Origin of the sequence: Pseudomonas sp. SWRI18 (assembly GCF_014268345.1) — a bacterium.
GTDB classification, from domain to species: Bacteria; Pseudomonadota; Gammaproteobacteria; order Pseudomonadales; family Pseudomonadaceae; genus Aquipseudomonas; species Aquipseudomonas cedrina.
On sequence record NZ_JACCQQ010000011.1, the window covers coordinates 1 to 185,395 of the forward strand.

Below are 185,395 nucleotides of genomic sequence, written 5' to 3' on the forward strand. Positions count from 1 at the left end.
GATCTCAGGCGCCCCGTCAACCACGCTGGCCGAACGCAGGCTTGAATCCGTGGGTAACCCGGCAGGACGCCGGGTTAGCCGTCCTGGGCCATGGATGGCCCATGACGGCGGCCCACGGATTCAAGCCGGAGTGAGGGCATGCCGAGCCTAGGCGAGGCACCGAGTGGTGGGGCAAGAGCCCTTTGGTTACTTTGGGGCTCTTTTCCAAAGTGACCCGCTGTAAAAGCGGAACCAATAGTCGCCGTTACCGCAGAAATGGATATGTACTCATAAAGCCCCAACGACCTGGTCGGCCCGAAGGCCGCCACGGCAGCAAGTTGCACCAATCGTCAGAATTCGCCCCCGTTTTTAAACCTTTTTCAAATTATGTGTTCTAGTTATCACCAGAGCATTTGCGCGCAACGGAAGTCGCCACTAAAATGCCATCACTGATACCGAGTTCGCATATATGCGTATAGATGGATTTTCCTCACCGTCCTACCCCGTCAAGCGTAAGCCGCGAAAGGCCAACGTCACGGTAGACGAATCCGTCGAGGATTCGCCGGACTTCATCGAAGTCCAATCCGAGGCGCAGGCCAACACTCAAGCACGTATCAGCGGTCTTCCCGCCCGTCAGCAAGACATGGTCTTCCCGCGCTCAATGAGCAAAAGCGTCGCCACCGCCCTGGCCAGCTACCTGACCACCGCCGGTTTTGTCGAATGGGATATGGAAGTGCTGGGTCTCGACATCCACATCTGATGCGTCTGCCTTACTACCTCGGTTGCCCGTCCTGGAGCGAAAACGCCTGGCGCGAATACCTGTACCCGGCCGATGCGCGTTCCACCGATTACCTCGCGCTGTATTCCCAGGTCTTCAATGCCGTTGAAGGCAACACCACGTTTTATGCCAGACCCTCGGCCGCCACTGTGCAGCGCTGGGCCGAGATCATGCCTGCAGATTTTCGCTTCACCGCCAAGTTTCCCGGCGATATCAGCCACAGCGGCAACCTGATTGAACAATTGCCGGCTGCCGAGAGCTTCGTCGGGTTGATGAGCCCTCTGGGTGGGCGGGTTTCGCCGCTCTGGCTGCAACTGCCCGCGACGTTCACGGCGCAGCGCCTGGGCGAGTTGGCAGGCTTCATCGATGGGGTCGAGCGTCCTATGGCCGTCGAAGTGCGGCACTCGGAATTCTTCGCCAAGGGCGATGCCGAACGCAGGCTCAACCGTTTGTTGCGTGACCGTGGCGTCGAGCGGATTTGCCTGGATCCACGTGCCTTGTTCAGTTGCACCTCCACCTCGCCGGCTGTGCTGCATGCGCAGTCAAGAAAGCCCAAGGTGCCAACCCGTCCGGCCGCGCTGACGCAGTTTCCCCAAGTGCGTTTTATCGGCCATCCCGACTTGGAAGCCAACGACCCGTTCCTCAAGCCCTGGGTCGAAAAGGTCGCAGGGTGGATCGAAGAAGGCCGCACCCCTTACGTGTTCCTGCACACCTCGGACAACCGCCTCGCCGCGCAACTGGCCCTGCGTTTCCACGATCAATTGATGGCACGCCTGCCTGGCCTGCCGCCACTGCCAACCCTGGATCGAGCTCCCGTAGCGGAGCAACTGGGGTTACTCTAGGGCTCCTTTTCCGCCCAGGAGCCCGACATGGATGCCCAAACCCTTCGCGCCGACACCTTCAAGGCCTTGCATGAACGCGGCCGTGCATTCGTGATGCCCAACCCGTGGGACGCAGGCTCCGCCGTGATGCTGGCCAGCCTGGGTTTCGAAGCATTGGCCACCACCAGTGCGGGCTACGCGTTCAGCTTGGCGCGGCCCGATGCGGAGGGGGCGTTGTCCCTGGAAGACACGTTGCTCAATGCCGGCATGATCGCCCAGGCCACTGCGTTGCCGGTGGCCGCCGACCTGGAAAACGGCTTCAGCGACACACCCGAAGGCTGCGCCCGGACCATCCTGCGTGCCGCTGCCAGCGGTATCGTCGGGGGCTCCATCGAAGATGCCACAGGCATTGCCGCCGAGCCGATCTATCCTTTCGACCTGTCCGTCGAGCGCGTGGAAACCGCCGTTGCCGCCGCCCGCAGCCTGCCATTCACCTTTACATTAACGGCCCGCGCGGAAAATCTCCTGCATGGGCGCCTGGATTTGCCGGACACCATCCGCCGGCTGCAAGCCTACGCCGAGGCCGGGGCCGACGTGTTGTATGCGCCGGGCCTGAGCACTGCCGAGGAGGTGCTCGCAGTGGTCAAGGCGGTGGCGCCCAAGCCGGTGAATGTGTTGATGTCCGGCGGCTTGAACCTCAGCGTCGCGCAGCTCAGCGCGATGGGCGTACGGCGGATCAGCGTCGGCTCGGCGCTGGCATTGGCCGCCTATGGTGAGTTCTACCGCGCGGCCCGGGAAATGTATGAGCTAGGTACATTCACGTTTACCGAGCGCAAGATGCCGTTCAGTCAGGCCAACCAGTTCTTCAAGGGGTAGGCGGTGCGTTTCTTCAACATGGTTGGCGTGCTGCTGATCCTGGTGGGTGCTTTTGCCGTTGGCGTCTGGCGCGGCTGGGTGCCGCTGCCTGCGCAGTGGAACCCGTGGGCGCCGCTTGATGTGCGCGCCAACCCGAACCTTTTGACGCGTTATAAGCTGGGGCGCCTGCAGGACGACCCGGCACTGTGCGACCAGGTGCTGAAAACATCGGGCCTGCGCGTCAGCCACCAGGCCGATTCGCCTGCCGATGCCGCTTGCCCGCTGCGCAACACCTTGCGCGTGCAGGGCGCGGCGGTTGGGCTAAGCAGCAGCTTTCTCGCCAGTTGCCCGCTGGCGGTGGCCTTTGCCCTGTTTGAGCGCCACAGCTTGCAACCGGCGGCCCAGGCGATCTTCGGCCAGGCGGTAACGCGGGTCGATCACCTCGGCAGCTTTGCCTGCCGCACTATGTATAACCGTGCCGACGGGCGACTCAGCGAGCATGCCTCGGCGAATGCGTTGGACATCGCCGGTTTCCGCCTGGCGGATGGGCGCAGCATCAGTGTGCTCAAGGATTGGCCGGGGGAGGGCGATAATGCACGGTTCCTGCGTCGGGTGCGCGAGGGAGCCTGCGACAATTTCAACGTGGTGCTGGGTCCCGACTACAACGCGGCGCACCGCAATCATTTTCATCTGGACATGGGGCGTTGGTGGGTGTGTCGCTGAGATTTAAGCGGCCAGGCGCAGGTTGTGGGCGACCAGCGGGCGTGCCCAGTAGCAATCGAAGTCCAGCGCTTTTTGTTGCGCGATCAGCTCTTCGGTCGGGTACGGCGTGGCGGCGGGAGGCAGCAGGTCCAACTCGAATTCGGCGATGGGCAGGTGCAATGGGCGTGGCTGCGGCGCCGGACCCGGTTCCGGCAATGGAAGGCCGGCGGTCAGTACGATCGGCCGTACCCAGCCGCTTTCGAAGTCCTGCTGGTGTTGCTGGGCGACGATTTCTTCTGCCGGGAACGGCGTGGCGGCCGGCGGCAGCAGTTCGGTCTCGAACTCGGCGATTGGCAGGAATAACGGCTCCGGCGGGGCGATCTCGGTATCTTTTACGTCGCACTCACGCTGGGTGAGGATCTGCGACAGCAGGTCGGCGCCTTCGCTGGGTTCTACCGCCGGGTCCACCGCAGCCGGTGCTCGAACCGTGAGCGCGTCCGGCGTATCGCCGAGCTGCTCGGCCAATGCCCGGGCGAAGAAGTCCTGCCACACATGACTCACCCCGGCCAGCGCTTGAGTATTGCGCAGGCCGTAGTGGTTGTGGGTCGGCAGTACACCGATGGTTAGGGGGAGAATGTCTGACATTTTTCTCGGTCGACGCTCAGCTCTGGCAAAATACCTGACTGTTGTTTTTATCGGCCGGTATTGGCCGATCCTTAATATTTTTGAGCGTAGCGATTGATGAGCGAACAACCAGCAGCCAGCCGCATCCAGGTCGTGGCCTTGGGCGAAGGGTTCAAGCACCGTGCCGAGCAATGGGCGCAGCAGCTTGGCTTGCCGTTAGCGGTAGCGGATGCGGACTTTTCCTTGCAGGTTGGAGAGCATGGACTGCAATTGCAGCAGCTCGGGCCGGATGCGCCAGGGCCCGTGCGTGTGGACTTTGTCGAAGGCGGCGCGGCGCATCGACGCCTTTATGGCGGCGGCAGCGGGCAAATGATCGCCAAGGCCGTGGGTATCGCCCAAGGCGTGCGCCCACGGGTGCTTGATGCAACGGCCGGCCTGGGCAAGGACGCCTTTGTGCTGGCCAGCCTGGGCTGCGAGATGAGCCTGATCGAGCGCCAGCCGCTGATCGGCGCCCTGCTCGAAGACGGCTTGGCGCGCGGTGCGCAGGATCGTGAGGTGGCGGCCATCGTCGCGCGCATGAAGTTGCTCAAGGGCAACTCCATCGACGTGATGCGCAGTTGGGAAGGCGAGCCGCCCCAGGTGATCTACCTCGACCCGATGTTCCCACACCGTGAGAAAACCGCCCTGGTGAAGAAGGAAATGCGTCTGTTCCGGCCGCTGGTCGGCGACGATCCGGATGCCCCCGCGCTGTTGGCCGCCGCCCTGGCCCTGGCCAGCCACCGCGTGGTGGTCAAGCGTCCACGCAAGGCGCCGTGCATTGAGGGGCCCAAGCCAAGCCATGCGCTGGATGGCAAGTCCAGCCGGTATGATATTTATGCCAGGAAAGCGCTCAAGCCTTAAGCCTTTCTCTGGTCTTGCGGGCCTCATCGCGGGCAAGCCCGGCTCCCACAGAAGAGTGCATTCCCTGTGGGAGCCGGGCTTGCCCGCGATAGCGTCCGATCAGGCAACACGGGGCTTCAAGGCCGATAAGCCCGCATAAACAACCCCACCACCTCCCGCACATGCTCCTCGGCGGCTTCTTCACTCAACTGCCCGCCGCAGCCATACAGCAAGCAGAAGTTCGCCGTGCCCTTGAGCAGGCAGAAGAAATGCTCGGCCGCCGTAAACGGTTTGTCGATGCTCAGCGCGCCGCTCTGGTCGATCTTGCCGAGCAGGCGCTCCATGCCCTGCAGCATGCGCATGGGCCCTGCCTCGAAGAAGATCTGCGAGAGTTTCACGTCCTGGTTGCCGGTGGTCATCATCAGGCGATGCAGGTTGACCGACTCTTCGCTGTTGATCAGGCGATGGAACCCCCGCGCGATATTCAACAACACAGTCTCTACGGGCATGCCCGCGGGCAGCTCGAAGTACATCACCGGCAGTTGCTCCTCACACTTGGCCACCACCGCAGCGGTAAACAGCGTCTCCTTGTCGTTGAAGTGGCTGTAGACCGTCAGTTTCGACACGCCGGCCTCCAGAGCCACGGCATCCATGCTCGTACTGGCGTAGCCATTGCTCAAAAACAAGATTTTCGCGGCTTCGAGGATAGCCTGGCGTTTTGCCATGTCCTTGGGGCGCCCGGGGCTATTGGTGTTCACAGGATTGTCGGACATTTTCACCTTTAATACTGGACTGGTGAGTTTGGTATTAATAACATACCCGCCAGTATAATTATTCCTAGCTTCATTTGCGAAAGGTCCTACAGCATGCGCAGCACTTTCCTGCCCTTTGCGTTGCCTATCAGTCTGGTCTTCCTGCTGGCCGGTTGTGGCCATGAGGAAGCGGTCCAGACCGCCGTCCGCCCGGCAATGGTGGTGCAGCCACAGCCTTCTTCGCAGTCGATGGACAGCTATCCCGGCGAAGTGCGCGCCCGCTATGAGCCGGACCTGGCCTTTCGCATTGGCGGCAAGGTCAGCAAGCGCCTGGTGGAGGAGGGCGAGCGGGTCAAGGCCAACCAGGCGCTGGCGGAACTCGACCCGCAGGATGTGCGCCTGCAACTGGAAGCAAGCCGCGCCCAGGTCGCCGCCGCCGAGGCCAACCTGAGCCTGGTGCGTGCCGAGCGCGACCGCTACAAGACCCTGATGGACCGTCAGATGGTCAGCCGTTCCCAGTACGACAATTCCGAGAACCTCTACCGGGCAGGTGTTGCACGCCTCAAGCAGATCAAGGCCGAGTTCGACGTGGCCGGCAACCAGGCGGGCTATGCCGTGCTGCGTGCGCCACAGGACGGGTTAGTGGCCAGGCGCGCGGTGGAGGTCGGCCAGGTGGTGTCCGCCGGCCAGACCGTGTTCACCCTGGCCACCGATGGCGAACGCGAAGTGCTGATCAGTCTGCCGGAACAGGGTTTTGGTCGCTTCAAGATCGGTCAGCCGGTATCGGTTGAGCTCTGGAGCCAGCCCGACCAGCGCTTTGCCGGACGTATCCGTGAACTGTCGCCGGCGGCCGACCCGAAATCTCGTACGTTTGCTGCGCGGGTGGCGTTCACCGGCGGCAAGGTTCCGGCTGAATTGGGCCAGAGCGCTCGCGTGTTCATACAGGCTGAGGGTGTTATCCCGCTGTCAGTGCCGCTGTCCGCCGTCAGCGCCGAGAACGGTGCGTCCTATGTCTGGCGGGTGCAGCGAGGCAACACCCTCGAGCGCGTGCCGGTTCGCATCGGCGCCTTTGGTGAAAAAACCGTCCCGGTGCTCGAAGGTCTGGCCCCGACCGATTGGGTCATCGCCGCCGGCGTGCATGTGCTCCACGAGGGCCAGCAAGTGCGCCCGGTGGATCGCTCCAACCGTGTGGTGAATCTGGCGGCCAAGGAGTAGTCCCCGATGGGTTTCAATCTTTCCGAATGGGCGTTGCGTAATCGCCAGATCGTACTGTTCCTGATGATCCTGCTGGCCGTGGTCGGCACCTTGTCCTACTCCAAGCTGGGACAAAGTGAAGACCCGCCGTTCACCTTCAAGGCGATGGTGATCAAGACCAACTGGCCCGGCGCGACGGCCCAGGAAGTCTCGCGGCAAGTCACCGAACGCATCGAGAAAAAACTCATGGAGACCGGTGAGTACGAACGCATTGTCTCCTTCTCGCGCCCCGGTGAGTCCCAGGTCACTTTTATAGCGCGCGACGCCATGCATTCGGCGCAGATCCCCGAGTTGTGGTACCAGGCGCGCAAGAAGATCAGCGACATCCGCCAGACCTTGCCGCCGGATATCCAGGGGCCGTTTTTCAACGATGAATTCGGCACCACCTTTGGCAATATCTACGCCCTGACCGGCGATGGGTTCGACTACGCCGTGCTCAAGGACTACGCAGACCGCATCCAGATACAACTGCAGCGTGTAGCGGATGTGGGCAAGGTCGAGTTGCTCGGCCAGCAGGACGAAAAGATCTGGATCGAACTCTCCAATCTCAAACTCGCCACCCTCGGCTTGCCCTTGGCGGCGGTGCAACAGGCGCTGCAGGAACAGAATGCGGTCTCCACCGCCGGCTTCTTTGAAACGCCGAGCGAACGCGTGCAACTGCGGGTGTCGGGCAACTTCCAGACCGTCGAAGAAATCCGCGACTTCCCGTTACGCGTAGGTGACCGAACCTTGCGCATCGGCGATGTGGCCGAGATCCACCGTGGTTTCAATGACCCACCGGCACCGCGCATGCGCTTCATGGGGGCTGACGCCATTGGCCTGGCCGTGGCCATGCGTGACGGCGGTGACATTCTGGTCCTGGGCAAAGCGCTGGAGGGCGAGTTCGCACGCCTGCGGAAGAACCTTCCGGCGGGCATGGAGCTGCGCAAGGTGTCGGACCAACCGGCGGCGGTGAAAACCAGCGTCGGCGAATTCGTGCAGGTGTTGGCCGAAGCCTTGGCCATCGTGCTGCTGGTGAGTTTCTTCTCCCTCGGCGTTCGCACCGGCATGGTAGTGGCCCTGGCGATTCCGCTGGTGCTGGCGATGACGTTCGCCGCCATGTATTACTTCGGCATCGGCCTGCACAAGATCTCGCTCGGGGCCTTGGTGCTGGCGTTGGGCTTGCTGGTGGATGACGCCATCATCGCCGTGGAAATGATGGCGATCAAAATGGAGCAAGGGTATGACCGGCTCAAGGCCGCCAGCTTCGCCTGGACCAGCACCGCGTTCCCAATGCTCACGGGTACGCTGATCACGGCGGCGGGCTTCCTGCCGATTGCCACCGCGCAGTCGAGCACCGGCGAGTACACCCGTTCGATTTTCCAGGTAGTGACCATTGCGTTGCTCGCTTCCTGGGTCGCCGCCGTGGTGTTCGTGCCTTACCTGGGCGAAAAGCTCCTGCCGGACCTGGCGAAGATTCATGCAGCCAAGCACGGCACCGATGGCCCGGATCCCTACGGCACACCCTTCTACCAGCGCGTCAGACGCGTGGTGGAGTGGTGCGTGCGGCGGCGTAAAACCGTGATCGTGTTGACCTTGCTGCTGTTTATCGGCTCGGTCGCCCTGTTCCGTTTCGTACCACAGCAGTTCTTCCCGGCGTCCGGCCGTCTGGAGCTGATGGTTGACCTGAAGCTGGCCGAAGGCACCTCGTTGAGCAACACCGCCGAGCAGGTCAAGCGCCTGGAAGCGCTGCTCAAGGAGCACGCCGGCATCGACAACTACGTGGCCTATGTGGGCACCGGTTCGCCGCGCTTCTATTTGCCGCTGGACCAGCAGTTGCCGGCCGCCAGTTTTGCCCAGTTTGTCGTAGTGGCTAAAACCATCGAGGAACGTGAAAGCCTGCGCACCTGGCTGATCGAAACCCTCAATGAACAATTCCCCGACCTGCGCTCACGGGTCACGCGCCTGGAAAACGGCCCGCCCGTGGGCTACCCGGTGCAGTTTCGCGTGACCGGCGAGCATATCGAAGAGGTGCGTGCCCTCGCACGCAAAGTGGCGGCCAGGGTTCGCGAGAATACCCATGTGGTCAATGTGCACCTGGACTGGGAAGAGCCCAGCAAGATCGTCTATCTCAATATTGACCAGGACCGCGCCCGTGCCCTCGGCGTGAGCACGGCCGAGCTGTCGAAATTCCTGCAGCGTTCGTTGACCGGCTCCAGCGTCAGTCAATACCGTGAGGACAACGAGTTGATCGAGATTCTCCTGCGCGGCACTGTGCAGGAACGTACCGAACTGTCATTGCTGCCCAGCCTGGCCGTGCCTACCGCCAACGGCAAGAGCGTAGCCTTGTCACAGATCGCCACCCTCGAATACGGCTTCGAAGAGGGCATTATCTGGCACCGCAACCGCCTGCCAACGGTGACCGTACGCGCGGACATCTATGGCAAGGAGCAACCGGCGACGTTGGTCCAGCAGATCCTGCCGACCCTCGAAGGCGTGCGTGCCGAGCTGCCGGACGGTTACCTGCTGGAGGTCGGCGGTACGGTCGAGGACTCCGCCCGTGGCCAGAACTCGGTCAAGGCCGGCGTGCCGCTGTTTATCGTGGTGGTGCTGACCCTGCTGATGCTGCAACTGCGCAGCTTCTCGCGCACGGCGATGGTGTTTCTGACCGCGCCGCTGGGGCTGATTGGTGTGACCTTATTCCTGCTGGTATTCCGCCAGCCTTTCGGCTTCGTGGCGATGCTGGGCACCATCGCGCTGTCGGGGATGATCATGCGTAACTCGGTGATTCTGGTGGATCAGATCGAACAGGACATCAAGGCCGGCCTGGCACCCTGGCAAGCGATCATCGAGGCCACCGTCCGACGCTTCCGCCCGATTGTACTGACCGCCCTGGCGGCGGTGCTGGCCATGATCCCGCTGTCGCGCAGTGTGTTCTTCGGGCCAATGGCCGTGGCGATCATGGGCGGGTTGATTGTGGCGACGGCATTGACGCTGTTGTTTTTGCCGGCGTTGTACGCGGCATGGTTTCGGGTCAAACCCCAGGCCGTGTAAAAGGTTGTCGTAGGGATTTTCACAAAGGGGTTCAGAAGCCGGGAACGTTTGCTGGGCAAGGGCCACTCATGCATTACCTGATTGCCAGGTCTTTTGCCGGCAGGGCTTCACCCCTGTTGGTGGGAGCTTAAATCTGATGATTCAAGGAGTGTTTATGAAAATTGATATCAATGTCAGCGCTTCCCGGCCAGTCTGCAGCAGCAACCCCTGCGAGCCTGGCAAACCTGAACCGGCCAAGCCGAGCAACCCCTGCAAGGATGCGTGCAAGCCCGGCAAGAGCCTGGCGATAGGCTTCGGCGTCATGCCTTTGGGTGCGATCGCTTTTGGTGGTATCGGTCTTCTAGGGAAGATTTTCTAATTACACGAGGACTTCTTGGGGCCGGGCAAGCGAGCATCCCGCGCTTGCCCGGACTCATGCGTGGCTTTACAGGGCGCCGAAGACTTTCTTCGCCAGGCTGGTCGCGGCAGCCGCAGGGTTCTCGCGGATGGTTTCTTCCTGCTTGGCTATCATCTTGAACAACCCATCCAGCGCCTGTTCGGTCACGTAGTTTTCGACGTTGGCGCTCTTGGCGTCCAGCGCGCCAAAGGCTGCGGCCTTGCCGGCCAGGGCATTGTACTGCTGGGCGACACCCACCTTATCGGTAGCAGCCTTGACGATCGGCAGGAACTTGGCGCGGATCTGGTCGCGGCTGCTTTTGTTCAGGTACTGGGTGGCGGAATCCTGGCCACCACTGAGGATGCCCTTGGCGTCTGTCACGCTCATGTTCTTGACGGCGTTGACCAGGATCGGCTGGGCCTGGGTCACGGCGGTTTCGGCCGCCTTGTTCATGCTGGTTTCCAACTGCGTGACCTGGTCACCCATGCCGAACATTTTCAGCTTGTCGGCGACCTTTCCCAGTTTGCCAGGCAGGCCGATCTTCACCTCCGGGTTATTGCTGAAACCACCGGGAACGCCCAGTTGTTTCACGGCGATCTGCGCGCCTTGGGTCAATGCGTCCTTGAGGCCGCCGCTGGCGTCGCCCTGGGACAGGCTGCTCAAGTCCAGGGCCATGGCGCTGGCGCCGAACAGCAGGCCGGCACACAGAGCAGTGAGGCGAAGGGATTTACGGAGCATGGGGGCTTCCTTTTGCTATGGCTTATGTTCTAGAGGCTATCAATGGGTCACAGCGTCAACGCGCACGCGCAAGGGTTGCGGATCCTGGCCGTTGAGCTGCACCGCGTGGCGTTCGGTGGTGATGAACATTAGCTTGCCATCCACCTCGATGCGAGCGCTCACCGAATAACGGTGGCCGGCTTTGATTTGGGCCGGGTCGTAGCTCAGTTGAAACGGCAGCGGCACCTGGCCTTTGATCGGGCCTTTCTGCTCGGCCAGGGTGACGGCCGGGGCGTCCATCAGCGACACATCCTGCAGGCTGACGCTCAAGGTCGCGGTCGGCGGCAAGGCGATGCGTTGCAGATAAAACACTTCGCCTGCGAGGCTGGCCTTGGGGGTAGGGCTCATGGACTGGCAGGCTCCGAGCAGGGCGGTGAGGCCCAGTAGGACAGTTTTTTTCATGGTGCAGCTCCTTTTCAACGGCGCCGGTATTTCACCGGCTCCGGTTTAAATCTAGCGGGTTTCCTCAGGATTGAGCGCTTGCGGTTCCACCGGCGCTTCGGCTGCACCATCTACACGATGCAGGGCTACCTGGCGGATCGACAGGCGAATCTCGGCCGGCAACACGCGCTTGGCGGCGCCTTCGGCCAGTTCGCCGAGCAGGTCGTGATAGCTCAACTTGCCGGCCTCATCACGGCGCAGCACATCTTGCTCCAGCAAGGTCTGGATGAAATGTCGGAAAAGGCTCTTGTCGAAGAATTCCGGGGCGTTGAGCCCATGCAGGATCGACAGGCGCTGGGCCATGATCGTACACAGGTCTTCCAGTTCCTCGGCGCTGATGCTGTTCTGGCCGCTGTTGAGCAGCAGCGAAATCGCCATGTAGAAGCGTTGCAGGGTCTGGGCGATGCTCTTGGAGAGCAACGTCAGCAATACAAAATGCCGCGAACTCGGCGCCGGGCGCAGGTAGACGTCTTTCTCGAAACGCAGCAAGCCTTGCTCGACAAACGCGTCCAGCCACTGGTCGATCACGGTGTCCAGCTCTTCCAGCGACCACCGGATAAACAGCTCCGATTGCAGATACGGATACAGCGCATGGGTGTAGCGCAGAATCTGATCGCGGCTCATCCGCGAGCTGCTCTGGAAGAAGCTCGCGAGTAGGGCCGGCAGGGCAAAGATGTGCAGCACGTTATTGCGGTAGTAGGTCATCAGGACAGCGTTCTGCTCGTCCAGATACAGAATCTTACCCAGGGCATCACTCTGTTCCGACAGCAGGTTCATGTCTTTCACATGCTTGATCAGCGCCAGGCCATCGCCCTCGGGCAGGGTGGTATGGGGTGAATAAGGCACGCGACGCAGTAAGGCCAGGTACAGATCCAACTGGCGTGCCATGGCTTGTTCGTCCAGCGCCAGGCGTGTGGTGGACAGCAGCGCCAGCGCCACGAGGTTCACCGGGTTCACCGCCGCGGCTTCGTTCAAATGGCGCGCCACTTGTTCGCTGAGGCGGTGGGTGGTTTCGTTGAGCCAGGCTGGCTTGTAGTTCGGGCCCAGGTCTTGGGAACGCCAGTCCGGTTGCTCGGCGTCGAGGAATTCGGCCAGCTTGATCGGCTCGCCGAAGTTGACCGCGACCTGGCCAAAGCGCTGCTTGAGCGCGCCGACCACTTTGAAAATATCGAAGATCGACTCTTTCTTCTTGCTCGCGCCGCGCAACTCACCCAGGTAGGTGCGGCCTTCGAGCACGCGCTCATAGCCGATATACACCGGCACAAACACGATGGGCATGCGCGAGGAGCGCAAGAAACTGCGCAGGGTAATCGCGAGCATCCCGGTCTTCGGCTGCAGCATGCGCCCGGTGCGCGAGCGGCCGCCTTCGACGAAGTACTCCACCGGAAAGCCCTTGGTGAACAGGGTGTGCAGGTATTCGTTGAACACCGAGGTGTACAACGGGTTGCCCTTGAAGGTGCGGCGCATGAAAAACGCACCACCACGGCGCAGCAGGCTGCCGATCACCGGCATGTTCAGGTTGATCCCGGCGGCGATATGCGGCGGCGTCAGGCCGTTCTTGAACAGCAGGTAGGACAGCAACAGATAGTCGATATGGCTGCGGTGGCAAGGCACATAGATCACCTCGTAACCCTGGGCAACCTTTTGCACACCTTCGATGTTGTTGACCTTGATGCCGTCGTAGATCTTGTTCCAGAACCAGCTCAGCACCACTTCCAGAAAACGGATCGCCGTGTAGGTGTAGTCCGAAGCGATCTCGTTGCCGTAGCGCAGGGCCTGGGCTTTGGCTTTTTCCGGGGAGATTTTCTCCCGCTCGGCTTCGTCCGCAATGGCCTGGCGCACCAGCGGCATGTTGACCAATCCCTTCACCAGGTTACGCCGGTGGGACAGATCGGGGCCGATCACCGCGGTCTTCAGGTTACGAAAGTGCACACGCAGGATGCGCTGGGCCATTCGCACCGTACGTTCGTGCCCTTTATTGTGCTCGATCAATTCACGCAGGTTGATAGGCGCGGAGAATTGCACTCGGGTCTTGCGACCGAGGATCAGGATGCTCAACAACCGGCGCAGACGCCCGGTGACCGCCCAGCTATCGGCAAACAACAGCTTCCACGGGCTGGACTCGCTCTCGGGAGATTGCCCCCAGAACACGCTGACGGGAATGATTTGTGCATTCTCTTCGGCGTGCTCGGCAAGGGTGTTGACCAGACGGGTCAGGGTTGGCGGTGCGCCGCGCTTGTCCTGGCGGCCGAGCCAGTCCGGTTCCGGCGTGAGGTAGAAGAACGCCGCCGGTTCCATCAGTGGGCCCACCGATACCGGCAGCACCGGGCGCGGCAGGCCGGCCTTGGTGCACTCGGCGTCGACCACGGCCAGCTCGCTGAGGGAGGGCGATTGCAGGACATAGAACACCGGCCGGCTGCGGTCCAGGTTGAGGGTTAGGGACGACTGGTTGATCGTCTCTGAGCGAACCCAGAGGTACAACAGTCGGCGCAAGGTGCCAAACACTAGACGGCGGAACGGAGAGCGGGTCATAGGCGTGCTGCTTCAAGTGGAAAAAACCGAGCAGGCGCTCGGGCACGTAGTGTGCCGTATTCGCCGAAAATCGGCAAAAAAGCAGCGATGTAAACTTGAGTTGATCGTTTTTGAGCCTGTCTTATACTCGGCAGTTCAACACCGCTCACTCAACAATAAAAATGCATGTGGGAGTAAGACAGATGGCAGAGCGCGAAACCGGCAATGTGAAGTGGTTCAACGATGCAAAGGGCTATGGGTTTATCCAGCGCGAAGACGGCAAGGATGTGTTCGTACACTACCGCGCCATTCGCGGTGAGGGCCACCGTTCCCTGGCCGAAGGCCAGCAGGTGGAATACGCCGTGGTGACCGGCGAGAAGGGCTTGCAGGCGGAGGATGTGGTGGGTCTTTGAGCTAGGTTTATGCAACGCCGCTGAACCCCTGTGGGAGCGGGCTTGCTCGCGAAAGCGGTAGATCAGTCAATCTCTATGGTGGCTGATACACCGCTTTCGCGAGCAAGCCCCCTCCCACATTTAAATTGGGTTTGCAGCCCGGAGTCAGGCAGTCTTCCAGGTGATCTGCTCTTCGCCGTCTACGCTGATGCGAATCCAGGTATCCGCGCTTTCCTCGCCTTCTTCCTCAACCCAGGTCCCCGGTGCACAACGCACTTCCACGTTCAGCGCGGCAAACGCGGCGCGGGCGCAGGCGATGTCGTCGTCCCATGGGGTCTGGTCGCTTTCCAGGTACAGGCTGTTCCATTTTCCTACCGCTTTGGGCAACCAGGTCACCGGCACGTTGCCAGCCTTGCACTTGTAGGTCTGGCCTTTCTGGACCCAGTCGGTGCATGGGCCCAGGGCGGCGCCCAGCCAGGCGGCGATGGCTTTGTGGTCGACGTCGGCGTCCTTCAGGTAAATCTCGATATCGGGTTGGCGCATGGATGTTCCTCGTTGCGGGATTCGAAAATCCATTCGCGGAAATAAAGTCGGTTATTGAAGCACGAAATAGTCGTAGCGCATCGACACAGTGACCAGCAGCGGTTCGGCGGCCTCGATCACTTCCTTGCGGCGCTCGGCACTGGCGCGCCAGCCGTGGGGCGTCATGGCCAGCAGGTTGGCGCGGTCCTGGGGTTCGGCCAGGCTCAGCGTAAACGTCAGGGTTTCGCTGTGCGCCAGGCTCATGCCGTCCGGTACCAGGGCCAGGTGCTTGTCGTCGGTGTACTCGCGCACTTCGTCGTACAGGCGTTCGCGCAGTTCCATCAGGTGGCCGCTGGTCGGCCCGACCTTCATCAAGCCGCCGCCCGGGCTGAGCAGACGCTTGGCCTCCTGCCAGTCCAGCGGGCTGAACACGCTGGCCAGGAACTGGCAGCTGGCGTCGGCCAACGGCACTCGAGCCATGCTCGCGATCAACCAGGTCAGCGCCGGGTTGCGCTTGCAGGCGCGCTTGACCGCTTCCCTGGAGATGTCCAGCGCATAGCCGTCGGCATGGGGCAGTGCGTCGGCGATTTGCGCGGTGTAGTAACCCTCGCCACAACCGATGTCGACCCAACGCGACGGGGCACGTTCAGCGGCCAGCTCGGCCAGGCGCCTGGCCACCGGGGCGTAGTGCCCGGCGTTGAGGAAGTCGCGGCGGGCCTCGACCATGGCCAGGTTGTCGCCCGGGTCGCGGCTGTTCTTGTGCTGCACCGGCAACAGGTTCAGGTAACCCTGGCGCGCACGGTCGAAACGGTGCCCGGCCGGGCAGGCTACGCCATTGTCGACCGCGTTGAGCGGTGCGCTGCAAAGGGGGCAGGCGAGCATCAGGCGAGCAACTTGATCAGGGTCTGGTAATAGATTTCGGTCAGCACATCGAGGTCGCTGGCGAGAATGCGCTCATTGACCTGGTGGATCGTCGCGTTGACCGGGCCCAGCTCGACCACTTGGGTGCCGAGGGTCGCGATAAAGCGCCCATCGGACGTGCCGCCGCTGGTGGAAGCCTTGGTTTCGCGCCCCGTAATGGCCTTGATGCTTGCCGATACCGCATCCAGCAGCGCACCCGGTTCGGTGAGGAAGGGCAGGCCCGACAGTGCCCACTCCACGTGCCAGTCCAGGCCATGCTTGTCGAGAATCGCCGCAACGCGTTGTTGCAGGCCTTCGACGGTCGATTCGGTCGAGAAGCGGAAGTTGAACACCGCTGTCAGGTCGCCGGGGATCACGTTGGTCGCGCCGGTGCCGGAATTGAGGTTGGAGATCTGGAAGCTGGTGGGCGGGAAAAAGGTGTTGCCGTCATCCCAATGCTCGGCGGCAAGTTCCGCCAATGCCGGTGCCGCGAGGTGGATCGGGTTCTTCGCCAGGTGCGGGTAGGCCACGTGACCTTGCACGCCGCGCACGGTAAGGGTCGCGCCGAGGGAGCCGCGCCGGCCGTTCTTGACCACATCGCCTACCAGCGTGGTGCTCGAGGGTTCGCCGACGATGCACCAGTCCAGGCGCTCCTTGCGCGCGGCCAGGCGTTCGATCACGGCCTTGGTGCCGTGGTGCGCCGGGCCTTCTTCATCGCTGGTGATCAGGAACGCCACCGAACCCTTGTGGTCGGGATAGTCGCTGACGAAACGCTCCGCAGCGACCAGCATGGCTGCCAGGCTGCCTTTCATGTCCGCCGCGCCACGCCCGCAGAGCATGCCGTGTTCATCGATCAGTGCGTCGAACGGGTCGTTCTGCCATGCCTGCACCGGACCGGTCGGCACCACGTCGGTATGGCCGGCGAAGCACAGCACCGGGCCGTCGTGTTTGCCATGGGTGGCCCAGAAGTTGTCCACCTCGAAGATGCGCATCGGCTCGAGCGCAAACCCGGCGTCGCCCAGGCGCTGCATCATCAGCTTCTGGCAATCGGCGTCGATCGGCGTGACCGACGGGCGACGGATCAGGTCGATGGCAAGTTGAAGGGTCGGCGAAAGGTCGGCATGGGCCGTCATGGGGAAACTCCGGGAAGCGTGTGGTGGGCGCAGGGCGAATGTGGAATACAGAATCTGAAACGACGCAGATCCACTGTGGGAGCGGGCTTGCTCGCGAATGCGGTGGTTCAGTCACCTGATAGGTTGAATGACACACCGCATTCGCGAGCAAGCCCGCTCCCACAAGGGAACTCAGCGCCTGCCAGGTCTCACAAACGGCCGTTATCTTATAGCAAAACGGCGGCCAGAGGCCGCCGTTTAGTGCATTGCGCAGGTTTTTACAGCGGCATGACAGGCTCAACCTTCGCCGCAGGCTTGGGCAGCGAAGACAGGAACGCCATCACCAGCGCCGCCACATACGGCAGCGACTGCACCAGCAACATCACCACCCAGAAGCGCATGTCATTGCTTGGCAGGCCCTGCACCAGGTAGATCCCCAGCGCCGCGCCCCACAACAGCAGCATGATGAACATTTCTTCGCGGGCTTCGGAAATCGCCACCCAGAAGCCGTGGTTATCCGCGTTTTTCGGTGTGCGAAAGAACGGAATGCTGGTGGTGAAAAAACCATACAGCACCGCCTTGGCGATGGTGTGCGACAACGCCAGGCCGGCCAGGGCCGCACAGAATGCGTCCTTGAGATTGACCCCCACCGCACGGCGGTAGAGGAAAATGATCTTGCCGACCTTGAACACGAACAGCGCCAGCGGCGGGATCGCGAAAATCAGCAGCGGCGGATCAACCCGCGTCGGCACGATGATCATCGCCGCCGACCACAGCAGGGCCCCGACGGTGAAGAAGATGTTCATGCCATCCGCCACCCACGGTAGCCAGCCCGCGAGGAAGTGATAACGCTGGCCACGGGTCAGCTCGGTGTCCTTGCCGCGCAGCAGGCTGGCGGTGTGGCGCTTGATGATCTGGATCGCGCCGTAGGCCCAGCGGAAACGCTGTTTCTTGAAGTCGATGAAGGTATCCGGCATCAAGCCCTTGCCGTAGCTATCGTGGTAATACGCCGCCGACAGGCCTTTCTCGAATACGCGCAGGCCCAGTTCGGCGTCTTCGCAGATGCACCAGTCGGCCCAGCCCAGTTCCTCGAGCACCGAGCGGCGGGTCATGGTCATGGTGCCGTGCTGGATGATCGCGTCTCGGTCGTTGCGGGTGACCATGCCGATGTGGAAGAAACCCTTGTACTCCGCATAGCAGAGCTTCTTGAAGGTGCTTTCGTTCTGGTCGCGATAGTCCTGGGGCGATTGCACCACAGCGATTTTCGGGTCGGCGAAATGCGGCACCATGTGTTTGAGCCAATTGGGCGACACGCAGTAGTCGGAGTCGATCACCGCGATCACTTCGGCATCCTTGGCGGTGTGCGGGATCAGGTAGTTCAGCGCGCCACCCTTGAAACCGGCCAGGGGCGCGACGTGGAAGAATTTGAAGCGCGGGCCGAGGGTTTCGCAGTAGTCGCGCACCGGTTCCCACACTGCCGGGTCCTTGGTGTTGTTGTCGATGATCAGGACTTCGTAGTCCGGGTAATCGAGGGCGGCCAGGGCGTCGAGGGTCTGTTTGACCATGTCCGGCGGCTCGTTGTAGCACGGCACATGGATCGATACTTTCGGGCGGTAGTCCGAATCCCCCACTACCGGCAGGAATTCACGCCGGCGCTTGTGAGTCCACACCGCTTCCGCCAGTTCGTGGGCTTCGGTCAGCAGCACGATAAACACGCCCAGGGCGCCAAGGGCCAAGAGAATGCCCACGGTGACGCTGAACCAGGTGCTGTATTGCTGGCTGTAGTCGTAGCCGATCCACACCAGCACCGAACCGCACAGGAACGCGATAAAGGTGAGGAAGGTCCGGCCACGCTGGCGTAGTGCCGAGCCATCGATCATCAACAGCGTCAGCGACAGCAGCGCGAGTACCACCGAACCGATGGCCAGTACCCGCCATTGCGGGATTGCAACCACCGGGCCTTCAAAATTGAATTTCTGCTGGCGCGCGGCGTTGAACACGCCCCAGTAAGCGCCTGCCGAGCCTTCGTCGCTGACTTTCCACGGCTGATCGAAGGCTTCGATCACGAAGTAGTTGAACCCCTGGCGGTTGAGCTTGTTCACCAGGGTGCGCAGGTAAACCGCCTGGTCTGCTGGCGAAGTTTCATTGCCACCGCGCATGCGCCCGTTGCTCGGCCAGCCAACCTCCGACAGCAGCAGCGGTTTTTTCGGGAACAGCTTCTTCAGGTCCTTGGCGCGGTCGAGCACGTACTGGCCGGCCTTGTCCATCGGGATATATTCCCAGAACGGCAGGATGTGCGCGGCGATCAGGTCGACGTGCTTGGCCAGTTCCGGGTGCTTTTCCCAGATGTGCCATTGCTCGGACGTCGTCACCGGTACTTTCACGGCGGCGCGCACCCGGTCCAGCAGCACGGTCAGCGCCTCGGGGGTAATCTCTTCACGGAACAGGGCTTCGTTACCGACCACCACGCGCACGACACTGCGCGAGTTGTTGGCGATTTCGATGGCGCGCTGGATTTCCCGCTCGTTGCGTTCAAGGTCCGGGCTGATCCAGATTCCCAGGGTCACACGCAGGCCGAATTCTTCCGCCAGCTTGGGAATATCGCCCAGGGTGCCGTCGACCGAGTAGGTACGGATGTTATCCGTCAGCTTGCTCATGATCTCGAGGTCGCGACGCATCTCGTCGTCGCTCGGGTACTGGGCTTTCTGTGGGTACTGGCCTTGCTGGAACGGCGAGTAGGAGAACCCGGAGATCTGTTCAGGCCAGTTGGGGGCGGTGACCGGGCGGTTGATCAACGCCCAGAAACCGGTGAAGAGCGCGGCAATTGCCAGCACGATCACCAGGTTGAGTCCAAATTTACGCGATGCCATGGCTATTTCGGGTTCCAAAGGGTGTGGAACGAAAAGAGGTGTCGGCCTGCGCCGAGCGGCGCGCATCCTACACCGGTCTTTCCCTGGCCGTACAGCAAGCAGAGAAAAACCGGACGTTAGTCCGCGAAAGGCCATCTAAGTTCTTTACTTGTAGCCTGTCGCTTCGAACTTGTCGCTGTGTAGTCCATAATGCGCGCCGGTTTTTAGGGTAATGGTCATGAGCACAGAAGATCCGCGGTTTGCAGGCGTCGCCCGCTTGTATGGCATTGAAGGCCTGGAACGCTTGAAAGCGGCCCATGTGGCGATCGTCGGCGTCGGCGGTGTAGGCTCGTGGGCGGCGGAAGCGATGGCCCGTTGCGGGGTGGGCGAGATTTCGCTGTTCGACCTGGACGACGTCTGCGTGAGCAACAGCAACCGCCAGTTGCACGCGCTGGACAGCACCGTCGGCAAGCCCAAGGTCGAGGTGATGGCCGAGCGCCTGCGCGGCATCAACCCCGATTGCACGGTGCATGCGGTGGCGGACTTTGTGACCCGCGACACCATGGCCGAGTACATCACGCCCAATATCGATTGCGTAATCGACTGCATCGACGCCGTCAACGCCAAGGCCGCGCTGATTGCCTGGTGCAAGCGGCGCAAGATCCAGATCATCACCACCGGCGGCGCGGGTGGGCAGATCGACCCGACGCTGATCCAGGTGTGCGACCTGAACCGTACGTTCAATGACCCGCTGGCATCGAAAGTGCGCTCCACCTTGCGCCGTGATTACGGCTTTTCGCGCACCGTTACCCGCCATTACAGCGTGCCTTGCGTGTTTTCCACCGAGCAGCTGCGTTATCCCAAGCCGGATGGCAGCATCTGTTTGCAGAAGAGTTTTGTCGGGGACGGGGTGAAGCTGGACTGCGCCGGAGGGTTTGGTGCGGTGATGATGGTGACGGCCACGTTCGGCATGGTGGCGGCGACCAAGGCGGTGGACAAGATCGTGGCCGGGGTGCGCAGGCCGTCGGAGCGGGTCAAGCCCACCTGAATCTCAAACCTTGGCACAGATCAAAATGTGGGAGCGGGCTTGCTCGCGAATGCAGAGTGTCAGTCACTGAAGATGTCGACTGAACCACCGCATTCGCGAGCAAGCCCGCTCCCACATTTAGTTTTGTGCATGACTCAAGGTTCGCATACGCTGCAGGACTGCATTCAGGCCGTTACTGCGTGAGGGTGATAGCTGCCGCGACAGCCCCAGTTGTGCAAACCACTCCGGCAAATCAACCGCCTGCAACTCAGCCGCCGACAACCCGTTGACCCGCGCCAGCAGCAACGCCACCAACCCGCGAATCATCCGCGCGTCGCTGCTGGCGGTGAACTGCCAATGGCCATCCTGCAGACGACCCACCAGCCACACCAGGCTTTCACAGCCCTGCACCAGGTTGGCCTCGACTTTTTCCTCATCGGCCAAGGCGGGCAAGCGTTCGCCCCATTGCATCAGCATGCGCGCGCGTTGTTCCCAACTGCCGACAGCTTGAAAAGCCTCAAGCGCGTTGGCGGCTTCCATGGGCAAACTCATCGCAGCATGTCCAAGGCCTGGTCCAGTGCCTCAAAGAAGCGTTCCAGGTCATCGGAGTCGTTATACAGCGCCAGAGACACCCGAATGGCCCCCGACAGCTGCATCGCCTTGAGCAGCGGCATTGCGCAGTGATGGCCGGCGCGTACGGCAATGCCTTGCTCGGTAAGCAAGTGCGCAAGATCCGCGTTATGCACACCTTCGACGACAAAGCTGACCAGAGCCACCTGCGGCGACCCGAGCACGCGCACGCCATTGCGCGCTTTCAGGCCGCGTAGCAGGTAGTCGTGCAGGGACGCTTCATGGGCGATCACTGCCTGTTGATCCAGTGAACTGAGATAGTCCAGGCTGCCACCCAGGCCAATCACGCCGGCAATCGGCGGGGTACCGGCCTCGAAGCCCAACGGCGCGGGGCGAAAACTCGCGCTGTGGTAATCCGCCTGTTGCACCATCTCGCCGCCAAACTGCCAGTGGCGCAGGTGGTGCAGGGCTTCGTTGCGGCCGAACAACACGCCGACGCCGTCCGGGCCGTACAGCTTGTGGCTGGAAAACACATAGAAGTCGCAGCCAAGGGCCCGCACGTCATGGCGGCCGTGGACGATGCCCTGGGCGCCGTCGACCACGCTCAACGCGCCGTGCGCCTGGGCCAGCGCCAGCAGGGCTGGCAGCGGCTGCCAGGTGCCGAGCACGTTGGACAGTTGGCTCACCGCCAGCAGGCGGGTGCGTGGGCCGATCAGCTCGGCGGCCGCTTGCAGGTCGATCACGCCGTCATCATCCAGCGGCAATACCACCAGCGTCAGCGCGCGACGTTTGGCCAGTTGCTGCCAGGGCAGCAGGTTGGCGTGGTGTTCAAGGGCGCTGATAGCAATCTCATCGCCTGCATTGAATAGGTGCTCAAGGCCATAGGCCAAGAGGTTCAGCGCAGAGGTCGCGCCAGGGGTGAACACGATCTGCCCGCTGTCACCTGCGTTCAGCCATTGCGCGACCTTGCTGCGGCTGTCTTCGAACGCCTGGGTCGCATGGGCACCGGGCAAATGCTGGGCGCGGTGCACATTGGCTGCGCCATTGGCGTAGTAATGGCTGATGGCATCCAGCAGTGCCTGGGGCTTTTGCGTGGTGGCGGCGTTGTCCAGGTACGTCTGGTCTTGCCGTTGCAGGGTGGCGATGGCCGGGAAATCGGCGCGCCAGGGGGAGGGCACTAGCATGGTGTTCAAGACTCGTATAAGCGAGCCCCAGGGTCGGGGCCCGCCAGTGGCATCGAGTGGCTGCTTAGTTGTGAGCGTGCAGCGCTTCGTTCAGTTCGATGGCCGATTTGTGGGTTTTGCACTCCACGGCACCGGTCTCGGAGTTGCGGCGGAACAGCAGGTCCGGCTGGCCGGCCAATTCACGCGCCTTGACTACCTTGACCAGTTGGTTCTGCTCGTCCAGCAGCGCGACCTTGGTGCCGGCCGTGACATACAGGCCCGATTCCACGGTGTTGCGGTCGCCCAGCGGGATACCGATACCGGCGTTGGCGCCGATCAGGCAGCCTTCGCCGACCTTGATCACGATGTTGCCGCCGCCCGACAGGGTGCCCATGGTGGAGCAGCCGCCGCCCAAGTCCGAACCCTTGCCCACGAACACGCCAGCCGACACACGGCCTTCGATCATGCCCGGGCCTTCGGTGCCAGCGTTGAAGTTGACGAAACCTTCGTGCATCACAGTGGTGCCTTCGCCCACATACGCACCCAGGCGGATACGCGTGGCGTCAGCGATACGCACACCGCTCGGCACCACGTAGTCGGTCATTTTCGGGAACTTGTCCACCGAGAACACTTCCAGCAGCTCGCCACGCAGGCGTGCTTCCAGCTGGCGCTCGGCCAGTTCGTTGATGTCGATTGCGCCCTGGCTGGTCCAGGCCACGTTCGGCAGTTGTGGGAACACCCCGGCCAGGCTCAGGCCATGGGGCTTGACCAAACGGTGGGACAGCAGATGCAGCTTGAGGTAGGCCTCGGGCGTGGACGTCAGCGCGGCGTCTTCGGCCAGCAGAGTCGCCACCAGCGGCGTGTGGCTTTCAGCCAGGCGGCTGAGCAGGGCGGCTTGGGCAGTGTCGACGCCTTTGAGCGCGTCAGCCAGTTGCAGGGCCTGGGTCACGGTGAAAGTGATTGCCTGGTTGCCTGCGGTGTAGCCCAGGATCGGCGCGATGGCCGCGACGATTTCAGCCGATGGATTGAGCAACGGTTGTGCGTAAAACACTTCCAGCCAAGCACCTTGGCGGTTCTGAGTGCCGACGCCGAAGCCCAGGCTGAACAGGGAATTGGACATGCGTTTACCTCTACAAAAATGGTAAGGGCTGGCCTACTTGAGGGCCGCCGAATAACTATCTGGCTTGAAGCCAATCAGGGTTCTGTCACCGAGATCAAGCACCGGGCGCTTGATCATCGAGGGTTGCGCGAGCATCAATTCAATGGCTTTCGACTGATCGAGATCGGCTTTGCGTTCGTCTTCGAGTTTGCGAAAGGTGGTGCCCGCACGGTTCAAAACCACCTGCCAACCGTGCTCATTGCACCATTGGGTCAAGTGTTCGCGGTCGATACCGGCCGTTTTATAGTCGTGGAACTCATAGCTCACCGCGTGCTCATCGAGCCAGGTGCGCGCCTTTTTCATGGTGTCGCAGGCTTTGATGCCGAAAAGGTGCAACGTTTTGCTTGAAGCGGTCAAGGAATTGCCCCCTTTGAGCGAAGGAAAACGAAAGGTCACGGATTATGCCACGACCAGCGGCGTTGGGTGCCGATCGTCATGCCGGGCGTGCGACTTATGTGTAAATGCCCGCCGGCAGCATAGGCCACTAATATGGCACTTCAACGGCCAGTTGTTGCCTGATGTGTGTCGTTGCTCGTTGATTGTCATGGAACCTGCGTTATGCAAACCGCCTACACCGTGCTAATCCTGCTGATGCTGGTCAGCGTTTCGCGTCTGGTCGGACGCGTCATTCCTCTGCCGTTACCCTTGGTGCAGATCGCCGCGGGTGCCTTGCTGGCCTGGCCTACGCTGGGGTTGCATGTGGCGCTGGACCCGGAGTTGTTCCTCTTTCTATTCCTGCCGCCACTGTTGTTTTCCGATGGTTGGCGCATGCCCAAGCGTGAGTTGTGGCGCCTGCGCGGGCCGATCCTGACGCTGGCGGTGGGGCTCGTGCTCTTTACCGTGGTCGGTGCCGGTTACTTTATCCATTGGATTGTGCCGACCATCCCGCTACCGGTGGCCTTCGCTTTGGCGGCGGTGTTGTCGCCGACGGATGCCGTGGCCGTGTCGGCCATTTCCCAGAATCGCTTGCCCAAGCCATTGATGCACATGCTCCAGGGCGAGGCGTTGATGAATGACGCGTCGGGCCTGGTGACGTTCAAGTTTGCGCTGGCGGCCGCATTGACCGGGGTATTTTCCCTGGCCGATGCGAGCCTTACGTTCGTTCTCGTGGCCGTCGGTGGCCTGGCGGTCGGCGTGGCATTGAGCTGGTTGGTCGGGCGCCTGCGTGCCTGGATGATTGCGCGGGGGTGGGACGATCCGGCGACTCACGTGGTGTTTATGTTGCTGCTGCCATTCGCCGCGTATGTGCTGGCCGAGCGTTTGGGCGCCTCGGGTATTTTGTCGGCGGTGGCGGCGGGCATGATGCAAACTCGCGTTATGCCCCCCCAAAAAGCTACTAGTCACCACCGAGTGAGTGAGTGCGTAGGTTCAGCAAGCGCGGCGAATAGTTGGAGATACTTTTAGATTCAGACTCTCATTGAAATGGTCACATCCTCAAACGAGCTTTCATGCCCCACCAGGACAGCCTCCTGCCGCCGTTACCAATGCCCTAAACGCTCGCAGCCCCACACCGCTCCGTCCAGCCATAGCCGTTCACTGGCTCTCTCTTAGCCCTATGTGCCTCGCCGGGTTCCCCCACACGGCGCAATGGCGATAGTATTGTGCCATTACCCAGGGCACCCGGATGCCCAACAACCCTTACGTATTAGGCGAGGAGGGTGGGAGGAGCACGGCATGGATCAGCTATGGCACAGATACGCACACAGAAGACCACCACATCCCGTAGCGGTTATTTGGGAGGCTTCGTCGTGCCCGCGATTTGACAAGTAATCGCTTAAAAATAAGATTGCCCGGCAGTCCAAAATTCCAAACGAATCCCCATACGAACAACATTTCAGAACCAAGGTACTCAGGTATGAGTGAGCAGGAACAAGAAAAGAAGCAGGAATACGCTTTTCACCCAGCTGATCTAATCGAGTATGCGATGGATAAACCCATTGGCGCAGCTCGTGCGGCGTTGAGGGTGGGGCTAGAAGACGCTGACGTTGACCATGACATCATCATTGCCGAACTGATGGGGAACATGGAGTTAAATCAGCGGTTCCTGAAGAAGCTCACGGGTGCTTTGCGGAAGAATCCAAATAAGATCATTGGTGAGATGCCAGATCGTATCCAGACTCTTCAGGTGGAGCGCGACCTCGGAATATGATGTGCTCTAATTTTACTTTAGTAAGCAATAAACCTTGTCACCGAGGTGTAGCAAATGTCTTTGGTTGAAAATGCCATAGTGCTACCTCCAGCCCCTGAATTTGAACTCACGGCATTGGACGTAGAAAAAGGTGAACCAGTTCATCCCCTGGATCGCCTTCAAATCATGTCTGCGGATACTTGGGAAGTCTTTACGCTGGAATTCGTTTCTTACCTAGGTAAAGGCTACGAGTCAGTCACCCGCTGTGCTGGTGCGGGAGACAAGGGGCGCGATGTCATCGCCCGGCACTCTAGGGGATGGGACAATTACCAATGCAAACACTACAAAGATAAGCTGAGCGTTGCAAATGTAGTGGCAGAGCTGGGTAAGCTGGTCTATTACACTTGGAAAGAAGACTACACCCTTCCGCACGAGTATCGATTCGTGTCGCCGAAAGGCTGTAGTTCCGATTGCATTGATATGCTGGGCAAGAAGTCTCGCATAAAGGCTGAAATCATCAAGCGCTGGGATAAGGTCTGTAAGGACAAGATCACGAAGACAGAATCCATCCCTCTTGAGGGAGCTCTGTTAGAATATCTAAATACCCTCGACTTTTCTTTCGTTGATGAGATGTCGTCACAGGAATTAATCGAGAAGCATGCACTCACACCCTATCACACATCACGATTTGGGGTTTATCATCTAAAGCGACCGCAGGTTCGTAATCCCGAGCTTGGTGCTGTTGGTGATAATGAGAAAGTCTACATTGATGCACTCTTGGACGCGTTCTCTGATGCCGATGGGGCAGAGTATTCATTTGATAGTGTAATGGGCAGTGAATACAAAGACGATCTTGAGCGAGCAAGGATCAACTTCTTCAGTGCGGAATCACTGGAGATGTTTTCGCGTGATGCGTTTCCTACAGGGTGCTATGAAAGCCTCAAAGGCGAGTGCCACGAAGGTGTTCACAGTGTAGTGCGTAAAAAGTTCGATGATGGGTATCAACGGTTTCTTGAAGTCAGCACTCACTGCGTAAAGATTCCATACGATGCCCATCCACTTCGTCATTTCTTGCAGACCTCGGATCGAAAGGGGCTATGCCACCAGTTGGTGAATGACATGAAGTTTAAATGGATCAAGAAATAGATGATGAACTCAAAGGACTTGTACAACAGCCCTGTCGAGATTGGGGCACGCATCGTTCTGTTGCTAGCAGGTTTGTCTCGGGAGCTTGACCTAGATGAGCTGATCTTTCTTGACTATGCGGCTATTTATAGTAGTGATTTTCAAGGTGAGCCAAGTCTGCACCCTATCCTATTGAACCGACTTTCCGAGCTGGTTCGTAGACGGGAAATATTCCCAGGTGCGATTAGGCTGTTTATCGCTAAGGGGTTGATTACTTCACGGGTCGACGAGCGGGGTGTTCGATATTTAATTACCGACGCGGGCAGGGCATTTGCCATCAAGTTGACCACTGAGTATCACGCAGATTTCAAGCGGCATGTTGTGTGGGTTGAGGGGAATATTGACTACCTCGCAGCTCAGCGTCGCACTATATATAAAGTTGACAGGGTGGTCTGATGTATATTGAAAGTGTGGTTGTGAGCGGCCCTGAGCGTAGAGACGCTTCCGTATATTTTACGAAGGGTGCTAATGTTGTTCAGGGTGGCTCTAATACGGGTAAATCCTACATTGTTCAATGCATCAAATTTGCCCTGGGTTCTAATACTCCCCCAAAGTCAATTGATGAATCCCAAGGCTATACCACGGTCAAGGTTAAATTTGTAAATGAAGACCAGTCTTCCTTTACGATAGAGAGGGAGCTTTCTGCAAGTTCAAAGCCTACTTTTTACGACGAGGAGGGCAAGGTTCAAGTTTTGGGTGTGAAACATAACCCTACGAAAATGAACTCTATTTCGAACCAGATTTTGGATAGATTGGGGCTCAATGGGAAGTTGTTGCTGAAGGGTACAACTTCATTAAATAACGCTTCCTTCTCCCTTCGCGATTTCGAAAAAGTCTTTTTGATGGATGAGACGCGAATCGTGGCTGATTACTCTCCTTTGGGCACTGGCCAAAATGATGAGGCCACCAAAGAAAAATCCATTCTTAAGCTGTTGCTTACCGGGAAAGACGACGCCGGGGTCAAACAGGCTAAGAAAGAGCTTGCGTCAAAGGGGGCACTGCGCCATCGAGTTGCTGCTGTCGAGGACATCATCAGGCAATTCTATCCAGATGTTGACGCCACCGAGGCCCTAGAGCTCCAGAAGCTCAATTCGTTTACCGCCCAGGTCGCGCTCCGATTGGAGGTGGCTGAAACTGAGCTGGAAGGTGCGTTCCATTCGAGTGAAGACCTCTTCAGGCAAAAAGCCAATCAGCTCTCCGAGCTGGAGATTGTTGAAGGCAAGCTCGCAGAAGACAAGGCACTCCTTGGCCGATTTGACATGCTTGGTCAGAAATACGAATCAGACCGCCAGCGTCTTCAGGGCATTGAGCAGGCGGCAGTTTTGCTTGAAGGTTCAGACGCGGTGCTATGTCCAACCTGCGGCAATCATTTTGACTCCGAATCTTGCACAACGGACGTTGATGACATTAAAAAAGGTGTTTCCTTCGAGCTGGATCGAATTTCGAAGAACATCCACGAGCTCGCGGAAGCCCAAGGATCCCTGACTGCAGCGATCGAACGGAACGCCTCCAACGCAGAGGCCACCAAGACATCCATCGCCGCACTGGAGAAGCTGATCACGTCTGAGATTCAGGATTCGGTACAGGCAGTGAGTGACCTTAGAGAACTCGCCTCTTCCCTCAAGCATGACCGGTCGGCACTGGAACGGCGTGTGATTGATAAGGCTAGGCTGACGGGCGAGCTGAAACGACTCGGAGTTCTCCTGCTTGAAGAGCAAAACGCCTATACGCCTGAAGGCTTTGAGGAAACAGCCCAACCGCTGGTGGAAGAGATCGAAGCGATTCTGAAGCGCTGGAGCTTCCCGAACTACTGCCCGGTATCTTTCGATTTCGCAAGACGAGACATCACTATTGGCGGGAGCGCGAGGGGCAATTTCGGCAAGGGGTATCGAGCCATCGCTTCAGCTGCGTTCGCGCTAGGGCTGATGAATTTGCTGAAGCTTTCCGGGCGTCATCCTGGTTTCGTGGTGCTCGATTCGCCGCTGACCACGTACAAGGAAGGGGATCCGGAACCTGGGGAAGAGGATAAAGAAGTAGCGGAGGACATGATATATGCGTTCTATCAGGATGTTGCAGATCACTTCAAAGGCTCTCAAGTTATTATTTTTGAGAACAAGGAACCTGATACGGCCCTCATCCCTCAATTGAACTACGAGCACTTTACGAAGAGCAGAGGGAATGGCCGGTATGGCTTCTTTCCGCTAAAAGACTGATGTGGTGGTGTAGTGTGGTCACTCAGCCTCGAAATATGAAGTCCTAAGTGGAGAGCCTTAGGTTTCATGCGATTTCAAATATTTTGCCAGGCTTAAAAAGTCATGGGTTTCTTGAAAGGAGTAGGTAGATGACTAATGCTGTTGTCTGGTATGACCATGGTTCTTCATCTGTCTGGGCGGCGGCCGATTCGCTGCTTACCGCTATATCGAAGAATGCCGATCACACCTCAATCAGTAGGGTCACGGATCAGGCAATGAAAGTATTGCGATTGAGAGTGGGCGCCTGGGGTGTCACTGAGTACACTGTTGCGGCTGGGCCTATGATTAGCTACGACGTCGGTATGGTGTACGCTGGAGCGGTAACACCCGCGCTCATGACGTACTCCGCAGCGTCAATGATGCTGGATAATTTGCATCCGCAGACAAAAGACAATACACAAATAAGGACTCCAGACCTTCGCGCTGTTGCAGATCTTATACGACATCTATCTGAACGTTATACTAAAGACGCAAGCGTTGGGTATGCAGCGGGCAGAGCACCATTCTGCGAGTTTGTCATTTTTGGTATTGCCCCAGACGATATGCTCAACTCTCGTCCACTTGAATGTTACTGGATACACCCGGAGTTCAATGAAAATGGGGAGTTTTCTCAAGTCGCTCAATCTATCGATCTTTTAAAGGGGGAGGTCGCTGTAATAGGTGATGATGCAGATAACCTCCGCGCAGAGATAAAGTCCCTACAGGACACCCCCAAAATTGAGGAGAAAGGTAGAGAACCTCGTTTAGCGCTAGAAGCTCGTATGCGGGCCAGAAAGCACGATACTGTTGGCGGCACACTGCAGTTCGGAGTCATGAGTTCGAGAAGTTGCCGATTAGAGCTCTTCGGCGCGATGCATGACCAATACGGTGATCCTGTGCAGAACTGGCTAGGATTTGATTTTCAAGAAGAGATAAATTCGATTCTTGGTATGCCAGTGAAAATTCCATCCTTGGATTAACGCGCGCTGATTGCCTTCATGCTACCGCGTATAACTCGTATATGCGTGGAGGGTCATTGAGGGTGCTAGCGCTCCGTAGTCCAGTCCCCCTTCCGGTGTCTGAGCCAGGGCCAAACAGCGCTGCTGCACGGCGGATTTCTTGTCTCGGGAGCGTGGCCGATACGTCTTGTAGCAAGAATCTAAGATTGCTTGCTTTATCTAGTAGATCCCGTCCATTTGAATCGAGAATGTCTTTGGAACAAGCGTCGCCGCTCGTGGTTAAATTGCTCTTTGACTAGCAGGCAGCAGACGCGAGGGGCTGATGGGCAAGGATCAAGATTTAGAGGTCGCCGAGAAGGGCACGGACGCCAGTGGCCGCGAGCCAGTTTTAAACGCACCGCCTGAGGACGCTGATGACCAGGCCCAGGCCATTGCAGAGCACTGGCGCGGTGCCTGGAGCGATCTGAGTCGCACGGACGCCGTTGTCGCGCAGGGCCCGAGTTTTGTCCTGTGGCGTTATGAAAAAAACGGCTTCGAGAGCCCCGGTACGTTTTTCCCTGCCGAAGCGATTGACCAGACGATCCCGCACGCAGGGATGCGCGAAGCGCTGCGTGAACACCTGGCTGAGACCGACCATGCAAGCCACCTGGTGGCCGTCATCGTTTTACAAGGGGACGTTGGAGCCGCGATGTCGGTGATTCCAAAAACGGCTATCTGCAAACCGCAGGCTTGGTTTGAAATGACCAAGATTCGGAAGGCTTCGATCTCTGACAAGGTGTGGATCCCACTGCGCGCTGACCATACTCTGACGTCAGAGGGGGAGTACGGCTATGAAGGCCATCTGGAAGAGTATTTCGGCGTAGGCTCGGTCATGTTCGACCTTCAGCATCGCGACGAAGTTTCTAAACTGGGTTGGGGCGACATTGGTGGTAACACCTTTGCCGGCGGTGAAGAATCGCATCGTGTATGGCCGAAAGAGAATGCCCACGACGCGTCAACAAGTCCGAGTCCCACTCTCAGTCAGCAGACTGACTCGGTCGTTAGCTTCCGTTTGCCATTCACAGACTTGAACGTGTCGTTAAACACTCGCCCAGCCAAACCTGCAGCTCCTCCCGAGCCAGTGTTTCCGGCGGAGCCCATCTTCGTCAAAACCTACTATTGGGCGGGTAACTGGGCCAGTCATCACTCTGATGCGGTAGGCACTGGACTGGTTATTGAGCAGAGCTTCGATGGTGCGGTGCCGAATGAGTGGCACCTGCATCAGGATTTCGTGATTTCGCTAGGCCTGCAGCGAGAAGGCGACGTTTGGTTGCGGCCAGTCGAGGGTTTCATGGAGGTCGTGAGGCTTAAGCGTGACGAGCAGGGTAAGCCTGTATTCCTCGAAGCGCGCACTGAGCACCTACGTGATTACCTGAGAGCTCGGGGCATGTACCTGCTGCTGAGTAGTTACCGAAGCCGCTCCCAGACCGTGTCGGATGCGTCCCATATCGGCTGGCCGTCCAGCGTCGTGCAAGAGGAGAAGGACGGAATTGCCTGGGAGGGCGTCAATTACGAGATCCATGAGGGCGGCAAGGCCTACGGCTCATCGACAGGTGTTTTCCATGTCTCTCATACAGACGTCGACGCCGACGATGACGTGCCAAGGCTTGGGCTACCCGACGATGATTCTGTCGTGTCCAAATCTTGGTCTATCCAACACGAGGGAAGAAAGCTCCATTCCCTGAGTGGGTCGCTTTGGATGACTGAGGCTGTTGAGCCTGGGCGTGTGAGCGAAAAGGTAAAGGGCGAAACGCCGCTGACCAAGGTGGACTTCGCCATTAATGGCTCTGGCGATCGTGTCAGCGGGGACGAGCTCGCATCCACTGGTGGTTGGCTATGGTTCCGCCCGAGCGTCACCGCTCTTTTAGGCAGCTACCGGGGCTCTTGCCTGCGGTGGTACACCCGGGACACCGGCGCCATTGGGATCTCAAGCGGGGATAGCGTCCATTTCGGTCTGAATGCCCTAGGCTTTATAAATGTTTATGCCAAGGACATCGGCCAGCTTCCACCTTGGCAGCAACGTGTATGGGCGGGGGCAAACGTCGTTCCTGAGGGTGGAGTTTCGGAGGAGCTCTTGGCATCGCAGGCTAAAGCTCTTCCTGCTGCAACGAAAGCGCCTGAGGCGCGGCTGCGTCCGGCATATGACGAGGTCAATGCCACGTTCGAGAAAATCAGTGGAAAGCCGCTCTTCTCCCCACATCATGCGACGGATAACATTTTTAAACGTGTTCATCGGTTCCGGGCCCTGGAGAAAACTGGGGTGCTTGAGCTCGCAAAAGATCTAGCCAGGCTTACGGTTGAATCTCTTGATGGCGATGCGTTGACCTCTATGGGCGCGCAATCTGGGAAAACGAAGTCCGGGTCTATGAAACATTTGGAAGCTGGCTTGATGAAGCGGGGAGCAACCTTGGAGGAAGCGAGGGCGCTGACCAAGGTGTTGGTGGGAATCAATCAGCTTAGGCAAGCGGACGCACATTTGCCGTCCTCAGGATTTTCCGAAGCGTTTGATTTTGTAGGCGTCGATCAGCAGTCCGATACGGTGGTACAAGGGCGCCAGATGCTTGAGATGCTGGTTGACTCTCTGGTGGGGATGACGAAGGTCTTTTCCCAGCCAGCCGTCAAAGGCAACTGACTTGGTTGACGATGAGGTGGTAAACAAGGTGCGGTGTGAGCTCGACATGAGCGAGGCGAACCTTGGGCATGGGATGTAGATATTGCACCCCTGTAACGTATTGGCTCCCTGGACTTGCTCATATGCTTCGAGCATCCGCTCTTTGGATAGAAGCTAAGAGCCCCCGTAGATGGTGGCATTTCGCCTCTTGGGGCATACTGTCTGCCTATGCAGTGAACAACAAGAGCGATGCGTTATGGCCGTAGATAGGAAATGGGAAGAAAAATTCGACTCTGATGAATTCGATGATTACAAAATGGCGTGGGTCGAAAAAGAGAGGCTCAGGCAAGAGAACTCTGACGCGGGATGGATTTATATCGGGATGGACACAAGATCCCCGGATAGAGCTAAGATCGGCCTAACGACTGGAAGGTTAGCTACTAGAGCTAGCAGTAGCCACAATCCCTCTTACGTACCGTACTATGCCTTCAAGGTTAAAGAAGGTGTTTGCAGCAAGCAGATAAACGAAATCGAAGCGCTGGCCATTTCAATGCTTGAGACTAAATATGAGCGCGTCCCTCATGAAGGGTCAGGCGTCGCGTCTGAATGGTTTAAGGTAAGTCCAGATGAACTCAAAGAAGAAATAAATGAGTTTTTGTGTGAGAGGCATATGGGATCTATGCTTGGCTATCGTTGTTCTGATCGAGATATGGATGTGATCCACTCCTGGGGGAATGATCGCATATTGAATGGCGGTCGGAATATGCCATATGAGGCAAGTGATCGTAGTAATCCTCCGGTAGCTTTTGAATGCTACATGCCTGGTGGATGTGGCGCTGCAGATTGTGATTGTTTTGAATAGTTTGAGTTTTTAGTTTGTATCATAGATGAGCTGCGTCTATAAGGAGATTCACGTGCCAGAGACAAATGATAATGCATCGAATCACGGAATATATTCTGTACTCCATCGGCTGGTAGGGATTGTTGGGTGGATACTTTTTGTTCCGGTTTTTTCGATGCTCACTTTAATCGGTTTTTACATTTGGTCTGTTTTTGACCGTTCCAGCAATTCTTTGGCAGCCGCAGGAGATATTAAGGAGATGTTGGCCACGTTTTGGCAAAATGTGAAGCCAATAGCTGTAGATATCTTAACCTCTGTTGTGCCAATTTTGATTTTGTTGGTGGTGGTGGGGCTGTTGAAATGGGCTTCTCCAGAGAAGTGGTTTAATGCTGAAAATCTTAAAGATAACTTGCCTTCGGTAATTGCGCTGATTGTTATTGTGACTGTGTGTATTTTGGCCGTTTCTGGGAACGCAATACCGCACACGTTGAATAGTATCGGGCTGGTTGTAATTGGCTATTATTTTGGAAAGGTTAAAGCTTAGGCTTCTTTTGAAAAGAAATGTTTATCCTGGCCTTTTTTACGAAGCCCGAAGTCGATCCGGGCTTTCTTAAAATGACAGCGGCGAGCGTTTAGGACGTCTGCGCGATATCCTCTTCCAGTTCCCGCACAGCCTTACTGGCTTTGATTTCAAATCTGCGCTCTACCTCTGCGTCGCTAAGCCTCAACGCGTCATCGCCTAGCCACATGGCGAGTTTCTCGCGTTTCTGATTGACCGTGAGAGCATCGAGGTTTGGGATGTAGCCATTATCGGCCTTCATGCCTCTCTGCAGTTCGTAGAAGGTCTTGATCAGCGATTTCGGATGGATCTCACCGCTTGGGCAGAATCGGTCTGTAAGCTTTCTGATCGTGTGATTGATGGCACGCAACTGGGACGTCGTGGTGATTTGGCAGAAATACGCAGCCCAACCGAGGCGCTTGCCTTTGAATATGCAGCCAGTAATTCTCAGGTTCAGCTTCCACTGGCAGTAGGCCAGAGCGCGCTCCTTATCGGCAGGTCGTCGAGCTGTTACCAGTTTGTGCCGGTATGCCGTGAAGATTTTGGCGATCGAAGACTCGAATCTGAGGATGCTCTCATGTCTAATGAGCACCTGGTTGCCTTCGATTTGATATCCAAGGAAGCTGAAAGGGTCGGTCAGGCTCTCCACCTTGGATTTCGACCCTGGTTCGAAGTCATGCGGATTGAGCTTCAGAGCTTTCAATTCGGCGATGAGCTCATGAGCGGTAGAGCGCGCCACCCCTGCTGGCCCCAGGATCAGGATGTCGTCAACGTAACGCTTGTACCAAATCCCTGTCCGGGCCTCGAAAAGGCTATCAATGCCCTGCAGCGCAATCTCCGCGAGCACATTTGAAATGGCGAGGCCTTGCGGCACTCCCACGGTGGGCCGATCGGCACCCTTACTTCCTCTGGATTCAGGCACCGTGGGCGTTGTGAGTGCGGCGTTGATCAGCTGCCTGAACTCAGGTTTCTGAATTTTCTTCCGCGTCGCGGCTGCTACCAATTCATGAGGTATGGTTGGGTAAAATTTTTGAAGATCGATCTTGGCATATTCGGCATACGCGCCAGAGTCGAGCGCCGATTTTAGAGAGTCGATGACTGTCTGGGGGAGGGTGAGTTTGGCATCGGGAAAAACGTCCGATAGGCAATTACACAGTGCGCGTAGGACGATTCTGTCCCTGGCCGTCGGAATAGATATCTGACGAGGCGGCAACGATGCCCCCTTAAGTATCAGTTTTTCTTTGTAAGCAGTGAACCGGTACTCCCCCCGGTGCACCTTGTCGACTATGTAGTCGAGCTCTGCGGTTAGCTGTTTATCCAGGTTAGCCGGGCGCATGCGATCGAGGCCGATGGCGCCGGAGTTTTTGATTCTGTCGGTGTAAATCTCCTGGAGACGCTTTCGGGTAAAGACCTTTTTGAAGCTTTTCGCTGCGCTCATGGCTTGTTCCAGAAAGCATATAGGCCTACCAGTACCGGTAAGGCATACAGCATCGCCGTAATTACAAACCGCATCGTCAGCCAAAATACTGCGGAAAAGTACTCGAAGCCTGTTGGTGGCCTGGTGGTTGGGCCGCCTGCAAAAATGCGGGCGATGCGATCATCGATCTCTCGATGATTCTCTGACTCAGCCAGCAGTTCGTCGTACCTGTTGATTTGTTCTGGGGGCGGTGCAGGCTGGGGAGTATTGGGCAGGCCGTCAGGCATTCCCCGATGGAGCTTTTGTAACTCCAGGTAGTTGGTGCGCATCAGCATGGCTCGACCCCGGAAGTCGCGGTTGGCAACTGCGAGCGAAATGCCCAGCAAGGCAACCGAAAGAATCGTCGCCATGATGTCAGTATCAGGGCCGAGGATAGTGCTGTGTCGAATGGTCAGCACCCCCAGCGCTGTGCTGAGGATTGCGTACCATACCAACAAGAGTTGCGAATGAAAGTCCAGCCACTCCAAGCGCTTGTGAGCCTGGATGCGTGCCTTGTAAGTGAACCAGACGCTGTCCTTTTTCACGCACATCTCTCCATAGAAATTGGTGAAGGGGCAGGGGGATTTGAGTACCGTTGAACATCCCGTAGGGATCAGTGGGCCGAAACCCAACAGCCGAAGCTGTTAATTATCAGAACCGCCCTCGTTGGTACGAGAGGAAGAACCCGCCCCTTCGCGGCTGATTCTACAATGCTATTATGGAGGGTGGAAGCCATTCAATTGCTCGACCGTATGGCCCAAGTAAGGCTTGCGTGTTGACAAATGTTTGTATAAAGCTGATACCGCAAAACGCGAGGTAGTGACGGTGGTTAGCCTAAACCACCGCATTTATCCGCACCCCATGGGGCTACCAGGGAGATCGGGCTACCCTTGATGCTAGTCAGGCTGGCATCTCCAGCGGCAACGGTCGGCAGCTCTCACAGGCCTTCCGAGCAGGTTAGAAAGGAGAGGGGTCGCCATCAAGAAGCAGCGAGAGGTCAGCTATCTTTGCCCCCAGCGTCGCTTTCAACGTTGCTCTCAGCTTCTTGTCCACCTCTTTATGCAGTCGAATCTTTTCTATGGCCAGTGCAATTATGAATTCCATTGCCGCTTCGCCGCGCTCATATGAGTAGCCCTTCGCCACGCGCAGAATGATGTCCGCCATCGCTGCGCTGTAGATCTCGTGGGCACTGTAATCCAGCTCCGTGGGGAGTGCCGCTCTGAGAAACGCCGACTGGATGATTCCGTCGTCATACCGAGAGAAGACATCCGGCGACAGCAGCACCTGCTGTAACTCACCCGATTCCAGTCGTTTCGCGTCCTTGATTTTTGCCCCTTCCCGGGCGTTCTGCAAAATCCAAAGAATGGTCAAGAAGATGTCTACAGTCGACGCCTTTTTAACATCCTCCTTCCCGTTCACGAACGCGAAGCCATCAGTAAGCTTCATCTCTTCGTTCGTGAAACTGCTTGGCCAGAATGCCTGGGACGACAAGCCCAATGCTTCCTCGGCAGCCAACTGGTCAGCGCGGTTTTTGATCAGGAGCAAGCTCTCATCACCAAAGGCAACCAGCTTGTTGAGTATGTCTTTTTCTTTGGCCCAGTGATTACTGCACACAGCGCTGCCCGCGGGAATCTCCATGAAAGCCTTGAATACGTAGCGGCGCTCACCCTTCGGTGGTTGCGTCAGATTGGAGCTCAGGTCTTTCATCAGCTCGTAGGTTCGACCGAAGAGGGCTCCGACGATGTAGAGACGAGTTCCTGATTTCTGGGCACTCCGCAGTCGCCTGCTGACTCTTTGCAGAATGGTTCCACGCTCCGCCGCAGCTGCAACCACAATAACTGAGCCATGAAGCTCTTCATCTTGATTGAAGTCTTCTTCGCTGACCTTGGTGCAGGTCAGGCCTCTATCAGTCAGATATTTCAAGGCTTCCGTCGCGAGTTTCTGACTCGCTGAGTCTTGGTCATGGATGATCAGCTTGGTCGACGCGGGCGACTCCTGGTCGAGGCACTTTTTGAACCAGGTCTTGAAGCCCTCAGTCTCGACCAGTTTGTCCGTGTCCACATGTACAGTCCGGCGTCTCTCCCCCCCAGGGATGGGCTTAACGCACCTGAAGAGCCCCTTACCTATGAAAGAGTAAAATTTCTCCTGAAGGCCATCAGGCAGGTGATCCATGCTGATGTTTAACAGCCTTGTCTCAGTGTGTTCTGCGATAAAGCGCTCGCCATGAATCCTGATGGTCTGTCGGGCTTCCGAAGTTTCGGACTCAGCGAGCATTTCGAAATCCTGAGGACGTTCCAGAGTATGGACAATCGTGCAGCTTTCAGACTTCTTGGAGAACGACAGAACCGTAGCGACTCGGGATGGGGGAGCGCTGTTGACGCTAATCCACTGGTCGGCCAACTTACACGTAGATGAGGCAGAGATCAGGCAAAGGGCAGCATTGGCGCCAGGCAAACGCCCATCCTTCAGCCCCTCGTGCGAATGGAAGGATCGGATGGTTTGGATAGTGGGTTTACCAAACCGGGCCTGATAAAGCTGCATGGAAAGGGCTATGGGCAAGAAAGCCATTGTGTCGAGGTAGATAGTGTCGGGCTCACCCAACGTGCTTGTTGCAGCTTGTTTGAGCATTTTCAGCGAAGCAAACGCAAGAAAGTGGGCGTGCAGTGTCTCGGAGAGAAGATTTTCAGCCCGAATGAAATAATTTGCGGAACGGGACGAGGGCTTCGAAAACAGGAAGCCAGCCGGGGCTTTGGTCAACACTGAGGTGCACTTGACCAGTTTCTCCATGCCAGCCTTGACGATTTTCGCGGTGCCGTTCTGCAGTAGTTTGGAAATGTTCTTCGGGGCACCAGAAATATTCTGGTATCTGATGATGCTGCCGTGGCCATCGTGATACGCAAATCCGTAGCTCAGCGAAGAGTTTGCATCCCGACGCTGCAAGGCGCTGGATAATGGAGAAGCTTTATCTTGGCACTGCTTCTGAATCTGCTCCTCAAAACACTGCGGCATGAGGAAAATTAAGTGATCTGGCAGGATATAGCCGGGTAGGCGCTTCTGCAGGGCATCCGTCACCTGGATATCCGAGATGGCTTCAGGGCCTGTGAAGAACACCACAACCTGTGCGGGCTCTGCCTCTGATGAAGCCGCGAGAGATACTTCGAAATCGTAAAGATCAGACATGTCAGTTCACCGGGATGCAGATGGTGAAGACAGTCCCTTCAGCGGCTTCGAGTTCACCATCACCGCTCCATTTTTTGGGGTGATAGGCCACCTCGCCCTCGTGCCCTTGAAACGCCTGTGAGAGGCAAAGTCTGCCTGTGCGTAACCGAACATAGGCTTGAAGCTTGTTGAAAGCCTGAACGGCGTTATGCAGGCCCATACCCGATTCCTTCGACGGCTTGGTGGTGACGTGTTTTTTGAAACAGTCGAGGGTAGCTTGAAGCTCCTCATCAAGTGACAGCTTGTCCAACGACTCAAGCGGTGCACCCTCACTTTTAGAAAGCCAACGTCTTGCGAGGCCAGGGCCGCTGTCGATGATCGATAGCTCTAGAAAATCGAGCGCATCGACACCTTTGACCATGTGCCGGATGACGAAACGCGCAAATTCGGGCTCAGTGTGGGAGTAGTTCTTAATCTCCGTTTTGCTGATGCGACTTGCTTTGACAGTCATGCCACGCAAGCCCTTTTTGTATTTGTCTCCCTTCAAATCGCATGACGCATGTTCGTCAGCGTTCGATATCAGCTCTTCAAGGACAGTGCCCAAGGCGCTAAGGCCGCTGCGCATCAACGCATTACGTTCATGCCTGGTGTGCATGACTGATGACAAGTCTTCAATCAAGGTGGAGAAGGTTGGCCACTTATGGACTTCAGGTTCTCGTCCCCCGTAGTAGAAAGGCTTGATGTACTCCATCTGCGCGTGGTTGATACTGAAGAGGTTAATCACCTTGGGGCGAGCCCCTCTGCCCCCTGAAGTGTGCTTCAGATCACTTTCGAACATTGCTTCAATCATTGGTCGAATGACAGTCAATGCTGCGCGCCGGTCAATCGGATCGTGATTTTCCGATTCAATGTCTGAGCTCATGACCAGCGCGGCTAAACCTGCCGCCGTTTTGGCAAGCTGCGAAACGTGTTCGAGAGCGTTTTCAGTGTCTGCGTAGAGGTGCAACGTGCTTTTGTTCTGGGCTTTTGCCCAGGTGATCACGAGTTGCGCAAGGGATGCGTCGACCCCCAGAAGTCCCCCATGACTCATGGAAACGGGCAGCCGCAACTCCGAATGGGTGTAACACAGAGGGTAGAGTTCCTCTATGTCATACGTATTCATGCTTCGAGTGATTTTCATCAGCACCTCTGACATTCCTTCGATTGGGTGCTGAGCCACGCTAGAAGCAAGGAGCACGGGGAACTGTCACCAGCCGAAATATCCACGCACATAAACGGGCAGGGAATGAAACGTATTCGGAGTGCAGGGACAGCAACTGTACGTAACCATGCTGCCGCTTGGAAGGTGGCGGGTGCAAAAATACCGGTATTCGAGCGGTGCTCCAAAGCAGTCACGATGACTGAAGACCCTTGGCAATTAAATGACTGGTCGATCAGGCCGATGCTGGCGAGCTAGCGCATTGAGTAACATTGCCGCTTCGTACACGAAGCAGGAGAACAGAAGGGGCTATAGCTGAGAAGATAAGGCCATAGCGGAGCGATCATGAATGCAGTGCTTCGAGCGGGCCCGAAGACCCTTTGCAACTGATGCGTCACTCATTAGAGGGGCAGAAGGGGAATGCAGGCGAGCTGCATGCGGTAGCTCCCTGTGGCCCACTTAGAGCTGAGCGAGTGTTCAGCTTCCCCGATTGAAGGGAAGTACCACGCCACTGTCGCCCGATTTAATGGCCGGATCGCCGCTGACCATGGACTTCAGCTTCGCCAGATGGAAGACCGAAGCTTTACCGGACAGATACCGCTCCGGTAGGCCTGCCAGTTTCTCCACGTCGTTTGCAGCCAAACCGATGTAGTTCGACACCGACTCAATCGGCATGACACCAGAAGACGACAACAATTCGATGGTGCGTTTCAGGAGCCGGGGGTGTTCAGGCGCGCGCGCATCATCGCCTGGCTCGGATTTAGCCCCCCACCGGGCTGACCTGCGTTTGAACAGAACCAGTTTCTCATCAGCATCGATAATCTTGAGTGCTTCAAGTCGCATGATCATGGCTGCAACAGAGACGCCCCAGCGTTGCTTAAGCAATAGAAGGCTGTCCAGCGTTACTGGTGTTCGCACGTCGGCTGCAAACGTTTCTGCCGGCAGCAAGAAAGCTCCAGCGAAACGATGAGCTTGCGCTTCCATTAATTTGTAGCGCTCAGGGTCGGTTGAGCGGTCAATGCCTTTGTGCAGAATGAGGTGACCAAGTTCATGAGCAAGGTCGAATCGACTGCGAAAGCCATTCCCTTTGTCTGCAGACAGCAGAATCAATGGCCGCTGAAGTTCGTGACTCCAAGCGGAGAGCCCTTCGATCGGGGCGATACCCGTTTCCTCTCGAACCACGATGACGCCTGCACCCTCTACAGCCATTGCCAAATCGGGGATGGCCCGACGGCCAAGACTCCAGAGGTCTCTGCACTCGCTGGCAGCTTCCTCGATATCAGAATTAGCAATTTGCTGAGGATCTGTGAACGATCTTACAGGCAGGTTTACGTCCGGAAAGTCGACGAACTCGCTCATCGCCAAGACGATGTCCTGCGTCCATTCCAGTCGGGCTTCTAGCATGGCCCTTGCAGAGACATGCGCAGACGCATTGCTTCGGAAAAGAGGCAGCGAGCCCTTCTTGGGAAGAGGGCGGGTGAACCATTCAGGACTGACATTGATGACCTTGGAGAGGCTATCCAGCGCCTCTGCTTCGGGAGCCTGTTGCCCCGATTTCCACTTGCTAATCGTAGACGGCGATACGCCGACCATGGCAGCGAGTTGTACCTGGGAAAGGGCTCGGGCAGCCAGTGCCTGAATCAATCTTCCTGGTTGGAAATCTGTGATGCCCCGGCTCATGTTTCTTTCTGTCCTCCGAGCTCGATGAAGCCCGCTTTGAGTTTTACTTTTGCATTGTCGGCCTGTTTCGGGGCCGCCTCATAGCGATCCAAGAACTGGCTCAAAGGTTCCCGAAACAACCACCCATCCATTTTGGGATTGGGCACCGCGATGTAGACCTGCAACGGCTTCTCAGGATGGAGATGCAGTGAACCGCTGAAACGTGCGACGAAGAAGAATGTCCCCGAGGTCACATCTTGAGGCCCGAAAAGTGATGGCTGCACCAGTTGGCTCATGGCCTCATTAGCTTCGGCCAGCTCGCGTCGGGTGACGCTACGGTTTGGGCGATTCCAATTCGTGGTGTTCATGTTCAAGCGCGCGAATTTGAACATCCCTGCCACGCCCACGATTACGCGGTTGCCCTGGGAGGACATCAGCTCGGCGCTTGACGCTTCCAGCAGGTCGCCGAACCGCTCGTTCATCTGAATGTGCCGCATGTACCCCAGTGCAGTTTTTCGCTGCGTCCTGACATCCTTTGTCAACCCAAAAGCCTGGAGCGCACCAGCGGTGAAGGCATCTTCGACACCCATCACAAGGTCACGGGGAACGTTGGTGATCAGCATAGCGGCAATTGCTTCTGGGTTTGGGGTCATGTAGTCGATCTCGGGTTTCGGATAGCGAGATTATATGCCTTAAAAATTTCGTGTAAAGGGGGTTGTTGCGTAGAAAGATGGTTTGAGGGGGCGTTAAGGCGTTCGGATTGGCGACTGAGTAGAGCTGCAACAGCCCTGCTGGGCCGTCGCACGGTCTGTTGTAAGGGCGCTTGATCTACATGTGGCTGCAGCAGGTAGGGCTCTAGCGCCTGCGCTTTTGTGCGTTCCTCCGACTATCTTGATTCGAGTTCCCTGGCATTTTTCAACAGCGCCTGGTTGTATGCGACTTCGTTTCATTGCCGGCAGTGCCTCGCTAGACTCCATGCAAAGGGTAGGAGAGCCATCTGGGTGTCACGCCTGCGTGTTCAGCCGCCAGGTTGATCTTGCTCCATTTCTCCAATCCAGCTGTACGTACCGTGTAGCCAAACGAACACACTGTTGAGTACCTCGCGCAAGTGCCGGATGTTGATGTGCGTAATGTCTGGCAGGTGGTCTTTACCATTGTTGGTCATAGCGTAGCGAAATGCCATCGAGTCTGGGTCTGCGTCGTCCAACTGGCGAATAAACTGGTGCGCAGCATTAGCGTTGGCGTCTGAGTGCTCCATACCAAGCTCATTGAGCAGATGGCGCAATTCTGACCACAGGGGCATCAACCGGTGCTTGTCATACACCTTGGGCTCTTTGCCTGTGAGCGCGCGAGCACTGGTTAGCATCAGTTTGAACTGTAGCTCCAAGGAATGGCGGTACAGAAAAAGCAAAGGGTAAATGCCGCTGTCCAGTGGAACCTGACGATTAGCCATAGCCTCCACAAGGCCGTCAGCTGCGTCTTTGTATGCAAAAGCATAGAGATCGGCACGAAAGTGAGACCAGTTCAGCATCGCGTTATGTTGCCAATCCGCACCCTGGATGAAGAGCTGCTGGCCGGAGAAGTCTGCCGGCCATTGGATGTCCTCTAACTGCGGGTCAAGCATCGGAAGCGAATCGTCATCCATATCATTACCTCACGCTAGTCAGTCCAAGATTTAGGAGTTTACGAATCCCTGTTTGCTACCGGCAACCAGTCAGTGGTCTTTGAGTGCGCCTACTGAAATAGGTGATTTCACGCTGAGGCGGAGGTGGCTGCTACTGCCGTTAATGGCTCGACGTCGAAGGCCTGGATCCACCTCCTGTTAGGTCGGTTGTACGAGCAGCGAGTTGTCGAAAAGTAGCACTACCTTACAAACGTGAGGCTCCAGCGCTCAAGTTACTCCGGCTATATCAATGGAAGGCGGCGAGCTGAAAATCGTGCCTTTGAGAGATGGTGCTCCTCGATCAATCTGCGTCCGGCAGCGATCGCTCCCACAAAAACCCAATAGTTGATCGACTCAAACCAAGTCGCCGCGCGCTCTCTGACTTGCTCAGTCCATCGGCTTTGCACTGGAGCACCTTTTTGAGCTTGTCGAGGTCGGCGGGTCGCGCGGCTGGCCGCTTCAGAACCTCCTTCCCGGCTAGGTGTGCCGCGATGTCAGCGGCGCTCACCTTTGCTTCTATTGCCTGCAATTCCTTGGCGGCGTTAGCGAGCAGGATCGAGGTAGGGGTTTTGTCATTGGTCGAGAGAATCAGCGCTAGGAGAGTTAACGGGCTCAGTTCGAGCGCATGTGCAAGCTCCGCAAACTTATCCAGTGTAGGGCTGCTTTGGCCGTTTTCGATCCGGCTCAGGAAGGTCTGAGACACGGCGCTTGCCAGCTCCTCTTGAGAGAGCTCCAGGCTGCCTCTCAAAGTTCTCACGACTGCTGCCAAGGCCGGCTTCAACACTGCGTATCCCTCGAAAATCGAGGATATAGCCATGTTGCTGTGTACAGTTACATGGTGTATGAGATATAAATATGTCGGACTCCTGCGCTTTCATGCGCCTGGGGCGAGTGCTGGTGATGGGCTGTGGCATGGTGGCTCCTGCCATTTCGTGTCGGAGCCACAGGGCGTTCGAAGGTCGTGATGATCGCCGGCTTGCAATAAATCGCTAAATCGTGCCGACCTGCCGCTGTCAGGTGCTCCCGCCCAAGAAGGGCTGGCAGTGCCATAGGTCAGCACAGCGCAACGGCTTTACCTATTTGAGATCGACTTGATGGCTAATTCTGCGCGTCAGCGTGAACTTCCTAGCCCCGAAGAACCGTGCGGCATTGAGCAAGGCATTCCTCACGAGGTCAGCAGGGCCCAGGGCATTGAGTGGGGCGTATGCATTGACGCGTACCTTCACAATGCTGCGAGGGTGGGACAGCGATACGCCGCTGAAGTGTACTTCGATCAGTCCGGCTCCTCTGAAAACGGGATGACAGTTGCGACACCCCCTGTCCGATGCGTCGACGTCAGGCAGGGCTTCAAGCTGATGAGGAGCATGGCCGGGGGGCACTATGTGATCGCGAGCGAACAGGACGCGTGACCGAGTTCGCGTTGATGCTTCGCCAACACCTTCCCGTTCCGCCAGAGCTACGCGGCTTGATCCACAGCTTCAAGGATGAGTAAAGCTTCGATGAGGTTGTTTTAGCCGGAGCACCTTTGTACTCCTTATGGGTCAATCATGAACTACAACTGGCAGCGAGAGCGCGATCGACGGCAATTAATCTGGGAGCTTGCCGACCTTCTTCCGGGCGACCGAGGCGCCAGGGCAATCCTGGAGCGTTTGGGTGACATTGAGCGACTTGATCACGAGCACCCCATCAGCGTCTGCCTGCTTACGCTAGAGCAGCTCTCAGAGCTTCCCAGGGAAGCTCATAAAATCGGCTGCTGGATCATTCGCGACGCAGACATTCCAGAACCCTGGAGGACGCGCTTTGGGGTAGCTTTAGGCCCCTCTGCGCGCGTGAGCGAGGGCTTCTATTTCCATGACTGGATCGACTTTTTACAGGCTTGGGAACGTGACCTGGAGTATGTGGAGCAGCATCGACGTGAACTCGATGATGACTGAAGCCAATCGGGGACGTTCAGCTTGAAGGCACTGGAGGCAGGCCGTCGAATGGGCCCATCCAAGATGGCAAAGCCAGCAGGCGCCCAAGCGCCCACCTGCACAATCGTCAATGACGACCAGCACTTGTTACCACACAATGACCCTTACAACGCGAAATCCAAGACTGCTATCGGAAGAAGAATTCACACAAATGATGTGCCAGTTCGATCAAGCCGGCGATTGGATGAGGACGGAATTACGCACGCAGGAGCCAGCATGCATGGAGAGGCACGTGATCAGCCTTGAGCGTCTTAACCTACCCGAGCTAGAGTTCGTTGAACGGCTCGCCGCCACCCTTGGCGCCGAAGCGTTTGAGGTTGAGGTTCAGCGCTTGGCCAGTCTGCACACGATCGATATTTGTGCGCCGGTACAGTCGATCGCACGCTTTACTCATCCCTCGCTGATTGGGATGAGCGACGCCCCCTTTGATGTCCTAAGCAGGGTGTGCGATCAGCTGGTAATTCGTGAACCTGCGCTGCTGGAGCGTCCGAGTTATCGGTGCCGTCACAGCCACGCAACAGCACTGCCATGGGCCCTGTGGCTAGACCTTGTTAGGTATGCCAGAGAAGAATTCGATCCAGCTAATTGGGATGCAGAATTTTTGGTACAAAAGCAGAGGAGCGGGTTATCAATCCGAGAAGCCTTTGACGCTCTGATCGCTTTCAAACGAGCCAATAAATAGCCTTGCTGGCGCCTTTGCAGGCTGCCCAAAGGCGGGAAGGTTATGTGGGCTCTACGCCGGCAGATCTGTACGCGGTGCTTGTCGCGGGCGGGTGAGGGGCGATCATGAAGGGGCGATAATGCTTGGCTACGGTCGAGGAGCGTCGAGGTGTAAACCTATTTTTTAACCTGTAAACCACGCAGGTTTACAACTACATAAATCAGTTTACAACTCAACGTCAGCAACGAATGGCTTTCAGGCGCCGAAGCCATGCTCAATACGTGCAATCAATGTCAAAGCTTCAGCAATAGGTACATCCTTCGGGCTTTTTTGGCCTAACGCGCGTAGGGGGGTGCACAACCAGCTCATGGCTTTCGCTTTGTCGCCAAACAACCTTAGGGCTGCATCCAGTAGCTGCGGATCAATCGTTTCGGGCGATTCGATGCTTCCATGGTTTGGGCCCATCGCGTCTTCGAGAGCTGCTGCGAGCGCTTCTAGTGCCTCCCGAATCCGAGCATTTTCTCGAAAGTCTCCTGTGTCTGGCTCATGGGCAGTGCAATGGCGCAAAAGCGCATCGGCGTCATTCACATTCAGATCGAGCTGGACCAGCATGTCGATTCCTAAAAAGGGAGCGCCAGGAGTGTGTACCAGCACTAGCGGCCCAGATTGGTGAGTACTACGTTTCATGAGCGATGTTCTGAAGAACGAAATTATAGCGCGGGCCGCTTCGGTGTTCGGGCCTGGCTTCGCAGAGATGATCCATTCAGTGCTTCTGACCTACAGGCGTAGACCTTCCGGGACTCGCTAAAGCTTGATCTCTCCTAGCGGTCTCCTGCAACTCAAGTGGTTGCTCTATCTCGGCATTAGTACTCTGGCACTGCGTGTCTGCCTGGGCCGGTATGGCTGGGTTCGCGCTCGATCCGACCAAGTCGAAGTTGCAGCATTGGATGTCTGACGTGGGCATATGCGGGCAACCGCTCAGTTGGGCCATTGAGGCTGAGTAGGGTCGATGAACTGTGAAGGCGGGGCTGCACAGCGTTATCGCCTTTCACATCCGCTGGAGCTGAGCTTTACTGGTGATGGCAACTTCACATCGCGGCGACTTGAAACCGTCAGGGCAATTTCTCGCCAGGGTTGGGCACCTGGCGCGGGTTAGCTTCACGTTGGTAATTGGGAGGTAAGGATGACGTCGGCATTACAGGATTATCACCAGTTCGTGCACTGGATTCATGCCCCCGAGAACACTGCCTCTGAAGATGCTCGGAGGGTCGCCAACATCGTCCTTCAGCGTTTTACCGGGGTCGCGGGTACCAGCCGTCAACGTAATCAGAGATCTAATCTCCTTATCGGTCTGATGCGGGAAACACTCGCCACGACTTCGCCGGCGCTGCCTGCAATCCCACCCCTGCCGCCAGGCGGTGATTGGAAATGGCATAAGTTGAAGCATCTGAGTGTGGGGCCATTCCGGGGATTCAGGTACCCGGAGCCATTTGATTTGCATGGCCGTATCACACTGTTTTACGGGCCTAATGGAAGCGGCAAGACCAGTTTGTGCGAAGCCCTGGAGTTCGCGTTGCTGGGGACTGTCGACGAATGTGATATGAAGCGCATCGCTGCGGGGAGGTATTTGTCCAACCACCATGAGGGCCGGTACATCGCGCCCGAGCTTAGAGCTGTCACTGCTGTAGGGCAGGAGATTCCTGTCGTCGCGGATTCAGATGCCTATCGGTTCTGCTTCATTGAGAAGAACAGAATCGATGCCTTCTCTCGGATTGCTGCCAAGCCTGCTGGTGAAAAAACAGAGCTGATCGCTGCGCTGTTCGGCATGGATCAGTTCAACGAATTCGTGGGTCACTTCAACGACTCCATGGAAGGTCTTCTGACGCTTCTGGCTTCGAAGCAGGTTGAGCTGACGGCGAAGCGCGGCGCCTTGAGTCAAGACCATCAAACCGTCGACAATGAAGTGAAGCCGCCTCGCTCGCGCAGCAGGCCCAGATCGAAAGTGCGTACGCCGCGAGCGTCCAGCCAGGCATGACCTATTCAGATTTGCTCGCTGCCATCGGGAGTGAGGTGAACCCTGGCCGGCTTCAAGAACTGGACACTTTGCTAAACCAGCCACCGGCTTTCATTTTCGGAATTAGCAGCGCCGAACTCTTCCAGGCATTTCAAGCAGCCGACGCCGCTCAGAAGGTCTTGGTAGACGTCACTGCGGAGCTAGCAGCCCGAACATACGATGTCTCCTATCAGGATCTGTACAACGCAGTCCTAGGCCTTGAGCGCATCGCGGGCGATCACTGTCCGGCCTGCGATACCCCCCTGGCAGGTGGTCAACGAGTCGTACACAACCCATATGAAAAAGCGACAGCGGGGTTGGCTGGGCTCAATGTGCTTAAGGAAATCCAGGGGCGACATCTCCAGGCAATCCAGGCACGCGGTGCGGCCTCCGAGACTTTGCGGGTAAAGCTCTCAGCATTTGCTCTCCGTGTGGGAGCCGCTGTCGACAGCCCCCATGCGGTTGTGCGCTACCTGGCCAATCCGGGTGTTGATCCTCAGCGTGATTGGTGGACAGACGGGTACCGTACCGACGGATCGACGCCTCACTTGGCTCAGCAAGCTGTGACTTGGGCGCAGCAGTTGGAACAACAGGATATCCAGTCTGGGTTGGCCAATGCAGAGCGCAACAAGCAGATCACTGAGCGCGACCGACTGAATCAGGCCAGGGTTGACGTCGGGGCTCACGGGATAGCGCGTCAGCGTTTGGCTCAGGCTGTGCAGGATGCCAAGACGCGCATCGCTGGCTTTGAGCAAGCCAATGCTGCTCTGATCAGTGCAGCCGCCGATGAAGCCAATGCGATCCTTCGTGACCGTCGCATCAACACCGCGTACGATCAGTTCCTAGCCCTGCTGCGCCGGTATAAAACTCAGCTGCCAGGCACCTTGATGGCGGGTCTGAATTCTCTGGCTCTTGAGCTGTACAACGAATTCAACGTTCGCGATCTTGATGCCGACAAGCTGGCTGGGTTGAGTCTACCGGTAACAGGAGAGGGGCGCATCGGACTCTCCTTCCGAGGCAAACCGGATATTTCAGTCGATGCACTGCAGATTCTGAGTGAAGGGCATGTGCGGTGCTTGGGGCTGGCTATCTTGCTGGCCAAGGCTCTGAAGATCGGAGCGCCCGTGGTCGTGTTTGATGATGCCATCAACGCGATCGACCACGAGCATCGACAAGGGATAAGGGAAACAATCTTTGAGAGCGAACGCTTTGCGGCGACGCAGTTGCTCGTGACGTGCCACTCCAACGAGTTCATGAAGGATGTCCAGAATCGCGTGCCGAATGAGCACTGGACTTCATATGTATTCCGGCATCACAACGGAAACTACCAGCCCCGCGTGCTTGGGAATGTCGCTCCGCAAACCTATCTGCTCAACGCCCGCGCGGCGATCAATCGTGGCGATGCACGTACGGCATTGGCCGAGTCCCGGCAAGCGCTCGAAATGTTGACGGACAAACTGTGGAGATGGCTGGGCAAATTCGACATGGGCACACTCAGCCTGAAAATTGCGGGCTCTGGCGCTGAGCCAACTCTACGCGGCCTCTGTGAAGCCATGCTTGCTCGCCTCAACAAGGCGCCTGACTTCGTGCACCCAGACAAGCCGGTCGTCATACAGTCACTCGGTCTTATCTTGGGTCAGCCCGAGCAGTCACTGGTGTGGACATACCTAAACAAAGGCACGCACGAGGAGGCCGACAGGGACGATTTCGATGATGCGCTTGTCGAGCAGATTGTGGGGCAGCTTGAAGCGCTCGACGGTTTGAGGTTGAAGGGACGATGATGCCAAGTGGTCACATGGCCTTGTTCAAGCCGCTTCGGAGATAGGGGATGCTTGCAAATTCTCTGTAACTTGCTCGATAGTCGGGCAGCGCACCTGATGTGTAGCCGCCGAACTAGAGAGATAGCAATGTGGAGAAATTAGCAGGGTTTTTCCTGGAGAAAATGTGGCCTGCCGTATGTGCATCCGCATGCGACGCTCGAACGCTCATCCAGTCAAATGTAGCGTTTTTTGAGGAAATGAAAGCGCGTAAAGGGATCTGCTCGCGGGCTTGGCTTTTTGGCATCTTCGTTGCGATCGGGCTGGGTGTGCTGGGCCTGCCGGCCTCTCGGTCAGCTGGCATAACACCTACCATTGAGTTCGTCGGGGTGATGACGCTGGCCAACTGGTTGCTCGTGGCGTGTTACGGTCTATGTTTCGCAATGTCCGCCCGGATACTGGGAAGCCCACGTGAGATGTTGACGGGCGTGAATACCTTTTTCTACCTTTCCGGGTGGCTGGTGCTACTCAAGATATTTGAGATGCCGGCACTCGGTGCACGGTTCAAGGCTATGGCGCAAAGCTGTACTTCGATCAGCTACGAACAGGCGGTCACTACAGCGATTCTCCACAGCCCGGTGGCGAGGGCCTCGGATGTCATGGTGTTGATTGGCTACGCGGCCTTTGTTGGCTTGGCTGTCGTGAAGATGCAGCGGCAGGTTCATGACTTCGGAGGGGCGCGCGCCTGGCTGTCTACTGTGGTCGGGATGGCGCTGCTGAGTGCGATGGTCTCATATGTCCAGGAACCCGTAATCTCTCAATTGATCTGCAGCTACGCCAGTCAGTATTGAGTGTGGCAAGCTCTTTCAATCTACGGGTCACCTATTTCTGATCCGTGGCCGGTAGAGGGAGTCGTTGTTCGTGGCGGATTTTACGGGGTGAGGCGGCCTAATGGGCCGCAGGCGCGATTTGTGAGGGATCATACGATGATATGGGAAAGTGAAAGTTGGAAAACACCGCTGCTGAAACTGGCCAAGCGTTTCACGTCTCTCAAGGTATCCAAGGAAATTTCTGAAGATCAGCTTTCCCAAATCGAGCGAGATATCTTCATCGGGTTTTACTCGGTCAGGAGGCTCATCGAAACACCTACCAAGGTGACGGATCAGACACGAGCCATGTTGCTCGCGGTCAGCAAGTTCTCCAACCTGAAGCCTGTGACCTGGCGTAATAACCACAGGCTTGACTCTCTCTATGACCTGAGCAAAAGCAACCAAGAGAATCGGGACATATCATTCGTTTGTGGCAGGGTCATACACAGCTTCATTTTTGCACCCTGTGTTTCGGAAGAGGGCGGCCTGGGTGGCGTTTTCTTTACCTCTGATCTTGATAAAGACAAGTTTTTGCTCTTCATGGACATTGATGAGGTGATCGCGCTGTTTAAGGCGGTCGGCAACGACAGCCCCAACCTGATCAAATCCTCCCGTGATCCGGTTACGGGCGTCGAAACGCTGATCGTCAAGTGAGCTTGAATCCCTACCAGTCAGATATTGGGGAGAGCGAAGAAGCCTCGGCCATGCGTCTGCATCTCGACTACTACAACTCGCTTTCACCAGCCAGCGTAATGCGTGATGAGTTCCCCCCACTTTTTCAGCGCAGTCCCATCTTTCCGGAGCAGTCGAAGCGCCTCAGCTGCTGAAATCTTGGTAGGGCAGCCCCCCTTCAGATAAAAATTGTCAGTGCCTTGGGAATAGAGGTGCAGCAATGTCAGCACCATCACGCGCTGTATGTCGGTCATTTTTTTGTACGCGCCACGCATGGCCTTCAACGCCTCAGGAAGAGGCTCGTCACGGTCGTGGTCGAAGCCGCAGGGGCGCATGGTGTAGTGGCTGCCTTGATCGCCATACGCCCTGCTCTGGGTGAAGCAAGCATTCAACTGGTACTGCTCGACGATCTCCCAGGCCACTGCTCCGAATTTCTCCCCGCGTTGCTCGGCGCAAGGGTAGATCGGTGCGGGAATGTCGCAGACCATCGCCAAGGCGGCATCCTCAACGCCGTCGAGACACGGCACCTTTTCAACCAGGTCGATCAAGGTGTACCCGGGAAAGCGACCGGCGGCGAAGGCTGGATCAATGGCGGTGTAAGCCGCAAGGGCGACGGGTTGATGTGAATGGTGCACATACCCTTGGCTCGCGGTGCGAATGTCTGTAAACCTCCAGACCCCCGAGGACACTTCATGGACACCCAGTTGGTTAAGCAAGGCCGTCGCCTTTGCCGATTGGTCACTGTGGTAGATCATCCTGGGCATCCTCGTGGTATGTGTACGAGACGCTGACCGGTATTAGCGATGCGGGCCAGCCGAACCTTACTGACAGGCACGATAGTCCATTCGTTGTGTTATTAAAATACTCACCAAAATGGTGAGCATTTCTGCTATTTCCGGGTGGGAAAATCGCAACAAAATTTTGGCTGAATGCGCTAAAAAGCCACTCATTCTGATGCGTTGAAATAACACTATGCTTTGATGAATTTTTGATAGAACTCGTAAGGTGTGAGTCCGTTAAAGTCAAAATTTCCGAAAACCTCAAGTTTTCCTTCTGAAGCGTGCGTGGCTAGTGGGATGTATTTGATTGCTGCTCCATTTTTTGTTTGGATTTTTTGGGGTGGGAAATGATTCTTGAATTTTTCCAATGACCTGCAGTAATGGGTTATTTGATTTTTTTTTGCGATTCCGTATTTTGTGGCCATTTCGCGACTAACCTCCGGGCTGAAAATGTCCTCAACTTTTGGAGCTGCCTCTTCGGTTTCCTCGGCGAGGATGAATGAGGGTACAAGGCGTTTTTTTGAGTCGCCATAAGGCTGCTCTTGGATAGTGATATCAATAATCTTGAATGGTGGGGCGTACACCCAGTAATGGCCAGGTGTGCAGTTAGGATTTTTCGTAAAAGAGTAGAAGTGAACGTCTCCTTCATCGAGATGCTCCGGAAAGGTCACGGTTACACTGCCCCGTAAGCAAGCGCACCAAATGCCCTCTAACTCTAGACATCTCATCAGAATCGTTGAGATGTCTATGCACGCACCCTGTTTTCCGTTCTCGACAAGATGACTGTGTAGCGTTTCAACGATTTTGACGATCTTAGATCGTGCTTCATCCAAATATTCGCGCGAGTATGGCCTAGTAGCAACGAATAAGGCGTGGTTATTCAGATAATTGCCATCCTTCTGCTCCTCGGCCATGAAATTTTCATGGTCATAAAATGAAGGCGTGTCGAAGGGGATGTTCTTACTTTCGAACTCTCGTTTTAATTCCGTGTAATTCATTTTTGACACCCTTATTGGAAGCTGTCCCAAGACAGAACGATGCGAGCTGAAGCATGGTCTTTTCAGCGTGATGCAAGACACTTAGCAATCTCAGCCTGACTCGATAGATGTAAGCCAGTCTTTGATTTCGCGGGAGTGACACATCACGCTAACCTCGCAGTATGCAAATTCAAGGATTTTGGCCGGCAGTTTCTCTGAGATATCATAATGCCATCGCGATGTCGACTAGCCGCTTTTGACCCATGCTCTGCCCGTCATTTTTGGTGAGAAGTAGTGGTTGCAAGCCAAGCTGAAGCTGATGGAGGTAGATAGCCTGACAGGTGGCAACCGGACGCACTGTAGGTTAGGGGCCAGCACGAGTTCCGCAAATCTGTTGAGTTCGGTGGATCTGGCCGCCCTTTTGGACAGGCGCGGCGAATGGTCTGGTTGGGTTCGAAGCAATAGTCACACTGATGCCCTCCGCCTGCGGCTCAATGACCCGTACGTGATCAATTACCTAATGGGTGGCGGGTTGCAAGGCGGTCTTTGAGGCTGATGTCACGTGATGGCACACTACCGCGATATCGACAGCCGCGAGCGGGGAAAAAATGGATATTTGGCAAGCCGACAAGATGTTTCTGTTCATCGCGTTCGTGATACCAGGCTTCATCAGCATCAAGTGCTACCAGCTTTTTTTCCCAGGGGTAGCGCGCAATGCAGCGGATCAGGTAGTCGATGCGATCGCGTATAGCTGCATCAACTACGCACTTTTTCTGTGGCTGATCTTTGCGGTAGAGGGGAGTGCGCTGCGGACGGTACACCCGTTCCTTTACGGGATGTTCTATGTGATGGTGCTGCTGGTGGGCCCTGTGATCTGGGCGGTCGTGTGGAAATGGATGAGGTCGTGGCAGGTCTTTCAGAAAAACGCTCCACACCCCACGGCCAAGCCTTGGGATTTCGTATTCCAGCAGCGCAAACCCTACTGGATCATCGTTCATCTTAAAGGGGGCGGTACGCTGGGTGGGCTGTATGGGACGCGTTCGTTCGCCTCAAGTGCCCCGGCGCCAGAGCAGATTTACCTTGAGGAGGAATGGATAGTCGAGAATGGTGCTCTGACGCGTGCTGTAGAATCCAGCGCAGGTGTACTGGTCAGCGGTTCTGAGATAGCTCATATCGAGTTTCGCAAACATCGAGAGGAATAATATGACTGATCCAAAGCAGGTTACGGGTAACGAAGGATATCAGCCTGGGCCGTTTCAGAAAGGCTACCAGCCCGTCGAGAGCGTACCCTTTAATCGCCCCGAGCCAGGGGCTGGATATCAGCCCACTAGTCAGGGTGACAACCCGACGACTCCGGCAACTCCGCCGAAAGGTCGCTGATCCACACCGGCTTATCTGAAGGTCAAGGCTTCGATCTTGGCCTCCAGAATCGACAGCAACCCGGTCATTCTGCGCTGGGCTCTCGGCACCTTTACCACCGCTTCGCGCGCTGCCGCTTCATCCCCTACGAGCAAGGCTTGCCGCTGAGCTCGGGTGATCGCGGTGTAGATCAAGCTTCTGTCCAGAAGCCGATGTCGCATGACTGGAATAATGATGCGCGGCCATTGTGAGCCTTGGGCTTTATGGATTGTCAGGGCATAGGCCAGATCCAAGTGTTCTAACATTCCAGGCATCACTGGCCTACGGGCGCCATCATCCCAATCAATCCATGCGATCGGTACGGTGCTTTCGTCCTCCGCCTTTCGACAGTCGAATGGGTCGGTGATCAAGGCTAAGCGGCCAAGAGATCCATTCTGCAAGCCTTCCTCCCAAAGGTTGCGCACGCAGACGACAGGATCGCCCAGTCGAAAGCGAGTCTCTGCGAAGCACTCATGCTCTGCACTCCAAACGGTCAATTTTGGTTGATGTGCTGCAATCTGTTGCTGGCATAGCACATTGAGTGCATGGACACCGACCGGCCCGGACTTTCTTGGGGTCAGCAGTTGGGTGTTGTGGGGCGACTGCAAATAGATTCGAACCACTTCGGACGCCAGCTCGGTCATCGTCGATGATTCTCCTCCAATCTGAGGCCGACCGAGCATGGCGATGTCACAGGACTCACTCCTTCCCATTGCCGGCCAGTGCCCTTCCTTGACCTCTGCTGCTATTGCAAGTTGGCCGGCGTGGCGCTTCACCACTTTCAATTGGGCGTGGGGGATGTGGCGAGACTGCACGAGGTCGTGAAGCGTTAACCCAGGCCCGATCGGCATCAACTGACCAGGATCACCGACCATGACGATGCGTGTATGGTCTGGCAGCAGGTGCACAATGTTGTACAGGGTAATGATGTCGAGCATGCTTGCTTCATCGATCACTAGAACGCACGGCTCGGAGAAATCTCTTGGGGTGAGCCCAACCAAGATACCAGCGATCGTCCTCCCTTCACGATCGGTCGCTTCTTCCATGCGCTTGGCCGCGCGGCCTGCGATAGCGCCCTGGATTACCTTGAGGCCGATCGCGTCGTACACTCGGTACAAGGCTTTGAGCATGACCGTCTTGCCTGTCCCGGCTCCGCCTGTGACGAGGCAAAACCGAGTGAAAGCGGCCAGCTGCACCGCTGAGGCTTGTTCGTCCGTCAGGTGAAATTTCTCGTCGTTTTCATACCCCCGAATGAGCGCTTGAATCTGGGCACGGGAGAGGGACGAGGCATCGGTTGGCTGTGAGGCCAGCCGATTGACTATGGCATCGGCAATAGTCGATTCCATGATGTAGGCACCGGTCGGATAGATGATGCCTCCGTCATCCACTCTGTAGTTGCCGTTTACTGCCCCATGTTCAAGAGCACCTGATGCCAGCTCTTGCCATGTCCACGCGACCTGCTCAGCTTCAAAAATTCCGTACAGGCGGGAGATCACCATCCGCCTGGTGGCCGCTGTGTGCCCATCAGTCAATAAACGATAGAGCGCTTCCTCAATCGCCGCGCTCAGGCGCACATTAGCGTCAGCACCGATGCCGAATACCTCCCGAGCCAACCTGTCTGTGGTCTTCCAGTCGGCCACAAATGACAAGAGCCGGTATGGATCCTCCTCAATTTTGCTCAGGGTGCTCTGACCAAAATGCGACACGACTCTTCGGGCCAGGGCATCGCGAAAGCCGTGTCGGTGCAGCCACTCATATGCCGGCGCGTCCTTGTAGGTCGTCCAGGCATCGATCAGCGTCTGAGCCCCCTGAGCGCTCAACCGTCTGACAGGGCCGCAACATCACCCCGGTTAAGTACGACCGAAAGCCCGTCTCCATAGCGATTCCAGAGACGCGTTGCCTTCGCAATTCCAAGACAGCTGAACCGCTGCCCCTCGGAAAGGAAAGTGATCAAGTGCCGGCCAGTAGGAAGTCGCAGCTGTAGGGCTTGGGCCTCGATTTGATGCTCGGTTTTCAGATATCCATTGAGCACGCGGGAGAAAGGCGTAACCTCTCCCTGCACGTACCACCACTGCCCTAGGTCGACAGTATCAGCGGGTAGCAAGCGACCAGGCACTACGATCACGAAGTGCTTGCTCGGGCTGATGGGGTCGCCTGATTCGCCGATCTCGGCACCATAGAAAATGCAGCCACCTTTGCCCATTGGGTTTTGGCTACGGATGGACAGTACCTTGATCAGGCGCCGCAGGGCGTTGTCTGGCTGGTTCATACGGCAGTCTCGATCAGTACTGTCGTTGATGATTCGTTGTTGACTGCAACCCGGTGACAGCGTGTGCAGGACGTCTCCGCTCGCGACGCTGTAGCAAGTATGATCATCGTGGCAAGCGTCCGGTTGAGCTCAACGCATTGTGGAGTGATTCATACTTCTGCAGCCGTTGGCGCAGCTCGGCGATCTCGGCACGCTGGCTTGCATTTTCCGTTTGAAGCCGTCGGATGGCTGCCTGCGTCAGATCATTGCCAGCCACTGCATGCGTCCCTGATCCATCGGCTGGGTGATGGGTACCTGACGTACGGCTTGTTGCACCCGGCTGAGCATCTGACTGGCTCCTCAATTCGGCTTGAGTTTGGGTCTGGGAATCGAGGTCTGACGGCGAAACCGACGGCAGAATTCTCCGCGCGCGAAGGTCATCTTCTAGCTGGCTTAACGCAAGTTTGATGCGAGGGTTCTGGCGCAAAACGCTCAGAGCAAAACCGCAGTCCAGTGCGATCTGAGTACGAGAGAGCGCACCCCGATGGAGAATGGCTCTGAAGTCGTCATCGCTTTTTGCAGCCACCCACTCGGTGAAGAGGGCGTAGGTGCGGTCGCTTTGTGTTTGATGTTCGGACACCGCTGATCCCTCATGGCGTTGATGGAGCGATGGTAGTTAGGGCGCGCTGAGTTGATGTGGGCGCCCCCCACGGTGTGTTCAACTGAGCAACTGCTGGCTATGGTCATCCAACATGGTTTGGTCTCTGTCCTTATCGATTTCGTCCTTGCTGGGGGGCGATCCATCGCTTGCCTCCTGCACGAGAGCTTTTAGGGCCAGCACATGAGATTTCTCAAGCAGTACGTTTCCAGTCAAAGTGTGGCGGACACGATCCCGTTCGAGCCGGAGGCCACAGTCCAGCAAATGCTGTGGGTGGAACAGCTTCAGAATGGCCGCTTTTGCATCTTGGGTGAGTTTTACTCCGGTCTTGTGCGGTTCGGAGGAGGGAGTCCCTCCAAAGCCTAGACGTATGAACTCATCGATGGGGACGCCGGGAATCGAGCGCAGTCCTTTCAGAATGCGCAGGCGCGCAGCAACTGCTTGGTTCCGCTCTTCCTCAAGCAGTTGAACGTAGGCACGCAAGGTTTCATCTGGAATGGGAGGAGGAGCCTTCAATGCATTGGGGCGGGTGTGCAATACCTGGCCTGAAGCCCTGAACTTCACGTACCCGAGGAGGAATGAGGAGTTGCGGATCGACTGGGCTTTGGGCCCGCCCCAGCCATGGTCAACGCAATACCCTTCCAGGCGGACGGGGTTGATGGCAATGCCTTGCTCTTGCAGGAAATTGCAGGCTTTGTGAATACGCTCAAGAGAGACCCGCTGCCGCTCATTGGTACAGCTGTAGAACAGCTCTTCGTAGTTCTTCTGGATGGTTTCGTCGAGCTTCATAGTCGTTCGCCTTAATCCATGTCCTCAGATGCCTTGGTGTGAATCCTCAGCCTGCTCAGTCAATATCTTCTTCCAGATCCTCGTAATCATCCTGACCCAGGCCTTCGAGTGTGACTCCGTCCTGGGTTCCCCCATTGTTCCATGGGTCATCAAAATTCTTGGTATCGGCGGTGTCGGAGGCTTGGGTTCGTTCAGCTTGGCCGTAGCGGACTGACTCGTTCTGTCCTTGGATGGCTCCGGGATAGTGATTTTCGCTCAGGATCTCGGCGAGCGCGCTGATCGACTCGTCAGTAACAAGCATTTCGGAAGAGAGGCTGGACTCAAGTGTCTGAATTGCTGCATGCAAGTTTGGATAGTGGTTCAGCGGCTTCTTGCCATTGAGCACCTCGTCCAGATCTTGCGAATTGACCTGCTGGAGGATGAGGGCTGACAGCATGTTCCCCGCCTCGTGGGCCTGCTCTTCATTCAAGGTCAACAGGAAAGGGGTGATCCCGTTGGACACCATCATGCGTGACAGCACTTGGTTCTTCTCAAGCTCCGCTTGGTGATTTTTGAAGCCGGTAGCGAAGCGCGAGGTTTGGGTGATCTGATCAAGCAGCTCAAACTCATGGCAATTCTTGAGGGTGATTTCGAGCTCGATATCTGTGCTCCCAGTCATCATCGGAACAGGGTGTGCATCGGTGGCGATGATGTTTTTTTTCGTTTCCAAATACGCGTCCATCAATGCCAGCGACTTCTCAGCGTACTGATAACGCGCCGCCCACTCGTTCACGTCGATCACCAGTTCACGGTTCAACAGGTCTATGCGATCGCGAAGGTGCCGGGCCTTGTTCTGGTCACCATCGTCCTCACATTGGAGCCGTTGATCATTGAGACTTGCGACCTCCAATCCTTTCTTGCGGATCGTATACCCCAGATTGTTGACCGCATTGACCTGGCCAAGCAGGTGAGCGGGGCCGGTGATCCACCAGCGACATAACCCACATCGCTTGCCGCCAGGCACCGGGCCAAACTTCTTTCCTGTTGAGTCCAGAGCTGCCCCCCCAGTGCTGCAAGACGTACCAGGGCAGATGCCATCAGGGTTCACGACGATGATGCCATCGCCGTTCTGCAAATATTCCATGCCGGCGCCTGAGCCGGTTCCATCCTGTGTGACCAGGTAGGGGAGGAAGTCCTCCAGCGCTTTGATGAAGACTTCCGAGCCCACGAAGTTCTGGTCGTTGACCATGCGGTCGTAAGCCCCTTGAATGAATTCGCGGATTTTGGCTGGCGAATACTTCAGATAGTGGAGGGTCATGACCAGCACCTGATGCCCAGCAACAAATTCCGAGACGATCTCGATCGGAACGCCGGCTTCTATCAAGTTGGTAATGCCGCTAACACGCAGCGAGTGCAGATCAACTGCCCACTTTTTCTGTCCGTTTTGGCCCTCCGTGACGAGGGTGAGCCGTTGCCCATATTTGTGCCATATGCGCTGCTCGACCGCAGCCAATAGGTTGGTGTACATCCGTTTGAGCCTGGCATAGTCGAATGGCTCATCCTGGTTAGGTTTGAAAGGGTCTCGAAAAAGGGGAACTACCTCGGGCCCACGAACGATGTTCTCAGACCGATACCTCACATCTTTCTGGTACGCCCGATAACTCAGGGGCTTGGTTAAGGGTGGCAGATAGCGTTTCTCCCACACGCTCATTTTAATGAGCAGCTCCTGGAGTTCTGGAGATACGTAAGGTATCGAGTAACCGATTTTCTCTGAGCGGTACTCGGCGGTTTTATTAGTGTTGACCCATAGCGCTACCCAGGTCGCGTCGCGATATGCGTCCCTGCGAACACTCAAGACTCCTTCCTGTCTCCCCACGATGGCGTAAGGCGACGGGTTGTGCACCATCGTGTTTGTCTCCGGGTCGTAGATCCTTTCATCAAGATTCCCAGAGTCGAGCCACCGCCCTTGGTGGCTACGGATCGGAGTGTCCAGTAGCGCATACATGCAGATTGCAAAGCCAGGGTAATACTGGTTGACGCTATATCCCGTTTCGCTGTCATGAACGATCACATAGGCTTGCTGATAGGTTTTTGGGAAAGCAAAATCGTTTTCTGTCAGCGTCTCCTTCATCTCGTTAACAAGGTATGGAGGGAGCGAATCCCGCTGGGTTTTAGTTTGCTTCTCGCGCTTACCTAATCCATCGGACTCAAACACTGGGTTTGGGAAGCGGCTTTCCGGGATGCGGTCTAGGGAGATTAGGTAGTCTTTAGTCCAGTTAAAGTAGCGACGTGCGACACTCAAGGTGTAATTGCCCGAGCGCACGGTGTGATTTTTGCTTGTTAGGTAGTTAATGAACGTATTTCGATTTATCAGCCTGACGTCGTGAATGTGTTCATTGCGGCTAACCTCCCAAGGGCTTGTAGGCGGGTTTGGAAGGGTGCACAAATAGTCGCCCAAGTGATTCAAGGCATTGACGAAAGGCCATGCTCGTGCATTCGTAATGGACTTTATATAGAGACTAAACGTCTCTGCCCAGTCACTTAAAGCCGGGTTTTGCGCAGTAAGCCATTTGAAATTTCCGTCGGTGCGTGGCTCTTCGGTGGTTTGCGAGCCGCCACCTCTTTTGATCTTGGTGATGCTGATCTGGTCGTCCAGGTAGATCATGTTGTGCGCACGCCCAAGTGCGATCATGGCTTTCGTGTTTCTAAGAATAAGCGCGTTGTGCGCGGTGGTGTCAGGATCATTTATTGTGGTTTTTTTGATGTAGGCTACTTGTGCGGTTTCGAAGTCATCCATGAGGCTTTTCGAGATGTCTTCTTTCTCGTTTACGCTCGTGGTGCACAGAAACGTCCAAAGCACTGGAAGAATTCCACCTCCGTGAATATGGGCGGAACTGGTTGGCGTATAAATGGATCTGATGAGATTGGCTTTCTCTTGTGTGAAGGTAGATGTCGAAAGCAACTCCCATCTGCGATTGACTGCCCAGAATGGTAAGTTGAGAGGGAATAAAATCCACCCTTTTGCCCAAAGAGATGCCAAGAACTCAAATCCATACAGGCGCTGAAAGTTTGGCTTTGATTCATCTATGCTTTCAAGCGTCATGTCCACTAGATGAGTCAGCGTCTTTTTTTGCAAAAAGAGGCTTTCAAAGTCGATGGGCATTGCCCGATATCGGCTATAACGCAGCTCATCAATGTATTGTGCCCGTGAACTGGGCTTATGCCTTGCTACGATTGACCGCTGCACATCAATGGGGAACTGTTGGGCCTCTGAGTTGAGTTCAATGCCTGCACGTTGGGACTGAAACATTTTGCGTAGCGTGCTCGTTCTGAAATGCCTGCTGGGTGTGTTTGTATTACCATCGGAGTTAGTTGAAAAGGCGTCAATAAACTCTCTCTCGCCTGGGATAGATTGGCCAGCCGGTTGGAGCAGACCTTCCCAGATAATATCGATGTGCACCCTCTCAAACTCATAAATAGCGTCTAATATTTCTTGTTTTGAGGGGGGGGCGAGCACCACCATTCCGTCGTGGCTTGGGTTAAATGTGATGAGCCTTCCACTCGCTTGAGCTTTATGCATGCGTGTCATTGAAGGCCATCCTCGAACATTTTCAGTTCTTTTGTGAATCTGGGGATTTCTAACTTCATCTGCTCCGCCGCACGTTTGATCTCCTCCCGAACGATCAGTGGAGAAATCTTGTAGTAAACCTCAGTCGATTCCTTGCTGGCATGGTGCATCATGCGCTGCGCAGTGGTCATCTCTAGGCGGAGATACGAAGCGCAAAAATGTCCATAAAAGTGCCGTGCGCCATGTGGATTAACGCCGGTGTCAGTAGGTTTCAATCCAACCCTTTTCGCTGCCCGGTAGAATGCTTTGTCCATGTTGGACAGAGTGGCAGGCCGACCGAAGCCTTCATTTTCGCTGACGTTGATGAAGTAATAAGGGTGATTGTCTGGTGCGAACTTCCGGTATTTGTGCATATAGATTGAATGCAGTTTTGAAAAATACTCTCCAATGCCCGGGAGCAGCCAGAACAGGTCGGTCTCATAATCGTTTTTCGTATACTGCATACCCTTCCAGCCGCTGTGATAAGGGTGACTCTCTGCCAGGGTTGAGCGGGGCTTTAAGCCATATTTTCTAAAAAGGAATTCGGCCCTTGTAGTGGTCTGTTTGCCCGAGAAAGGATCGTGCCAGGTATGCTGGGAGAGCAATGGGTGTGCGAGTAGGATCTCGGTGTTGTAATCTTTTACAGAAACATCCGTGAGGAAAAGGTGAAGAGGCTCGGACTTGCGCAATGAGCCAAAAAACAACAGCAGGAAATAGAGTTTGTCGCGGATGTTGGTCGTCTTGGATATGAGCTCAAGCACTTTGTCTGGTGGGAAGGTGTCTGCGTGTTTAGAGCGCCCTAAGCTCACCCTCGTCGGTTCAAATTTGCTTTTGGTTACTATCCCTTGGCCGAGTTCTGTAGCGGGGGCCAGGTGGTATAGCATGTCCCAGTTCTTGCGCTGGACTAGTGTTGCATAGAATCTTACTTGGTCTTCTAGGTTTAAATCGCTTACCAGCTTCTTCTCCGTTGTATTAACGGAGGGCATGTTCAAATTTGAAAAGCAGAAGCGAGTAAAGTCGCTGAATCGCCCCACCTCCTGGATCGCAAGATCACGGTCTACTGGAGTCCAGCCCAGCAGGTTATTCCCAAACTCACGGGCTTCGATGTATCGCCCTAAAAATCCCACCATTTCGTCCGGGCGCAAGGGGCGGGCGCCGTGTGCGATCACAAAAAAATCGTAGACGTAGCCAACTGCAGATGCGTCTTTCACCCGCGTGCCCGGCGAGCTTCCTTGCGTCAGCATCCGGTCACGAATCCATGCCAGGGCGTAAAGGCTTACCTCGCCGTTCTGCAGGATCAGCACAGGGATGCTGCTGGCGCTGCACCCAGTCTCGATCGGCAGCTCTACGACCGAATGGGCGGAGATACGAACCATGATTCACCAGGATACTGGTTAGGGGTGGTAAATCAGGTCTAGGCCCGAATGGGAGCTCCGTCAAGGTGCTGTTCGTCGGCTTCCGTGGTGGTGATGTCTCTGTAAATTGGGGATAGCCCCGGAGCTGTAATGCGGTGTGCCATGGTGAGTAGTTGTACGAGTATGGGGAGTAAAAGCTGGCTCGATCTGCTGCCGCGCCAGACCAGCACGCGCTTGCTCAATCGCAGTGTGTGGGCGCTGCTCGAATTTGCCTTCAATGGCTTGATCTTCCTGCTGCTGGGACTGCAATTGCCGGACATCATCAAGGCGGTGGTGAGCCACGAGCCGACGTTGTGGCCTGCATTGCTCTATCGCTGCCTGGAGGTTATTGCGATCTTCCTGGTGTTGGTGGTGTTGAGGTTTATCTGGGTGCAAAGCATCTGGCGATTGTCTGGGCTGCTGCGCAGGTTGCGCGGCAGGAGTGAATTGACGCTGGTACCGACAGCCCGTTCCTGCTGGTTGTTGACGGTAGGCGGCGTGCGCGGTGCAGTGACCCTGGCCGGTGTGATGTCGGTGCCGCTGCTGTTGGCGCCGGGCCAGGATTTCCCCGAGCGCGATCTGCTGATTTTCATTGCCGCCGGGGTGATTCTGCTGTCGCTGGTCGCCGCCTGCATTGCCTTGCCGTTACTGTTGCGCGGCATTGAAAAGAGCCCGGACGAAAAGCGCCATAACGAAGTCCGCGAAGCCTGGAAGAAAACGGCCGTGGCCGCCATCCATGCCCTGGAAGCCGAGGAACCTGCGCAAACCGAAACCCAGGACGCCGCCCAGGCCGCGCTCGCGACTGAGCTCAAAGCACGATTGATGTCGGAATATCGCCATCAGTTGGACGTGTTCAACGACTCGGCCGAAGCCCAGGCGCTGGCGCGGCAGATGGACCTCCTTGAAAGCAAACTGCGGCTTAAGGCCCTGCGGGCGCAGCGGTTGGAGCTGTACAGCCTGAGCCGTCATCACCAGATTGGTGATGACGTGTTGCGCGAGGTACTGGCTGAACTGGATTTGAGCGAGGCGAACCTGGGCGCGGTGCCTCCTCGCTATTGAGTGCACTGGGTCAGTGCGCAGGCGCGCTTTTGAATCGACCGGGAGTGTACAGCCGGCGAATGATGTTTTTGTCGCCTTCAGACAGCGAGTAATTGGTCGGGACGCCTCTGCCATCCTTGGTCGAATCGGGATGAACGAAGTAATGCATCACGGATTTCGAGTCGTAGTTAGTGACCAGAAGTTCATCCCCGGTCGGCAGCTTGAAAAAATTGTCATAGACTTTTTCGCGGTCGAAGTCAGTGCCCTCGTAGTTCCCGTAAACAGCTCGCTTGTTCCAATTGATGTCGTGCTCGGGATGCTGGTGCTCGTGTTTGAGTCCAAGGGCATGCCCGAACTCGTGCAGGGCACTCTGGTAAAACTCCTCCTCGTCGTCTGTCTGCTCCAGATGCAGGGTAGGTTCATCCGCGGGGCGGTTGTTGGCGTCGGTGCCGAGGTTAGACCAGTTGCCCTTGATCGCCTTGTCGTCGGAGATACGAATGTCACCTTCCTTGCCTTCGACAATCTTGAACAGCAGTGCTGGGGTGTGTTGTGCCCACTCTCGGATCGCCTCGATTATCAGCTCTATGCTCTTGATGTCTTTAATGTCCAATGCAACGGTAACAACCCCGTCTGGCCAGCGTTTGCTCGTATCGGCGATGCCGCGTTTCGAGCGCCCGGAGCGGGCGGTGATGGGTGGGTCGTTGTCAGTCATTGACGGGTAGGCGGTAGGAGAGGGAGCAACGCGGGGGATCAAATTCATGGGGGGCAACTCCGTGGCATGTATTCCCGGTAGTGGAGGAAGGTGTTGGCGGAACTGGATAGGAGTGAGGCGTATCTGGAACTCAAGCGGTAGCGGGTACCGTTTTTGGGTAAGCTTTTTTTGCCCAGGCGATGTCGCCATCGCTCAGGGACCAGGATTCGGACTGGCCCCAGCTTCCGTCGGTCAGATGGGGACTGACTTCGTAGTGCATGACCGAGTCGCCATCGTAAGGCATGAAGTCGTATTGGCTGGAGCGAGGCAGCGGGAGCACGTTGTTTTGCACCTGTTGCCGGTCCAATCCGTAGGTACGTCCGAAACTCTCATACACTTTGCTCATATCCCATGGAATGTTGGCATCCCGGTGTTGATGAGCGTGATGCGCGCCGAGCATGTGTCCGAATTCGTGTATCACCGTGTGTGCGAATGCAGGGTCCCGGTGGTCTCTTGGCAGTGACATGGTCGGGTGTGAGGGGAGGGCATCGAGTGCTTCCGTTCCTATTGAGGAGGAACCACCCTTTTTGTTGTTTATATTCTGCGTGATGCGCACGTCGCCGTCCTCTCCAGATACAAACTCGAACTTGAGATTGATGTGGGGCAGCCATTCGCTGGCGGCTTTTTTGACAGCCTGCACGTATTCATCGTCCATGTCATACATGGCGATTTTTATCGTGCTGTTTTGCGGCCAGTATCTGGCGGGTTCGCCAATGTTGCGCCGGCTTCTGGAAAGACGTTGCGCCGACTCTGCGGTATTTTCGACGGATGGGGCCGCGGACGGGTATTGGAAGGGGGTTGGCGATGTGGCGCTTATCATGGGCTCTCCTGCGAAGTGGTGACGAATATGAAGTTATTCGTCCAGGTCGCAGCAAAGTTCCGATGGTATTGCCTGGGCATGTAAGCCCGCGTTACCTGAGGTTAACGCAGGCCCGCGTGCTCAGCGGCGGCGCAGAATGAAATCCCGGATCCGCTGCGCGGCTTCCACGCATTCCGCCAACGGCGCAACCAGCGCCAGGCGTACACGCCCGGCGCCAGGGTTGACCCCACCCACTTCCCGCGACAGGTACGAGCCCGGTACCACGGTGACATGTTCTTCCACGAACAAGTCGCGGCAGAACGCGGCGTCGTCGCCATTCACATTGGGCCACAGGTAAAAACCGCCGTCCGGGTGTTGCACGTCCAGCACCGGCTTGAGGATCGCCAGCACGGCGTCGAATTTTTCGCGGTACAGGTCGCGGTTGGCCAAGACGTGGGCCTCGTCCTGCCAGGCCGCGATGCTGGCCAGTTGGGTTTGCACCGGCATCGCGCAGCCGTGGTAAGTGCGGTAGAGCAGAAACGCCTTGAGGATTTCGGCGTCGCCAGCCACGAAACCGGAGCGCAGCCCAGGGAGGTTGGAACGCTTGGACAGGCTGTGGAACACCACGCAACGCTTGAAGTCCTGGCGGCCCAGTTCGACGCAGGCGCTCAGCAGGCCCGGTGGCGGGGTTTGTTCGTCGAAGTACAGCTCGCTGTAGCACTCGTCGGCGGCGATCACGAAGTCATGTTCGTCGGCCAGGGCGATGAGCTTTTTCAGGGTGTCGACCGGGATCAGTGCGCCGGTCGGGTTGCCGGGTGAACACAGGAACAGGATCTGGCAGCGTTTCCAGATGTCCGGCGAGACCGCATCGAAATCCGGATTGAAGCCATTGGCGTCCAGGCACGGCAGGTAATGCGGCTTGGCTCCGGCCAGGAACGCGGCGCCTTCGTAGATCTGGTAGAACGGGTTCGGGCTGACCACCAGTGCGTCGTCGCCGCGGTTGACCACGGTTTGGGTGAAGGCGAACAGGGCCTCGCGGGTGCCGTTGACCGGCAGGATGTTGCGCGCCGGGTCGAGCCAGCCCTTGGGCACGTGGAAGCGGCGTTCGCACCAGGCGCCGATGGCCTCGCGCAATGCGGGAATACCCAAGGTGGTCGGGTAAACCGCCATCTGATCAAGGTTGTTGCTCAGCGCTTCGGCGACAAACGTCGGAGATTTATGCTTGGGTTCGCCGATAGACAGTGCAATCGGGCGTTTATCCGGGTTCGGCGTGACACTGCCGAGCAGGGCGCGCAGTTTCTCGAAGGGGTAGGGCTGCAGTTGGTTCAGGGCGTTGTTCATCGAAAGTCTCGTCAAATTCGGTTGAAAACAGTCGGTCTGCCAGGCAAAGCAATTCAAATGTGGGAGCGGGCTTGCTCGCGAATGCGGTCTTTCAGTTAATCAATGGGTGGCTGACACACCGCTTTCGCGAGCAAGCCCGCTCCCACACAATCAAATGCTCAGGCGCGTCAGTTCGACGCCAGGTTCCAGGGTCACGCTCAACTGCTGCACGATCGCATCCTGCAGGCGGCGACACAGTTCCGGGTCGGATAACGGCTGGTTGTCGGCATCGGTTATGAAGAACACGTCTTCCACGCGCTCGCCGAGGGTGGCGATCTTGGCGTTCTGCAGCGACAGGTCGAACTCCAGGAAAATACCGCCGATGCGGGCCAGCAGGCCGGGGCGATCCGGGGCGCTGAGTTCCAATACCGTCACCGGGCGCTGGGCGTCATTGGAAATGGTCACCTGAGGCGCAAACGCAAAATGCTTGAGCTGGCGCGGCACCCGGCGCTGGATGATGGTCGGGTAGTCGTCAGGGTTGCGCAGGGCCTCGGTCAGGCCTTCGCGGATCTTTTTCACACGCGCCGGGTTGTCGCCAATCGACTCGCCCTCGGTGTCGAGCACGATGTAGGTGTCGAGGGTGAACTGGCTGCTGGAGGTGATGACCCGTGCGTCATGAATGTTGAGGTTGAGCTGGTCCATGGCGGCCACGGTCACGGCGAAGAAATCATGCTGGTCGGGGGCATAGATGAAGATTTGCGTACCGCCCTCGAACTCGCGCTGCGTGGTTTCCTTGATCAGCACCAGCGGGCCGCCATCGGCGGGCTGTTGCAGGATCGCGTCGGTGTGCCAGGCCACGTCGCCAGCGGTGTGGCGCAGGAAGTAATCGTCGCCCAGTTGCGACCACAGTTGCTCGACATCGTCCGGGTCGTTGCCGCCGCGCACCAATATATCCAGGGCCGCGCTTTGGGTGCGGCGGATCTGCTCCTCGCGGTCCACCGGGTTTTCCAGGCCGCGGCGCAAGGCGCGTTTGGTCTCGGTGTACAGCTGGCGCAGCAGGCTGGCGCGCCAGGAGTTCCAGAGCGTCGGGTTGGTGGCGTTGATGTCGGAGACGGTCAGCACGTAGAGATAATCGAGGTGAGTTTCATCGCCAACAATCTGCGCAAAATCGTGGATCACCTGCGGATCGGACAAGTCTTTGCGCTGGGCAGTGGTCGACATCACCAAGTGGTTCTGTACCAGCCAGACGATCAGGCGGCTGTCCCACAACGGCAACTGATGGCGCTGGCAGAAGGCCTCGGCATCCACCGCGCCAATTTCAGAGTGATCGCCATGCCGGCCCTTGCCGATGTCGTGGTACAGACCGGCCAGGTAGATCAGCTCGGGCTTGGGCAGCTTGGCCATGAGCTTGCTGGCCAGCGGGAATTTCTCTGACACCTGGGTGTATTGCAGCTTACGCAGGTGCTTGATCAGGTTCAGCGTGTGGGCGTCCACGGTATAAATGTGGAACAGGTCATGCTGCATCTGCCCGACGATAAAACCGAACTCCGGCAGGTAGCGCCCGAGGATGCCGTAGCGGTTCATGCGCCGCAGGTTGCGGTGGATGCCGATCTTGCACTTGAACAGCTCGATAAACAGGCTGGTGTTACGGATATCGTTGCGGAAGTCGTCGTCGATCAGGTGTCGGTTTTCCCGCAGCAGGCGAATGGTGTCGGCGCGCACGCCTTTGATCTCCGGCTGCTGGGCCATCAGCACGAAGATTTCCAGCATGGCGAACGGCGTGCGGCGGAACACGTTGTCGTTGCGTGCCTCGATATAGCCGTCGTGCAGCTGGAAGCGCGAATTGATCGGTTGCGGCGGTGCTTCGTCTTCGGGGGCGAGGATCACCTCTTCGAAGTGCTGGATAATCAGGTCGCTGAGCTGGGCAATGCTCATGACCACGCGGTAATACTGCTGCATGAAGCTTTCGATGCTGGTCTTTGCGTCTTCGCCCTCAAAACCCAACAAGGTCGCGATGGAGCGTTGATGGTCGAACAGCAGGCGGTCTTCGGAGCGCCCGGCAAGCATGTGCAGGGCGTAGCGCACTTTCCAGAGGAATTCCTGGGACGAGGCCAGCAGGGCGTTTTCGCTCTCCACCAAAAAGCCTTCGCCGGCCAGGGCGCGCAGGTTAAGGGTGCCGTACTGGCGCCTTGCAACCCACAGAATCGTCTGGATATCGCGCAGCCCGCCCGGTGAGCCCTTGACGTTGGGCTCCAGGTTGTACTCGGTGTCGTTGTACTTGTGGTGCCGGGCCTTCTGCTCGGCCCGCTTGGCCAGGAAAAAGTCCTTGCTCGGCCACATGTGCGCGGTGCTGGTGACCTCAAGCATGTGCTGGCGCAGGCGCTCGGGGCCGGCGATGGTGCGGCTCTCCATCAGGTTGGTAATGACCGTCAGGTCGGCGCGGGCCTCCTGGGCACACTCGTCGACCGAGCGCACGCTCTGCCCGACTTCCAGGCCGATGTCCCACAACAGCGTGAGAAAACGCTCGATGGAATCGCGAAAGATCTCGTGGTCGGCGCTTTCGAGCAGGATCAGCAAGTCGATGTCGGAGTAGGGGTGCAACTCACCGCGACCGTAGCCGCCGACCGCCACCAGCGCGATGTTGGCGTCTTCGCTCCAACTGAACTGCTCCCAGGCCTTCTGCAGGATGTTGTCAACGAACCAGGCGCGGTCCTCGATCAGCCGGCGGATGTCCCGGCCGCTGCGAAATCGCGCATCAAGCACCTCGCGGGCCTGGCGGATAGCCTTTTTGAACGCGGCGATGGGGCTTGCCTTCAAGGCCAGCTCGGCCTGGAACTGGCCACGGTCGAAGAGTTCGGGATCCACCTGGGGCATCGATCGGCTTTCCTTTCTATGTGTCAGTCAGTCATTACGCGGTGGGAAAACCTTTCCTGCCTTCACGCCGATACGCGTGGGATCGTGTCGTCGGCGCGCAGGGTGAAGATCTCATAGCCGGTTTCGGTCACCAGCAGGGTGTGTTCCCATTGGGCCGAGAGCTTGCGGTCCTTGGTGATGGCGGTCCAGCCGTCGCCCAGCACCTTGGTGTCGGCCTTGCCCTGGTTGATCATCGGCTCGATGGTAAATGTCATGCCGGCCTTCAGCTCCATGCCGGTGCCGGCACGGCCGTAGTGCAGGATCTGCGGCTCTTCGTGGAACACGGTGCCGATACCGTGGCCGCAGAATTCGCGCACCACCGAGAAACCGTTCTTTTCCGCGTGCTTTTGGATCACTTCGCCGATGTCGCCCAGGCGGCAGCCGGGCTTGACGATTTCGATGGCCTTGTACATGCATTCCTGGGTGACCTGGGACAAGCGCTCGGCCCACGGCGCAACGGTGCCGACATGGAACATGCGGCTGGTGTCGCCGAAGTAGCGGTCCTTGATCACGGTGACGTCGATGTTCAGGGTGTCGCCGTCCTTCAGCGGCTTGTCACCCGGAATCCCGTGGCAGACCACGTGGTTGACCGAGGTGCAGATCGATTTGGGGAAGCCCTTGTAGTTCAGCGGCGCAGGGATCGCGCCTTGCACGTTGACTATATAGTCGTGGCAGATCTGGTTCAGGGTTTCGGTGGTGACGCCGGGCTTGACGTGCTCGGCGATCATTTCCAGCACGTCGGCGGCCAGTTTGCCGGCAATGCGCATGCCGGCGATGTCTTCGGCGGTTTTCAAACTCACGGTCATACAGGCTCTCTCTGGCGTAATACGCCGAAATCAATTCGGTTTACGGGCGTGCGACAAAAGGTTGCAGAATTCGCACAAGCCACAAAAAACGCGATTCTAACAGACGATGGCGTCAAATCATGAGCCTCTGATGATCGCTTCTCTCTATGAGGTAGGGGGATGTCGGCTCTATTCAAGGGGTTACATGAAGGCCGTCGGCGGCAAATGTGATTGCGTGTTCCGTTTTAGCCGATGCTGTGGTATAAAATGCGCCGCTTTCCGGGGATACCCCGCAGAGCTTAAATCCACACACGTGTCGACACGATGACCTGGGTGCCGGAGGCTTGAAGCCGCTGGTTGGTCATTGGGATACGTGGAGGCCAAACCCGACTTATTAAGGAACTATCATGTCCCAAGTCAACATGCGCGATATGCTGAAGGCCGGTGTGCACTTCGGTCACCAGACCCGTTACTGGAACCCGAAAATGGGCAAGTACATTTTCGGCGCACGTAACAAGATCCACATCATCAACCTTGAAAAAACCCTGCCGATGTTCAACGAAGCTTTGACTTTCGTAGAGCGCCTGGCCCAGGGCAAAAACAAGATTCTGTTCGTCGGCACCAAGCGTTCCGCTGGCAAGATCGTTGCTGAAGAAGCAGCACGTTGCGGCTCGCCGTACGTCGATCACCGCTGGTTGGGCGGCATGCTGACCAACTTCAAGACCATCCGTGCTTCCATCAAGCGTCTGCGTGACCTTGAAGTGCAAGCCGAAGACGGTACCTTCGCCAAGCTGACCAAGAAAGAGGCGCTGATGCGCACTCGCGACCTGGAAAAGCTCGATCGTTCCCTGGGTGGTATCAAGGACATGGGCGGTCTGCCTGACGCACTGTTCGTTATCGACGTTGATCACGAGCGCATCGCGATCACCGAAGCCAACAAGCTGGGCATCCCGGTTATCGGCGTAGTCGATACCAACAGCAGCCCGGAAGGCGTTGACTACATCATCCCAGGCAACGATGACGCAATCCGCGCTATCCAGCTGTACATGGGTTCGATGGCTGACGCTGTAATCCGTGGCCGCAACCACGTTGCTGGTGGTACCGAGCAGTTCGTTGAAGAAGCTCCGGTAGCTGCCGCTGAGTAACTGACGCCCTGGCGTTGACTCAGTAAGCAAAAAGGGGGCTTGGCCCCCTTTTTGCCACCTCGAAAACCATTTGTCGGCAGCGCAGCTACATCATCTGTAACGTGCAGCGGCCTACAAGGGTGATTCGGGAAGAATTGATCGCCCGTTTGATCGGGTGGAATGGTTGAAAACCTATCCAAGAGGATTTTGAAATGGCAGAGATTACTGCAGCGTTGGTCAAAGAACTGCGTGAGCGTACCGGCGAAGGCATGATGGATTGCAAAAAGGCCTTGACCAAGGCCGGCGGCGACATCGAAAAAGCTATCGACGACATGCGTGCTTCCGGCGCCATCAAGGCTGCCAAGAAAGCAGGCAACGTAGCGGCTGAAGGCGCTATCGCCCTGAAAGAAGACGGCAAATCCGCCGTTCTGCTGGAAGTGAACTCCCAGACCGACTTCCTGGCTCTGCAGGACGACTTCAAGGCATTTGTTGCTGCCAGCGTTGAAAAAGCGTTTGCCGACAAACTGACTGACGCCGCTCCGCTGATCGAAGCTCAGGAAGCGGATCGCCTGGTACTGGTCGGCAAGGTTGGCGAAAACGTCAACATCCGTCGCCTGGTTCGCGTTGAAGGTGACGTAGTTGGTGGTTACCTGCACGGCAACAAGATCGGTGTAGCGGTTGTTCTGAAGGGCGGCACCGTTGAGCTGGCCAAAGACATCGCTATGCACGTAGCGGCCAGCAACCCTGAGTTCCTGCTGCCGTCGGAAGTGTCCGCTGACGCAATCGAACGTGAAAAAGCCGTGTTCCTGAGCCTGAACGCCGACAAGATCGCCGGCAAGCCAGAGAACATCGTTGAAAACATGATCAAGGGCCGTATCAGCAAGTTCCTGGCTGAAGCGAGCCTGGTTGAGCAGGCGTTCGTCAAGAACCCTGAAATCAAGGTCGGCGAACTGGCCAAGAAAGCCGGTGCTGAAATCGTTTCCTTCACTTACTTCAAAGTAGGCGAAGGCATCGAGAAGCCGGTCGACAACTTCGCTGAAGAAGTTGCCGCCCAGCTGGCTGCCGCCAAGCAATAAGACAGTTTCCAACTGTCGCCCGAAAGAGGCTGCCCGCTTACGCGCGCAGCCTCTTTTCAAATGGGAGGGCCGATTTTGATTGGCTTCCCTTCGGAACTGGCTTACAAAGCCGTGTTCCGATGGCGCTGTAGCAGCGTCCGCTGGAGTGAACGCAAGCCGTAAACGGCTCGCCATGAATTTTTAAAAAATACGCCGCAGGAGAGATTCGCAATGGCTCAGCAGGGCAGTGGTTATCAGGCTCGCTATAAACGCATTCTACTCAAGCTTAGCGGCGAGGCCCTGATGGGCTCGGAAGAGTTCGGGATCGATCCCAAGGTACTCGACCGCATGGCGCTGGAAGTCGGCCAACTGGTCGGCATCGGCGTACAGGTCGGCCTGGTGATCGGCGGCGGCAACCTGTTCCGTGGCGCGGCACTGAGTGCGGCCGGCATGGATCGGGTTACCGGCGACCACATGGGCATGCTGGCCACTGTGATGAACGCCCTGGCCATGCGCGACGCCCTGGAGCGTGCCAATATCTCGGCTATCGTGATGTCGGCTATTTCCATGGTGGGTGTGACCGATCACTATGATCGCCGCAAAGCCATGCGCCACCTGAACGCCAAGGAAGTGGTGATCTTCGCCGCCGGTACGGGTAACCCGTTCTTTACCACCGACTCGGCGGCGTGCCTGCGCGCGATCGAAATCGACGCCGATGTGGTGCTCAAGGCCACCAAGGTGGATGGCGTATACACCGCAGATCCGTTCAAAGACCCGCATGCCGAGAAGTTCGATCATCTGACCTACGATGAAGTGCTGGATCGCAAGCTGGGCGTGATGGACCTGACGGCTATCTGCCTGTGCCGCGACCACAAGATGCCGTTGCGCGTATTTAACATGAACAAGCCCGGCGCCCTGCTGAATATCGTACACGGCGGCGCAGAAGGGACTCTGATCGAGGAAGGCCAACAATGATCAACGAAATCAAGAAAGACGCTCAAGAGCGTATGCAGAAATCCCTGGACTCCCTGAACCATGCATTTGGTCAGATTCGTACAGGCAAGGCTCACCCCAGCATCCTGGGTAGCGTGATGGTGCCGTACTACGGCGCAGATACCTCCATCACCCAAGTGGCCAACATCACCGTAAAAGACTCGCGCACCCTGCAGGTCGTGGCCTTCGAGCGCAACATGCTCGGTGCCGTCGATAAGGCCATCCAGAGTGCGGGCCTGAACCTCAACCCGACCAACCTGGGCGAGTTGCTGCTGATCTCCATGCCGGCGCTGACCGAAGAAACCCGCAAGGGCTTCACCAAGCAGGCCCGCAGTGCGGCCGAAGATGCGCGCGTTGCCGTGCGCAACATCCGTCGCGATGCGCTGGGCGACCTGAAGAAGCTGGTCAAGGACAAGGAGATCAGCGAAGACGAAGAGCGTCGTGCGGTTGCTGATATCGACAAGTTGACCAAGGACGCCGAGGCCCAGATCACCAAGGCCACGGAAGAAAAAGAAAAGGACCTGATGGCCGTATAAGGGGTCAGGAAGCCTTCATGGAAAAGACCAAGCAGACTGTACCCTCCGTGGTGCCGCGCCATGTCGCGATCATCATGGATGGGAATAATCGCTGGGCGAAGAAACGCTTCATGCCGGGCGTCGCCGGGCATAAAGCGGGTGTCGATGCGGTACGGGCTGTGATCGAGGTATGTGCCGAGGCCAAGGTCGAAGTGTTGACCTTGTTCGCCTTCTCCAGTGAAAACTGGCAACGGCCGGCCGAAGAAGTCAGTGCCTTGATGGACCTGTTCTTCAAGGCCTTGCGTCGTGAGGCCAAGCGCCTCAACGACAACAACATCAGCCTGCGCATCATTGGCGACCGCTCGCGCTTCCACCCGGAACTGCAGGCTGCCATGCGTGAAGCCGAGGCGATTACTGCCGGTGCCAATCGTTTTGTGCTGCAGATCGCAGCCAATTACGGTGGCCAGTGGGATATCGCCCAGGCCGCACAGCGGTTGGCCCGTGAAGTGCAAGCCGGTCATCTGCGACCCGACGACATCACGCCCGAATTGTTGCAAACCTGCCTGGTCACCGGCGACCTGCCACTGCCGGACTTGTGCATCCGTACCGGTGGCGAGCACCGCATCAGCAATTTCCTGTTGTGGCAGCTGGCCTACACTGAGCTGTACTTCTCCGACCTGTTCTGGCCGGACTTCAAACACGATGCCATGCGTAATGCATTGGCCGATTTCGCTTCCCGTCAGCGTCGCTTCGGTAAAACGAGTGAGCAGATCGAAGCTGGAGCCCGGGTTTAAATGCTTAAACAACGAATCATCACAGCCCTGATCCTGTTGCCGATCGCCTTGTGCGGGTTTTTCCTGCTCGAGGGTTCCGGCTTTGCGCTGTTTATCGGCCTGGTCGTCACCCTGGGTGCCTGGGAATGGGCGCGCCTGGCGGGTTTCAATGCCCAATTGCCGCGCGTGGTGTATGCCGCCGTCGTGGCCGTCCTGGCGTTTCTCCTGTACATCCTGCCGGACCTTGCGCCGTGGGTGTTGGGGGCGGCAGTCCTGTGGTGGGCGCTGGCGACATTCCTGGTATTGACCTATCCGCGTACCAGCGGCAAGTGGTCCAGTGTGGCCTGCAAGCTGGTGATCGGGCTATTGATCCTGCTGCCGGCATGGCAAGGGCTGGTGGAGATCAAGCGTTATCCGATGGGTAACTGGCTGATCCTGGCGGTCATGGTGCTGGTCTGGGGTGCCGACATCGGTGCGTACTTCTCGGGTCGGGCGTTCGGCAAGCGTAAGCTGGCGCCCGCGGTCAGCCCGGGCAAGAGCTGGGAGGGCGTGTACGGCGGCCTGGCATTGACGCTGGTGATCGCGTTGGTGGTCGGCGTTGTGCGTGGTTGGGCGGTGAAGGAGATCTTCCTGGCGCTGCTGGCCACCGCCATTGTCGTGTTCATCTCCGTGGTCGGTGACCTCACCGAAAGCATGTTCAAGCGTCAGGCCGGGGTCAAGGACAGCAGCAACCTGTTGCCGGGCCATGGCGGCGTGCTTGACCGTATCGATAGCCTGACGGCCGCGATCCCGATCTTTGCCGTGCTGTTGTGGATGACGGCTTCGTGAGCCGCCTGCAACAGGTGACCGTGCTGGGTGCAACCGGCTCGGTGGGGCTGAGCACCCTGGACGTGATTGCTCGTCATCCTGATCGCTATCAAGTCTTCGCCCTCACCGGTTTCAGCCGTTTGAGCGAGTTGCTGGCGTTGTGCGTTCGACATGCGCCGCGCTTCGCCGTAGTACCTGAGGCCGCTGCGGCCCGGGGGTTGCAGGACGATCTGCGGGCTGCGGGGCTGGCTACTCAAGTCTTGGTCGGGGAGGAGGGGCTGTGCCAGGTGTCGGCTGCTGCCGAAGTGGATACCGTGGTCGCCGCTATCGTGGGGGCTGCGGGCTTGCGCCCGACCCTGGCCGCCGTCGATGCGGGCAAGAAGATTCTGTTGGCCAACAAAGAGGCGCTGGTCATGTCCGGCGCGCTTTTCATGCAGGCGGTGCGTAAAAGCGGCGCCGTGCTGCTGCCCCTCGACAGCGAACACAACGCAATCTTCCAGTGCATGCCCGGTGACTATGCTCGCGGCTTGAGCCAGGTTGGCGTGCGTCGGATTCTGCTGACCGCCTCCGGCGGGCCGTTTCGGCAAACCCCACCGGCGGAGCTTGAGCATGTGTCGCCCGACCAGGCGTGCGCCCACCCGAACTGGTCCATGGGGCGCAAGATTTCAGTCGACTCGGCTAGCATGATGAACAAGGGATTGGAGCTGATCGAGGCGTGCTGGTTGTTCGATGCACGTGCGGAGCAGATTGAAGTGGTGATTCACCCGCAGAGTGTGATTCATTCCCTGGTCGACTACGTGGACGGTTCGGTCCTGGCGCAGTTGGGCAACCCCGATATGCGCACGCCGATTGCCAATGCGTTGGCCTGGCCGGAGCGGATCGACTCCGGCGTGGCGCCCCTGGACCTGTTTGCGGTGGCCCGTCTGGACTTCGAGGCGCCGGACGAACAGCGCTTCCCTTGTTTGCGCCTGGCGCGGCAAGCTGCGCAAGTGGGTAACAGTGCGCCGGCGATGCTCAATGCGGCCAATGAAGTGGCGGTGGCGGCGTTTCTTGAGCGGCGCATCCGCTTTCCACAGATCGCGAGTATCATCGAGGACGTCCTGGCGCTCGAACCTGTCGTGCCGGTGGATGATCTGGGCACGGTATTCGAAGTCGACACCAAGGCCCGAGCCCTGGCGGGGCAATGGCTGAGCCGCAATGCGCGTTAGTTTGCAGGCGGGTTTTCAGCCGTCAGGCACTGGATTGGAATGCGGAGAAATTAGATGAGTGCGCTTTACATGATTGTCGGCACCCTGGTTGCTCTGGGCGTGCTGGTTACCTTCCACGAATTCGGCCACTTCTGGGTGGCGCGTCGGTGCGGCGTCAAGGTATTGCGCTTTTCAGTCGGTTTCGGCATGCCGCTGTTGCGCTGGCATGACCGCCGTGGCACCGAGTTCGTGATTGCGGCCATTCCGTTGGGCGGCTACGTCAAGATGCTCGATGAGCGCGAAGGCGAAGTGCCGGCCGACCAGCTGGACCAGTCCTTCAATCGCAAGACCGTTCGTCAGCGTATTGCCATTGTCGCCGCCGGCCCGATTGCCAACTTCCTGTTGGCGATGGTGTTTTTCTGGGTCTTGGCCATGCTGGGCAGCGAGCAGGTACGTCCGGTCATCGGCGCGGTCGAGCCGGACAGTATTGCCGCCAAGGCCGGTTTGGTAGTTGGGCAGGAAATTGTATCGATTGATGGCGAACCCACCACGGGCTGGGGCGCGGTCAATTTGCAGCTGGTGCGTCGTCTCGGCGAAAGCGGCACGGTCAATGTTGTGGTGCGCGAGCAGGATTCCACCACCGAAACCCCGCGGGAGCTGGCTCTCGATCAGTGGCTCAAGGGCGCTGACGAGCCTGATCCGATCAAGTCCCTGGGCATACGTCCATGGCGTCCGGCCCTGCCGCCGGTGTTGGCTGAGCTGGATCCGAAAGGTCCGGCCCAGGCCGCAGGCCTCAAGACCGGTGATCGCCTGCTGGCCCTCGATGGCCAGGCGCTGGGTGACTGGCAGCAGGTGGTCGACCTGGTTCGCGTACGTCCTGATACTAAAATTGTGCTGAAAGTTGAGCGCGAAGGTGCTCAAATCGACGTCCCCGTGACCCTGTCGGTGCGTGGGGAGGCCAAGGCGGCTGGGGGTTACCTGGGTGCCGGGGTCAAAGCAGTCGATTGGCCGCCATCGATGGTGCGCGAGGTCAGTTACGGGCCGTTGGCAGCGATTGGCGAGGGTGCAAAACGCACCTGGACCATGAGTGTGCTGACCCTCGACTCCCTCAAGAAAATGTTGTTCGGCGAGCTCTCGGTAAAAAACTTGAGTGGACCGATAACCATTGCTAAAGTGGCGGGCGCTTCTGCCCAGTCGGGTGTCGCGGATTTCCTGAATTTCCTGGCTTATCTGAGTATCAGCCTGGGTGTTCTGAATTTGTTGCCCATTCCAGTATTGGATGGGGGGCATCTGTTGTTTTATCTGGTCGAGTGGGCGCGTGGTCGTCCCTTGTCGGATCGGGTGCAGGGTTGGGGGATACAGATCGGTATCAGTTTGGTGGTCGGGGTGATGTTATTAGCCTTGGTCAACGATCTGGGTCGACTGTAACGCTTCGCTGAATTGCGAATCTGCCGCATTTTGCGGCAGTTTGTTTATTGCCAGTTGGAATAAGAAAGGACTTCATGAAACGTCTGCTGCTAACTGCGGTTCTCACCGTATTGATGATCGCCGAAGTTCACGCCGAGTCCTTCACCATCTCCGATATTCGCGTCAACGGCCTCCAGCGGGTTTCCGCGGGTAGCGTCTTTGGTGCCTTACCGTTGAACGTCGGTGAACAGGCTGATGACCGTCGCCTGGTGGAATCCACTCGTGCGCTGTTCAAAACCGGTTTCTTTCAAGACATCCAGCTGGGTCGCGAAGGCAACGTCCTGGTCATCACCGTGGTCGAGCGGCCTTCCGTCGCCAGTATCGAGATCGAAGGCAACAAGGCGATCTCCACTGAAGACCTCATGAAAGGCCTGAAGCAATCCGGCCTGGCCGAGGGCGAGATCTTCCAGCGCGCCACCCTCGAAGGTGTACGTAACGAGCTGCAACGCCAGTACGTTGCCCAAGGTCGCTATTCCGCGACCGTGGAAACGGAAGTGGTGCCGCAGCCGCGCAACCGTGTCGGCCTCAAGGTCAACATCAACGAAGGCACCGTGGCGGCCATCCAGCACATCAACGTGGTGGGCAATACCAAGTTCGCCGACGATGACCTGATCGACCTGTTCGAACTCAAGACCACCAACTGGCTGTCGTTCTTCAAGAACGATGACAAGTACGCTCGTGAAAAACTCTCTGGTGACCTGGAGCGCCTGCGTTCCTACTACCTGGACCGTGGCTATATCAACATGGATATCGCTTCGACCCAGGTGTCCATCACCCCGGACAAAAAGCACGTCTACATTACGGTCAACGTCAACGAAGGCGAGAAGTACAAGGTTCGTGACGTGAAGCTCAGCGGCGACCTGAAAGTGCCTGAAGACCAGGTCAAGGCGCTGCTGCTGGTGCAGAAGGACCAGGTGTTCTCGCGCAAGCTGATGACCACTACGTCCGAACTGATCACCCGCCGCCTGGGTAACGAAGGTTATACCTTCGCCAACGTCAACGGCGTGCCGACCCCGCACGATGACGACCACACAGTGGACATCACTTTCGTGGTCGATCCAGGCAAGCGTGCCTACGTGAACCGCATCAACTTCCGTGGCAACACCAAGTCCTCGGACGAAGTGCTGCGTCGGGAAATGCGCCAGATGGAAGGTGGCTGGGCCTCGACGTACCTGATCGACCAGTCCAAGACCCGTCTTGAGCGCCTGGGCTTCTTCAAGGAAGTCAACGTCGAAACCCCGGCCGTACCGGGTGTGGATGACCAGGTCGACGTGAACTACGCCGTCGAAGAGCAGGCATCGGGTTCGATCACCGCCAGCGTGGGCTTCGCACAAAGTGCCGGCCTTATCCTGGGTGGTTCGATCACCCAGAACAACTTCCTGGGTACTGGTAACCGAGTGTCCATCGGCCTGACCCGAAGCGAATACCAGAGCCGATACAACTTCGGTTATACCGACCCCTACTGGACTGCAGACGGTGTGAGCCTGGGCTACAACGCCTTCTACCGCACCACCGACTACAAAGACCTCGACGTCGACGTTGCAAGCTATGCAATCGACAGCCTGGGTGCCGGTGTCAACGTGGGTTACCCGATCAGTGAGACCTCGCGCCTGACCTTCGGCCTCACTGCGCAACAGGATGAGATCAAGACCGGCGTCTACACCGTGGACGAAATCTTTGACTTCACCCGTCGTGAAGGTGACAAGTTCCTCAACTTCAAGGCGTCTGCCGGCTGGTCCGAGTCGACCCTGAACAAAGGTGTATTGGCGACCCGTGGTCATTCCCAGAGCCTGACCCTGGAAACCACCACGCCGGGCAGCGACCTGTCGTTCTTCAAGCTCGACTACCGCGGCCAGTTGTTCACGCCGTTGAGCGACAACTACACCATGCGCCTGCACACTGAACTGGGTTATGGCGACGGTTACGGCTCCACCAACGGTCTGCCGTTCTACGAGAACTACTACGCGGGTGGCTTCAACTCCGTACGTGGTTTCAAGGACAGCACCCTGGGCCCGCGCGGTACGCCTAGCCGTGGCGTTGGTGTAACCGGTAACCAGGGTACAAATCCTGATTCGGATAATGACCCGCTGCCATTCGGTGGTAACGTCCTGATCCAGGGTGGTGCGGAAATCCTGTTCCCGCTTCCATTCGTGAAAGATCAGCGTTCCCTGCGGACTTCGGTCTTCTGGGATGTGGGTAACGTGTTCGACTCCAAGTGCGAGCAGATCACCAACCCTAGCGGCGTGAAGTCCGACACCAAGTGCAACGACGTGAGCCTCAGCAACCTCGCAAGCTCCGTGGGTGTGGGTGTGACCTGGGTGACCGCGCTTGGCCCATTGAGCTTTGCTCTGGCCATGCCGATCAAGAAACCGGATAACGCTGAAACCCAGATTTTCCAATTCTCCCTCGGCCAGACGTTCTAAGCGTCTGACCCAAGATAACGACAACGGATTCTGTAGGAGTACATCGTGCGTAAGTTGACTCAATTGGTTCTGCTGGCAACCGTGCTGGTAGCGACCCCGGCGTTCGCCGAAATGAAAATCGCCGTGCTGAACTATCAGATGGCGCTGCTGGAATCCGATGCGGCCAAGAAATACGCCGTGGATGCCGAGAAAAAATTTGGTCCGCAACTGACCAAGCTCAAGACGCTGGAAAGCAGCGCCAAAGGCATCCAGGATCGTCTGGTAGCCGGTGGCGACAAGATGCAGCAAGGCGAGCGCGAGCGTCTGGAGCTTGAGTTCAAGCAAAAGGCCCGTGACTACCAGTTCCAGTCCAAAGAGCTGAACGAAGCCAAAGCTGTTGCCGACCGTGAAATGCTGAAACAGCTGAAGCCGAAACTCGACAGCGCCGTGGAAGAAGTCATCAAGAAGGGTGCCTTTGACCTGGTGTTCGAGCGTGGCGCTGTAATCGACGTCAAGCCTCAATACGACATCACCCGTCAGGTGATCGAGCGCATGAACCAGCTGAAGTAAGCCATGACTGCGACTATCAAGCTCGGCGAGTTGGCCGAGTTCCTGGGGGCTACCTTGCGTGGCTCCCCGGAGAAAGAAATCACTGGGCTAGCCACCTTGCAGGAGGCTGGCCCAGCTCAGTTGAGCTTCCTCGCAAATCCTCAATACCGTAAATACCTGGTCGACAGCAGAGCCGCCGCCGTGTTGCTCAAAGCCGCTGACGCCGAGGGGTTTGCCGGGGAGACGCTGGTGGTGGACGACCCGTACCTGGCTTATGCGCGGGTGTCGCACCTGTTCGATCCAAAACCCAAGGCCTGCGGCGGTATTCATCCGTCTGCGGTGATTGCCGATGATGCCCAGGTTGACCCAACGGCCAGCATCGGTGCCTTTGCGGTGATCGAGAGCGGTGCGCGCATTGCGGCGGGCGTCACGGTCGGTGCTCATTGCTTTATCGGTGCGCGCTGTGAAATCGGCGCCGACGGTTGGCTCGCACCGCGCGTAACCCTGTACCACGATGTGCGTATCGGTGAGCGTGTGGTCATCCAATCGGGTGCCGTGATTGGTGGCGAAGGCTTTGGCTTTGCCAACGCCAAGGGCATCTGGAACAAGATTGCCCAGGTCGGCGGCGTAGTGATCGGCGACGACGTGGAGATTGGCGTGAACACGGCTGTCGATCGCGGGGCCCTGGCCGATACCGTGATCGGCAACGGCGTGAAGCTCGATAACCAGATCCAGATCGCCCACAACGTGCAGATTGGCGATCACACCGCCATGGCCGCCTGTGTGGGGATCTCCGGCAGCACCCGGATCGGCAAGCATTGCATGCTCGCCGGTGGCGTAGGGCTGGTAGGGCATATCGATATTTGCGACAACGTCTTCATCACTGGCATGACCATGGTCACCCACTCGATTACCGAACCCGGGGCCTATTCTTCCGGTACCGCCATGCAGCCTGCGGCTGAATGGCGCAAGAGTGCAGCGCGGTTGAGGCAGCTCGACGACATGGCGCGACGTCTCAAACAGCTGGAAAAGCGTGTTGGGGACGTGACCCCTGGCGGTAATGCTTCATCAGAAGGCTGATACCATTTCCATATCAAGTGTGCACAGCCGCTAGACTGCCTCCTTGATTTGCTAGCGGGGCGTGCGTTTAGTTCGCCCGCCCCCAATCTTTATTACAGGCTTCCCCCCGAAATGATGGACATCAACGAGATTCGCGAATACCTGCCTCACCGTTACCCGTTCCTGCTGGTGGATCGCGTAGTGGACCTCAACGTCGAGGAAAAGCGCATTCGTGCCTACAAGAATGTCAGCATCAACGAACCTTTCTTCAATGGTCACTTTCCCGCGCATCCCATCATGCCGGGCGTGCTGATCATCGAGGCGATGGCCCAGGCTGCCGGTATCCTTGGTTTCAAAATGCTCGACCTCAAGCCTGCCGATGGCACGCTCTACTATTTCGTGGGCTCCGACAAGCTGCGTTTCCGCAACCCGGTGACCCCGGGCGACCAGCTGATCCTGGAAGCCAAGTTCATCAGCTGCAAGCGCCAGATCTGGAAGTTCGAATGCCAGGCCTCGGTGGACGGCAAGCCAGTGTGCTCCGCCGAGATCATCTGTGCGGAACGCAAACTATGAGTTTGATTGACCCTCGCGCAATCATCGATCCGTCGGCCGTACTGGCCGCCGACGTTGAGGTCGGCCCCTGGTCGATCATCGGCGCAGGTGTGGAAATCGGCGAGGGGACTGTCATCGGGCCGCACGTGATCCTCAAAGGTCCGACCCGCATTGGCAAACACAATCGCATCTACCAGTTCTCCTCGGTAGGCGAAGACACCCCGGACATGAAGTACAAGGGTGAAGAAACGCGCCTGGTAATCGGTGATCACAACATCATCCGTGAAGGCGTGACCATTCACCGTGGCACCGTGCAGGATCGGGCCGAGACCACCCTGGGCGATCACAACCTGGTGATGGCCTACGCGCACATCGGTCATGACAGCGTGATCGGCAACCATTGCATCCTGGTCAACAACACCGCGCTGGCGGGCCATGTGCACGTTGATGACTGGGCAATCCTGTCCGGGTTCACCCTGGTGCATCAGTACTGCCATATCGGCGCACACAGCTTTTCCGGCATGGGCACCGCCATCGGCAAGGACGTTCCGGCGTTCGTCACGGTATTCGGCAACCCGGCCGAGGCCCGCAGCATGAACTTCGAGGGCATGCGCCGTCGCGGGTTCAGCGAAGAGGCCATCCATGCGTTGCGCCGCGCCTACAAGGTGGTTTACCGCCAGGGGCTCACCGTGGACCAGGCGTTGCTCCAACTGGCCGAGCCGGCAGCGGCGTTCCCGGAAGTTGCGGTGTTCCGTGACTCGATCCAGGCGTCGACTCGCGGCATCACCCGCTGATCATGGCTAATCTGCGTATCGCGCTGGTGGCCGGAGAAGCTTCCGGTGACATTTTGGGCGCAGGTCTTATGCGGGCCCTCAAGGCCCAGCATCCGGCGGTGGAGTTCATCGGGGTCGGCGGCCCGCTGATGCAGGCCGAAGGGCTCGTTTCCTATTTCCCCATGGAGCGCTTGTCGGTCATGGGGCTGGTGGAGGTGCTGGGCCGTCTGCGCGAGCTGCTGGCGCGGCGCAAGTTGCTGATCCAGACCCTGATCGAAGAAAAGCCCGACGTGTTTATCGGGATCGACGCGCCGGACTTCACCCTTACTATCGAACTCAAGTTGCGTCAGGCCGGGATCAAGACCGTGCACTACGTCAGCCCGTCCGTGTGGGCGTGGCGGCAGAAACGCGTGCTCAAGATCCGCGAAGGCTGCGACTTGATGCTGACCCTGCTGCCGTTCGAAGCCAGGTTCTACGAAGAAAAGGGCGTGCCGGTGAGGTTTGTCGGGCATACCCTGGCCGACACCATTCCATTGGAGGCTGACCGCGCCGCGGCGCGCGCCGAACTTGGCTTGCCCGCCGGCCCGCTGGTCGCGCTGATGCCCGGCAGTCGTGGTGGCGAAGTCGGGCGCCTTGCCTCGGTATTCTTTGACGCTGCCGAGCGCCTGCAAGCCTTGAAGCCAGGCGTCCGTTTCGTACTGCCCTGCGCGAGTCCGCAACGTCGTGCACAGATCGAAACGCTGCTTGAAGGCCGCAACCTGCCATTGACCTTGCTCGACGGCCAATCGCACCTGGCCCTGGCGGCCTGTGATGCGGTGCTGATCGCTTCGGGTACGGCAACGCTGGAGGCCTTGCTGTACAAGCGACCGATGGTCGTGGCTTACCGCCTGGCGCCGTTGACCTTCTGGATCCTCAAGCGCATGGTCAAAAGCCCTTATATTTCCTTGCCAAACTTGCTGGCCCAGCGCCTGTTGGTGCCGGAGTTGTTGCAGGACGATGCAACACCCGAGGCCCTCGCGAAAACCCTACTACCCTTGATTGACGGCGGTGAAGAACAGACCCGCGGTTTTGACGACATCCACCGCACCCTGCGCCGTGATGCGTCGAATCAGGCGGCGGACGCCGTATTGACCTTGATCGGCAAAAAACAGGAAGCTTTATGACGACGCAAATGGGCCTGGATTTCAGTCTGGTTGCCGAAGCCCACGAGCTGGTGGCCGGTGTTGACGAAGTCGGTCGCGGGCCTTTGTGCGGCGCTGTTGTCACGGCGGCGGTGATCCTCGATCCGAACCGCCCGATCCTGGGTCTCAACGACTCGAAGAAACTCACCGAAGCGCGCCGCGAAAAGCTCTACGACGAAATTTGTGAGAAGGCCCTGAGCTGGCATATCGCCCGTGCCGAGGTCGAAGAGATCGACGAGCTGAACATTCTCCACGCCACCATGCTTGCCATGCAGCGCGCGGTGGAAGGCCTGCACATCACCCCCAAGCTGGCGAAGATCGACGGCAACCGCTGTCCGAAACTGTCGATGCCGGCCGAGGCGGTCATTCAGGGCGACGGCAAGGTACCTGCCATCGCTGCGGCGTCGATCCTGGCCAAGGTCAGTCGCGACCGTGAAATGGCGGCGTTTGAACTGATCTACCCCGGCTACGGCATCGGTGGTCATAAAGGCTACCCGACGCCCGTTCATCTGGAAGCCCTGGCTCGCCTCGGACCGACGCCGATCCATCGCCGCTCCTTCGCCCCGGTGCGCCAGGCTTACGAGCTGCGCGAGAGCCTCATCGAGGTATAGCCGCAAGGCTGATGTTTTTGCCAGGGCCCGGTACAATCCGGGCCTTGCTGTCTTCAAAAACAGTTGTTTTCACCCAGTTGTCTCCACGTATAAGCACAGGATCATCATGCCGGCTTCATTCGTTCATCTACGCCTGCACACTGAATACTCCCTGGTCGACGGCCTGGTACGGATCAAACCGCTGGTCAAAACCCTGGTGGGCATGAATATGCCTGCGGTAGCGGTTACCGATCAGAACAACATGTGTTCCCTGGTCAAGTTCTACAAGAACGCCATGGGCGCCGGCATCAAGCCGATCTGCGGCGTCGACCTGTGGCTGTCGAACAAAGACCCTGACAACGCGTTGAGCCGCATCAGCCTGCTGGCGATGAATGGCGTGGGCTATCGCAACCTCACCGAACTGATTTCCCGTGGCTTTATCGACGGCCAGCGCAACGGCTCGATCATCATCGAGCGCGAATGGGTCGCCGAGGCCAGCGAGGGCGTGATCATGCTCTCGGCGGCCAAAGAGGGTGAGATCGGTCTCGCGCTGCTCGGCGGCAACCCGCACGAAGCCGAGGTGCTGGCCCGTGAGTGGATGCAGGTGTTCCCCGATCGTTTCTACCTGGAAGTGCAACGTACCAACCGCCCCAATGACGAAGAACATCTGCACGCCGCCGTGGCCCTGGCCGACAAGCTGGGCGCGCCGCTGGTGGCCACCAACGATGTGCGCTTCATCAAGAAGGAAGACTTCGAGGCCCACGAAACCCGCGTGTGCATCGGCGAGGGCCGGGCCCTGGACGACCCGCGCCGCTCAAAGAACTACAGCGAAGAGCAGTACCTCAAAAGCGCCGAGGAAATGGCCGAGCTGTTCAGTGACCTGCCCGAGGCCCTGGAAAACTCCGTCGAAATTGCCAAGCGCTGCAATATCGAAGTGAAACTGGGCAAGCACTTCCTGCCCAACTTCCCGATTCCCGATGGTATGACCATCGATGAGTACTTCCGCAAGGTGTCGTTCGATGGCCTGGAGGATCGCCTCAGCGTCCTGTTGCCCAAAGACACCACCGAAGACTACGAGGCCAAACGCCAGGTCTACGTCGACCGGTTGAATTTCGAGCTGGATATCATCATCCAGATGGGGTTCCCCGGTTACTTCCTGATCGTGATGGACTTTATCCAATGGGCCAAGAACAACGGCGTGCCGGTTGGCCCGGGCCGGGGGTCAGGTGCGGGCTCGCTGGTCGCCTATGTGCAGAAGATCACCGACCTCGACCCGTTGGAATATGACCTGCTGTTCGAACGCTTCCTGAACCCGGAACGGGTGTCCATGCCCGACTTCGACGTCGACTTCTGCATGGACGGCCGTGACCGCGTGATCGAATACGTGGCCGAGAAATACGGCCGCAACGCGGTCAGCCAGATCATCACCTTCGGCTCCATGGCCGCCAAGGCGGTGATCCGCGACGTGGCCCGTGTGCAGGGCAAGTCCTACGGCCTGGCCGATCGCCTGTCGAAGATGATCCCGTTCGAAGTTGGCATGACCCTCGAAAAGGCCTACGAGCAGGAAGAAATCCTGCGCGACTTCATCAAGGTCGATGAAGAAGCCGCCGAAATCTGGGACATGGCGCGCAAACTCGAAGGCGTGGTGCGTAACGTCGGTAAACACGCCGGTGGTGTGGTTATCGCCCCGACCAAGCTCACCGACTTTTCGCCGATCTATTGCGATGAAGAAGGCGACGGCCTGGTTACCCAGTTCGACAAGGACGACGTGGAAGCGGCCGGCCTGGTGAAGTTCGACTTCCTCGGCCTGCGCACCCTGACGATCATCGACTGGGCGCTCAAGACCATCAACCGCGACCGCGCCAAGGTGGGTGAAGCACCGCTGGATATCGCCTTTATCCCACTGGACGATAAGCCGACCTACAGCCTGCTGCAAAAAGCCGAAACCACTGCGGTGTTCCAGCTTGAGTCGCGCGGCATGAAGGAGCTGATCAAAAAGCTCAAGCCCGACTGCCTGGAAGACTTGATCGCACTGGTTGCCCTGTTCCGTCCGGGCCCGTTGCAATCGGGCATGGTGGACGACTTCATCAACCGTAAGCACGGCCGCGCCGAACTGGCATACCCGCACTCCGACTATCAATACGAAGGCCTAAAGCCCGTACTGGCACCGACCTACGGCATCATCCTGTATCAAGAGCAGGTGATGCAGATCGCCCAGGTGATGGCGGGTTACACCCTCGGCGGCGCGGACATGTTGCGTCGTGCCATGGGTAAGAAAAAACCCGAGGAAATGGCCAAGCAGCGCGGCGGTTTCATCGAGGGTTGCGCCACCAACAATATCGACGCGGACCTGGCCGGCAACATCTTCGACCTGGTGGAAAAATTCGCCGGTTACGGCTTCAACAAATCCCACTCCGCCGCCTACGGCCTGGTGTCGTACCAGACCGCCTGGCTGAAAGCCCACTACCCGGCGCCGTTCATGGCCGCGGTACTCTCGGCGGATATGCACAACACCGACAAGGTCGTTACCTTGATCGAGGAAGTGCGCACCATGAAGCTGCGCCTCGATGCGCCGGACGTGAACGCCTCGGAGTTCAAGTTCACGGTGAACGACGAAGGCCGCATCATCTATGGCCTCGGTGCGATCAAGGGCGTGGGCGAGGGCCCGGTGGAAGCCATCACCGAAGCGCGCCAGGACGGGCCGTTCAAGGACTTGTTCGACTTCTGCGCGCGGGTGGACCTCAAGCGCATCAACAAGCGAACCCTCGATGGCCTGATCCGTAGCGGTGCGCTCGACCGTCTCGGCCCGTACTTCCATGACGAGCCCAAGGCTTACCAGGCGAATATCGACCGCAACCGCGCGGTTTTGCTTGCCGCAATGGAAGAGGCGATAAAGGCCGCCGAACAGACCGCCCGCACCCATGACAGCGGCCACGCCGACCTGTTTGGCGGGTTGTTCGTCGAAGAAGATGCGGATGTGTACGCTAACCACCGCAAGGCCAAGGAACTGACCCTCAAGGAGCGTCTCAAGGGTGAGAAAGACACCCTGGGCCTGTACCTTACCGGCCATCCGATTGACGAATACGAAGGTGAAATCCGCCGGTTCGCCCGTCAGCGCATCATCGACCTGAAGCCTGCACGGGACACCCAGACCGTCGCCGGCATGATCATCGCCCTGCGGGTGATGAAAAACAAAAAGGGCGACAAGATGGGCTTCATCACCCTCGACGACCGCTCGGGCCGCATCGAAGCGTCACTGTTTGCCGACGCGTTCCACTCCGCCCAGTCGCTGCTGCAGACCGACGCCATGGTGGTGGTGGAAGGGGAGGTCAGCAACGATGATTTCTCCGGCGGCCTGCGCCTGCGGATCAAGCGGGTGATGAGCATGGAAGACGCGCGCACCAATTTGGCCGAGAGCCTGCGTTTGAAGGTCAAGACCGAAGCGCTCAAGGGCGATCAGCTACGCTGGTTGGGGGATTTGCTCAAACGCCACCGTGGCGCGTGCCCGGTGACCATGGAGTACACCGGCAACGACGCCAAGGCCATGTTGCAGTTTGGCGAGGCCTGGCGAATTGATCCCGCGGATGGCTTGATTCAGGCATTGCGTGACCAGTTCGGTCGTGACAACGTCTTCCTCCAATACCGTTGATGGCCAGGCGCTTTCTTTTTGAGCAGAAATCGCCTGATCTCGACGAAACATTTAATCTCGACCTGGACGCGCCTCTCCCTTAAGGTAGGGCGCGAACAGACAACCGGCTGGCCAGGCACCCCCTGGCCGTCGACCCAAGACGGACGCTTATGAACCCGAATTTTCTTGATTTCGAACAGCCGATCGCTGACCTGCAAGCCAAGATCGAAGAACTGCGCCTGGTCGGCAATGACAATTCGCTGAACATCGGCGATGAGATCGCTCGCCTGCAAGACAAGAGCAGCACGCTCACCGAAGACATCTTCGGCAAGCTGACCAGCTGGCAGATCGCGCGCCTGGCTCGCCACCCGCGCCGTCCTTATACCCTGGATTATATCCAGCACATCTTTACTGAATTCGACGAGCTGCACGGCGACCGCCACTTCTCCGACGACGCGGCCATCGTGGGCGGTATCGCTCGCCTGGACGACCAGCCGGTGATGGTGATCGGTCACCAGAAAGGTCGCGAAGTGCGCGAAAAAGTGCGCCGCAACTTCGGCATGCCGCGTCCGGAAGGCTACCGCAAGGCGTGCCGCCTGATGGAAATGGCCGAACGCTTCAAAATGCCGATCCTGACCTTCATCGACACACCGGGTGCCTACCCGGGTATCGACGCCGAAGAGCGCAACCAGAGCGAAGCGATCGCCTGGAACTTGCGCGTCATGTCGCGCCTGAAAACCCCGATCATCGCCACCGTGATTGGCGAGGGTGGTTCCGGCGGCGCGCTGGCCATTGGCGTCTGCGACCAACTGAACATGCTGCAATATTCGACCTACGCGGTGATCTCGCCGGAAGGTTGCGCCTCGATCCTGTGGAAAACCGCCGAAAAGGCGCCGGACGCTGCCGAAGCCATGGGCATCACTGCCGAGCGCCTCAAAGGCCTGGGCATTGTCGACAAAGTGATCGCCGAGCCACTGGGCGGCGCCCACCGCGACCCGGCCGCCGCCGCCGCGACTATCCGTGGTGAGTTGGCTTCGCAACTGGCAATGCTCAAGAAGCTGGATAACGAAGCGCTGCTGGCCCGTCGTTATGAGCGTTTGATGAGCTACGGTCTCTAAGACCAACGCAGGACCAAAATGTGGGAGCGGGCTTGCTCGCGAATGCAGGGTGTCAGTCACTGGATCGGTTGGCTGATACACCGCCTTCGCGAGCAAGCCCGCTCCCACATTTGCTTTGTGTATGCTTGGCGAACGTATTCCAGTTCGGCGATAACCTTTAATGAAACCAACTCTATCCGCCCAACTCCTGCAAACCCTGGCCCCCTGGCGCAATGCCCCGGCCTGGCACGTCGCGTTCTCGGGCGGACTTGACTCTACCGTCCTGCTGCACCTCCTGGCCTGCCTGGTAAAAACCGAAACCCTGCCGCCCCTCGGCGCTGTCCATATCCATCATGGCCTGCAAGCTGCCGGTGACGTCTGGCCGGGTCATTGCCAATCGGTGTGCGACAGCCTGGGCGTGCCTCTGCGCATCCTGCGTGTGCAAGTGCGGCCGGGTGGCAGTCTTGAGGGGGCCGCCCGTGACGCACGTTATCAGGCGTTCACTCAGGTGACCGGCGCAGGGCAGGTGCTTTTTACGGGCCAGCATCGCAATGATCAGGCTGAAACCTTGTTATTCCGTCTACTGCGTGGGGCTGGTTTACGAGGATTAGCGGCAATGCCAGCACAGCGCCCCCTGGCTGCTGGCTATCTGGTGCGGCCTTTGCTGGATGTATCGCGGGGCGAGTTGGAGGCCTACGCCAACGAGCACCAGCTCAACTGGATCGAGGACCCGTCTAACGCCGATTCACGCTTCTCACGCAACTACCTGCGCCACCAGGTCTTCCCTGTGCTGACGGAGCGTTGGCCGCAAGCCGTATCCGGCCTGGCGCGCACCGCCGAGCATCTGAGTGAAGCCCAGGGCTTGCTCGATGAGCTGGCGCAGATGGATTTGCACGCCGCTGACCAGTCTTCGCCGTTTCCCTGGCTGCACTTGCCGTCCCTGACGCTTGCGCCGTTGCGCGAGCTTACCGACGCCCGTCAGCGCAACGCCCTGCGCCATTGGCTGGCGCCGCTGACACGCCTTCCCGACAGCGACCACTGGGCCAGTTGGCATTCCCTGCGCGATGCCAAGGGTGACGCACAGCCTGTATGGCGCCTGACCGACGGCGAGATGCACCGTAGCGGCGAGCGCCTCTGGTGGTTGCCCGCCACTTGGTCGGAATTTTCCGACGCATCGCTGGGCTGGCCCGATCCGCAAAACCCACTAGAGTTACCCGGCAACGGTCAGTTGAAATTCACTGGCAACGCCCCCGAAGGTCCGTTGCAGGTCCGTTACCGGCAGGGCGGTGAAGTCATCGAAGTGCCAGGTCGCGGCCGGCGCGACCTGAAGCGGCTGCTTAACGAAAGCGGGCTGCCGGGCTTCGTGCGTGGCAGATTGCCGCTGCTGTATCGGGACGAGCAATTGCTGGGGGTGCCCAGCATCGCTGGACGCTGGGCGGCGCCGAGTGAGGGCTGGCAATTACATTGGATGCCACAGACCTGCGATCAAGGTTTGAGCTGATAGCGCCTTTCCGGTAGACTACGCTCCCTTCTTGATACAACTTCTGTGGATTCAACTGAATCGCAGCAGTTGCCGATTACCAAGCAGTCTTTGCTGGGCGATTCCAAAAAATGTGTAGCGATCAACGTACCGGTGTTCCATTGCTGGTCTGTCACCACGCGGCGGTTTTTTTGAAAGGTGCACTGTGATTAATGCAGGTGATCGGGGGCTTCGGCCTCTCTTCGCTTTCCCCGGCGGCTCGGACCGCTTTAACGCAGACTTCTAGGGTTTTTCATGACGCGCTACATATTCGTCACGGGCGGTGTTGTTTCTTCATTGGGGAAAGGCATTGCCTCCGCTTCATTGGCGGCCATCCTGGAGGCGCGGGGGCTTAAAGTCACCATGCTCAAGCTGGACCCGTACATCAACGTCGACCCGGGCACCATGAGCCCGTTCCAGCACGGTGAAGTGTTCGTCACCCATGACGGCGCCGAGACTGACCTGGACCTGGGCCACTACGAGCGGTTCATCCGCACGACAATGACCCAGAACAACAACTTCACCACCGGCCGTGTCTACGAGCACGTGCTGCGCAAGGAGCGCCGTGGCGACTACCTGGGTGCAACCATCCAGGTGATTCCGCACATCACCGACGAAATCAAGCGCCGCATCATCAAGGGTGCAGGCGATGCCGACGTGGCGATGGTCGAGATCGGCGGCACCGTGGGTGACATCGAATCCCAGCCGTTCCTCGAAGCCATCCGCCAGTTGCGTTTCGAAGTCGGCGCCAAGCGCGCGATGCTGATGCACCTGACCCTGGTGCCCTACATCGCCACCGCCGGCGAAACCAAAACCAAGCCTACCCAGCACTCAGTCAAGGAACTGCGTTCCATCGGCCTGCAGCCGGACGTGCTGGTGTGCCGTTCCGATCACCCGATCGACATTTCCTCGCGTCGCAAGATCGCGCAATTCACCAACGTTGAAGAACGTGCGGTGATCGCGCTGGAAGACGCCGACACCATCTACAAGATCCCCGGCATCCTGCATTCCCAAGGCCTGGACGATTTTGTGGTCGAGCGTTTCGGCCTGCAATGCAACGGTGCGGACCTGTCCGAGTGGGAAGCCGTGGTCGACGCCAAGCTCAACCCCGAGCACGAAGTCACCATCGCCATGGTCGGCAAGTACATGGAGCTGCTGGACGCGTACAAGTCGCTGATCGAAGCGATGAGCCACGCAGGCATCAGCAACCGTACCAAGGTCAACCTGCGCTACATCGATTCCGAAGACATCGAGAACCAGGGCACCGCGCTGCTCGAAGGCGTTGACGCGATCCTCGTGCCCGGCGGTTTCGGCCTGCGTGGCGTGGAAGGCAAGATCACCGCGGTGCAGTACGCTCGCGAAAACAAGGTGCCGTACCTGGGGATCTGCCTGGGCATGCAAGTGGCCGTCATCGAGTTCGCCCGTAACGTGATGGGCTGGAAAGACGCCAACTCCACCGAGTTCGACAGCAAGAGCGGCCACCCGGTCGTGGGCCTGATCACCGAGTGGGAAGATGCCACCGGCGCCGTCGAGACCCGCACCGAAGCCTCCGACCTGGGCGGCACCATGCGTCTTGGCGCGCAGGACTGCCTGCTGGAGCCGGGCTCGCTGGTTCACGACTGCTACGGCAAGGACGTGATCGTCGAGCGCCATCGTCACCGCTACGAAGTGAACAACAACCTGCTGCCGCAAATCAAAGAGGCCGGCCTGAAAATCTCCGGTCGCTCCGGTGATGGCGCGCTGGTTGAAGTGGTCGAGGCGCCGGATCATCCTTGGTTCGTGGCCTGCCAGTTCCACCCTGAGTTCACCTCGACGCCGCGCGACGGTCACCCGTTGTTCAGCGGTTTCGTTAAAGCAGCACTGACCCAACATCAGAAGAAGGCGTAACCCTGATGGCCCAGAAGATCATTCGCGTAGGCGACATCGAGATTGCCAACGACAAGCCCATGGTGCTGTTCGGCGGCATGAACGTGCTGGAAAGCCGTGACATGGCGATGCAGGTCTGTGAAGAGTACGTCAAGGTGACCGAGAAACTCGGTATCCCCTACGTGTTCAAGGCCAGCTTCGACAAGGCCAACCGTTCGTCCGTGACTTCCTATCGCGGGCCAGGCCTCGAGGAAGGCATGCGGATCTTCCAGGACATCAAGCAAGCCTTCGGCGTGCCGGTCATCACCGACGTCCACGAGCCTGAACAGGCTGCCGTGGTCGCCGAGGTGTGCGACATCATCCAGTTGCCGGCCTTTCTGTCGCGTCAGACCGATCTGGTCGTTGCGATGGCCAAGACCGGCGCGGTGATCAATATCAAGAAAGCCCAGTTCCTCGCACCCCAGGAAATGAAACACATCCTGAACAAGTGCGTGGAAGCGGGTAACGACCAGTTGATCCTCTGCGAGCGTGGTTCGAGCTTCGGCTACAACAACCTTGTGGTGGATATGCTCGGTTTCGGCATCATGAAACAGTTCGAGTACCCGGTGTTTTTCGACGTGACCCACGCGCTGCAAATGCCCGGTGGTCGCGCCGATTCCGCTGGCGGGCGCCGTGCCCAGGTACTTGACCTGGCCAAAGCGGGCATCAGCCAGTCCCTGGCCGGCCTGTTCCTGGAAGCCCACCCGGACCCGGACAACGCCAAATGCGACGGCCCATGCGCCCTGCGCCTGGACAAGCTGGAACCGTTCCTGGCCCAGCTCAAGCAGTTGGACGAACTGGTCAAGAGTTTTCCGACGGTAGAGACCGCGTAAGCGCGGTTTCTCCGGTAGACTTTCCTACGCTTTTCGCTCAGGCCCGAGGGCCTGGGTCTTGTCGCCTGCAAGCCTGCCCCGTTGTTCCACCCTTGCGGTCGGTCAAAAGATTTCCTTCAGCTGCGTCGTTTTCGTCAACTTTGGAGTGTTTACAACAATGGCAAAAATCGTCGACATCAAAGGTCGTGAAGTTCTCGACTCCCGTGGCAACCCCACCGTCGAAGCCGACGTGCTTCTCGATAACGGCATCATCGGCAGCGCCTGCGCGCCGTCCGGTGCTTCCACCGGTTCGCGCGAAGCGCTGGAACTGCGTGATGGCGACAAGAGCCGTTACCTGGGCAAGGGTGTACTCAAGGCGGTAGCCAACATCAACGGTCCGATCCGTGACCTGTTGCTGGGCAAGGACCCGCTGGACCAGAAAGCCCTGGACCACGCGATGATCCAGCTCGACGGCACCGAAAACAAAGGCAGCCTGGGCGCCAACGCCATCCTCGCCGTGTCCCTGGCCGCTGCCAAGGCGGCCGCACAGGACCAGGACCTGCCGCTGTACGCCCACATCGCCAACCTGAACGGCACCCCGGGTGTGTATTCGATGCCGGTCCCGATGATGAACATCATCAACGGTGGCGAGCACGCCGATAACAACGTCGACATCCAGGAATTCATGGTCCAGCCGGTGGGCGCCAAGTCGTTCTCCGAAGGCCTGCGCATGGGCACCGAGATTTTCCACCACCTCAAGGCTGTACTTAAGGCCCGTGGCCTGAGCACTGCAGTGGGTGACGAAGGCGGTTTCGCACCGAACCTGGCGTCCAACGAAGATGCACTCAAAGTGATCTCCGAAGCCGTGGCCAACGCCGGCTACACGCTGGGCACCGACGTGACCCTGGCCCTGGACTGCGCGGCCAGCGAGTTCTATGAAGACGGCAAGTACAACCTCTCCGGCGAAGGCCAGGTGTTCAACTCCGAAGGTTTCGCTGACTACCTGAAGGGCCTGACCGAGCGCTACCCGATCATCTCGATCGAAGATGGCCTGGACGAGTCCGACTGGGATGGCTGGAAAGTCCTCACCGACAAGATCGGCGAGAAAATCCAGCTGGTGGGCGACGACCTGTTCGTGACCAACACCAAGATCCTGAAGGAAGGCATCGATAAAAAGATCGCCAACTCGATCCTGATCAAGTTCAACCAGATCGGCACGCTGACCGAAACCCTGGAAGCCATCCAGATGGCCAAGGCCGCGGGCTACACGGCAGTGATCTCGCACCGCTCCGGCGAAACCGAAGATTCGACCATTGCCGACCTGGCCGTGGGCACGTCGGCAGGCCAGATCAAGACCGGTTCGCTGTGCCGTTCCGACCGCGTTTCCAAGTACAACCAGTTGCTGCGTATCGAAGAGCAACTGGCCGGCAAGGCCAAGTACAACGGTCGCGGCGAGTTTCGCGGCTGATCGATAAGTGATAAAAAGTCGGCGGATTGCGTCGGAAAACTCACGACAGTGTGGTTTTCGACGCTAATCTGAGGGCTATCATGCACAAGCCTGGTTCTTCCAGGCTTCGTGCTATCAGTTGCTTTGAAAGTTTTGCATGGCTGTCTTTTTTCACTGGATACCCGATATTCGATGCGCAGTCCCAATTGGTTGTTCCTCGTCTTGCTCTTGTTGCTGGCTGGCCTGCAGTACCGCCTATGGGTGGGTAATGGCAGCTTTGCGCAGGTAAAAGACCTGACCGAGCAAATTGCTGCACAGCACGCCGAAAACGAAGTCCTGCTGGAGCGTAACCGCGTCCTCGATGCCGAAGTGCTTGAGCTGAAAAAAGGTACGGAGACCGTTGAAGAGCGGGCTCGTCATGAGTTGGGCATGGTCAAGGAGGGCGAAACCCTCTACCAGCTGGCCCAATGAGCAACAGCTTGCCGGCCTTCTGGGCCGTGATTCCTGCCGCGGGCGTCGGTGCCCGTATGGCGGCGGACCGTCCCAAGCAATATTTGCAACTGGGCGGGCGCACTATTCTCGAACACAGCCTTGGCTGTTTTCTCGACCATCCATCGCTCAAAGGCCTGGTGCTCAGCCTGGCCAACGATGATCCCTATTGGCCTACCCTGGCATGTGCCACAGACCCGCGCATCCAGCGTGCGGACGGCGGCTCGGAGCGTTCGGGCTCTGTGCTCAACGCGTTGTTGCACCTGCATGGGCAGGGTGCAAGTGATGAGGATTGGGTGTTGGTGCACGATGCTGCACGGCCCAACCTCAGTCGGGACGACCTGGACAAGCTATTAAGCGAACTGGCTGACGACCCGGTCGGCGGCCTGTTGGCGGTGCCGGCCCGCGATACCCTCAAGCGCGTCGACAAGCACGGCCGCGTCGTCGAGACCGTCGACCGTAGCTTGATCTGGCAGGCTTATACGCCGCAGATGTTCCGCCTCGGTGCATTGCATCGCGCCTTGGCCGACAGCCTGGTGGCGGATGCGCTGATTACCGACGAAGCGTCGGCCATGGAATGGTCCGGCCAGGCGCCGCGCCTGATTGAAGGGCGCTCGGACAATATCAAGGTGACCCGGCCGGAGGATCTTGAGTGGCTCAGGTTGCGGTGGGCTAATCGGCGGTAGTCGGTTAAACCGTGTCGACCCCTTCGCGAGCAAGCCCGCTCCCACATTCGACCGTGTTCCCACAGGATAAACGCGGTCAAATGTGGGAGCGGGCTTGCTCGCGAAGAGGCCAGCGCAAACACCGAATAATCACCCACTGTACTCCGGCCGCCCAGCCAACCCTTCCTTCAAGAAATCCACCAACTTCCTGACCTTCGGCGACAAATGCCGCTGTTGCGGGTACAGCGCCCACACCGCCGTGTTCGGCGGCTGATGCGCCTCCAGCAACGACACCAGCGCGCCGCTGTGCAGATGCTCCAGCACATAATAATCCGGCAACTGGCACAACCCCACACCTTGCAACGCCGCGTCGAGCACCGCTTGCCCGCTGTTGCAGCGCCAGTTTCCCTGCACACGCTGGGAAAATTCGCGTCCGCCCTGGGCCAGTTGCCAGATATCCGAGCTGCCGATCAGACAGTTATGCCGACTCAATTCCGACAAACTATGTGGCCGACCATACCGCGCCAGGTAGGAGGGCGACGCGCACACATACATGCGTCTGGGCGCCAGTCGGCTGGCGACCATGCGCGAATCCTGCAAGCGCCCCAAGCGGATCGCCAGGTCGAGGCCTTCGTGCACCAGGTCCAGCTGGCGGTTGCTCAATTCGATATCCACGCGCAACTGCGGGTAAAGCCCCATGAAGCGGGTGACCAGCGGCACGATAAAGCGCTCGCCGTAGGCCACGGCGCAGGTCATGCGCAACATGCCCTTGGGTTCGCTGGCCAGGTCGCCCACCGCGCGCAGGGCTTCTTCGCGGCCGTCTTGCAGGCGCTGGCAATGTTGCAGGAAGGTCTGGCCCGCTTCGGTCAGGGTGACCTTGCGCGTGCTGCGATACAGCAACCGTGTTTGCAGGCGCTCCTCTAAGCGCGCCACCTGCCGGCTGATATGGGACGACGACACGCCCAGCCGTTCCGCCGCAGCGGTGAATTGGCTGCATTCGGCGACGGCGACGAACTCATCGATGCCTTCCCAGCGGTTTTCCAGCATGTCGATTATCCCTGTACAGCAATAAAGTTTTGCTTTTGCCTGGATTATTAATCAATCGGCCATGTTTTACACTCACCGTCTCAGTTTTCAATTGCCTGGAGAAACTCGGATGATCAAGTCCCGCGCCGCCGTAGCCTTCGAAGCCAAAAAGCCCCTTGAGATCGTTGAAGTGGATGTCGCCATGCCCAAGGCCGGCGAGGTGCTGCTGCGGGTCGTTGCGTCCGGCGTGTGCCACACCGACGCCTACACCCTGTCGGGCGCGGATCCGGAAGGTATCTTCCCGTCTATCCTCGGCCACGAAGGCGGTGCGGTGGTGGAAGCGATCGGCGAGGGCGTGACTTCGGTGACTGTTGGCGACCATGTGATCCCGCTGTACACCCCGGAATGCGGCCAGTGCAAATTCTGCCTGTCGGGCAAGACCAACCTGTGCCAGGCGATTCGTTCCACCCAGGGCAAAGGCCTGATGCCGGACGGCACCACGCGTTTTTCCTACAAGGGCCAGCCGATTTTCCACTACATGGGGACCTCGACCTTCTCCGAGTACACCGTGCTGCCGGAAATTTCCGTCGCCAAGATTCCTAAAGAGGCACCGCTGGAAAAAGTCTGCCTGCTGGGTTGCGGCGTCACCACCGGCATCGGTGCGGTGCTCAACACCGCCAAGGTCAAGCCGGGCGACACCGTGGCCATCTTCGGCCTGGGCGGTATCGGCTTGTCGGCGGTGATCGGCGCGGTCAAGGCCAAGGCCGGCCGCATCATTGCTATCGACATCAACCCGGCCAAGTTCGAAATTGCCAAGCAACTGGGCGCGACCGACTGCATCAACCCGAAAGACTATGATCGCCCGATCCAGGACGTGATCGTCGACCTCACCGACGGCGGCGTGGATTTTTCCTTCGAATGCATCGGCAACGTGCATCTGATGCGCGCCGCCCTTGAGTGCTGCCACAAAGGTTGGGGCGAGTCGGTGATTATCGGCGTGGCCGGTGCCGGCCAGGAAATCGCCACCCGTCCCTTCCAGCTGGTGACCGGCCGCGTCTGGCGCGGCTCGGCCTTCGGCGGCGTACGCGGCCGTACCGAACTGCCAAGCTACGTGGAAATGGCCCAGACCGGCGAGATCCCGCTGGACACCTTCATTACCCACACCATGGGCCTGGAAGACATCAACAAAGCGTTTGACCTGATGCATGAAGGCAAGAGCATTCGTACCGTCATCCACTTCTGAGGTCGGCCATGAGTCTGGAAAACCTGTCGTGCCAGAAAAGCTTCGGCGGCTGGCATAAACGCTACAAGCATCATTCCGATGTGCTCGGTTGCGACATGACCTTCGCCGTCTACCTGCCGCCGCAAGCGGAGCAGGGCGGCAAGCTGCCGGTGCTGTATTGGCTGTCGGGCCTGACCTGCACCGATGAGAACTTCATGCAGAAGGCCGGCGCCCAGCGCATGGCCGCCGAGCTGGGTCTGATCATCGTCGCGCCGGACACCAGCCCACGTGGGCCGGGTGTACCGGGCGATCCGGATAACGCCTGGGATTTCGGTCTTGGCGCGGGTTTCTATCTGAATGCCACCCAGGAACCCTGGGCCAAGCACTATCGGATGCATGACTACGTGGTGCAGGAATTGCCCGCGTTGGTTGAAGCGCATTTCCCGGCCTCCGACAAACGCGGCATCAGTGGCCACTCCATGGGTGGCCACGGCGCATTGGTGTGTGCGCTGCGCAACCCCGGGCGTTACCAGTCGGTGTCGGCGTTTTCGCCGATCAACAATCCAATGGATTGCCCGTGGGGCCAGAAAGCCTTCTCTCGCTACCTGGGCGAAGAGCGCTCCAAGTGGCGCGAATGGGACGCCTGCGTGTTGATCAGCGAAGCCACGGAAAAGCTGCCACTGTTGGTGGATCAGGGCGACCGCGACGATTTTCTCGCCGTGCAACTCAAGCCTGAAGCCCTGCAACAAGCGGCCAAGGCGGCCAACCATCCGCTGGAACTGCGCCTGCAACCCGGCTATGACCACAGCTACTTCTTTATCGCCAGCTTCATCGAAGATCATTTGCGACACCATGGCCGTGCTTTGCTCGGTTAATCTGCGGCAAAAGTAGGTAGAATCACGCCCTGAATTAAATCGGGGCGTTTTTTTATGCGTATTGGCCACGGCTACGATGTGCACCGTTTCGCTGAAGGCGATTTCATCACCCTGGGCGGCGTGCGTATCGCGCACCATCATGGGCTGCTGGCTCATTCCGACGGCGACGTTGTACTGCATGCCTTGAGCGATGCCTTGCTCGGCGCGGCGGCGTTGGGCGATATCGGCAAGCACTTTCCGGACACCGACCCGAGGTTCAAGGGTGCGGACAGTCGTGTATTGCTGCGCCACGTGGTCGGCCTGATCCATGCCAAGGGCTGGAAGGTTGGCAATGTCGACAACACAATCGTGGCCCAGGCGCCAAAGATGGCCCCCCATATCGAGTCGATGCGCGCGCTGATTGCCGCGGATCTGCAAATAGAACTGGATCAAGTGAACGTGAAAGCCACCACCACCGAAAAGCTCGGGTTCACCGGTCGTGAAGAGGGCATCGCCGTGCACTCCGTCGCCTTGTTGCTGCGCGCATGAATGACCTGCAACTGCTGGGCCCGCGGGCCTATGGCGAAGCCTTGGGCAGCGCGGTGCTGAAGGCCACGGCTGAAGATTTCCAGGTGGACGAAGTGCTCGATATTCCACTCACGGGTGAAGGCGAGCACCTGTGGTTGTGGGTCGAGAAGCGTGGCCTCAATACCGAGGAAGCCGCGCGGCGTATCGCCAAGGCCGCCGGGGTGCCGTTGCGTACCGTCAGCTATGCCGGGCTGAAGGATCGCCAGGCGTTGACCCGCCAATGGTTCAGTGTGCAACTGCCGGGCAAGGCCGATCCGGACATGAGCGCAGCGCAAAACGACACCCTCAAGATCCTCAAGACCGCCCGCCACAAGCGCAAGCTGCAGCGCGGCGCGCATGCGGCCAATGGCTTCACCTTGCGCCTGACTCAACTGGCCGCTGATACCGCCGCCATCGACGCGCGACTGCAACTGATTGCACAACATGGCATTCCCAATTATTTCGGCGCCCAGCGCTTCGGCCACAACGGCGGCAACGTCGTCGACGCCCGGGAGTGGGCCGCGCGCAAGGCTTTGCCGGAGCAGCGCAACGTGCGTTCGCGGCTGCTCTCCACCGCCCGAAGCTTGCTGTTCAACAAAGTGCTGGCGGCACGTGTGGCTGATGGTTCATGGCAGCGTGCCCAGGTCGGCGACCTGCTGGCCTTTACCGACAGCCGCAGTTTTTTCCCGGCGGGGGAGGCTGAGTGCAGCGACCCGCGCCTGGCAATCCTGGACCTGCACCCGACCGGGCCGCAGTGGGGCGAAGGCGATTCGCCCGCCGGTGGCGCAACCTTCGCGCTGGAACAGGCGGTTGCCGCCGGTGAAGCCGAACTGCGCGATTGGCTGGTGAATGCCGGCATGAGCCAGGAACGTCGCATTCTGCGACTGCCCATTGGCGGTTTGACGTGGCATTATCCCTCGCTGGACATTCTGCAATTGGAATTCGTCCTGCCGGCCGGATGCTTCGCCACTGTCTTGGTGCGCGAGCTTGTTGATCTGGTGCCGGTGGGGCAGACGGACAACCCATGCGTATTCTGATATCAAACGATGACGGTGCCACCGCACCCGGTCTTGCCGCGCTCTATGCTGCGCTGCAGGATTATGCCGAGTGCGTGGTGGTTGCCCCCGACCAGGACAGGAGCGGCGCCAGCAGTTCGCTGACGATCAACCGTCCGCTGCACCCGCACATCCTGGACAATGGCTTTATCAGCGTGGACGGCACGCCCACCGACTGCGTTCACCTGGCGATCAACAGCCTGCTGGAGCAGGCGCCGGACCTGGTGGTGTCGGGCATCAACCTCGGTGCGAACCTGGGCGATGACGTGCTGTATTCCGGTACCGTGGCGGCGGCCCTCGAAGGGCGTTTCCTGGGGCGTACCGGGTTTGCCTTTTCGTTCGCTTCGCGCCAACTGGATAACCTGCCGACTGCCGCCTATTACGCACGCAAGCTGGTGGAGGCCCATGGTTCCCTGGAGCTGCCGCCGCGCACAGTGCTCAACGTCAATATCCCGAATTTGCCCCTCGACCGTATTCGCGGCATCCAGCTGACGCGCCTGGGCCATCGTGCCCGTGCGGCGGCGCCGTTGAAGGTGGTCGACCCGCGTGGCAGGGAAGGCTATTGGATTGCCGCGGCGGGTGATGCCGAGGATGGCGGTGAGGGAACGGACTTTCATGCGGTGATGCAAGGCTATGTATCGATTACCCCATTGCAGTTTGATCGCACCTTCAGTGATGCCTTCAGTGGTCTCGATGGCTGGCTGGAGGGGTTGCGCTGATGGGCCGTGAACAAGACGACTTGCTGCGTCGCGGTATCGGGATGACGTCCCAGCGTACCCGCGAACGCTTGATCCAGCGCCTCTACGAAGAAGGCCTGTCCAACGCCCAGGTACTGGAAGTGATCCGGCGCACGCCTCGGCATCTGTTTGTCGATGAAGCCCTGGCCCACCGTGCCTATGAAGACACGGCGCTGCCCATCGGCCATAACCAGACCATCTCCCAGCCGTACATGGTGGCGCGCATGAGCGAGTTGCTGCTGGCGGCGGGCCCCCTGGACAAGGTGCTGGAGATCGGCACCGGCTCCGGCTACCAGACCGCCGTGCTGGCGCAACTGGTCGAGCGGGTGTTCTCCGTCGAGCGTATCAAGGTGCTGCAGGATCGCGCCAAGGAGCGCCTGGTGGAGTTGAACCTGCGCAACGTGGTGTTTCGCTGGGGTGACGGCTGGGAAGGCTGGCCGGCGCTGGCGCCGTACAACGGCATCATCGTGACCGCCGTGGCCACCGATGTTCCACAAGCGTTGCTCGACCAACTCGCTCCCGGTGGGCGCCTGGTGATTCCGGTTGGCTCCGGTGAAGTGCAACAATTGATGCTCATCATCCGTGAGGACGAAGGCTTTTCCCGGCATGTACTGGGCGCTGTTCGTTTTGTGCCGTTGCTCAACGGCCCGCTGGCCTGATCAATTTTTGCCTGCGGTGAATTCCGCTGGCGGGGATGTGTCTTACATCGGGGTCTATTGAGTCAACATTATCGGTGCGACGATTCAACACGCAGAATGATTCGTTTCAGGCGTGTGCCCGTAAAACTCCAATGCCCAGTTATACTTGCGTCATATTTCAAGCCTGATACAGGCATTCCATGTTCAGCCACCACAAAGGGAGCGGCGGGTGAGTCTCACAGGTCTTGCGCAGCGTATGAGTAAAACAAGCTTTCAGCGACTGGTGCTTGGCCTCGTCTTCAGTTCTGTGTTGGTAGGGTGTTCCAGCTCGCCAAGCAGTGGCGCGCGGGTGGTTGACCGCAATAATGCGGCGCCGCAACGACCGACGGTCACCACCGGGCAATATGTGGTGCGCAAGGGCGACACGCTGTTTTCCATTGCCTTCCGTTATGGGTGGGACTACAAGGCGCTCGCGGCTCGTAACAATATTCCCGTGCCCTACACGATCCATCCGGGCCAGACGATTCGCTTCGACGGACGCTCCGGTTCAGCGCCTACGGCAGTTGTGACAAGCACGGGTTCTTCGCCGTCGTCCTCAAGCAAAACCACCGTCTTCACCCGCCCTGCCGGCACCGTCTCGCCTGGCGTTTCGAGCAAGCCCGCACCCGCGCCGTTGCCGCCTGCCGGGCCCGCGCCGAAGGGCTGGGGATGGCCTTCAAACGGGGTGTTGATTGGAAAATTCTCTTCAAACGGTAGTTTGAATAAAGGCATTGATATCGCCGGGGATTTGGGACAGCCTGTTTTAGCTGCGTCTGATGGGACAGTGGTGTACGCCGGGAGTGGTTTACGGGGCTACGGCGAGCTGGTCATCATCAAGCACAGCGATACCTACGTCAGTGCCTACGGTCATAACCGCAGGTTGTTGGTTCGGGAGGGACAGCAAGTCAAAGTCGGGCAGACAATTGCCGAAATGGGATCAACGGGTACAGACCGGGTGAAACTGCACTTTGAGATTCGCCGTCAAGGGAAGCCTGTAGATCCGCTGCAATTTTTACCCCGTCGTTGATGTTGTTGTTGCCAGCCTGTTCCCTCACGTAGAAGGAACAGGCTCCAGCGTTGCCAAGGATAAAGGCGCCGCTTGAGCTTGAGGTCGAACTCACCAAAGGACTATAACAATGGCTCTCAGTAAAGAAGCGCCGGAGTTTGACATCGACGATGAGGTTCTCCTGATGGAGGCCGGTATCGATACGGAATCGATGTCGAATGAGGGACCTGCTGTACCTTCAGTTCGCACCAAATCCAAGAACTCCACCGCGCTAAAGCAACACAAATACATTGATTACACGCGGGCGCTCGATGCGACCCAGTTGTATCTCAATGAAATCGGTTTTTCCCCTCTGCTGACCCCCGAAGAAGAAGTCCATTTTGCGCGTTTGTCGCAAAAGGGTGATCCGGCTGGGCGCAAGCGCATGATTGAAAGCAACCTGCGCCTGGTGGTGAAAATCGCCCGACGCTATGTCAATCGTGGATTGTCCCTGTTGGACTTGATCGAGGAAGGCAATCTGGGCCTGATCCGGGCCGTGGAGAAGTTCGACCCCGAGCGGGGTTTCCGCTTCTCGACCTATGCCACCTGGTGGATTCGCCAGACCATCGAACGGGCGATCATGAATCAGACCCGCACGATCCGGTTGCCGATCCATGTGGTCAAGGAACTCAACGTCTACCTGCGGGCGGCGCGTGAGCTTACCCAGAAACTCGACCATGAACCTTCCCCTGAAGAAATCGCCAACCTGCTGGAAAAACCGGTAGCGGAGGTCAAGCGCATGCTCGGCCTTAACGAGCGCGTGTCTTCAGTCGACGTCTCGCTGGGTCCGGATTCGGATAAAACCCTGCTGGACACCCTGACCGATGATCGTCCGACGGATCCTTGCGAGCTGTTGCAGGACGATGATCTTTCCCAAAGTATTGATCAGTGGCTGTCGGAGCTCACGGACAAGCAGCGTGAGGTGGTGATTCGCCGCTTCGGCCTGCGCGGCCATGAGAGCAGCACCCTGGAAGATGTAGGCCTGGAGATCGGCCTGACCCGGGAGCGGGTGCGGCAGATCCAGGTGGAAGGGCTCAAGCGCTTGCGTGAGATCCTGGAGAGGAATGGCTTGTCGAGTGAGTCGTTGTTTCAATAACGCCGCTTGAGCAGGTTTGTGTGGGAATGGGCTTGTGTGGGAGCGGGCTTGCCTGCGATAGCATCACCGCGGTGTAACTGATACACCGAGGCGTCAGCATCGCAGGCAAGCCAGCTCCCACATAAAGCGCTTTTCCCGCATTTTTTGTGCCTGTGTCATTAAATCCCAGGCATAAAAAAACCCCGCTTTTAAGGGCGGGGTCTTTTCGACTAAGTCAGTACAAGTTAGATAACTTGAACTTCTTCAGCTTGCATGCCTTTCTGACCGCGGGTAGCGATGAAAGAAACCTGTTGGCCTTCTTTCAGGCTTTTGAAGCCGTCGGATTGGATAGCTTTGAAGTGAACGAACAGGTCGTCACCGGATTGTGGAGTGATGAAGCCGAAGCCTTTTTCATCGTTGAACCACTTAACGGTACCAGTTTGGCGATTAGACATGGTGTAACTCCTTGAACAAAGTTAACTGCGACTCAGGAAAAGCCCTGGCCGAGACTGAGTGCAAAGAGCAGGAAAAATTCTTGGAGATGGTTGGATCGAAATTCAACATATCGTGTAGAGATTCTCAGTGACACAAGCAACACAGTGACGTCACCTTAACCGTTTTTACCGTACGTGCCAATGGTATTTCCGAAGGTTTCTCTATTTTCGTGACTGGCGGTGGTGTTTGCGCACACCGTTCGCAGCGACGCGAGCCTTGTAGTGAGCGGGCTTGCCCCGCGCTGGGTGGCGAAGCCGCCCCAATCAAGACACCGCCGATCTCCAGATAGAATCAATCGCCTGGACTGGGGCGGCTTCGCCGCCCAGCGCGGGGCAAGCCCGCTCACTACAGGGTTCTTGCGCCCTATGGCAGAGTGCACGTTCATCAAGAAAAGGCCCAGGGCCTTTGAACCCCAACGCCTGCCCCGGTAAGATGCCCCACAGAATTTTTCCACCTCGCTATTCAGGACACACGCCATGAGCATCAAATCGGACAAGTGGATTCGCCGCATGGCGCAAGAGCACGGCATGATCGAACCGTTCGTCGAGCGCCAGGTTCGTGGCCAAAGCGATGCCCCGGTGATTTCCTACGGCGTTTCCAGCTACGGTTACGATGTGCGCTGCGCCGATGAATTCAAGGTGTTCACCAACATCAATTCGGCGATCGTCGATCCGAAGAACTTCGACGAAAAGAGCTTCGTCGACGTCAAGAGCGACGTGTGCATCATCCCGCCAAACTCCTTCGCCCTGGCGCGTACCGTGGAGTTCTTCCGTATTCCCCGCGACGTGCTGACCATCTGCCTGGGTAAGAGCACCTACGCGCGTTGCGGCATTATCGTTAACGTGACCCCGCTCGAACCTGAGTGGGAAGGCCACGTGACCCTGGAGTTCTCCAATACCACCACGCTGCCGGCGAAAATCTATGCCAACGAAGGCGTGGCGCAGATGCTGTTCCTGCAGTCCGACGAGGCCTGCGAAGTGTCCTACAAAGACCGCGCAGGCAAGTATCAGGGCCAGCGCGGCGTCACCCTCCCACGCGCTTGATCGAAAGGTCTTACGTAGTAAGGGAATTAGTCTGCATAAATCGACTCTATCTAGGTGTACTGCCTCGGCGCGTGTAAAACGCGCCGAGCCACGCTTGAGGAGTACCTTATGAAGATCAACCCGCGAATCAGCGCTGAACTCGCCCGGCTTGAACCCAACCAGATCGGCGTTCTGGCCTGGTCCCTGATGGCCGACCCTGCTTATGCAGGCGGCATCCCCGGCCAACCCGAGCCGGATTACCCGCAGCCCGCCGAACCCGGTGAGCCGACCCTGCCGGATGAGCCGCCACCCGCACCTGTCGCCTGATAGTCAGCCCAGTGGCCAGACTTCACGGTCGCCGATCACGAATATTCGGCGATCATTGTCCTGTTCGACTGCAAAGCCACCGGTAAACGCACCAAACGCCGGCAGCAGGCTGATCCGCGGCCCGATCTGAAAGCATGACAAGCGCAGGCTTTGCCGGCCCTTGCCGCGCAAGCGATACACCGGATGCACATGCCCTGCCAACACGTGGTGGCTGGGATGGGCGTCCGGTTCGTGCTGCAGGGCGAAAGGGCCCATCAGCAAAGGCTCCGGGACGACCTCAATCCCCAGGTCGACCGGCGGGTCACCTGCGCGCTTGTCGTGATTACCGCGAATCAAGGTCATGCACAGGCCCGGATTCAGCGCTCGCCAAGTCCTCAACGCGCTGAGCGTGCCGCTGGCGTGTGAGCCGGGACCGTGCAGGAAGTCGCCAAGAAAGATCACTTGGGCGCATGGATAGGCCGATAGCATCCGGTCCAGGCGTTGCAGGTTCTCGGTGGTCGTCCCCTGTGGCACCGGTTGCCCGAGGCTACGGTACGCCGAAGCCTTGCCGAAATGCGCGTCGGCAATCAACAGGCACTGGCGTGCCGGCCAATACACCGCCTTGTCCGCCAGCAACCACAGTTCCTCTCCCTCAAGTATTACCGAGCAAACCATCAGTGCTTCCCGTTATCCGCGACTTTTTCCAGGTCCTTGACCATCCGCGCGATGCGCTCCGAGAGTTTTTCCGAACTCATGCTTTCGCGCATGCGCTCAACCAGCAGCGGAAAGGCGAGGGGCGTAGGCCGTTCGATGAGATGCAAGTCCAGTTCCAGCGCCGATAGCGTGCGCAATGTCTCTTCCAACCGACGAATATCCAGTTCGTCACGCAGGACTTCTTCCCCGGCCTGGGTCAGCAGCAGGTTCTGTGGGTCATACTGCTTGAACACCTCAAAGAACAACCCGCTGGACGCTTGCACCTGGCGCGTACTTTTAGGCGCTCCCGGATAACCGGCAAACACCAGCCCGGCGATACGCGCGATTTCGCGGAAGCGGCGCAGGGCCAACTCCCCGGCATTCAGGCTGGCGGCGACATCCTCCAACAAGTTCTCGGGACTCAACAGCGCCTGATTCAACAGTACTGGCCAATCCACTTCAGTGGCGCTCAGCAATTCCAGCCCGTAGTCATTCACCGCAATCGAGAAGGTCACCGGCTGCGCCTGGCTCACGCGCCACGCCAACAGACTTGCCAGCCCCAGGTGCACCTGGCGCCCGGCAAAGGGGTAGAGGAACAGGTGCCAGCCCTCGCGTGATTTCAGCGCCTCGGCCAGCAAATGCCTGCGCGTCGGCAGGCCGGACCAGCGCAACTGCGTCTGCAGCAACGGGTAAACCGCCTGCATTTCCGGCCCTTCATAGCGCCCCTGCGCCGCCGCATCAAAGCGCTCCACCACGGCTTGAGCCAGTTCATTGGAAAGCGGCATGCGCCCGCCATTCCAGCGCGGCACGGCGGCTTTTTTCGCGGTGCCGCGACGCACATAAGCGGTCATGTTCTCCACACGCACCAATTCCAGCAAGCGGCCGGCGAACAGGAAGCCGTCCCCCGGCTTGAGCCGAGCGATAAAACCTTCCTCCACGCTGCCGAGGTTCTTGCCGCCACCGCCTTTGCTCCAAAATTTGAGCTGGATACTGGCATCACTGACGATGGTGCCCACGCTCATGCGATGCCGGCGTGCCAGCCTCGCATCCGGAACCCGCCAGATACCGTGCTCGTCCGGTTCCACGCGACGGTAATCCGGGTAGGCGGTCAGCGACAGGCCACCATGGCGCACAAACCCCAGGGCCCAGGCCCAATCGGCGTCGTTGAGGTTTTTATAGGCCCACGCGCCGCGTACTTCCTGCAACAGTGCGTCCGGCGTAAACCCACCGCCCAACGCCATGCTCACCAGATGTTGTACGAGTACATCCAATGGCTTGTAGGGTGATTCACGAGCTTCGATGCGTCGCTGCGCAATCGCGTCCTGGGCGGCGGCGGCTTCAACCAGTTCCAGGCTATGGGTTGGCACCAGCGTCACCCGTGAAGGCCGTCCCGGCGCATGCCCCGAGCGGCCCGCACGCTGCATCAGGCGCGCCACGCCCTTGGCCGAGCCGATCTGCAGCACCCGCTCGACCGGCAGGAAATCCACCCCCAGGTCCAGGCTTGACGTGCACACCACCGCCTTGAGCTGACCGTCCTTGAGCGCTCGTTCCACCCAGTCACGGGTTTCCCGCGACAGAGAACCGTGGTGCAGCGCGATCACCCCGGCCCAATCGGCACGGGCCTCGAGCAACGCCTGATACCAGATCTCGGATTGCGCCCGCGTATTGGTAAACACCAGGCAACTGCTGCTGGCGTCCACCTCGGCCACCACCTGCGGCAGCATCTTCAAACCGATATGCCCGGCCCAGGGAAAGCGCTCGGTGACGGGGGGCAGCAACGTGTCGATGAGTAGCTGTTTGGCGGTTTGCCCCTGCACATTGATCCCCTCGCCTTGTGGGACCAATACCTCCAACGCGTGCGCCTGATTACCCAAGGTCGCCGAGATACCCCAGACGATCAATCCGGGATGCCAGCGCCGCAACCGTGCCAACGCCAGTTGCAGTTGCACGCCACGTTTATTGCCGATCAGTTCGTGCCACTCATCCACGATTACCATACGCAGGTGGCCCAGGCTGGCTTCGCTGTCGGCGCGCGCGAGCATCAGCGTCAGGCTTTCGGGCGTGGTGACCAGGGCGGTGGGCTGGCGACGGGTCTGCCGTGCGCGTTCGCTGCTGCTGGTATCGCCGGTGCGCAGGCCGACGCTCCAGGGAATCTGCAACGCTTCAAGCGGCGCCTGGAGGGCGCGAGCGGTGTCGGCGGCGAGGGCGCGCATGGGGGTGATCCACAGCACGGTCAGCGGTTCGGCGGGCGGCTTGCGTTTACCGGTAACGGGCGTTCGACTGATGGCGAAACGATTGAGCGCGGCAAACCACAGTGCGTAGGTCTTGCCGGCGCCGGTGCTGGCATGCAGCAACCCGGAGTGGCCCGATTTGACCGCCGCCCATACCTCCTTTTGAAAGGTAAACGGCTTCCAGCCCTTGGCGGCAAACCATGTCTTGGCGAAATTGCGGGAAGTTGCCATACAGCAGCTGATGCTCAGGAGGGCCTATCACACAGACCCTCCGGGCACGCCAAAGGTTTAACCCGTCAGGGTGGGCCGACGCGGCAATAGTACATTTCGCTGGCATTGGCCTGGCCTACCAGGTCGCAACTGGCGTAGGCCGGCAGGGCCAGCGGTTGATCGCCCAGGCGGTGGACCAGATAAAAGTCTTCCGAACGTGGCAGCTGTCTGGTGTGGCGTGCCCAGCCGCTGCTGTAGAACTGCGCCGAGTAGGAGCGCGAGCCTGGATAGATCAAGTCGCCAGGCGCCGCCGCCTGTTGTGCCTTCCACAACGCAACCATGGTTTTCTGGTTTTGCGGGCGATCATCGACTTTGCCGCTGATGAGCATGGCGCAGCCCGCCACGGGAAGTGCCAGTGCCACGGCGGTGATAAGTGCGGTGCGAACCTTGCGCCAGACCACATCGGCCAGCAACAGCGCCCAGGCCGGCAGCGCGGGCAGCACATAGGTCCAGAGGATGTTGGTGGACATGGTAAAGAACAGCGGCGTCGAAACCGCCCATGCCAGCACGAAGAGCACATATTCACGCTGGCCCTGCAGCGAGGCGCGCCACTTCACCAGCAACGGCAAGAAAAACGCCCAGGGTAAAAGCCCACCCAGCAGGTGCACCCAGATCATCGCCAAGGGTTCGGCATGTGCGCTGCCGTAACGATCACCCTGCCAATTGCTGATGACATAACGACTGAAATGTTCGCCGACGATGAAGTAGTGCAGGAACCCCGGGGTCTTCTGTTCCGCCAGCCAATACCAAGGCAAGGCCACGGCGCTCATCAAGGCGATTCCAGGCAGCCAAGGCAAGCTGAGTAACCGTCGCCAGTGGCCAGTGAGCGCCAGCCACAGGGCGGCCGGCAACGCAATCAACACCAGTGCCAGGGGGCCTTTGGCGAGCAGGCCCAGGCCCAATCCGAAAAAACCGAGCAGCGCCCAGCCTCGATCCGCGTGCGCCAACCCACGCCACAGGCCAAGGTGTGCCAGCAGAAGGGCGAACGCCAGCGCGCTGTCGGTCAGGACCGCGCCGCTTGCAAAGAAGCCCAGGGAGCACGTCGAATAGATAATGGCAGCGATCAAGCCGACCTGCAGGCTGCGTTCGCGGGCGGCGAAATGCACGATGAGCAAGCAGCTCGCGACATGCAGCAGCCAGGACGAGAAACGGCTGGCGAATTCGTTGATGCCAAACATCTTCATGCTCAACGCCTGCAGCCAGAATGACAGCGGGGGTTTGCCCCAGAACGGTACGCCATGGTCGAACATCGGCGTGATCCAGTCGTTGGACACCAGCATCTTGCGGGCGATTTCCGCGTAGCGGGCTTCCGATGTGTCCATGATCGGATACAGGCCGAGCGTACCCAGGCGCACCAGCAGCACAGTCAACAGGACCGTCCAGAGCAAACGTATGGACGCGCGAGGGTTCACGCCGGCGGCCTTTATGGATGGATTCATGGTTGATGACGTTTATGCAGGGCGTTGGGCCTTGGATTTACCACCGTCAGCACCCGGCCGACGTATTCGCCGACCACGGCGGTACCCAGGCACAACAGCAGGATTGATTGCGCCAGAAGATGCAGTTGGGTCAGTTGGCCGAGCGTCGCGTCCACTGCGATCCACAGTGAGCCGAGCAGAAAGATGGTGACGCTCAGGTAGCTGTACATCCGTAGCAGGCGAGTGGAAAAGGCGAGAATCGAGTCCACGCACAGGTCGAGCAATGACAGTGGGCTCCACTTGGTCCTGCCCGCCTGGCGCGGCTTGCGGTCGTAGTTCACTTCGGTGCTTGGGTAGCCAAGCCAGCTGACCAGCAGCTTCAACACCCCCGCGTTGTCATCCATGGCGCGAATGGCGGCCAGGGCGTTCGGCCCGATCAGCCTGAAATCACTGACTTGCCGGGGCACTTCGAAGTCGTCGATCAACTGGTCCATGGTGACGTAATAGAGCTGCGCGGCCATACGCTTTGCCCAGGAGTCGCAGCGCCGCGAGCGGCGTTGCATGTTCACGATCTCATGGCCCTTGCGCCATTCCTGCACCATCAGCGGGATCAATTCGGGCGGGTCCTGCAGGTCGCAGTCCATAATGATCACCGCGCCGCCTTGCACGGCGTTGATACCTGCGCGCATGGCCGCTTCCTTGCCGAAATTGCGGCTCAAGTGCAGGCAGGTGACGCGAGGGGCCTGGGCAAATTGATCGATGATTGCGCCTGTCTGATCCTGACTGCCGTCATTGATATAAAGCACTTCGGTGTTTGTAGTTAACCGTTCAATGATCGCCGTCAGGCGCGAATGAAATTCCGTTATAACGCACTGCTCGTTAAAGCAAGGGACCAGTATCGTAAGTTTCATGGCAGGCAACGGCTCAACGCAAAGGCGCGCGCTTGATGTCATGTTTGAATACCCAGAAGTGATTGATCATAAACCCCTGAAGGGTCACGGCTGTTGTTGCCACTATTTGCGCGCTTAACGCGGGTGCGCCCCAGTGGGTCAGTAAGTTGACAATCAGTGTGTTGCATAAAACCTGGCTGGTGGCGGTTATCACGAACCGCCAGCAATTGCAGCCCCGCTGTGCAAAGACCCAATGCCTGGACAGGCAGTAGGCGACCAGCGCGCCCGTAATGGCGGCGCAGAGCGTGGATGAGGTCGGGCTGTAGTAACGCAGCAAACAGATAAACACCACGAAGTGAACCAACGTGGCAATGACGCCTGCGCTCAAGTAACGAATAAACAATCGAAGTATTTTTTGCATGGCCAAAGTGTATAAAATCAAATGTGAACCAGTTGTCACGTCGTGAAATGAAATTTGTGTTCGTGTTTTAATTATTTGTTGAAGGAATTTTCTTAATTGTTTGTATGACTTTGGAGTTTGTACTAGTGGAGATATTACTAGTGGAAGATGACCATGAATTGGCGGGGTCCTTAGGGGATTATCTCGGCGAGTTTGGCTATGAAGTAGACTTCGCGCGCGATGGCCGAAGTTGCCTGGCGCGTGTGCAGCAGCAGGCATACGACCTGATTGTCCTGGATGTCGCGATGCCTCGGATGAGCGGTTTTGACACCTGTCGCCAATTGCGGCGCGAGCAGAATCACACACCCGTTATATTCTTGACCGCGCGTGACGCACTGCCTGATAAACAAGAAGGTTACGAGGCCGGCGGCGACGATTACCTGGTCAAGCCCTTCGAACCCCAGGAGTTGCTATGGCGCATTCGCGCGCTGATCCGGCGAGGCTCGCCGCGTCAGCCGCGCTGCGCGAAACAACTGGGTGACCTGGTGATCGATCCGGTCTCGCAGGCGTTGATCCACAACGGTGTGGTCACGGTGTTGCCCGCGTTGCCGTTCAGCTTGCTGAGCCTGCTGGCCGATGAGGCGCCGGAACCCGTCAGCCGACGCAAACTGGAGACGGCGTTGTGGCCCGATGGCGATCCGCCGGACAGTGATGCGTTGCGCACCTATATCTATCGGCTCCGGCAAGCCCTGGGCAAACCCTACGGTAACGATCTGATTCGCACCGTTCACGGTAAGGGCTATCGCCTTGCGATTCCCTACTGATTCCTTCTTTGCGCGAATCCTTTGCGCGCTGCTGCCGTTCATGGCAACCATCACCTTGTTTTACAGCGCCCTGATCTGGGCCACCGTCAATCTGACGGAGGACTACATCATTGCCAGTTATCTGAAGCTTGAGGCCCAGGCGTTCGAGGAACGGCACACCCTGCAAGGGGCGGCAACCGCCATGCCCAACAGCATCTATCTTCAAGGCTACTGGTCGGGTGATGTTGAAGTGCCTGGCTTTGCGCGGCCATTGCCCGCAGGCCATCATGAAGTGGATGGCGAGGATGTGCATGTGTTCGTGAGTCAGGTGCCGGGGGCGTCGCAGCGCTTGATTCTGGTGCTGAACGAGTCCGAGCTCAGTCAGACCGAAGGCTACCGCGCGCAGATCTTCGGCTTGTTGTGCGCACTGGCCGGGTTGATCCTGATCCTGGGAACGGTTCTGGCCATCGCGATTGCCCGCGCCATCGCCCAACCCGTCAGCCAGTTGGTGGCGGACATGGCGGTTGCACCGCAAGCGTCATCCCGGTTCAGCGGGTTTGACCGTCAGGATGAAATCGGCACGTTGAGCCGCACGCTGTCGTCCCTGGTGACCCAGCAGAATGCCGCGCTGCAGCGCGAGCGTGCGTTTACCCGGCACGTCAGCCATGAGTTGCGTACCCCCTTGAGCATCTTGAACAACAGCCTGGCGATCCTGCGCTTGCCGGGCTGTGATGCCCAAAAGCATGCGCGCAGCCTGCTGCGCATGGAGGGCGCGCTGGCCGGGATGAAGATGACCATCGAGCTGTTTTTATCCCTGGCCCGTGAGCCGCGTAAAGTGCCTCATGAGGCGATTGACCTGGCCGCGGTCGTTACAGAGCAGATCGAAAAATACCAGCAGCTCTACCCCCTTGCGGCAGGCGCGCTGGTGTATGCCGGTGCACCCGCAATCACCTTGCAGGTCCATGAGGCAATCGCCCGCAGCGTGGTGCAGAACCTGCTCGGCAACGCTGTGCAGCATGGCGCCGGAAAGATCCGGGTGATCCTCACCGGGCAGTGTCTGGTGATCATTAATAACCGTGTGGAACAGCTAACGTCGCCAGGCTTCGGCTTCGGCCTGGAAATCGTCACCCGCGCCTGCACGCATGCCGGCTGGCGCCTTGAAACCCGGCGCGCCCTTCATACGTTCCGGGCGCACGTCACGTTCACTTGAGGTTGCCGCTGAGAAACTGCTGCAAGCGCTCGCTCCTGGGGTTGCCCAGTACCTCCTGCGGCGCGCCTTGTTCTTCCACCAGGCCCTTGTGCAGGAACAGCACCTGGCTCGACACCTTGCGTGCAAAGCTCATCTCGTGGGTCACCATGATCATGGTGCGGCCTTCCTCGGCCAGGCCCTGGATCACTTTCAACACTTCGCCCACCAACTCCGGGTCGAGGGCCGAGGTGGGTTCGTCAAACAGCATCACCTCCGGTTCCATGGCCAGCGCGCGGGCGATGGCGACCCGTTGCTGCTGGCCTCCGGAGAGGAACGCCGGGTACTGATCGGCCACGCGCGCCGGCAGGCCGACCTTGTCCAGGTAGCGACGGGCGCGGTCTTCCGCATCTTTCTTGCTGCAGCCCAGCACCCGACGCGGAGCCATGGTGATGTTTTCCAGCACGCTCATGTGGCTCCACAGGTTGAAATGCTGGAATACCATGGCCAGCCGCGTGCGCAGGCGCTGCAGTTCGGCATCATCGGCCACGCGCATGCCATGGCGGTCACTGACCATGCGGATCACTTGGCCATCGAGCGTCATGGCGCCGTCATTGGGGGTTTCCAGGAAGTTGATGCAGCGCAAAAAGGTGCTCTTGCCCGAGCCGCTGGCGCCGATCAGGCTGATCACGTCACCGGTCTTGGCCTTGAGCGAAACACCTTTGAGCACCTCATTGTCGCCATAGCTTTTATGCAGGCCTTCAACGGTCAATTTGTACATGGGGCATGCATCCTCAAGGCGAAAGTAGATAGCCGCTGCGGTAGGCTTCGGTGCCTGCGACATGGGCGATGACCATCCCGGCAGTGGCCATGCGACGTAGCGAACGGGCGTAAAGCAGGCCGGCCTTGCGGCAGTGCACGGGCGTTACGCGATCGGAAATGGGGTCGATGATTTCGGCGATCAATTGCCCGGCTTCCAGGTACTCGCCAGGCAGGGCACTGAACACCAGCAAGCCGCCCACCGGGGTCGCTACCGGTTCAACGCCGGCCAGCGGCGTGGCCGGGTAAGGCAAGTCAGGCAGCGGTGCGGCATCCCCGGCAATGGCGCCGAAGCGAATCAGGTAATCAATGATCGCCTGGCAGTCGAGGCTGGCCAGGCCGTGGTTGACGTCCCCTTGGCCGCGCAGTTCGACGGTCACCGAAAAGCTGCCCATGGGAATCGGGAAGCGCTCGCCGAAGCGTTGCTGCAATTGCCACCACACCAGGGTGAAACACTCATCGAAGGATTGGCCGCCGGAATCGGTGGCCAGCAAGTTCGCCTCCGAACCGATATACCGCGCCAGCGGCTCCACCTGCGGCCACGCCTCGGGTGTGGTGTACAGGTGCGCCACGGCTTCGAAATCGCAATGCAGGTCCAGCACCATGTCGGCATTGCAGGCCAGGCGTTGCAGCGCCAGGCGCTGGGATTGCAGTTGGGTGTCGGCGGTTTGCGCGGCGAGGGCGGCGGCCAGCGCGGTGCGAATCAGTGCGACGTTGCGCCGCGGATCAGCCCCGAGCAGGTCTTCGACGTGGTTCCCCACCTCGTCACTGAGATCGACAAACAGCCGATTGAAGTTCTGCCCGCTTTCCAGCTCGTAGCGGCCCAGCGGGATATCCATCAATACTTGTTCCAGGCCCACCGGGTTGGCGATGGGCACCAGCACGATCTCGCTGCGCAAGCGTCCGGCAGCCGCCAGCTCGGCCAGGCGCAGCTTGAGGTGCCAGGCCACCAGCATGCCGGGCAGTTCATCGGCATGCAGCGACGACTGGATGTAAATCTTGCCCTCGGCCTGCTCCGGGCCAAAGTGAAAGCTGTGGATCTGCCGCGCCGTGCCGGGCACCGGCGCGATCAGTGGATGGACCTGATGACGCATGAAGGCTCCTTAATGGCTCGGCCCGAGAAACGCCAGCCAGCGGCGCTCCGCCAGACGAAACAGACCCACCAAAGCAAAGGTCACGCTCAGGTAGATCAGCGCGGCGATACCAAATGATTGAAAGGTCATGAAGGTTGCGGAGTTGGCATCCCGCGCCACTTTGAGGATATCTGGAATCGTCGCGGTAAAGGCCACGGTGGTTGAGTGCAGCATCAGGATCACTTCGTTGCTGTAGTAGGGCAACGAGCGGCGTAGCGCCGAGGGCATGATCACGTAGGCGTACAGCTTCCAGCCACTCAAGCCGTAGGCCTTGGCCGCTTCGACTTCGCCATGGGCCATGCTGCGAATCGCCCCGGCGAATATCTCCGTGGTGTAGGCGCAGGTGTTGAGGGCGAAGGCCAGGATGGTGCAGTTCATTGCATCGCGAAAGAACGCGTCCAGCAAGGGTTGTTCGCGCACGGCGGCGATGCTGTAGATGCCGGTGTAGCAGATCAGCAGTTGGATATAGAGCGGCGTGCCCCGGAACAGATAGGTATAGAACTGCACCGGCCAGCGCACCAGGCGCTTGCGCGACACACGGGCGATGGACAACGGGATCGACACCAGAAAGCCGATGACCAGGGCAGCGCTGAGCAGCCACATCGTCATGGCGAGGCCGGTGATGTGCTGGCCGTCGCTATAAAGGAACGGCCGCCAGTATTCCTGCAAGAGTTCGATCATCGCACGGCCTCCCGGGCGCCAGCGGAGTAGCGACGTTCGAGGCGACGCAGGACGAAGTTGGACGCGCTGGTGATCAACAGATAGATCAATGCAGCGAGTACCAGGAAATAGAACAGCTGGTAAGTGCTCTTGCCGGCATCCTGGGCGGCCTTGACCAGGTCCGCCAGGCCGATGATCGACACCAGCGCCGTGGCCTTGAGCATCACCATCCAGTTATTGCCGATACCCGGCAGGGCAAAGCGCATCATTTGCGGAAAGGTCACGTAGCGAAACCGCTGGCCGCGCTTGAGCCCATAGGCGGTGGCGGCTTCCAGTTGGCCGCGGGGCACTGCGAGGATCGCGCCGCGAAAGGTCTCGGTGAAGTACGCGCCGTAAATAAAGCCCAGGGTGATGACCCCGGCGCTGAATGGGTCGATCTCGATGTATTCCCATTCCATGAAATCGGTAAAACCGGAGAGCCAGGTTTGCAGGCTGTAGAAAATCAGCAGCATCAGCACCAGGTCGGGTACGCCACGAATCAACGTGGTGTAGAGCTGGGCAGGAATACGCAAAAAGGGCAGGCTGGAGAGTTTGGCGCTGGCGCCGAGCAGACCGAGCAATACGCTGACGGCCAGAGACAGCACCGACAACTTTATAGTCATCCAGGTGCCTTGCAGCAACAGCGGGCCGAAACCCTTCAGGCTGAACGCGCTCAGCCCGAGAGTTTGCAACAGATCTTCGAACATAAATCAGGACCTATGGCGATAAAAAAGCGCCCCTGCATAAGAAGGGGCGCCCGGGCATTATTTGCCGCTGTACAGGTTCAGATCGCCAAAGTGTTTCTTCTGGATGGTGGCGTAGGTGCCATCATCGTGTAACGCTTTGATACCTTTATCCAAAAGCGCCTTCAACTCAGTGTTACCTTGTTTGATACCGATGGCGGTTTTCGACGGCAGCAATGGGTCGTCGATTGCGGCGCCCACTTCATAGCCGGCACCGGCTGGCGACTTCAAAAAGCCCAGTTCGGCTTGCAGCATGTCTTGCACCGAAGCGTCGAGACGGCCGGAAGTCAGGTCGGCATACACTTGATCCTGGTTGGCGTAGGCCTTGGTGGTCACACCGGCTTTATCCAGTACGGCCTTGGCATAGGCTTCCTGGATGGTGCCTTGCTCGTAACCCACGGATTTGCCCTTGAGCGACTCTGGCGTCGAGTAGCCGGCGCCTTTCTTGAACACCAGCGAAGTAGGGCCGGAGAACAGCTCGTTGGAGAAGTCGATGGCCTTTTCACGCACCGGGGTCACGGTCATGGACGAAATCACGCCGTCGAACTTGTTGGCCTTGAGGCCTGGAATCATGCCGTCGAAATCGCTTTCGACCCATTTGCACTTCACTTTCAGCTCGGCACAGATCGCATTGCCCAGGTCGATATCAAAGCCCACCAGGCTGCCGTCGGCCGCCTTGGATTCAAACGGCGCGTAGGACGGATCGACACCAAAACGCAGTTCCTTGTATTCCTTGGCCAGCGCGGTACCGGCGGCCATGCACAGAGCCAGTGCAGAAAGGGTCAGCAATGCTTTTTTCATTATGTAATCCCTGGAAACCAAGATAAGCGCTTGTGGCGCGTTTAGGACTGTTACTGAACGGTGTCAGACGCATCACCGGAAGCAAGTTCTGCACCATAGTTCCGAATGAGCGTTTTAATAGGTGGGAAAAGGGCGTTGTGAGTGTAGGTTATGCCCGAAAATGGGCGCTGAAAAATCAGTGCACCATTTCGAATCATGTGGAGATCAAAATGTGGGAATTGTGTTCAGGCCAGGAGGTCTTGCAGGGTAGCCAGGTTATCCGCTTCATCCACGGACTTATCCTGGCGCCAGCGCAACATCCGCGGAAACCGCACCGCAATCCCGCTCTTGTGCCGCTTGGACAGGGCAATTCCCTCGAATCCCAACTCAAATACCATGCTCGGCGTCACGCTGCTCACCGGACCGAATTTTTCTACCGTGGTCTTGCGCACAATGGCGTCGACCTTGCGCATCTCTTCGTCGGTCAGCCCTGAATACGCCTTCGCGAACGGCACCAATGTGCGTTCGCTGCCGGGTGGGCCGTCCCACACCGCGAAGGTGTAGTCGCTGTAGAGACTGGCGCGTCGGCCGTGGCCGCGTTGGGCGTAGATCAGCACCGCGTCGACGCTGAACGGGTCGACTTTCCACTTCCACCACAGGCCCATGTCCTTGGTGCGACCCACGCCATAGAGACCCTTGCGGTCCTTGATCATCATGCCTTCCACGCCAAGGCTGCGTGAGGCTTCGCGTTGTTCGGCCAGGTCCTGCCAGCTGCCGCCCGTCAGCAAGGGTGATTCGCGCAACACGGGCTGGTTGCACTGGGCGATCACCTGTTCCAGTTGCGTGCGGCGCTCAGCCTGGGTGTGGTTGCGCCAATCGTCACCCGCATATTCCAGCAGGTCGTAGGCCACGACTGTCACGGGGGCATCCTCAAGCACTTTTTTGCTCAGGGTCTTGCGGCCAATCCGCTGTTGCAGCAGTGCGAAAGGTTGCACGGCGTCTTTCCACACGACGATCTCGCCGTCGATCACGGTGCCATCGGGCAAGCCGCTTACCAGGCTGTGAAGTTCGGGGAAGCGTTCAGTCACCAATTCTTCGCCGCGGGACCAGACCCACAGGCGGCCCTCACGTTTGACCAGTTGCGCGCGGATGCCATCGTACTTCCATTCCACCTGCCAATCCGTGGGAGGGCCGAGCAGCGTGTCGAATTGCTCCACGGGTTGCGCCAACCCATGCGCAAGAAAAAACGGATAAGGCTGCCCGCCCCGTTGCGCATGTTCGTCGGATGATTCGGCGGCGATCAGCTTCAGGTAGCCTTCAGGCGTAGGACGGTTGGACAGGTCGGTGTAGCCCACCAACCGCTGTGCCACGCGCTTGCTGTCCAGGCCAGCCATCGAAGCCAGCGCGCGGGTGACCAACAGCTTGGACACACCGACGCGGAAACTGCCGGTGATCAACTTGATGCACACCATCAGGCTGGGCTGGTCCAGTTGCGCCCATAACGCGGGTAGGCGTTCAGCCAACTCCAGGGGAGGCAGGCCACGCAGCGGCAGGAGTTTTTCTTCCAGCCACACTGCCAGGCCGTCCTGCGAGGTGTAGGTCGACTCCGGTAGCAACAGGGAAATGGTCTCCGCCAAGTCACCCACCGACTGGTAGCTTTCCTCAAACAGCCACGGCTCGATGCCGGACGCTTCGGTGGCCATGTCCCGCAGCAGACGCGTCGGCACCAATTGCCGAGGTCGACCGCCGGACAAGAAATACACGGCCCACGCGGCATCGTCCGGTGCCGCTTGCCGAAAGTAGGTCTGCAGCGCGGCAAGCTTGGCGTTGCTGGAGGTGGTGGCGTCGAGGTTGGCGTAAAGTTCGGCGAAGGCCTTCATGTGCTGGGTTCCTCTTCGTCATCGCCGTATTCGGTGACGAAGCCTTGGGCATCCAGGCCTTTTTCCCGCAGATGACGCACCAGAACGCCCACAGAACCGTGGGTAACCATCACCCGTTCGGCGCCGGTTTGCTCGATGGCCCACAACAGGCCGGGCCAGTCGGCGTGGTCCGACAGCACAAAGCCCCGGTCCACACCGCGCCGCCGCCGAGTGCCGCGCAAGCGCATCCAGCCGCTGGCGAATGCGTCGCTGTAGTCGCCGAAGCGCTTGATCCAACTGCTGCCGCCCGCGGATGGCGGGGCGATGATCAAGGCTTGGCGCAACAGCGGGTCGGCCTTGTTGAAGTCGCCAGCATAGAGAGTTTCAGGGATGTAGACCCCGGCCTCGCGGTACACCCGGTTCAACGGTTCGACCGCGCCGTGGCTGAGGATCGGGCCAATGCTGGCGTCGATGCCGTGCAGGATGCGCTGGGCTTTGCCGAAGGAGTAACAGAACAACACGCTGGCTTTGCCTGCCGCGATATTCGCCTGCCACCACTCGTTGATCCCGGCGAAGATCAGCGCCTGGGGCTGCCAGCGATAGATTGGCAAGCCGAAGGTGGACTCGGTGATGAACGTGTGGCAGCGCACCGGTTCGAACGGCGCGCAGGTGCCGTCGGGCTCCACCTTATAGTCGCCGGATGCGACCCAGACTTCGCCCTTGTATTCCAGGCGCACCTGGGCCGAGCCGAGCACATGCCCGGCCGGGTGGAAACTTAAGGTCACGCCGTGATGAACCAATGGCTCGCCGTAGGCCAGGGTTTGCAGGTTGATGTCCTGGCCCAGGCGCGAACGCAGGATGCCTTCGCCCGGCGCGGCGGCGAGGTAATGCTCGTTGCCGGTGCGGGCGTGGTCGCCGTGGGCGTGAGTGATGACCGAACGTTCAACCGGGCGCCAGGGATCGATGTAGAAATCACCGGCGGGGCAGTAGAGGCCTTCGGGCCGGGCGATAACAAGGTCCATGGGGTGACCGGGGCGGTGGGCTTGTTACTTATGAGGCGGGGCTGGGCGCAGAAGTTCTATCTGAATGTATGCAGGACACAGGTGGGAGCTGGCTTGCCTGCGATGAACAACCTGTAGTGAGCGGGCTTGCCCCGCGCTGGGTGGCGAAGCCACCCCGATAAAGCCAACGCCGAACTCCAGATAGAGCCAGGTCGCCTGGGTTGGGGCGGCTGCGCCACCCAGCGCGGGGCAAGCCCGCTCACTACACGGGATTTATCAGCCGCAGCTCCCACATTGAATCCGGTTACTTGCCGGGCGTCAGGGTAAGCCTTGCCTTGCCATACACCTTCTCAAAGTTCTGCGGCTGCATCGGGAAGCTCAGGTATTGCGCCTTGAGCGACGGGTCGATGCCATTGGCATAGTTCGGGCTGGCAGGGTTGCCGGACTGGCCGATGCCACCCTGGCCCATCATCGGTTCCACCTGGCCGAAGTCGACAATCATGCGCAGCGCCGGTACCTGGCTGGTGTTGAAGTCCTGGCCCCAGCGGTACGGTGCCGGGTTCAAGGTGTTGTGATCACCGCCCGAGGCCAGCGGGCCGCGAATCACCTGGCCATCGGCGCTTTTCCAAGTGGTCATGTGCAGTTTGCCCCACTGCCAGGCTTTGTGATCGGCACCCAGCTGGCTGTCCCCGGCGCTGATTGCGGCGGCTAGGCTGCGGGCGAGGATCGCCGGTTTGTCTTCTTTCTGCGCGGTGCGCACGTCGTCCCAGAACGGGCTGTCTTCACGTCCCAGCAAGTGGTCGGCCTGGGCGGCGTAGGACAGGCCGGCGTTGCTGACAAACGCTTTCCAGCTCGCGCTGTTTTCCGGGCCCAGTTCGTCGAGGAAGATCTGCCGGGTGCTTTCCTGCAGGAACAGTTCGTAGATTGCGGCGTCGGCGGAGGTTGCCGACAGCCGACCGTCGAAGGCCATCAGGCGATTCAGCGCTTCGCGCGCCTTGGCCTGCTCGGCAGGCGGTAGCGCGTCGATCGCCTGTTTGAGCGGCTGGGCCATGCCCGGTGCCAGGAACATGGTCTTGAGCTTGGCGGCGAAGGGGGTGGTCTGATCGTATTGCATGGCGATCATGCTGCGGCTGTCATGCTTGCCGGCATTGGCCAGTTGCGCCAGGCGCTCGCTGCGCTCCGGCGCATCCCAGGAATTGGATAACTGCATGCCGTAGCCACGTGGCGCGGTGCGTTGGTTGGCGGTGCCGATCCAGCCTTGGGCCGGGTCCTGGTCATAGGGGTGCAGCATTGCGTCGGCGTAACCGTCCCAGTCAAAGCGCGTGTCCCAACCCGGCGATGGCAGCAAGCCTTCGCCTTCGCGGCGGTTGGGGAAACGGCCGGTGACTTGCCAGCCGATGTTGCTGGCGTCGGCGAATATCATGTTCAGCGCAATGGCGCGAATCTCGCGGGTCGCATCCGAGGCCTTGGCGACGTTTTGCGCGCGGGACAGGTCGAAGAACGCATCCAGGCTCTTGTCGTCTTTGAGGTCGGCGGTCTGCAGGGCCAGGCCCAGGCCGGTGGTCAGTGCCTGGCTGCTGTTGAGCAGGGCACCATGACGGGTTTCGTACACCACTTCACGAATGGAGCGCTGGCCCTTGATGAAGAAGGTCTCGTTACGTACGACCGCAGGGAGCCATTTGCCGTTGTTTTCGTAGTACAACGCGCTGCCCTGGCGCCTGACTTTTTCCAGGAACAGGTCCTGGGTGTCGCCCTTGACCGCGCTCATGCTCCACGCGACTTTGCCGTTGAAGCCCGAAAGCAGGGTCGGCAGGCCGGCAATCGAGGCGCCGACGGCCTGGTACTTCGGTGCACGGATTTGCACATAGCTCCAGGGCGACGGTGCCAGCGGCTGGGCGGCGAGATCGCCTGCCAACAGGCTTTTACCGCTGCGGCTGCGTTGCGGGCCAATCGCCCAGTTGTTCGACGTGGTCACAGCCAGCGCGTTGAGGCTGCCCAGTTGCTGGCTGACCGCGTCCAGCCCGGCCAGGCCCGTGACCTGGCCGAGGTTCATGCCCTTGAGTTTCTCGGCCTCGGCCACGGGGATCGGTTCATCCGGCGCGCTGGGCGTGAGCCAGGCGAGTTTGTCGATGCCGACTTTCTGTGCCAGCACCAGGGAGGCTATTTCTTCCTGCAGGTTGGCCGATTCGCTGAAATTCAGCAGGCAGAACAGCAGCGCCGAATCTTCCGGCTTCCAGTATTCGGGCTTGTAGCCGGTCTGGGCCAGGTCCGGCGGCAGCTTGTCGCGGTAGCGGAACAGGTAGGCGTTGACGCCACGGGCATACACTTCAAAGAAGCGCTTGAGGCGCGGGCTCGATGCGTTATACAGCTCGCCGGCGCTTTTTTTCAGGTTGACCGCGCGCATGAACCGGTCGACGTCCAGCACTTCAGGGCCAGACATTTCCGCCAGGCGGCCCTGGGCCAAGAGGCGCAGGGTGACCATCTGGGTGATGCGATCACTGGCGTGCACATAACCGAGGCTGAACAACGCGTCATGGAACGTATTGCTTTCAATCAGCGGCATGCCTTGGGAATTGCGTCGCACGGAAACATTCTGTGCCAGGCCCTTGATCGGCTGCACGCCGGCAATCGGCGGCAGGGTGTCCTGGGTGCTCTGGAGCTGGCAACCGGTCAGGCTTAACGCACTGGCCACTGCCGCGGCTACGCCGAACCGGGGAAGAAAATGTGAGAGGGCTGGCGAGGCCATGGCAAAGCTCCTGCGGGGGTGGCGTCAGTAAAGGCGCTACGTTAGTGAGCGCGGCGAAACGACGCAAGCGGGAGTTTTGGGAGAAGCATGAGATATTGAGTCTTGCACAAACCAATGTGGGAGCGGGCTTGCTCGCGAAAGCGTCGTGTCAGTCACTGCATGTGTTGACTGAACCACTGTTTTCGCGAGCAAGTCGAACGTCGCACCGCCGCTCCCACATTTAGATGCCACTTGCCTTCAGGTCAGGCATGGGCATCATGCCCCGTGGCACTTCTTGAATTTCTTCTCGCTGCCGCACGGGCAAGGGTCGTTGCGACCCACGTCCTTCAGGGCGTTGCGCACCGGTTCCTGGTGAGCGTGGCCGCAGTTCGGGCCGTGGACATGGCCGTGCTCGTGGTCGTGGCTGTGATCATGGTGATCGTGATCGTGGTTGCAGTCAGGACCATGGACATGGGGTTGCTGAGTCATCGATGTCGCTCCGGAATAAAATCGCCGGGGATTATCTCGCCATTGTGGTTCACCTGCACGTCATAACCGATGAATAATCCGGTTTTCAGTTCACCTTCCAGGCGATACGGCACAGGCTGGTCGGGATTTTTCAGCATCCGCACCACATCACGGATCTGCGGCCAGAGGTTGGTACGCACCGAAACCTTGAAGAATTTATGGCCGCGTGGCGGTACGGTCAGCCACTCGTCGGACTCGCCCTCGGTCAACACGAAATCGCCCAGGGAGACCTTGTAGATCAGGCCGCGCACGGTCAGGTCGGCGTCGTCGCGGTTGTCCACGCGAAAGTACAGCTTGAACTTCTGTTCCAGCAACTTGGCGCGCACCACTTCCACCTTCACCAACGAGACGTGGGGCGGTGGCGAATCGTCCTCGAACCACGACGCGCAGCCGGTCAGGCCAAGGGTTAACGCCAGCATCAAGCTGTACATCCGGAGCATGGCGTCAGTCCTAAGGGGTTAGAGGTAGCTGGAGCAACACTTCTTGAATTTCTGCCCACTGCCGCACAAGCAGGCATCGTTGCGCCCGGCCTTCACTTCCACCGTCGGATCGATGAAGTACCAGCGCCCGTCATTCTGTACGAAAGACGAGCGTTCGCGGTGGCTATGTTCGCCGGTCGCGTCATGCCAGCGCGCGGTGAAGGTTACGAAGGCGTGTTCGGGCTGGCCGCCGAACACTTCGGAACTTTCCACTTCAAGGCCGAGCCAGGTGCTCTGTGCGCTCCAGGCTCCGATGGCGTTGCGGTCCAGGCCGGCTTGTTGCGTCGGTAGCGTCGTGGCAACCAGGTAGTCCACCAGGCCCAGCACGTAGGCGCTGTAGCGTGAACGCATCAGCGCGGCGGCGCAGGGGGCCGGGTGCCCGGCGTGATAATGGCCGCAGCAGGCATCCAGCAGGTTGCCACTGCCGCAGGGGCAAATGGATGTACTCATCGGGTTACCACCAGTACTTTCCGAAATTTTCCGGGTTGGCCCAGAAGCGGGCGTTGAGCCAGTCCGGCACCTGTTTATAGTCAAGCAGATCATAGGTAAACAACGTCAGAACCTGCTCATCACGTTGGAAACGTTCGCCGGCCTGCAGGGCCAGGGAGAAGAAGTCAGTGTCTTTCCAGTCGCAGGCGGCCAGGTCCACCAGCACCGCGATGCGGCTGGCATTGAGGTTGCGGATGCCCCCAAGCAGCGTCAAGCCTTGCGGTTTTGACAGGTGCTCCAGGCAATCCACCACCAGCGCCAGGTCAAACCGTTGCGCGGCAAGCGCTGCCGGCAACGCGCCCGGTGCCGCGACTGACACCTGGGTATCCGGGTGGGCTTGTTGAAAAGCCTCCAGCGCCGGGAACTGGCTGGCACCCAACAGTAACAGGCGTTTTGGCCGGTGCAGATCAAGCAAGGCGGCCAAGGCTTGCTGGGGTGTACGGGCAGAAATACCGGCGGTCATCGCAGATCCTCGCATCAGGAGCCTAGAGACTAGCGCGGCTGAGCGTGCGGGCCTAGAGCCGGTGACTGCGAAAATCCTGCAGGTTGCGCAGACCCGTCAGACAGAAGCCTTCCCTTTATTAACTTTTTTGATCCTTCACTGGCAAAGCGCCTGTGGAAGTCGTTACTGTGCGTCCAAAGAAAAAACTAGAAATGAAAAATTAGGGGAGCCCCATGATGCGTAAGGTTTTACTGTTGGCCCTGCTGGTCAGCCCCGTTGTCCTGGCCCAGAGCGTCAGTGTCGAAACCAATTCGTTGATGCGCCTGCCCAGCAGCACCAGCGTGCTGCAACTGGAACGACTGGATGTGGCGGACTACGGCACCTTGCTGATTCCCGCCACCATCAGCCAGGTCACGGTGGATGAGCTGCATCTTGGGCGCGACGCGCGCATTGCCATTGTGCCCGGTAACACCGCGCTGCAATTGCAGGTACGTCATGCGCAGTTGGACCAGGGCAGCCAGATCACCTCGCGCGGCGCGCCCGGTACTCACGAAAAGCCGGCCAAGGCCGGGCGTGACCTGACCTTGCGCATCGATTCGCTGAACGCTGAAGAACTTTCCGTGGACGCCCGGGGTGGGGCCGGTGCCAAAGGTTACGCCGGGCTGGACGGCGCCAACGGCGAAGACCCGGGTTGTACCTGGGGCTCGGCGGGGCGTGGTTTCAATGGCGACAACGGTGGCGATGGCCTACCGGGGGCTGCGGGCGCGACCGTGCGGGTTGAATTGCCACGGGACTTCCCTGCTGGTCAGATCAAAGTCTGGGTGGACGGTGGGCCGGGTGGTTTGGCCGGTACTGCGGGCAAACCGGGCAAAGGCGGGCAATCCAAAGGCTGTGTCGTGTACCGCGCCGACGGCGGCGAGAAGGGCCGCCCAGGCTTGGAAGGGCAACCGGGACCGGCGGGGCCTGCGGGTTCCGTGACCATTCAGCGGCTCTGAGTCGCCTGGCCTGACGCTTTCGCGAGCAAGTCGAATCGTCGCACCGCCGCTCCCACATTTTAGCCGTGTACACCCTTTGGAATGCGGTCAAATGTGGAAGCGGCGGTGCGACTTGCTCGCGAAAGCGGTGTCCGGGTCGCCTCAGAACATCGGCCGAGCCGAAGCAATTGCCACCACCACCAACCCCACAATCAAGTTGATCCCCACCAACCTGCGAATCTGCCCCAGCACCGCGGCCCCCGCCGGCCAGTCCTCAGCCGCCACCGCATTGCGCAACGCCGGAAGCTTCAACGCCTGGACCCGGATAAACAACGCCGTCATCACCAGATACAAACCCATCATCACCTGCACATAACGCGGCGCGGTCTCAAACCCATTGAAGCGCAACTGCAGCAGGCCGATGCCGCTGATCGGCAAAACCGCCACCGCAACCCACACCCACACGAAAAAACGTTGAAACACATTCGCCCATAGCTTTAGCCGGGCAGGGCCTTCAAGTGCCGCCCCGGCGGCGGGGCGCAGGATCATCCAGGCGAAAAACATACCGCCGACCCACACCAGGGCGGCCAATACATGCAGCGTATAAGCGAGGTTGAACACGGTCATTGAAGTACTCCGTTCTGCGCGGGATTAATTAGCGGGGTATGATAGCGGCCGATCCGAACCACTGAAAATTTATCCAGCGTTTTTTGCGCCCGACTATCCATGATCAGCACTGAACTCAAAACCACGATCCAGGGTGCCTATTCGCGTTTTCTCGAAGCCAAGAGCTTGAAACCGCGCTACGGCCAACGCCTGATGATCGCCGAAGTGGCCAAGGTCCTCGGGGATATCGACACCGACGACGAAGGCCGCCGCGAGGGCGAGCCCGCGGTCGTGGCCGTCGAGGCCGGCACCGGTACCGGCAAGACCGTGGCCTATAGCCTGGCCGCGATCCCGACCGCCAAGGCCGCCGGCAAGCGCCTGGTGATCGCCACCGCCACCGTGGCCCTGCAGGAACAGATTGTCTATAAAGACTTGCCTGACCTCATGCGCAACAGCGGCCTGAACTTCACCTTCGCCCTGGCCAAGGGCCGCGGCCGCTACATGTGCCTGTCCAAGCTCGACGTGCTGTTGCAGGAAGGCCATGCGCAAACCGCCACGGCGTCGCTGTTCGAGGAAGAAGGCTTCAAGATCGAAGTTGATGAAGTCAGCCAGAAGCTGTTCACCAGCATGATCGAGAAACTCGCCGGCAATAAATGGGACGGCGACCGCGACAGCTGGCCCACCGCCCTGGAAGATGCCGATTGGGCGCGCCTGACCACCGACCACAGCCAGTGCACCAACCGCCATTGCCCCAACTTCGGCCAATGCGCCTTCTACAAGGCGCGCGAAGGCATGGGCAAGGTCGACGTGATCGTCACCAACCACGACATGGTCCTGGCCGACCTGGCCCTGGGCGGCGGCGCCGTGCTGCCCGACCCGCGTGACACCCTGTATGTCTTCGACGAAGGCCACCACCTGCCGGACAAGGCCATCGGCCACTTTGCCCACTACACGCGCCTGCGTTCCACCGCCGACTGGCTGGAAACCACCGCGAAGAACCTCACCAAGCTGCTGGCCCAGCACCCGCTGCCCGGCGACCTGGGCAAGCTGATCGAACAGGTGCCGGAGCTGGCACGGGAAATCAAGACCCAGCAGCAGTTCATGTTCAGCGCCTGCGAGCAGGTGGCCGACTTCAAGCCCGGTGAAGACGTCGAAGGCCGTGAGCGGCCACGTCATCGGTTCGTCGGCGGGTTGATCCCCGAGCATATGCGCGAGATGGGCATCGAGTTGAAGAAAGGCTTCTCACGCCTGACCGACCTGTTCACCCGTCTCACCGACCTGCTCAAAGAGGGCATGGATGGCGAGGTCAACATCGGCATCGCCAGCAACCAGGCCGAGGAATGGTACCCGCTGTTCGGCAGCCTGTTGTCCCGCTCCCAGGGCAACTGGGAGCTGTGGACCGCTTTCACCGTCGAAGATCCTGAAGACAACCCGCCCATGGCCCGCTGGCTGACCCTATCGGAAAGCGGTGCGCTGTTTGACATCGAGGTCAACGCCAGCCCGATCCTGGCGGCGGAAATGCTGCGGCGCAATTTGTGGAACGTGGCCTATGGCTGCCTGGTGACCTCGGCCACGTTGACGGCTCTGGGCACTTTCGACCGCTTCCGCATGCGTGCCGGCCTGCCGAAAAAAGCCGTCACCGCCGTGGTGCCGAGCCCGTTCCACCACGCCGACGCGGGCGTACTGCGGGTGCCGGACCTCAAGGCCGACCCACGGGACGCGCCAGCGCACACGGCTGCAATCATTCGTGAGCTGCCGGGGTTGGTGGAAGGCTCGCGCGGCACCCTGGTGCTGTTTTCGTCGCGCAAACAGATGCAGGACGTATTCGATGGCCTCGACCGCGACTGGCGCAAGCAGGTGTTTATCCAGGGCAACCTGTCCAAGCAGGAAACCCTGAATAAGCACAAGGCGCGCGTCGATGGAGGTGACTCCAGCGTGCTGTTCGGCCTGGCGAGTTTCGCCGAAGGTGTGGACTTGCCCGGCGCCTACTGCGAACACGTGGTGATTGCCAAGATCCCGTTTTCGGTGCCGGACGATCCGGTCGAGGCCGCGCTGGCCGAGTGGATCGAAGCGCGGGGCGGCAACCCGTTCATGGAAATCTCGGTGCCGGATGCTTCGTTGAAGCTGGTCCAGGCCTGCGGTCGTTTGCTGCGCACTGAGGAAGACCGGGGCACCATCACCTTGCTGGACCGCCGTCTGGTCACCCAGCGCTATGGCAAGGCCATCCTCAACGCCTTGCCGCCGTTCAGGCGCGAAATTTCTTAAGCCACCGTGGGCGAATGCGCCCACTTCGTGGTCTATCTCGATTATGTCATCAGGCCATTTACCGGCCGTCTGGGAGAACCTTGTCTGTATGATTCGCACGCTGCCCGCTCTTTTTGCCCTGCTGTTCACCGCACCGTTGATGGCTGCGCCCGCCGGGCAACAGACCTTGTTCAACTTCGTCCGGCCTGCCGATGTGGTCAAGGTGGCGACCCAGGACGCCAGCCTGCCGCAATACAATGCCGAACAGACCGCCGAAGGCGAAGTGCTGCGCCGCATCACCTTCAGCCCGGCCGCCGAACCGAGCCTGGTGCTCAGCCCGCAAACCGGCACCTGGGACTGGTCCCAGTCAGGGGCCGTGAGCCTGCGCATCCAAAGTGCAATGGACTGGGCGTTGACCCTCTACGTCAAGGTCCAGAGCGCTGACGGCCGTACCTTGGTCAGCCGCATCGACCTGCCGGCGGGCCCGGCCCAGACCCTGCTGGTCCCGCTGCAAGCCAACTCGCCGTTGAGCCAGGGCATGAAGGCTGGCCCGCCGATGCCGATCACCGTGGACGGCCAGCGCGTATTGCTGGCCAGCAGCGCCGGTGAAATCGACCGCAGCCAAGTGGTCTCGGTGACCTTGTCGATGATCAAGCCCAACGCCGCGCAAAGCATCCTGCTGGAGCGCTTTGGCGTGCAGGACAGCGAGCCGGTATTGAAAGCCGCCTACAGCGAGTTGGTGGACGCCTATGGTCAATCCACCCGCGCGCGCTGGCCGGAAAAAGTCAGCAGTGACGAGCAACTCAAGGCCGCCGCTGCCAAGGAGCAGCAACAGCTCCAGGCCTGGCTGGCGACGCGGGACAAATCCGCGTTGGACCCGTACGGCGGCTGGAACAAAGGCCCAGTGTTCGAGGCCAGCGGGTTTTTCCGCACCGAGAAGCGCGACGGGCGCTGGTACCTGGTGACGCCGGACGGGCATCCGTTCTATTCCTTGGGCGTCAACACCGTGGCGCCGGACAACAGCCAGACTTACGTGGCTGGCCGTGAATGGATGTTTGCGGCGCTGCCCAAGGCGGGCGAGCCTTTCGACAAGTACTACGGCAGCGGCGACCACCGCACCGGCAACGGCGCGGGTGAGGGCCGCAGCTTTGGCGCCGGCCGTTGGTACGACTTCTATGGCGCCAACCTGCAGCGTACTTACGGCGGGGAGGGTTTTGACCAGAAACGCTGGGTCGCCCACACCCTTGATCGCCTGCAGGCCTGGGGTTTCAACACCGTGGGCAACTGGAGTGAGCCGGACCTGGCCGGCGCCGACCGCGTACCGTACACCTTGCCGTTGTCGATCGTCGGCGACTACGCCAGCATCAGCACCGGCACCGATTGGTGGGGCGGCATGCCCGATCCGTTTGACCCGCGTTTCGCCATGGCCACCGAGCGCGCCGTGGCTATTGCCGCCCGTGATCATCGCGATGACCCCTGGTTGATCGGCTTCTTTGCCGACAACGAACTGGCCTGGGCGGGCCCTGGCGATGCGCCGAAATCCCGCTACGCCCTGGCCTACGGCACCTTGCGCATGACCACCGACGTGCCGGCCAAGCGCGCGTTCCTCAAGCAACTGCGTGACAAGTACCGTAACGAAGAAGGCTTGTCGAAAGCCTGGGGTATCCAATTGGCCGGCTGGGAACTGATGGAAGACCCGGGCTTCGAGCCGCCGCTGCCCAACCCCGAACATCCGGAAATTGAAGCTGACTTCAAACATTTCCAGAAGACCTTTGCCGATGCCTATTTCAAGACCATCTCCGACTCGCTCAAATGGCACGCCCCCAATCAACTGCTGCTGGGCGGCCGTTTTGCGGTAAGCACGCCTGAAGCCGTGGCGTCCTGTGCGCAGTATTGCGATGTACTGAGCTTCAACATGTACACCCTCAAGCCGCAGGACGGTTACGACTTCGCTGCCTTGCGTGCGTTGGACAAACCGGTGCTGATCACCGAATTCAATTTCGGCTCCAACGACCGCGGGCCGTTCTGGGGCGGCGTGACGCAGTTGGCCAAGGAAGAAGATCGCGGCGCGGCGTATGCCAACTTCCTGAAGCAGGCCATGGCCGAGCCGTCGATTGTCGGCGTGCATTGGTTCCAGTACCTGGACCAACCCGTGACCGGGCGTTTGCTGGATGGCGAGAACGGCCATTTTGGCCTGGTGGGCATCACCGACCTACCGTTCCAGGGCTTTGTCGACAGCGTGCGCAAGAGCAACCTGGCAGCGGTCGATCAGTTGGGCAAGGAAGCGCAGAAAGCCAAGGCTGTCGGAGCCGTGCATGAAAGTGAAGGCGGCAAGGCCGGGCACGAAGGCAAAGGCCCGGGGCAGGGCGCCGGGCATGCCGGTGGGCACGCTGGGAATGGTCATTGATTGAGGTCTGACGGGTTCCCAAAAGCCACAATGGCTGGAACAATGTCGACCACTTTTTGCTGTGTTTTCCGAGGGTGTTCAGGTGCAGATCCAAGGTCATTACGAACTCCAGTTCGAAGCGGTACGTGAAGCCTTTGCCGCGTTGTTCGATGACCCGCAGGAGCGTGGTGCCGGGCTCTGCATCCAGATCGGCGGTGAAACCGTCGTCGACCTGTGGGCCGGCACCGCCGACAAGGACGGTCTTGAGGCCTGGCACAGCGACACTATCGTCAACCTGTTCTCCTGCACCAAGACTTTTACTGCCGTGACGGCCCTGCAACTGGTGGCCGAAGGCAAATTGCAACTGGATGCACCGGTCGCCCACTATTGGCCGGAGTTCGCCGCCGCCGGCAAGGAAACCATCACTCTGCGCCAGTTGCTCTGCCACCAGGCCGGGTTGCCGGCAATCCGCGAAATGTTGCCGGTCGAGGCGCTGTACGACTGGCAACTGATGGTCGATACCCTGGCGGCCGAAGCCCCGTGGTGGACACCGGGCCAGGGCCACGGCTACGAGGCGATCACCTACGGTTGGCTGGTGGGCGAATTGCTGCGCCGCGCCGATGGGCGCGGGCCGGGAGAGTCCATCGTGGCGCGGGTTGCGCGGCCGTTGGGGTTGGATTTTCATGTGGGCCTGGCGGATGCAGAGTTCTATCGCGTGGCACATATAGCGCGCAGCAAAGGCAATATGGGCGATGAAGCCGCACAACGTTTATTGCAAGTAATGATGCGCGAACCTGCGGCCATGACGACGCGTGCATTTGCCAACCCACCGTCCATTCTGACCAGTACTAATAAACCCGAATGGCGGCGCATGCAGCAGCCGGCGGCAAATGGTCACGGCAATGCGCGCAGCCTGGCGGGTTTTTATAGTGGACTATTGGACGGTAGTTTGCTGGAAGCCGACATGCTTGAGCAGTTGACCCGTGAACACAGTATCGGGCCGGATAAAACGTTATTGACCCAAACCCGTTTTGGCTTGGGTTGCATGTTGGACCAGCCGCAGTTGCCCAATGCAACCTTCGGCCTTGGCCCGCGTGCTTTCGGGCATCCTGGCGCGGGCGGCTCGGTGGGGTTTGCCGACCCTGAGCATGATGTAGCGTTTGGTTTTGTGACTAATACATTGGGGCCTTATGTACTCATGGACCCACGGGCACAGAAGTTGGTCGGAATATTGGCCGGTTGTCTGTAAACCCCTTGCTGTTTCACGTTTTTTTGTTACAAAGGCAACTATAAGAAGACGCTGAACGAAATGATGTAACTTTAATGTTCTGTAAGCGTCTGTTTAACGGGTCACCCAGACCCCCGTTTCTTTTCTCATTTTGTGGATACCTCATGTTATCGAACAAGTCCTTGGCACTGGCGCTATGCCTCACTATTACCGGTTGCGCACAAACTCCACAAAATGATGCCGAGGGTGGGCATTGGTGGTCATTTGGCTCTGACAAGGCCGCCACCAAGGACCCAGTGACCCAAGCCGATGCCAAGCCGGATGCCAAGCCCGACGCCAAGCCTGCTGCGGGCGCCAAGCCTGCCGCACCGGTAGCCGCCGCTGCTGCGCCTGCCCCGGTCCCAGCCGCCAAGGCTGATACCGGCTCCAGCTGGTGGCCGTTCTCCTCCAAGAGCGCCGACGAGAAGGCTGCCGATGCCAAGGCCGACCTGAAAGCCGACCTCAAGGCCGCTGAGCCGGCACCCGCCGTCGCCAAGACGGACACCGAAACCCACTGGTGGTGGCCGTTCGAAAGCAAACCCAAGCCCTTGGCCAAGGTCGACGTGACCAACGTGCCGATGCCCGATCCGAAAATCACCCAGGCCTGGCTGGACGACTATGAGCCACGCCTGCGCGCTGCCATCAAGGACAGCAACCTGCAGCTGGAACGTCGCGACAACGTGCTCGTCGTGATTGCCCCGGTCGACGGCTCCTACAACCCGAAACGCCCGGCAATGTTGCTGCCGGTCACCCTGGGCCCGTTCACGCGTGTGGCCAAGGCAGTCGAAGCCGATCCAAAGACCGCCGTATTGGTATTGGGCCACGTTGATGCCACCGGCACCGCACCGGCCAGCCAGGCGTTGACCAAGGAACGCGCGCAATCGATCGCCTCGATCTTCAGCCTCAGCGGCCTCAAGCAAGACCGCCTGATGCTGCGCGGCATGGGCGACCTGATGCCCCGTGCCGCCAACGACAGCAATCAGGGCCGCGCCCTGAACCGTCGTATGGAAATCATGTTCACCCAGCGCTCGACCATGTTGGCCCTGTTGAGCAAATACAATTCCGGCAAGACGCCGCCTGTGGCTGAAATGGTTGCCGTGCAGAATGTTCCTGCCCCGACGCCTGCCGCCAAGGCTCCGGCGAAAAAAGCGGCTGCAAGCAAGGCAACCACCAAGAAAGCCGCTGCCAAGCCTGCCGCCAAAAAGGCCCCGGCCAAGCCTGCCGCCAAGAAGCCGGCTGCGGCCAAAGCCAAGGCCGACGCGCCGGCCCCGAGTGACCAGGCAAAAAACTGATCCGCTGAACCAGAAGGATAAAGCCGCATGACCCAGGCACTGGCCGATATGCGCCGTGATTACACACGGGACGGTTTGAGCGAGGCCCAGGCCCCGAGCGAACCGTTTGCCTTGTTCCACCAATGGTTCGGTGATGCGGTGAAAACCGAGCAGCCTCCGGTAGAAGCCAATGCCATGACCTTGGCCACGGTCGACCACGACGGTCGCCCGCACTGCCGCGTCCTGTTGCTCAAGGGCCTGGATGCGCAGGGCTTTACCTTCTTTACCAATTACCAGAGTGCCAAGGGCCAACAGCTCGCGGCACGGCCGTTTGCGGCCATGACTTTTTTCTGGCCGACCCTGGAGCGCCAAGTGCGCGTCGAGGGTCGGGTGGTCAAGGTCACGCCTGAGGAGTCGGACGCTTACTATCAGGTCCGTCCGCTGGGCAGCCGCCTGGGCGCCTGGGCTTCGCCGCAGAGCCAGGTCATTCGTGACCGGGAAGAATTGCAGGACCTGCTCAAGGCCACCGAGCAGCGTTTCAGCGACACGCAGCCCGATTGCCCCGAGCATTGGGGGGGCTATCGTTTGCTGCCCGAGCGCATCGAGTTCTGGCAAGGCCGCGCCAGCCGCCTGCACGATCGCCTGAACTATCGCCTGCAAGGGGCCGATTGGACACGTGAGCGCCTGGCGCCCTGAGCTGCACCTTTCGTCACTTCACTGGAATGATGCCTGCCGAGCCGACGTCTCAATGGGAGAGACTTAGGTTGCAGGCTGCTGCGCGGCTACAATGAAGAAACAGCTGCTGCATTGCCTGGAACGAGAGCGGGCTACCCGTTGTGGAGTTTTCCGATACTGGCAATCTGTACTCAGGCTGAATGAAAGCAATTTTCTGCGGTGCTTGCCGTGACAGGCGTCAAGCTGCAGCGTTTAATGAACACCTGTCCTTTGGAGTTGATGCTATGCGTAAGTCCGTTTTACTGGTTGCCTGCTTTACCACCCTGTCGTTGCTGTTGGGTGGCTGCGCCTCGAGTCTGACCGGCGACTCATACTCCCGTGACGAAGCGCGTCGTGTACAAACCGTGCGCATGGGCACCATCGAGTCCCTGCGTCCGGTGAAAATCGAAGGCACCAAGACCCCAATCGGCGGCGCTGCCGGCGCGGTCATCGGCGGCGTTGGCGGCAGTGCCATCGGTGGTGGCCGTGGCAGCATCGTTACCGCAGTGATCGGCGCTGTCGCCGGCGGCCTGCTGGGTTCGGCCACTGAAGAAGGCCTGACCCGCACCCAGGGCGTGGAAATCACCGTCCGCGAAGACGACGGCAGCACCCGTGCCTACGTGCAGGCCGTGCAGGAGAACGAAATCTTCCGCATTGGTGACCGTGTGCGCATCATGACGGTTGATGGCACGAGCCGCGTTACGCGTTAAGCGCGGGGTCTAGAAACAAAACCCCCAACCGGGTGACCGGTTGGGGGTTTTTGGTTTATAGGGCCACTATTCCAGGACGGTATTGGGGGGTTGAGTGTCGGCGACTGAGTAGGGTAAAAAACGGGCAATAAAAAACCGCCTGAGTAAGGCGGTTTTGTGGCAAACCCAGTTAGTGGCTGAGATTGCGACCTCTAGGATGCATCGACCTGCAGCGGGATACTAGCGCCGACCTTGCCGTCACGCAAGTCTAAGCGACTGATGATTGAGATCGATTCCGAAGTTCTATTGTGGAGTTATATGTCTGCAACGGCCTGCAATAAATCTCTTGAGCAATCCTGAATATGTAAGCACCGTCGTCACACTTTCAGCCCCAATGTTGGTTAGGATTCTTCCCGTTCTACGTTCGTCGCTTTCAGGTGCGTCGGGTACTCGCGCGAATTCTGGGCCGACCGCCACGGGCTAGTAATCCGTGCCGGATCAATGCGGAAGGACCATTAACCCGGCCGCCTCAAGGATGCATCGACCTGCATCCAAAGGCTCACATGTTCCGGTAAGTGCGCTGGAGGTAAGGCCCAACATTTGGAGGGCCGAGTATGTCCAAGTTTGCACGACGTACGTGGAACCTCGTAGTGAATGCCCTGCGTGTTTATCACGTGTGGACATTCCTGCGGGACAGCTTCGATGACCTGTAAGGTCTGAAGAAGTGGAGCCGCCTCGGTTAACCCCAAGGCGGCTTTTTGGTTTTTGGCTCGCCAGTTCAAACTGTCAAACGGAAGGTATGACCTTCTTGCGACTCGCCATCGCCGTCACCGCATACCCGATACACGCTGCCAGTATCGACCCGGTCAGAATTCCCATCCGGTCTTCTCCGGCAAATTCGCTGGCACCCGGTACAAACGCCAGGGACCCGACAAACAGGCTCATGGTAAAGCCGATGCCGCACAGGATCGCCACGCCAAACACCTGGCCCCAATTCGCGCCGCTGGGCAGGGCGGCGATGCCAGTCTTGATGGCCAGCCAAGTGAGGCCGAACACGCCGATGGTCTTGCCGATCAGCAGGCCGGCGGCGATGCCCATCGGTACGTGGTGGGTAAAGCTTTCCAGGCTGACGCCGGTCAGGGACACGCCCGCGTTGGCGAAGGCGAACAGCGGCAGGATGCCGTAGGCCACCCAGGGGTGCAGGGCGTGTTCCAGGGTGAGCAGCGGCGACGGTTCGGCGTTTTTGGTGCGCATGGGGATGCAGAACGCCAATGTCACGCCGGCGAGCGTCGCGTGAACACCACTCTTGAGTACGCACACCCACAGGATCAGCCCGATGATCAGGTAGGGCCCGAGCTTGATGACGCCTAGGCGATTCATTGCGATCAACGCAATCAGGCAGGCCCCCGCACCGGCCAGGGCAGCACCGGACAGGTCGGCGGAGTAGAACACGGCGATGACGATGATCGCGCCCAGGTCATCGATGATGGCCAGGGTCATCAGGAACAGCTTGAGCGATACCGGTACGCGCTTGCCCAGCAGGGCCAGCACACCGAGGGCGAAGGCAATGTCGGTGGCCATGGGGATCGCCCAGCCCGACAGCGCGGCAGGGTAGTCCTTGTTAATCGCCCAATAGATCAGCGCCGGCACCACCATGCCGCCGATGGCCGCTGCGCCAGGCAGCACCACTTGCGAAGGCTTGGACAGGTGACCGTCGAGCAACTCGCGCTTGACCTCAAGGCCGATCAGCAGGAAGAACAAGGCCATCAGGCCGTCGTTGATCCACAGCAATGCCGGCTTGGCGATTTTCAGTGCGCCAACCTGTGCCACCACCGGTACGTCGAGAAACGCGCCGTACAGGTGGGACAAGGGCGAATTGTTGATGATCAAGGCCAGTGCCGCAGCCGCGATCAACAACAGACCGCTGGCGGCTTCCAGCTGGAAGAAACGGGTGAAAGTGCTACGCAGAGGCAAGGGACGCTCTCCAATCCGGATTCAATAGGTGGGTACCCTAACCCGTACCGTTAGTTGTTAAAACAAAAGTTATATTCTTATTTGTTATAAGCGTCGACTCGCGATGACGCTTCGGTTAGGCCTGGCAATTGTGTGTCCTATTGAGGCGGGACTGTATCTGTCTGGCTTGTAGGAAACCCCCTAAAATCAGGGCTTACACCCTCAGAGAAACACGCCATGAGCGACCACCGTCCCTGGGCCCGCGAAGCCATTCGTATCATTGAAGCAGACTTCCAGCGCAGCGCCGACACGCACCTGATTCCGTTGCCGCTGCCGGGGTTGCCGGGTATCGAGTTGTACTTCAAGGATGAGTCCAGTCACCCGACCGGCAGCCTCAAGCATCGGCTGGCGCGTTCATTGTTTCTGTACGCGCTGTGCAATGGCTGGCTCAAGCCGGGCGCGCCGGTGATCGAAGCGTCCAGCGGATCGACTGCGATTTCCGAAGCCTACTTTGCCCGTATGCTCGGCCTGCCCTTTATTGCGGTGATGCCGGCGACTACCTCCCAGGAGAAGATCGCGCAGATTGCCTTCTACGGCGGTATAAGCCACCTCGTACAGGACCCGACGCAAATCTATGCTGAGTCCGAACGCCTGGCGCGGGAAAGCGGCGGCCACTTCATGGACCAGTTCACCTACGCCGAGCGCGCGACCGACTGGCGGGCCAACAACAATATCGCCGAATCAATCTTCCAGCAGATGCGCTTCGAGCAGTATCCGGAACCGAGCTGGTTGATCTCCAGCCCCGGCACCGGCGGCACCACCGCGACCCTTGGTCGTTATGTGCGTTATCGCCAGCATTACACGCGCGTGCTATGTGCCGATGCCGAGCGTTCGGTGTTCTTTGATTTCTACCAGAGCGGCGACGCGAGCCTGCGCCTGGACTGTGGTTCGCGCATCGAGGGTATTGGCCGACCACGGGTTGAAGCGTCGTTCTTGCCAGCGGTGATCGACGCAATGGTCAAGGTGCCGGATGCGCTCTCGCTGGCGGCCATGCATTGCCTGGCGGATCGGCTGGGACGGCGGGTGGGCGGCTCCAGCGGGACCAATCTGATTGGCGCGCTGATAGCGGCGCAGCAGATGAAGGCCGCGGGAGAGTCGGGATCGATCGTGGCGATCCTGTGTGATGGGGGCGAGCGGTATGCAACAACCTATTACGACCAGGCGTGGTTGGCGGGGCAGGGGTATGAATTGGGCGGGTTGATTGCCGCCGTTGCTGCCAGTGTCGAGCAAGGCCATCCGCTGCCGGACAGCATCCAGCGCGCCAACATCTGACACCACACAAAACCAAATGTGGGAGCGGGCTTGCTCGCGAATGCGGAGTGTCAGTCAACAAATCCATCAACTGATTCACCGCTTTCGCGAGCAAGCCCGCTCCCACATTTAACGTGCGGTGTTCTCAGGGCTCAAAGGCCCAACATATCCCGCGCCAACGCCTCGGCAATCCGGATCCCATCCACGCCCGCCGACAGAATCCCGCCGGCATAACCGGCGCCTTCACCGGCCGGGAACAGGCCTTTTACGTTCAAGCTCTGCATCGATTCGTTACGGGTAATCCGCAGCGGCGATGAGGTGCGCGTCTCGATACCGGTCAACACCGCGTCATGCAGCGAGTAGCCCTTGATCTGCTTCTCGAACGCCGGCAGTGCTTCGCGGATCGCCTCAATGGCGAACGCCGGCAAGGCCAGGGCCAAGTCACCCAGGGATACGCCGGGCTTGTAGGAGGGCTCCACACTGCCGATCGCCGTGGACGGCTTGCCTGCGATGAAATCACCGACCAACTGCGCCGGGGCGTCGTAGTTGCTGCCGCCGAGGAGGTAGGCCTGGGACTCCAGGCGTTCCTGCAACTCGATCCCCGCCAGCGGGCCGCCCGGGTAATCCACCTCAGGGGTGATGCCGACCACGATGCCGGAGTTGGCATTGCGTTCGTTACGCGAGTATTGGCTCATGCCGTTGGTCACGACGCGGTTCGGCTCGGATGTCGCTGCCACCACCGTTCCGCCTGGGCACATGCAGAAGCTGTAGACCGAGCGGCCGTTCTTGGCGTGGTGCACCAGTTTGTAGTCGGCGGCCCCCAGTTTCGGGTGCCCGGCGTATTTGCCCAGGCGTGCGGCATCGATCAACGACTGCGGGTGTTCGATACGAAAACCTACCGAGAACGGCTTGGCTTCCATGTACACGCCACGGCCGTGGAGCATGCGGAAGGTGTCGCGGGCGCTGTGGCCCAGGGCCAGGATCACATGCCTGGAAAGGATCTGCTCGCCGCCATCGACGACCACGCCGTTCAACTGCCCGTCTTCGATCAGCACGTCGGTAACCCGCTGTTCGAAGCGCACTTCACCGCCCAGGGCGATGATCTGCTCACGCATGTTTTCCACCACGCCGGTCAGGCGGAAGGTGCCGATGTGCGGCTTGCTGACGTAGAGGATTTCTTCCGGCGCACCGGCCTTGACGAACTCATGCAGGACTTTGCGGCCGTGGAACTTCGGGTCCTTGATCTGGCTGTAGAGCTTGCCGTCGGAAAATGTCCCGGCGCCGCCTTCACCGAACTGCACATTGGACTCAGGGTTGAGTACGCTTTTGCGCCACAGGCCCCAGGTGTCCTTGGTGCGCTGGCGCACCTCCTTGCCGCGTTCGAGGATGATCGGCTTGAAGCCCATCTGCGCCAGCAACAGCCCGGCAAAGATGCCGCATGGGCCAAAACCCACCACGATCGGGCGTTCGACCAGGCCTTCCGGCGCCTGCCCCACGACGTGGTAGCTGACATCCGGCGCCGGGTTGACGTTGCGGTCGTCAGCAAACTTGAGCAGCAGGGCGGCTTCGCCCTTCACGTTCAAGTCGATGGTGTAGATGAAGCACAGCTCCGAGGATGTCTTGCGCGCGTCGTAGCTGCGTTTGAACAGGGTGAAATCGAGCAGGTCATCACTGGCGATGCCCAGGCGCTGCAGGATGGCAGGGCGCAGGTCTTCTTCGGGATGGTCGATGGGCAGCTTGAGTTCGGTGATTCGTAACATGACAGGATCCGGTAGGCGGCGGGCTGAGTGGCCGGCTGTTTTGCAAACCGGCGATTATAAGCCCCAATGGCCGTTTCCCGTCATGTTAAAACAGCGCAGTGCCCAGTCAGTCGTCGCGCGAGCCGCCAAACGCTGCGCAGCCCCGTTGCACCTGGCCGTTGACGCGCAGCTCGGCGGTCATGTGTTGCAGGCTGCCGCTGACACTGTCGATGCAACGTTGCGGGGCGACCCACAGTTCGACGTGCTGGTTGTTGGCTTCGGTCATCAGGTTGAAGCGGCCGTCACCGATCTGTTCTTCCACATACGGCACCGCCAAGGGTGGCTGGCCTTCCCGCAGCAGCACCATGCCCTTGGCCGTGACGTTCATCGCCCAGGCGGGCTTGTGGCCGTTGGCGCGCAGGATCATGCGCTTGAAATCCGGGTCATCGCAGGCCGAGGTCGAGCGCTCGACGCGGTAGAGCTGCTGCAGGTCGACGCTGCCCTGGGTGCCGCTGGCGACCCCGGAGAATTTGCCACGCAGGTCGGCGAACAACGCTCCTTGCTGGCCGGCCAGGGACGCTGCTTCCTGCAGGATGCTGGTGCCGCCCGTGTCGTTGACCACGTAGTTGCGTTTGTCATTGCACGGCTGGAACAGCAGTTTGCCGCCGACCGCCGTGAGTTCGCCCTGCATGCGGGTCAGCCCGGCCAGAGACGGCGTGGCCGGCTCCTTGTCGAACATCTGGCACGCGGCGAACAGGGGGAACAAGGCAAACAGAGCGAGGGTATGGGCGGCACGCATGATCGGGTCTCCAGACAAGTGCCGCCACGTTACGCAGGCCGGCGTCGCATCACAACCCCGCCCGGCAGCTTAAGGCGATTCTGACAGACGACGGGTTCAGCCAACGATAAAGGTCTGACCCGTTTGCAAGCCTTCGACACTTTTTGCATAGGCCAATGCCACGTCGGCGCCAGCCGCCGGTTTGAAGCCACGAAAGTACGGCGCGTAGCTGCCCATGGCTTCAAGCAGGACCGTCGGGCTCACCGAATTGACGCGCAAACCCCTCGGCAATTCCAGCGCCGCGGCCTTGACGAAGGCATCCAGCGCGCCGTTGACCAGGGCCGCCGAGGCGCCGGTGCGGATCGGGTCGCGGTTGAGAATGCCGCTGGTGAAGGTGAACGAGGCGCCATCGTTGGCGTACTCGCGACCGATCAACAGCAGGTTGACCTGGCCCATCAGCTTGTCACGCAGGCCCAATTCAAAATCGCTTTCGCTCATGTCGCCCAGCGCGACGAAGTTCACGCTGCCCGCCGCGCAGACCAGCGCGTCAAAGGTGCCGGTCTGTTCAAACAGTTTGCGGATTGATGCGCTGTCGCTGATATCCACTTGGAAGTCACCGCTGCTGCGGCCGATGCCGATCACTTCGTGACGCTGGGCCAGTTCGGCCTTGACCGCCGAGCCGACGGTGCCGCTGGCGCCAATCAACAGGATTTTCATGGTTGTTCCTCCGGGTGAGTGAAGGCTCAGTCTAGAGTGGCTTTTCCAGTGGATAAACGCACTAATAGGCAACCTTTGGTTTTCATTTGGAAACAATCCATGAGCGAGATGGACGACTTGGCCGCATTTGCCGTGCTGATCGACGCCGGCAGTTTTACCGTGGCCGCCGAGCAATTGGGCTGCAGCAAAGGGCAGTTGTCCAAGCGCATCAGTCAACTGGAGGCGCGGTTCAGCGTGGTTTTGCTGCACCGCACCACGCGCAAACTCAGCCTGACGGCAGCCGGTGCGGCGTTGCTGCCCCAGGCCCAGGCTCTGGTGGTACAGGTGGAACGCGCCCGTCAGGCATTGGCCCGCCTCAAGGACGATCTGGCCGGGCCTGTGCGTATGACGGTTCCGGTGTCGTTGGGCGAAACCTTCTTCGACGGCTTGCTGTTGGAGTTCTCCAAGCACTACCCGCAGGTGCAGATCGAGCTGGAGCTCAACAACCGCTATCGCGATCTGGCGCGGGACGGTTTTGACTTGGGAGTACGCTCAGGCGCGATTGAAAACGAGCGCCTGGTGGCCAAGCCATTGCTGGCCTGGCATGAGGTGACCTGCGCGAGCCCGGCCTACCTCGAGCAATACGGCGAACCCAAGACCCCGGCCGACCTGGCCAACCACATCTGCTTGCTCAACAGCCACTACAGCGGTCGTGAGGAGTGGCTGTACCACCAGCAGCACGAACTGCTGCGGGTGCGGGTCAGCGGCACCTTTGCCTCCAATCATTACAACCTGTTGAAAAAGGCTGCGTTGGTCGGCGCCGGTATCGCACGCCTGCCGTCCTACCTGCTGCCGACTGAATTGGCTGACGGCCGCTTGCGCTGGCTCCTGCGCGATTATCAGACGCGGAGCATGCCGATGTACCTGGTGCACCCTTATCAGGGCGGCCTGCCGCGTCGCACCCAGGTGTTGGCCGATTACCTGGTGGGCTGGTTCAAGCGCAGCGGCGAGGCGCTGGATCGGCTTTAAGCGTAGCGACGCGCGATCAAGTGATCGATGGACAGGCGCCCCGGACCCTTCGCCACCAGCAGCAACAGCAGCGCAAGCCAGGTGCCGTGGGTCGGGTAGGCGTCCGGGTAGACGAACAGCTGAATCACCAGCGTCATGCCGATCAGGGCCAAGGCCGAAAAGCGCGTGGCCAAGCCAACCAGGATAAGCACCGGGAAAAAGTGCTCGGCAAACGCCGCCATGTGCGCCGCCACCTCCGGCGGCAGCAACGGCACAGGATACTCGCTGCGAAACAGCGGCAGTGTCGAGGCCGCCAGTTTCGGTTCGCCCAGTTGGAAGGTGCCGCTGATGATATCCACTGCGAAACCGTCGACTTTGGTTTGCCCGGATTTCCAGAACACCGCAGCAATCGAAAACCGTGCGAGAAAGGCAATCAGGCTGTAAGGGATTTGCTCGAAAAACGCGATGACCCGATTGATCAGGTCCCATGGATACGTGTTCATGGCGATACCTTTTGTTCTGGATACAGATGAGTGATGGCGTTTTGGCTGATCAGCAACGTCAGGCAGTGGTGCAGATCGAACTCGGCACTTGCTTCAAGCGCCTGCTCCACGGCTTTTTCCAATGGACTGCCATGGGCCAGGCTGTTGATAAACCTCGCTGAGCCACTGTCGATGGCAAACACCCTGACTTCCAGCCCCTGGCGCAATACCAGTGCAGCCTGGGCGTGCCAGGGGTTCAGGGTGGCCAGGGCACCCTCGGATTGATGCGCGGCCCATACCGCCACCACCGCGAAGGCAGAATTCAAGGTGGCAAGGGATGGGTGCAACTGCAGGCGCAATTTTCCGACGTCTGTCTGGCCTTGCATGACTTGAAGAATCGCTTGCTGGTCCAGCGGCCGGGTATCCGCCGCGTGGTAGGCACGCACGCGCAGGCGTTCCAGGCGCGCGATATCGGCCAGGTAGGGCACGCTGGCGGCCGGCTCAAAGTCCTGGATAAACGCTGGGAACGCACTGCCGTACTCGCTGATCAGCGGGCTGGTGGGAGGGCAAGCCTGTACGAACAGGCCCGCCATCGCGCGGAAGAATTCCTCGCCCACCAGTTGCAACGTCACGGGGTAAGCGGTTGCCAACGCGTTGATCAACGAACTGTGCACATTGTTGCGATACACCGCGAAGCGACTGGCCGGGTCGGCACCGTTGCGGCTGACCAGGCCTTCGGGGCAGGCCTGGTCCGGCGCCAATAGGGCTGCGGCAAAGTCGTCATAGAGGCTCATGGGGCCACCTGCGACAGATGCCATTGGGCCTGTTGCGCCTCGGCCAGCAATACGCTGAACGCCGGCACCTGATTATCCCGTTCGATCAACGTTGGCACCGGGCCGACGCGCGCCAGTACCTTTTCGTACAGTTGCCACACCGCGTTATCGATCGGAGCACCATGATCATCGATCAACAGGCGATCACCGAGGCTGTCCGTGTCTTCGGCAAAACCGGCCAGATGAATCTCACCCACCGCGTGCAATGGCAGTGCGTCGAGGTAGGAAAGTGGATCGCGCTGGTGATTGACGCAGGACACGTAGACGTTATTCACGTCCAACAGCAAGCCACAGCCGGTGCGACGGATGATCGCGCTGATGAAGTCAGTCTCGTCCAGGGTTGAGCGCTCGAATTGCAGGTAGGTCGACGGGTTCTCCAGCAGCATTGGCCGCTTGAGGGCGCTTTGTACCTGGTCAACGTGTTCGCACACCCGTTGCAGGGTAGCGTTGTCGTAGGCCAGGGGCAGCAAGTCATTGAGGAACACCGAGCCGTGGCTCGACCAGGCCAGGTGTTCGGAAAAAGCGTGGGGTTGATAGCGCTCGATCAACCTCGCCAACCGTGCCAGGTGCGTACGGTCCGGCGGGGCTTCGCCGCCGATGGACAGGCCTATGCCGTGCAACGACAGCGGGTACTGCTCACGGATCATCCCCAGATAGTGATGAAACGGGCCGCCGGCCACCATGTAGTTTTCGGCGTGCACTTCAAAAAAACCGATGTCGGGCGAAGTGTCGAGTACTTCAGTGAAGTGCTCATGCTTGAGCCCCAGCCCGGCCCGGCGCGGGAGGCCGGGCGCCTGAGCCTGGGCGATGGCTTGCAGGGATGAAAGGGGCATCGTCTGTACTCAGGTTTCGCCAGGGTCAGGACTTGGCGGTGAAGGCCGCTTCCTGGCCGAAACCGGTCGGCGAGGTGGAGCTTGGTGTTTTGAGGCAGGTGCCGGCGGGGACGAGTTTCCAGGCATTGGCCTGGTCTTTGGTTTTCGAGGTGCCGGCGCAGGACGTGCCGGCGCCAGCGGCGCAGTCGTTCTTGCCGGCTTCGGCGACACCGAAGCATTTCTGCATGTCGTCGGCTGCGTGGGCGGTGGTGGTCAGGGCAGACAGGCTCAGGGCGGAACCGAGGGCCAGGACGAGGGTGGCGGCGGACAGTTTGGTGGTCATGGTGTGTCTCCAGTAGTGGCGGGCGTATTTGCCTGCTTGGACCACTAGAGACGGCGGGGTGAACTTTGTTACACGTCTGCCGAAAATAATTCCAACAATGCAAATTTCAGGGCCCACACAAAGCAAAATGTGGGAGCGGGCTTGCTCGCGAATGGGGAGTACCAGTCACTGAATATGCTGACTGATCCACCGCATTCGCGAGCAAGCCCGCTCCCACATTTTGATCCGGTTCCTACAGCAAATTTCGCTTAACCGCCCAGGTACGCCTCACGCACCTTCGGATCCGTCAGCAACTGCTCGCCAGTGCCCTGCATGACCACCCGGCCGTTTTCCAGCACATAGGCGCGGTCGGCAATCTTCAGCGCCTGGTTGGCGTTCTGCTCCACCAGGAACACCGTCACACCGTCCTTGCGCAGCTGTTCGATGATGTCGAAAATCTGCTGGATGATGATCGGGGCCAGGCCCAGGGAAGGTTCGTCCAGCAGCAGCAGCTTGGGCTTGCTCATCAACGCGCGGCCGATGGCGAGCATTTGCTGTTCGCCGCCCGACATGGTGCCGCCGCGTTGGCTGAAGCGTTCCTTGAGGCGGGGGAACAGGTGCAGCACCTTGTCCATCTGTTCCTGATAGTCGCCCTTGTCGGTAAAGAACCCGCCCATGGCCAGGTTCTCTTCCACGGTCAGGCGCGAAAACACGCGACGGCCTTCCGGCACTACCGCGATGCTCTTGCGCATGATGTGCGACGACTGTTGGCCCACCAGTTCTTCACCCATGTAGCGGATGCTGCCGCTGTGGGCCTGGGGCGAACCGCACAGGGTCATCAGCAAGGTCGACTTGCCGGCGCCGTTGGCGCCGATCAGCGTGACGATCTCACCCTGGCGAACCTCCACATTGACGCTGTGCAGGGCCTGGATCTTGCCGTAGAAAGTGGAAACGTTTTCGAATTGCAGCATTTTACGCTTCCCCCAGATAGGCTTTGATCACTTCGGGATTGTCACGGATCTGCTCCGGGCTCCCGTTGGCCAGAGGCGTGCCCTGGTTGATCACGACGATGTGGTCGGAAATGCTCATGACCAGTTTCATGTCGTGTTCGATCAACAGCACGGTGGCGTTGTTTTCCTCGCGCAGCACGCTGATCAGCGCCTTGAGGTCTTCGGTTTCCCTGGGGTTCAGGCCGGCGGCAGGTTCGTCGAGCATGAGGATGCGCGGGCGGGTCATCATGCAACGGGCGATTTCCAGGCGGCGTTGCTGACCATAGGCCAGGGTGCCGGCCGGGCGGTTGGCAAACTCGGTGAGGTTGACCTTGTCCAGCCAGTATTCGGCGTACTCCATGGCCTCGCGCTCGCTTTTGCGAAACGCCGGGGTCTTGAACAAGCCTGCGAAGAAGTTGGTGTTCAAGTGACGGTGCTGGGCGATCAACAGGTTCTCGACCGCCGTCATGTCCTTGAACAGTCGCACGTTCTGGAAGGTGCGCACCACGCCCTTGCGGGCGATTTCGTGACCGGCCAGGCCCTGGATCGGCTGTCCGTCCAGCAGGATGCTGCCGCCGCTTGGCTTGTAGAAGCCGGTGAGGCAGTTGAACACCGTGGTCTTGCCGGCGCCGTTGGGGCCGATCAACGCCACAACCTGTTTTTCTTTCACGGTCAGGGCCACGCCATTGACCGCCAGCAAGCCGCCGAAGCGCATGCTCAAGTTTTCGACTTTCAGGATCTCGCGGCTCATTTGCGCAGCTCCATGTGTGGACGTTGCATGGGCAGCAGGCCTTGAGGGCGCCAGATCATCATCAGCACCATGAGGGCGCCGAACATCAACATGCGGTATTCACTGAATTCGCGCATCATTTCCGGCAGCAGGATCATCACGATCGCCGCCAGGATCACGCCCAGTTGCGAGCCCATGCCACCCAGTACCACGATGGCGAGGATGATCGCCGACTCGATAAAGGTGAATGACTCCGGCGTCACCAGCCCTTGGCGCGCGGCGAAGAAGCTGCCGGCGAAACCGGCGAACGCAGCACCCAGGGTAAAGGCGGAAAGCTTGATGATGGTCGGGTTCAGGCCCAGCGCGCGGCAGGCGATCTCATCTTCGCGCAGCGCTTCCCACGCGCGGCCGATCGGCATGCGCAGCAGGCGGTTGATCACGAACAGTGCGGCCAGTGCCAGCAACAGCGCCACCAGGTACAGGAACACCACTTTGCTCACCGGGTTGTAGGCAATCCCGAAGTACTCGTGGAAGGTCTGCATGCCCTCTGCGGCGGTGCGGTCGAACGACAGGCCGAAGAACGTCGGCTTGGGGATGCTGCTGATGCCGTTGGGTCCACCGGTGATATCAGTGAGGTTACGCAGGAACAGGCGGATGATCTCCCCAAAGCCCAGGGTCACGATCGCCAGGTAGTCGCCGCGCAGGCGCAGCACCGGGAAACCCAGCAGGAAGCCAAACGTGGCCGCCGCCATGCCCGCCAGTGGCAGGCAGATCCAGAAGCTCCAGCCCAGGTAATGCGAGAGCAGCGCGTAGGTGTAGGCACCCACGGCATAAAAACCCACATAACCCAGGTCGAGCAGGCCGGCCAGGCCGACCACGATGTTCAGGCCCAGGCCCAGCAACACGTAGATCAGGATCAGGGTGGCGATATCGACTGCGCCGCGCGAGCCGAAGAACGGCCAGATCAGCGCGGCCACGATCAAGCCGATGATGATGTAGCGCTGGGTGCGCGGCAGGGTCAGGAATTGGCTGACCTTGGGTGATACCAAAGGGCGACGGTTGCCCTTGAACAAGGCCCCGACCTGCTGGGTGAACAGCACGCGCAGGAACAGCAGCACCGAACACAAGGCGATGATGGTCAGGGTCACGGGACCGGTGCCATGCACTTCCAGATTGATGCCGACAATGCTCAGCTTGAGGCCCAGTACCGGAAAGGCCACGGCCCACACCAGCAAGGCGCTGAAAAACGCCGATTTAAGATATCTGCTCATACTTTCTCAACCTCCGGACGGCCCAGGATGCCGGTCGGACGGAACAACAACACCAGAACCAACAGGCCGAACGCCACGACGTCCTTGTACTGGTCGCCGAAGATATCGGCGCCAAAGGCCTCGGCCACACCCAGCACCAGGCCGCCGAGCATCGCGCCCGGAATGCTGCCGATGCCGCCCAATACCGCCGCGGTAAAGGCCTTGAGGCCCACCAGGAAACCGGCGTTGGGGTTGATCACGCCGTACTGCATGCTCAGCAGTACCGCCGCGACGGCTGCCAGCGCGGCACCGATCACGAAGGTCAGGGCAATGATGTTGTTGGTGTTGATGCCCAGCAGGTTGGCCATCTTGATGTCTTCGGCGCAAGCCCTGCAGGCGCGCCCCAGACGGGAGCGGGAGATGAACAGGGTCAGGCCCAGCATGGCCACCAGGGTGACGACGAAGACCAGGATCTGCATATAGGAAACCAGCACTTCCTGCGCGCCACCCGGGCCGAAGGAGAAGCTCCCCGGGATCAGGTTGGGGATGGATTTATCCTTGGAGTCCTGGGACAGCAATACGGTGTTCTGCAGGAAAATCGACATGCCGATGGCGGAAATCAGCGGGATCAGGCGGTTGCTGCCACGCAAGGGACGGTAGGCAACGCGCTCGATACTGTAGCCATAGGCACTGGTCACGATGATTGACGCAAGGAACGCGGCGGTCATCAACAGCGGCAGGGAGTGGATCCCCATCATGGCCAACCCGGCAAGGGCGATAAAGGCCACGTAGGAACCAATCATGTACACCTCGCCATGGGCGAAGTTGATCATTCCAATGATGCCGTAAACCATGGTGTAGCCAATGGCTATCAAGGCATAGGTGCTGCCAATGGTCAGGCCATTAACCAGCTGTTGGAAAAAATGATAGAGCTCAGGCATTACAGCGCTCCTAAAAACCCGATACGCATTTCACTGGTGGAGTCATTTCCGGCCTGTGCCCTGTTCTATGACCAGGTTGCACAAAGCGTTTGCCAGCGAACCGCTGGTGACGGTTTTAAGATTTTCAGGTGAGCCAGCGCCCGGATCGCGGGTGACAGGCCCATAAACCTCGTAAAACAAAGCCCACTGCTCTCACAGTGGGCTTGCAGGACCAGTAACGCCTGGCTTACTGAGGGGATACTTCGGTTTTCGGCTTGCCGAAGTGCCATTCGTAGACCACGAATTTGAAGTCCTTCAGGTCGCCCTTGGCGTCGAAGCTCAGGTCGCCGGTTGGGGTCTTGAAAGTACCCGCGTGGATGGCTTCGGCCACTTTGGCGGTGTCTTCGCTCTTCGCGGCTTTGATACCGCCAGCGATCACTTCGATAGCCGAATAGGCCGGGAACACGAATGGACCGGTCGGGTCCTGCTTGTTCTTGGCGAACTCGTCAACGATGGCTTTGTTGGCAGGCTCCGTGTCGAAGGATTTAGGCAGGGTGACCAGCAGGCCTTCGGAAGCGCCTTGGGCGATTTGCGAGATGGAGTCGTTGCCGACGCCTTCAGGGCCCATGAACTTGGCGTTCAGGCCTTTTTCCTTGGCTTGGCGCAGGATCAGGCCCAGCTCAGGGTGGTAGCCGCCGTAGTAGACGAAGTCGACATTGGCTTGCTTGAGTTTCTGGATGATCGAGGAGAAGTCCTTGTCACCGGCGTTCAGGCCTTCGAAGACCGCGACCTTGGTGCCTTTTTCTTCCAGGGTTTTCTTCACGGCGCTGGCGATGCCTTCACCGTATTGCTGCTTGTCGTGCAGGACGGCGACGATTTTCGGCTTCACGTGGTCGGCGATGTAGTTGCCGGCCGCTGGGCCCTGGGCGCTGTCCAGGCCGATGGTGCGGAAGATCAGCTTGTAGCCACGGGCGGTGATTTCCGGGCTGGTGGCGGCCGGGGTAATCATGATCACGCCTTCGTCTTCGTAGATATCGGACGCAGGCTGAGTGGAGCTGGAGCAGAGGTGGCCAACCACGAACTTGACGCCGTCGTTGACCACTTTGTTGGCGACGGCAACGGCTTGTTTAGGATCGCAGGCGTCGTCGTATTCCTTGGCCTCAAGCATCTTGCCATCAACGCCGCCCTTGGCGTTGATGTCGGCGATGGCCTGCTTGGCACCCATGAATTGCATGTCGCCGTATTGCGTCACCGGGCCGGTTTTAGGGCCGGCGATACCGATCTTGATGGTGTCGGCGGCGAACGAATGGCCGGCAACCCCAGCCAGGACCATAGCGGCAAACAGTTTGGAAATCTGCTTAGTAGCCTTGTTCATAGTGCTCCACTCTTACTGTTGTATTTTTTATAGTTCTAGCGGCCTTGTGAGCTGCAGAACCGGATCGGATATCCCGGATATCCCCCCGGCAGTGCCCTGGCAACTGTACCGGTACAGTGTAGAGCGCCGGTTGATCGCTTGAAAAGCTGGCTGCTGGGGGCAAAACCCGGGTGTGTCGCTTAAATGAAAGAAAAAGACAGAATTGCGGCGGGGTGATGCCAGAGTTCCAGGCAATCCTTGGCTTTGCTGACACTTTCTCTCGATGACTCAATTGCAACTGGGTTTTTCTACCTCGGCCGCGACGTTATGATTGCGCCGATTTTTCCCCAAGGTGAACTCCCATGATGCAAGAACCTAGCACCCTCTATGCCAAGCTGCTCGGTGAAACCGCCGAAATATCCTGGAAGGAGCTTGAGCCGTTCTTTGCCAAAGGTGCCCTATTGTGGGTCGACGCCAGCCTGGATTTGATCGAGGCTGCCGAAGGAATGGCCGAAGACAACCGTGACAAAGTCGCTGCCTGGCTGGCCTCGGGCAACTTGGCTGAAGTGTCTGCCACGCGGGCGCTGGACCTGGTGGAGCGCGATCCCAGCTTATGGGCGGTGGTTGTTTCCCCGTGGATCCTGATCCAGGAAAGGGCAGTGCTCGCGCCATAAGCACTGAAATGGTGCGTGATGCTGCGCTTAAAAAGTGTGTAGCGGAGTAACCGCTGCAGCGGTGATGGCATCTTGCCGTGAAGAAAGGTCACAGCGGAGGGTGACGCGCACGTCATGGGAACAGTTTTCTCGTCGCCCAAAGCGCGGAAGAATTGTTTCGCGGTGTGAATAAAAGCCGGCAATTGTCAGATCGAAGCGTAGGAAGGGCTGGAATCCGGTAGAGTTCGCCGCCTGTCATCCGGAGCTCGTCATGCCGTCAACGCTGCCTCTCTCAGCGAAACCCTCGCACCAGTTGCTTTACCTTATCTACGGTAAACAGGAAGTTTACCGGCGCGAAGCCAAGTTCAGCATTCTCACCGCCCTGGCGCAGCTCAAACGGGGCGAGTCGCTGTGCATCCGGGTCATGACTGACCGGCCCCAGGACTTCACCGGCTGGCCGGTGGAAACCCTGGCGTTGGACGAGCAGACCCTGGCCCGATGGCAGGGTGACAACGGTTATACCCACCGGCGCAAAGCCTGTGCGATCGCCGAAGGGTTGAAGCTTGCGGACAAGACGCTGTTTGTCGATACCGACACGCTGTTCCTCAAGTCCCCGCATCGTGTGTTCGAACTTATCGCGCCTGGCCAGTATGTGATGGACGAATTCGAGTACGACTGGAGCTATGTCTGCAAACGTCCGGATTACCTCAAGCTGGGCACGCACCTGCATGCCCATGGCGTGTCTGCGAGTAACGGCTTCAAGCTCTACAACAGTGGCTTGTGCGGCGTGTGTGACACGGATACGGCGCTGCTCGACACCGCGATCAGCCTGATCGACGCGTGGACCGAGGGCTCGTTCGATATCCACACCATCGAGCAAGTCGCGATTTCCTTTGCGATGCGTGGCAAGACGGTGCGCGAGTCCAGCAAGTGGGTTCATCACTATTACGCCGAGAAGCGCTTTTTCCACGCCATGCAGGCGCATTTTTTCGGTCTTCACGGCGAGACCTTCGGGCCTGAACTGGTTGCGCGTTGCCTCGACGTGCCCCAGGTCAAGCCTATGCCCAGCGCCTGGCAGCGGCTGCTGATCAAATGGAAGCTGCGCAATCAGCGCAAACATCTGAAAAGGGTTGGCCGCGACTTGCTCTACGGCAGCGCGGCGCCTGAGAATCCTTATTACGACGTGTGTCGACAGGGCTGGTGGGAATCGGCCTCGCGTGAAATCCGCAGTTGGGATGAGGCTGAGCAGAAAAAGTTCTTCGGTACGCACGAGGCTGTGTGGCCCAAGCAACTGCCTCGGCCGGCAAAGTCCGCCGATGAGCAGGCCATCGTCGCCTACCTGCACCAACGACGAGCCCAATAAGGCAGCGACGGCGGCGAAGGGCGCCGTCGCAGGGCTTCAGCCGGTCTTGCCGGTATGGTTGTTCAGCGAGATAACCTTAGTCTTGCCGATGCGGTGACGGTAAATCTCACGCAGGTACTTGATCGCCTTCTTCACGCAGTCCCGTGACAGGCGAATGTCATTGATCGACACAAACTTGTCTTTGTCGTTGATCAGCTCGCGGTATTTCTTCTCATACATCGGCTTGATCGCGTACCAGTTGGTATCGAGGATCTTCGCCGGGTTCTCGAACTCGTTGAGCAATTCGTCGATGCGGTCTTCGTCGAAGTCCTCGTGGATGATGAAGTCCAGGATCGAGTTGTCCAGTGTGTCGTCGAAGCGGTACGGGTTGCGCGCAAAGCAGCGTTTGATAAACGCCACGATCAAGGTAAGGAAGTCATCCGACAGGCACGGGCTTTTCGCGATCAGGGTGGTCAGCGACAGGTTGGCCGAGGCGCCGATGACCAGGGCGTAGCGCTTGAGGGTGGTGTTGGGGAACAGGCTGTTGAGGTGAGTCTTGAGCCGGTTCAGGTCCATATAGGACAGCTTGTAGTCCTTGGGCAAGGACACGATGGACACCACCGACGAGCAGTTCTTGAAAAAGTGCAGGTCATGCAGCGCCGCTGCGTCGTAGCCGGAGTTCTTGTATTGCTCCAGGGACGCCTTGTAGCGCTTGGACTCGATCGGCAGCAGGCTGATGCCTTCGATGGCCTGGGTGACCTTGTTGAAGTGCGGCAGGTCGATGGAACGGAAGAACAGGTCATCAATGTTCAGACGCTGTGGCTCTTTTTCGAACACCTTGAATTTGTCGCTGGACGGTGCCGGCGTTTCGGGAACCACGGACTCGGCGTAGGCAATCGCCACCGGGCCGGCCAGGCTCATGAACAGGTCGTTGGCATCCAGGCGGATGGTTTCGCCGATGTCGATACCGGCGCGCCGGAAGTAGTTCTGGTCGTAGTCGGTGGTCACCGCCTGGGCGGTGAGGATGTTGAAGATCTGTTGGGAGATGTATTGGTTGGCGTGTTTTTCCATGGCATTGACATCAATGTTCTGGATGTTGCCGTCGTCGCTTTCTTCGGCATAACGCATGATGTCGTTGGAGATCAGCATCATCGCGTTCCACGGCCGGATACGCCCCTTCACACTGGCTTCACTGCTGTCTTCATTGTCGAAGTTGTATGAGAAATCCCATTCTTCCGAGAGGTATTTGCACAGCAGCCGCCCGGCGTTGATGTGCAGCGCTTCGGACATTTCGCTGCGATGGTCGGAAATATTCGGCAGCACGCAGATGCCGCTGGTGAAAATCGGCTCGAACACAAAGGCGTGGCCGCTCTTGCTGTCGTGCTCGTCGGCGGGCTTGGTGTCGAACGTCTTGTTCATGTACGAATGTTGCTGCGCCAGGCCGAATTCGGAGGCCATGCCCGAGCCGGTACCGCCGCCGGCGCTGAAGATCGAGAAGTACAGGCGCGACTGGTTGGCCTTGATGCCGCAGGAGTCGATCAGGTACGAGTGGATCATCTTCCAGTCGGGGCTGGAAAAACGCTGGGTATCTTTGTTGAGGATGATCTTGGCCAGGTACTGCCCCAGGATCGGCGCGTTACCGGCGCCGCCGGCATGGACTTCCGACAGGTCCATGATTTTCATTTTGCTGTAGTCGCGCAGGAAGCCGCTTTTTTCGCCCTTGCGCGAGAAGCGGATGCGCCCGGCGATGTCTTTGTCCAGGTCGCCCAGCATCACCAGCGGTTCCACCAGGAACACCGGTTTGCTGGCCTTGCCGCTGCCCAGGCGCAGGTTGTTGCGCAGCCACTGGGCCGGGCTGTAGCCCTTGTCCTGCGACTTGTCTTCGTTGCTGAATTCGTTCAAGTAGAACTTGCGCGCGTTGTACACCAGTTCCGCCACGTCCAGTGCGATGTTCGAGCCGCAACGGCCCAGGCCGATCAGGCATACCGAAGGGAATTCCTGCTCGCTACGCGGATCGCTGTCGCCTTCCAGATGGGGTGGGCGCGGGAACACCATGTCGCGCAGGCCGTCGAGGTTGTCGAGGATGCGGTCGGTATTGGTTTCGGTGAAGTACAGGTATTGCTGGGTGGCCAGCGGGCGGGCGGTGCTCAATGACTTTGAACCTGAGGGTTTGTCCGCAGGAGCTTTGAGCAACACGTCGGATACCACGGTGGCAGAGTTATTTTTAGAAGTCATTGTGCGCCATGTGCCTGGGCGGATGGCTGAAGAAATCAAGGGGCCATCACGCAATGGGTGTTCGCGACTTTGCAGTGCGTCCTTGTCCTGGACGAGCGGCTTCACCCCTCGAAGTGTTCAGGGAAAAACCTGGCCGGACTCTGATGGATCGGCCGTTCGTCGGCGTTCTTTAGGCAAATGATGGCGAAAGGCCAAAGTTTAGGCGTCAGCGAATTGGCCTGACGATTGAATTGGGGCCGTCGTGGCTTGGGGAGGACTCTTTTGCCGAGCTGCCGTCCTTGGCAGCCGCCCCGCCATGTGGGTGGCGCAGGTTGATACCCTGGATCACGCCGATGATGTCGCTGGCCGCCACCGCCGGGCTCAGCAGGTAACCCTGGACGAAATCACAGCCATGCTTGAGCAGCAGCTCGAACTGCGCCTGGGTTTCCACGCCTTCGGTAACCACTTGCAAGTGCAGGGTGTGGGCCATGCCGATAATCGCCTGGACGATCTCGATATCGGCAATCGACCTGGGAATATCCTGGATAAACGAGCGGTCGATCTTCAAGGTGTTGAGCGGCAGGCGCTTGAGGTAGGCGAGGGACGAGTAGCCGGTGCCAAAGTCGTCGATAGCCAGCGACACGCCCAGCGCGCGGATTTGCCGCAGCAGTACCAGGGTGCTGCTGATGTTGCCCATCAGTGCATTTTCAGTCACTTCCAATTCCAGGCGGGTGGCGGCGATGCCGCTCAAGCGCAGTGCATCTTCGATTTCGTCCGCCAGCTCATCGCGGGCCAGGTTCAGGGCCGAACAGTTCACCGACATGGTCAGTTCCGTATAACCACGGTCAGACAGCAGGCTCAGGTCATGACAGGCCTGGCGCAGCACCCAGTGATCCAACTCGGCGATCAGCCCGTTGCTTTCAGCGATACCGATAAACCGATCCGGTCCCAGCAGACCGTGCTGTGGGTGTTGCCAGCGCACCAGGGCTTCCAGCCGCGTGACCTTGCCTTGCTTCATGTCGAAGATCGGCTGATAGAACAGCACCAGTTGGTTGCGGGCGCGCAGGGCTCCGCGCAGTTCTTCTTCCAATTGCAATTCGAGGGACGCGCGGGTTTTCAGGTTGGAGCTGAAGAAGTTCAGGCTGTTGCGCCCCATGTCCTTGGACTGGTAAAGCGCAAGGTCGGCGGTTTTCAGCAGCTCCTCGCAGGTCAGGCCGTCATCGGGGAACAGGCTGATGCCGATGCTGGTGGTCATCACCATGCGACGGCCGGCCAGTTCGATGGGTTCTTTCATCTGTTGCATGATGCGCTGGGCCAGGTGCCGGGCTTCGTCGCGGTGGTGAATGCTGATCAAAATGCAGAACTCATCGCCGCCAAACCGCGCGACCACATCGGCGTGGCTGCGCACCGAGCCTTTGATATGCCCGGCCAGGACCGTGAGCAACTGGTCGCCGGCGTCATGCCCGAGGCTGTCGTTGATGCGTTTGAAGTGGTCGATGTCAAGGAAAATCACCGCCATCATGCCGTGGGAGGCGGTTTTCTCGGCGAGCTTCTCCGCAAAGATCTGGTTGAAGCCCCGGCGATTGAGCAGGCTGGTCAGGGCGTCGTAGTGGGCCACTTGTTGCAGCGAGGCGCGAGCTTGGTCGAGTTCGCTGAGCAGGGCATTGACCCGGCGCAAATCGCGTTCCTTGTGTTGCAGCTTCTTGTCGGCCAAGGCGGCGCTGACGCTGCTGCCGATCACCAGCAAGGTGATGACGGCCACCGACAGGCCCAGTTGGATAGGGTTATTGCCCGTCGGTAACGACAGGTCCGCTCCGGTGGGGACGATCATTTGCATCGCCGCCATGCCGGTAAAATGCATGCTCAGAATGCCCGCGCCCAATACGAGGCTGGCGGCATATTTGAGCAGTTGGTGAAACACGCCGGTACCGGTGCGCAAGTAGCTCGACAGCAACAACGCCGCCAGGCTTGAGCCTATGGCGATACCCACCGAGGCCATGAACAGCCCCGGCTCAAAATACACCTGGGCCTGGGAACGCATGGCCGACATGCCCACGTAGTGCATCAAGGCGATGCCGATCCCCATCCATAGCGACGCGAGCAAATACTGGTGCAAGCGCAGCTTGGCATGACTGAGGGTTTGCATGGCGAACAACGAAGCGATCAGGGCGATCACCAAGGACGCGAACGTCATTATCAATTCGTAGTGGATCGCAATGGGCGCCTGGAAGGCCAGCATGCTGATGAAGTGGGTGGACCAGATTCCGCCTGCCAGGCAACCGGCGCCGAGCCAGCGCCAGTTGCGCCGGGCGGTGGGGTCCTCGACATGGCCGACGCGTTCAGCCATGTCCAGCGTACCGAAACCCGCCGCGCAAGCGACCAGATAGGCCAACAGCACCAGGAACGGGTTATGACTGCAATTGAGTAGTAAATGCCCGTGTTCTGGAAGCTCAGTAAAAAAATGCAGACCCAGCCATTCCATAGCATGCCCTGTCATAGCGTCACGTCACTGCCAGAGGCGATGACCTATGCGGTCGAGTATAGAAGCCTTGCGGGATTTGCCATCGCTAATGGCACTTTGCTTTGAATTATTTTGGCATGCCCGGCATCGCGTCTGGTGCTAAGCGCTGATGGGCAGTTCCAGCTCGAAAGGGGCTTCCAAGGGCGCCAGGCCGAAGGCGGCGCGAGCGGCATCACAGTCAACATTCTGCACGCCCTGGCTCCAAGACGAATCAAACTCGCGGCATACACTGGAGCGTTCATCGTAAATCGTGCAACGGGTCGCTTGGCCCACTTCACCCTCAAGGCTGCAGCAGCGCGCGGGTTTCTGGTCGGTGCCGATCATGGCCACGCGGGTGGGGTTGATCTGCACGACCAGGTCGTCGGGTACCGTGCCCCCTGACGAGGCGCACTCACCCCAGAAGAAAGACACACGAAAGTATGAACAGCAGGCACCGCAATTCAGACACGGACTGGCTTCGGACATGGGCGTCATCGATTAGGAAGGTAAGTGGGGGGACTACGGGAAGGCTCGCCATTCTATCCGGGCCATGGCCGTTGGGAAGGGGGGCGTGTACTTATATTTTCGTAGGCAAAGTGCCGCAGCGCCGGGTCAAATCATGCCCTATCAGCTTTACGAATCATTACAGACAAGCGCCGTGCGCCTGACTATGTTGCAGGTACCGGGCGGGATGCATCGGGCATCGCAGCTCTCATAACAATAAAAGAGACGGACCCATGCAGAACTCGACCCAAGCGGCGAATGCCTGGCGCATTCTGTTCCTGCTGTTCCTCGCCAACCTGTTCAATTTCTTCGACCGTACCATCCCGGCGATCATCATCGAGCCGATCCGCATGGAATGGCACCTGAGCGACTTCCAGCTCGGCATCATCGGCACCGCCTTCACCATCGTCTACGCCATTGCCGGCTTGCCGCTCGGGCGTTTGGCCGACACCGGTTCGCGCAGCAAACTGATGGGCTGGGGCCTGTTCGCCTGGAGCGGGCTGACGGCGGTCAACGGCCTGGTCGGCAGTTTCTGGACGTTCCTGCTGGTGCGCATGGGCATCGGCATTGGCGAAGCCAGCTATGCGCCGGCCGCCAACTCGCTGATTGGCGACCTGTTTCCCGCCCATCGCCGGGCGCGGGCCATGGGGATTTTCATGCTGGGCCTGCCGTTGGGCCTGTTGCTGGCGTTCTTTACCATCGGCTGGATGGTCAAGGCGTTCGACAGCTGGCGCGCGCCGTTTTTCATTGCCGCCGTGCCAGGGATGATCCTCGCGGTGTTCATGTTCTATATCAAGGAGCCCAAGCGCGGCGCGGCGGAAACCGTGCAAGTCTCCCAGGAACGCGTCGACCGCCCGATTCGCCGCGTGCTGGCGGTGCCGACCTTTCTGTGGCTGGTGCTGGCCGGGTTGTGCTTCAACTTTGCAACCTATGCCTGCAACTCGTTCCTGGTGCCGATGTTGCAGCGTTACTTCCTGATGCCATTGCAGGACGCTGCGGTCGCCACCGGGGTGATTGTCGGCCTGACCGGCCTGGTGGGCCTGACGCTGGGTGGCTGGATCGCCGACAAGGTCCACCAGCGTGTCGCCAATGGCCGGCTGTTGTTTGCTGCGTTCAGCCTGATCATTTCCACCGTGACCACGGGTTGGGCGTTGCACGCCGGGCGCATTGAAATCGGGGTGTTTGTGGCGCTGTTCAGTGTGGGCTGGTTGTTTGCCTATAACTTCTATACCTGTGTGTACACGGCGATTCAGGACGTGGTTGAACCGCGTTTGCGGGCGACCGCAATGGCGTTGTTCTTTGCCGGGTTGTACTTGCTGGGCGGCGGGATGGGGCCGATTGTCGTGGGTGGTCTTTCCGATCATTTTGCGCACTCGGCGATGTACGCGGCAGGGGCCGAGCAGATGACCGAGGCTTACAAGGCGGTGGGCCTGCATGACGCGATGTACCTGATTCCGGTGGCGTTGTTCCTTACCATGCTGTTCCTGTTCCAGGCCTCGCGCAGTTTTGTGCGCGATGCCAAGCGGATGAAAGAGGGGCTGGGGGCGGTGGAGGTGTCGGCGCAGGCGGTCACTGCTTGAGGCCGGGCAGACCCCTTCGCGAGCATGGGTACCTACACCTCTATGTAGTGAGCGGGCTTGTCCCGCGCTGGGTGGCGAAGCCGCCCCAATCAAGGCATCGCCGAACTAGAGGTAGAACCCGGCCGCCTGGTTTGGGGCGGCTTCGCCACCCAGCGCGGGACGAGCCCGCTCACTACAGGGAGATTTTTCAGCCTTTAAAAATTGTGTAGATAGCTATGCCGCGATGAGGCCCGTGAAGCCTATAAAGAAGGCCCGCATTGCGCGGGCCTTCTTGTTCAGCAGGGCAGGGCGGCGATCAACCCGCCACCAACACCCGGATCGCTTCCAGTCGCAGTGCGGCTTTATCCAGCATGGCCAAGCCTTGCTCGCGCTGGTTGCGCAGGGCAACCAGCTCGCTGTCGCGCACGGTCGGGTTGACCGCTTGCAACGCGGTCAGGCGTGCCAGTTCCTCGTCGGTATCCGCAGCCAGGCGACGCTTGGCCTCGGCCACGCGCTCGGCGTGACGCGGGGCGATCTTCTCTTCGCCTGCGTTGATCCGCGGCGTCAGCTGGTCACGCTGAGCCTGGATGAACTTGTTGGCGCTGGCCCGTGGCACGCTTTCCAGCTGGTCGTTCAAGGTTTCGAACGACACGCGGCCCGACAGGTCGTTGCCATTGGTATCCAGCAGGCAGCGCAGGGCGGCCGGCGGCAGGTAGCGGCCCAGTTGCAGCGAGCGCGGCGCAACCACTTCGCTGACGTAGAGCAGTTCCAGCAATACAGTGCCGGGCTTGAGCGCCTTGTTCTTGATCAGCGCCACGGCGGTATTGCCCATCGAACCGGACAGCACCAGGTCCATGCCACCCTGTACCATCGGGTGTTCCCAGGTGATGAATTGCATGTCTTCGCGCGACAGTGCCTGGTTACGGTCGTAGGTGATGGTCACCCCTTCGTCGTCGCCCAGGGGGAAACTGGCGTCGAGCATTTTTTCGCTCGGCTTGAGGATCAGCGCGTTTTCCGAATGGTCTTCGCTGTCGATGCCGAACGCGTCGAACAGGGTTTCCATGTAGATCGGCAAGGCGAACTGGTCGTCCTGCTCGAGAATATCCTCGACCAATGCATCGCCTTCACCCGCGCCGCCTGAATTGAGTTCCAGCAGGCGGTCACGACCGGTGTGCAGTTCCTGTTCCAGGCGCTCGCGCTCGGCGCGGGCCTCGTCGATCAGGGCTTGCCACTCGCCGTCGTCGGCGTTTTCCAGCAGCGGCAGCAGGCGCGGGCCGAACTGATGCTGCAAGGCGTTGCCGGTCGGGCAGGTGTTGAGGAATGCGTTCAGCGCTTCGTGATACCACTGGAACAGGCGCTCCTGCGGGCTGGTTTCCAGGTACGGCACGTGCAGTTCGATCACATGTTTCTGGCCGATCCGGTCCAGACGGCCGATGCGCTGTTCCAGCAGGTCGGGGTGGGACGGCAGGTCGAACAGCACCAGGTGGTGGGAGAACTGGAAGTTGCGGCCTTCACTGCCGATTTCCGAGCAGATCAGCACCTGGGCGCCGAATTCTTCATCGGCGAAGTAGGCGGCGGCGCGGTCACGCTCGAGGATGTTCATGCCCTCGTGGAACACCGTGGCCGGAATGCCGGAGCGCACGCGCAGGGCGTCTTCCAGGTCCATGGCGGTTTCGGCGTGGGCGCAGATCACCAGCACCTTGGTGCGCTTGAGCATCTTCAACTGGTCGATCAGCCATTCGACCCGTGGGTCGAAGCGCCACCAGCGATTCTCTTCTTCGATGTCCGGCTGTGACTGGAAGCTGACTTCAGGGTACAGCTCGGCGTGCTCGCCCAGCGGCAATTCCAGGTATTCGTCCGGGTTCGGCAGCGGGTAGGCGTGCAGTTTGCGCTCGGGGAAGCCTTGCACGGCGGCGCGGGTATTGCGGAACAGCACGCGGCCGGTGCCGTGGCGGTCGAGCAGCTCGCGGACCAGGCGTGCGCTGGCTTCGGTATCGCCATCGTTGACGGCGGTGAGCAGGGCTTCACCTTCGTTGCCGAGGAAACCCTGGATGGTCTTGTGCGCGGCGGGCGACAAGCGACCTTTGTCCAACAGCTCCTGCACAGCTTCGGCCACCGGGCGATAGTTCTCGCTTTCGGCACGGAAGGCTTGCAGGTCGTGGAAGCGGTTCGGGTCCAGCAGGCGCAGGCGTGCGAAGTGGCTGTCCTGGCCCAGTTGTTCCGGGGTGGCGGTGAGCAGCAGCACGCCGGGGATGACTTCGGCCAGTTGCTCGACCAGCGAGTACTGCGCACTGGCTTTGTCTTCATGCCACACCAAATGGTGGGCTTCGTCGACAACCAACAGGTCCCAACCGGCGGCAAACAGCGCGTCCTGGGCCTTCTCGTCGTCCACCAGCCATTCCAGCGCAACCAAGGCAAGCTGAGTGTCTTCAAACGGGTTGGTGGCATCGCTTTCGATAAAACGTTCTTCGTCGAACAGCGCAACCTGCAGGTTGAAACGGCGGCGCATTTCCACCAGCCATTGGTGCTGCAGGTTTTCCGGAACCAGGATCAGCACGCGGTTGGCGCGGCCCGACAGCAGCTGGCGATGGATCACCAGGCCGGCTTCGATGGTCTTGCCCAGGCCCACTTCGTCGGCCAGCAGTACCCGTGGCGCGATACGGTCAGCGACTTCGCGGGCAATATGCAATTGGTGCGCGATGGGCTGCGCACGCACGCCGCCCAGGCCCCACAACGCGGACTGCAGCTGGCGGCTGGTGTGTTCCAGGGTGTGATAGCGCAGCGAGAACCAGGCCAGCGGGTCGATCTGCCCGGCGAACAGGCGGTCGCTGGCCAGGCGGAACTGGATGAAGTTGGAGAGTTGGGTTTCCGGCAGGGTGACCTGTTCGTTCTGCCCATTGAGGCCGTGGTAAACCAGCAGGCCGTCGACGTCGTCGACTTCCTGCACGGTCATTTTCCAGCCTTCGAAATGGGTGATGCTGTCGCCCGGCGAAAACCTCACGCGGGTGAGGGGCGCATTCCGTAGCGCGTACTGGCGAGTGTCGCCAGTGGCCGGATAGAGCACGGTCAACAAGCGGCCGTCCTGTGCCAGAACGGTGCCTAACCCCAGCTCCGCTTCGCTGTCACTAATCCAGCGTTGCCCCGGTTGATACTGCTGCGCCATGCTGCCTGACTCCCGCCGTGAAAAAGCCGACTATGTTAACGGAACAAGGCCCCACGCCCAAGGACTCTGACAAAAACTACTGCCTTTGGGCCGCGTATGCAGCGGTGGATCGACGGGTGGCGGGCACTTGTGAGTGTCGACTGGGTCACAGCTTGGCAAGCCTGCGCTCAAGTCGCCCTGGCATCCGCCGACAGCCTGTTGATCAGGAGAATAACCACCATGCTGCCACCCATGCTGCCCGTCAGCGTTGTGCCGGTCACGTCACAACTCGATCCGGTGCGCCAGAAGCCGGATATCCCGCCGGTGGTGCCCGTTCAGCCGGGCTCCAACGAAAGCACCATCGACCTTAAGAAGGGCGATGCCGAGACTTCTACGTTTTTGCTGCGCGAAGAACAGCGCCGCCAGCAGGAACAGCAGAAACGCCGGCGTGAAGCCGATGACGACCCGGAGCAGCACCTGGCTATTCCGGGGGATATGCTCAATGCCGACAATACCGTTCCGGTTATCCCCTTGATCGAAGATGCGCCGCGTCAGGGCTTGTGGGTAGATGTCGAAGTTTAGTCGCACACAACGCCCTCGCCTGCCTTTTGTCGCTCGCTGATTTGCCGTTGAACGGAGCAGGCCGCATTATTCGGCTATCTCCTCCACGACGTAAGCCAAGCCATGAGTGAAGACGACAAGCTGATTGATCTGAATGCCGAACGCGCCAAGCGCGTGCATGACCTCAATGACAAACGCCTGAATGAAGTACGCCAAGCGTTTGAGCAGGCGATGCCGCTGGGCAAAGCGAAGAAGAAATCGAAGAACAAGCCAAAAAAGCGTTGAAACAACCTGCATCCCTTGATGCAGGTCAGTTATTGCCCTTCTTTACGCCCTGTTGTGGGCGACATTGACCCCGGTCAATTTTCCAATCCGCCTTCTCCATTAACTTAGCCCTATCGCAACAGGGCAAGTGCAGGAGGCCGGTCATGTTCATCGATAATGTGGTATTTGCCGGGGTGCTGACTGTAAGCCTCATGGTGTTGTTTTTTGTAGGATTTGGAATTTTTATCTGGAAAGACGCGAACAAGCGTAAAAAACCTTAGGTTTTTCCAGGTTGCACGGGCACGCAAGGCATTTTGGGCGACTTCGGTCGCCTTTTTTTTCGACTGCTATTTGATAGATGAAAATCAAAGTGTGGGAGTCGGGCTTGCCCGCGATAGCCATCGGTATCTACACAACTTTCAACGATGTGTGGCGAGGAGCTTGCTTGGCGGCCTTCGGGCCGATCGTTTTTTTGGGTTTGACCGAGTACATATCCGTTGCTGCGGTAACGGCGGCTTAGGGTTCCGCCCTTACGGCGGGTCACTTTTTGAAGAGCGCAAAAAGTAACCAAAAACGCTTCGCCCCACCACTCGGTGCCTCGCCTAGGCTCGGCATGCCCGTAATCCGACATTGATTTGGGGGGCCGCCGCCACGCGCCATCCATGGCGCGGGGCGGCTAAACCGGCGTCCTGCCGGTTTACCCCCCAAATCAATATCGAATTCCGGCCAGCGTGGTTGACGGGGCGCCTCAGATCAAGATCAAAAACAAAGCGCGGCGGCCTTAGAGCCGACCGGTATTCATGTCGAACTCGGTTCAAAATGTGGGAGCTGTCGAGCCCAAGCGAGGCTGCGAAGGCGGCGGCACTGCTGGCATTTTTTTCGCCTGACCCACCGCTTTCGCAGCCGCGCTAAAGCTCGACAGCTCCCGCAGGGAGATTGGTCAACTGAAGTTGTGTAGATACCCATGCCGCGATAGCGGAGTGTCAGTGGATGAATGTAGTGGCTGACCCACCGTAATCGCAGGCAAGCCAGCTCCCACATTCTGACTGCGGTGCGTTTGAGACCGGCATAAAAAAAGGTGCGACCCTCGCGGATCGCACCTTTTTTTGTCGCAGTCGGCTTATCAGCTGCCGAGTGCCATCGACGCCAACCAGAACAACCCTGCCGACAGGGCTACGGTGGCGGGCAGGGTCAGCACCCAAGCCATCAGGATGGTCTTCACGGTGCCGCCTTGCAGGCCACTTTTGTTCGCGACCATGGTGCCCGCCACACCCGAGGACAGGACGTGGGTGGTGGACACCGGCAGCGCGAAGATATTGGCAAAGCCGATCATGGTCGCGGTGGTTATCTGCGCCGACATGCCTTGGGCATAGGTCATGCCCTGCTTGCCAATCTTCTCGCCGATCGTCAGTACCACGCGCTTCCAGCCCACCATGGTGCCCAGGCCCAAGGCCAGTGCGACGGCGAGGATCACCCAGAACGGTGCGTATTCGGTGGTGGCGGTCAGGTCTTTGCGCAGCTTGTCGAGGTCGGACTTTTCACGTGCCGGCAAGCCTGGCAGTTTGCCGACTTTCTTCGCGGTGTCGTCGAGGCAGAGCAGGTAGCGACGCACTTCGATGCGTTGATCGGCCGTCAGCGAATGGTAGTCGGAGACGCCTTTCAAGGTGCCCAGCAGTGCGTTGATGGTCGGTTCGGTCTGTTGCGGGTTGCAACGGAACTTGCCCGGCAGATCGTCCTTTACGCTCTTGCCCAGGGACAGGAACTCACCGAGGGTCTCGTGGTTGCGCTGGTAGAACTGGTTCAAATGCAAGGTGGCGTCGCGGGTGCGTTCGATCTGGTAGGTGGTGCTGCCCAGGTCGAGTACGAACTGCGCCGGCACGATACCGATCAGCACGAGCATGATCAGGCCGATGCCTTTCTGGCCATCATTGGAGCCGTGCACGAAACTCACGGCCATGGCGGAAATCACCAGCACCAGGCGGTTCCAGAACGGCGGGTGTTTCTTGTCGTCGAGCTTGCGGCGCTGGTCCGGGGTCTTGTGCATCTTCGACAACGGGCGCCACCACTTCAGGCCGAGCAGCACCAGGGCTGCGACCAGGAAGCCGGCCATTGGCGAGAACACCAGAGAGGCGCCGATATCCACCGCTTTCTGCCAGTTCACACCGTCAGCCAGGGGGATGTCGTTGATCAAGGCATTGGCCAGGCCGACACCGAGGATCGAGCCGATCAAGGTGTGGGAGCTGGAGGCGGGGATACCGAAGTACCAGGTGCCGAGGTTCCAGGTGATCGCCGCCGCCAATAACGAGAACACCATCGCCAGGCCATGGCCGGTGTTCACATTGATCAGCAATTCCACCGGCAGCAAGTGCACGATGGCGTAGGCGACACCGACACCACCGAGCAACACGCCGAGGAAGTTGAACACCCCGGAGAAGAACACGGCCAGGTGCGGCGGCATGGCTTTGGTATAGATGACTGTGGCCACCGCGTTAGCGGTGTCATGAAAGCCATTGATGAACTCGAAGGCGAGGACAAAGGCCAGGGCGAGCAACAGGCTCACTAGAACCCATGCATCCAGTCCGCTGAATAAATCGATCATGAAGGTTTTCTGACCCGGTCGTAAGGGGGCGCGATTATGCCAGAAAACCTCGGTAATCGATGCACTAGCTGCTCATCGGTCACAATCTTCCCGGAAAAAAACACCGGCATCGGGGTGCATCCCAGGGTTTACGGGGCTTTGGCAAGTCTTTGATTTATAAAGCGCAGGCAGCTTGCGGCGGGGTATTGTCACAAAACTGTCACCCCTGAAACATTTGTATGAAATTTTACCGCTGATTGTGAGATGCGAAGCTGGCCGGATGCTAGCTATGAGCCAGCATCCGGAGCCGAACCTGAGATTCAAACCCGATCCGCTTATGGCTCTTCGGTCTTGAGTTCCTGTTCGATTTTTTGGATTTCCTGGGCAAATGCCTGGTCGAGGAGGCTGGCTCGTTTGCGCCATGGCTTGCGTTCAGGTTCAGGCTGGGCGGCGTAGGTGGTGACTTCCCCGCCGTAAACGTCCTTGTAACGTTGCTCCTGGCGCTCGAGTTCTGCGCGCAGTTCATCTTTCGTCACATTGTTACCTAATTGAGTTGAGTGTAAATACGTTGCAGCGTTGTGCCGGAATGCGCCCTCGGGCATTTCAAAGTTGAACTGCAGAAACGTTCAAGTTTGGAGCAGGCAAAGGCAGCCACTTATTGAGTGCCGTGATTCCAGGCAGTAGTTCCGATAGGCAACGCACGGCTTGTGCATCACCTGGCGAGATCCGGTTCCGATAATCAAACCGGGGGGACCCGCGCATAGCGTGCATTATAACGGCGCATTTGAATAACACTATCCGTATAAAGTTAAAAACAGTCAACTTGTGTGAGCATTGCGTTACGCGCGCCTGTGGATGATTGCAGGGTTTGCGACGTCATAAATGCAACCAAACTTCAGCCGTTAATCAAGCCGTTATTTGCACAGTACGGTACGCCCGCGGTTGGCAGCGCAAATTGCGATAATCGAATGTTCGTCCGATAATCGCCCAACGTTGTCGGCGCTGCCTTGTGCATCCAGGCCGACGCGGCTTGTAATACCCGCCAAACCCTCCCTGCGGTTGACAATAAGACAAAGGATCCCGACATGAACGATCAATTGCGCAACTCTTTCGCGTCAGTGGCGCCACCGATCGTCGCTTCCCCAGCCAAGCGTATCCAGGCATTTACCGGTGATCCCGACTTCATGACCTCCCTGGCCCGTGGCCTGGCAGTGGTGCAGGCCTTCCAGGAACGCAAGCGCCACCTCACCATCGCCCAGATCAGCCACCGTACGGAAATCCCCCGCGCCGCCGTGCGCCGTTGCCTGCATACCTTGATCAAGCTCGGCTATGCCACCACTGACGGGCGTACCTATTCGCTGTTGCCCAAGGTCCTGACCCTTGGTCATGCGTACCTGTCGTCCACGCCACTGGCGGTGTCGGCCCAACCTTACCTGGACCGCATGAGCGAGCAGCTCCATGAGGCGTGCAACATGGCCACCCTCGAAGGCGACGACATCCTGTACATCGCCCGTTCGGCCACCACTCAGCGCCTGATTTCCGTGGACCTGTCGGTGGGCGGGCGGCTACCCGCCTATTGCACCTCCATGGGCCGCATTTTGCTTGCGGCACTGGATGATGCCTCGCTGCAGGATTACCTCGACCACGCCGACCTGCAAACCAAGACGAGCCGCACCCTCACGACGCCCGAGGCGCTGTTCGAATGCCTGCAACAGGTGCGCGGGCAGGGCTGGTGCATCGTCGACCAGGAACTGGAGCAAGGTCTGCGTTCCATTGCCGTACCGGTGTATGACGCGTCGGGCCAGGTGCTGGCCGCGCTGAACGTCAGCACCCACGCCGCACGGGTCAGCCGCAGCGAACTGGAGCAGCGCTTCCTGCCGAGCATGCTCAGTGCCAGCCGCGAGCTGAGTGCGCAGTTGTTCGCCTAAGCTGTTCGGTGACCGCACAGATCCTGGTCTGATCAATTGACGGTGTTTCCCCTGGCTTATTAATGTGCGGCAGCGCTGTGAGCGCCGCCAATAATAAACGACGACCCCAGGCCGTCAGCCCGCCATCGGTGTGGAAATAAAAATAATGAATCAGCCCTCTGTCGGTACCCCGCTGGACGTCCAGTCCTTCATCAACGCCCAGCCATTGTCACGTTACCAGTGGCGCGTGGTGATCCTTTGTTTCCTGATTGTATTCCTCGATGGCCTCGACACTGCCGCCATGGGCTTCATCGCGCCGGCGCTGTCCCAGGACTGGGGCATCGACCGCGCCAGCCTTGGCCCGGTGATGAGCGCCGCGTTGATCGGCATGGTCTTCGGCGCACTGGGCTCCGGCCCACTGGCGGATCGCTTCGGGCGCAAAGGGGTGCTGGTAGGCGCGGTGCTGGTGTTTGGCGCGTTCAGCCTGGCGTCCGCCTACAGCAGCAACGTCGACCAGTTGCTGGTGCTGCGCTTCCTGACCGGGCTGGGCCTGGGGGCCGGCATGCCGAACGCGACGACGCTGCTGTCTGAATACACGCCCGAGCGCCACAAGTCGTTGCTGGTGACGAGCATGTTCTGCGGCTTCAACCTGGGCATGGCCGGCGGCGGGTTTATTTCCGCCAAGCTGATCCCGGCGTTCGGCTGGCACAGCCTGCTGCTGATCGGCGGCATCCTGCCGTTGATCCTGGCGCTGGTACTGCTGGTGTGGCTGCCGGAATCGGCGCGTTACCTGGTGGTGCGCAATCGGGGTAGCGACAAGGTGCGCAAGGCCTTGTCACCGATCGAGCCGTCCATCGTTGCCCAGGCCACCGGCTTCAGCGTGCCCGAGCAAAAAACCGTCAAGGCCCGCAATGTGTTCGCGGTGATCTTCTCCGGTACCTACAGCGCCGGCACCTTGTTGCTGTGGCTCACTTACTTCATGGGCCTGGTGATTGTGTACCTGCTCACCAGTTGGCTGCCAACGCTGATGCGCGACAGCGGCGCCAGCATGGAGCAGGCCGCGTTTATCGGCGCGTTGTTTCAGTTTGGCGGCGTCTTGAGCGCGGTGGGGGTGGGATGGGCGATGGATCGGTTCAACCCCCACAAAGTCATCGGTACTTTTTACCTGCTGGCCGGGGTGTTTGCCTACGCGGTGGGGCAGAGCCTGGGCAATATCACCGTGCTCGCAACCTTGGTGCTGATCGCCGGGATGTGCGTCAACGGCGCGCAATCGGCCATGCCGTCCCTGGCTGCACGCTTCTACCCGACCCAGGGTCGCGCCACCGGCGTGTCATGGATGCTTGGCATCGGCCGTTTCGGCGCAATCCTCGGTGCGTGGATGGGCGCCACCTTGCTGGGCCTGGGCTGGAACTTCGAGCAGGTGCTCACGGCGTTGGTGATTCCGGCGGCGTTGGCGACGGCAGCAGTCGTCATCAAAGGCAGGGTCAGCCACGCCGATGCCACCTGAGGTCAGGCGCAGCTCCCACATTGTCCGAGTAGGGCTGAATGATAGCCAGACAACAATTGGTTCGGTAATCGAACACTCAGTCGATTATCGGATTGTTTGGCTCATTGCCCCGGCTTAATCTCCAAGCACTTCGGCGCCACCTCAGCGCCTTTTTCGATCCACACCGGGAGTCCGAACCCCATGGCTGAAATTCTTGCGCTGCGTGACGCGGTGAAGCAATTTGTGAACGACGGCGATACCGTCGCGCTGGAAGGCTTCACCCATCTGATCCCTACGGCAGCGGGTCATGAAATCATTCGTCAGGGCAAGAAAGACCTGACGCTGGTGCGTATGACGCCTGACCTGGTCTACGACCAGTTGATCGGTGCCGGTTGCGCTCGCAAGCTGATTTTCTCCTGGGGCGGCAACCCGGGCGTGGGCTCCCTGCATCGCCTGCGCGACGCGGTCGAGAAGCAATGGCCACAACCGCTGGAAATCGAAGAACACAGCCACGCCGACCTGGCCAATGCCTACGTCGCCGGTGCCTCGGGCCTGCCGTTCGCCGTATTGCGTGCCTACGCGGGTTCCGACCTGCCCAAGGTCAACCCGCTGATCAAGACCGTGACCTGCCCGTTCACCGGCGAAGTGCTGGCGGCGGTGCCGTCGGTGCGTCCGGATGTCACCGTCATCCACGCACAAAAGGCCGACCGCAAAGGCAACGTCTTGTTGTGGGGCATTCTTGGGGTGCAGAAAGAGGCGGCCCTGGCAGCCAAGCGCTGCATCGTCACCGTCGAAGAGATCGTCGATGACCTCAACGCACCAATGAACAGCTGCGTGCTGCCGACCTGGGCCCTGACCGCCGTCTGCCATGTACCGGGCGGCGCACACCCGTCCTACGCCCACGGCTACAACGAACGCGACAACCGCTTCTACCAGGCGTGGGACCCAATCGCCCGCGACCGTGGGACCTTTACCGCCTGGATCAATGAATACATCCACGGCACCGCCGACTTCACTGAATTCCAGGCCAAGCTGGCCAGCGCGCAGGAGGCCAAGTAATGGCTTACTCGACCAATGAAATGATGACCGTCGCCGCCGCGCGCCGCCTCAAGAATGGCGCCGTATGCTTTGTCGGCATCGGCCTGCCGTCCAAGGCGGCCAACCTGGCGCGCCTGACTTCGTCGCCGGACGTAGTGCTGATCTACGAGTCCGGCCCGATAGGCGCCAAGCCGTCGGTGCTGCCACTGTCCATCGGCGACGGCGAACTGGCGGAAACCGCTGACACCGTGGTGCCCACCGGTGAGATCTTTCGCTACTGGCTGCAGGGCGGGCGCATTGACGTGGGCTTTCTCGGCGCGGCCCAGGTTGACCGCTTCGGCAACATCAACACCACCGTGGTCGGTGATTACCACCAGCCCAAAGTGCGCCTCCCGGGTGCGGGTGGCGCGCCGGAAATCGCGGGTTCCGCCAAGAGCGTGTTGATCATCCTCAAACAGTCGGCGCGTTCGTTTGTCGACAAGCTGGACTTCATCACCTCGGTCGGCCATGGCGAAGGTGGCGACTCGCGCAAACGCCTGGGCCTGCCGGGTGCCGGCCCGGTCGGGATTATTACCGACCTGTGCATCATGGAGCCGGAAGAGGGCACCCATGAATTCGTGGTCACTGCGCTGCACCCTGGTGTGACCCGTGAACAAGTGGCGGCCGCCACCGGTTGGGCGATTCGTTTTGCCGACCAAGTCCACACCACCGCCGCACCGACTGATGTTGAGCTGACCGCCTTGCGTGACCTTGAAGCACGCACCGCGGCCGCCCATGGCCAAGCGCCCGGAGAAGCCTGATGCGTGATGTGTTTATCTGCGATGCTATTCGCACCCCCATCGGCCGTTTCGGCGGTGGCCTGTCCACCGTGCGTGCCGATGACCTGGCGGCCCTGCCGATCAAAGCGCTGATCGAGCGCAACCCGTCGGTGGATTGGCGCGCGGTCGACGAAGTGTTCCTCGGCTGCGCCAACCAGGCCGGTGAAGACAACCGCAACGTGGCGCGCATGGCACTGTTACTGGCGGGCCTGCCGGAAAGCATTCCGGGCGTGACCCTCAATCGCTTGTGCGCCTCGGGCATGGACGCCATTGGCACGGCCTTTCGCGCCATTGCCAGCGGCGAGATGGAGCTGGCGATTGCCGGTGGCGTCGAGTCGATGTCCCGCGCGCCGTTCGTGATGGGCAAGGCTGACGCGGCGTTCTCGCGCAATATGAAACTGGAAGACACCACCATCGGCTGGCGTTTTATCAACCCGTTGATGAAGGCGCAGTACGGCGTGGACGCGATGCCGCAGACCGGCGATAACGTCGCCGACGATTACAAGGTGTCGCGCGCCGACCAGGATGCGTTCGCGCTGCGCAGCCAGCAACGTACCGCTGCCGCGCAAGCTGCGGGCTTTTTCGCCGAGGAAATCGTGCCGGTGCTGGTGGCCCATAAAAAAGGCGAAACCGTGGTGGAGCATGATGAGCATCCACGGGACACCAGCCTGGAAGCCCTCGCCAAACTCAAACCGGTCAACGGTCCCGACAAAACCGTCACCGCCGGCAATGCCTCGGGGGTGAATGACGGCGCGGCGGCGCTGATCCTGGCCTCCGCCGAAGCCGTCAAGCAGCATGGCCTGACTGCCCGCGCCCGCGTATTGGGCATGGCCAGCGCCGCTGTCGCGCCGCGCGTGATGGGCATCGGCCCGGTGCCGGCGGTACGCAAGCTGGTGGAGCGCCTTGGCCTGGCGGTCACTGACTTTGACGTGATCGAACTCAACGAAGCCTTCGCCAGCCAAGGCCTGGCGGTGCTGCGTGAACTGGGCATCGCCGACGACGCGCCGCAGGTCAACCCGAACGGCGGTGCCATTGCCCTTGGCCACCCGCTGGGCATGAGTGGCGCGCGCCTGGTGCTGACCGCCCTGCATCAGCTTGAAAAAACCGGCGGCCGCAAAGGCCTGGCGACCATGTGCGTGGGTGTCGGACAGGGCTTGGCCCTGGCGATCGAACGCGTCTAAGTCTAATAAGAGAGGATGGCTCCATGAGTGACAAGCCTGGATACCGGCGCCCGCAAGCGGGCACTCAACCGGATTACCTGCACCCGGCCTACCAGTCGACGAACCTGCGTTCGCCGTCCAAGCCCCTGGTGTTCCTGCCGCATTCCTTGTCGGAAATCACCGGCCCGACTATCGGTGCCGAGCGTATCAATGCGACGGATAACGACCTGACCGCCCAGCATGAGGCTGAGCCCCAGGGCGAACGCATCATTATTCACGGCCGTGTGCTGGATGAAAACGGCCTGCCGGTTCCCGGCATCCTGGTGGAAATCTGGCAGGCCAATGCCGCCGGCCGCTACAACCATCCGCGTGACCTGCACGACGCGCCGCTGGACCCCAACTTCAGCGGCACCGGTCGCACCGTCACCGACGCCGAGGGTTGGTACCAGTTCCAGACCATCAAGCCCGGCGCCTATCCGTGGGGCAACCATCCCAATGCGTGGCGCCCGGCGCATATCCACTTTTCGCTGTTCGGGCCGAGCGTGCTGACGCGGCTGGTCACGCAGATGTACTTCCCCGGCGACCCGCTGCTGGCCTACGACCCGATCTACAACTGCGTGCCGGACACCTCGGCCAAGGAACGTTTGATCGCCCGTTTCGATCTGGAAAAAACCATTCCTTCCTATGCTCTCGGCTACCGCTGGGACATCGTCCTGCGCGGCCGCGACGCCACGCCGATGGAGAAATGAGATGACACTCAATGCGACCACATCCCACACCGTCGGGCCGTATTACCACATTGGCCTGACCTGGCTGAACCGCGAAGACTTGACCGTGGCCGCCACCCTTGGCGAACGCGTGGCGATCAGCGGGCAGGTGGTGGATGGCAACGGCGACGTCGTCAACGACGCCATGCTGGAAGTCTGGCAGGCCAACGCCGCCGGCAAGTATGACCACCCGGAAGATCAGCAGGACAAAGCGCTGGACCCGAACTTCGAAGGGTTCGGCCGCGTGCCGGTGGATGCAGAAGGGCGGTTTCGCTTTACCACCATCAAGCCGGGCGCCGTGCCGGGATTGAAGGGCACGACCCAGGCGCCGCACCTGGTGGTGCTGGTGTTTGCGCGGGGGCTGGTGAAGCATTTGCTGACGCGGATTTATTTTGACGGCGAAGCGCTGAATGGGGATGACCCGTTGTTGGCGTGTGTGCCGGGCGAACGCCGTGGAACCTTGATTGCAAAGCAGGGTACGGACGGTGTGTATCAGTGGGATGTGGTTTTGCAGGGAACAGATAAGGAAACGGTATTTTTCGATTATTGAGCTGGCTTGCCTGCGATGAGGCCTTCCCAGTCGATGCATACCCAAAAGTCTGCTTGCGGAACGAGCTTGTTGCAAAGTATGTCTAGGCTATAACCGTTCCCACTGAGTAAAAACCATGACAACAAAAACCAGTCATTACACCGGAGAAGAACGCAGCAAGCGGATTTTTGCCATCGTCGGCGCGTCCTCCGGCAACTTGGTCGAATGGTTCGACTTCTACGTCTACGCCTTCTGCGCCATCTACTTTGCCCCAGCGTTTTTCCCCTCGGATAACCCCACCGTCCAACTGGTGAACACCGCTGGTGTGTTCGCCGCCGGGTTCCTGATGCGGCCCATCGGCGGCTGGCTGTTCGGTCGAGTGGCCGACAAGCATGGTCGCAAGAACTCCATGATGATTTCGGTGCTGATGATGTGCGCCGGTTCCCTGGTGATCGCCTTTCTGCCGACTTACAACGACATCGGCGTGTGGGCGCCGATCCTGCTGCTGATCGCCCGCCTGTTCCAGGGCTTGTCGGTGGGCGGCGAGTACGGCACCACCGCGACCTACATGAGCGAAGTGGCGCTCAAGGGCCAGCGCGGTTTTTTCGCCTCGTTCCAGTACGTGACCCTGATCGGCGGCCAGTTGCTGGCGGTGCTGGTGGTGGTGATCCTGCAACAGATTCTCACCGAAGAAGAACTGCGGGCATGGGGCTGGCGAATTCCGTTCGTGATCGGCGCCGTCGCCGCGGTGATCTCCCTGCTGCTGCGGCGCACCCTGAAAGAAACCACCAGCAAGGAAATGCGCGAAGACAAGGACGCCGGTAGCATCGCCGCGCTGTTCCGCGACCACAAGGCCGCGTTCATCACCGTGCTGGGCTACACCGCCGGCGGTTCGCTGATTTTCTACACCTTCACCACCTACATGCAGAAATACCTGGTGAACACCGTGGGCATGCACGCCAAGACCTCGAGCTACATCATGACCGGCGCCTTGTTTCTCTACATGTGTATGCAGCCGCTGTTCGGCATGTTGGCGGACAAGATCGGCCGGCGTAACTCGATGTTGTGGTTTGCAGGCCTCGGCACGTTGTTCACCGTGCCGATCCTGCTGACCCTGAAAACCGTCAGCAGCCCGTTCCTGGCTTTTGTGCTGATCACCCTGGCGCTGGCGATTGTCAGCTTCTATACCTCCATCAGCGGCCTGGTCAAAGCGGAGATGTTCCCGCCTCAGGTACGTGCCTTGGGCGTGGGCCTGGCGTATGCGGTGGCCAATGCGATCTTTGGCGGTTCGGCGGAGTTCGTCGCGTTGAGCCTCAAATCCATCGGCATGGAAAACAGCTTTTATTGGTACGTCACGGCGATGATGGCGATCGCTTTTCTGTTCAGCTTGCGCTTGCCGAAACAGGCGGCGTACTTGCATCACGATCTGTAAGGGATGAGCTATGACACTGCGCACGAGCAACCAACTGTTCGACGCTTACTTCACGGCCGACAGCATGGCGCAGGTATTTTGCGACCAAGGGCGCCTGCAAGGCATGCTCGATTTTGAAGCGGCACTGGCCCGGGCGCAGGCCCAGGTCGGGTTGATTCCCCAGGCCACCGTGGCACCGATTGCCCAGGCGTGCCTGGCGTCGTTGTACGACGTGGATGCCCTCGGCGTGGCGATCGCTACGGCGGGGAACTCCGCGATCCCGCTGGTGAAGGCGCTGGGCAAGTTGATTGCCGCCCAAGACCCGGGGGCCGAACGTTATGTGCACTTGGGCGCGACCAGCCAGGACGTGATGGACACCGGCCTGGTGTTGCAGGCGCGGCGTGCGGTGGAGTTGATCGAAGCGGACCTGGCGCGCCTGGGCGGCGTTCTTGCCACGCAGGCCCAGCGTTATGCTGGCGTGCCACTCGCCGGGCGGACCTGGTTGCAACAGGCGACGCCCGTCACCCTGGGGATGAAAATCGCCGGTTGGCTGGGGGCGGTAACCCGCAGTCGCCAACGTCTGAATGAGCTGAAGCCGCGCCTGCTGGTGCTGCAGTTCGGCGGGGCATCCGGCACCCTCGCGGCGCTCGGCGAGCAGGCAATGCCGGTGGCCGAAGCGCTGGCAAAAGAGTTACAACTGACCTTGCCCGAACAACCCTGGCACACCCAACGGGATCGCCTGGTGGAGTTCGCCAGTGTGCTCGGGCTGATCGCCGGCAGCCTCGGCAAACTGGGCCGTGACATCAGCCTGCTGATGCAGACCGAAGCGGCGGAAGTGTTCGAGCCGTCGGCGCCGGGCAAGGGCGGCTCATCCACCATGCCGCATAAACGCAACCCGGTGGGCGCGGCGGTGCTGATCAGCGCCGCCACCCGTGTGCCGGGCCTGGTGGCGACGATGTTCAGCGCCATGCCCCAGGAACACGAGCGCAGCCTGGGTTTGTGGCATGCCGAATGGGAAACCCTGCCGCAGATTTGCCGCCTGGTCTCCGGCGCGTTGCAACAGGCCGTGCTGGTCAGCGAAGGCTTGGAAATTGACCCGCAGCGCATGGCGCAAAATCTCGACCTGACCCAGGGCCTGGTGCTGGCCGAAGCCGTCAGCAGCGTGCTCGCCCAGCGCCTGGGCCGTGAAACGGCGCACCACTTGCTGGAGCAATGCTGCAAGCGCGCCGTCGCAGAGGGGCGGCACCTGCGCGCGGTATTGGCCGATGAACCGCAAGTCACCGCCGAGCTGTCGGCGGCTGAGCTGGACCGCTTGCTCGACCCCGCGCATTACCTGGGCCAGGCCCAAACCTGGGTCACCCGCGCCGTAGCCGAACACTTTGCTTGAGGAGACCTCCGTGGCATTCGTACAACTCGCCGAAGGCGAACTGCATTACCAACTGGACGGACCTGTGGAGGCGCCGGTGCTGGTGCTTTCCAACTCGTTGGGTACCGACCTGCACATGTGGGACATCCAGATCCCGGCGTTCACCCGGCACTTTCGCGTGCTGCGTCTGGACACCCGGGGCCATGGCAAATCCTTGATCACGCCAGGGCCGTACAGCATCGAGCAACTGGGTCGCGATGTGATCGCTCTGCTGGATGCGCTGGGCATTGCGCGCGCGCACTTCTGCGGCTTGTCCATGGGCGGCTTGATCGGCCAATGGCTGGGGATCAACGCGGGCCAGCGCCTGCACCGCCTGGTGGTGTGCAACACCGCCGCCAGGATCGGCACGCCCGAGGTGTGGAACCCGCGTATCGAGACGGTCCTGCGCGATGGCGCAGCGGCAATGGTGGCCCTGCGCGACGCGTCGATTGCACGCTGGTTTACCGCTGATTTTGCAGCGGCCAACCCGCACCAGGCCAAGCTGATTACCGACATGCTCGCGGCGACATCGCCTGAGGGTTACGCCGCCAACTGCGCGGCCGTGCGTGACGCCGACCTGCGTGACCAACTGGCCTCGATCAAGGTGCCGACCCTGGTGATTGCCGGCACTGAAGATGCCGTAACGCCGCCGGCTGGCGGCCATTTTATCCAGAACCATGTAAAGGGGGCCGAGTACGCCGAGTTCTATGCGGCGCACCTGTCCAACGTCCAGGCCGGGGCCGCGTTCAGCGACCGTGTGCTGGAATTTCTGCTGGCCCGCTAAGGAGCTTTTCGTGGACGAGAAACAACGTTACGCCGACGGCCTGCACGTGCGCCGCGAAGTGCTGGGTGACGCCCATGTCGACCGCAGCCTCAACGCCCTGACCGAGTTCAACAGCGAGTTCCAGGAAATGATCACCCGCCATGCCTGGGGTGATATCTGGACCCGGCCCGGATTACCCCGGCACACCCGCAGCCTGATCACCATCGCCATGCTGATCGGCATGAACCGCAACGAAGAACTCAAGCTGCACCTGCGCGCCGCCGCCAGCAACGGCGTGACCCGTGCCGAGATCAAGGAGGTGCTGATGCAAAGCGCCATTTATTGCGGGATTCCGGCGGCGAATGCGACGTTTCATTTGGCCGAGTCGGTTTGGGATGAGTTGGGCGTGGAGTCGCGGAAACAGACCTGAACCTGAAATGCGATCAAATGTGAGAGCTGGAAAGTCAGCTCCCACAAGAGGTCTCCACTGCAGCGGGAGTCAGTTGATACGTGACGTGTTGCGCTCAATCCGCATACAGCGTGCGCAGGGGCTTGCCCATTTCGTCAAGCAAGGCGTTTTCAGTGAAAGGGGCGGGGTTGGTCGAGGTTTTTGGGGTGGCGGGGTCATTATCGAAATCAAAGGGTGGTGCCGCGGTGTCCAGCCCCGCGGCCTGAAGCTCAGAGTTAGGCGTGTCGTAGGTTTTTCCATTGATGGTTTCGACCGTCGTGCCGGCCAACGCGGTGCCGTTGCCGGCGTTATAAGCATGGACCATTTCGTGGTACAGCACGGTGATGGGGGAATGAACCACGTCGCCCAGTACTTCCGGACGGGACCGGTTGTAACTGACGCGCGCACGGTCAGCCCGTGATCCTGGAACGCCATCGACCATGAACCCCCATTTGGGATCGTCGCCCACCACCGGGGCACGTTCGTCGTGGAACAGCGCTTTGAGTTCCTGGCTGCCATAGATGTAACTGCTGCCGGTGTCGTGCAGATCTTCTACAACTGTGACGGGTGCGCCGTTGCGTTGGCCGATAGCGTTCATCTCGGCCAGCATCTGCTTGCCTTGCGGGGAGCTGCGCAATAACGCCAGGTCGTCTTCCACCCGCTGGATGAATTCAGCCGAGCCCTCGATCACCAACCCGGTAAGGGGCTGGGTGTCGGCTGATACGCGGGTCAGCTGCGCGCCGTTGAGCCGTTTGATCGTGTCGCCGGTTTCGGCGTAGATCCGGTCGCCTGGGCGACTGGCGATGACGGTGTCGCGACCGGTGCCGGTGTAGAAGGTGTTGCGGCCATGACCGATCAACCGGTCATCGCCAGCGCCGCCATGCAGCACCGTATGACCTGTGCCGGCGTAAAGTCGATCATCGCCGTTACCGCCGTCCAGGTAACTGGTCTTACGGCTTGAGCCCGTACCGGCAAACAGGCGGTCGTTGCCGTTGTTGCCATACATGACGTTGTCGCCGGTGCCGCCAATGAGGGTGTCGTCACCTTCGCCGCCTTCGGCGTAGCCAACACCGTCACCGAGGCGCAGCACATCGTTGCCTTTACCCCCCATGAGCCGGGTATAGCCTCCCCCTGCTTGCACCCGATCGTCGCCATCTCCGGCGTCAACCGTGATGGGTTGAGTCACGTTGGGGTCAATATGCACGCGGTCATTGCCGCCGTGGGTCTTGAAGTGGAAGGTCAGCGTATTGCCCTCGTTATCTTGAGTGGCGAAGCGATAGCTTTGGCCGTTGACCTTGACCGTCAGTTGATCGGGGCGTGTCTGGCTGATGTGAATCCTGTCTGATTGATTGCCGGTTTCAAAGATCAGGCTGTTGTCCACGCGACTGGAGGGATTATCGTGCTCCCATATCGACACGCCGCTGGCCTTTAAATTGCCGTCATTCAAGAACAGGTGCGTATACGCCTGGTCGGGTGTTTCGGACGGCGGGCCCTGGAAAGGATATTTGGCGGGCCCGTAGTCTTGTCCCGTAAACGTTGCCACCGGAGCGGGGGATGGCTGCGCAGTCGTTTCGCGATGCTGGGTGTTCAACGGATGCGGGCTTGCGGGGGTAAGGCTGTTTATGTCGTCCATTTTGCGGTCCTGATCCAAGAGCCAGAATTTGGCCCTGACCCTTGAGATGTGACCGTTGCGGTCATTACGTTCCGCTTAAGTTGTAATTGGTTTTTACGGCCCGCCAGCCCTGGATCGAACGTTTATATCTACGCATACCGTTCGCGCAGCGGAACATCCATCTCCTCGCGCAGAGCGTTCTCGTAAAACGGGTAGGGACTGACGGTGGTGGGTGGCGTGCTGGGGTCATTGTCGAAATCGAATGGGGTACCCAAGTTGGGAAGTCCGACCGTCTGAAGTTCGGTAATTTCTTGTTGAACAACCTTTCCGTTCCGGACAAGCGGTGCACCGTTGCTGTCTATTACCGGCTGCTCACCCGGAAGTCGGGTTCCGGTCGCGCCATGGTAAGCGTGGATGACTTCATGGAAAAAGCTGATGAGGGGCGTCAGGCCGTGCTCGCCAATAAAGTGATTGGATGAAAGAATGATTTTCGCTTGTGTCGCGGGGGCGCCAGGCACGCCATTAATGATCTCGCCCCAATGGTGCTGTCCATTGGGAAGTGATGGCGACAAAGGGCCGAACTTATAGATGTCCAGGGTGCCATGTTCAGGTTGCGAAGCGATGACCACCGGACTGCCGAGCGTGTCCGCCAACGTGTCCATTTCTTCAAGGACCTTTTGCCCGGCCGGCGAACCTCTCAGTTCCTCCAGCTTGTCCTCCATCCTGGCGATGAACTCTGCGGAGCCGACGATGTTGAAAGCACGCCGTCCAGCGTCACTGGGCTGAATTTCAGTGATCCGGGCGCCTTTATGATTGTGAACATGGTCGGTTTTCTTGGCATAGATACGGTCGTCGGCATCGTAGGCGTAAACCCTGTCGTTACCGTTGCCGGTATACATCGTGGTGCGCTTGTGACCGACCAACGTGTCATCGCCCAGGCCACCGTTCAGGACGACTTTTCCCGCACCCCCGTAGAGCCTGTCGCTGCCGACATCCCCGCTTATGTGCAGTAAGCGATTCGCAGGGCCAACGCCTGCGTACATTCGGTCATTACCGTTGCCCCCTGACATAACCGCATTGCCGGTGCCTGCCAGCATCAGGTCGTCGCCATCCTCACCAAAGGCCAAGCCTTTTCCACTGCCCAGCTTAATGAAATCATTGCCGGCGCCACCGAACACCCGAGTGTAACCACTGCCCTGCGCCGTGACTCGATCGTCACCGTCTCCTGTCGAGACGTACACATCGACATGCACATCCGGATCGACGATCACCTTGTCATCGCCGCCGTTCGTTCTGATAACCAGAGACCTGTCCGGACCGCCCTCGTCGAAGGGTAGCTCATAGAACATCCCGTTCACATTGGCATTGATCTTACCGTCGGCGCCGGCATGAATTCTGATTTGGTCGGCTTTGTTCTTAGTCGTAATTCGCAACTCGTCTGTTCCAATATACTTTACGCCGTTTACGGTTATTGGCTCGAGGACGTCCTCGATTTTGACATCCGCGTTGTCGGCCAGCACCAGGATCGAGGGTTCGTCGTCGACCTGTGGCTGATTGGCAGGCGAGGGGGATGGTGAAGGTAAAGGAATAGGTGCCTGATGGGTTGCTGTCACTGTCATGGGTTTATCTTCTCAATGGGAGCACGCTGAAATAGCGCTCATTGAGTGGCCTGGACTCGCTTGCGATTCCGATGTATCAGGCGGCTTTTTGTTAACAAAGCTTGAGTCCGCTTGGCTATCAGCGCGAATCAGCGTCCCACAGCCAGTTCCATACACCCGGCAGATGCACCGGCTGGTTCACATCCTTCACCGTCCGCGCCAGCGCGGCGCGCTGAAGCCCGGCGGTGTCGGTGTAGAACGGCTCGGCGGCGGTCTTCATGCCGTTGATCCGGGCGCTGTCCAGCAGGATCTGCAAGTACTCCTGCATATGGATTGCGGTGTAGCGGTTGATGTCGTGGAAGGTCACCACAACAGGAATCACCCCGTCCACGGTCGGCAATTCGCCCAGGGCGATACGCTCGCGCACCACCGACAGTTGCCGATACAGGTTGGCGCGGCGGCGTGGGCTGGCGTTGAAACCCCAGATCTTGCCGTCGTTGGCGCTCAAGTCGGTCAGCAACACCTGCATGCCATGGCGCCGGTAGGCGGCGAAAGTGCGGCGGTCGTAGTTCCAGAACGGCGGGCGGACCAGCACGGGCGGGCTGCCCGTGATCGCGGCAATATCCGCCGCGCCCTGGGTGAGGGTGCGTTCCAGTTCGGCGTCGCTCAGCCAGCGGTGGTTGGTGTGGAACGCGGTGGCCGTGTGGAACGCCAGGATATGCCCGCCGGCGTATTCACGCTCCATGGTCTTGCGCCCGCGTGAACTGCCGCCGGAGCGGGCGGCCTCGGTCTGCAGGAAGAATACCGCCTTGATCCTCGGCAGCACCGGGTTCTGCGCCAGGTCAGCCACCACCGAACGGCTCGGGTTGTTGTAGCCCGAGGCACTGGGGCCGTCATCGAAAGTCAGCAAAAAGCGGATCGGCGCCTGGGCTTGCAGGCGCTGTTCGGTCTGTGGTGTCAGGGCGATAGGCGAACCAATGCAGCCGCCAAGGCTCAAGGCGAGCGTCAGCACAGTGATTGCAAAGGCGTAGAGTTTCATGGTGTGCGCGGGCTCGAATTGAAGCCGCTGCTGGGCAGATCAGCAGGGGGGCAGGCGCGCACGATACAGCAAGATCATCGACGAAAGTTCATGCGCTGATAGACGCAACGTCGGATGGGCCAGATGCGGCGGGCTGCTGCGTCAGCCCGCCGTCAGGTTCAGGCGTACTTGGTCCGAGCCGGCCTGCCCATTTCTGCTCTCAAGGCGTTTTCGGTGAACGGCGCAGGGTTGGTCGAGGTCGGCGGGGTGGAGGGGTCGTTATCGAAGTCGAAGGGCGGGGCGTCAGTTGGCAGGCCGACAGCTTGTAGTTCCATGTTAGGCGGGCCAGGGCGCTCCGGGTGGTCGGGTGATGGCTTGCTGGTACCTTCCAGGAGTGTACCGTTGGCGCCGTTCCAGGCATGCGCCATCTCGTGGTAGAACTGGACGATGGGGGAGGTGAGCTCCGGGGCGGTCGGGTCAGGTTTTACATGAATGAGGCTCGGGTTATAAAAAAGTCGGCCTTGATCTGCACGGGCGCCGGGCACTCCATCTTTCAATCCGCCAACTTTCGGGTCGTCCAGCTTGATCTTGTTCCGGTCCTCCATGCTCAACGTATTCAGCTCACGGGTATTGAAGCGGTACATATTGGATTCAGACTGTTCGATAGTGACTGGCGCGCCATTGTTCTGAGCGGCGTTATCCATCTCCTCCAGCATCTTCCTCCCCGCAGGCGAAGCTCGGAGCAACTCCAAGTCATCTTCGACCCGCTGTTTGAACGCATCCGTGCCTTGGATTTTAAACGCTTTGCGTCCCGCATCGCTCGGCGCCTGCCGGGTGATGGTCGAGTGTTCCGTGCGTAATAGACGGTCGCCCTCTTTCGCATAAATGCGCGCTTTGCTGCCGTTGGCCCACACCGTATCGGATCCCTTGCCGGTGTAGATGGCCGCGTCGTCGTGAGCGATTATCCGGTCGTTGCCGCGGCCTCCATTAATCACCGTATGCCCATTGCCCGCGTATAACTGGTCGTCGCCAGCGCCACCGTCCAGGTAGCTGACCTTACTGGCAGCCCCCGCCCCCGCGTATAAACGATCCTTGCCCTGGTTTCCGTACATCACCGAATCCCCGGTGCCGCCGATCATCGTGTCGTCACCCTCGTTGCCTTCGGCGTAACTGATCCCACGGCCAAGACGAATATGGTCATTGCCGCGCCCGCCATAAATGTCGGTAACGCCTCCTCCGGCCTGAATGGTGTCATCGCCGTCTCCCGCTTCGATCTTCACGGTGACGCTCACATTCGGGTCCAGGGTTATGGTGTCGTTACCCCCTGCGGTTTTAATGTTCAGGGAGAAGGGTGGGGAGGGCTTGTCCTTGGATGAGGACGGGGCTGAGGCGGACTTATCGCCGTTGAAACTGTACTCCTTGTCATTCACTTTGACGCTCAGTTTGCCGTCAGGACGCTGGCTAATATGGATCCGGTCCGCAGCGTCGCCCGTCTCGAGTGTCAAGGATGAGCCCAGGTGCTCGGGTTTTTTTGGATCTAAAAGAAATTCGTCAATTTTTTCCGTGGCCTTCAGGTTGCCGTCGTCCACCAGCACTTGTGTTCGTGAGCGCAAGTCGTTGTCGGAAGCAGGCGCCGGTTGGGGGGTAGGGGGCGTGGTCATCATAGGTGTTGGCGGGGATATTGGATTCATTGGACATTACCTGCTCGCTTCGATGTTGATTGGCATTGATCAGTCGTGCGCTGAAGGCAACCGTTCCCGATTGAATTGAGGCGCCATGTTAAAGGCGCCCTCTTGAACGATGTTATTGGGTTTCACAACAGGCTGATCGGATAGCTGACGATCAACCGGTTCTCGTCGAACTCATTGTTGCTGTAGTCGCGGCGCATGCTGGAATTGCGCCAGCGCGGCCATGGTGCGGGGCGGTGCGGGGGCGATGAAAGTGGGGG

The 185,395-nt window shown here is 59.3% G+C and carries 166 protein-coding genes and 2 pseudogenes; 89 read left to right on the top strand and 79 right to left on the bottom strand.

The window, feature by feature from the left end; all coding sequences use genetic code 11:
• Positions 1–448: 448 nt before the first annotated feature.
• From H0Z09_RS13900 to H0Z09_RS13915, 4 genes are read left to right on the top strand one after another with little or no spacing between them, the layout of a single operon-like run.
• Positions 449–739, top strand: a complete 291-nt coding sequence (locus tag H0Z09_RS13900; RefSeq protein WP_076949998.1) for a hypothetical protein — start codon at positions 449–451, stop codon at positions 737–739.
• Positions 739–1,599, top strand: a complete 861-nt coding sequence (locus H0Z09_RS13905; protein ID WP_186691098.1) for a DUF72 domain-containing protein — start codon at positions 739–741, stop codon at positions 1,597–1,599. The genes H0Z09_RS13900 and H0Z09_RS13905 overlap by 1 nt, the downstream gene beginning before the upstream one ends.
• A 27-nt stretch (positions 1,600–1,626) precedes the next feature.
• Positions 1,627–2,454, top strand: coding sequence for an isocitrate lyase/phosphoenolpyruvate mutase family protein (locus H0Z09_RS13910; protein WP_186691099.1), 828 nt, complete (start codon positions 1,627–1,629; stop codon positions 2,452–2,454).
• A 3-nt stretch (positions 2,455–2,457) separates the two neighbouring features.
• A complete protein-coding gene (locus H0Z09_RS13915) occupies positions 2,458–3,156 on the top strand; it encodes an extensin family protein (protein WP_186691100.1) in 699 nt (232 codons plus the stop codon).
• A 3-nt stretch (positions 3,157–3,159) separates the two neighbouring features.
• Here the strand turns inward: H0Z09_RS13915 and H0Z09_RS13920 are convergent, their stop codons facing one another.
• A complete protein-coding gene (locus H0Z09_RS13920) occupies positions 3,160–3,780 on the bottom strand; it encodes an energy transducer TonB (RefSeq protein WP_186691101.1) in 621 nt (206 codons plus the stop codon).
• Between the two features lie 96 nt (positions 3,781–3,876).
• Here H0Z09_RS13920 and H0Z09_RS13925 point away from each other — a divergent pair, with 96 nt between their 5' ends.
• Complete coding sequence (locus H0Z09_RS13925) at positions 3,877–4,659, top strand: class I SAM-dependent methyltransferase (RefSeq protein WP_186691102.1); 783 nt, start codon at positions 3,877–3,879, stop codon at positions 4,657–4,659.
• Positions 4,660–4,775: 116 nt separating this feature from the next.
• On the opposite strand, the gene H0Z09_RS13930 is transcribed toward H0Z09_RS13925, so the two are convergent.
• Positions 4,776–5,411: a TetR/AcrR family transcriptional regulator gene (locus H0Z09_RS13930; RefSeq protein ID WP_076950004.1), complete on the bottom strand. Its 636-nt coding sequence runs from the start codon at positions 5,409–5,411 to the stop codon at positions 4,776–4,778.
• A gap of 93 nt (positions 5,412–5,504) precedes the next feature.
• On the opposite strand from H0Z09_RS13930, the gene H0Z09_RS13935 reads away from it, so the two are divergent.
• The 3 genes from H0Z09_RS13935 (at position 5,505) to H0Z09_RS13945 (ending at position 10,035) form a co-directional block, all read left to right on the top strand.
• Complete coding sequence (locus tag H0Z09_RS13935; RefSeq protein WP_186691103.1) at positions 5,505–6,605, top strand: efflux RND transporter periplasmic adaptor subunit; 1,101 nt, start codon at positions 5,505–5,507, stop codon at positions 6,603–6,605.
• 6 nt (positions 6,606–6,611) lie between these two features.
• Positions 6,612–9,677 (top strand): efflux RND transporter permease subunit, encoded by a 3,066-nt coding sequence (locus H0Z09_RS13940; RefSeq protein ID WP_186691104.1) that lies wholly within the window; start codon positions 6,612–6,614, stop codon positions 9,675–9,677.
• A 154-nt stretch (positions 9,678–9,831) separates the two neighbouring features.
• A complete protein-coding gene (locus H0Z09_RS13945) occupies positions 9,832–10,035 on the top strand; it encodes a hypothetical protein (protein WP_186691105.1) in 204 nt (67 codons plus the stop codon).
• Between the two features lie 66 nt (positions 10,036–10,101).
• Here H0Z09_RS13945 and H0Z09_RS13950 read toward each other — a convergent pair whose 3' ends face one another.
• Genes H0Z09_RS13950 through plsB form a run of 3 tightly spaced genes read right to left on the bottom strand, consistent with a single transcriptional unit; the run spans position 10,102 to position 13,803 of the window.
• Positions 10,102–10,791 carry a DUF4197 domain-containing protein gene (locus H0Z09_RS13950; RefSeq protein ID WP_186691106.1) on the bottom strand — a complete coding sequence of 230 codons (690 nt, stop codon included), beginning with the start codon at positions 10,789–10,791 and terminating at the stop codon, positions 10,102–10,104.
• A 39-nt stretch (positions 10,792–10,830) separates the two neighbouring features.
• Positions 10,831–11,232: a YbaY family lipoprotein gene (locus tag H0Z09_RS13955; RefSeq protein WP_186691107.1), complete on the bottom strand. Its 402-nt coding sequence runs from the start codon at positions 11,230–11,232 to the stop codon at positions 10,831–10,833.
• Positions 11,233–11,283: 51 nt separating this feature from the next.
• Positions 11,284–13,803, bottom strand: coding sequence for a glycerol-3-phosphate 1-O-acyltransferase PlsB (gene plsB, locus H0Z09_RS13960; RefSeq protein WP_186691108.1), 2,520 nt, complete (start codon positions 13,801–13,803; stop codon positions 11,284–11,286).
• Between the two features lie 182 nt (positions 13,804–13,985).
• Here plsB and H0Z09_RS13965 point away from each other — a divergent pair, with 182 nt between their 5' ends.
• Positions 13,986–14,195 (top strand): cold-shock protein, encoded by a 210-nt coding sequence (locus H0Z09_RS13965; protein ID WP_186691109.1) that lies wholly within the window; start codon positions 13,986–13,988, stop codon positions 14,193–14,195.
• Positions 14,196–14,339: 144 nt separating this feature from the next.
• On the opposite strand, the gene H0Z09_RS13970 is transcribed toward H0Z09_RS13965, so the two are convergent.
• The 4 genes from H0Z09_RS13970 to H0Z09_RS13985 form a co-directional block, all read right to left on the bottom strand.
• Complete coding sequence (locus H0Z09_RS13970) at positions 14,340–14,717, bottom strand: hypothetical protein (protein ID WP_058425300.1); 378 nt, start codon at positions 14,715–14,717, stop codon at positions 14,340–14,342.
• A 51-nt stretch (positions 14,718–14,768) separates the two neighbouring features.
• Positions 14,769–15,578, bottom strand: a complete 810-nt coding sequence (locus H0Z09_RS13975; RefSeq protein ID WP_186691110.1) for a putative RNA methyltransferase — start codon at positions 15,576–15,578, stop codon at positions 14,769–14,771.
• Positions 15,578–16,729 carry a succinyl-diaminopimelate desuccinylase gene (dapE, locus tag H0Z09_RS13980; RefSeq protein ID WP_186691111.1) on the bottom strand — a complete coding sequence of 384 codons (1,152 nt, stop codon included), beginning with the start codon at positions 16,727–16,729 and terminating at the stop codon, positions 15,578–15,580. Before dapE ends, H0Z09_RS13975 begins: the two co-directional genes overlap by 1 nt.
• 257 nt (positions 16,730–16,986) lie before the next feature.
• The gene (locus H0Z09_RS13985) at positions 16,987–19,578 is read right to left on the bottom strand and encodes a glycosyltransferase (RefSeq protein ID WP_186691112.1); all 2,592 of its coding nucleotides are present in this window, start codon (positions 19,576–19,578) and stop codon (positions 16,987–16,989) included.
• Between the two features lie 211 nt (positions 19,579–19,789).
• Here H0Z09_RS13985 and tcdA point away from each other — a divergent pair, with 211 nt between their 5' ends.
• Complete coding sequence (gene tcdA / locus H0Z09_RS13990) at positions 19,790–20,605, top strand: tRNA cyclic N6-threonylcarbamoyladenosine(37) synthase TcdA (protein WP_071487460.1); 816 nt, start codon at positions 19,790–19,792, stop codon at positions 20,603–20,605.
• Between the two features lie 117 nt (positions 20,606–20,722).
• On the opposite strand, the gene H0Z09_RS13995 is transcribed toward tcdA, so the two are convergent.
• The 4 genes from H0Z09_RS13995 to H0Z09_RS14010 form a co-directional block, all read right to left on the bottom strand.
• Entirely contained in the window at positions 20,723–21,136 is a 414-nt protein-coding gene (locus H0Z09_RS13995) for a SufE family protein (RefSeq protein WP_186691113.1), read from the bottom strand.
• Positions 21,133–22,338: a cysteine desulfurase gene (locus H0Z09_RS14000; protein WP_186691114.1), complete on the bottom strand. Its 1,206-nt coding sequence runs from the start codon at positions 22,336–22,338 to the stop codon at positions 21,133–21,135. Before H0Z09_RS14000 ends, H0Z09_RS13995 begins: the two co-directional genes overlap by 4 nt.
• Before the next feature lie 64 nt (positions 22,339–22,402).
• The gene (gene dapD, locus H0Z09_RS14005) at positions 22,403–23,437 is read right to left on the bottom strand and encodes a 2,3,4,5-tetrahydropyridine-2,6-dicarboxylate N-succinyltransferase (protein ID WP_186691115.1); all 1,035 of its coding nucleotides are present in this window, start codon (positions 23,435–23,437) and stop codon (positions 22,403–22,405) included.
• A gap of 33 nt (positions 23,438–23,470) precedes the next feature.
• A complete protein-coding gene (locus H0Z09_RS14010) occupies positions 23,471–23,779 on the bottom strand; it encodes an arsenate reductase (RefSeq protein WP_231982825.1) in 309 nt (102 codons plus the stop codon).
• 255 nt (positions 23,780–24,034) lie between these two features.
• On the opposite strand from H0Z09_RS14010, the pseudogene H0Z09_RS14015 reads away from it, so the two are divergent.
• The 9 genes and pseudogenes from H0Z09_RS14015 to H0Z09_RS14055 form a co-directional block, all read left to right on the top strand.
• A pseudogene (locus tag H0Z09_RS14015) lies at positions 24,035–24,787 on the top strand (cation:proton antiporter); the annotation flags it as partial.
• Between the two features lie 544 nt (positions 24,788–25,331).
• Positions 25,332–25,625: a hypothetical protein gene (locus H0Z09_RS14020; RefSeq protein WP_186691116.1), complete on the top strand. Its 294-nt coding sequence runs from the start codon at positions 25,332–25,334 to the stop codon at positions 25,623–25,625.
• A gap of 54 nt (positions 25,626–25,679) precedes the next feature.
• Positions 25,680–26,750 carry an ABC-three component system protein gene (locus H0Z09_RS14025; RefSeq protein ID WP_186691117.1) on the top strand — a complete coding sequence of 357 codons (1,071 nt, stop codon included), beginning with the start codon at positions 25,680–25,682 and terminating at the stop codon, positions 26,748–26,750.
• Positions 26,751–26,753: 3 nt separating this feature from the next.
• Complete coding sequence (locus tag H0Z09_RS14030; RefSeq protein WP_238340242.1) at positions 26,754–27,185, top strand: ABC-three component system middle component 2; 432 nt, start codon at positions 26,754–26,756, stop codon at positions 27,183–27,185.
• Entirely contained in the window at positions 27,185–29,002 is a 1,818-nt protein-coding gene (locus H0Z09_RS14035; RefSeq protein WP_186691119.1) for an ATP-binding protein, read from the top strand. The genes H0Z09_RS14030 and H0Z09_RS14035 overlap by 1 nt, the downstream gene beginning before the upstream one ends.
• A 128-nt stretch (positions 29,003–29,130) precedes the next feature.
• Entirely contained in the window at positions 29,131–30,000 is an 870-nt protein-coding gene (locus tag H0Z09_RS14040) for a hypothetical protein (RefSeq protein WP_186691120.1), read from the top strand.
• Positions 30,001–30,301: 301 nt separating this feature from the next.
• Positions 30,302–32,650, top strand: coding sequence for a hypothetical protein (locus H0Z09_RS14045; protein WP_186691121.1), 2,349 nt, complete (start codon positions 30,302–30,304; stop codon positions 32,648–32,650).
• A gap of 235 nt (positions 32,651–32,885) precedes the next feature.
• Positions 32,886–33,491 (top strand): GIY-YIG nuclease family protein, encoded by a 606-nt coding sequence (locus H0Z09_RS14050; RefSeq protein ID WP_186691122.1) that lies wholly within the window; start codon positions 32,886–32,888, stop codon positions 33,489–33,491.
• Positions 33,492–33,543: 52 nt separating this feature from the next.
• Positions 33,544–34,014: a hypothetical protein gene (locus tag H0Z09_RS14055; protein WP_186691123.1), complete on the top strand. Its 471-nt coding sequence runs from the start codon at positions 33,544–33,546 to the stop codon at positions 34,012–34,014.
• Positions 34,015–34,102: 88 nt separating this feature from the next.
• On the opposite strand, the gene H0Z09_RS14060 is transcribed toward H0Z09_RS14055, so the two are convergent.
• The 8 genes from H0Z09_RS14060 to H0Z09_RS14095 form a co-directional block, all read right to left on the bottom strand.
• On the bottom strand, positions 34,103–35,467 hold the full coding sequence (locus tag H0Z09_RS14060; protein WP_186691124.1) for a reverse transcriptase domain-containing protein: 1,365 nt from the start codon (positions 35,465–35,467) through the stop codon (positions 34,103–34,105).
• Positions 35,464–36,030: an SLATT domain-containing protein gene (locus H0Z09_RS14065; protein WP_186691125.1), complete on the bottom strand. Its 567-nt coding sequence runs from the start codon at positions 36,028–36,030 to the stop codon at positions 35,464–35,466. Before H0Z09_RS14065 ends, H0Z09_RS14060 begins: the two co-directional genes overlap by 4 nt.
• Before the next feature lie 412 nt (positions 36,031–36,442).
• Complete coding sequence (locus tag H0Z09_RS14070; protein WP_186691126.1) at positions 36,443–38,665, bottom strand: hypothetical protein; 2,223 nt, start codon at positions 38,663–38,665, stop codon at positions 36,443–36,445.
• A 1-nt stretch (position 38,666) separates the two neighbouring features.
• Complete coding sequence (locus H0Z09_RS14075) at positions 38,667–39,824, bottom strand: ATP-binding protein (protein ID WP_186691211.1); 1,158 nt, start codon at positions 39,822–39,824, stop codon at positions 38,667–38,669.
• 495 nt (positions 39,825–40,319) lie between these two features.
• Positions 40,320–41,522, bottom strand: a complete 1,203-nt coding sequence (locus tag H0Z09_RS14080) for an XRE family transcriptional regulator (RefSeq protein ID WP_186691127.1) — start codon at positions 41,520–41,522, stop codon at positions 40,320–40,322.
• The gene (locus H0Z09_RS14085) at positions 41,519–42,124 is read right to left on the bottom strand and encodes a hypothetical protein (protein WP_238340243.1); all 606 of its coding nucleotides are present in this window, start codon (positions 42,122–42,124) and stop codon (positions 41,519–41,521) included. Before H0Z09_RS14085 ends, H0Z09_RS14080 begins: the two co-directional genes overlap by 4 nt.
• 395 nt (positions 42,125–42,519) lie before the next feature.
• Complete coding sequence (locus H0Z09_RS14090; protein ID WP_238340244.1) at positions 42,520–43,146, bottom strand: hypothetical protein; 627 nt, start codon at positions 43,144–43,146, stop codon at positions 42,520–42,522.
• Between the two features lie 319 nt (positions 43,147–43,465).
• Positions 43,466–43,981 carry a helix-turn-helix domain-containing protein gene (locus H0Z09_RS14095; protein WP_186691129.1) on the bottom strand — a complete coding sequence of 172 codons (516 nt, stop codon included), beginning with the start codon at positions 43,979–43,981 and terminating at the stop codon, positions 43,466–43,468.
• 277 nt (positions 43,982–44,258) lie between these two features.
• On the opposite strand from H0Z09_RS14095, the gene H0Z09_RS27340 reads away from it, so the two are divergent.
• The 3 genes from H0Z09_RS27340 to H0Z09_RS14105 all read left to right on the top strand — a co-directional run bounded on the left by H0Z09_RS27340 (position 44,259) and on the right by H0Z09_RS14105 (position 45,819).
• A complete protein-coding gene (locus tag H0Z09_RS27340) occupies positions 44,259–44,573 on the top strand; it encodes a hypothetical protein (RefSeq protein ID WP_236249475.1) in 315 nt (104 codons plus the stop codon).
• Between the two features lie 138 nt (positions 44,574–44,711).
• Entirely contained in the window at positions 44,712–45,098 is a 387-nt protein-coding gene (locus H0Z09_RS14100) for a hypothetical protein (RefSeq protein WP_186691130.1), read from the top strand.
• Positions 45,099–45,369: 271 nt separating this feature from the next.
• The gene (locus tag H0Z09_RS14105) at positions 45,370–45,819 is read left to right on the top strand and encodes a hypothetical protein (protein WP_346656793.1); all 450 of its coding nucleotides are present in this window, start codon (positions 45,370–45,372) and stop codon (positions 45,817–45,819) included.
• 234 nt (positions 45,820–46,053) lie between these two features.
• Here H0Z09_RS14105 and H0Z09_RS14110 read toward each other — a convergent pair whose 3' ends face one another.
• Positions 46,054–46,410, bottom strand: a complete 357-nt coding sequence (locus H0Z09_RS14110; protein WP_186691132.1) for an MbcA/ParS/Xre antitoxin family protein — start codon at positions 46,408–46,410, stop codon at positions 46,054–46,056.
• A 571-nt stretch (positions 46,411–46,981) separates the two neighbouring features.
• Between H0Z09_RS14110 and H0Z09_RS27345 the strand changes: the two genes are divergently transcribed.
• From H0Z09_RS27345 to H0Z09_RS14125, 4 genes are all read left to right on the top strand, one after another.
• Complete coding sequence (locus tag H0Z09_RS27345) at positions 46,982–47,833, top strand: AAA family ATPase (protein WP_238340245.1); 852 nt, start codon at positions 46,982–46,984, stop codon at positions 47,831–47,833.
• On the top strand, positions 47,830–49,632 hold the full coding sequence (locus H0Z09_RS14115; protein ID WP_238340246.1) for an ATP-binding protein: 1,803 nt from the start codon (positions 47,830–47,832) through the stop codon (positions 49,630–49,632). Before H0Z09_RS27345 ends, H0Z09_RS14115 begins: the two co-directional genes overlap by 4 nt.
• A gap of 128 nt (positions 49,633–49,760) precedes the next feature.
• A complete protein-coding gene (locus H0Z09_RS14120; protein WP_186691133.1) occupies positions 49,761–50,459 on the top strand; it encodes a hypothetical protein in 699 nt (232 codons plus the stop codon).
• Between the two features lie 135 nt (positions 50,460–50,594).
• On the top strand, positions 50,595–51,131 hold the full coding sequence (locus H0Z09_RS14125; RefSeq protein WP_186691134.1) for a hypothetical protein: 537 nt from the start codon (positions 50,595–50,597) through the stop codon (positions 51,129–51,131).
• A gap of 83 nt (positions 51,132–51,214) precedes the next feature.
• Here the strand turns inward: H0Z09_RS14125 and H0Z09_RS14130 are convergent, their stop codons facing one another.
• Together H0Z09_RS14130 and H0Z09_RS14135 are read right to left on the bottom strand one after the other, a co-directional pair.
• The gene (locus tag H0Z09_RS14130) at positions 51,215–51,904 is read right to left on the bottom strand and encodes a hypothetical protein (RefSeq protein ID WP_186691135.1); all 690 of its coding nucleotides are present in this window, start codon (positions 51,902–51,904) and stop codon (positions 51,215–51,217) included.
• A 215-nt stretch (positions 51,905–52,119) separates the two neighbouring features.
• The gene (locus tag H0Z09_RS14135) at positions 52,120–52,926 is read right to left on the bottom strand and encodes a hypothetical protein (protein ID WP_186691136.1); all 807 of its coding nucleotides are present in this window, start codon (positions 52,924–52,926) and stop codon (positions 52,120–52,122) included.
• 587 nt (positions 52,927–53,513) lie between these two features.
• Here H0Z09_RS14135 and H0Z09_RS14140 point away from each other — a divergent pair.
• On the top strand, positions 53,514–54,107 hold the full coding sequence (locus H0Z09_RS14140) for a DUF6338 family protein (RefSeq protein WP_186691137.1): 594 nt from the start codon (positions 53,514–53,516) through the stop codon (positions 54,105–54,107).
• 189 nt (positions 54,108–54,296) lie between these two features.
• Here the strand turns inward: H0Z09_RS14140 and H0Z09_RS14145 are convergent, their stop codons facing one another.
• The 6 genes from H0Z09_RS14145 to H0Z09_RS14170 all read right to left on the bottom strand — a co-directional run bounded on the left by H0Z09_RS14145 (position 54,297) and on the right by H0Z09_RS14170 (position 62,960).
• A complete protein-coding gene (locus H0Z09_RS14145; protein WP_186691138.1) occupies positions 54,297–56,123 on the bottom strand; it encodes an AAA family ATPase in 1,827 nt (608 codons plus the stop codon).
• On the bottom strand, positions 56,120–56,572 hold the full coding sequence (locus tag H0Z09_RS14150) for a hypothetical protein (protein WP_186691139.1): 453 nt from the start codon (positions 56,570–56,572) through the stop codon (positions 56,120–56,122). Before H0Z09_RS14150 ends, H0Z09_RS14145 begins: the two co-directional genes overlap by 4 nt.
• Before the next feature lie 103 nt (positions 56,573–56,675).
• Positions 56,676–57,191, bottom strand: a complete 516-nt coding sequence (locus tag H0Z09_RS14155; RefSeq protein WP_186691140.1) for a VPA1267 family protein — start codon at positions 57,189–57,191, stop codon at positions 56,676–56,678.
• Positions 57,192–57,269: 78 nt separating this feature from the next.
• Positions 57,270–57,998 (bottom strand): hypothetical protein, encoded by a 729-nt coding sequence (locus H0Z09_RS14160; RefSeq protein ID WP_186691141.1) that lies wholly within the window; start codon positions 57,996–57,998, stop codon positions 57,270–57,272.
• A 55-nt stretch (positions 57,999–58,053) separates the two neighbouring features.
• Complete coding sequence (locus H0Z09_RS14165) at positions 58,054–61,566, bottom strand: VPA1269 family protein (protein WP_186691142.1); 3,513 nt, start codon at positions 61,564–61,566, stop codon at positions 58,054–58,056.
• Positions 61,563–62,960 (bottom strand): tyrosine-type recombinase/integrase, encoded by a 1,398-nt coding sequence (locus H0Z09_RS14170; RefSeq protein ID WP_186691143.1) that lies wholly within the window; start codon positions 62,958–62,960, stop codon positions 61,563–61,565. Before H0Z09_RS14170 ends, H0Z09_RS14165 begins: the two co-directional genes overlap by 4 nt.
• A gap of 171 nt (positions 62,961–63,131) precedes the next feature.
• Here H0Z09_RS14170 and H0Z09_RS14175 point away from each other — a divergent pair.
• Positions 63,132–64,037 (top strand): annotated as a pseudogene (locus H0Z09_RS14175) (cation:proton antiporter); the annotation flags it as partial.
• 10 nt (positions 64,038–64,047) lie between these two features.
• Here the strand turns inward: H0Z09_RS14175 and H0Z09_RS14180 are convergent.
• The 5 genes from H0Z09_RS14180 to map all read right to left on the bottom strand — a co-directional run bounded on the left by H0Z09_RS14180 (position 64,048) and on the right by map (position 70,605).
• Positions 64,048–64,776 carry a M12 family metallopeptidase gene (locus H0Z09_RS14180; RefSeq protein WP_186691144.1) on the bottom strand — a complete coding sequence of 243 codons (729 nt, stop codon included), beginning with the start codon at positions 64,774–64,776 and terminating at the stop codon, positions 64,048–64,050.
• A gap of 82 nt (positions 64,777–64,858) precedes the next feature.
• On the bottom strand, positions 64,859–65,587 hold the full coding sequence (locus H0Z09_RS14185; RefSeq protein ID WP_186691145.1) for a M12 family metallopeptidase: 729 nt from the start codon (positions 65,585–65,587) through the stop codon (positions 64,859–64,861).
• 120 nt (positions 65,588–65,707) lie between these two features.
• Positions 65,708–66,907, bottom strand: coding sequence for a succinyldiaminopimelate transaminase (gene dapC / locus H0Z09_RS14190; RefSeq protein ID WP_186691146.1), 1,200 nt, complete (start codon positions 66,905–66,907; stop codon positions 65,708–65,710).
• Between the two features lie 150 nt (positions 66,908–67,057).
• A complete protein-coding gene (locus H0Z09_RS14195; RefSeq protein ID WP_186691147.1) occupies positions 67,058–69,760 on the bottom strand; it encodes a [protein-PII] uridylyltransferase in 2,703 nt (900 codons plus the stop codon).
• Positions 69,761–69,822: 62 nt separating this feature from the next.
• A complete protein-coding gene (map, locus tag H0Z09_RS14200) occupies positions 69,823–70,605 on the bottom strand; it encodes a type I methionyl aminopeptidase (RefSeq protein ID WP_065893367.1) in 783 nt (260 codons plus the stop codon).
• Between the two features lie 386 nt (positions 70,606–70,991).
• Here map and rpsB point away from each other — a divergent pair, with 386 nt between their 5' ends.
• The 23 genes from rpsB (at position 70,992) to ispD (ending at position 97,194) form a co-directional block, all read left to right on the top strand.
• Positions 70,992–71,729 carry a 30S ribosomal protein S2 gene (gene rpsB, locus H0Z09_RS14205; RefSeq protein ID WP_003219330.1) on the top strand — a complete coding sequence of 246 codons (738 nt, stop codon included), beginning with the start codon at positions 70,992–70,994 and terminating at the stop codon, positions 71,727–71,729.
• Between the two features lie 191 nt (positions 71,730–71,920).
• Positions 71,921–72,784 carry a translation elongation factor Ts gene (tsf, locus tag H0Z09_RS14210; RefSeq protein WP_024073825.1) on the top strand — a complete coding sequence of 288 codons (864 nt, stop codon included), beginning with the start codon at positions 71,921–71,923 and terminating at the stop codon, positions 72,782–72,784.
• Positions 72,785–72,994: 210 nt separating this feature from the next.
• Entirely contained in the window at positions 72,995–73,738 is a 744-nt protein-coding gene (gene pyrH / locus H0Z09_RS14215; protein ID WP_003172271.1) for a UMP kinase, read from the top strand.
• The gene (frr, locus tag H0Z09_RS14220; protein ID WP_049709667.1) at positions 73,735–74,292 is read left to right on the top strand and encodes a ribosome recycling factor; all 558 of its coding nucleotides are present in this window, start codon (positions 73,735–73,737) and stop codon (positions 74,290–74,292) included. The genes pyrH and frr overlap by 4 nt, the downstream gene beginning before the upstream one ends.
• A 17-nt stretch (positions 74,293–74,309) precedes the next feature.
• Positions 74,310–75,065 (top strand): polyprenyl diphosphate synthase, encoded by a 756-nt coding sequence (gene uppS / locus H0Z09_RS14225; protein ID WP_016974405.1) that lies wholly within the window; start codon positions 74,310–74,312, stop codon positions 75,063–75,065.
• Positions 75,066–75,872, top strand: a complete 807-nt coding sequence (locus H0Z09_RS14230; RefSeq protein ID WP_186691148.1) for a phosphatidate cytidylyltransferase — start codon at positions 75,066–75,068, stop codon at positions 75,870–75,872.
• The gene (ispC, locus tag H0Z09_RS14235) at positions 75,869–77,059 is read left to right on the top strand and encodes a 1-deoxy-D-xylulose-5-phosphate reductoisomerase (RefSeq protein WP_186691149.1); all 1,191 of its coding nucleotides are present in this window, start codon (positions 75,869–75,871) and stop codon (positions 77,057–77,059) included. Before H0Z09_RS14230 ends, ispC begins: the two co-directional genes overlap by 4 nt.
• 54 nt (positions 77,060–77,113) lie before the next feature.
• Positions 77,114–78,466: a sigma E protease regulator RseP gene (gene rseP / locus H0Z09_RS14240; protein ID WP_186691150.1), complete on the top strand. Its 1,353-nt coding sequence runs from the start codon at positions 77,114–77,116 to the stop codon at positions 78,464–78,466.
• A 74-nt stretch (positions 78,467–78,540) separates the two neighbouring features.
• Positions 78,541–80,928 carry an outer membrane protein assembly factor BamA gene (bamA, locus tag H0Z09_RS14245; protein ID WP_186691151.1) on the top strand — a complete coding sequence of 796 codons (2,388 nt, stop codon included), beginning with the start codon at positions 78,541–78,543 and terminating at the stop codon, positions 80,926–80,928.
• 45 nt (positions 80,929–80,973) lie between these two features.
• Positions 80,974–81,477, top strand: coding sequence for an OmpH family outer membrane protein (locus tag H0Z09_RS14250; protein WP_003219314.1), 504 nt, complete (start codon positions 80,974–80,976; stop codon positions 81,475–81,477).
• A 3-nt stretch (positions 81,478–81,480) separates the two neighbouring features.
• On the top strand, positions 81,481–82,536 hold the full coding sequence (gene lpxD / locus H0Z09_RS14255) for a UDP-3-O-(3-hydroxymyristoyl)glucosamine N-acyltransferase (protein ID WP_186691152.1): 1,056 nt from the start codon (positions 81,481–81,483) through the stop codon (positions 82,534–82,536).
• 111 nt (positions 82,537–82,647) lie between these two features.
• Positions 82,648–83,088, top strand: a complete 441-nt coding sequence (fabZ, locus tag H0Z09_RS14260; protein WP_003172281.1) for a 3-hydroxyacyl-ACP dehydratase FabZ — start codon at positions 82,648–82,650, stop codon at positions 83,086–83,088.
• Positions 83,085–83,861, top strand: coding sequence for an acyl-ACP--UDP-N-acetylglucosamine O-acyltransferase (gene lpxA, locus H0Z09_RS14265; RefSeq protein WP_186691153.1), 777 nt, complete (start codon positions 83,085–83,087; stop codon positions 83,859–83,861). Before fabZ ends, lpxA begins: the two co-directional genes overlap by 4 nt.
• 2 nt (positions 83,862–83,863) lie before the next feature.
• Positions 83,864–85,003 (top strand): lipid-A-disaccharide synthase, encoded by a 1,140-nt coding sequence (gene lpxB / locus H0Z09_RS14270; protein WP_186691154.1) that lies wholly within the window; start codon positions 83,864–83,866, stop codon positions 85,001–85,003.
• Positions 85,000–85,632, top strand: coding sequence for a ribonuclease HII (gene rnhB, locus H0Z09_RS14275; protein ID WP_076950031.1), 633 nt, complete (start codon positions 85,000–85,002; stop codon positions 85,630–85,632). The genes lpxB and rnhB overlap by 4 nt, the downstream gene beginning before the upstream one ends.
• A 106-nt stretch (positions 85,633–85,738) precedes the next feature.
• Entirely contained in the window at positions 85,739–89,260 is a 3,522-nt protein-coding gene (gene dnaE / locus H0Z09_RS14280; protein WP_186691155.1) for a DNA polymerase III subunit alpha, read from the top strand.
• A 149-nt stretch (positions 89,261–89,409) separates the two neighbouring features.
• On the top strand, positions 89,410–90,357 hold the full coding sequence (locus H0Z09_RS14285; RefSeq protein ID WP_186691156.1) for an acetyl-CoA carboxylase carboxyltransferase subunit alpha: 948 nt from the start codon (positions 89,410–89,412) through the stop codon (positions 90,355–90,357).
• Between the two features lie 160 nt (positions 90,358–90,517).
• Positions 90,518–91,837 (top strand): tRNA lysidine(34) synthetase TilS, encoded by a 1,320-nt coding sequence (gene tilS / locus H0Z09_RS14290; RefSeq protein ID WP_186691157.1) that lies wholly within the window; start codon positions 90,518–90,520, stop codon positions 91,835–91,837.
• 273 nt (positions 91,838–92,110) lie between these two features.
• Entirely contained in the window at positions 92,111–93,742 is a 1,632-nt protein-coding gene (locus H0Z09_RS14295) for a CTP synthase (protein WP_076950034.1), read from the top strand.
• A 5-nt stretch (positions 93,743–93,747) separates the two neighbouring features.
• Positions 93,748–94,593: a 3-deoxy-8-phosphooctulonate synthase gene (gene kdsA, locus H0Z09_RS14300; RefSeq protein ID WP_076950035.1), complete on the top strand. Its 846-nt coding sequence runs from the start codon at positions 93,748–93,750 to the stop codon at positions 94,591–94,593.
• A 157-nt stretch (positions 94,594–94,750) separates the two neighbouring features.
• Positions 94,751–96,040 carry a phosphopyruvate hydratase gene (gene eno / locus H0Z09_RS14305; protein ID WP_186691158.1) on the top strand — a complete coding sequence of 430 codons (1,290 nt, stop codon included), beginning with the start codon at positions 94,751–94,753 and terminating at the stop codon, positions 96,038–96,040.
• 171 nt (positions 96,041–96,211) lie between these two features.
• On the top strand, positions 96,212–96,490 hold the full coding sequence (gene ftsB / locus H0Z09_RS14310) for a cell division protein FtsB (RefSeq protein ID WP_049709653.1): 279 nt from the start codon (positions 96,212–96,214) through the stop codon (positions 96,488–96,490).
• A complete protein-coding gene (gene ispD, locus H0Z09_RS14315; RefSeq protein ID WP_186691159.1) occupies positions 96,487–97,194 on the top strand; it encodes a 2-C-methyl-D-erythritol 4-phosphate cytidylyltransferase in 708 nt (235 codons plus the stop codon). Before ftsB ends, ispD begins: the two co-directional genes overlap by 4 nt.
• Before the next feature lie 129 nt (positions 97,195–97,323).
• Here the strand turns inward: ispD and H0Z09_RS14320 are convergent, their stop codons facing one another.
• The gene (locus H0Z09_RS14320) at positions 97,324–98,220 is read right to left on the bottom strand and encodes a LysR substrate-binding domain-containing protein (RefSeq protein WP_186691160.1); all 897 of its coding nucleotides are present in this window, start codon (positions 98,218–98,220) and stop codon (positions 97,324–97,326) included.
• 109 nt (positions 98,221–98,329) lie between these two features.
• Here H0Z09_RS14320 and H0Z09_RS14325 point away from each other — a divergent pair, with 109 nt between their 5' ends.
• The 8 genes from H0Z09_RS14325 (at position 98,330) to rpoS (ending at position 105,452) form a co-directional block, all read left to right on the top strand.
• Positions 98,330–99,442, top strand: a complete 1,113-nt coding sequence (locus tag H0Z09_RS14325) for an S-(hydroxymethyl)glutathione dehydrogenase/class III alcohol dehydrogenase (protein ID WP_186691161.1) — start codon at positions 98,330–98,332, stop codon at positions 99,440–99,442.
• A gap of 8 nt (positions 99,443–99,450) precedes the next feature.
• Positions 99,451–100,296: an S-formylglutathione hydrolase gene (gene fghA, locus H0Z09_RS14330; protein ID WP_186691162.1), complete on the top strand. Its 846-nt coding sequence runs from the start codon at positions 99,451–99,453 to the stop codon at positions 100,294–100,296.
• A 54-nt stretch (positions 100,297–100,350) separates the two neighbouring features.
• A complete protein-coding gene (ispF, locus tag H0Z09_RS14335) occupies positions 100,351–100,824 on the top strand; it encodes a 2-C-methyl-D-erythritol 2,4-cyclodiphosphate synthase (RefSeq protein ID WP_186691163.1) in 474 nt (157 codons plus the stop codon).
• Complete coding sequence (truD, locus tag H0Z09_RS14340) at positions 100,821–101,879, top strand: tRNA pseudouridine(13) synthase TruD (protein ID WP_186691164.1); 1,059 nt, start codon at positions 100,821–100,823, stop codon at positions 101,877–101,879. The genes ispF and truD overlap by 4 nt, the downstream gene beginning before the upstream one ends.
• On the top strand, positions 101,867–102,616 hold the full coding sequence (gene surE / locus H0Z09_RS14345) for a 5'/3'-nucleotidase SurE (RefSeq protein WP_186691165.1): 750 nt from the start codon (positions 101,867–101,869) through the stop codon (positions 102,614–102,616). Before truD ends, surE begins: the two co-directional genes overlap by 13 nt.
• Positions 102,617–102,657: 41 nt before the next feature.
• A complete protein-coding gene (locus tag H0Z09_RS14350; protein ID WP_010563544.1) occupies positions 102,658–103,293 on the top strand; it encodes a protein-L-isoaspartate(D-aspartate) O-methyltransferase in 636 nt (211 codons plus the stop codon).
• Positions 103,294–103,501: 208 nt separating this feature from the next.
• Positions 103,502–104,338, top strand: coding sequence for a peptidoglycan DD-metalloendopeptidase family protein (locus tag H0Z09_RS14355; protein ID WP_186691166.1), 837 nt, complete (start codon positions 103,502–103,504; stop codon positions 104,336–104,338).
• Positions 104,339–104,447: 109 nt separating this feature from the next.
• The gene (rpoS, locus tag H0Z09_RS14360; RefSeq protein WP_186691167.1) at positions 104,448–105,452 is read left to right on the top strand and encodes an RNA polymerase sigma factor RpoS; all 1,005 of its coding nucleotides are present in this window, start codon (positions 104,448–104,450) and stop codon (positions 105,450–105,452) included.
• 224 nt (positions 105,453–105,676) lie between these two features.
• Here the strand turns inward: rpoS and H0Z09_RS14365 are convergent, their stop codons facing one another.
• A complete protein-coding gene (locus tag H0Z09_RS14365) occupies positions 105,677–105,886 on the bottom strand; it encodes a cold-shock protein (protein WP_002554837.1) in 210 nt (69 codons plus the stop codon).
• A 516-nt stretch (positions 105,887–106,402) separates the two neighbouring features.
• Between H0Z09_RS14365 and dcd the strand changes: the two genes are divergently transcribed.
• Both dcd and H0Z09_RS14375 read left to right on the top strand, forming a co-directional pair.
• A complete protein-coding gene (gene dcd, locus H0Z09_RS14370; protein ID WP_076950046.1) occupies positions 106,403–106,969 on the top strand; it encodes a dCTP deaminase in 567 nt (188 codons plus the stop codon).
• A gap of 108 nt (positions 106,970–107,077) precedes the next feature.
• Positions 107,078–107,275 (top strand): hypothetical protein, encoded by a 198-nt coding sequence (locus H0Z09_RS14375; protein ID WP_076950047.1) that lies wholly within the window; start codon positions 107,078–107,080, stop codon positions 107,273–107,275.
• A 3-nt stretch (positions 107,276–107,278) separates the two neighbouring features.
• Here the strand turns inward: H0Z09_RS14375 and pdeM are convergent, their stop codons facing one another.
• From pdeM to H0Z09_RS14400, 5 genes are all read right to left on the bottom strand, one after another.
• Positions 107,279–107,929, bottom strand: coding sequence for a ligase-associated DNA damage response endonuclease PdeM (gene pdeM / locus H0Z09_RS14380; protein ID WP_186691168.1), 651 nt, complete (start codon positions 107,927–107,929; stop codon positions 107,279–107,281).
• Entirely contained in the window at positions 107,929–110,409 is a 2,481-nt protein-coding gene (locus H0Z09_RS14385) for a ligase-associated DNA damage response DEXH box helicase (protein ID WP_186691169.1), read from the bottom strand. Before H0Z09_RS14385 ends, pdeM begins: the two co-directional genes overlap by 1 nt.
• 65 nt (positions 110,410–110,474) lie before the next feature.
• Complete coding sequence (locus H0Z09_RS14390) at positions 110,475–111,887, bottom strand: phospholipid carrier-dependent glycosyltransferase (RefSeq protein ID WP_189672165.1); 1,413 nt, start codon at positions 111,885–111,887, stop codon at positions 110,475–110,477.
• On the bottom strand, positions 111,884–112,819 hold the full coding sequence (locus tag H0Z09_RS14395; RefSeq protein ID WP_346656794.1) for a glycosyltransferase family 2 protein: 936 nt from the start codon (positions 112,817–112,819) through the stop codon (positions 111,884–111,886). The genes H0Z09_RS14390 and H0Z09_RS14395 overlap by 4 nt, the downstream gene beginning before the upstream one ends.
• On the bottom strand, positions 112,791–113,177 hold the full coding sequence (locus tag H0Z09_RS14400; protein WP_186691171.1) for a GtrA family protein: 387 nt from the start codon (positions 113,175–113,177) through the stop codon (positions 112,791–112,793). Before H0Z09_RS14400 ends, H0Z09_RS14395 begins: the two co-directional genes overlap by 29 nt.
• Before the next feature lie 140 nt (positions 113,178–113,317).
• On the opposite strand from H0Z09_RS14400, the gene H0Z09_RS14405 reads away from it, so the two are divergent.
• Together H0Z09_RS14405 and H0Z09_RS14410 are read left to right on the top strand one after the other, a co-directional pair.
• Complete coding sequence (locus H0Z09_RS14405) at positions 113,318–113,980, top strand: response regulator transcription factor (protein ID WP_186691172.1); 663 nt, start codon at positions 113,318–113,320, stop codon at positions 113,978–113,980.
• Between the two features lie 40 nt (positions 113,981–114,020).
• Entirely contained in the window at positions 114,021–115,169 is a 1,149-nt protein-coding gene (locus H0Z09_RS14410) for a HAMP domain-containing sensor histidine kinase (protein ID WP_186691173.1), read from the top strand.
• Here the strand turns inward: H0Z09_RS14410 and H0Z09_RS14415 are convergent.
• The 12 genes from H0Z09_RS14415 to H0Z09_RS14470 all read right to left on the bottom strand — a co-directional run bounded on the left by H0Z09_RS14415 (position 115,162) and on the right by H0Z09_RS14470 (position 126,863).
• Positions 115,162–115,926: an ATP-binding cassette domain-containing protein gene (locus H0Z09_RS14415; protein WP_186691174.1), complete on the bottom strand. Its 765-nt coding sequence runs from the start codon at positions 115,924–115,926 to the stop codon at positions 115,162–115,164. The two genes, H0Z09_RS14410 and H0Z09_RS14415, sit on opposite strands and share 8 nt — an antisense overlap.
• Positions 115,927–115,939: 13 nt before the next feature.
• Positions 115,940–117,058, bottom strand: coding sequence for a succinylglutamate desuccinylase/aspartoacylase family protein (locus H0Z09_RS14420; RefSeq protein WP_186691175.1), 1,119 nt, complete (start codon positions 117,056–117,058; stop codon positions 115,940–115,942).
• 9 nt (positions 117,059–117,067) lie between these two features.
• Positions 117,068–117,778 carry an ABC transporter permease gene (locus H0Z09_RS14425; RefSeq protein WP_076950057.1) on the bottom strand — a complete coding sequence of 237 codons (711 nt, stop codon included), beginning with the start codon at positions 117,776–117,778 and terminating at the stop codon, positions 117,068–117,070.
• Complete coding sequence (locus H0Z09_RS14430; RefSeq protein WP_124399636.1) at positions 117,775–118,503, bottom strand: ABC transporter permease; 729 nt, start codon at positions 118,501–118,503, stop codon at positions 117,775–117,777. Before H0Z09_RS14430 ends, H0Z09_RS14425 begins: the two co-directional genes overlap by 4 nt.
• 57 nt (positions 118,504–118,560) lie before the next feature.
• Positions 118,561–119,340: a transporter substrate-binding domain-containing protein gene (locus H0Z09_RS14435; protein ID WP_076950059.1), complete on the bottom strand. Its 780-nt coding sequence runs from the start codon at positions 119,338–119,340 to the stop codon at positions 118,561–118,563.
• 224 nt (positions 119,341–119,564) lie between these two features.
• Positions 119,565–121,199 (bottom strand): ATP-dependent DNA ligase, encoded by a 1,635-nt coding sequence (locus H0Z09_RS14440; protein ID WP_186691176.1) that lies wholly within the window; start codon positions 121,197–121,199, stop codon positions 119,565–119,567.
• Positions 121,196–122,200, bottom strand: coding sequence for a ligase-associated DNA damage response exonuclease (locus tag H0Z09_RS14445; protein WP_186691177.1), 1,005 nt, complete (start codon positions 122,198–122,200; stop codon positions 121,196–121,198). Before H0Z09_RS14445 ends, H0Z09_RS14440 begins: the two co-directional genes overlap by 4 nt.
• Positions 122,201–122,483: 283 nt before the next feature.
• Positions 122,484–124,925, bottom strand: a complete 2,442-nt coding sequence (locus tag H0Z09_RS14450) for a penicillin acylase family protein (protein WP_186691178.1) — start codon at positions 124,923–124,925, stop codon at positions 122,484–122,486.
• Positions 124,926–125,180: 255 nt separating this feature from the next.
• Positions 125,181–125,393 (bottom strand): SEC-C metal-binding domain-containing protein, encoded by a 213-nt coding sequence (locus tag H0Z09_RS14455; RefSeq protein ID WP_076950063.1) that lies wholly within the window; start codon positions 125,391–125,393, stop codon positions 125,181–125,183.
• Positions 125,390–125,872, bottom strand: coding sequence for an LEA type 2 family protein (locus H0Z09_RS14460; protein WP_186691179.1), 483 nt, complete (start codon positions 125,870–125,872; stop codon positions 125,390–125,392). The genes H0Z09_RS14455 and H0Z09_RS14460 overlap by 4 nt, the downstream gene beginning before the upstream one ends.
• An 18-nt stretch (positions 125,873–125,890) precedes the next feature.
• The gene (locus H0Z09_RS14465; protein WP_186691180.1) at positions 125,891–126,361 is read right to left on the bottom strand and encodes a YchJ family protein; all 471 of its coding nucleotides are present in this window, start codon (positions 126,359–126,361) and stop codon (positions 125,891–125,893) included.
• Positions 126,362–126,365: 4 nt separating this feature from the next.
• Positions 126,366–126,863 carry a DUF6231 family protein gene (locus H0Z09_RS14470; RefSeq protein WP_076950066.1) on the bottom strand — a complete coding sequence of 166 codons (498 nt, stop codon included), beginning with the start codon at positions 126,861–126,863 and terminating at the stop codon, positions 126,366–126,368.
• A gap of 215 nt (positions 126,864–127,078) precedes the next feature.
• Here H0Z09_RS14470 and H0Z09_RS14475 point away from each other — a divergent pair, with 215 nt between their 5' ends.
• A complete protein-coding gene (locus H0Z09_RS14475; protein WP_076950501.1) occupies positions 127,079–127,837 on the top strand; it encodes a collagen-like triple helix repeat-containing protein in 759 nt (252 codons plus the stop codon).
• Positions 127,838–127,978: 141 nt separating this feature from the next.
• Here the strand turns inward: H0Z09_RS14475 and H0Z09_RS14480 are convergent, their stop codons facing one another.
• Positions 127,979–128,443 (bottom strand): CopD family protein, encoded by a 465-nt coding sequence (locus H0Z09_RS14480; protein WP_076950067.1) that lies wholly within the window; start codon positions 128,441–128,443, stop codon positions 127,979–127,981.
• 99 nt (positions 128,444–128,542) lie between these two features.
• Between H0Z09_RS14480 and dinG the strand changes: the two genes are divergently transcribed.
• From dinG to H0Z09_RS14510, 6 genes are all read left to right on the top strand, one after another.
• Positions 128,543–130,687, top strand: coding sequence for an ATP-dependent DNA helicase DinG (gene dinG / locus H0Z09_RS14485; protein WP_076950068.1), 2,145 nt, complete (start codon positions 128,543–128,545; stop codon positions 130,685–130,687).
• Positions 130,688–130,775: 88 nt separating this feature from the next.
• A complete protein-coding gene (locus H0Z09_RS14490) occupies positions 130,776–133,073 on the top strand; it encodes a beta-galactosidase (protein ID WP_186691181.1) in 2,298 nt (765 codons plus the stop codon).
• An 82-nt stretch (positions 133,074–133,155) separates the two neighbouring features.
• Positions 133,156–134,301: a serine hydrolase gene (locus H0Z09_RS14495; RefSeq protein WP_186691182.1), complete on the top strand. Its 1,146-nt coding sequence runs from the start codon at positions 133,156–133,158 to the stop codon at positions 134,299–134,301.
• Between the two features lie 143 nt (positions 134,302–134,444).
• Positions 134,445–135,611, top strand: coding sequence for an OmpA family protein (locus tag H0Z09_RS14500; protein ID WP_186691183.1), 1,167 nt, complete (start codon positions 134,445–134,447; stop codon positions 135,609–135,611).
• A 27-nt stretch (positions 135,612–135,638) separates the two neighbouring features.
• A complete protein-coding gene (gene pdxH / locus H0Z09_RS14505; RefSeq protein ID WP_186691184.1) occupies positions 135,639–136,286 on the top strand; it encodes a pyridoxamine 5'-phosphate oxidase in 648 nt (215 codons plus the stop codon).
• Between the two features lie 263 nt (positions 136,287–136,549).
• Positions 136,550–137,014: a glycine zipper 2TM domain-containing protein gene (locus H0Z09_RS14510; protein WP_003231137.1), complete on the top strand. Its 465-nt coding sequence runs from the start codon at positions 136,550–136,552 to the stop codon at positions 137,012–137,014.
• 765 nt (positions 137,015–137,779) lie between these two features.
• Here the strand turns inward: H0Z09_RS14510 and nhaA are convergent.
• Complete coding sequence (gene nhaA / locus H0Z09_RS14515; protein WP_186691185.1) at positions 137,780–138,967, bottom strand: Na+/H+ antiporter NhaA; 1,188 nt, start codon at positions 138,965–138,967, stop codon at positions 137,780–137,782.
• Positions 138,968–139,183: 216 nt separating this feature from the next.
• Between nhaA and H0Z09_RS14520 the strand changes: the two genes are divergently transcribed.
• Positions 139,184–140,278 carry a PLP-dependent cysteine synthase family protein gene (locus H0Z09_RS14520; RefSeq protein ID WP_186691186.1) on the top strand — a complete coding sequence of 365 codons (1,095 nt, stop codon included), beginning with the start codon at positions 139,184–139,186 and terminating at the stop codon, positions 140,276–140,278.
• A gap of 131 nt (positions 140,279–140,409) precedes the next feature.
• On the opposite strand, the gene H0Z09_RS14525 is transcribed toward H0Z09_RS14520, so the two are convergent.
• From H0Z09_RS14525 to H0Z09_RS14535, 3 genes are all read right to left on the bottom strand, one after another.
• The gene (locus H0Z09_RS14525) at positions 140,410–142,017 is read right to left on the bottom strand and encodes an NAD(P)/FAD-dependent oxidoreductase (RefSeq protein ID WP_186691187.1); all 1,608 of its coding nucleotides are present in this window, start codon (positions 142,015–142,017) and stop codon (positions 140,410–140,412) included.
• Between the two features lie 106 nt (positions 142,018–142,123).
• Positions 142,124–142,795 carry a hypothetical protein gene (locus tag H0Z09_RS14530; protein ID WP_076950075.1) on the bottom strand — a complete coding sequence of 224 codons (672 nt, stop codon included), beginning with the start codon at positions 142,793–142,795 and terminating at the stop codon, positions 142,124–142,126.
• Between the two features lie 96 nt (positions 142,796–142,891).
• Positions 142,892–143,491: a short chain dehydrogenase gene (locus H0Z09_RS14535; RefSeq protein WP_076950076.1), complete on the bottom strand. Its 600-nt coding sequence runs from the start codon at positions 143,489–143,491 to the stop codon at positions 142,892–142,894.
• Between the two features lie 99 nt (positions 143,492–143,590).
• On the opposite strand from H0Z09_RS14535, the gene H0Z09_RS14540 reads away from it, so the two are divergent.
• Positions 143,591–144,499: a LysR family transcriptional regulator gene (locus tag H0Z09_RS14540; RefSeq protein WP_186691188.1), complete on the top strand. Its 909-nt coding sequence runs from the start codon at positions 143,591–143,593 to the stop codon at positions 144,497–144,499.
• Here H0Z09_RS14540 and H0Z09_RS14545 read toward each other — a convergent pair.
• The 9 genes from H0Z09_RS14545 to H0Z09_RS14585 all read right to left on the bottom strand — a co-directional run bounded on the left by H0Z09_RS14545 (position 144,496) and on the right by H0Z09_RS14585 (position 152,191).
• Positions 144,496–144,981 carry a DoxX family protein gene (locus H0Z09_RS14545; RefSeq protein ID WP_186691189.1) on the bottom strand — a complete coding sequence of 162 codons (486 nt, stop codon included), beginning with the start codon at positions 144,979–144,981 and terminating at the stop codon, positions 144,496–144,498. The genes H0Z09_RS14540 and H0Z09_RS14545 overlap by 4 nt on opposite strands.
• On the bottom strand, positions 144,978–145,754 hold the full coding sequence (locus tag H0Z09_RS14550; RefSeq protein ID WP_186691190.1) for a DNA-binding domain-containing protein: 777 nt from the start codon (positions 145,752–145,754) through the stop codon (positions 144,978–144,980). The genes H0Z09_RS14545 and H0Z09_RS14550 overlap by 4 nt, the downstream gene beginning before the upstream one ends.
• On the bottom strand, positions 145,751–146,626 hold the full coding sequence (locus H0Z09_RS14555; RefSeq protein WP_186691191.1) for a DUF692 domain-containing protein: 876 nt from the start codon (positions 146,624–146,626) through the stop codon (positions 145,751–145,753). Before H0Z09_RS14555 ends, H0Z09_RS14550 begins: the two co-directional genes overlap by 4 nt.
• Before the next feature lie 25 nt (positions 146,627–146,651).
• Positions 146,652–146,948 carry a DUF2282 domain-containing protein gene (locus H0Z09_RS14560; RefSeq protein ID WP_012722651.1) on the bottom strand — a complete coding sequence of 99 codons (297 nt, stop codon included), beginning with the start codon at positions 146,946–146,948 and terminating at the stop codon, positions 146,652–146,654.
• Positions 146,949–147,196: 248 nt separating this feature from the next.
• Complete coding sequence (locus tag H0Z09_RS14565; RefSeq protein WP_017844798.1) at positions 147,197–147,898, bottom strand: ABC transporter ATP-binding protein; 702 nt, start codon at positions 147,896–147,898, stop codon at positions 147,197–147,199.
• 1 nt (position 147,899) lies between these two features.
• Positions 147,900–148,667 (bottom strand): high-affinity branched-chain amino acid ABC transporter ATP-binding protein LivG, encoded by a 768-nt coding sequence (gene livG / locus H0Z09_RS14570; protein WP_076950082.1) that lies wholly within the window; start codon positions 148,665–148,667, stop codon positions 147,900–147,902.
• Positions 148,664–149,917 carry a high-affinity branched-chain amino acid ABC transporter permease LivM gene (locus H0Z09_RS14575; RefSeq protein WP_076950083.1) on the bottom strand — a complete coding sequence of 418 codons (1,254 nt, stop codon included), beginning with the start codon at positions 149,915–149,917 and terminating at the stop codon, positions 148,664–148,666. Before H0Z09_RS14575 ends, livG begins: the two co-directional genes overlap by 4 nt.
• Entirely contained in the window at positions 149,914–150,837 is a 924-nt protein-coding gene (gene livH / locus H0Z09_RS14580; RefSeq protein WP_076950084.1) for a high-affinity branched-chain amino acid ABC transporter permease LivH, read from the bottom strand. Before livH ends, H0Z09_RS14575 begins: the two co-directional genes overlap by 4 nt.
• A 226-nt stretch (positions 150,838–151,063) precedes the next feature.
• Positions 151,064–152,191 (bottom strand): branched-chain amino acid ABC transporter substrate-binding protein, encoded by a 1,128-nt coding sequence (locus H0Z09_RS14585; RefSeq protein WP_076950085.1) that lies wholly within the window; start codon positions 152,189–152,191, stop codon positions 151,064–151,066.
• Positions 152,192–152,532: 341 nt separating this feature from the next.
• Here H0Z09_RS14585 and H0Z09_RS14590 point away from each other — a divergent pair, with 341 nt between their 5' ends.
• Both H0Z09_RS14590 and H0Z09_RS14595 read left to right on the top strand, forming a co-directional pair.
• Complete coding sequence (locus tag H0Z09_RS14590) at positions 152,533–152,844, top strand: DUF2288 domain-containing protein (protein WP_186691192.1); 312 nt, start codon at positions 152,533–152,535, stop codon at positions 152,842–152,844.
• A 250-nt stretch (positions 152,845–153,094) separates the two neighbouring features.
• Positions 153,095–154,186, top strand: coding sequence for a hypothetical protein (locus H0Z09_RS14595; RefSeq protein WP_186691193.1), 1,092 nt, complete (start codon positions 153,095–153,097; stop codon positions 154,184–154,186).
• A 36-nt stretch (positions 154,187–154,222) separates the two neighbouring features.
• Here the strand turns inward: H0Z09_RS14595 and H0Z09_RS14600 are convergent, their stop codons facing one another.
• From H0Z09_RS14600 to H0Z09_RS14610, 3 genes are all read right to left on the bottom strand, one after another.
• Complete coding sequence (locus H0Z09_RS14600) at positions 154,223–156,400, bottom strand: hypothetical protein (protein WP_186691194.1); 2,178 nt, start codon at positions 156,398–156,400, stop codon at positions 154,223–154,225.
• Between the two features lie 205 nt (positions 156,401–156,605).
• Complete coding sequence (locus H0Z09_RS14605; RefSeq protein WP_186691195.1) at positions 156,606–158,861, bottom strand: bifunctional diguanylate cyclase/phosphodiesterase; 2,256 nt, start codon at positions 158,859–158,861, stop codon at positions 156,606–156,608.
• A gap of 138 nt (positions 158,862–158,999) precedes the next feature.
• On the bottom strand, positions 159,000–159,365 hold the full coding sequence (locus H0Z09_RS14610) for a YkgJ family cysteine cluster protein (RefSeq protein ID WP_186691196.1): 366 nt from the start codon (positions 159,363–159,365) through the stop codon (positions 159,000–159,002).
• Between the two features lie 251 nt (positions 159,366–159,616).
• Here H0Z09_RS14610 and H0Z09_RS14615 point away from each other — a divergent pair, with 251 nt between their 5' ends.
• Positions 159,617–160,963, top strand: a complete 1,347-nt coding sequence (locus H0Z09_RS14615) for an MFS transporter (RefSeq protein WP_186691197.1) — start codon at positions 159,617–159,619, stop codon at positions 160,961–160,963.
• A gap of 295 nt (positions 160,964–161,258) precedes the next feature.
• Here the strand turns inward: H0Z09_RS14615 and rapA are convergent, their stop codons facing one another.
• Positions 161,259–164,105: an RNA polymerase-associated protein RapA gene (rapA, locus tag H0Z09_RS14620; protein WP_076950095.1), complete on the bottom strand. Its 2,847-nt coding sequence runs from the start codon at positions 164,103–164,105 to the stop codon at positions 161,259–161,261.
• Between the two features lie 219 nt (positions 164,106–164,324).
• On the opposite strand from rapA, the gene H0Z09_RS14625 reads away from it, so the two are divergent.
• From H0Z09_RS14625 to ccoM, 3 genes are all read left to right on the top strand, one after another.
• Positions 164,325–164,666: an aspartate-semialdehyde dehydrogenase gene (locus H0Z09_RS14625; RefSeq protein WP_076950096.1), complete on the top strand. Its 342-nt coding sequence runs from the start codon at positions 164,325–164,327 to the stop codon at positions 164,664–164,666.
• Positions 164,667–164,768: 102 nt separating this feature from the next.
• Positions 164,769–164,930, top strand: coding sequence for a hypothetical protein (locus tag H0Z09_RS14630; protein WP_090219949.1), 162 nt, complete (start codon positions 164,769–164,771; stop codon positions 164,928–164,930).
• 143 nt (positions 164,931–165,073) lie between these two features.
• Positions 165,074–165,190, top strand: coding sequence for a cytochrome c oxidase subunit CcoM (gene ccoM, locus H0Z09_RS27530; RefSeq protein ID WP_003172387.1), 117 nt, complete (start codon positions 165,074–165,076; stop codon positions 165,188–165,190).
• Positions 165,191–166,032: 842 nt separating this feature from the next.
• Here ccoM and H0Z09_RS14635 read toward each other — a convergent pair.
• Positions 166,033–167,508, bottom strand: a complete 1,476-nt coding sequence (locus H0Z09_RS14635) for an inorganic phosphate transporter (protein ID WP_186691198.1) — start codon at positions 167,506–167,508, stop codon at positions 166,033–166,035.
• 314 nt (positions 167,509–167,822) lie between these two features.
• The gene (locus tag H0Z09_RS14640) at positions 167,823–168,023 is read right to left on the bottom strand and encodes a hypothetical protein (RefSeq protein WP_003189295.1); all 201 of its coding nucleotides are present in this window, start codon (positions 168,021–168,023) and stop codon (positions 167,823–167,825) included.
• 549 nt (positions 168,024–168,572) lie between these two features.
• On the opposite strand from H0Z09_RS14640, the gene pcaR reads away from it, so the two are divergent.
• The 11 genes from pcaR to pcaC all read left to right on the top strand — a co-directional run bounded on the left by pcaR (position 168,573) and on the right by pcaC (position 179,201).
• Complete coding sequence (gene pcaR, locus H0Z09_RS14645) at positions 168,573–169,415, top strand: pca regulon transcriptional regulator PcaR (RefSeq protein ID WP_076950100.1); 843 nt, start codon at positions 168,573–168,575, stop codon at positions 169,413–169,415.
• A 145-nt stretch (positions 169,416–169,560) separates the two neighbouring features.
• Positions 169,561–170,901 carry an MFS transporter gene (locus tag H0Z09_RS14650; protein WP_186691199.1) on the top strand — a complete coding sequence of 447 codons (1,341 nt, stop codon included), beginning with the start codon at positions 169,561–169,563 and terminating at the stop codon, positions 170,899–170,901.
• Positions 170,902–171,081: 180 nt separating this feature from the next.
• A complete protein-coding gene (locus H0Z09_RS14655) occupies positions 171,082–171,939 on the top strand; it encodes a CoA transferase subunit A (protein WP_186691200.1) in 858 nt (285 codons plus the stop codon).
• Positions 171,939–172,718 carry a CoA-transferase subunit beta gene (locus H0Z09_RS14660; RefSeq protein ID WP_076950105.1) on the top strand — a complete coding sequence of 260 codons (780 nt, stop codon included), beginning with the start codon at positions 171,939–171,941 and terminating at the stop codon, positions 172,716–172,718. The genes H0Z09_RS14655 and H0Z09_RS14660 overlap by 1 nt, the downstream gene beginning before the upstream one ends.
• Positions 172,715–173,917, top strand: a complete 1,203-nt coding sequence (pcaF, locus tag H0Z09_RS14665; protein ID WP_186691214.1) for a 3-oxoadipyl-CoA thiolase — start codon at positions 172,715–172,717, stop codon at positions 173,915–173,917. The genes H0Z09_RS14660 and pcaF overlap by 4 nt, the downstream gene beginning before the upstream one ends.
• Before the next feature lie 23 nt (positions 173,918–173,940).
• A complete protein-coding gene (gene pcaH / locus H0Z09_RS14670) occupies positions 173,941–174,645 on the top strand; it encodes a protocatechuate 3,4-dioxygenase subunit beta (protein ID WP_186691201.1) in 705 nt (234 codons plus the stop codon).
• A gap of 1 nt (position 174,646) precedes the next feature.
• Positions 174,647–175,213 (top strand): protocatechuate 3,4-dioxygenase subunit alpha, encoded by a 567-nt coding sequence (pcaG, locus tag H0Z09_RS14675; RefSeq protein WP_186691202.1) that lies wholly within the window; start codon positions 174,647–174,649, stop codon positions 175,211–175,213.
• A 115-nt stretch (positions 175,214–175,328) separates the two neighbouring features.
• Positions 175,329–176,624 (top strand): MFS family transporter, encoded by a 1,296-nt coding sequence (locus H0Z09_RS14680; protein WP_186691203.1) that lies wholly within the window; start codon positions 175,329–175,331, stop codon positions 176,622–176,624.
• Between the two features lie 10 nt (positions 176,625–176,634).
• Positions 176,635–177,990, top strand: coding sequence for a 3-carboxy-cis,cis-muconate cycloisomerase (locus H0Z09_RS14685; protein WP_186691204.1), 1,356 nt, complete (start codon positions 176,635–176,637; stop codon positions 177,988–177,990).
• A 10-nt stretch (positions 177,991–178,000) separates the two neighbouring features.
• On the top strand, positions 178,001–178,792 hold the full coding sequence (gene pcaD, locus H0Z09_RS14690; protein WP_186691205.1) for a 3-oxoadipate enol-lactonase: 792 nt from the start codon (positions 178,001–178,003) through the stop codon (positions 178,790–178,792).
• A 10-nt stretch (positions 178,793–178,802) separates the two neighbouring features.
• Positions 178,803–179,201, top strand: coding sequence for a 4-carboxymuconolactone decarboxylase (gene pcaC, locus H0Z09_RS14695; RefSeq protein WP_186691206.1), 399 nt, complete (start codon positions 178,803–178,805; stop codon positions 179,199–179,201).
• A gap of 94 nt (positions 179,202–179,295) precedes the next feature.
• Here pcaC and H0Z09_RS14700 read toward each other — a convergent pair whose 3' ends face one another.
• From H0Z09_RS14700 to H0Z09_RS27350, 5 genes are all read right to left on the bottom strand, one after another.
• On the bottom strand, positions 179,296–180,852 hold the full coding sequence (locus tag H0Z09_RS14700) for a M91 family zinc metallopeptidase (protein WP_186691207.1): 1,557 nt from the start codon (positions 180,850–180,852) through the stop codon (positions 179,296–179,298).
• A gap of 128 nt (positions 180,853–180,980) precedes the next feature.
• The gene (locus tag H0Z09_RS14705; protein ID WP_186691208.1) at positions 180,981–182,450 is read right to left on the bottom strand and encodes a M91 family zinc metallopeptidase; all 1,470 of its coding nucleotides are present in this window, start codon (positions 182,448–182,450) and stop codon (positions 180,981–180,983) included.
• Positions 182,451–182,568: 118 nt separating this feature from the next.
• Positions 182,569–183,468, bottom strand: a complete 900-nt coding sequence (locus tag H0Z09_RS14710) for a polysaccharide deacetylase family protein (RefSeq protein WP_186691209.1) — start codon at positions 183,466–183,468, stop codon at positions 182,569–182,571.
• 158 nt (positions 183,469–183,626) lie between these two features.
• Positions 183,627–185,042: a M91 family zinc metallopeptidase gene (locus tag H0Z09_RS14715; protein ID WP_346656795.1), complete on the bottom strand. Its 1,416-nt coding sequence runs from the start codon at positions 185,040–185,042 to the stop codon at positions 183,627–183,629.
• 218 nt (positions 185,043–185,260) lie between these two features.
• The coding region (locus H0Z09_RS27350) for an OprD family porin (protein ID WP_238340249.1) at positions 185,261–185,395 on the bottom strand (135 nt) is incomplete at its 5' end.

What these genes read in the sequence shown, in the direction of transcription:
- H0Z09_RS14585 (WP_076950085.1), bottom strand. Translation starts at nt 152,191, where the DNA reads ATGAACAAGGCTACTAAGCAGATTTCCAAACTGTTTGCCGCTATGGTC.
- H0Z09_RS14085 (WP_238340243.1), bottom strand. Translation starts at nt 42,124, where the DNA reads ATGCTGATCACCAACGTTCCCCGTGACCTTGTGATGGGTGTCGAAGAT.
- tcdA (WP_071487460.1), top strand. Translation starts at nt 19,790, where the DNA reads ATGGTCATGAGCACAGAAGATCCGCGGTTTGCAGGCGTCGCCCGCTTG.
- H0Z09_RS14230 (WP_186691148.1), top strand. Translation starts at nt 75,066, where the DNA reads ATGCTTAAACAACGAATCATCACAGCCCTGATCCTGTTGCCGATCGCC.
- H0Z09_RS14660 (WP_076950105.1), top strand. Translation starts at nt 171,939, where the DNA reads ATGGCTTACTCGACCAATGAAATGATGACCGTCGCCGCCGCGCGCCGC.
- H0Z09_RS14095 (WP_186691129.1), bottom strand. Translation starts at nt 43,981, where the DNA reads ATGGCTATATCCTCGATTTTCGAGGGATACGCAGTGTTGAAGCCGGCC.
- fghA (WP_186691162.1), top strand. Translation starts at nt 99,451, where the DNA reads ATGAGTCTGGAAAACCTGTCGTGCCAGAAAAGCTTCGGCGGCTGGCAT.
- H0Z09_RS14595 (WP_186691193.1), top strand. Translation starts at nt 153,095, where the DNA reads ATGCCGTCAACGCTGCCTCTCTCAGCGAAACCCTCGCACCAGTTGCTT.
- H0Z09_RS14560 (WP_012722651.1), bottom strand. Translation starts at nt 146,948, where the DNA reads ATGACCACCAAACTGTCCGCCGCCACCCTCGTCCTGGCCCTCGGTTCC.
- H0Z09_RS13955 (WP_186691107.1), bottom strand. Translation starts at nt 11,232, where the DNA reads ATGAAAAAAACTGTCCTACTGGGCCTCACCGCCCTGCTCGGAGCCTGC.
- H0Z09_RS14165 (WP_186691142.1), bottom strand. Translation starts at nt 61,566, where the DNA reads ATGACACGCATGCATAAAGCTCAAGCGAGTGGAAGGCTCATCACATTT.
- H0Z09_RS14550 (WP_186691190.1), bottom strand. Translation starts at nt 145,754, where the DNA reads ATGAGCCTCTATGACGACTTTGCCGCAGCCCTATTGGCGCCGGACCAG.
- plsB (WP_186691108.1), bottom strand. Translation starts at nt 13,803, where the DNA reads ATGACCCGCTCTCCGTTCCGCCGTCTAGTGTTTGGCACCTTGCGCCGA.
- H0Z09_RS14385 (WP_186691169.1), bottom strand. Translation starts at nt 110,409, where the DNA reads ATGGCAACTTCCCGCAATTTCGCCAAGACATGGTTTGCCGCCAAGGGC.
- H0Z09_RS14680 (WP_186691203.1), top strand. Translation starts at nt 175,329, where the DNA reads ATGACAACAAAAACCAGTCATTACACCGGAGAAGAACGCAGCAAGCGG.
- H0Z09_RS14180 (WP_186691144.1), bottom strand. Translation starts at nt 64,776, where the DNA reads ATGAATTTGATCCCCCGCGTTGCTCCCTCTCCTACCGCCTACCCGTCA.
- H0Z09_RS14635 (WP_186691198.1), bottom strand. Translation starts at nt 167,508, where the DNA reads ATGATCGATTTATTCAGCGGACTGGATGCATGGGTTCTAGTGAGCCTG.
- H0Z09_RS14410 (WP_186691173.1), top strand. Translation starts at nt 114,021, where the DNA reads ATGGCAACCATCACCTTGTTTTACAGCGCCCTGATCTGGGCCACCGTC.
- H0Z09_RS14390 (WP_189672165.1), bottom strand. Translation starts at nt 111,887, where the DNA reads ATGAATCCATCCATAAAGGCCGCCGGCGTGAACCCTCGCGCGTCCATA.
- H0Z09_RS14110 (WP_186691132.1), bottom strand. Translation starts at nt 46,410, where the DNA reads ATGCTGGTCCAGCTCGATCTGAATGTGAATGACGCCGATGCGCTTTTG.
- H0Z09_RS14520 (WP_186691186.1), top strand. Translation starts at nt 139,184, where the DNA reads ATGAGCGACCACCGTCCCTGGGCCCGCGAAGCCATTCGTATCATTGAA.
- H0Z09_RS14450 (WP_186691178.1), bottom strand. Translation starts at nt 124,925, where the DNA reads ATGGCCTCGCCAGCCCTCTCACATTTTCTTCCCCGGTTCGGCGTAGCC.
- H0Z09_RS14285 (WP_186691156.1), top strand. Translation starts at nt 89,410, where the DNA reads ATGAACCCGAATTTTCTTGATTTCGAACAGCCGATCGCTGACCTGCAA.
- H0Z09_RS14060 (WP_186691124.1), bottom strand. Translation starts at nt 35,467, where the DNA reads ATGAGCGCAGCGAAAAGCTTCAAAAAGGTCTTTACCCGAAAGCGTCTC.
- H0Z09_RS14545 (WP_186691189.1), bottom strand. Translation starts at nt 144,981, where the DNA reads ATGAACACGTATCCATGGGACCTGATCAATCGGGTCATCGCGTTTTTC.
- H0Z09_RS14125 (WP_186691134.1), top strand. Translation starts at nt 50,595, where the DNA reads ATGATATGGGAAAGTGAAAGTTGGAAAACACCGCTGCTGAAACTGGCC.
- H0Z09_RS14600 (WP_186691194.1), bottom strand. Translation starts at nt 156,400, where the DNA reads ATGACTTCTAAAAATAACTCTGCCACCGTGGTATCCGACGTGTTGCTC.
- rapA (WP_076950095.1), bottom strand. Translation starts at nt 164,105, where the DNA reads ATGGCGCAGCAGTATCAACCGGGGCAACGCTGGATTAGTGACAGCGAA.
- H0Z09_RS14090 (WP_238340244.1), bottom strand. Translation starts at nt 43,146, where the DNA reads ATGGATGACGATTCGCTTCCGATGCTTGACCCGCAGTTAGAGGACATC.
- H0Z09_RS27340 (WP_236249475.1), top strand. Translation starts at nt 44,259, where the DNA reads ATGGCTAATTCTGCGCGTCAGCGTGAACTTCCTAGCCCCGAAGAACCG.
- H0Z09_RS14565 (WP_017844798.1), bottom strand. Translation starts at nt 147,898, where the DNA reads ATGCTGCAATTCGAAAACGTTTCCACTTTCTACGGCAAGATCCAGGCC.
- H0Z09_RS14035 (WP_186691119.1), top strand. Translation starts at nt 27,185, where the DNA reads ATGTATATTGAAAGTGTGGTTGTGAGCGGCCCTGAGCGTAGAGACGCT.
- H0Z09_RS13970 (WP_058425300.1), bottom strand. Translation starts at nt 14,717, where the DNA reads ATGCGCCAACCCGATATCGAGATTTACCTGAAGGACGCCGACGTCGAC.
- H0Z09_RS14445 (WP_186691177.1), bottom strand. Translation starts at nt 122,200, where the DNA reads ATGGACCTTGTTATCGCCCGGCCCGAAGGCCTCTACTGCCCCGCCGGT.
- dcd (WP_076950046.1), top strand. Translation starts at nt 106,403, where the DNA reads ATGAGCATCAAATCGGACAAGTGGATTCGCCGCATGGCGCAAGAGCAC.
- dnaE (WP_186691155.1), top strand. Translation starts at nt 85,739, where the DNA reads ATGCCGGCTTCATTCGTTCATCTACGCCTGCACACTGAATACTCCCTG.
- H0Z09_RS14490 (WP_186691181.1), top strand. Translation starts at nt 130,776, where the DNA reads ATGATTCGCACGCTGCCCGCTCTTTTTGCCCTGCTGTTCACCGCACCG.
- H0Z09_RS14650 (WP_186691199.1), top strand. Translation starts at nt 169,561, where the DNA reads ATGAATCAGCCCTCTGTCGGTACCCCGCTGGACGTCCAGTCCTTCATC.
- H0Z09_RS14465 (WP_186691180.1), bottom strand. Translation starts at nt 126,361, where the DNA reads ATGAGTACATCCATTTGCCCCTGCGGCAGTGGCAACCTGCTGGATGCC.
- H0Z09_RS14655 (WP_186691200.1), top strand. Translation starts at nt 171,082, where the DNA reads ATGGCTGAAATTCTTGCGCTGCGTGACGCGGTGAAGCAATTTGTGAAC.
- H0Z09_RS14455 (WP_076950063.1), bottom strand. Translation starts at nt 125,393, where the DNA reads ATGACTCAGCAACCCCATGTCCATGGTCCTGACTGCAACCACGATCAC.
- H0Z09_RS13950 (WP_186691106.1), bottom strand. Translation starts at nt 10,791, where the DNA reads ATGCTCCGTAAATCCCTTCGCCTCACTGCTCTGTGTGCCGGCCTGCTG.
- H0Z09_RS13965 (WP_186691109.1), top strand. Translation starts at nt 13,986, where the DNA reads ATGGCAGAGCGCGAAACCGGCAATGTGAAGTGGTTCAACGATGCAAAG.
- dapE (WP_186691111.1), bottom strand. Translation starts at nt 16,729, where the DNA reads ATGACGGCCCATGCCGACCTTTCGCCGACCCTTCAACTTGCCATCGAC.
- H0Z09_RS14590 (WP_186691192.1), top strand. Translation starts at nt 152,533, where the DNA reads ATGATGCAAGAACCTAGCACCCTCTATGCCAAGCTGCTCGGTGAAACC.
- H0Z09_RS14700 (WP_186691207.1), bottom strand. Translation starts at nt 180,852, where the DNA reads ATGGACGACATAAACAGCCTTACCCCCGCAAGCCCGCATCCGTTGAAC.
- H0Z09_RS14420 (WP_186691175.1), bottom strand. Translation starts at nt 117,058, where the DNA reads ATGCGTCATCAGGTCCATCCACTGATCGCGCCGGTGCCCGGCACGGCG.
- H0Z09_RS14135 (WP_186691136.1), bottom strand. Translation starts at nt 52,926, where the DNA reads ATGAATTACACGGAATTAAAACGAGAGTTCGAAAGTAAGAACATCCCC.
- H0Z09_RS14615 (WP_186691197.1), top strand. Translation starts at nt 159,617, where the DNA reads ATGCAGAACTCGACCCAAGCGGCGAATGCCTGGCGCATTCTGTTCCTG.
- rpsB (WP_003219330.1), top strand. Translation starts at nt 70,992, where the DNA reads ATGTCCCAAGTCAACATGCGCGATATGCTGAAGGCCGGTGTGCACTTC.
- truD (WP_186691164.1), top strand. Translation starts at nt 100,821, where the DNA reads ATGAATGACCTGCAACTGCTGGGCCCGCGGGCCTATGGCGAAGCCTTG.
- H0Z09_RS13900 (WP_076949998.1), top strand. Translation starts at nt 449, where the DNA reads ATGCGTATAGATGGATTTTCCTCACCGTCCTACCCCGTCAAGCGTAAG.
- H0Z09_RS13985 (WP_186691112.1), bottom strand. Translation starts at nt 19,578, where the DNA reads ATGGCATCGCGTAAATTTGGACTCAACCTGGTGATCGTGCTGGCAATT.
- H0Z09_RS14140 (WP_186691137.1), top strand. Translation starts at nt 53,514, where the DNA reads ATGGATATTTGGCAAGCCGACAAGATGTTTCTGTTCATCGCGTTCGTG.
- H0Z09_RS14610 (WP_186691196.1), bottom strand. Translation starts at nt 159,365, where the DNA reads ATGTCCGAAGCCAGTCCGTGTCTGAATTGCGGTGCCTGCTGTTCATAC.
- H0Z09_RS14470 (WP_076950066.1), bottom strand. Translation starts at nt 126,863, where the DNA reads ATGACCGCCGGTATTTCTGCCCGTACACCCCAGCAAGCCTTGGCCGCC.
- H0Z09_RS14535 (WP_076950076.1), bottom strand. Translation starts at nt 143,491, where the DNA reads ATGAAAATCCTGTTGATTGGCGCCAGCGGCACCGTCGGCTCGGCGGTC.
- H0Z09_RS13995 (WP_186691113.1), bottom strand. Translation starts at nt 21,136, where the DNA reads ATGAGTTTGCCCATGGAAGCCGCCAACGCGCTTGAGGCTTTTCAAGCT.
- H0Z09_RS14050 (WP_186691122.1), top strand. Translation starts at nt 32,886, where the DNA reads ATGGCCGTAGATAGGAAATGGGAAGAAAAATTCGACTCTGATGAATTC.
- dinG (WP_076950068.1), top strand. Translation starts at nt 128,543, where the DNA reads ATGATCAGCACTGAACTCAAAACCACGATCCAGGGTGCCTATTCGCGT.
- H0Z09_RS13940 (WP_186691104.1), top strand. Translation starts at nt 6,612, where the DNA reads ATGGGTTTCAATCTTTCCGAATGGGCGTTGCGTAATCGCCAGATCGTA.
- H0Z09_RS13910 (WP_186691099.1), top strand. Translation starts at nt 1,627, where the DNA reads ATGGATGCCCAAACCCTTCGCGCCGACACCTTCAAGGCCTTGCATGAA.
- H0Z09_RS13930 (WP_076950004.1), bottom strand. Translation starts at nt 5,411, where the DNA reads ATGTCCGACAATCCTGTGAACACCAATAGCCCCGGGCGCCCCAAGGAC.
- H0Z09_RS14705 (WP_186691208.1), bottom strand. Translation starts at nt 182,450, where the DNA reads ATGACAGTGACAGCAACCCATCAGGCACCTATTCCTTTACCTTCACCA.
- lpxD (WP_186691152.1), top strand. Translation starts at nt 81,481, where the DNA reads ATGACTGCGACTATCAAGCTCGGCGAGTTGGCCGAGTTCCTGGGGGCT.
- rpoS (WP_186691167.1), top strand. Translation starts at nt 104,448, where the DNA reads ATGGCTCTCAGTAAAGAAGCGCCGGAGTTTGACATCGACGATGAGGTT.
- H0Z09_RS13905 (WP_186691098.1), top strand. Translation starts at nt 739, where the DNA reads ATGCGTCTGCCTTACTACCTCGGTTGCCCGTCCTGGAGCGAAAACGCC.
- eno (WP_186691158.1), top strand. Translation starts at nt 94,751, where the DNA reads ATGGCAAAAATCGTCGACATCAAAGGTCGTGAAGTTCTCGACTCCCGT.
- H0Z09_RS14115 (WP_238340246.1), top strand. Translation starts at nt 47,830, where the DNA reads ATGACCTATTCAGATTTGCTCGCTGCCATCGGGAGTGAGGTGAACCCT.
- H0Z09_RS14400 (WP_186691171.1), bottom strand. Translation starts at nt 113,177, where the DNA reads ATGCAAAAAATACTTCGATTGTTTATTCGTTACTTGAGCGCAGGCGTC.
- H0Z09_RS14430 (WP_124399636.1), bottom strand. Translation starts at nt 118,503, where the DNA reads ATGTTCGAAGATCTGTTGCAAACTCTCGGGCTGAGCGCGTTCAGCCTG.
- pcaR (WP_076950100.1), top strand. Translation starts at nt 168,573, where the DNA reads ATGAACGATCAATTGCGCAACTCTTTCGCGTCAGTGGCGCCACCGATC.
- dapD (WP_186691115.1), bottom strand. Translation starts at nt 23,437, where the DNA reads ATGTCCAATTCCCTGTTCAGCCTGGGCTTCGGCGTCGGCACTCAGAAC.
- H0Z09_RS13925 (WP_186691102.1), top strand. Translation starts at nt 3,877, where the DNA reads ATGAGCGAACAACCAGCAGCCAGCCGCATCCAGGTCGTGGCCTTGGGC.
- H0Z09_RS27345 (WP_238340245.1), top strand. Translation starts at nt 46,982, where the DNA reads ATGACGTCGGCATTACAGGATTATCACCAGTTCGTGCACTGGATTCAT.
- tsf (WP_024073825.1), top strand. Translation starts at nt 71,921, where the DNA reads ATGGCAGAGATTACTGCAGCGTTGGTCAAAGAACTGCGTGAGCGTACC.
- H0Z09_RS14480 (WP_076950067.1), bottom strand. Translation starts at nt 128,443, where the DNA reads ATGACCGTGTTCAACCTCGCTTATACGCTGCATGTATTGGCCGCCCTG.
- H0Z09_RS14350 (WP_010563544.1), top strand. Translation starts at nt 102,658, where the DNA reads ATGACGTCCCAGCGTACCCGCGAACGCTTGATCCAGCGCCTCTACGAA.
- H0Z09_RS14460 (WP_186691179.1), bottom strand. Translation starts at nt 125,872, where the DNA reads ATGCTCCGGATGTACAGCTTGATGCTGGCGTTAACCCTTGGCCTGACC.
- fabZ (WP_003172281.1), top strand. Translation starts at nt 82,648, where the DNA reads ATGATGGACATCAACGAGATTCGCGAATACCTGCCTCACCGTTACCCG.
- ftsB (WP_049709653.1), top strand. Translation starts at nt 96,212, where the DNA reads ATGCGCAGTCCCAATTGGTTGTTCCTCGTCTTGCTCTTGTTGCTGGCT.
- H0Z09_RS14045 (WP_186691121.1), top strand. Translation starts at nt 30,302, where the DNA reads ATGGGCAAGGATCAAGATTTAGAGGTCGCCGAGAAGGGCACGGACGCC.
- H0Z09_RS14630 (WP_090219949.1), top strand. Translation starts at nt 164,769, where the DNA reads ATGAGTGAAGACGACAAGCTGATTGATCTGAATGCCGAACGCGCCAAG.
- pdeM (WP_186691168.1), bottom strand. Translation starts at nt 107,929, where the DNA reads ATGGTTTGCTCGGTAATACTTGAGGGAGAGGAACTGTGGTTGCTGGCG.
- tilS (WP_186691157.1), top strand. Translation starts at nt 90,518, where the DNA reads ATGAAACCAACTCTATCCGCCCAACTCCTGCAAACCCTGGCCCCCTGG.
- ispF (WP_186691163.1), top strand. Translation starts at nt 100,351, where the DNA reads ATGCGTATTGGCCACGGCTACGATGTGCACCGTTTCGCTGAAGGCGAT.
- H0Z09_RS14325 (WP_186691161.1), top strand. Translation starts at nt 98,330, where the DNA reads ATGATCAAGTCCCGCGCCGCCGTAGCCTTCGAAGCCAAAAAGCCCCTT.
- H0Z09_RS14710 (WP_186691209.1), bottom strand. Translation starts at nt 183,468, where the DNA reads ATGAAACTCTACGCCTTTGCAATCACTGTGCTGACGCTCGCCTTGAGC.
- H0Z09_RS14185 (WP_186691145.1), bottom strand. Translation starts at nt 65,587, where the DNA reads ATGATAAGCGCCACATCGCCAACCCCCTTCCAATACCCGTCCGCGGCC.
- H0Z09_RS14010 (WP_231982825.1), bottom strand. Translation starts at nt 23,779, where the DNA reads ATGAAAAAGGCGCGCACCTGGCTCGATGAGCACGCGGTGAGCTATGAG.
- ispD (WP_186691159.1), top strand. Translation starts at nt 96,487, where the DNA reads ATGAGCAACAGCTTGCCGGCCTTCTGGGCCGTGATTCCTGCCGCGGGC.
- H0Z09_RS14000 (WP_186691114.1), bottom strand. Translation starts at nt 22,338, where the DNA reads ATGCTAGTGCCCTCCCCCTGGCGCGCCGATTTCCCGGCCATCGCCACC.
- H0Z09_RS14525 (WP_186691187.1), bottom strand. Translation starts at nt 142,017, where the DNA reads ATGTTACGAATCACCGAACTCAAGCTGCCCATCGACCATCCCGAAGAA.
- rnhB (WP_076950031.1), top strand. Translation starts at nt 85,000, where the DNA reads ATGACGACGCAAATGGGCCTGGATTTCAGTCTGGTTGCCGAAGCCCAC.
- H0Z09_RS13935 (WP_186691103.1), top strand. Translation starts at nt 5,505, where the DNA reads ATGCGCAGCACTTTCCTGCCCTTTGCGTTGCCTATCAGTCTGGTCTTC.
- H0Z09_RS14540 (WP_186691188.1), top strand. Translation starts at nt 143,591, where the DNA reads ATGAGCGAGATGGACGACTTGGCCGCATTTGCCGTGCTGATCGACGCC.
- H0Z09_RS14100 (WP_186691130.1), top strand. Translation starts at nt 44,712, where the DNA reads ATGAACTACAACTGGCAGCGAGAGCGCGATCGACGGCAATTAATCTGG.
- H0Z09_RS14170 (WP_186691143.1), bottom strand. Translation starts at nt 62,960, where the DNA reads ATGGTTCGTATCTCCGCCCATTCGGTCGTAGAGCTGCCGATCGAGACT.
- H0Z09_RS14080 (WP_186691127.1), bottom strand. Translation starts at nt 41,522, where the DNA reads ATGAGCCGGGGCATCACAGATTTCCAACCAGGAAGATTGATTCAGGCA.
- H0Z09_RS14025 (WP_186691117.1), top strand. Translation starts at nt 25,680, where the DNA reads ATGTCTTTGGTTGAAAATGCCATAGTGCTACCTCCAGCCCCTGAATTT.
- pyrH (WP_003172271.1), top strand. Translation starts at nt 72,995, where the DNA reads ATGGCTCAGCAGGGCAGTGGTTATCAGGCTCGCTATAAACGCATTCTA.
- H0Z09_RS14605 (WP_186691195.1), bottom strand. Translation starts at nt 158,861, where the DNA reads ATGGAATGGCTGGGTCTGCATTTTTTTACTGAGCTTCCAGAACACGGG.
- H0Z09_RS14415 (WP_186691174.1), bottom strand. Translation starts at nt 115,926, where the DNA reads ATGTACAAATTGACCGTTGAAGGCCTGCATAAAAGCTATGGCGACAAT.
- H0Z09_RS14435 (WP_076950059.1), bottom strand. Translation starts at nt 119,340, where the DNA reads ATGAAAAAAGCATTGCTGACCCTTTCTGCACTGGCTCTGTGCATGGCC.
- H0Z09_RS13920 (WP_186691101.1), bottom strand. Translation starts at nt 3,780, where the DNA reads ATGTCAGACATTCTCCCCCTAACCATCGGTGTACTGCCGACCCACAAC.
- H0Z09_RS14075 (WP_186691211.1), bottom strand. Translation starts at nt 39,824, where the DNA reads ATGAAAATCACTCGAAGCATGAATACGTATGACATAGAGGAACTCTAC.
- H0Z09_RS14395 (WP_346656794.1), bottom strand. Translation starts at nt 112,819, where the DNA reads ATGACATCAAGCGCGCGCCTTTGCGTTGAGCCGTTGCCTGCCATGAAA.
- surE (WP_186691165.1), top strand. Translation starts at nt 101,867, where the DNA reads ATGCGTATTCTGATATCAAACGATGACGGTGCCACCGCACCCGGTCTT.
- lpxA (WP_186691153.1), top strand. Translation starts at nt 83,085, where the DNA reads ATGAGTTTGATTGACCCTCGCGCAATCATCGATCCGTCGGCCGTACTG.
- H0Z09_RS14160 (WP_186691141.1), bottom strand. Translation starts at nt 57,998, where the DNA reads ATGAAGCTCGACGAAACCATCCAGAAGAACTACGAAGAGCTGTTCTAC.
- pcaH (WP_186691201.1), top strand. Translation starts at nt 173,941, where the DNA reads ATGAGTGACAAGCCTGGATACCGGCGCCCGCAAGCGGGCACTCAACCG.
- H0Z09_RS14555 (WP_186691191.1), bottom strand. Translation starts at nt 146,626, where the DNA reads ATGCCCCTTTCATCCCTGCAAGCCATCGCCCAGGCTCAGGCGCCCGGC.
- map (WP_065893367.1), bottom strand. Translation starts at nt 70,605, where the DNA reads ATGACCGTGAGTTTGAAAACCGCCGAAGACATCGCCGGCATGCGCATT.
- H0Z09_RS14440 (WP_186691176.1), bottom strand. Translation starts at nt 121,199, where the DNA reads ATGAAGGCCTTCGCCGAACTTTACGCCAACCTCGACGCCACCACCTCC.
- H0Z09_RS14295 (WP_076950034.1), top strand. Translation starts at nt 92,111, where the DNA reads ATGACGCGCTACATATTCGTCACGGGCGGTGTTGTTTCTTCATTGGGG.
- H0Z09_RS14500 (WP_186691183.1), top strand. Translation starts at nt 134,445, where the DNA reads ATGTTATCGAACAAGTCCTTGGCACTGGCGCTATGCCTCACTATTACC.
- frr (WP_049709667.1), top strand. Translation starts at nt 73,735, where the DNA reads ATGATCAACGAAATCAAGAAAGACGCTCAAGAGCGTATGCAGAAATCC.
- H0Z09_RS14365 (WP_002554837.1), bottom strand. Translation starts at nt 105,886, where the DNA reads ATGTCTAATCGCCAAACTGGTACCGTTAAGTGGTTCAACGATGAAAAA.
- H0Z09_RS14150 (WP_186691139.1), bottom strand. Translation starts at nt 56,572, where the DNA reads ATGAACCAGCCAGACAACGCCCTGCGGCGCCTGATCAAGGTACTGTCC.
- H0Z09_RS14020 (WP_186691116.1), top strand. Translation starts at nt 25,332, where the DNA reads ATGAGTGAGCAGGAACAAGAAAAGAAGCAGGAATACGCTTTTCACCCA.
- H0Z09_RS14510 (WP_003231137.1), top strand. Translation starts at nt 136,550, where the DNA reads ATGCGTAAGTCCGTTTTACTGGTTGCCTGCTTTACCACCCTGTCGTTG.
- pcaG (WP_186691202.1), top strand. Translation starts at nt 174,647, where the DNA reads ATGACACTCAATGCGACCACATCCCACACCGTCGGGCCGTATTACCAC.
- H0Z09_RS14130 (WP_186691135.1), bottom strand. Translation starts at nt 51,904, where the DNA reads ATGATCTACCACAGTGACCAATCGGCAAAGGCGACGGCCTTGCTTAAC.
- H0Z09_RS14320 (WP_186691160.1), bottom strand. Translation starts at nt 98,220, where the DNA reads ATGCTGGAAAACCGCTGGGAAGGCATCGATGAGTTCGTCGCCGTCGCC.
- H0Z09_RS14475 (WP_076950501.1), top strand. Translation starts at nt 127,079, where the DNA reads ATGCGTAAGGTTTTACTGTTGGCCCTGCTGGTCAGCCCCGTTGTCCTG.
- lpxB (WP_186691154.1), top strand. Translation starts at nt 83,864, where the DNA reads ATGGCTAATCTGCGTATCGCGCTGGTGGCCGGAGAAGCTTCCGGTGAC.
- H0Z09_RS14195 (WP_186691147.1), bottom strand. Translation starts at nt 69,760, where the DNA reads ATGCCCCAGGTGGATCCCGAACTCTTCGACCGTGGCCAGTTCCAGGCC.
- H0Z09_RS14030 (WP_238340242.1), top strand. Translation starts at nt 26,754, where the DNA reads ATGAACTCAAAGGACTTGTACAACAGCCCTGTCGAGATTGGGGCACGC.
- livH (WP_076950084.1), bottom strand. Translation starts at nt 150,837, where the DNA reads ATGCCTGAGCTCTATCATTTTTTCCAACAGCTGGTTAATGGCCTGACC.
- H0Z09_RS14040 (WP_186691120.1), top strand. Translation starts at nt 29,131, where the DNA reads ATGACTAATGCTGTTGTCTGGTATGACCATGGTTCTTCATCTGTCTGG.
- kdsA (WP_076950035.1), top strand. Translation starts at nt 93,748, where the DNA reads ATGGCCCAGAAGATCATTCGCGTAGGCGACATCGAGATTGCCAACGAC.
- pdxH (WP_186691184.1), top strand. Translation starts at nt 135,639, where the DNA reads ATGACCCAGGCACTGGCCGATATGCGCCGTGATTACACACGGGACGGT.
- rseP (WP_186691150.1), top strand. Translation starts at nt 77,114, where the DNA reads ATGAGTGCGCTTTACATGATTGTCGGCACCCTGGTTGCTCTGGGCGTG.
- H0Z09_RS14425 (WP_076950057.1), bottom strand. Translation starts at nt 117,778, where the DNA reads ATGATCGAACTCTTGCAGGAATACTGGCGGCCGTTCCTTTATAGCGAC.
- bamA (WP_186691151.1), top strand. Translation starts at nt 78,541, where the DNA reads ATGAAACGTCTGCTGCTAACTGCGGTTCTCACCGTATTGATGATCGCC.
- H0Z09_RS13945 (WP_186691105.1), top strand. Translation starts at nt 9,832, where the DNA reads ATGAAAATTGATATCAATGTCAGCGCTTCCCGGCCAGTCTGCAGCAGC.
- dapC (WP_186691146.1), bottom strand. Translation starts at nt 66,907, where the DNA reads ATGAACAACGCCCTGAACCAACTGCAGCCCTACCCCTTCGAGAAACTG.
- livG (WP_076950082.1), bottom strand. Translation starts at nt 148,667, where the DNA reads ATGAGCCGCGAGATCCTGAAAGTCGAAAACTTGAGCATGCGCTTCGGC.
- H0Z09_RS14530 (WP_076950075.1), bottom strand. Translation starts at nt 142,795, where the DNA reads ATGCGTGCCGCCCATACCCTCGCTCTGTTTGCCTTGTTCCCCCTGTTC.
- H0Z09_RS14375 (WP_076950047.1), top strand. Translation starts at nt 107,078, where the DNA reads ATGAAGATCAACCCGCGAATCAGCGCTGAACTCGCCCGGCTTGAACCC.
- H0Z09_RS14575 (WP_076950083.1), bottom strand. Translation starts at nt 149,917, where the DNA reads ATGAGCAGATATCTTAAATCGGCGTTTTTCAGCGCCTTGCTGGTGTGG.
- H0Z09_RS14625 (WP_076950096.1), top strand. Translation starts at nt 164,325, where the DNA reads ATGCTGCCACCCATGCTGCCCGTCAGCGTTGTGCCGGTCACGTCACAA.
- ccoM (WP_003172387.1), top strand. Translation starts at nt 165,074, where the DNA reads ATGTTCATCGATAATGTGGTATTTGCCGGGGTGCTGACTGTAAGCCTC.
- H0Z09_RS14070 (WP_186691126.1), bottom strand. Translation starts at nt 38,665, where the DNA reads ATGTCTGATCTTTACGATTTCGAAGTATCTCTCGCGGCTTCATCAGAG.
- H0Z09_RS14685 (WP_186691204.1), top strand. Translation starts at nt 176,635, where the DNA reads ATGACACTGCGCACGAGCAACCAACTGTTCGACGCTTACTTCACGGCC.
- H0Z09_RS13975 (WP_186691110.1), bottom strand. Translation starts at nt 15,578, where the DNA reads ATGCTCGCCTGCCCCCTTTGCAGCGCACCGCTCAACGCGGTCGACAAT.
- uppS (WP_016974405.1), top strand. Translation starts at nt 74,310, where the DNA reads ATGGAAAAGACCAAGCAGACTGTACCCTCCGTGGTGCCGCGCCATGTC.